We start from the raw sequence: 230686 nt of genomic DNA, 5'->3' as shown, positions 1-230686 counted from the left end.
GAGGCGAAGATCCGGTCGAACGTGCGGGTGATCGTGTCGGTGAACATGAAGGTGCCCGCCACGAATGCGGTGGCCAGTGTGATGGCAAGCACCGAGAGGAACAGCCGTCCCTTGTGCGCGAGGAAGCTACGCAGCGTCGCCTTGAACATGCCGATCCCCTCAGCCGTCTTGCCTGCCGTCGAACGCCTTCATGCGCTCGATGACCTTGTCGGTTGTCGGTTCCGGCATCTCGTCGACGATCCTGCCGTCCTGCAGGAACAGCACGTGATCTGCGTAGGCGGCCGCGGTCGGGTCGTGGCTGACCATCACGATGGTCTGACCGAGCTCGTCGACGCTGCGGCGCAGGAACCCGAGCACCTCGGCACCCGAACGCGAGTCGAGGTTGCCTGTCGGTTCGTCGCCGAAGATGAGCTCGGGCCGTGAGGCCAGCGCTCGCGCACACGCCACCCGCTGCTGCTGCCCGCCGGAGAGCTCGGCGGGGCGGTGCGACAACCGGTCACCGAGGCCGACCGCCTCGACCACGGTGTCCAGCCACGCGGCGTCCGGCTTGCGCCCCGCGATGTCGGAGGGCAACGTGATGTTCTCCAGTGCCGTCAGCGTCGGCAGCAGGTTGAACGCCTGGAAGATGAAGCCGATCTTGTCACGGCGTAGCCGGGTGAGCTGCGCGTCCTTGAGGCCGGTCAGGTCGACGTCGCCGACGAGGACGGTGCCGCTGGTGACGGTGTCCAGCCCGGCGAGACAGTGCATCAGTGTCGACTTGCCCGAGCCAGACGGCCCCATCACGGCGGTGAACCGGCCGCGCGGGATCTCGACGTCCACGGCGTCCAGCGCGCGGACCTCGGTCTCGCCGCTGCCGTAGACCTTGGTGAGCTCGACGGCGCGAGCGGCTGTCCGTGTCGGTACGTGCGAGCCTGTGGCTGCTGTGGACAAGATTGTCCCCTTCCGTGGAGTATCCCCAGTACCTGTGCGGCTGTGTCCCAGTTCGAGATGACAGTAGAGCGGCCTGCGCCGTCTCCGCATCCCGTTCGCGTCGATTTCAGGTGGATGCCGGACAGGATTTCAGGGTCTCCCTGAGGGGTGTCTCAGGGAGAACGCCGGTGCGGCCCGTCATCGCCCGAACCAGCGCCGGGTAGGCTGCCTGTGTTGTGAGCAGCTACGAACAGCGCAGCATCGTGGTGGTCGCGCACAACCTCCGGTCAGTGCACAATGTCGGCTCGTTGTTGCGCACCGGCGAGGTCTTCGCGGTGGGCATGGTGTATGTCACCGGCTTCACCCCGCATCCCGCGTATCCCGGCGACCCGCGGGACGCCAGGTTGCAGGAGCAGCAGACGCGCCGCCTGGCCAAGGTCGCCGCGGGGGCGGAACGGCTGGTGCCGTTCGAGACCCGCGAGGATGTGCACGCGCTGCTCGCCTCGCTCCGCGACGACGGCTACACCATCGTCGGGCTGGAGAACGATCCGGGCGCGGCCGCGATCGACGAGTACTCGCCGGGAGGCAAGGTCGCGTTGCTTCTCGGTGACGAGGTCGTCGGCATCAATCACGACCTGCGAGATGCCTGCGACCTGCTGTTGCAGATCCCCGTCTACGGCAGGAAGGAAACGCTCAACGTCAGCGTGGCTGCCGGGATCGCGCTGTACGCCCTGCGGACGGCGTGAGACCTCCGGTCGCTCGGCTCGGTCGGCAGCGGGATGTCCTCCGTATGCCCGTACCGGCGTGATCGTGAGACATTCCGGCGGCCCCGGCGACCGGAAAGCCACACGACCACGCACGGGAGCCGCGCCGACGGAAGACTGCCGCGGGGACAGGACTAACCTGGTGCCGTGAACATCGTGTGCCAGAGGTGCTGCCGTTGAGCGACTCCGGTGACCTGCTAGCCGGCCGCTACCGCCTGCGACAGCGGGTGGGCAGCGGCGCCATGGGTGTCGTCTGGGAGGCCACCGACGAGCGGTTGCAACGGCAGGTGGCCGTCAAGCAACTCCTGCAGCAGGCGGCGCTGGATCCGGAGCGCGCCGACGAAGCGCGAGAGCGGGTCATGCGTGAGGGGCGGGTCGCAGCCCGGCTGCACCATCCGAACGCCATCGGCGTCTTCGACGTCGTTCTCGACGACGGCATGCCGGTGCTGGTCATGGAGTACCTGCGGTCGCGCAGCCTCGCCGACATCCTCGCCGAGCAGCACCACCTCGATCCGGCGACGGTAGCCAGGATCGGCGGCCAGGTCGCTTCGGCGCTGGCCGCGGCCCACGCAGCGGGGATCGTCCACCGCGATATCAAGCCGGCCAACGTCCTCATCGCCGAGGACGGGACAGCCAAGATCACCGACTTCGGCATCTCGCATGCCACCGGGGACGTCGTCGTCACCCAGACCGGCCTGGTGGCGGGCACGCCCGCCTACCTCGCGCCCGAGGTAGCGCGCGGACAGCGGCCGACGCCCGGATCCGACGTCTTCTCCCTGGCAGCCACGCTGTACGCGGCCGTCGAAGGCGCGCCCCCGTTCGGTACCAGCGAGGACAACGCGCTGGCGTTGCTGTACAAGGTCGCCGAAGGCGCCGTACCAGCGCCTCGGAACGCGGGCTCGTTGACGCCGGTACTGGGCGCCATGTTGCGCGCCGATCCTGATCAGCGGATCACCGCTGCGCAGGTCGGTGAGGGGTTGCGGTCGGTCGCTCTCGGTCTGCCACTGCCGGCGCCGGTGGCCGAGGCGACCGCGGAATGGGGCAGCCGGACGGGCACGCCTGGCGCCACGGCAACCATGCCGAGCACGTCCGGAGGGCGGACAGCGACGGACATGCCGCCCGGGGGCGAACAGGGATCAGCGGGCCCGGATCGCACGTTGTTGGCTCCCGGTGCGGCGGGAAAGCAACGTCCTCCCCGTCTCCGCAAACGTGCGTACCTGTTCGCGGCTGTTGCCTTGGCGCTGCTGGCCGGCCTCGGCCTGTACGCACTGTTGGGGCCGGATGAGGAGCGCGGTGCCGGGTCGGCTGTGTCCATGGCTGCCGCGGAGCGGGAACGGGCCGTGTCGGAGTACTACGCGCTGCTACCCGACCGGGCCGAGCAGGCATGGAGCCGCCTCGGTCCCGAACTGCGTGAGCAGGGCAAACAGCCCTACCTCGAGCGGTGGTCCGAGGTCTCGGCAGTCGCTGTGACCTCGTCGCCGCGCGCGACCGGCGACGACTCGGTGCGCGTCGAGGTCGAGTTGTCGATGCCGGACGGCAGCGTGGTCACCGAGGCCCATGAGCTCACCCTCATCGCGGCCGAAGACGAACTGTTGATCAACGGCGATGACGTGTTGCGGCGCGACGTCGACGCTCCCGCGCCCGACCCTCAGCCCTCGCCACAAACCCCGCAGGAGGAAACGGAACCGCAGCCGGGTCAGGGCAACGATGACGACGATGAGGAGGGCGAGCCCGAAGAGGAGGAGGGCGAGGACCAGGACGAGCAAGAGGAGACGCCCCCGCCTGCTGAGGACGACGAACCGCCGGAAGACGAGACGCCCCCGGCGGAACCGCCGGAGGAGGAGGGCGGGACCGAAGGGGAGTGACGCTCGGTGCGGCGGCAGGCTCCCGGAATGTCGACGCGGCCCTCGGCTGCCGCAGCCGAGGGTGTCCACGCATCGCCCAGGGCCGGCCGCATCCGGCTGGATCTGGCCGGGTAGCACACGAAACCGGCCCTGGCAGCGTTTCCGCTGGCCAGGGCCGGTTCTACGAAGTTATGGGGTGGCGCCCCCGGCAGGACTCGAACCTGCGACACCTGCCTCCGGAGGGCAGTGCTCTATCCGCTGAGCTACGGGGGCGGATGGGCGCGCCGATCTCTGTCGGCGTGCGGAAGTCAGCCTATCGTACGCTTTCGACGCGTCGCACAGCGCCCGTCGTGTGTTCGGTATCGAGAATCGAGTACGTCCGGAACGTGAGAGCCCACGCCGGGCGAGCGTGTTTGATCTCTGCCACACTGAACGAGCATCTGTTGAATACATGCGCATGTCACTATATATTCTGGTCACGGACGCGACGGGAGGTATCTCGATGGGGCATGTGCACGGGCCGGAAGTGCCTCCGGCCAGCGCGTCCGGACGCTACGTGAAGCGCCTCGCCGCCGCGTTCTGCGTCGCGGGCGTCTTCATGATCTTCGAGTTCACCGTGGCGTTCCTGACGGGGTCGCTGGCACTGCTGTCCGACGCGGCGCACATGCTCACCGACGTGTTCGGCGTCGGGATGGCCCTGATCGCCATCCTCGTCGCGCAGCGCACGGTCCCGACCGCGACGCGGACCTTCGGTATGTACCGCAGCGAGGTCTTCGCCGCGTTGTTCAACGCGCTGTTGCTCTTCGGGGTCGCGGGCTACGTGCTCGTGGAAGCGATCCGGCGGTTCACCGACCCGCCGGAGGTCGCTGCACTGCCCGTGATGCTCGCGGCAGGCGCCGGGATCGTGGCCAACTTCGTCTCGTTCTTCCTGTTGCGCTCCGGGGCCAAGGAGAGCCTCAACCTGAAAGGCGCCTACCTGGAGGTGCTGGCGGACCTGATCGCCTCGGTCGGTGTGCTGGTCAGCGGAGTCATCACGCTGCTGACCGGATGGCGCTACGCCGACCCGCTGATGGGAGTGGGGATCGCGGTGTTCGTGCTCCCGCGCGCGTTCTCGCTGGCGCGGCGGTCGCTGCGGATCCTGTTCCAGCACGCGCCCGAGCGCATCGACGTGGACGACCTCGCGGGCAGGCTCGACGAGCTGGCCGGGGTCATCGATGTGCACGACCTGCACGTGTGGACATTGACCTCCGGTATGGAGGTCGCCTCGGCGCACCTGACGGTCGACGCCGATGCCGAGCATGCCGATGTGCTCGAACGAGCCCGTCACCTGCTGTCGGTCGAGTACCACATCCAGCACACCACGCTGCAGGTCGAACCGCCCGAGAGCGCCGAGAACTGCGACACCCCCAGCTGGTGATGTGCGGAACGACGCTTTCGGCCCGCGTGCCGGACTGAAAGCGTCGTTCAGCACATCATTCAGGGGTGGGGAAGGGGAGCGGTTCGGCGTCGCGGTCGGCGAGCATGTTCTCCATGATCTCGACCTCGGCGCCCTGCACGTCGAGCATGCTCTGCGCGAGCCTGCGCACGGCGGGAATCTCGGCGTTGTCCACGGTGTACTCGGCCATGTCCACCCCGCCGAGGTGGTGCCGGTGCATGAGCTGCAGGAAGTACACATCGAGCTCGGTACCGGAGAGCGAACGCATGCGGGCGAGCTCGTCGCTCGTGGCCATGCCGGGCATGGGCGCCTCGGTCTCGTCGTCCCCTCCGGAACTCGCCTGTCCGTGCCCGTGCTCGCCGTCGTCCATCCACGTCATGTACGCACCAGGAGCGGCGAGTGGCTCGTCCCAGAGCGTGAGCCAGCCCTCCATCGTGCCCGCCTCGCCGAGCTGGGCGCTGGCGATGTCGAAGCCGAGCTGCCGCACGCGCGGATCGGTGCTGTGGTCACGCACCCAGTTGCCCATCGTGACGGCCTGGTGGTGATGCACGGACATGTCCTGGGCGAAACCGACGTCCACCGCGCCGGGCTCCGGGGTGCTCGGCTCGCTGAGAAGCTCCGCGCGCCCGAGGAGCAGCCCGGCCGTGGCGCCGACAAGCAGCAAGGCGAGCGCCACGCCTGCGAAGATCACCACACGCGGCCAGGTGACCGTCCCGGCACCGCCTGCGGCTGTCGCGGCGGCGTCACCACGGGTGTCGGGGTCGTTACCCGGCTCACTCCCCGCGGGTGGCTCCTCGGCGGTCACGGCTCGTTCCGTCCGGCCACAGGCGCACGGCGCATCGACGTCACTCCTCGCTGTCGTCCGGCTCGCCCTCGGCCGGTGGCTGCCCGCCCTCCGGCGGCTGATCGTCCATGGCGTCCTCAGAGGTCAGCTCGCTCTGGTCCGGGTTCATCGGCACGGCGTCGTCGCCGGGAGGCGTGGGGTCGAACGGCGGCGGGTTGTCCGGGTCGAACTGGCCGGGGCCGAGCGCGTCACAGGTACCGCGTGCTTCCGGATAGGTGTTCGTGTTCCGGCGCAGCGCGACGATGAACTGGTCGATCCGCTCGTCGTCGGCGTCCTCGACCTTGAGCTGGTGTCCCCAGGACTGCAGCGAGATGGGTGCGTCGAGGCCCGGGTAGGGCGACATCATGGTGTACGGCCGGCCCTCGACCCGAACCTCGAGCTGCTCACGCTCCTCGGCGTCGAGCTCATCGGGGTTGTAGGCGATCCAGACCGCACCGTGCTCGAGCGAGTGCACCATGTTCTCCGAACGCACACCCTCGGGGTAGACGATCCCGTTGCACGCCGCCCACGTACCTTCGTGCGGTCCGCCGAACGGTGGGCTGTGGTCGTAGTCCACCCGTTGGTCCCGCTGGATGTGCTGGCCGGGATCGTACGACTCGATCGTGATGCCTTCGATGTCCTCGGACGGGTCCGGGTTGTCCGCGGTCGGGGTGAACTCCGCGGCGGCCGCTTCCTCGCGTTGCTCCTGAGCCCGCTGCGGGGCCGACTCCACGAGGTAGTAGCCGAACACGACGGCGGCGAGCGCCACGATGGCAACCACCGCGATGATCGTTCCCCACGGAATCTGCCGGGTGTTCACCATGCTCGACCTCACCGCGGCGACGCCGGAAGGCTTCGCGCCCTTCTTTCGCCCACCTTTGGCCATGATCCTGCGCTGACCTCGTCTCGTGCCGTGCCCTCGCGCCCGCCGGGAAGCGGCGCGGAGTGGCGGATTGGCGTGTGACCCGGCCCAGTCTAAGCAGTCGACGTGTGACCGCTGTCAACCGATCGGCGAGTCTGCCCTCAGCGGCGTTGTCGGGTGGGTCACCAGCCAGGAAGGGTACGCGCACGCGCGCTCGCGTCGCGGGCAGCCCGACGACGTAGCGGCAGGTCCGGCAACATACACTCGCCAGGTGACTCCCTCCGCACTAGCTGACCTGGTTCGCTCGACGGCGGCCGAGGTGCTGGCCGCGCGCGGCCTGGACACCGGCGCGCTGCCCGAGGCCGTCATTATCGAGCGCCCCCGCAACCCCGAGCACGGTGACTACGCGACCAATGTCGCGCTGCAGGTGGCGAAGAAGGTCGGATTGACCCCCCGGGAGCTGGCCGAGGCACTCGCGAACGCCCTGGCCGGAACCGACGGGCTCGCCTCGGCCGAGGTCGCGGGCCCCGGCTTCGTCAACCTGCGACTCGCCACGGACGCGCAGGGCGAGCTCGTCCGTCAGGTTCTCGTGCAGGGTGCGGCGTACGGCTGCGGCGACGAGTTCGCGGGTCTGGCCGTCAACCTGGAGTTCGTCTCGGCCAACCCGACGGGACCGATCCACCTGGGCGGCACGCGCTGGGCCGCCGTGGGAGACGCGCTCGGCAGGATCCTCACCGCACGCGGCGCCGTGGTGACCAGGGAGTACTACTTCAACGACGCGGGCGCGCAGATCGACAGGTTCGTCGCGTCCCTCGTCGCCGCCGCGCGGGGCACCGAGCCGCCGGAGGACGGTTACGGCGGTGCCTATATCAACGAGCTCGCCGCCGAGGTCGTGCGCGCCGAGCCGGGCGTGCTCGAGCTCGCGGACGGGCAGCGCGACGAGGTGTTCCGCCGGGTGGGCGTCGAGCTGATGTTCGAGCAGATCAAGCGGAGCCTGCACGAGTTCGGCACCGACTTCGACGTGTTCTTCCACGAGGACTCCCTGCACGCCTCCGGGGCTGTGCACGAGGTGCTCGAGCAGCTGAAGCAGTCCGGGCGCCTCTACCACGCAGAGGGCGCGTGGTGGATGCGTTCCACGGAGTTCGGTGACGACAAGGACCGGGTGGTCGTCAAGAGCGACGGTGCGCCGGCCTACATCGCGGCCGATATCGCCTACCTCGCCGACAAGCGTTCCCGGGGCTTCGACCTGTGCATCTACATGCTCGGCGCGGACCACCACGGGTACATCGGCAGGCTCAAGGCGACCGCCGCCGCGCTCGGGGACGACCCGGATGTGGTGGAGGTGCTCATCGGCCAGATGGTCAACCTCGTCAGTGACGGCAAGCCGGTGCGGATGAGCAAGCGCGCCGGTACGGTGGTCACGCTGGAGGACCTCGTTGACGCGGTCGGCGTGGACGCCGCCCGTTACGAGCTGGCTCGCTACTCGGTCGACTCGGCCGTCGACGTCGATCTCGACCTGCTGCGCAAGAACACCGCCGAGAACCCGGTGTTCTACGTGCAGTACGCGCATGCCCGGCTGGCGTCGCTGCAACGCAACGCCGCCGAGCTCGGGCTGCCGCCGGTAGCGGGCACGGACGGCTCACAGATCGATCTCGGGCTGCTCAGCCACCCCCGGGAGGGTGACCTTGTCCGTACGATCGGTGAGTTCCCCAAGGTGGTCGCGCGCGCGGCCGAGCTGCGCGAGCCCCACCGGATCGCTCGCTACCTCGAGGAGCTGGCGAGCGCGTATCACAAGTTCTATGACGCCGCCAGGGTCCTTCCGCAGGGCGACGAGGAGGCCACGCCGACGACGTTCGCCAGGCTCGCGCTTTGCGAGGCGGCTCGCCAGACGCTCGCCAATGGACTCGCCCTGCTCGGTGTCTCGGCCCCGGATCGGATGTAGGAAGCATGTGTGCTCACCCCGCTGGCCCTCGGCACGCCGAGGTGCACCCGCACGTGGATACGTCAGGATATCCACCGTCCACGTCGGACGAATTGGACCGGCTGTACCCGAAGGTATGGCCGCGTAACGTCTACCGCGCCCCGGACGGCGTGGTGCGCATCGCCGGTGTCGACGTACGCGAGCTCGCCGCGACACACGGAACTCCGCTGTTCGTCATCGACGAGGCGGACTTCCGGTCCCGGTGTGCCGAGTACGCCGAGGCGTTCGAGGACCCGAGCCTCGTGCACTACGCGTCGAAGGCCTTCCTGTGCAAGGAGGTGGCGCGCTGGGTCGCGGCCCAGGGCCTGAGCCTGGACGTGTGCAGTGGAGGCGAGCTGACCGTGGCCCGGGCGGCGGACTTCCCTGTCGAGCGGATCACCTTCCACGGCAACAACAAGTCCGTCGCCGAACTCGAGGAAGCCGTGGACGCCGGTGTCGGCACCGTCGTGCTCGACTCCTTCCAGGAGATCGCGCGGCTGGCCAAGGTCGCGGCCGACCGCGGCGTCCGGCAGCAGGTGCTGGTGCGCGTGACGGTCGGCGTCGAGGCGCACACCCATGAATTCATCGCCACCGCGCACGAGGACCAGAAGTTCGGCTTCTCGCTGGCGGCAGGCGACGCAGCCGAGGCCGTACGCAGGGTTGTCGGCGCGGAGTCGCTGCAGCTCATCGGGCTGCACAGTCATATCGGTTCGCAGATCTTCGACCCCGACGGGTTCGAGGTGGCCGCAAGGCGCGTCATCGGCCTGATCGCGCAGCTGCGTGAGGAGCACGGCCCGGAGATCACCGAGCAGCTCGGGCTGGTCGACCTCGGCGGTGGGTTCGGTATCGCCTACACGGAGAAGGACAACCCGCCCCCGCCTGCGCAGATGGTGACCCAGATCCGGGAGATGGTGCGCAAGGAGTGCGATTACGCTGAGCTGCCGATGCCCAAGATCGCCGGTGAGCCCGGTCGTGCGATCGCGGGCCCGGGAGCCATCACGCTCTACGAGGTGGGCACGATCAAGGATGTCCCGCTCGGTGACGGCGCCGTGCGCCGCTACGTCAGCGTCGACGGTGGGATGAGCGACAATATCCGCACCGCGTTGTACGACGCTGCCTATGACTGCAGGCTGGTCTCCCGGTCGAGTGATGACGGGTCCGTGGCCGTCGAGGCGACGCAGAGCAGGGTGGTCGGTAGGCACTGTGAGTCCGGCGACATCGTGGTCCGCGACTGCTGGCTGCCGCATAACCTCGCCGCTGGTGACCTGGTGGCCGTGGCGGCCACCGGTGCGTACTGCTACTCGATGGCCAGCGGGTACAACCGGCAGCCGCTGCCGGCCGTGGTCAGCGTGCGTAACGGCAGTGCCCGAGAGTTGCTGCGCAGGGAGACGACGGACGACCTGATGCGTTTGGAGGTGTCGTGATGGCCCTCTCCGCCGAGCTGGGGCGGTCGGGCGACCCCGCGGAGGCCGAGCCCACACCTGTCCGGGTGGCGCTGCTGGGGTGTGGCACCGTCGGTAGCGAGGTGGCGCGACTGCTCACCGAGGAAGCCGCGGAGTTCACCGCCCGCGCCGGCGCTCCCGTCGAGCTGGCCGGTATCGCCGTACGCCGTCCCGACAAGCATCCCGAGCTGCCTGCCGACCTGCTCACCTCGGACGTCGAGGGCCTCATCGCCTCGGACGTCGATGTCGTCGTCGAGCTCGTCGGGGGGATCGAGCCGGCGCGCAGCTGGCTGCTGACCGCCCTGCGGTCCGGCAAGTCCGTGGTCACGGCGAACAAGGCGCTGCTGGCCGACTGCTCGCGTGAACTGTCCGAGGCGGCGGACGCCTCGGGGGCTGACCTGTACTACGAGGCCGCGGTGGCCGGTGCGATCCCGCTTGTGCGCCCGCTGCGCGAGTCCCTGGCAGGCGACCGCATCACGCGCGTCATGGGCATCGTCAACGGAACGACCAACTACATTCTCTCGGCGATGGACAGCACGGGTGCGGGCTATGTAGACACCCTGGAGGAGGCGAGCAACCTCGGCTACGCCGAAGCCGACCCCACAGCCGATGTGGACGGTTACGATGCCGCGTCGAAGGCGGCGATCCTCGCGTCGCTCGCTTTCCATACCCGGATCGCCGCGTCCGATGTGTACAGAGAGGGTATCGGTTCGGTCAGTGCGGCCGACGTCGCCGCCGCCAAGATGATCGGCCGGACCGTCAAGCTGCTCGCCATCTGCGAGCGGGTCGTCGGCCCGGACGGGTCCGAGTCGGTCTCCGTGCGCGTGCACCCGGTGATGATCCCGCGCAGCCACCAGCTCGCCGGGGTCGGCGGGGCGTTCAACGCGGTCTACGTCGAGGCGGACGGTGCCGGTGAGCTGATGTTCTTCGGCCAGGGCGCGGGCGGCGCTCCGACGGCCAGCGCGGTGCTCGGCGACCTCGTCGACGTGGCACGCAACCGCGCGGGCGGCGGCAGGGGACCGCGGGAGTCCGCGCACGCCGGGCTCGGGGTACGCCCGATGGGCGAGACGCCGACGCGATACCACATCAGCCTGCAGGTGGCGGACCGTCCGGGCGTGCTCGCGCAGGTGTCCCAGGTGTTCGCCAAGCACGACGTCAGTATCGCCGCGGTACGTCAGCGGGACAAGCACTCCACGGCCAGCCTGGTGGTGGTCACGCACGCGGCGCCGGACGCGGCACTGCGCGCGACCGTCGACGACATCGGCGAGCTCGACGTCGTCCATGAAGTGGTCAGCGTCATGAGGGTGGAAGGCGAAGACTCGTGAATGCGGTGCAGGCGTCCCGGCCGGTCAAGCCGGGCATCATCCATGCCTACAGCGAACGTATCCCGATCCCGGACGACGCGGCCGTCGTCACGCTCGGGGAGGGCAACACGCCGCTCATCAGCGCCCCCCGGCTGTCCGAGCTGACCGGCTGCGAGGTGTACGTCAAGGTCGAGGGCGTCAACCCGACCGGCTCCTTCAAGGACCGTGGGATGACCGTGGCGATCACACACGCGCTCGCCAGCGGCATCAAGGCCGTGTTGTGCGCCTCCACGGGGAACACGTCGGCCTCGGCCGCCGCCTACGCCGCCCGGGCCGGCCTGACGTGTGCCGTGCTCGTGCCGCAGGGCAAGATCGCGATGGGCAAGCTCGCGCAGGCCACCCTGCACGGCGCGCGCCTGCTGCAGATCGACGGGAACTTCGACGACTGCCTCGAGCTGGCCCGCAAGACGGCGCTCGATCACCCCGTCACCCTGGTGAACTCGGTCAATCCCGTCCGGCTCGTCGGGCAGAAGACGGCGGCCTGGGAGATCTGCGACGTGCTCGGTGTGGCTCCGGACGTGCACTGCCTGCCGGTCGGAAATGCGGGCAATATCACAGCGTACTGGTCGGGCTACGTCGACTACGCGGCCGACAAGCTGATCGAGGCGGCGCCGCGGATGTTCGGCTTCCAGGCTTCGGGAGCCGCGCCGCTGGTGCACGGGGAGCCGGTCAGCGACCCCGACACGGTCGCGACGGCGATCCGGGTCGGTAGCCCGGCGTCCTGGGATCCTGCGGTGGAGGCCAAGAACTCCTCAGGGGGACTGTTCGACGCGGTCAGCGACGAGCAGATCCTGTCGGCGTACCGGCTGCTCGCCGCATCCGAAGGGATCTTCGTGGAACCGGCCTCGGCCGCCAGTGTGGCCGGGCTGCTGCAGACGGCGGCGGACGGGCGGATCCCGGCGGGTTCGACCGTGGTGTGCACGGTCACCGGGCACGGCCTGAAGGATCCGGCGACCGCGCTGGAGGGCAACGTCGAGGTCGAGCCGCTTCCGGTGGACCCTCAGGCGGTGGTCAGCGCACTCGACCTCACCGACGAGTAGGGAGACGGCGTGATCGGATTCCGTGTCACGGTGCCCGCGTCGACGGCCAATCTGGGTCCCGGTTTCGACACGTTCGGTATGGCCCTCGGCTTGTTCGAGGTCATCGAGCTACGGGTGCTCGACGAGGGCGTGCTCATCGAGCCGATCGATGCCGGTGCCGGAGACGTCTCGGACGTGCCGACCGACGAGAGCCACCTGGTCGTGCGGGCCCTGCGACGGGCATGCGAGCACCTCGATGTCCCGTGCCCCGGCCTGTACCTGCGCTGCCACAACACGATCCCGCATGCCAGGGGACTCGGCTCCTCCGCGGCGGCCGTGGTCGCGGGCGTCGCAGCCGGCTACGCGCTGGCCGGCAAGTCGGTGGACGCCGCGGCACTCGAGCTGGCCGCCGAGCTCGAAGGCCATGCGGACAACGCGGCCGCGAGCCTGTTCGGCGGGCTCGTGCTGGCGTGGCAGGACGTCCGGGCCGGCGTGTCGAGCTGGCGCGCCGAACGGCTGGATCCGCATCCCGGTATCCGCCCGGTGCTGGCGGTACCCGAGCAACGATCGTCCACGTCGGCGGCCAGGGGCCTGTTGCCGGAGCACGTCCCGCACGGTGACGCGGCCTTCGCCGCCGGTCGGGCCGCGCTCGGCCTGCACGCGTTGACGACCGACCCGGGGTTGTTGCTGCCGGGTACGGAGGACAGGCTGCATCAGGACTACCGGGAGCCCGCCTATCCGGCGACGGTGCACCTCGTCCGGCAGCTCCGCGAGCGCGATGTCGCCGCGGTGGTCTCCGGGGGTGGTCCGACCGTGCTGGCACTGACCACCGATGGGGCGTTGCCCGAGGGAGTCGACCTCACCGGGTTCACCGCCGTCGAGTTGCCGGTCGACCGTACCGGGGTGCGCGTGGCTGCCCTGTAGCGCTGCCCGTCCGACGGCTCGGCTGCCGGGGCTCGGCGCGCTCTCGGCGGGGCCGGTCAGCCGGCTGGTGAGCGGCCCAGTGAGCCCTGCTGACCAGCGCGAGGGCGACACGGGTGTACAAAGCGGGGGTGGTTGTTGCGTGGTGTCGATGGGGAGTCTACGCTCGGAGGTGTTCGTTCACCGTGCGGATTCCGCACCTGGTGCGACTTCCGGGCCTCTTCCCGGAACGCATCTTTCACTTCCGGCGTACTCTCGGCTGACCAAGCCGAGGGGGCCGCGAGGTGGGTTCCCGGTTGTCACGGTGATCGAGTTCGTGTGCCTTCGGGTACGTTTCGGAGGCATGCAGAATCCCGTGTGTGCGGCCCTGCAGTGGTTGTGTACCCAATCCCCGCCAGGCCCGCCCGCAGCGGGGACGGTGTGAGAGCTGTTGAGAACGTGAGGTTCGCGTCGAAAGGAACTGGCGTAGCAGCAGGCTCACGTGCGCGGAGCTGATGCCTCGACACTCTGGGAGGCAGAATAATTCAGGGGTACCGGGCCACAGAATCCGTGCACACAGCCGTAGGGAGTCAACGTGCGTTCGGCTGCACGTTTCCAATGAGACATGGCGTCGGCCCGCGTAACGGTGCGGGTGACGCGTCGCTGATCCACGCTGGGGCGGGGATCGGTCAGGAAGGACTTGCGTGAGCAACACGGATCTTTTGAGCGGCAGCGTGGAAGCGCCAGAAACTCAGTCGGCATCTTCGGGGAGCGATAACGTGACGGTAGATTCTGCGCAGGACAGCAACGGCACTTCCGACAAGCCGAAGCGTCGTGGCGGCGGACTGTCCGGCATGGTGATTGCCGAGCTGCGCGAACTCGCCGTCGAACTCGGCGTGACCGACACCAAGGGGATGCGTAAGGGCGATCTCATCGCGGCGATCCGTGAGCGCCAGGGGAAGACGAAGAAGCGCGCCGCGACGTCCGACGACGAGAACTCCCTGCCTCTCGACGGAGTGACGAGCACGTCCGGTGCCGACGAGCCCGGCGACAAGCCCGACACCGGGGCTTCGAACACGGGCGGCGAGGCAGCCGCTGGGCGCGACAGGTCCCCGGCGGGCCCGGCGAACGGACCGGAGAATGGTACGGACGCCGGCGCCGGGCAGGGCACTGCGGCCGGTGCGCGCGGAGCCGAGGGCGCGACGCAGGTTGCCGAGCCCGTAAGGGACAAGGACACCGGCGGTGGCCAGCAGCAGGACGAGCCCGCTCGCCGTGAGGGGTCGCGGCGCAGGCGTGGTTCGTCGCGGGGGTCCGGTGGCGGAAACAACAGCCAGCGAGCCGAGCAGGACGCCAAGGGCGCCGACGCCAAGGGCCAAGACGCCAAGGGCGGTGGTCGTTCCGGCCAGGACGACGGTGGTGAGCAGTCCCAGCGCGACGGCGGGGACCAGCGCCGCCAGCAGGGCAACAACGCCAAGTCCAACTCCGACGACGACGAGCGCGGCGGCGGCAGGCGCAGCAGGCGGTCACGGGATCGCAGGCGCCGGGGCGGCCGCGGTGACGGCGGCGGCGGCGGATCGGACGCCACCGACGTGCGTGAGGACGATGTGCTGCTACCGATCGCCGGGATCCTCGACGTACTGGACAACTATGCGTTCGTGCGTACCTCCGGCTATCTCGCCGGGCCGCACGACGTGTACGTCTCGCTCTCCCTCGTGCGCAAGTACGGCCTGCGCAGGGGCGATGCGATCACCGGTGTGGTCAGGCAGCCCCGGGAGGGTGAGCAGCAGCGGCAGAAGTTCAACCCGCTTGTGCGCGTGGACACGATCAACGGGCTCGAGCCGGACAACGTCAAGCGTCCCGAGTTCACCAAACTCACCCCGCTCTACCCGAACGAGCGGCTGCGGCTGGAGACCGAGCCGAACAAGCTCACCACCCGCGTGATCGACCTGGTCATGCCGGTCGGCAAGGGGCAGCGTGCGCTGATCGTCTCGCCGCCGAAGGCCGGTAAGACCACGATCCTGCAGGACGTCGCCAACGCGATCACCACGAACAACCCGGAATGCTGGCTCATGGTCGTGCTGGTGGATGAACGTCCTGAGGAGGTCACCGACATGCAGCGGTCGGTGAAGGGCGAGGTCATCTCGTCGACCTTCGACCGGCCAGCATCGGATCACACCACCGTGGCCGAGCTGTCCATCGAGCGCGCCAAGCGGCTCGTCGAGATGGGACACGACGTGGTCGTGCTGCTCGACTCGATCACCAGGCTCGGCAGGGCCTACAACCTGGCGGCCCCGGCCTCGGGGCGCATCCTCTCCGGTGGTGTCGACTCGACCGCGCTGTACCCGCCGAAGCGGTTCCTGGGCGCGGCGCGCAACATCGAGGAAGGCGGCTCGCTGACGATCTTCGCGACCGCGATGGTCGAGACGGGCTCGACGATGGACACGGTGATCTTCGAGGAGTTCAAGGGCACCGGTAACGCCGAGCTCAAGCTGGACCGCAAGATCTCCGAGCGTCGGGTGTTCCCTGCCGTGGACGTGAACCCGTCGGGTACGCGCAAGGAGGAGTTGCTGCTGTCCCCGGACGAGCTGGCGGTGACGCACAAGCTGCACCGGGTGCTGCACGCTCTCGACTCGCAGCAGTCCATCGACCTGCTGCTCGACCGGCTGCGCAAGTCCAAGACCAATATCGAGTTCCTGATGCAGGTGTCCAAGACGGCACCCGGTCAGGAAGAGGAAGCGGCGCAGCAACAGCAGGTCTAGGGTTCGCGCCGCGGATCTGACGGGCACGCGCGGTGCGATGCCGTGCGTCTGGAAGAATGGGCCGCAGGACTCGCCGTGCGCAGTACGAATAGCGGCGCCGGTTCACCCCGTCACACCGCGGGCGGGGACCCGGCGTCCGAGACGAAAGGGCACTCATGAAGAGCGGTATTCATCCTGACTACATCACGACCCAGGTGAACTGCGCCTGTGGTAACTCGTTCACCACGCGCAGCACGAAGGAATCGGGCAATATCTACGTCGAGATCTGCTCGAAGTGCCACCCGTTCTACACGGGTAAGCAGAAGATCCTGGACACCGGTGGTCGTGTCGCCCGGTTCGAGCAGCGTTACGGCAAGCGCACGGCGAAGTAGCGGCCGTCCGGTTCGACGGCGGTAGCGCGACGACAGCGCCCGTCCCTGCGCAGTCGGCAGGGGCGGGCGTATGTGTCGTAACGAGTTGACGACGACAGCGGCGGCGGACGGGCCGAGATGAGGACATGGTGGATCGAGACTCGCTGCAAGGCCTCCTCGCCGAGCACGCGGAGTTGGAAAGCCAGCTCGGCGATCCGGACGTGCATGCCGATGCCGAACGCGCGCGCAAACTGGGGCGGCGATACTCCGAGCTGACGCCGATCGTGAAGACGATCAATGAGCTCGACTCGGTGCGCGAGGATCTGGCTGCCGCGCGGGAGCTTGCTCGGGAGGATCCGTCGTTCGCCGAGGAGGTCGAGCAACTCGACGCGCGTGTCCCGCAGCTCGAGTCCCGGCTGACCGAGCTACTGCTGCCGCGCGACCCGTACGACGCCTCCGACGTGGTCATGGAGATCAAGTCGGGTGCGGGCGGCGAAGAGTCCGCGCTGTTCGCAGCCGACCTGCTGCAGATGTACCAGCGGTACGCCGAGCACGTCGGCTGGAAGGTGGTCGTGCTCGACTCCACCGAATCGGACCTCGGTGGCTACAAGGACGTCACCGTATCGATCAAGGGCGGTGGGGACGGCCCGGACGGCGTGTGGGCCCGCCTGAAGTACGAGGGTGGCGTGCACCGGGTACAGCGGGTGCCCACGACGGAGTCGCAGGGCAGGATCCACACGTCCGCGGCAGGGGTGCTGATCTACCCCGAGCCGGAGGAGGTCGAGGTGGAGGTCGACCCGAACGACCTGCGTATCGACACGTTCCGCTCCTCGGGCCCCGGCGGGCAGAGCGTGAACACCACCGACTCGGCTGTGCGGATCACCCACCTGCCGACCGGGGTGGTGGTCTCCTGCCAGAACGAGAAGTCCCAGCTGCAGAACAAGTCCAGGGCGATGCAGGTCCTCCAGGCCCGCCTGCAGGCGATGGCCGAGGAGGAAGAGGCGGCCAAGACCTCGGACACGCGCCGCTCGCAGGTGCGCACGGTGGATCGGTCCGAGCGGGTGCGGACATACAACTTCCCGGAGAACCGGATCTCCGACCACCGGGTGAACTACAAGGCCTACAACCTCGACCAGGTACTGGCCGGGGACCTCAACGGCGTCCTCAACGCGCTGCAGGAAGCCGACCGCGCCGAGCGCATCGCCCAGCAGAACACCCCGAACCCTGCGCCGGGGAACGCTGAATGACGCTGTCAGTCCGTCTCGTGGACTGACAGCGTCATTCAGCGCGCCCGACGGGTCGTTACCGGAACGGGTGAGCTGCTGCGACTAAGGTGAGAGCTGTGCGTAGACAACCGTTGCGGCTCGCCCTTCTCGAAGCCACCCGGATGCTCTCCGACGCGGGTGTCGAGTCCGCGCGAAACGATGCTGAGCTGCTCGCGGCGCATGTGCTCGGGGTCGAGCGTGGTGAGCTGCCGCTGGTTCCCCTTGTCGACCCGCCCGTTGTGGAGGCGCTGGGGCAGCTGGTCGCCCAGCGCGCCAAGCGTGTCCCGTTGCAGCACATCACGGGCTGGGCCGCGATCGGGGACATCACCGTCGATGTGGGGCCGGGGGTCTTTGTGCCCCGGCCGGAGACCGATCTGGTGCTGTCCTGGGGACTCGACGTGCTCGCCTCCCGCTCGCACCCCGTCGTGGTCGAGCTGTGCACCGGATCGGGCGCGCTCGCGCTCGCGGTCGCGCACGCACGCCCGGACGCGCAGGTCTACGCCGTCGACAACGACACGGCCGCGCTGGCGTGGGCACGCCGCAACGCCGACAAGCGGGCAGGAGCCGGGGACACCCCGGTGCGCCTCTACTCGGGTGACGTGACGGACGGCAGGTTGTTCGCCGAGCTGGACGGCCTCGTCGACCTGGTGCTGTGTAACCCGCCCTACGTGCCGATCGGCAAGTCGCTGCCGCCCGAGGTGGCCGAGCACGACCCCGAGCACGCGGTGTACGCCGCCGACGGCGGTCTCGCCCTGATCAAGAGCGTGGTCACGCTGGCGGCACGGCTGCTGCGGTCGGGGGGCGGTGTCGCGATCGAGCACGACGACGATCACGGGCAGGCGGTCCCCGCGCTGCTGTCCCAGCGCCGTGTGCTGTCCGAAGCCACCGGCCATACCGATCTGGCCGGTCGCTCGCGGTTCGCGACGGCCCGTCGGACCGGCTGATCCGAGGAGCTAGGCTCACGAGCGTGAGTACGGTCTACGACTGCGCGGACCAGGAGTCCCGCACCAAAGGCTTGGCGGCGGCGACGGCAGCCGCGCGCTCCGGGCAGCTCGTGGTGCTGCCGACCGACACCGTGTACGGCATCGGCTGTGAGGCGTTCTCCACCGGCGGCGTACGGGCGCTGCTGCGCGCGAAGCAGCGGGGCCGGGACATGCCCGTCGGCGTGCTGGTCGGCTCGTTGTCGACGCTCGACGGGTTGGTCCAGAGTGTTCCCGATCAGGCACGGACGCTGGTGGAGGCCTTCTGGCCGGGTGACCTGTCGATCGTGCTGCCGCACGCGCCGAGCCTGGCGTGGGATCTGGGCACCACGAAGGGGACGGTGATGCTGCGCATGCCGCTGCATCCGGTGGCACTCGAGCTGTTGCGCGCTGTGGGTCCGATGGCTGTCTCCAGTGCCAACACCTCGGGTAAACCCCCGGCCGCGACAGCCGAGGAGGCTCGTGAGCAGCTGGGGGAGAGCGTGTCGGTCTATCTCGACGGCGGCCCGTGCGGCGACCCGGTGCCGTCGTCGATCGTGGACCTCACCGGCGATGAGCCGGTGATGCTCCGGGAAGGTGCGGTCACCACCGAGGAGGTCTCGGGAGCACTCGGGACGAGCGTCGGGAAAGCGGACTGAGTACCCGACGTGCCGGAAACACTGAGTGTAGGGCTACCGATCCGGGAGTACCTGCTCGTCGCGCTGACCGCTGCCGCGTTGACGTTCCTGCTGACCGGCGTCGCCAAACGGTTCGCGGTCCGGATCCGTGCCATGGCGATGCCGCGGTCGCGGGACGTGCACGCCACACCGATGCCGTACATGGGCGGCCTCGCGATCTACGGTGGCGTGCTGGGCGGCATGGGTCTCGCGCATCAGCTACCGGTGCTGCGCAGGGCGTTCGAGTTCTCGCTCGATCCGGTCGCCGTGCTGGTCGGTGGCGGGGTCATCGTGCTGATCGGGGCGTTGGACGACCGGTTCGACCTGGACGCGTGGACCAAGCTGGCCGGGCAGGTCACCTGCGCGGGCGTTCTCGTGCTGTTCGGCCTGCAGTGGTCGGTGCTGCGGGTGCCGTGGGGTGGGCAGGACAGCGCGGTCGGCTCGGTGCTGATCCTCGACCAGAACCAGGGTGGGCTGCTGGTCATCCTGTTGGTGGTCACGATGGTCAACGCGATGAACTTCGTGGACGGGCTGGACGGGCTCGCCGCGGGGATCGGTCTGATCGCTGCGGCGGCGATCTGTGCGTTCTCCCTGGTGCTGCTGCACTCCTCCGGGGGCGACGTGAGCGCTTACCCGCCTGCGCTGATCGCCGCGACACTGGCCGGAGCATGTCTCGGCTTCCTGCCGCACAACTTCCAGCCCGCGAAGATCTTCATGGGCGACTCCGGCTCGATGTTCATCGGGCTGATGCTCGCCGCGGCGAGTACCTCGGCGTCCGGTCGTGTGTCGATCACCGAGAACGACGGCGGCGCGGACATGCTCGCGCTGCTGTCCCCGCTGATCGTGGTGGCCGCTGTGCTGTTCGTCCCAGTTCTGGACCTGCTGATGGCGGTGATCCGCCGCACACGTCGCGGGGAGAGCCCGTTCAGCGCGGACAAGATGCACCTGCACCACCGGCTGCTGGAGATCGGCCATTCGCAGCGCCGGGCCGTCCTGCTGATCTACTTCTGGGCCGGTCTGCTCGCCTTCGGAGCGGTCGCGCTGACCGTGTTCGATGCTCTCGTCGTGGCCGGATTACTGCTGATCGGGCTGGTGCTTGCGATCCTCGCGTCGTACGTCCCTAGACTGAAGGCTCGTGGGTAGCACGCGAACGACGAAAGGGTCGCCAGTGGCGGAGCAAGCGCAGGGTGCTGGTCCGGGGGACCGGCAGGAAGACAACCCGCACGCGGCGTCGGTGCGCACGCTCGCCACGGCGATGCTGCGGATGGGCCTGCGGATCGGCCTCGCCGGTGCGCTGCTCGCGATCGCCGTCTCCTGGGCACTGCTCGGGTGGTCGGGACTGGCCAGTGCCGCCGTCGGCGCACTCGTGGCGTTCGGCTCCTCGCTGGTCACCGTCTGGATGATGCACAAGACGGCTGCGCTGCCCCCGGAGATGCTGTTCGGCCTCGTGCTCGGCGGCTACATCCTGAAGCTCGGTGCGCTGCTTGTGGTCATGCTCACACTGCGCGGTGTCGCGGTGTTCGACCCGGTCGCTCTCGGGGTGACGATGCTGGTGACGGTGCTCGCGTGGGCCGCTGCGGAAGTCATCGCGTTCCAGCGCGCCAAGATCCCGACCGTCATCCCCGAGACCAGGGACGAGGGCTAAGTAGTACGCCCATACTCCTGGAACGGGTACGCCTGATAAGGTCCCCGGAGAAAGCTGGCCAGCGGCGGCTCGGTGGTGCGAACCAGCCGCCTGCTTCGTCCCGAAACGTATCGGGTACGTTGACGGCCGATCGTGACGATTCCCCCGCCGGTTCGAGGCCGAGCGGGAGAACCGGAAGGAGTCCAGTTGGGCACGTTGGTGCTGGCTGAGGGTTTTGTTCCGCCCGGCGCGGGCGACTTCAATCTCCCTCCGATCTTCGGCGCAGTGACCAAGCCGATGCTGCTGGTCGTCATGTCGGTGGTCATCATCGCGGCGTTCTTTGTGATCACGTCGCGGAACATGAAGGTCGTACCCGGCAAGACGCAGTTCGTCGCCGAATCCATATACAGCTTCACGCGTAACACCATTGCTCGGGAACACATTGGTTCCAAAGACTTCCAGCGGTTCGTACCGCTGATCTTCACGCTGTTCACGTTCGTATTCGTGAACAATATCTACGGTATTATCCCGATTATTCAGTTCCCGACGATGTCACACATCGGGTTCCCGCTGGCGCTGTCGATTCTGGTGGTGTACCCGGTGTATCACTATGTCGGGATGCGTCGCCACGGTGTCGGCGGGTACCTCAAGAACCAGTTGTTCCCGGCGGGCGTACCGGGCCCCATATACATCTTGCTGACACCGATCGAGTTCTTCTCCAAGTTCGTGATGAACCCGATCACGCTGGCGATTCGTGTGTTCGCCGCGATGTTCGCCGGCCACCTCATCATCCTGGTCTTCACGCTGGCTGGTGAGTGGTTGCTCGTCGAGGCGAGCGCGGCGTTGAAGCCGGTGGCCGCGGTGTCGTTCGCCTTCGCCATCGCGATGACGTTCTTGGAGGCCTTGATCATGACGATTCAGGCCTACGTATTTGCCCTGCTCGCCGCCAGCTACATTGGCATGGCGTTGGCAGAGGACCACTAGAGACAAGACCGAGAGGCTTCCGGGCCGCCAGGTGCGGAGCGTAGTTGGAAAGGGATTCGCAAGTGAGCAACATTGTTCTCGCTCAAGAAGCAGCCACGAACATCAACCCCGGCCTTGCCATGATCGGCTATGGCCTCAGCGCCATCGGCCCCGGTATCGGTGTGGGTCTGATCTGGTCCTCCGTCATCACGGGCACTGCTCGCCAGCCCGAGGCGCAGGGCAAGCTGATGGGTATCGCCTGGACCACCTTCGTGCTCACCGAGGTGCTGGCGCTGATCGGTCTGGTGCTGTACTTCATCGCCTCCGCGGCGTGAGTTGATTGCTCAACACGTTGGGAGATGCTGTGCTGACTACACAGATCGTGCTCGCTGCGGAGGAGCCCTCGCCGGTCCTTCCGCACACGTCCGAGGTGATCCTGGGGCTCGTCGCGTTCGGTGTGCTGCTCTTCGTGCTGTGGAAGTTCGCGGTGCCGCGCTTCGAGAAGCTCTACGAGGAGCGCGCATCCCAGATCGAAGGCGGTATCGAGAAAGCCGAGAAGGCGCAGGCGGAAGCGCAGCAGGCCCTCGAGCAGTACAACCAGCAGCTTGCCGAGGCCAGGACCGAGGCCGCGAAGATCCGCGACGACGCGCGGCTGGAGTCCGAGCAGATCCGCGAGGAGATCCGCGCCGAGGCACAGGCCGAGGCGGCCCGGATCGTGGCGCAGGGCGAGTCGCAGTTGCAGGCGCAGAAGGCACAGATCATCGCTGAGCTGCGGTCCGAGATGGGACGGCAGTCGGTGGAGCTGGCCGGTCGTATCGTGGGCGAGTCCCTCGAGGACGAGGAGCGGCGCAACCGCACCGTCGAGCGTTTCCTCGCGGAGCTGGACTCGGCTGGAGCAGGGAAGTAAGGCAGGCGCATGGCGGAGTCAACCGAGACAACACTGCATGCGGCGAGCCGGGAGGCGCTCGAGCTCGCCGAGGGACGCCTCGGCGAGATCCTCGACGACCCCGGGGCCAATCCCGCGGTCGTCGGGGAGGAACTGTACGCATTCGCGTACCTGCTCAGCACGGAGATCTCGCTGCGCAGAGCTGTCGCGGACGCCTCGTCGGAGGACGCAGCCCGTACGCGGCTGGTGCGTAGCCTCCTGGAGGGCAAGGTCAGCGAGCCGACCCTGCAGATCCTGGACACCGTCGTGGCCAGCAAGTGGTCCACGCCGCGTGAGCTGCTGGAGGGGACCACCGTTCTCGGCGCATCCGCCTTGCTGATCGGCGCCGAGCGGGAGGGCACCCTCGAGACCGTCGAGGCGGAGTTGTTCCAGGCCGCGCGGGTGCTGACCGAGGAGTCCGCGCTGGACAACGTTCTCGCCGACCGGACCACTCCCGCGGACTCGAAGCGTAGGCTGGTGCGTGAGCTCTTCTCGGGCAAGCTCACCTCCGTGACGCAGACCATGCTGGAGCAGGTGGCGATTCAGCCACGTGGCCGGAGCGTGGCGAACGCGCTGGACAAGCTCGCCGCGCAGGCGGCACACAAGCGCGAGCGGTCGGTGGCGCACGTCGTCACCGCGACGGAGCTGACCGAGGAGCAGCGTGGTGCACTGACCGAGCGCCTGCAGCGCATCTACGGCAGGTCGATGGCGGTGCACGTACAGGTCAAACCGGACTTGATCGGCGGCCTGCTCATCAAGGTCGGTGACGAGGTCATCGACGGCAGTACGGCGGGCAGGCTCAGGTCCGTGCGCGGGCGGCTCGCGCGCTAGCTCGCCCGGCCTGCGTACGACGTGAGCGGGACCACACGACATACTTTGCAACGAAGAGACCGACAAGTGAGAGCGGGAACGACATGGCGGAGCTGACGATCTCCTCGGAAGAGGTCGCCAACGCGATCGAGAACTATGTCTCGAGTTATTCCCCGGACGTGAGCCGGGAGGAGGTCGGCGTCGTCGTCGACGCCGGTGACGGTATCGCGCACGTCGAGGGGCTGCCGTCGACCATGGCCAACGAGCTGCTGGAGTTCCCCGGCGGCGTGTTCGGCGTCGCGCTGAACCTCGAGGCGACACAGCTCGGTGTGGCCATCCTGGGTGACTTCGAGGACATCGAACAGGGGCAGGAGGTCAAGCGGACGGGGCAGATCCTGTCCATCCCGGTCGGTGAGAACTTCCTCGGGCGTGTCATCGATCCGCTCGGCAAGCCCATCGACGGTCTCGGCGAGATCTCCAGCGAGAGCCGCCGGGCGCTCGAGCTGCAGGCCGCCTCGGTGGTGCAGCGCCAGCCGGTCGACGAGCCGCTGCAGACAGGCATCACGGCGATCGACGCGATGACCCCGATCGGCAGGGGGCAGCGCCAGCTGATGATCGGTGACCGTAAGACCGGTAAGACGGCGGTCGCGGTGGACACGATCATCAACCAGAAGGCCAACTGGGAAACCGGCGACCCGAAGCAGCAGGTGCGCTGCATCTACGTCGCGATCGGCCAGAAGGGCTCCACGATCGCCGCGGTCCGCGAGTCCCTCGAACAGGCGGGGGCGATGGATTACACCACCATCGTCGCCGCGCCCGCCTCGGACTCCGCAGGCTACAAGTGGCTTGCTCCCTACACCGGCTCGGCGCTGGGTCAGCACTGGATGTACCAGGGCAAGCACGTGCTGGTCGTCTTCGACGACCTGACCAAGCAGGCCGAGGCGTACCGTGCGATCTCGCTGCTGCTGCGCAGGCCGCCGGGCCGTGAGGCATTCCCCGGTGACGTCTTCTACCTGCACTCGAGGCTGCTCGAGCGTTGCGCCAAGCTGAACGACGAGCTCGGCGGCGGGTCGCTGACGGGGCTGCCGATCATCGAGACCAAGGCCAACGACATCTCGGCCTACATCCCGACCAACGTCATCTCGATCACCGACGGGCAGTGCTTCTTCCAGTCGGACCTGTTCAACGCTGGGCAGCGCCCGGCGGTCGACCCGACGACCTCGGTCTCGCGTGTGGGTGGTGACGCACAGGTCAAGGCCATGAAGAAGGTCGCGGGTTCGTTGCGTATCGACCTCTCGCAGTACGACGAGCTCAAGTCGTTCGCCGCGTTCGCCTCCGACCTCGACGCAGCGTCCAAGGCGCAGCTCGATCGTGGTAGCCGCCTGTACGAGGTGCTCAAGCAGCCGCAGTACGCGCCGGTTCCGGTCGAGGAGCAGATCGTCACGGTCTACCTCGGCACCAACGGGCACTTCGACACGGTCCCCATCGACGATGTGAACCGCTTCAGCCGCGAGTTCCTGGATCACCTGCGCCGCAAGCACGAGGGCGTGCTCGCCGAGCTCCGGGACACCGGCGAGTGGTCCGACGAGAACGGCAAGCGCATCGATGAGGCCGTCGACGAGTTCAAGAAGCAGTTCACCGCCGCCGACGGGAGCTCGGTCGTGCCTCAGGACGCCGAGGCGATGGAGTCCGAGAAGGTCGGGCAGGAGACTGTGAAGGTCAACAAGCCGGCACCGAAGAAGTGACCAGGTAAGTAGATGGCTGCGCAACTTCGCGAACTACGAGCGAGGATCAAGTCGACCAAGTCGGTCGGCAAGATCACGAAGGCGATGGAGCTCATCGCCACCTCGCGTATCTCCAAGGCACAGGCGCGGGTGGAGGCGGCTCGCCCCTACTCCGAGGAGATCACCAACGTCCTGCAGGCACTGGCCACCGCGTCGACCAATTTGGACAATCCCTTGCTCGTGGAGCGGGATCACCCCAAGCGCGCGGCGGTGCTGGTGGTCACCAGTGACAAGGGACTGTGTGGTGGCTACAACTCCAACGTGCTTCGTACGGCAGAAGAGCTGGTGTCCCTGCTCCAGGAACAGGGCAAGGAGCCAGTGCTCTACGTGATCGGCGTAAAGGGTCTGAACTACTTCCGGTTCCGGGACCGGAAGGTCACCGACAGCTGGACCGGCTTCTCCGACCAGCCGCACTATCACAACGCGGCCGAGGCCGGCGAGGCTCTCGTCGACTCGTTCCTCGCCGGTGCGGACGACGACGAGCACGGGGCCGGCCCGGACGGGATCCCCGGCGTGGACGAGATTCACGTCGTCTACACCGAGTTCCGGTCCATGCTCACCCAGACACCGGTGGCGAAACGGGTCGCTCCGTTGGAGATCGAGTACGCGGGCGAGGGCGACAGCGAGTCCTCGGCGCCGAGCTTGTTGCCGTCCTACGACTTCGAGCCCAGCGCAGAGACCCTGCTGGGTGCCCTGCTTCCGAAGTACATCTACACGCGGATCTTTGCGGCGTTGCTCGAATCGGCCGCGTCCGAACTCGCCGCGCGACGCACGGCGATGAAGGCGGCCTCGGACAACGCCAACGAGCTCGTGGACACCCTCACCCGTGAGGCGAACCAGGCTCGCCAGGCACAGATCACCCAGGAGATCAGCGAAATCGTCGGCGGCGCGAACGCGCTGGCCACAGCAGGAAGTGAAGAGTAGACCTATGACTGCCGATGCAAATACAGTGGTATCCGCAGCCGGAAAGGACGGCGCAGCGACGGGCCGGATCGTGGCGGTCCGGGGCCCGGTCGTCGACGTCGAGTTCCCGCGGGGTGCGCTGCCTGAACAGTTCAACGCCCTGAAGGTCGAGGTCGAGTTCGCCGAGCTCGCCAAGACGGTGACCCTGGAGGTCGCCCAGCACCTCGGTGACAACCTGGTGCGGACGATTTCCCTGCAGCCGCAGGACGGTCTGGTACGGGGTACCCCCGTGCGGGACACCGGTTCGCCGATCACGGTGCCGGTCGGGGACAAGGTCAAGGGCCACGTCTACAACGTGCTCGGTGAGTGCCTCGACGAGCCCGGTTACGGCGACGACCTCGAGCGCTGGTCCATCCACAGGGACCCGCCGGCGTTCGACCAGCTCGAGGGCAGGACCGAGGTGCTCGAGACCGGCTTGAAGGTGATCGATCTGCTCACCCCGTACGTGCAGGGTGGCAAGATCGGCCTTTTCGGTGGTGCCGGTGTCGGCAAGACGGTGCTGATCAAGGAGATGATCACCCGTGTGGCTCGCAACTTCGGCGGGACCTCGGTCTTCGCGGGTGTCGGTGAGCGTACCCGTGAGGGCACCGACCTCTTCCTGGAGATGAGCGAGGACGGCGTCATCAACGACACCGCCCTGGTCTTCGGCCAGATGGACGAGCCGCCGGGGACCCGTATGCGCGTCGCGCTGTCCGGGCTGACCATGGCCGAGTACTTCCGGGATGTGCAGAACCAGGACGTCCTGCTGTTCATCGACAACATCTTCCGGTTCACCCAGGCGGGCCAGGAGGTCTCCACCCTGCTCGGCCGTATGCCGTCCGCGGTGGGTTACCAGCCGACGCTCGCGGACGAGATGGGCTTCCTGCAGGAGCGGATCACCTCGGTCAAGGGCCGTTCGATCACCTCGATGCAGGCGATCTACGTGCCGGCCGACGACTACACCGACCCGGCGCCCGCGACGACCTTCGCGCACCTCGACGCGACCACGGAGCTGTCCCGGTCGGTGTTCCAGAAGGGTATCTTCCCGGCCGTCGACCCGCTGACCTCCTCGTCGACGATCCTGGACCCCGCGATCGTCGGTGACGAGCACTACCGGGTCGCCTCCGAGGTCATCCGGATCCTGCAGAAGTACAAGGAGCTGCAGGACATCATCGCCATCCTCGGTATCGACGAGCTGTCCGAAGAGGACAAGCTGACGGTGAACCGGGCGCGGCGTATCGAGCGGTTCCTGTCCCAGAACATGCTGGTGGCCGAGCAGTTCACCGGCCAGCCCGGCTCGACGGTGCCGCGGAACGAGACCATCGAGGCCTTCGACAAGATCAGCACGGGTGAGTTCGATCACTTCCCGGAGCAGGCCTTCCTGGGCATCGGTGGGCTCGAGGACCTGGAGAAGAAGTACGCCGAGATCACCGGCAAGTGACCTGCTGGCACGGCGGGGTCGTATTCCCGTTCGGGGGAGTCGACCCCGCCGTGTTGCCGGGTGGTATCGGACACCAATTAGACTGTGAAGTGCGCCTGCCGGAGCCAGTCGTTGTTCGTTGCTGCGAGCCATCGCTCGTAGCCGGTGACATGCTTGTGTGAAGGAGAGTCACGTGGCCGAGATGTCCGTCGAGCTTGTCGCGGTGGAGCGCCGGTTGTGGTCGGGCACCGGGTCGTTCGTCGTCGCGCAGACGACCGAGGGTGAGATCGGCATTATGCCCGGGCACGAGCCGATGCTCGGTCAGCTCGTCGACGGTGGCGTCGTCACCGTGACGACCTCGGACGGCGACCACATGAGCGCGGCGGTGCAGGGTGGTTTCCTGTCGGTGACCAGGGACACCGTGAGCGTGCTCGCGGAGTCGGCCGAACTGGCCGGGGAGATCGACGTGGAGGCCGCACGGCGGGCACTCGAGGACGAGGACGAGGACGAGCGCGCCAGAGCGAGCGCACGATTGCGCGTCGCGGGGCAGACAGACTGAGCGCGCCGCGATCGGGAGCCTGCTGTGGCCATCACGCTTCTCATCATCGGGCTCCTGAGTGTGGCGGTGCTTGCCCTGTGCTGGATGGTCGTGCGCTGGCGCAGGATCTTGCAGGCAGGTGGCGTCAACGTCGCGCTGCGCTGGCGGCGCCGCGCTGGTGAAGGCGGCTGGCACCTGGGCATCGGCCGGTACCACGGTGAAGAGTTCCTGTGGTTCCGCGTGATGAGTGTGCGCAGCGGACCCGACCGGGTTCTCTCCCGCAACAATCTGGCGATCTCGGCCCGGCGCGAGCCGAGCGGAACCGAGGTCTACGCGCTTCCCCCGGAAGCCACCGTGCTCAGCTGTGAGTCACGGACCAGGTCGTTCATCGAGATCGCGATGGGCCCCGGCCCGCTGACGGGGTTCCTTTCCTGGCTCGAGTCGGCCCCGCCGGGCCGTCAGATGCCGCGCGCCAGCTAGGGCGTGGCGAGCCGAGGGACTCCTTCGGTACGCATGCCGCACCCGAGGAGTCCCCCGGCGCGTCCCGGCTCAGCCCTGCGCGTCAGCTCTGCGCACCGGGCCGCCACAGCACGTCGCCGTCCGGGTTGGCGAGCCTGGCGAGAATGAACAGCAGGTCGGACAGCCGGTTGAGGTAGCGCACGGCGAGCTCGTTGGTGCGCTCGGGATCGGACTCGGCGAGCATCCAGGCGCTGCGCTCGGCACGCCTGGCGATCGTGCGTGCCTGGTGCAGCAGGGCAGCGCCGGGTGTTCCGCCTGGCAGGATGAACGACGTGAGCTTGGGCAGCTGCTCGTTGTACCGGTCGCACCAGCCCTCGAGGCGCTCGATGTAGGACTCGGTCACGCGCAGCGGGGGGAACTCCAGGTCGTCCACCACCGGGGTGCACAGGTCCGCTCCGACGTCGAAGAGGTCGTTCTGCACCGAGCCGAGCAGCTCCGCGATTTCCTGGTCGAGCCCGCCGAGAGCCAGCGCGGTACCGATCGCGGAGTTCGTCTCGTCGACATCGGCGTAGGCGCCGATGCGCGGCGCGGTTTTCGGGATCCGTGAGCTGTCCCCGAGCGCGGTCGTGCCGTTGTCGCCGACCCGGGTGTAGACGCGGTTGATGCGAACGGACATACCGGCACTCTACGCTGCGGCTACCGGGGACCGGGGAGTACCCGAACCCTTCAGCGGCGCGCGGGCTCGCCTACCATGACCGCTACGCCGGAGTTGCCGACTCGACACCCGCCGTGGCGACAGGGCCGTCCGGCGGCGCCTGTCTGCTGTACTGTGTAGGCCTTCCCTCGGGGCAGCGGTGACCGAGAACTGAATACGTTGCTGAGGAGGATTGGGTGAGCGAGCACTTCGACGTCCATGGCGGCACTCGACTCGTGGGTGAGGTGCAGGTCGTCGGGGCCAAGAACAGCGTACTCAAGTTGATGGCCGCGGCGTTGCTCGCCGAGGGCACGACCACCATCACCAACTGCCCCGAGATCCTCGACGTCCCGCTGATGGCGGACGTGCTGCGCAGCGTGGGCTGCGAGGTCGAGATCGATGCCGACACGGTCACGATCGACACGCCGGCGGAACCGGCTCACCGGGCGAGCACGACGGCGATGGGCAAGCTCCGTGCCTCGGTGTGCGTGCTCGGCCCGCTCGTGGGCAGGCTCAAACGGGCGGTCGTCGCGCTGCCCGGCGGTGACGCGATCGGATCCCGCCCGCTGGACATGCACCAGAACGGGCTGCGCAAGCTCGGCGCGAACAGCCACATCGATCACGGTTGCGTGGTGGCCGAGGCGGAGGGGCTGCACGGCGCGCAGATCTGGCTGGACTTCCCCAGCGTGGGAGCGACCGAGAACATCCTCATGGCGGCTGTACTCGCCACGGGCACCACGGTTATCGACAACGCGGCCAGAGAACCCGAGATCATCGACATCTGCCTGATGCTGCAGGAGATGGGTGCGCAGATCGAGGGCGCGGGAACGTCCACGCTGACGGTGCACGGGGTGGACGCGTTGCGACCGACGACGCACCGCGTGATCGGTGATCGCATCGTGGGGGCCAGCTGGGCGTTCGCGGCGGCGGCGACCCGTGGTGACATCACGGTGCGCGGCGTCAACGCGCATCACCTCGACCTCGTGCTGGAGAAGCTGCGGCACGCGGGTGCCGAGGTCACGGTGCTCGGCGAGGAGGGCTTCCGGGTGGTGCAGCACGACCAGCCGAAGGCGATCGACTTCGTGACACTGCCGTACCCGGGGTTCGCGACCGACCTGCAACCGTTCGCGGTGGTGCTGGCCGCCGTCGCCGACGGCACATCGATGATCACCGAGAACGTCTACGAGTCGCGCTTCCGGTTCATCGACGAGATGGTCCGGCTGGGTGCGGACGCGCGTACCGACGGCCACCATGCCGTTGTGCGCGGTGTGGAGAAGCTCTCCAGCGCCCCGGTGTGGGCCTCGGACATCCGCGCGGGGGCGGGCCTGGTGCTGGCGGGCCTCTGTGCGGAGGGGGTCACCCAGATCTGGGACGTGTTCCATATCGACCGCGGCTATCCCTACTTCGTGGAGAACCTCAACCGGCTCGGCGCACACATCGAGCGCGTCGTGGAAGGGTGAGTTGGTCACAGCGCTGGGGACATCGCGATTACCGGCCAGTATCCTCGAGGCGAGCACTCGGCACGGTGGGTAGAACGTAGGGAAGGTCAGCGAATGCCGTACCCGACAGACGATCAGCGCGACCGCCCGTGGGTGATGCGGACCTACGCGGGCCATTCCTCGGCGGAGGCGTCCAACGCGCTGTACCGGCGGAACCTCGCCAAGGGGCAGACCGGCCTGTCCGTGGCGTTCGACCTGCCGACCCAGACCGGGTACGACGCCGATCACCCGCTCTCGCGCGGCGAGGTGGGGAAGGTCGGTGTGCCGGTCAGTCACATCGGCGACATGCGGCAGCTGTTCGACGGGATCCCGCTCGCCGAGGCGAACACGTCGATGACGATCAACGCGCCCGCCATGTGGTTGCTGGCCCTGTATGTCACCGTCGCCGAGGAGCAGGCCCGCGAGCAGGGGCGCGACACCGATGAGGTGCTCGCCCAGCTGACGGGGACCACGCAGAACGACGTCATCAAGGAGTACCTGTCCCGGGGTACCTACATCTTCCCTCCAGGACCGAGCCTGCGGCTGACCACGGACGTGATCACCTGGACGGTGCAGCACGTGCCGAAGTGGAACCCGATCAACATCTGTAGTTACCACCTGCAGGAGGCGGGGGCCACGCCGACGCAGGAAGTCGCCTACGCGATGTGCACGGCGATCGCGGTGCTCGACGCCGTGCGGGAGCGCGTGGACGACACGGAGATGGCCAGGGTCGTCTCGCGCATGTCCTTCTTCGTCAACGCCGGAGTGCGGTTCGTCGAGGAGATGTGCAAGATGCGCGCGTTCACCCAGCTCTGGGACGAGATCACCAGGGAGAGGTACGGCGTGACCGACCCCAAGGCACGCCGGTTCCGGTACGGGGTGCAGGTGAACTCGCTCGGCCTCACCGAGGCTCAGCCGGAGAACAACGTGCAGCGCATCGTGCTGGAGATGCTGGCGGTGGCGATGTCCAAGGACTCCCGCGCCCGCGCGATCCAGCTGCCCGCGTGGAACGAGGCGCTGGGCCTGCCGCGCCCGTGGGACCAGCAGTGGGCGTTGCGCATGCAGCAGGTACTCGCCTACGAGACCGACCTGCTGGAGTACGAGGACATCTTCGAGGGCTCCACCGTGATCACCCAGCGGGTGAACGAGATCGTCGCCGACGCGCGCAAGGAGATCGACCACGTCCAGCAGATGGGTGGGGCGGTCGCCGCGGTGGAGAGCGGCTACATGAAGTCCCAGCTGGTGGCGTCGCTCGGGGAGTACCGGCGCAAGGTCGAGTCGGGTGAGCGGGTCCTGGTCGGGGTGAACAAGTTCGACACCTCCGAGCCGAGCCCACTGCAGGCCGAGGGGGCCGAGGCCATCGAGACGGTGGATCCGGAGGTGGAGGCAAGCGCCGTGGCCGCGCTGGAGTCCTGGAGGTCGCAGCGGGACTCCTCGGCTGTGGACAGCGCGTTGGCACGCCTCCGGGAGGCCGCGGGCACCGACGAGAACCTGTTCGAGGCCACTCTCGAATGCGCGCGTGCCGGGGTGACCACCGGCGAGTGGGCGGGCGCGCTGCGCGAGGTCTTCGGCGAGTACCGCGCGCCGACCGGGGTCTCGTCCTCGGCCGCGCCGGGATCCGGTGGTGAGCTCGCCACGGTGCGCGAGCGCGTGCGGGCCACCGGTGAGGAGCTGGGTGAGCGGCTGCGCATGCTGGTCGGCAAGCCGGGCCTGGACGGCCACTCCAACGGGGCCGAGCAGGTCGCCGTGCGCGCGCGGGACGCCGGGTTCGAGGTGATCTATCAGGGCATCCGCCTCACGCCGGAGCAGATCGTCGCGGCGGCCGTGCAGGAGGACGTGCATGTGGTCGGCCTGTCCGTGCTGTCCGGTTCGCACCTGGACGTCGTTCCGGACGTGGTCGAGGGGCTGCGTGCCGCAGGCGCGGGCGACGTGCCGGTGATCGTCGGCGGGATCATCCCTCCAGCGGACGCCGAGGAGCTGACCAGCCGGGGGATCGCCCGGGTCTTCACCCCCAAGGACTACGAGCTCACCGAGATCATGGATGAGGTGGTCACGGTCGTCCGCGAGGCGAAGGGGCTGGGGCAGCCGCAGCTGGCGGTGTGACGCGGCCGGGCTCGGCCGCTCGATGCGGGCTCAGGACACCGACGCGGCGAACTGCTCCATCTGTTCCTCGGTCAGCGCGATCCAGGTGGCTCGCGCGCAGGCCAGCAGGGTTCCGTCGGCCGACCAGATCGCCGAGGCGGAGAAGCGTTTCCGGTTGGCGTCGCCGAGTGCCCATGAGCCTACGACGGTTCGTTCCCCGCAGGCGGGCCTGCGCGTTATCTGCGCGGCCATCCTGCCGAGTACGTGCGGCGGGTTGGGGCCGGGCTGGTAGTACCAGGCCCAGCCACTCGGGCAGTCCAGCGCGGCCCACACGGTAGGGACGTCGACGCCGCCGTCCCCGGAGTCGAGCGAGTCGTCCGGAGTCCACGGCCAGGCCACGAGCGGTTCGGGCCGGTCGACCGGCCCGGGGAAGATGCGCAGGCCGTCGCCTTCGGCGCGGTCGGGCCCGCAGGTGACGCACCCGGGGAAGGGCGTGGACGCGCGGTACGGGGCGACCTCGAAGGTGCGCGTCGCCGCCTCGGCCTCGGCGATGGTCACCGGCTCCGGCGGGGTGATCTCGACCTTGGCGTGCCGTGCCTCGGAGATCAACTGCTCACCGTCGTAGAGCGCGCACCGCTGGTCGTCGGTCACCGCCCGCAGCGGACGCTCGACCGGCGGCGGGGTGCGCAGGCTGGCCTCGGCGGCCCCCTCGGTCAGCGCGTGCGCCGTCACGCCGCACGCGTAGCCGCCGTTGGCGGAGCGTGGCGGTCCGGTGAAGCGGCGCGGGATGGTAACGGTACTGCTGATGCGTTCTTCGGTGCTGCGGGTCACGGTGTGAACCTACCGGACGCTGTCACCGGTCGGCGAGGTGTCCGAGTCGAGATAGCGCTCCCCGACGCGGATCTCCTGGATGGCCGAGTTGAGCACGGAAATCGCTCGGAGGTCCTCGCTCCTGTGCCGCTCGATGACCCCACGCACCAGCTCGGTGGCCTGCTCCAGCTGCCGGTGATCCTCCTCGTTGACCATCTCCATCATCCGCCTTCACTCGAGCGTTGCGCTCACTTACGTACGGGGTTGTGACGTCGTGCGGCGGAACCGGTTCCGCTGTGATCATACGCCGGGATCCCGACGATGGCAGGAGTCGACGCGCGCGGCGTGGCGCGATCGCGTCACACGTTCGACCGTGGTGCCGCCGTGGTTGGGGCAGTACCGTGAGGGCATGGCTCACGAGGACAGCGTCCTTCTCACCAGGGACGGGACGACCCTGACCGTCACGATGAACAAGCCCGCCCGCCGCAACGCGCTGTCCGAGGAACACCTCGCCGCGCTGCTCGACGCCTTCGAGCAGGCGGCGGAGTCGGACGCGAGCGGAGTCGTACTCGCGGCGAACGGACCGGTGTTCTCGGCGGGTCACGACTTCGCCGATGTCGCCGAGCGCGACCACGAGGGTGTTGCCAGCCTGCTCGAGCTGTGTACCCGGCTGATGCGCACGATCCAGTCGGTGCCGCAGGTCGTGATCGCCCGGGTGCACGGGCTAGCCACGGCCGCGGGATGCCAGCTGGTCGCCTCCTGTGACCTGGCCGTGGCCGGGCAGTCGGCGGGGTTCGCCCTTCCCGGCGGTAAGGGCGGTTGGTTCTGCCATACCCCTGCCGTGCCGGTCGCCCGCGCGGTCGGCAGGAAGCGGTTGATGGAGATGGCCCTGACGGGAGAGACCGTGGACGCGGCGACAGCCGAGCAGTGGGGGCTGGTCAACCGGGTGGTCCCGGACGCCGAGCTGGACGGCGCGGTCGCCGACCTGCTCGACCGGGCCACGCGGGGTAGCCCGGCGAGCAAGGCACTCGGCAAGCGCACGCTCTACGCGCAGCTGGACCGTCCCGAGGCGGAGGCCTACGACATCGCGCTCGAGGTGATGGCCGAAGCGTCCCAGTCGCCCGCCGCGAAGGAAGGCATGGCGGCGTTCCTGGCCAAGCGCAGGCCGGAGTGGCCGGAGTGAGGCTCCGGGTGGTGCGCAGGGCGACTCATTCCGGGTTGGGCTGGTCGACGCGGACCACGGTGAGCTCCGCCGGGCGCAACGGTTCACGGCAGTGCTCGCAGACCATCACCGGCCGCAGGGTCGCTCCGCAGTCATGCGCCCAGACCGTGGGCGGGTCCGTGCGAGTGATGTAGCGGTCGCCCCAGTCCATCAGCGACAGCAGCACCGCGTGCAGCGCTTGACCTGTTTCCGTCGGGACGTACTCGTAGCGCGGCGGGTGCGTCTCGTACTGCTTCTTCTCCAGCAGGCCCGATTCGACGAGCTTGCTCAGCCGCGCGGCGAGGATGTCCCTGCTGGCGCCGGTGTTGCGCGCGATCCGGTCGAACCGCCGAACCCCGAGGAAGACCTCGCGCAGCGTCAGCAGGCTCCATCGTTCGCCCACGATGCTCAGGGCATCGGCGATCGAGCACTGGCGCGGGCGGTGTGCCATGTGGGGAACCTCCTCGGTCGCGGCGGGTTCGCGTCAGGGGAGGAGGACCCGCCGGGTCTGCCTACCGGTTGCCAGCATCGTGCCAGTGACGTTCCACAGTGTGCAGTCGTCGACGCACCACCCGGCCGCGGCGTGCTCGGTGCGGATCCTGCCAAGGACCCAGTCGCCCGGCTCGAACCCGCGCAGGCTGTCGGTGAAGTGCGCGGCCAGCTCGACGGTCGGTATGGGGACCGGCTCGCGAAGCACGCCGTACAACCCGGGGGCGAGGGTGTCCACGAGGGTCACCGCGGCTTGTGCCGGGTCGGCGGGCGGGGTGCGCAGCCGCAGCCACGCGGTCAGCTCGGGCTCCGGGCCGCCGAGCAGCGGGGCGCGCCCGTCCGCAGGCCGGATCTCCACGTTGCGCGCGAAGGGCACCAGCTCATCCACGGGAAGTACGGGGCACTCCGGCACGGGCGGGACGCCAGGGGCCGCCTCGCCGGGCCGGTCGGTCGCGGCGCTCTCGCCCGCCCGCCCGAACATCGCGATACCGGTCACCGCGTCCTGCCCGCCCACCCCGAGCGTGACACGGACGGTGGTGGTGTTGCGCGTGGCGCGCAGTACCTCGCCGCGCAGGTCGATGCGACCGTCCCGGACCGCGGTGAGCAGGTTGACGTGCAGGGCGCGTGCGGCGGCGTCGCTCGCGACGCCGGGCAGCTGCTCGCGTGCGTGACTGACCAGTAGCCCGGCCAGGTACCCGCCATGCATCCCGTCCCAGGACTGCCAGGTGGTGTCCAGGCCGTCCAGCTGAACCGAAGTCGACATAGGCTCTCCCGTCACGTTCCCGAGCTCGCGCTCGCACCAGTAAGTTGGATTTTCCAACTTACCATTTCGAAGGGCACGATCGGGTGCCGTCTCCGGCTGACCATGCCGGGCTGGTCAGCTCATCGGCGCTCGTGCAGCTGGAGCAGCGTGTAGGCCGCGATCGACTGGGCGTCGGTGATCTCCGCGCGGGTGATCATCCCCTCGAACTCGGCCCTGCTGAACCACGCGGAGCGCATGTCCTGCTCCTCGTGCTCGCGCTCGTGCTCACCCGCGCGCAGGCCGGTGGCAAGGAAGACCCGGCCACGCTGGCTCGACACGCCGGGCGCCAGATCGAGCACGCCGAGCTCGTTCAGCACGCTCGCGGTCAGCCCCGTCTCCTCGCGCAGCTCCCGGGCAGCCAGCTCGCGCGGGGAGTACCCGTTCCTGCCGGGTGCGGTTCCCTGGGGGAACTCCCAGCGGCGCAAACCGATCGGGTACCGGTACTGCTCGACGAGCCGGACGTGGTCCCCGTCGAGCGGGATGACCAGAGCGTAGTCGGGTTTGTCGACGACTCCGTAGATGCCATCGGAGCCGTCCTGCCTCCGGATCGCGTCCTCCCGGACGCTCATCCAGCTGTTGCTGTAGACCTCGCGCGTACCCACGGTTTCCATAGCGCCCGATACTGCCGTATCGGGCGGCGACCGGTGACCGAGGTCGGGCACGTCGAGCGCCCCGTGACGCGCGGCCGGTGCCGGGTGAATTACGCTGCGTGCCGTGCGCCTCGTGATCGCTCGTTGCACTGTGGACTACGCCGGCAGGGTGACTGCACACCTGCCGATGGCAAACCGTCTCCTGCTGGTCAAGGCCGACGGCTCGGTGTCGGTGCATTCCGATGACCGTGCCTACAAGCCGTTGAACTGGATGAGCCCGCCGTGCTGGCTCATCGAGGACAGCGGGCAGGACGACGAGGCCGTCTCGGTGTGGACGGTACAGAACAAGTCCGGTGAGAAGCTGGTGGTCACGATCGCCGAGGTGCTGCACGATTCCGAGCACGAGCTGGGAGCCGAGCCGGGACTGGTCAAGGACGGCGTCGAAGCGCACCTGCAGGAGCTGCTCGCCGAGCACATCGGCACGCTCGGTGAAGGCTACAACCTGATACGCAGGGAGTACCCGACCGCGATCGGGCCGGTGGACATCCTGGCCAAGGACGCGGGTGGCTCCACGGTGGCGGTGGAGATCAAGCGCAGGGGCGAGATCGACGGTGTCGAGCAACTCACGCGCTACCTCGACCTGCTCAACCGTGACCCGCTGATCTCCCCGGTGTACGGGGTGTTCGCCGCCCAGCAGATCAAGCCGCAGGCGCGCACCCTGGCCGAGGATCGAGGGATCCGCTGCGTGACGCTGGACTACGACGCGCTGCGCGGCATCGAGCCCGACGAGTTCCGGTTGTTCTGAACATCCCGGTCGCGATCGCCGGCGACTCCCGCAGGAACGAAGCGTCAGAACGGCGGGTCGCCGGGTGGGTCGGTGCCGCTGGGTTCGGGTGGTGCTGCCGGTGGGCGCTGGTGGTGGGTGTAGCGGCGTCCGGTGGGGGTGGTGATGGTGCTGGTGCCGTTGGTGGGGTTGTGGTGGAGGGTCCAGTGGGGGTGGTCTTTGAGTCGGTGGTGCCAGCGGCATTTGGCGCCGCCGTTGGTGTGGGCGGTGGTGCCGTTCTGGCCGCGTGCCCATCCGTGGAGGTGGTCGTAGTCGCTGTGGTGGGCGGGCCGGTGGCAGCCGGGTGTGGTGCATTCGGCATCACGCACGGCGATGAGATCACGAATGGCGGTGGTGGGCCGGTAGCGCCGACGCCCGACGTCGAGGACGGCGCCGCTGGCGGGGTCGGTGAGGACCTTGCGCCACACGCTGTGCCGGCTGGCCAGGATGTGCCGGGCGATCGGGGCGGGTAGCGGTCCGTAGCCGGAGAGTTCGCAGCCGGTGTCGGCCATGCCGAGGGCGGTGTCGATGGGCATGTGCAGGTACACCGTCGCCGCCGCTTCCGGGGCGGCCACGTCGGGATCGTGCCCCAGCAGGAGGGTGGCGTGGATGTCGGCGCGCAACTGGTCCAGGGTGCGCGCGTCGCCTTGGTGGCGGGCGCGGTGGGCCATGGCGTCGATCCGGGCGTAGGCCGAGGCGGCCACTTCGGCGGGTAGGTCGGCCGCCAGGGTGGATAGGCCGTCCTCGCCGGGTAGGAGTTCCACCTTCCGCCCCGCCCGTGCCTGGCGGGCACGCTCCGCCTGCCCGTCGGGATCAGCCTGTTCGACGAGCCTGCGGGCCGCCCGGGCCAGGTTGGCCGGATTCGTCGCACTCACCCGGCCGGAGTCGAGCTTGCCGGCCAGCTGGTCGTCCACCTGGCGGGCCTGCTGGTCGTCGAGCGTGTCGGTCGCCTCGGTGATCCGCCCGGCCGCAGCACCCTCGATCTGCCCGGCTTCCATCGCCGCCAACACCCGCGGCATCCGCTGCGTGAGCTGGCGCGCCCGGTGCAGCCGCAACGCCGCCGTGTGCCGCGACACCCGCAGTTCGAGCGCGGCCTCGTCGGCCACATAGCGATCCTGCCCGCGTAGCTGGTCGAGCCGGGCCAGCGCGTGCGCCTCGATCGCATCCGTATGCGCCCGGATCCGCCGTGCGGCCGCCAGCGTCTCGATCACCTGCTCGGCACTCAACTCAGCAACCTGCTCGCCGGTGAAGGTGCGGCAGCGGATCTCGGCCTGCTCTTCGGGCGTGAACGCGACAGGATTCACCCGCCAGGCCGGGACGAACATCACCCCGGCCGGGCCGGCCACTTCCACCAAATCCGACACACCCACAGCATATCGCACACACGTTCGACCACCCCGCAACGACACGCCGACCACACACAGCCACCCGACTCATACACAGTCTGGTTGCGACCTGGGTTAGATCGTCGCCACCGGCAAGGCGTCTCACGAGTCGGGCTCGTCGAGCCAGCCGGTCGGGGCGTAGCGGTACAGCGCATCATTGCCGCCGGGCACCCGTCGGGCCGGATTGCGCTGACCGCCCTCCGTGCCGCGCGCCCGGTGCTAACGTGTGCCTCGTGCGCTGTGCTGTCTCCATCCGTTCCGCATGGTTCGTCGTTTCCGGTGTCGTTCTGCTTCTCGCGGTGAGTGGCTGTGGCGGGGAGGATTTGCGTAAGGCTCACTTCGAACGGACGACGGTGCCCGTGGAGCCGGGTGACTCCGGCCAGGAGCCGATCCCCGGGGAGCCTCCCGATGAACCCGCGCTGGCACCGGCCGAGCTGCGGACGGTGGACACCTGTCAGCTGGTCGGTGAGGAGCAGCTGGGGGAGTTGGGCTCGGTCGGTGAGCCGAGTGGTCCGCTCGGCCTTCCGGACGAGCTCGGTATCGGGGAATGCTCGGTTACCGTGACCGATCCTGGCGGCAAGGAAGCGAATGTGCGTCTCAGGCTCGATGAGCAGATCAACGACTCACTGAACCAGGTTACCGGTGGTGTGGAAGGCCTGCCGCTCATCGAGAGCACGCTGGAGGATGACACGTGCTTCGTCACGGCCATCACCTCGCAGGAGCCGAAGCTGGGGATCCGGGCATCCGTCCAGTACCAGGGCGGCGAGCCGTGCCGGGCGGGCAACACGGCTGTGGCGGGCGCGGTCCGCACGATTCTCGATGATCCCCCGCGGCTGGACACTCCGCACGGCTCGCTGCGCACGGTCGATCCCTGTGACGGTGTCGACGACGACGTGGCCAGGGGTGTACTCGACGAGGATGATGCCGAAGGTGAGCTCGCCACGATATTCAGGTGCCAGTGGCGCGGCTCGTCCGAGTACGTATCGGTGAGCTACCGCTTCGGCAGGCCGACGGTGTCTACTGAGGACACGCGCGAGACAGAGCTCGGCGAGGATACCGTCGCGCTCGTCTCCCCGCAGGTGGACCGGTGTTCTGTGCAGTGGGAGCATCGCTCGATCGAGGAGGAGCACGCCGAGCTGGTCGAGGTGAGCGTGACCGACAGCGAGGCCGAAAGTACCGATGCGGCGTGCGAGAGCGCGACCGAGGTGGCCGAGGCGGTGGCGCCCGAACTGCCTACGGCGTGAACGATCTTGTTCCGAGTATTGCATGCAAGTCTATATGTGTACTTGACGAAACTTGTATTGGATGATATAGAAAAAGTGTCGTTCCGGATGATCGTGAAGAGCTCTGTGGCTGGGCACGATGAACGGGGTGAGGCGCGATGCGGGACAACACGCCACCGGCACCGGACAGGGACGCGTTCGGCCGGGTCGTCTACGGCGAGCCGGCATGGCTGCGCTCAGAGTTCGACGAGATCGTTTCGATGAACTTCCCGGCAGTGCCCGCGGACGAGTGACCCGGCGAGGAAGGCACGTCCGCGTGGGAGGTGAGGTCTGGTGAACGGTCCCGAGCGGCCACGAATCAGCACGTCGCTGGACACGGCGGCGAGCGAGATCCGCAACGCCATCCAACACGTCGAGATCGAGGAGGTGCCCACCCAGGTCGAGCTGCGCGACGCCGGGTGGCACCTGACCCATCTGAGCGGGGACCTCGCCGAGCTGGCCGCGATCCTGGGCGAGCAGGCGAGCCGGTACGGCGAACGGAACGTGCTCAGCGAGGTGTCCGGTGAGGACCCTGGCCCCACGGTCGCCCGCGCCTATCGCGAGCTGGCTACGGCCCGGAAGGCTCTCGAACAGGCGGAGGCCGCCGCGCGGGAGTACTACACGGCGATCAGCAGGGTGTATCCGGCCGTGTCCCCCGATGTGGCAGGTGATGTCCCATGAGTGCGCACGGTGCCGAGCGTGACCCGTACGCCGTTCTCGGTGTGAGCCCGGACGCCACGCAGCGCGAGATATCCAGCGCCTACCGGCGCCTGGTGCGGGGCCTGCATCCGGATGGTCCGGACGGCGACTCCGGGAAGCTCGGCGAGGTGGTGGACGCCTACGAGAGGCTGCGCGACCCCGGGCGCCGTACCGAGCACGACCGCGCCCGGCACGCCGGTACCCGCCGTGCTCGGCGCACCGGTCCGGAACCGACCGAGGTGCCCGTGCGCGTGCACCGCACACCCCGGCAGCCGGAGCCGGATGTTCGGGCAGGTCCGGTCCGCAGGCACCGCTGAGACCGACCCCGCCGTCGACCCGGTCGACGACCCCCGTTTGCCGACCCCGTTGACGACCTCCGCGTCAGCGATGGCCTTCCCGGTGTGTTCCATGGCACTATCAAGGGCTACTACTGACGAGTAGCCAGCCGTGTGGGAGGTCGACCGTGGGTCGTGTGTTCGAGTCCGTTGGCGTTGTCGGTCTGGGCACCATGGGTGCCGGAATCGCGGAGGTGATCGCCCGCAGTGGGATCGCCGTTGTCGGGGTGGAGATCGACGACGAGGGCGTGTCCAGGGCTCGCTCGCACATCGAGCACTCCACCTCGCGCGCGCTGGCCAAGGGCAAGCTCGACGGGGCGGACCGGGACGCGTTGCTGGAACGCATCCGGTACACGACCGCGCTCGCCGACCTCGCGGATGTGGATCTGGTGATCGAAGCCGTCCCGGAGAGTCCCGAGCTCAAAGCGGGGATCCTCGCCGAGCTGGACACGATCACCCGCCCGGACGTCATCCTCGCCTCGAACACCTCCTCGCTGTCGGTCACCGAGCTCGGCGTGCACACCACGCGTCCCGACAAGGTCATCGGCATGCACTTCTTCAACCCCGCGCCGGTGCTGAAGCTGATGGAGGTCGTCCGGACAGTGGTGACCGATCCGCAGGTGGTCCCCGATGTGGAGGCCTTCGCCGAGCGCATCGGTAAGACCCCGGTCGTGACAGGGGACCGCGCGGGCTTCATCGCCAACGCGCTGCTGTTCGGCTACCTCAACCACGCCGTGCGCATGTACGAGCAACGCTATGCGACCCGGGAGGATCTGGACGCGGCGATGCGCTACGGCTGCGGGTACCCGATGGGACCGCTCGCGCTGCTCGACCTCATCGGCCTGGACACCGCCTACGAGATCCTGGAGTCGATGTACCGCCAGTCGCGGGACCGCCTGCACGCGCCCGCGCCGCTGCTCAAGCAGATGATCTCGGCGGGGCTGCTCGGCCGCAAGAGCGCTGGCGGCTTCTACACCTACGAGGAGCCGGACTCGCCGACGGTCGTCCCGGACGCGCGCTCGGCAGGCGACGCCGTCCAGGCCGGGTCGGCACGCCCGGTGCGCTCGGTCGCCGTCGTCGGTACCGGCACCATGGCGCGCGGGATCGTGGAGGTCTTCGCCAAGCGCGGCTACGACGTCCTGCTGCGGGCCCGCTCCGTGCCCAAGGCCGAGGAGGCGATCGAGACCGTGCGCAAGTCGCTGGACAAGGCGGTGTCCAAGGGCAAGCTCGCGCAGGCCGACGCCACCGACGTGCTGGCCCGCATCACCCCTGTCGTCGAGTTCTCCGCGCTGGCCGAGGCCGATCTGGTCGTGGAGGCAGTGGCCGAGGACATCGACGTCAAGCGGGAGGTGTTCGCCTCGCTCGACGCCGCCGTCAAGCAGGGCGCGGTGCTGGCGACGACGACATCCTCGCTGCCGGTGATCGAGTGCGCGGCCGCGACGTCCCGGCCCGGTGACGTGATCGGGATGCACTTCTTCAACCCCGCACAGGTGATGAAGCTCGTCGAGGTGGTCAGCACCGTGGCGACCGAGGCGGACGTGGCAGCGACGGTCCGCGAGGTGTGCGCCAAGGCGGGCAAGCACCCGGTCTCCTGTGGCGACCGCGCAGGCTTCATCGTCAACGCGTTGCTGTTCCCCTACCTCAACGACGCGGTGAAGATGCTCGAGGCGCACTACGCGGAGGCCGCCGACATCGACACGGCGATGAAGGTCGGCTGCAACCTCCCGATGGGGCCGTTCGAGCTGCTCGACGTCGTCGGGCTGGACGTGTCGTTGGCCATCCAGCGCACGCTCTACGACGAGTTCCGGGAGGCGGGCTTCGCCCCGGCGCCGCTGCTCGAGCAGCTGGTCACCGCGGGACGCCTGGGCCGAAAGACCGGCAAGGGGTTCTGGGACTACGGCTGAGCGCTACGGCCGGAGCCCGGGAGGAGCTCCGGGGAGGTACTCCCGGCAGCTTCGCCGGGCCGATGTCCGCCGCGGGGACCGGCGCCGCCTGCGCGTGTGGCACGGTCGGGTGTGGACCGACGCCGGTATCGCGCGTGCGAAGGAAGGTTCGTGACATGACTGTGCCTCGGGTGGACACGGATACCGCTCACCTGGCCGAGGTCGTGCCCTCACTGCTGGCCGCGCTCGGGGCGCACGGGTTCGACAACACGCTGGAGCTGCCGCGGTGCTCGTCGGCGTGCGTGCTGCTCATCGACGGGCTGGGCGCCGAGCTGCTCGACCAGCACGCGGCCGACGCGCCCACGCTGCACGCCCTGCGCGCCGGGACGTTGCACGTCGGGTTCCCCTCGACCACCGCGGCGGGTCTCGCCGCGGTGGGCACGGGCGCGCGGTCCGGTGAGCACGGCATGGTCGGCTACTCCTTCGAGCTCGGGGAGTACGGGGTGGTCAACGCCCTGCGCTGGAACCAGCACCCCTACGGACGCGACCTGCGCGCCGAGCTGAGCCCGGAGGAGATCCAGCCGCTGCCGACCGCGTTCGAACGGGCGGGGCGGGACGGCGTCGACGTCCACGTCGTCTCGGCAGCGGCGTTCGCCGACTCGGGTCTGACCCGCGCCGTCCTGCGCGGCGCCCCCTACACCGGCGTGCACGGCGTCGGGGACCTGGTGGCATCGACGGCCGAGGTGCTCGCAGCCGGACCCGGCCTGTGTTACGCCTATCACGCGGACCTGGATTTCATCGGGCACCTCTACGGCCCGGGGTCGCTCGCCTGGCGCTTCCAGCTCCGCCAGGTGGACCGGTTCGTCGCGTCGCTGCTCGAGGAGCTGCCACCGGCGACGACGCTGGCCGTCGTCGCCGACCACGGCATGGTCGCCGTCGACGACACCGCGGTGGACGCCGACAGCACGCCCGCGCTGGCCACGGGCGTGCGCGCGCTGGGTGGGGAGGTGCGGGCCCGGCACGTTTACGCGGAGGCCGGCGCGTCAGCGGAGGTGCTGGCTGCCTGGCGCGAGACGCTGGGTGAGCGGGCGTGGGTGCTCGAACGGGAGGCAGCGATCGAGGCAGGCTGGTTCGGCCCCCGGGTCGGCGACACGGCGCGGCAGCGCATCGGCGATGTCGTCGTCGCCGCGCGCGGGCAGTCCGGCGTGCTGCGCGGGTCGGAAGAGCCCATCGAGTCCTCGCTGCGCGGGCACCACGGGTCGGTAACCCCTGCCGAGCAACTCGTGCCCCTCTTGCTCGCGCACCGCTAGCGCCTCTCCTGTCCGTTGGCGCGTTACCGTCGAGTGCATGCCGCGTCGTAACCGCCCCAACCGATCCCGCAAGAAGGCGCATGCCGAACGGCCTATCGCGCCGGGGTGGGCTACGACGGAGCCTGGTGCCGACGGTGACTGGATCGTGCGCAACGTCCCGGGATCCGGCGCGGCCAAGCTGTACCGGTGCCCGGGGTGTGATCATGAGATCCGGCCGGGAACACCGCATATCGTGGCCTGGCCCGCCGACTCGACCGGGTCCGTCACCGAGCGCAGGCACTGGCACACGGGATGCTGGCGGGCACGGGACAGGCGGGAGCCACCGCGCGGGTGGTGAGGGTCGCTCCCGCGACGCGCACGAGAGGAAGCGGAGCTCATGAGCACGACACTCCCGGAGGGCTGTGCACAAGCCGGTGGACGGGGCCTCCCGGCAGGAGGGTCGCGGCCGCCGGCTGCGGGTGACGGGCGGCGTTTGGTGACGAGACTGGAGTGAAGAGTCCGACATGAATGATCCCCTTGTACTGCTGCACGCCTTTCCGCTGGACTCGCGGATGTGGGACGGGCTAGCCGAGCGGGTCTCGCGCCGCGCCCGGCTGGTCACCCCGGATCAGCGGGGGCTCGGTACGGCCACGCTGCCCGATACCGAGGCGCCGCCGAGCCTGGACGACGCGGCGGACGACGTCCTCGCTCAGCTCGACCGGCTCGGTATCGACCGGGCCGTGGTAGGGGGCTGCTCTATGGGCGGCTACCTGACCATGGCCGTGCTGCGTAAGGCCCCGGAACGGGTCTCAGGGCTGGTGTTCATCGACACCAAGGCCAGCGCCGATACCGACGAGGCACGCGCCAACCGGCTGACAACGGCCGAGCGTGCGATGCGGGAGGGGCACCAGGGCTGGCTGGCGGAGAACATGATGTCCGTCCTCGTCGGCCCCACCACCCACGCCGAGCGTCCCGAGGTGCTCGCCAGGGTGCGGGAGCTGGTCGACGCGCAGCCGAGCGCCGGTATCGCGTGGGCGCTGCGCGCCATGGCCGACCGGCCCGACTCGACCGAGACACTACGCGCGGCCGATGTGCCCGCCCTGGTGATCATGGGTGCCGAGGACCAGCTCACACCGATGGCGGAGGCCACGGCGATGGTGGACGCGCTGCCGAACGCCACGCTTGCCACGGTGCAGGGGGCAGGGCACCTGAGCCCGCTGGAGGATCCGGAGTCGGTGGCCAAGACCGTGCTCGACTGGCTGCCGTGAGCCACACGCACGGCCCTGCCGAGCCGGCACGCACCGGTCGGTGTCCGGTTGGTGCGTTATATACCGTTCCGGTAGCGTGAGTCGGAGCACAGCGGGCCGCTCGGGCGCGCCTGACCGCGCGGTCGCCACACGCGGGAGTCGCGAGCGAGCGCGTGGCCTCGTCAGGGCTACCTGCGGTGACGTCGGCGCCCGGTTGCCCGGCCCCTGGCACGTGATAATCCCAACCGGCGCGTCCCCGTGAAATCGGCGAAAGCTAGGATCGCCTCAAGTCGCGGAACCGGCGGTACGCCGTGCGCGTGGACGAGGTGGCGAACAGAGCAGAACTGCAGGAGGCAGGAGTGACGGCAGTAACCCCCCAGCCGATTGCGACGCGGCCGGCCCCGGCGCCGCCCGGGCCGAAGGGTTCGTATCTTCTGTCCCTGTTCAAAACAACCGATCCCAAGCAGATCGGCATCATGTACACGGTCACGGCGTTCGCCTTCTTCATGCTGGGCGGCGCGATGGCCATGCTCATCCGTACCGAGCTGGTGGACCCCGGTTTGCGGTTCCTCTCGGCGGAGCAGTACAACCAGCTGTTCACCATGCACGGCACGATCATGCTGCTGCTCTACGCGACGCCGATCGTGTTCGGCTTCGCCAACATGGTGCTGCCGCTGCAGATCGGCGCGCCGGACGTGGCCTTCCCCAGGTTGAACGCCTTCTCCTACTGGCTGTTCCTGTTCGGCGGGCTCATCGTCATCTCGGGCTTCCTCAGCCCCGGCGGTGCCGCCGACTTCGGCTGGTTCGCCTACACCCCGCTGTCCAACGAGATCAACTCGCCGGGGGTCGGCGGCGACCTGTGGATCACCGGGCTGGTCGTCAGTGGTCTCGGCACCATCCTGGGTGCGGTCAACATGATCACGACGATCGCCTGCATGCGCGCGCCGGGCATGACGATGTGGCGGATGCCCATCTTCTGCTGGAACATCCTCGTGACCAGCATCCTCATCCTGCTCGCGTTCCCGATCCTGACCGCGGCCCTGTTCGGGCTGCTCGCCGACCGCCAGCTGGGCGCCAACGTGTTCGACCCGGCCAACGGCGGGGTCATCCTCTGGCAGCACCTGTTCTGGTTCTTCGGCCACCCCGAGGTCTACATCGTGGCGCTGCCCTTCTTCGGGATCATCTCGGAGGTCATCCCGGTCTTCTCCCGCAAGCCGATCTTCGGCTACAAGGGCCTGGTCTTCGCCACACTCGCCATCGGTGGGCTGTCCGTAGCGGTGTGGGCGCACCACATGTACGCGACCGGTGCGGTGCTGTTGCCGTTCTTCTCCTTCATGACCTTCCTGATCGCGGTGCCGACCGGCGTGAAGTTCTTCAACTGGATCGGCACGATGTGGAAGGGCAAGCTGACCTTCGAGACGCCGATGCTGTTCTCCGTCGGCTTCATGGTCACCTTCCTGCTCGGCGGGCTGACCGGCATCCTGCTGGCCGCGCCCTCCATCGACTGGCACGTCTCGGACAGCTACTTCGTGGTGGCGCACTTCCACTACGTGCTCTACGGCACGATCGTGTTCGCCACCTTCGCAGGGATCTACTTCTGGTTCCCGAAGATGACCGGCCGGATGCTGGACGAGCCGCTCGGCAAGATGCACTTCTGGCTGACCTTCGTCGGTTTCCACCTGACATTCCTCGTGCAGCACTGGCTGGGTAACGAGGGCATGCCGCGGCGGTACGCGGACTACCTGGAAAGCGATGGCTTCACCACGCTGAACGTGGTCTCCACGATGGGCGCCTACATCCTCGGCCTGTCCACGCTTCCGTTCCTGTGGAACGTGTTCAAGAGCTACCGGTTCGGCGAGGTCGCCGATATGGACGACCCGTGGGGACACGGGGCGTCGCTGGAGTGGGCGACCAGTTCGCCGCCGCCGCGGCACAACTTCACCGAGCTGCCGCGGATCCGCTCCGAGCGTCCCGCGTTCGAGCTGCACTACCCGCACATGATCGAGCGGCTGCACAGCGAAGGGCACATCTCCTTCACCGGTAAGGCGCTCGAGAACCCGAACGGGAGCGCGCCGTCCGGGTCGCAGTCGGCGGCCGGGACGGATGAACCCGAACCCGACTCGAACCCGGATACCAAGTGAGCACCACACCTGTCCTGATCACCACGACCGGACCCGACAAGCCAGGCGTGTCCTCGGCACTGTTCGCGGTGTTGACCCGGCACGACGTCGACGTGCTCGACGTGGAACAGGTCGTCATCCGTGGGCAGCTCGTGCTCGGGGTGCTCGTGGACGTGGACAACGACCCCGAGGCGCTGCAGGAGTCGGTCGAGCAGGCGATGGCCACGGTCTCGATGCGCGTGGATGTGCGCATCGGAGCGGAGATCGGGGACGACCCGTTCGCTCCCGGCAGGAGCGACTCCAGCCACGTCGTGGTGGTACTCGGCCGTCCGGTGACCGCGCGGGCGTTCAGCGAGGTCGCCCGCAGGCTGGCCGTGCTCGACGTGAACATCGACTCGATCCGCGGTGTCGCCGACTACCCGGTGACCGGCCTGGAGATGCACGTCTCGGTCCCGGACGGCGCGGAGGGCAACGGCGTCCAGGCCGACGCCGACCTGCGGGAGGTGCTGGCCGATGTCTCCGCGAAGGAGAGCGTGGACATCGCCGTCGAGCGGGAAGGGCTGGCACGCCGCGCGAAGCGCCTGGTGGTCTTCGACGTGGACTCCACGCTGATCCGGGGTGAGGTCATCGAGATGCTGGCTGCGCATGCCGGTGTCGAGGACGAGGTCGCCCGCATCACCGAGGCGGCCATGCGGGGCGAGCTGAACTTCACCGAGTCACTCGAACGCAGGGTCGCGTTGCTCAAGGGGCTGCCGGAAGGCGCGCTCGACGAGGTCGCCGACGCGATCACGCTGACCCCGGGAGCGCGCACCACGATCCGCACACTCAAGCGGCTCGGTTTCCGCTGCGGGGTGGTATCCGGCGGGTTCACCCGGATCATCCAGGGCCTCGGCGACGAGCTCGGGCTGGACTTCATCGCGGCCAACGAGCTGGAGATCGTGGACGGGACGATCACCGGCCGCGTCCTCGGCGAGCCGATCGACAGGGCGGGCAAGGCTCGTGCCCTCGAGCGGTTCGCCGACGAGTACGAGATCCCGCTGACCCAGAGCGTCGCTGTGGGTGACGGCGCCAACGACATCGACATGCTCTCCGCGGCCGGTATGGGGGTGGCGTTCAACGCCAAGCCCGCGCTACGGGAGGTGGCCGACACCAGCCTGAGCTACCCGTACCTGGACGCCGTGCTGTTCATGATGGGTGTGACCCGCGCCGAGATCGAAGCCGCCGACGCCGAGGAAGGCCTCGAGCTGATCCGCCCGTAGCGGCCGGGCTCACGCCTCGCCTTCGGCCTTCCACACCACGTAGGCCTCGTCGGCCTCGGTGGTCATGGCCTCGATGAACCGCTCGTTGTCGAACCCAGGCAGGGTCTGCAACCGCTCGATGAGCGCGTCGGCCGCCGGGTCGCTGCTCGGCACGGCCGTTCCCGTGCCGTCGTTGCCGGCGAGCATCAGGAACACGTCCTCGTCCCAGGGGCTGTCCGGCATGACCCTGATGATGACCGCCGAAAGCTCATCCCAGCTGACCGCCTCCTTGCTGCCGTCAGCGAGCTGACGGCGCACTCCCGTGTCGTCCACGGTGACCGCGCGGGACTGTGCTGTCGGGGGATCCTGAGACAACGATGGCTCCTTCTCGGTGACTGCTGGCATACCGTAACGCGGCGCCTTCAGGGTGTTTACGTCGGGTGCCCTCCGTGTTCGTCGCGCTCGTCGGCGAGCGCGGCACCCGCGTGGCAGCGGCTCACCCCGCCTCGGTGCCGCTACCGGCAGTGCGGGTGCCCGCCTGCTCGTCGAGCCGGCGCAGGGCCGCCCGGACGACCTCGGGGTCGGTAGTCTGCCAGAACGGCGGGAGGGACGCTCGCAGGAACCCCGCGTACCGCGCAGTGGCCAACCGGGAGTCGAGCACCGCGACCACCCCCCTGTCGGTACTCGTGCGATGCAGCCGTCCGGTGCCCTGGGCGAGCAGCAGCGCGGCGTGGGTGGCCGAGACGGTGAGGAAGCCGTTGCCGCCCCGGGCCTCCACCGCGCGCTGGCGCGCGGACTGGACCGGGTCGTCCGGGCGGGGGAACGGGATCCGGTCGACCACCACCAGTTGCAGCGAGTCGCCGGGCACGTCGACGCCCTGCCACAGCGACAGCGTGCCGAACAGGCAGCTCGCAGGGTCCTCGCTGAACGAGCTGACCAGCAGGCCGGTCGCGTCGTCACCCTGGCAGAGGATCGGGTACTCGACACGCTCCCGCAGGGCCTCCGCAGCCTGCTTGGCCGCCCGCATCGAGGAGAACAGCCCGAGCGTGCGGCCACCGGCGGCCTCGACCAGCGCGGTCAGTTCGTCGAGCAACTGCTCGCCGAGCCCGTCCCGTCCGGGCGGCGGCAGGTGCTTGGCGAGGTACAGGATGCCGTTGCGGGCGTGGTCGAACGGCGAGCCGACGTCGAGCGCGTTCCAGCTGATCCGGTCGCTGTCGGAGGGTGCGGCTACCTCGGTGGCCGTGCCGCTGTCCCGCGTCGCTCGGGGTGCGCTGTCGCCGGAGCCGGCTGCCGAACCGTCTCCAGAACCGGATCCCTGGCCGGCTCCTGGGGCTTCTCTCGAGTCCGAAGGGGGCAGTCCCCACCTGCGGGCGAGCGGTTCGAACGAGCCACCGAGTGCCAGGGTGGCCGAGGTGAGCACCGCGGTTCGGGCGCCGAAGACGCGGTCCCGGAGCGTACCTGCGACGGAAAGGGGCGCCACCCGCAACGTCGGGGCGCGGCGGCCTTCGCCGCCCGGCTCGCCGCTGGACCACACGACGTCGCGCCGCTCGGCGAGCGGGGGCTCGAACGACTCGAGGATGCGCACGCAGGTGTCGTGGATCTCCTCGAGCAGCGTGCGCGCGAGCTTGCGGGCGGTCTCCTCGGCGATCTCCTCCTTGCGCTCGGTGCCGAGCGCGGTCAGGCAGGCGTGCGCGGCGTCGCGCACGGCGGGAACCGCGCCCGCGAGGTTCTCCGGCACGGTGTCCAGCCTGCCTGCCGGGAGATCGTCGAGAACCATGGTCAGCCCGTCGGCCGCCTCCATCAGCCGGTCTGCGATCTCGGCGTCGACGAGCCTTCCGCACCGCTTGGCGGCGGTCGTGATCATCGCGCTGGTGAGCTCCGCGGTTGCCACGGAGGTGACCCGGTCGACCAGGTCGTGGGCCTCGTCGATGATCACCAGCCCGTGCTCGGGCAGCACCTGGTGCTCCTGCAGCGCGTCGATGGCCAGCAGCGCGTGGTTGGTCACCACCACATCCGCGCGACCGGCCTCCGCGCGGGCGTACTCGGCGAAGCAGTCGGTACCGGATGGGCACCGGGTCGCGCCGAGGCACTCGCGTGCGCTGACCGACACCTGGCGCCACGCCCTGTCCGAGACCCCGGGGACCAGCTCGTCCCGGTCACCGGCCAGCGTCTGGCCTGCCCATTCGTGCAGCCTCGAGACCTCCCTGCCGACTCGGGAGGCGGCGAACGGGTCGAACAGGCCGTCGTCGGGCTCCTCCGGGGCACCGGTGTCGATGCGGTGCAGGCAGAGGTAGTTCCCGCGGCCCTTGAGGATGGCGAACTCCGGTTCCCTGCCCAGCGACTCGGTGAGTGCGGCCGAGAGCTTGGGCAGGTCGCGGTCGACGAGCTGGCGCTGTAGCGCGATGGTCGACGTGGAGACGACGACCGTGCTGTCGCGTTCGACCGCGTGCCGGATCGCCGGTACGAGGTAGGCGAGTGACTTGCCGGTACCGGTTCCGGCCTGCACCGCGAGGTGCTCGCCGGTGCGGATGGCGTGGTGGACGGCCTCGGCCATCCGGACCTGGCCGTCCCGTTCGGTTCCGCCGAGACTCGCCACCGCCGTGGTCAGCAGCTCGCGAACGGTGGGAAGGGTGGACGATGTCTCCGGCACGGTATGTAACGTTACCGCCGCGCGCCACGCGGCCGACGACCCCGGGTAAGCACCCGACCGGGTGTTGTCCCGTCATGACGGGACAACGCTTCCGGGACGTGGGCCATAGTGTGGTCATGGCTCAAGCGATACGGAACCGGATCGCGGTCGTGGGTGCCTGCGCGCTCGTCACCGCCTCGTTGACCGGCATGACCTCGACGACCGAAGCGATCGAGGGCGCGTCCCAGCCCCCGGAGGCATCGGCGTCGCCGGTGTCCTCGGCATCGGTCGGTAGTGTCGACGCGGAGATCGATGGGCAGCGGGTACGGCAGGACCCGATCGCGCCGTGCGAGGTGGACGGTCAGTCCGAAGCCGAGTCCGGTGCGGTGTCCGTGGACCGGGTCGCCAGCTTCGGTCGGGGCAGCAGCCGGTGCCGCAGGGACACCGGGGGAACCGGTGCCGCCGAGGCCGAGACGTCCGGGCGCGCCTTCACGAGCAGGGTGTTGCGGAAGTACGGCGGCCCGATCCTGCGCGTCTCGTCCTACTCGGCCGGCTGCCGGACGGTGGACAGCGGCAGCGAAGGCAGCGTCGAGCTGCGCGGCGTGCGCGGCATCGACGTGCCTTCGGACATCCCGTCCAACCATGCGGTGCTGGTGCACGGTCCCGACGAGTCGCAGCCGCCGCTGGCGCGGGTGGTGGTCAACGAGATGGTCACACCCAGTCCGCCGGACGGGAGCATGACGCTCAACGCGATGCGCATCGAGCTCTTCCCGGAGGGCGGTCCGGACAGCGGGGAGATCGTGGTCGGGTCGGTCAGCTGCGACCCGTTCGGCTAGCGAGCGCCGCCGTGCGGAAGGCTCGTGCGTTTTCGGTCCGGTGAGCGGTGGTACCCGGCTGGCGGGTTCCGTGTGCGCCCGGGCGTTCATGGAATCAAGACCCCGCCGATTCAACAGGTAGTCGGCGGGGTCGTATATCGGGTGGTTGTGCGGAGGTAGGGCGTTGTGCCTCCGGCGCCGCCCGGCACGGAAACGAGGTCCACCGGATCGCTGACACGACCGCCACTGTGGACCGGTGGCCCTCGTACGCCCCGAAGGCCCGCGAGCTCGCGTGCTCGGGCGGAAAGTTTGCTGCCCGCTACCGGCCGGGAACCCGTGCGGCGAGGGATAGGGACAACATCAGTCTCGCCGTGCTGAGAGGTAATGATGACCGGATTCTTCGGTCCTGGGCAGGAAGGCGGTAGCCCGTTCGATCAGTTCCTCGCGCAGTTCTTCGGAGGTGGCGGGCCCAGTGGCGGTCCTGGACGGCGCGCGTACTCGGTGGATGTCACCCGGCTGATGAGTGAACAGGCACGCGCGCTGGTCTCCTCCGCTGCCGAGTGCGCCGCGCAGTGGGGTAACGACGTACTCGACACCGAGCACATGTTGTGGTCGGCGACACGGACCCCGGGGAGTAGGGAGCTGCTCGAGCGCGCCGGGGCCGAACCGGACGCCATCGCGCGCGAGATCGAGCAGGGTGTGCGCAAGGGTGAGCACAGCCAGCAGGCGGTCACCCTCAGCCCGGGCGGCAAGCGGGTGCTGCTTGACGCGCACCAGGTCTCCCGCGGGCTCGGTACGAGCTACATCGGACCGGAGCACATCCTGCTCGCGATGACCGCGGGGGCCGAGTCGGCAGCCGGCCAGATACTGGCCCGCCACGGGGTCAGTCCGGAGGGGATGCAGCAACCGCAGGCCAGCGAGGCGCCGGGCCCCGGTGGGCAGCGCGCGGAGCGCTCCAAGACCGCGACCCTGGACCAGTTCGGACGTGACCTCACCGCCCTGGCCGGGGACGGCTCGATCGACCCCGTCATCGGCAGGGACGACGAGATCCAGCAGGCCGTCGAGGTCCTGTCCCGGCGTACGAAGAACAACCCGGTGCTCATCGGCGAGGCCGGTGTCGGTAAGACGGCGATCGTCGAGGGGCTGGCACAGCGCATCACCGACGGCGAGGTTCCCGACATCCTCGCCAAGCGCAGGGTGATGCAGCTCGATCTGGGTGCGATGGTCGCGGGAACGCGCTACCGCGGTGACTTCGAGGAGCGGATGTCGAACCTGCTCGACGAGATCCGCAGCCACCGCGACGAGCTTGTGGTGTTCATCGACGAGCTGCACACGGTGGTCGGCGCGGGCACGGACGGCGCGTCGTCCACGCTGGGCGCCGCCGACATGCTCAAGCCGGCCCTGTCCCGCGGCGAGCTGCACGTCATCGGCGCGACGACCCTGGACGAGTACCGCTCCCACATCGAGAAGGACGCCGCGCTGGAGCGCCGTTTCCAGCCGATCCTCGTGCCCGAGCCGAGCACAGAGGACACCCTCGCCATCGTGCACGGGTTGCGGGACCGGTACGAGGCGCACCACCAGGTGCGCTTCACCGACGAGGCACTCGATGCCGCAACCACCCTGTCCGACCGCTACATCACGGACCGGTTCCTGCCGGACAAGGCCATCGACCTGATCGACCAGGCGGGCGCCAGGGTCCGTGTTCGCCTCGGCAGGCGTCCCGATTCGGTTCGGGAGCTCGAGGAGACCCGGGACCAGCTGGTCCGTGACCGCGACCAGGCGGTGAGCGAGGAGAACTACGAGCGGGCCTCGACGCTGCGCGACGAGATCAAGCAGGTCCGTGACCGTATCGAGAGCGCGCGGAGCCAGGACGGTGGCCCGCCCGCCGGCGAGGTGACCGCCGAGGACGTCGCCGAGGTGATCTCCCGGCTGACCGGGATCCCGGTCAGCCAGCTGACGAAGGAGGAACGCGAGCGGCTGCTCAACCTCGAGGAGCAGCTGCACGGCCGGGTCGTCGGCCAGGACGAGGCCGTCAACGCGGTCGCCGAGGCCGTGCGGAGGTCCCGTTCGGGGCTTGCCGAGCCGGACCGGCCGTCCGGAAGCTTCCTGTTCCTCGGTCCGACCGGGGTCGGCAAGACCGAGCTCGCGCGTGCGCTCGCGGAAGGACTCTTCGGTCACTCCGACCGCATGATCAGGATCGACATGAGCGAGTACGGCGAACGCCACACCGTAAGCAGGCTCGTCGGCGCGCCGCCGGGTTACGTCGGCTATGACGACGCCGGTCAGCTGACCGAGTCGGTCCGCAGGAAACCGTACTCCGTTGTGCTGCTCGACGAGATCGAGAAGGCCCATCCCGAGGTGTTCAACGTCCTGCTCCAGGTGCTCGACGACGGGCGGCTGACGGACGGCCGGGGGCGCACGGTGAACTTCACCAACACCGTGCTGATCATGACGAGCAACCTCGGCTCGGAGCTGGTGACCAGCAGTACCCAGGGCGCGCTCGGGTTCGCCGCCGTCCGCGAGGAGGAGGGCGAGCAGACCTTGCGCGATCGCCTCATGCGCAAGCTGCGGGACGAATTCCGGCCGGAGTTTCTCAACCGGATCGACGAGGTCGTGGTGTTCCGTCGCCTGGAGACCGCGCAGCTGCGCGAGATCACCGAGATGATGCTGACCGAGACCAAGCGCCGGGCCCGCGCGCAGAACGTGGAGCTGCGGTTCGACCCGGAGGCGGTGGACTGGCTCGCGAACGCGGGCTACCAGCCCGAGTACGGGGCACGGCCGCTGCGCAGGACGATCCAGCGCGAGGTCGGCACCGAGCTCTCCCGGTTGCTGCTGGACGGCACGGCTCCGCCGGGTTCGGTGGTACGGGTCGGCGCCGAGAACGGCAAGCTCGGCTTCGCCGTGTCCACCGATGCCGCGGAGGCGAGCAGCGGCGAGCTGGGCGCCGGACACGGGTAGGACGCACCCGCGGCGACGATGCGCCTCCCGGCCCGCCTCAGCCGGTCGTATCGGGCCGGGAGGCTTCGGCCACGAACCGCGCGGCCAGCTCGCGCAGCTTGATGTTCTCGTGCTGCGAGTGCCTGGTGAGCTCGGCGAACGCCTCGTCGGCCGTGATGTTCTTGGCGGCCATCAGGATTCCCTTGGCCTGGTCGATGACCGGACGCGACCGCAGCGCCTCGTAGAGCTGATCGGTGAGCTGCTTGGCCTTCAGGTAACGGCGCATGCTGCGCAGCGTGCCCTCCAGAGCCGTCGTGAACACGTCGAGCACCGCGACCTCCAGCTCGGCGAACCCCTTCTCGACGCAGCTGTAGAGGTTCAGCGAACCGAAGTACTCGGAGTCGATTCGCAGTGGGGCGCTGAGGAAACTGGTGACGTCCGCTTCCTGTGCCTTCCTGTGGAACTCGGGCCACAGTCGCCCCGGATCGTGGTCGCGTGAGCTCACGACGGTCTCGCTGGTGGCCGCGAGCAGGCACGGACCGGCCCCGGCCTCGTACTGCACCGCGTCGATGTCCAGGGCGGACCGGCTGGTGGACGCCGCGGTCGTCGGCTTGCCGTCCTCGAACATGCTCACGCTGGCCATGGTCGCGTCCGGGAGCGCCCGGATGGCTTGCTGACAGACGCGATCCAGCGTCACGGTGAGGCTCTGTTCCTCGTCGATCACGGCGAACAGGGCGTCGAGTGCCGTCGTCGCCTCGTCGAGCACGCCGTGGTCGCCGGCGTCCCGCGGACCAGCGCCGTCCTCCGGCTCCATGGGTTTGCCTTCCTTCGCGAGAGGCAGCCGCGCGGCAGGTCCGTGCATACCCGGCGCGAATGCTTCGGTTGGCTCCTGACGGGCGACCCTCGTCAGTGACCTGCTGATAATCCTACCAGTCGCGATGGCGGCCCCACCGCGTTCACCTGATTCAGCTACATCATGCCGGACGGCGAACCGGATGATGCCGAGGACGGTGAGGATGAGCAGTGAACGCGGGTGTGCCGTTCGCGAACGGCTGGCCAGCTCACCGGACCGGACGAGCGCCACCTCTGGGGCGATCAGAGCGCGGAGTCGGCTGAGTCGGCGGGTGCCGAGCGTGACTTCGGGGCGGAGGAGCAGGCCGTGCGCGTGGCGGACGAGGAATCCGCGAGCGGACGGACCTCCGCCCGGCAGTCCTCGCGCTGAACGTCGCATCGGGACGCGAGCGCGCGGCCACCGGGTCGGTCCCACCGGGCCCGCACTGTGGACGGTCCGCGCTATGTTACGTGCGCTGTAAGGTCTTCTCCAGCTGCGCCTTGGTCATCTTCGAGCGACCCTTGACGTTCGCCCGGCGAGCATCCTCGTAGAGCTGCTCCTTCGTGCGGCCGACGGCGCCGAACCGGTTGCCGGACCGGATTCCGCCGCGGCGGTGCGAGGAAATGTCCTCAGTAGACGTTTTGCTCTGCCGGCTCGCGTGCCCCGAGCGGGCGCGCTCCTTGTTCACGGTGCGCGCGGCGATCTCCTCCGCGCGCTCGGTGCTCGAGCCGCGTTGCTCGGCCTGCTGCTTGATGTGTTCGTACTGGCGCTCCTGCTTGGTGTTCCACGTTTGCCGTGGCACGGCTGCCACCTCCTGACCTGGCTGCCGACGTGCTGTTTACTCGAGTTCGAGGCTCGGACAGCTCGATAGCCGGCACCGGGTACCGGGACACTCATGAGGGACCCGGTAGGGATCCCTCATGGCGTTGTTCCGTTGTCCGGGGGCCGCTAATGATCCGACTGTTCGGAGCGCACGTCGCGCTCGGAACGCGCGGCCTCCTCGCGGGCACGTTCGGCCTCTTCGGACTTCTCCGCTACCTCCATCTGGGCTTGGCCCTTTTCCTGCTGTGCCTTGCCCTCACGTTCCGTGGAGTCGCGGCCCAAGAGCGTCCCCGCGGTCTCCTTGACGCGGCCCTTGATGTTCTCGATGGCGCCTTTCACGCCTTCGTTGCTGCCGTCCTGGTCAGCCATCGTCGACCTCCTTCACAGCGGGTCCGTTCACGGGCCTACCCGGTGGGAGCGGCCGGGAAACTCACGGCGTTCAGCGTGTTTCGCGTCTGACACGACTGTGCCCTTCCCTCGGTCACCTCGATGCCCTCCTTGACGCTGTCCGTGGCCTCCTTGCGCACGTGCGGTCTCGTGAGTGACGTGCTCTGTCACAGCTCCTTCTCGGTGTCGTCGACGGCCCTGCTCACGCCTACCCGTGTGCCAGGCACGGGCGAACGCCTCGACATGCTCGTTATCGTCGTGTTATCAAGGGAAGTGGTTGAGCCCTACAGCCAAGGCACACCTTCGGGGATGCTTGTGCAGGTGGGGCCGACCCTTCATCGATGATCACGCGGTCACCCCCGAGCTTCCTCGGAGTGTTCCCGATTCATAGGGAGGTTCCCGTGGCCGCGCCGACAATCGCGAGTGCTGCTACGTCACGTACTCTCTTCGACACTCCCGAAAGCACTGCCGGGGTAAGCGGGGTCCGGCACGCGGACCGCGCACACAGGGCTCGGCTACTGTGGCTCTGGACATCCCATCCGGACCGGGACTCCAGCGTGGTTCACGTGCGGGGCGAGGTCGATGCCGCTACCGCGCCGGATCTGGACGAACTTCTGGCGCCGCGCCTGGTATCCAAGGTTCGTTCCCTGGTGATCGACCTGTCTCGAGTGCGCTTTCTGGGTGCTGCCGGAGTCCATGTCCTGGTCCGAGCCGCGCTGCGTGCGGAACACCAGGGCATGAGTTTCCGGCTGGTCACCGGGCCCCGCTGCGTCGAGCGGGCCCTACGCGCGGGGGGAATTCGCGTGGAGCACCTCCACGCCTCGGCGGACGGCGTCGTGACGCTGCGAGCTGACGACATCCGCCTCGCGTGAGGTGAGCCCCTGCCGTGTCGGGCAAACCGACACCCCGTGTCGGGCAGTGCGGCATCCCGTGTCGGGCAGTGCGGCACGCTTCGTTGGGCAGCCCGTACCACGGCATCGACGATCACGGGCGTGGCGCGAGGTACCGAGCGGTTCATTCCACCGTACGGAGCGGATCGTGGCCGAGGTCCATGAGCCGGTGCCGCCACACGGAGTCACCCGCAGCGGGCTCGAGATCGTCACGGCGTTCTGCGCGCACGCGGTCGACGACGTGCCGCATCACGCCCAGATCGTCGCCGGTCAGGTCGGCCTTGCGCTTGCGCAGGATGCGCAGCACCTGCTGCCCGGTGACGCTGCCGGCGTGCTCGGGGTCCCGCTCGCTGCGGGGCGAGGCCGACTCGGTGCGCAGCCACTCGGCGAGTTCCCTCGAGGACATGTTCACCACCTCGTGGAACTCGTTCCACAACGCCTCATCCATCATCGATGTCACCTCCGGAGTCAGGTACGCGGTATCCCGCGGTGCGATCTGTCACGGATCGCTCCCGTATCCGGAGTTCCCACCGAACGCGCCCGTCACTCGGGCGGCGCTCGTGGACCCCTTGGCGAGTGCGCCCGTGCGTTCGCCCGGTTTCCGGGAGGCGCGGATCGGGTAAGTCCGAGCCAGCGGGTTCCGGGCACGCCACAGCGGCGTGCACACCGGGAAGGGAGCGATCATGCTGGTCGAGGGGCGCGAGATCGGCGTCTCGCGAACCGGAAAGGTCCTCTTCGGCGCGGACGGGGTCACCAAAGGGGACGTGGTGCGGTACTACCGGAACGTCGCCGGGGCGATGCTGCCGCATCTGCGCGGGCGCCCGGTGACGCTGCGCCGCTTCCCGGACGGCATCGATGCGGATGGGTTCTTCCAGAAGGATGCCTCGGAGCACTTTCCGGAGTGGATCGACTACGCCGAGATCCCGCTCAGGGAGGGTGGGACGCAGACCGCGGTTGTCGGCTCCGGTGCCGCGACACTGGTGTACCTCGCCGACCAGGCCACGATCGAGTTCCATGTCTGGCCGGCGACGGTCGGCGCCCTCGGGCGGCCGGACCGGATGGTCATCGACATCGACCCGCCACCCGGCGTCTCGCTCGGCGAGGTGCGCAGTGTGACGCGCCGTACCCGGCAGTTGCTCAACGATCTCGGCGTGGAGCCGTTCGTGCAGGCCACCGGCGGTAAAGGCTTTCACGTGGTGGTTCCGTTGGATGCTTCCGCCGGGGACGGCACGGTGCGCGAGCTCGCCCGTGCGGTGGCGGAGACGCTGGCCGCGAACGACCCCGAGCGGTTGACCACCGCGCACCGCAAGGAGCGAAGGGGTGGGCGGATCTTCCTGGACACCAACCGCAACACCTACGGGCAGACGTTCATCACGCCGTACTCGCTGCGTTCCCGGCCGGGCGCTCCGGTAGCCGTGCCGCTGGACTGGGACGAGCTCGGCAGGGCGCGACCCGACGGCTGGGACATCAGCAGCGTTCCCAAGCGGCTCGCGCGCAAGCAGGACCCCTGGGCGCGGATACACCGCTTCGCCGCGTCCGCCACGTCAGCGCGGCAGCGGCTTGCCGGGCTCACCGGCGCCGCCGAGTGATGGTGCGCTGCCGGCGCCCGAGCACGTATGGTTGCCGCCCGGAAGCTCCACGCGACCCCGCTAGCATGACTACTATTCATGTTCAGTGTGCTCGTGGAACGGGCGGATAGCGAGGTGTCAGGGTGGCGTCAGGAGCCGGGCAGTTCGGGGTCGGGCGGGGCATCGCCGATGTGACCGGGGTGGCCGCGGGCGACGGCATGATGGGCTACTCCAGGCCCCAGCAGCGCACGGCCGGTATCCATCAGCGGTTGCGTGCCCGCGCGTTCGTCGTGGTCGACCACACGTCCGGCCGGCGGATCGCCTTCGTCGTCGCCGACCTGGGGATGATCTTCCAGGCCGTGCACCAGGGCGTGCTCGCCGCGCTCGCGGAGCGCTACGCCGGGCTCTACTCCGAACGGAACGTTCTGCTCACCGCGACGCACACGCACGCGGGCCCCGGCGGGTACTCCGACTACGCCACCTACAACCTGGCGATCCCCGGCTTCCGGGAGCGGACGTACCGCGCCGTCGTTGACGGCATCACCGAGGCGATCAGCGTCGCGCACGAGGATGTCCGGCCGGGCTCGATCCGGCTGGGCAGGACCGAGCTGACCGATGCGAGCGCGAACCGGTCGCTGCCTGCGTTCCTGCGCAACCCCGCGCGGGACAGGGCGCACTTCCCCGGGGCCATCGACCCCGCCGTCACGGTATTGCGGCTCGCCCAGCACGGCACCGACGTCGGGTCGATCAGCTGGTTCGCCACGCACGGCACCTCGCTGACCAACCGCAACCGGTTGATCAGCGGTGACAACAAGGGGTACGCGGCGTACGCCTGGGAACGCGAGCACTCCGGTGTGGACTACCTCGCGGGCGAACCGGGGTTCGTCGCGGCTTTCGCGCAGACCAACGCGGGGGACATGTCCCCGAACCTGGACCTGCGACCCGGATCCGGTCCCACCCGTGACGAGTTCGCCAACACCCGCATCATCGGGCAGCGGCAGTGTTCGGCGGCGATGCGTGCCTACGCGGCTGCCGGTACCTCCTTCGCCGGAGGGCTCGACTACCGGATGCGTTATGTCGACATGTCAGCGATGACCGTCTCGGGGGAGTACACACCGGACGGCAGAACGCACCGGACGGTGCCCGCGGCCATCGGCCTTCCGACGCTGGCAGGCAGCGTCGAGGACGGTCCCGGCATCGGCATCCCGGAAGGGCTGCGCAACCCCGCTTTCGACGCCTGCGGGCGCCCGCGGTGGGCGGGCGTGCGGTCGCTGGCCGGCGAGCAGGCCCCCAAGCTCGGCGTCCTACCGGCGGGGCGGGTCAAGCCACGCCCGTGGACTCCGGATGTGCTTCCCGTGCAGCTCGTGCGCATCGGCGGGCTCTACCTCGCCGCGGCTCCCGCCGAGTTCACCATCGTCGCGGGTCTGCGGATCCGGCGCACCTGCGCCCGCGAGCTCGGCGTCGACCTCGACGATGTGGTGCTCCAGGGCTACGCGAACGCCTACAGCCAGTACGTGACCACGCCCGAGGAGTACGACTCCCAGCAGTACGAAGGCGGGTCGACGCTGTTCGGCCGCTACACCCTGCCCGCCTACCAGCAGGAGTTCGCCGCGCTGGCCACCGCGCTGCGTACCGGCGGCGAGCTCGGCACCGGGCCGGTCCCGAGGGAGCGGCCCCGACGGCATACCCGTGCGGGCAGGCGCTCCCGCCGCGACCGTGACCGTGGCACGGGCTTCGGCGTCGTACTGAGCGGGCCAGGCGTCCGGTACGCGCCCGGAGAACGCGTCCGCGTCACCTTCGTGACCGGTCATCCCGGCAACGACCCGCGCCGTGGCGGGACGTTCGTCGAGGTGCAGCGGTGGCACGGCGGCGGGTGGCTACGGCACGCCGATGACGGGGACTGGTCCACCCGGTACCACTGGCGCAGGGGGATCGCCGGACCGGCCACGGCCACGATCACCTGGGACGTACCAGAGGACACCCCGGGCGGGCAGTACCGCATCGTGCATCACGGCGACCGCCTCGACGCTCCCGGGCGCGCGCCGGTGCCGTTCTCCGGAACCTCAGCCGCGTTCGAGGTGCGGCGCTGAGGGGCGCGCTCACCCGACGCGTGGCCGGCCGACCAGCTCGACGCCCGCGTCGTCCAGCTGCTGGAGGGCATTGTCGACGGTGTCCCGGCTCACCCCTGCTGTGTAGTCGAGCAGTGTGCGCGCGCCGAACCCCTCCCGTGCCGCGTCCAGCGACGTCGCGCGCACACAGTGGTCGGTGGCGATGCCGATGAGGTCGACCTCGTCGACGTCGCGTGCCCGCAGCCAGGCCGCGAGATTCTCCCCGCCGCCCTCGGACTCGCCCTCGAAGCCGGAGTAGCCGTCGCTGTAGTGACCCTTGGAGAACACCTCGGTGATCGGCCCGACGTTGAGCGCGGGATGGAACGACGCACCCGGGGTGCCCGCCCGGCAATGCGGGGGCCATGACCGGACGAAATCGGGCTCGTCGCTGAAATGCGCGCCCGGGTCGATGTGGTAGTCACGGGTGGCGACGATGTGGTCGTAGGCGGCGTCGTTGGCCAGGAAGGTCGAGATGTCCCCGGCGAGCATCGCCCCGCCGGCGACTGCCAGCGAGCCTCCCTCGCAGAAGTCGTTCTGCACGTCGACGATGATCAGTGCGCGAGCCATGGCGGTGACCTCCGTGTGGAGCGGGGTGGTACGCCGGTCCGGCTGGCGAGGCCCTGCCCGGGATATCCGGCCAGGGCTGTATCGGGCCGGTGCACCACTAGCCGAACACCGTCGCGATGGCCGGTTCGCCCTTGGAGAGCTTGAGGCCCTCCCATGGCAGGCTCACCAGCCTGTTGCGAAGGCGATTCCTGCTGTCTTCCAGGGTAGAGAGGTCATCGACGGGTCTGCCACCACGCATCAGCGCGGTCGGCACGACCTGATCGTGTGGACCCGTGTTGGGTGGATTACCCGCCGGGTGCACGATTTCCTCCCTGGCGGTCCCGGTGCTCTTGAGGCGTCGCACCGCCGACTTGCGGCCGCCGCGGGACTCCTTGTGCTCGCTGCGTTTGGTTACCGGCTTCCCGTTCACCTCGACGAGCTTGTAGACCAGGTTCGCCGTTGGGGCACCGGAGCCGGTGACCACGGAGGTGCCGACGCCGAACGCGTCGACGGGCTCGGCGCGCAGTGCGGCGATCGCGTGCTCGTCGAGGTCGCCGGAGACGATGATGCGGGTGTCCCGCGCTCCGAGGGAGTCCAGCTGCTCCCTGGCCTGACGGGCCAGCACCCCCACGTCACCGGAGTCGATGCGGATCGCGCCGAGCTCGGGTCCCGCTACCCGGATGGCGGTGTCGATTCCTACCGAGATGTCGTAGGTGTCCACCAGCAGGGTCGTATCGGTGCCGAGTGCCGCCACCTGTGCGCGGAAGGCGTCCTCCTCTGTGTCGTGCAGCATCATGAACGCGTGCGCGACGGTGCCGCGGGTGGGTATGCCGTACCGGCTGCCTGCCTCCAGGTTGGACGTGGCCGCGAACCCGGCGAGGTAGGCGGCGCGTGCCGCGGCGACGGCGGCGTACTCGTGGGTGCGCCTGCCACCCATCTCGATCAGCGGCCTGCTCTTGGCTGCCGAGCTCATCCGTGCCGCGGCCGAGGCGACCGCGCAGTCGTGGTTGAACACCGACAGCACCAGGGTTTCCAGCAGCACGGCCTGCGCGAACGGAGCGTGCACCGTGAAGATCGGCGATCCGGGGAAGTACAGCTCGCCCTCCGGGTAGCCGTCGATGTCGCCCGTGAACTCGAAGTCGGCGAGCCAGTCCACCGTGGATCGGTCGACGACTCCCGCGGACTCGAGGTGGGCGAGGTCGGCGTCGGTGAACCGGAACTCGGTGATCGCCTCGAGCACGCGAGCGGTGCCCGCCACGACGCCGAACCGGCGCCCTTCGGGCAAGCTGCGCGCGAACACCTCGAACACGCAGTCGCGGTTGGCACTCGCGTCGTGCAGCGCGCTGGCGAGCATGGTGAGCTCGTAGTGGTCGGTCAGCAACGCCGTGCTCGATGGGGGCAGCCCCGCCTGCTGTGCCATGGGGATCACGGTACGCGGGCCGGCGGTTGTCGTGCTGCCGGGAATCGTCATCCGGACGTGGCCGCTCGGCGGGGCGACCGCAGGCGTTGCGCGCGTATCGCGCCGTGCCACCATGGAAGCATGTCCACGCCCCTCGAGGCCGAACAGACACAGGTCGAGCCGATCGGTGCTGAGCTCGGAGCCGAGGACAAACCGTGGCAGGCTATCGTCTGGAACGATCCAGTGAACCTGATGTCCTATGTCACGTACGTGTTCCAGAAGCTTTTCGGCTACAGCCGCGACCACGCCACGAAGCTGATGCTCGACGTGCACCACAAGGGCAAGGCCGTGGTGTCGTGGGGCACGAAGGAGAAGGTCGAGGGCGACGTCGCGAAGCTGCACGCGGCCGGCCTGTGGGCGACGATGCAGCAGGCGCCATGAAGGACTGGAAGCGCAAGGGCGATCACGTCGTCGCGGAGTTCGCCCAGCAGGAAGCGGCGGTGCTGCGCGGGTTGTTGCGGCACATCGACGACGTGCTGCGTGCGCGGGTGGACGAGACGCCGCAGGACGAGCTCGCCGAGCTGACCGGAATGCGTTCCGGACCGACGACGGCTCCGGACGATCCCGTGCTGTCCCGGCTGTTGCCCGACTTTCACCGCATGGACCCGGATCAGCCTTCGGAGGAGGATCTCGAGTCGGCGGCGGCGTTGCGCTCGCTGCACGAGCCGGAGCTGATCGATGCCAAGCTCGGCGTGGCCTCGGTGGTGCTGGAGACGCTGCCGTCCGGCGGCGGCGAGGTCTCGCTCGACCTCGAGCAGGCGGACGCGTGGCTGTCGGCGATCAACGATGTCCGGCTCGCGCTGGGCACTGTGCTCGACATCAACGAGGAGACACCCGAGGAGCTTCCGGAGGACGACCCGCAGGCCTCACACCTCGGCGTGTATCACTGGCTCACCTACGTCCAGGAAAGCCTGGTCCAAGCCGTAACGGCCGGCTGAATGACGCGTTCGGTCCGCCAGACGGACCGAACGCGTCATTCAGCCGGCCATATGCTGGTAGCGTCTCGGGGCACGATGAGCATGACGGGGGCGGAGAACGCGATCACCGATGTGGCGGGGCTATCCGTCGGGCACCACGAGCGCGTGGGCCGTGGATGGGCGACCGGCAGCACCGTGGTGCTGGTCCCGGACGGTGCCGTATGCGGCGTCGACGGTCGTGGCGGAGCGCCGGGGACCCGGGAGACGGACCTGCTCGCCCCGCAGAACCTCGTGCAACAGGTGCACGGCATCTGCCTGTCCGGCGGGAGCGCCTACGGCCTCGCGGCCGCCGACGGGGTGATGCGCTGGCTCGGCGAACGCGCGCACGGGTTCGCCGTCGGTGCGCAGCCGCACGAGGTGGTCCCGGTCGTGCCGGCCGCGGTCGTGTTCGACCTGCCCCGCAGCGACTGGGGCAACCGCCCGGACGCGGAGTTCGGTTACCAGGCCTGCCAGAACGCGGCATCCGGCCCCGTGGCGCAGGGGTGTGTCGGGGCGGGCGCCGGTGCCAAGGTCGGCTCGCTGAAGGGCGGCGTCGGCACGGCGAGCGTGATCGTGCCGGAACCCGGTGGCCGGGCCGGGGAGACCCGGCCCGGCCACCCCCAGCCGGGCGAGTCACAGCCGACCGTGGGAGCGCTGGCCGTGGTCAACGCCTTCGGTGAGGCCGTCGACACCGGCACAGGCAGGCCGTGGACGGCCGAATGCGAGCTCGCCGGAGAGTTCGGCGTCGGTGCCTGGCCGTCCCGAGCGGGAGATCTCTCCAGCGGTGACGGTGGTCACGCCGGGGACGACGGCCGGTCGCTGAACACCACGATCGGCGTGGTGGCCACCGATGCGGCGCTGACCAAGGCCGAGTGCCAGCGCCTTGCCATGGCGGCACAGGACGGGATCGCCCGCGCCGTGCGTCCCGCGCACTCGATGTTCGACGGGGATACGGTATTCGCGCTCGGCACGGGTGCCCACGAACTTCCGGAGGGCTCGGGGCCGTTCGGGGCCGCGGCCCGCGCTGCCGCGCTCGACCAGCTGTGCGCGGCAGCCGCCACGTGCTTCTCCCGCGCGATGGTGCACGGCCTGCTGCGCGCGGACGGCACGGCCGGGCTGCCCGCCTACCGGGACGTCTGGCCGGAGGTGTGCTGAGTGCTCCCGGGAAGCGCTGGGGTGTGAGCGCGGCGTGGCCCTTCTCATGATGCGGACACCGAACGTCCAACCTTTAGGATGGCAACGTGCTGAAGATCCGTAGGGACTTTGTCGACGAGATCGTCGCGCATGCTCGCCGGGACCACCCGGACGAGGCGTGCGGGGTTATCGCCGGGAAGGAGGGCTCCGATGAGCCGGAGCGTTTCATCCCGATGGTCAACGCCGCGCGTTCGCCGACCTTCTACGAGTTCGACTCGGGCGACCTGCTCAAGCTCTACCGCGAGATGGACGCGCGTGACGAGGTGCCCGTGGTCATTTACCACTCGCACACGGCGACGGAGGCCTACCCCTCACGAACCGACATCGCCTACGCCTCGGAACCTGAAGCGCACTATGTCTTGGTGTCGACCAGGGACCCGGAGACCTACGAGTTCCGCTCGTATCGCATCGTGGACGGGGTCGTCACCGAGGAGGACGTCGAGGTGGTCGAACCCTCGTCGAAGGCCGATACTGGTAGTGACGGCCTTCACGAAGACTGAGGCGCCGGGAATAGTCACCCGAGTGTCAGCGTCAAGGCAAGCGTAATGCCGGCCCATTTCCGCGGAGGTAACACATGGCTGTAACCGTGTCCATCCCGACCATCTTGCGAAGCCACACCGACGGCGCGAAGTCGGTCGAGGCGGCGGGTAGCACGGTGCTCGAGGTCCTCGACGACATCGAGTCCCGGCACAGTGGTTTGAAGGAGCGTCTGGTCAAGGACTCCAAGCTGCACCGGTTCGTCAACGTCTACGTCAACGACGAGGACGTGCGTTTCGTCGGTGGGCTGGACGCCGAGGTATCCGACGGCGACACCGTGACGATCCTTCCCGCAGTCGCTGGTGGTGCACGTTAAGCCGTGAGCAGATACGAGTCGCTGCTCGACGCGCTCGGCGACACCCCGTTGATCGGGCTGCCGCGGTTGTCGCCCGCGCGCGATGTGCGGCTGTGGGCCAAGCTCGAGGACCGCAACCCGACGGGTTCGATCAAGGACAGGCCAGCCCTGGCCATGATCGAGGCGGCCGAGCGGGACGGCACCCTGCGGCAGGGGTCGACGATCCTGGAACCGACGTCCGGTAACACCGGTATCGCCCTGGCCATGGCAGCCAAGGTCAAGGGGTACGGGCTGGTGTGCGTCATGCCGGAGAACACCTCGGCCGAGCGCAAACAGCTGCTGCAGGCCTACGGGGCGAGGATCGTCGACTCCCCGGCCGCCGGAGGCTCCAACGAGGCTGTGCGCAGGGCGAAGGAGCTCGCCCAGAGCAACCCGGACTGGGTGCTGCTCTACCAGTACGGCAACCAGGCCAACGCCGACGCGCACTACAGGGGTACCGGTCCCGAGCTGCTCAAGGACCTGCCCGAGGTCACCCACTTCGTCGGTGGCCTCGGCACCACGGGGACGCTCGTGGGAGTGGGCCGGTACTTGCACGAGCACAAGCCCGGCGTCCACGTGGTCGCGGCCGAGCCGCGCTACGGCGAGCTCGTCTACGGCCTGCGCAACCTCGACGAGGGCTTCGTGCCGGAGCTCTACGACGCGGACGTGCTCACCGGCCGGTTCTCGGTCGGCGCCTACGACGCGCTGCGCCGTACCCGCGAGCTGCTCGAGTTCGAGGGAATCTTCGCGGGCATCTCCACCGGTGCTGTGCTGCACGCCGCGCTGGCCATGGCGGAGAAGGCTGTCGCGCGGGGAGAGTCGGCCGACGTGGCGTTCGTGGTGGCCGACGCCGGGTGGAAGTACCTGTCCACCGGCGCGTACAGCGGTTCGCTCGACGAGGCCGCCGAACGGCTCGACGGCCAGCTCTGGGCGTGACCCGGAGGCGGACGGGTGGTTCCGGCTAGGAGACTGAGGGTATGAGCAGGCTGCCGGAGGACTCGACGAAGCGCGCGCTCCCGGCGGAGCCGGGCAAGGCACTGCTCGTGTCGTTCGGCTTCGTCGCGCTGCTGTACCTGGTGTGGTTCGTCGACCGGATCTTCCCGGCGAGCCTGGTGCGCGCGGGCGGGATCCGCAGCAGGGACTGGTCGGAGTTCGACGGGCTGCTGTGGGCGCCGCTGCTGCACGGTGGCTGGGATCACCTGGCGGCCAACACCGTGCCGGTCGTGGTGTTCGCATTCCTGGCGATGGCGGGCGGGCTCGCGCAGTGGGCGGTCGTGACCGCCCTGATCTGGATGCTCAGCGGGTTGGGTGTGTGGCTGGCCGGGCCGTCGCAGGCCGTCACGATCGGTGCGTCCGGCCTCGCGTTCGGGTGGCTGGCTTTCCTGCTGGTTCGCGGGTTCTTCAACCGCAGTGGCGGGCAGCTGGTCATCGCGGGCATCCTGTTCTTCCTGTACGGCAGCATGTTGTGGAGTGTGCTGCCGCTCTACCAGGGCGTGTCCTGGCAGGGGCACCTCTTCGGTGCGCTGTCCGGCATCCTCGCCGCGTGGCTGGTGGCGCGTGCCGAACGCGGGCAGGTGCGCGCGACCCGGTGGACCTGGTAGGCGAGTAGGCTCGCGACCGTGCCACCAGTCGACGCGAGCGCGCCCATCGGGATCTTCGACTCCGGAGTCGGGGGTTTGACGGTGGCGCGTGCGGTGCTCGACCAGCTCCCCGCCGAGCGGGTGCGCTACGTCGGTGACACCGCCAACTCCCCGTACGGCCCGCTTCCCATCGCCCGCGCACGCGAGCTGGCGCTGGCCCAGCTCGACGAGCTGGTCGACAGCGGGGTCAAGGCGCTGGTGATCGCCTGCAACACCGCCTCGGCCGCCTGCCTGCGCGACGCGCGGGAACGCTACGACGTGCCGGTGGTCGAGGTGGTGCTGCCCGCTGTGCGGCGCGCGGTGGCCGCGACGCACACCGGCCGCATCGGGGTGATCGGGACGGAGGGCACCGTCCGGTCGAGGGCCTACGACGACGCGTTCGCCGCCGTGCGCGACGTGCGCGTCACCAGTGTGGCCTGCCCGCGGTTCGTCGACTTCGTCGAGCGCGGCATCACATCGGGGAGGCAGGTGCTCGGACTCGCCCAGGGGTACCTCGACCCGCTGCTGCGTGCGGACGTGGACACGCTGGTGCTCGGTTGCACGCACTACCCGTTGCTGACCGGTGTCCTGCAGATCGTGATGGGCCACGAGGTGACGCTCGTCTCCAGCGCGGAGGAGACCGCTAAGGACGTGGTGCGCACGCTGATCCGGGCGGACCTGCTCGCCGACGCCGAGCGGCCCGTCACCGGGCCCGAGCACGAGTTCCTCGCAACCGGCGAGGCCGAACCGTTCACGCGGATCGCGCAGCGTTTCCTCGGCATCCGGGACGGGTTCGCGGTACGCTCGCTCGCGCGTACCGGCTAGCGGGAAGCACGGCCGTCCCGGGGCCCGGCGCAGCAGGGGTGGCCCTCGCGTGACACGGGTGATGTTGCCCGTGCCTCATTCTCCTCAGTGCTGTGACGTGGCAGGGTAGGCAGCGTGCGACTGACGATTCTCGGCTGCGCGGGAAGTATCCCTGGCCCCACCACGAATGCCTCGGGGTACCTCATCGAGGCGGACGGCTTCGTTCTCGGGCTCGAGTTGGGCAACGGGACGCTCGCCGCGTTGCAGGCGATTCAGGATCCGTTCGAGCTGGACGCGCTGATGCTGTCTCACCTGCACCCGGATCACTGCGTCGATGTGGCTGCCCTGACAGTGCTGCGCAGGTACCACCCGCAGCGGCCGGCGGGCGGTCAGCGCCTGCCGCTGTACGGGCCGGACGATGCCGCCGCGCGGCTTGCCAACCTGTACGCCCCGAACGAGCCGGAGCGCGCCGAGACCGACCTGTCGGACGTCTTCGAGTTCCGGTCGCTGCCCGTCGAGCCCGCGCGAATCGGTCCATTCGAGATCACCGCGTTTCCGGTGTTCCACCCGACCCCGGCCTTCGGGCTGCGTATCGCCTACGGGGACGTGACGATCGCCTACACCGGCGACACCGACGTCTGCCCGGAACTCGACAGCCTGGCCGCCGATGTGGACGTCCTGCTCGCGGAGGCCACCTGGACCGAGTCGGACGATCGCCCCGTCGGGGTGCACCTGTCCGGGGCCGCTGCCGGAGCGCTCGCCACCCGCACGGGCGCGCGCAGGCTCCTGCTCACCCACATCGCCCCCTGGACCGACCGCGCCAAGATCTACGCGGAGGCGCGCACCGCGTTCGCCGGCCCGCTCGAGCTGGTCGAGCAGGGGGCGGTCTACCAGTTCTGAGCGGCACGTGCGGGCCGGACGCGACCGCGATACGGACCGTCGATAGGCTCGATCCGTGGTACGAGCAGACGGACGAGACGATGACCAGCTACGGGACGTCACCATCACGCGCGGGTACCAGAAGTGGCCCGCCGGGTCGGTGCTGATCGAGTTCGGCGACACCCGCGTGTTGTGCGCGGCGAGCGTGACCGAGGGTGTGCCGCGCTGGCGTGTCGGTTCGGGACTCGGGTGGGTCACTGCCGAGTACGCGATGCTGCCCTCTGCGACCGGCAGCCGCGGTGACCGCGAGTCGGTGAAGGGCAAGATCGGCGGCCGTACCCATGAGATCAGCAGGTTGATCGGCAGGTCCCTGCGTGCGTGTATCGACCTCGCCGCGCTCGGTGAGAACACCATCGTGATCGACTGCGACGTCATCCAGGCCGACGGCGGTACGCGTACGGCGGCGATCACCGGCGCCTACGTCGCGCTCGCCGACGCGATCACGTGGCTCGACGCCGCGGGCAGCCTCGCCGACCCGAAGCCGCTCTCGGCCGCGATCGCGGCGATCAGCGTCGGGGTCGTGGACGGGAAGGTCCGGCTGGACCTGCCGTACGAGGAGGACGCGCGCGCCGAGGTGGACATGAACGTGGTGGCCACCGAGACCGGCACGCTGATCGAGGTCCAGGGCACGGCTGAAGGCGCGACGTTCACCCGATCGACGCTGGATCGCATGCTGGACTCCGCGCTCGCCGGGTGCGCGGAGCTGGCGCGTAAGCAGACCGAGGCGCTCGAGCAGCCGTATCCCGGTGAGTTGCCGGAGCGTAAGCAGGGCAAGAACGGCAAGAAGTCCAAGGGCGGGAAATGACGCGGCTGCTGCTGGCGACGCGCAACACCAAGAAGCTCGACGAGCTGCGGCGCATCCTCACCTCGGCCGGTATCGACGAGCTGACGGTGGTGGGTCTCGCCGATGTCGAGCCGTTCGAGGAGTCGGTGGAGGCGGCGGCGACGTTCTCCGACAACGCGCTCATCAAGGCCCGCGACGCCGCGCGGGCATCCGGGCTCGCCTCCGTCGCGGACGACTCCGGGCTCGCGGTGGACGCGCTCGGTGGTATGCCGGGTGTACTCTCGGCGCGCTGGGCCGGTCGGCACGGCGACGACGAGGCCAACCTCCGGCTGGTGCTCGACCAGCTCAGCGATGTTCCCGACGAGCGGCGGACGGCGGCGTTCGTGTGCGCTGCCGCGCTCGTACGCCCGGACGGCTCCGAGACGGTCGTACTCGGCCGCTGGCACGGGACGCTCACCAGGGAGCCGCGGGGGACGAACGGGTTCGGTTACGACCCGATCTTCGTGCCGGACGGCGACACCCGGACCTCGGCGGAGCTGGAACCGAGCGAGAAGGACGAGGTGTCGCACCGCGGACAGGCGTTGCGGGCGCTGGTCACGCACTTGCGCGAGCTGGCGTCGGCGTAGGGTGTGCGTCCTTCTGGGGCCGCACCCTAGGCGCTGATCTCCAGGTCCCTGAGCAGCCGCGCGACGTGCCCGGTCGCCTTGACGTTGTAACGGGCGAGCGCGATCACGCCATCGGCGTCGACGACGACGGTCGACCGGATCACGCCCTGCGTGACCTTGCCGTAGTTCGTCTTCTCGCCGAAGGCGCCCCACCCGGCCATCACCTCTTTGTCCGGATCGGACAGCAGGGGGAACGGGAGGCGCTCGGCCTCGGCGAAGGCGGCGAGCTTGTCCTGGGGGTCCGGAGAGATCCCGAGCACCCGGTAGCCGGAGTCGCCGAGCAACGCCAGGTTGTCGCGGAAGTCGCAGGCCTGCGTGGTGCAGCCGGGAGTGGCCGCGCGCGGGTAGAAGTACACGATGACCGGCAGGCCCCGGTAGCCGGACAGCGTGACCGGGGCTCCCGTACTGTCCGGAAGGGTGAAGTCGGGGGCCTTGTCGCCGGGGGACAGTCGTTGTTGATCAGCCACGCGCCGAGCATAGACGTTGCCGGCGACGCGGCCAGCGGCCGGGCGAGTTCGAGCCGAAGGGGGCCTCGGGTACCGAATATGCACCGGAGGGGCCCTTCGGCTCGCCCCACGCGGGGTGTCAGCGGCCGGTGAACCGCGCGGTGTGCAGGTCCGGGTCGACCTGCACGGTCAGCGATACGGCGGCTTCGCCGTCGGCTGCGGCGAACGCGACGGTCACATGCGTGCTCCTGCCGGAGGGGAGGTCGTCACCGGCACCGGCGAATCCGGTGAACCCCTGGCGGGGGTCGACGATCTCGCGCAGCTCGGCGCCTGCCATCGTCGCCGACACAGCGAGCTGGGAGAGCTGGTACGGCGTGTCCGATCCGTTGCGGAGCGAGATCTCGAACGCCACGGCGGAGTCGCTGGAGGGGTATGCGGCATCGCTGGGGGTGAACGTGCGTGGCCCGGCGACGCGGACCGCGACCCCGTTGTCGAACGTGCTCCGCTGCCCGAACTCGAGGTCGGTGTTGTGCGCTCGCATGCCGGGCACCGGCTCGGACGCGCTGCCTGCGCCCGCGGACTCCCCTGTGGCCGGGGAGGCGCAGCCGCCGACGGCGACCGGCGCTACGCAGGTCAGGGCGGCCGCACAGAGCAGGATCGTCGTGCGGTGACGGGCGCGGGGCGCGCGCACGGGTCACTCCTTCGGAGTCGGGGTTCCGCTCGTGGGCGGGGTGGGTGAGAGGCGCCCTCACAGCTTTCCGCACTGCCAGCGTCACGGGCGAGCCGACAGGGCGGTTGAGGCAGACCCGGTGCCGGGCTGTATCCGAACTGTAACCGTCGGCTACTCGACGTGACGAGCTGTGGCGGCGCGCGTGCTCAGGTGGCGAGCGCGAAGACGAGAACGAACAAGGTCAGGCCGAGCAGCCACCCGATGAGAAGCCACCCGAACTCACGCCAGGGCTGTACCTGTGCGGTGTCCTTGCGCGGGACGTATACCCCACGCACCTCGAACCAGTCCGCCAGGTTGGTGACAACACGCCACGGGTTGATCGCACGCACGCTGTCACCTCCTGTCCTTCCCGCACACAGTACGGGCCGGTGAGTAGAGGGCCCCCAGCGCGAGGGGGAGAAGCGCCGGGGGCCGCAACCGGCCCTGGGGTCGACCGGTGATTCCCGACTCTACATCACGACCAGATGCACATGCAGCAGGGAATGCATCGCTCACAGGGGGATGCGTGTTCCGTCTCGTTCGCCCGTATCGCGCGGCGGAACGTGCCGCGGCGGAACGTGCCGACGCCAAGGTCCGGCTAGGAGCGCTGGCCGGCCGGATCCGCGGCGCGGCGGTGAGCGTCAGAAGCCGGGTTCGTCGTCCTCGGGTGGGGTTCCCTCGGGCCAGATGCAGGGCGAGCCCGCTCCGAGGGAGAGGCGTTGGTCGTCGGGGCGTGCCACGACGGACATGCGGAAGGCGTCCTCGTTGTGCTCGACCGTGATCGTGCGGTCGTCGGGACGGTTGTCGCTGCTGATGCGGTAGTTGTTGGCCTCCCAGTGGGCGCGGAGGGCGTCGAGGTAGGCGTCGTTGCGCTCGGGGGAGAGGTCGTCGAGCCAGTAGGTCTTGCCGACCTGGTAGCGACCCTGGGGTCCGTTGTCGGTGGGGTCGGTGCACTCGTCCGAGTAGTCGCTGAGCAGGTTCAGGGTGGGCTCGTCGGGGAGGGCGGCGATGGCTTCCTGGATGTGCTGTTCGGCGCGGTCGCGGGCTTGCTCCTCGGTGAGGGTGGGCTCCATGGCGGATCCTCCGGTGCAGGCGGCCAGCACCAGCAGCAGGGCCAGCGCCAGGCCGGGGCCGGCCGGGAGTCCGGCCGCGCGAGCTGTGCTGCTGGATGTCGTCGGCATGAGTATGGGCTATTCCGTGGGAGTGGTCAGGGTGCTGTTGTCCTGGCCGGTCACGATCCGGCCCAGGTTCTTCAGGGACTCGTTCTGCCGGTCCCAGTACTCGGAGTGCGCGTCCGTGGAGCCGAGCGGCCCCAGGCCGTCGGTGCCCGGGTCGGACCGGAACTCCACGGCGCCGAAGTCCTCGTCGATCGGTGAGTCCCCCAGTCCGTGTGAAACGGCGGCACCGGCGCGGATGATGTCGTTCTCCGCGGTGCTTGCGTAGACGTTCTCCGGGTCGATGTTGAGCTCGCCTGCGTGGTCGACACCGACGCCGGGGCTGCCGAGAAAGACCATGTTGTCCACCGTCAACCCGTGGTCGCGGGCGGTGTGCCCGACCACCGTGGAGCCGTAGCTGTGCCCGATCACGGTGTTGTGCCCGCCGCCGCCTTCATGCGTGGCGTCGAGCCCGTTCTGGAAACCGGCGAGATCGGGCGCTGCCTCGTCGGCGTACGACTCACGCGGCGCTTCGAAGAGTACGTCCTGCGGGGCGTCGTAACCGATCCAGGTCACCGCGGCGGTCTCTGCGCTCGAGTACTGCCCGGCTGCCTCCAGGATTCGGTCGGCCTTGCTCAGCTCGCCGGGCATCGAGCTCAGTCCCGAACCCGTCCCCGGCACGTTGGTCACCGTGTTGTCGGCGGTGTCGGGGTTGCCGGTGGCCACGATGCCACGCCCGTTGCCCTCGGTCTCGAAGTCCAGCAGGTAGGCCTGCGGCGCGTTCCCGGTCGGCTCGCGCTCCAGGCGCTCCTTGATCGCGTCCATCCCCTCGTGGACGTCGTTGAGCTCGCGCAGCTCGTTGTCCTGGGTCAGGGAACGGTCGTCGCCGAGTGCGATCAGCGCATCGCGGCGCGCTTCGAGGTCGGCGTACTCGTCGGCGAAGCGGATGCGGTTGGCGCGGTCCCGCGCCTCGACGGGGATGCCGTCCATGGTCCCGATGCTGTCCCCGTGGGTGTAGATCGCCGACTCCTGCTGCATCGGCGTCAGCTCGTCCCACCACTCCTTGACCTCGGCCGCCGACCAGTCGTCCTGTGGCAGCTCGCTCGGGGTGACGATGTTGCCGGATCCGACTGCCTCGGAACTCAACCCGGCGTCGTCGGGCATCAGGTCATCGAGCTGCCGGGAGGCCACCCGGTCGGCCTCGGTGGCGTCGGCGACGGCGGCCGTTATGGCGTCGTTGAGCTCGGTGACCAGCTCCCGGTCCGCGGCGAGCTGCTCATCGGTGCGCATGTCGCCCGGCGCGACGCCGGGCGGTGTGCTGACCGCACCGGTAACCCGGTCAACATGCACCATGTCGCGTGCCTCTGCGGTGTCGACAGCCCTGTTCACCCGCTCCTGCGCGTCCGAGATCGCATCGGAGAGCGTCCGCAGCACGCCGGGAATCCTGTCGATGTACTCGGCGGCGGTGTCGTAGCCCGAGCGCACGTCGGCGATGTGCTCGCGCGCCATATCGGCGGCCTCACCGGACCAGCCGTCCAACCCGCCTGCTGCCCGCTTGATGTCCCGCGCGGTGGCGTCGAGTTCGCCTGCCAGACGTGCCCACTGGTCGGCGATGTCGTCGTACGCGCTCGGGTCCGCGTCCCGCAGGTCGCTGAACGAGACCATCACGCACCCCCGCCACCGTCGACGCGGTCGAGCGACTCCACGACCGCGGCCTCCAATTCCTCGTAGGAGTCGTGACTGTCCTGCAGCAGGCCGCCGGTGGCCGCGGTGCGTTTGGACAGGTCGTCGATCTGGTATCCCCACATACTGGCTACCGTGCCGAGCCGGCTGGTAGTGACGAACCCGGCGTTGGTGCCCTCGTGGCGCTGGACGTTGCCGGTGAACTCGGCGTGCGCCGCCGCGGCGGCGTCGGCGAGCTCCACGAACTCGGCACCCGTCTCGGCGAGGTTCGACAGCTGCTCGACCTCGAAACCGTCCGACACGCATCCCCCTCGGGTCGCTGACCTGACGCGGGACACGTTAGCAGCGCCGGGCCGCGTGCGGGTGCGGAATGCGCCGAGCGTCGGCGTACCTCACTCGTCCCGTTCCGGGTAGGCATCCAGGGTGTAGCGTACCTGCGGGTCCCACATCAGCCACTCGTCGATGTCGTGGTCCTCGGTCGCCGCGATCTGCTGGCGTACCTTCTCGGCGCGGTCCCATGCCCGGTAGTTGGTGTCCTCCAGCCAGGGGACGACCCGGGCGCCCGTCCCGTCGACCTGTTCGAGGAAGTCCTCCAGCGAGCGGTGGACGATCTCGTAGGGTTGCCGGTTGGGCTCGGCCACGTCGTACTCACCGGGCCCCCAGTGCGAGGGATAGACCATGGGGGAGACGTAGTCGACGTGCTCGGCCATCGCCGGGATGTCCTGGGCGATCTCGTGCGGCCGGGTGGCGGCGATCCCGTATACCGACACCCCGTGGTCGACCTGGTACGGCGCCAGCCGCTCGGCGGCCTGCTCGGTGAAGTCGACGACGGCTTCCGCCATGGCGTCCTCGATGTCCTCGGTGTCGTCGTCGCTTTCCGTGTCGTTCACACCGGGCACGACCAGGTTCCGCACGTCCCCGTCGGGGCGCCGGATGTAGTCCCACAGGATGGCGTCGACGCCCGCGGCCGCTGCCTCCTCGGCGATGTCCAGGTTGTAGGTGCGGACATCGGGGTCGGCGAAGCTGGTGAACCCACCGTAGCCCGCGTAGCGGCCACCGCCCGGGGTCTGGATCACCCGGTCGCGCTCGCCGTTCGACCAGGCGTGCTCGGCGAGCTTCGCGTCCCGGAAGGCCACCACGCGGCCGACGACGTGCACGCCGCGGTCGTGCAGCTCGGCGATGGCGTCGGTGAGGTCGTACACGCCACTGGCAGCGCCGCAGTCCTGGGCGAGTGGTACCTCGCTGTCGTAGCCGATCTCTCCCGACTCGTCCTTGAGATCGAGCTGGACGGTGTTGATCTTCCCGGCCTCGGCCATGTCCAGGACGCGGTCACGGAAGCTCGGCGTGGCCCAGGCATGTGGCGAGACGTGCACACCGCGCACCTCCTCCGCGTCGACAGCCGGGGGCATCACGGTCAGCTCGACCGTGTCGCGAGTGGAGTTTCCGGCCGGGTCGACCGCGCGCACCGTCACCTCGCCGGACTCGCCGGTCCCGATACCGGGATCGGCGTCGAAGCTGCCGTCCTCGGACACCTCCACCTCGGTCTCGTCGACGAACACGCGTGCCCCGGGCTCGGTGGTTCCGGCCAGCGCCGCATCTTCGCTCAGTAACCCCGACTGCTCCGGTTCGGTGATTTCCAGCGGGGGAGGAGCAGTGTCGACTTCGAACCGCCACGCATGGTGCACGGTGGCGTCCTCGGTGAGCTCTCCGGACTCCGCGTCGGCGATATCGCTCGCCTCGACCACGGACAGCGTGTAGTCGCCGTCGGACAGGTCAGCCGGTGGTTCGTACCGCAGCGACCCGTCCGTGCCGGCGGCCTCGGCGGTGACATCGCCGATGCCGTCGAGTACCAACCGGAGGTCGTCGAGCTCCCCCGGCGGGTTCACAGCGAGAGTAAAATGAATGTCATTACGATCTTCGGACCCGATGACCAGGTCGTTCCCGGAGCCACCGAAGGTCAGGTCGGTCTCCTGCGCGGCCGGGCTCGTGCAGCCGGCGGCAGCGAGGACGGCCGTGAGAACCCCATAGCGCACGCGAGGAGCCGCGGATGAACCGTCCACTGCCACTGATCGCCCTGCTCGTCCTCGTCCTCGCGGCGTGTAGCCCGGCCGCTCAGGACGTTTCCCCCGGAAAGACGTCGACACAACACGCTGAACCGTCCACCCCCAGGTCCCCCGCGTCAACTACGCCCCCCGAACCCGACGTGAACCCGGCGGACGTTGGTGCTAATGAACTGGGAGAGATCCCCGTGCTGATGTACCACCGCATCCTCCCTGACGGCGGGGGCGAGTACGACCTCACCCCGGACGAGTTCCGTGCGGAGCTCGCCTATCTCCACGAGCACGACTACCATCCGATTCGGACGGTCGATCTGGTGCGCGGTGAGATCGACGTGCCCGCCGGGACGACCCCGGTAGTGCTGACCTTCGACGACTCAACTCGGGAGCAGTTCGGCATGTCCGGCGATGATGAGGTCGATTCGGACAGTGCCGTTGGCATCCTTCTCGAGTTCGCCGAGGAGCATTCCGACTTCACCCCGACGGGTTCATTTTACGTCGTAGGGTCCCTATTCGGCGGTACCGCCGAACGAGGGAAGAAGCTGCTACGCCAGCTGCACGAGTGGGGTTTCGAGATCGGCAACCACACGATCTCGCACGCCAACCTCAGCCGGCTCGGTGCCAGTGAGGTGCAGGCCGAGCTGGCGGCAGGGGCCGCGCACATCCACGATGCCGTACCGGATGCCGAGGTAGCGACCATGTCGCTGCCGCACGGCGCGAGTCCCGCCGAGCCCGAGCTGGCACAGTACGGCAGTCACGACGGTCAGGAGTACCGCCATGAGGGGATACTCCTGGTGGGGTCGAACCCGGCGCCGTCACCGTTCGCGACGGAGTTCGACCCCGTGGCGATCCCGCGCATCCGTTCGGGCCCGGACGGCGATCTGGAGTCCGGGTACTGGTTCGAAATCTTCGAACGCGAACCGGAGCGCCGTTACGTCTCCGATGGTGATCCGTCGACGATCTCGTTCCCCGAGGAGCGTAGCGAGGAGCTCGCCCCCGAGTTCGCCGACCGCGCCAACCCGTACTGAGCGTACCCCTGCGCGGGCGAGCCGAAGGACTCCTCGGATACACATGAGGTACCCGAGGAGTCCTTCGGCTCGCCAGGACACCCCTGCGGATACCCCCTGCGGGTAAGCTTGCTCACCTGATTACCCCACCCCGGGTGGGGTGGGTGTACTGTGGGAGTCGGGACGGCGAGCGAGGAGGCGACAGTGACCGAACTGACCAGCCGCAAGCGGGACGCGCTGAACCGGCTCAAGACCGTGCGCGGTCACCTGGACGGCGTCATCCGCATGCTGGAGGAGGACACCTACTGCGTCGACGTGATGAAGCAGCTGTCCGCGGCGCAGTCCTCGCTGGAGAGGGCGAACCGCGTGATGCTGCACAACCACCTGGAGACGTGTTTCTCCAGCGCCGTACTGCGGGGTAACGGCCAGGCGGCGATCGACGAGCTTGTCGACGCGATCAAGTTCAGCCCAGCGCTGACCGGGCCGGCGGCCGAGCTGAGCGGCAAGGAGGCAGGCGAATGACATCCGAGTACACCGAGCAGCACGCGGCGACCGACGGTGCACGCAGCAGCGGGACAGGCACCGGCGTCGAGCTGGCTGTCGAGGGCATGACCTGCGGTTCGTGCGCGGCCCGGGTGCAGAAGAAGCTCGCGAAGCAACCAGGGGTGGCCGAGGCGGAGGTCAACTTCGCGAGCAAGCGGGCCACGCTGGTCGGCGACTCCGGAGAGCTGGACGTGCCCGCCTTGCAGCGCGCGGTCTCGGACATGGGTTACGAGCTGCGCACCGTCGATACGGAGCACCCGGAGCCGGACGGCGACGCCGAAGCCGCCGAGCAACGCATGTGGTTCTACCGCGCGGTCGTCGCTGTACCCCTGACGGCGATCGTGCTGTGGCTGGCGATGTTCGCAGGTGAGCTGGGCGAGCATCCCGCCGCGCGGTGGACACAGCTCGCGCTGACCATTCCGGTGCAGTTCTGGGTCGGCTGGCCCTTCCTGAAGGGCATGGTCCAGCGTGCCCTGCAGCGCTCGGCGAACATGGACACCCTGATCGGGCTGGGTACGCTGGCCGCCTTCGGCTACTCGGTCGTCGCGCTGTTCGCGGGCGGCTTCCTGTACTTCGAGGTCGCGACGTTCATCGTGGCCGCGCTGGCGCTCGGCCGGTACTTCGAGGCCCGGGCGCGCAGGCGAGCGGGCCGGGCCATCACCGCGCTGCTCGAGCTCGGCGCCGAGGAGGCCACCGTGCTGCGGGACGGCGCCGAGGTCACCGTCCCCGTCGAGTCGCTGGCGATCGGTGATCACATGCTGGTTCGCCCCGGCGAGAAGATCCCCACCGACGGGGAGGTCGTCGACGGGGTCAGCGCGGTCGACGAGTCGATGCTCACGGGTGAGTCGGTCCCGGTGGAAAAGACCGCCGGTGATGTCGCCACGGGTGCCACGATCAACACCAGTGGGGTACTCACCGTGCGCGCGACCGCCGTGGGCGCCGACACGGCGCTCTCCAGGATCGTGCGCATGGTCCAGGATGCGCAGAGCGGCAAGGCACCCATGCAGCGTCTCGCGGACCGCATCTCGGCGGTGTTCGTCCCTGCCGTGATCGTGGTCGCGCTCGGGGCGTTCCTCGGGTGGACCGTGCTTGCGGGCGACCCGGTCAGCGGCCTCGTCGCCGCGGTGGCCGTGCTCATCATCGCCTGCCCCTGCGCGCTCGGCCTTGCCACGCCGATCGCGATCATGGTCGGTACCGGCCGTGGTGCCGAGCTGGGTGTGCTGATCAAGCGCATCGAGACACTGGAGCGCACCAAGGAGATCACGACGGTCGTCTTCGACAAGACGGGCACCCTCACGCACGGCGAGATGACGATCACCGACATCGTCGCCGCGGAAGGGGGCGACGACGAGGTCCTGCGCCGCGCCGGAGCGGTCGAGGCCGGCAGCGAGCACCCCATCGGGCGCGCCCTGGCGGCGGTGGCCGCGCAGCGCCTCGGCGAGCTGCCTGCGGCGCACGGTTTCGACGCGCCGACCGGGCAAGGCGTGCGTGCCGACGTGGACGGCACGACCGTGCTCGTCGGTAGGCGGTCATGGCTCGCGGAGCAGGGCATGACCGTGCCGGAGGACGTCGACGAGGCGGTCCTGCGGTTGGAGAGCGACGGCAAGACGGTCGTGCTCGCCGGCTGGCAGGGCCGGGTACGTGGTGCGGTCGCGATGGCCGACACCGTCAAGGACAACGCGGCAGCCACCGTCGCCGAGCTGCACGACATCGGGATGACCGTGGCGATGCTGACCGGGGACAACAGCCGCACGGCCGAGGCCATCGCCCGCGCCGTCGGCATCGATCGCGTACTTGCCGAGGTGCACCCCGGTGACAAGAGAGCCGAGATCGAGCGGCTGCAGTCGGAGGGCGAGGTCGTGGCGATGGTCGGCGACGGCATCAACGACGCCCCCGCGCTCGTGCAGGCGGACCTGGGAATCTCGATCGGGACGGGCACCGACGTCGCCATCGAGTCCAGCGACATCACCCTGATGCGCAGCGACCTGCACGGAGTTCCCCAGTCGATCCGGCTGGCGCGGCGCACTTACCGCACGATCCAGCAGAACCTCGGGTGGGCTTTCGGGTACAACGTCCTCGCCATCCCCGCGGCGGCCGCCGCACTGCTGAATCCGATGGTCGCGGGAGCCGCGATGGCGCTGTCCAGCATCAGCGTCGTGCTCAACGCGCTGCGCCTGCGCCGTTTCGAACGCGGGCACCGACGGGAGGTGTAGGGAAGCGGCCCCCGGCGCCGAGGGGGAGGAAGCGCCGGGGGCCTTCTTCGCCGGGCCTGGGGGTGGAGCCCGGCGGGTCTAGGAAAGACTCGCGTTCTCGACCCGGCGGTAGGCTACATGCCATCCGTTTCCCGCTGGGCACCCCATCTTCTCGAGCCGGTCGCCCGACCGCGCGACGAACGTATCGGCTATGTCCTCTGTCGGCAGTATGGCACGCATCCCGCATTCGTGGCAGCGCCCGGCCTCGCCGTACCGGAAGTCTCGCATCGTCTCCCTCGGGTCCTGTTCACACGTCGGGGCTCGCCGGGACTGACCTCCTGGCACCGGCCTCCTGGGAACCGACAACACTATCCCATCGCGTCGCGAGCGGCCTTGTTCGCCTCCACCCACCCGGTAGCTGTTCGGGGCGGAGACGCAGGTCAGTAGGATGTTGTCCATGTCGCAGCCAGAAACCAAGGTTTCCTTGACGGGTATCAAGCCGACAGGTGAACCACACCTGGGCAATCTCATCGGCGCGATCCGGCCCGCGCTCGAGCTCGTCGACCGGTTCGAGTCGATCTACTTCATCGCCGACTATCACGCGCTGACGACCGAGCGGGACCCGGAACTGCTCCGGCACTACTCGCGGTCGGTGGCTGCGACGTGGCTCGCGGCAGGGCTCGACCCGAGCAGGACGACGTTCTACCGGCAGTCCGATGTCCCGGAGATCTTCGAGCTCATGTGGGTGCTGTCCTGTGTTACCGGTAAGGGACTGATGAACCGCGCGCATGCCTACAAGGCGGCGCGCGACCGCAACCTCGAGGCAGGGGAGGATCCCGATGCCGGGGTGAACATGGGGCTGTTCAACTACCCCGTGCTCATGGCGGTGGATATCCTCGCGATGGAGTCGGACGTCGTCCCCGTCGGTAAGGACCAGGTCCAGCACGTGGAGTACGCCGCGGACATCGCGGGCAGCTTCAACCACGCCTACGGCGACACGTACTCGTTCACCATCCCGGAAGCGATCGTCCCGGAGGGCACGAGCGCCCAGACGCTGCCCGGCCTGGACGGCAGGAAGATGAGCAAGTCCTACGACAACACCATCCCGCTGTTCCTTCCGGAGGCCGAGCTCAAGAAGCTGGTGCGCAGGATCCCCACGGACAGCACCCCGGTGTCCGAGCCCAAGGACCCGGACAGCTCCGCGGTGTTCCAGCTGTTGGAGCAGTTCGCCGCGCCCGCGGATGCCGCGGAGACCCGCAAGCGGCTCGAGGAGGGCGGGCTCGGCTGGGGAGAGCTGAAGAACCAGCTCTTCGAGGCGCTCGACGAGCATCTCGCGCCGCTGCGCGCGCGCTACGACGAGCTGATGGAGCCGGGTAGCGAGCTCGACACCGTACTGGCCGAGGGCGCGGAGAAGGCGCGGCAGCGTGCCGGCCGCGTGCTGCGGCGGGTACGCGGCGCGGTGGGCATCGCAGGCAGCGCCTGACCGTCGTTGCCGCATTCGGCGCGACCTCCGCACGGGGCACCGGCACCGGCGTGACGTTGGCGAGCCGAAGGGGGCCTCGGGTACAGCATGTGTACCGAAGGAGCCCTTCGGCTCGGCCCACGGCGGGGCGCGGCGCGTGGCACTACGCTGAACGGATGTCCTCCGAAGCTGCGCGCGTGCTCATCGCTTCCAACAGGGGCCCCGTCTCGTTCACCACAGAGGACGGCGAGCCTGCTGCGCGGCGGGGCGGTGGCGGGCTGGTCTCGGCGCTGTCCGGTGTCGAGCTCGGCGATGCCGGGCACGTGGTGTGGGTGTGCGCGGCGCTCGGCGAGACCGATCGGCAGGTGGCGGCGCGCGCTCCCGGCGGGCGCATCGACCGTGCCGGGCACCAGGTCGGCGACGTCGGGGTACGCATGCTGGATGTGCCGCCCGCGACGCTGGAGGCCGCCTACAACTCCGTCGCCAACTCCACCCTCTGGTTCCTGCACCACCTGCTCTTCGACACGCCCCGGGCACCCCGGTTCGACGCGGGCTGGCGGGAGATGTGGGATCGCTACCGCGAGTACAACCGCGCGTTCGCCGGGGCCGTCGCCGACGAGGCCGCGCACGGTGCGAAGGTCGCCGTGCAGGACTATCACCTGTCCCTCGTGCCGCGCATGCTGCGGGAGCGCAGGCCCGACCTGCGGATAGCCCACTTCACGCACACGCCGTGGGCCCCGCCCGAGTACTTCAGGATGCTGCCCGACGACACCGCGCGCGAACTCCTCCGGGGCATCCTCGGCGCCGATCACGCGGGTTTCCTGAGCCCGCGCTGGGCGCGGGCCTTCGCCGACTGCTGTGCCGGATTGCCGGACGCGCGCACGCGAGATCCGTCCGCTGGACCGGCCGCCGGACCGGCTGCCGGGGCCCCTGCCGGGGTCGAGCACGCGGGTCGTGTCACCACACTCGGGGTGCACGGGCTCGGGGTGGATGGCGCTGCCCAGCGGGAACGTTCCCGCGCGGCCGACGTGGACGCCGACTACGCTGAGCTGGCCGATCGCGTCGGTGGCAGGCAGCTGGTGCTGCGTGTCGACCGCACGGAGCTGTCGAAGAACATCCTGGGCGGGCTCGCCGCGTACCGGGAGCTGCTGCGGTCCTACCCGCGGTGGCGCGGGGAAGTCGTGCACCTGGCGTTCGCGTACCCGAGCAGGCAGGACCTTGCCGCCTACCGCGAGTACACCGCCGATGTGCACGCGCTGGCCCGGGAGATCGTCGAGGAGTTCGGCACCGAGGACTGGTGTCCCGTCCTCCTGGAGACCGACGTCTCGTTCGCGCGGTCGCTGGCCGCATACCGGCTCGCCGACGTGCTGCTGGTCAACCCCGTCCGGGACGGCATGAACCTGGTGGCCAAGGAAGTGCCGGTGTGCTCGGAACGGGATTGCGTGCTCGTGCTGTCCCGGGAGGCCGGCGCGGCCGACGATCTCGGGGCGGACGCGCTGCTTGTCAACCCGTTCGACACCGGCGAGACGGCGGAGTCGCTGCACAGGGCGTTGCTGATGCCGTCAGGGGAACGTGCCGGCCGAGCCAAGGGGCTGGCCGAGGCGGCTACCGCGATGCCGCCTCGGCGCTGGCTGGCCCAGCAGCTGGACGCGCTGGACTCCCCGCGCGCCGGCTGACGGGCCGGCTCAGGGCGGCGGCACGTACTGTCCCTTGCCGAGCACCGTGACGCCCGCCGGGCTCACGGTGAACCCGCGTGCCGTGTCGTGCTCGTGATCGGCTCCGATCACGGCTCCGGCAGGCACGTCCACACCCTTGTCGAGGATCGCGTCCCGCACGATCGCCCCCGCGCCGATCCGGGCGTCGGCCATCACGATCGAGCGCTGGAGGTGGGCCCCGTCCCGGACGGTCACGCCGGGGGACAGCACCGACCGCTCGGCGGTGCCACCGGCGATGACGCAGCCGTTGGCGATGATCGAGTCCGCCGCGTGGCCACCCTCCACGAACTTGGCCCCTGGCAGCTGCGGGTGGTTGGTCAGGATCGGCCACTCGCGGTCGTGCAGGTCGAACACGGGACGCGCGGAGACCAGGTCCATGTGCGCCTCATGGTAGGCGTCCAGCGTCCCCACATCGCGCCAGTAGTGGCGGTCGAGCTCGGTGGTGCCGGGCACATCGTTGTCGGCGAAGTCGTAGACGCATGCTGCCCCGGAGCCGACGAGCATCGGGACGATGTCGCCGCCCATGTCGTGCCCGGAGTTCTCGTCCGCCGCGTCGGTGCGCAAGGCGTCGAGCAGCACCCCGGTCGAGAAGACGTAGTTGCCCATCGACGCGAAGGACCGCCCGGCGTCGTCCGGCAACGGGGGAGGGTCCGCCGGCTTCTCCAGGAAGGCGTCGATGGTCGTACCGTCCGAGGTGCTGATGATGCCGAACGACGACGCGGAGTCCCTCGCGACCCGGATGCCTGCGACCGTCACTCCGGCCCCGGACTCGATGTGCGCCTCGACCAGCTGGGACGGGTCCATACGGTAGACGTGGTCCGCGCCGAACACGACGACGTAGTCGGGTTGGTCGTCGTGGATGAGGTTCAGCGACTGGTGGATGGCGTCCGCACTGCCCTGGAACCAGCGTTTGCCGAGGCGCTGCTGGGCGGGTACCGGGGTGACGTAGTTGCCGAGCAGGGACGACTGCCGCCAGGTGATCGAGATGTGCCGGTCGAGGGAGTGCGACTTGTACTGGGTCAGCACGCAGATCCGCAGGTACCCGGCGTGCACCAGGTTGGACAGCACGAAGTCGATCAGACGGTAGCTCCCGCCGAACGGCACGGCAGGCTTGGCGCGGTCGGTGGTGAGCGGCATCAGGCGTTTGCCTTCCCCGCCGGCGAGCACGATCGCGAGTACGCGTGGTCGTCGAGCCATGACCCTCCCTGTCCGCCGCCGCGCGTGCCGTGCCGGGTTGTGTGCTGAATGACGCCTTCGGTCCACGAGCGGGACTGAAAGCGTCATTCAGCGCTCGGGGTTCCCCGTTATTTGACCATGGGGTGGGCGGGCGGCGCACGCGCTCCGGTGGCCGCGTGCCGGTGTGACGTGGATCGCGAATCGCGTGCGTGAGGTACGTGCCTGGCTACATCTGTTGTCAGTAGGCTGGGGCGCGTCCGCGTCGCCGTCGCGGCCGCCGTGCGGGCGGCCCGTGACACGGCTCCGCAGTGGACGAACCATCTGACGTCGAAAGGATCGTCGACCATGGCCAAGCTCTCGCGCATCTTCGGGGTACTGCTCGCCGGCACCGGTGCCGCTCATTTCGCGGCGCCGAGCGCTTTCGAACCGCTGTCCGAGGCCGCGTTTCCCGAGGACACACGACAGTGGGTGTACCGCAACGGAGCCACCGAAGTGGCGCTGGGACTGGCGCTGGTCAGCAACAGGACCCGCAAGGCAGGCGTCGCCGGGCTGCTGGCCTATACCGGGTGGCTGGCGAGCCGCGTGATGGTCAACCGCTGAGCCCTCAGCGGGGATCGATCAACGTCGCGTGTTCGGTAGCCGGGTAGCTGAGGTGCCATCCGTCGTCGACGGGGCAGCGGTACTTCATCAGCCGGCCGCCGGACGCGGCGACGATCCGGTCCGCGGCGTCCTCCGAGGGGAGGACGGCGCGCATGGAGCACCATGTGCATCGCTCGGCCGCGCTGTATCGGAATTCGGTCATGCTCGTCCCTGTCGTACCTCGCGCGCAGGGGACCGGGTGGTCGCGCGCGAAACCCCAGGATACCGCGTCGCGGCCGTACCCGTTCATGCTGGTCGTGCGCCGCGCGATGACCGGTGAGCCTGGCGTGATCGATAGCCCGGCGCATGAACGGGGCTCCGCCGCGCGCACGGCCGGAACGCTACCCCGATACAGTGCCCGGCAAGGTGTAGGAGCAGGCACGAGGGTGGACGGTGGAGACCGTGGAGGCAGAGGACCCGTCGGAGCGGCGTTTCGTCATCACGTTCGGTTGCCCGGACCGGGTCGGTATCGTCGCGCGGATCGCGTCGTTCCTGGCCGAGCTCGGCGGGTGGATCGTGGAGGCCGCTTACCACACCGACCCCGACACCGGGTGGTTCTTCACCCGGCAGGAGGTGCGGGCGGACTCGCTGCCCTACGACGTCGAGGAGCTGCGCAGTCTGTTCAGCCCGGTTGCCGCGTCGCTGGGGGCGGGCTCCGACGCCGACGGTGGCGTGGAGGGCTCGCAGTGGCGTATCGCCGACACCGGCGATCGGCGCCGGATGGTGTTGCTGGTATCCAAGGAAGGCCACTGCCTCTACGACCTGCTCGGCAGGGTCGCGGGCGGGGAGCTCAACGTCGACGTGCCCGCCGTGATCGGTAACCACGAGTCACTGGGCGGGATCACCGAAGCGTTCGGTATTGACTTCCACCACGTCCCGTTCCCGAAGGACGCGGACGGGAAGGCGGCGGCGTTCGAGCGCGTGCGCGCGATCGTCGACGAGCACGACCCGGACGCGATCGTGCTGGCGCGGTTCATGCAGATCCTGCCTCCGGAGCTGTGCCAGGCGTGGGCGGGGCGCGCGGTGAACATCCACCACAGCTTCCTCCCGTCGTTCGTCGGCGCCCGCCCGTACCATCAGGCGCACAGCCGCGGCGTCAAGCTGATCGGCGCGACCTGCCACTATGTAACGGCCGAGCTCGACGCAGGCCCGATCATCGAGCAGGATGTGATCCGGGTGGACCACAGTGACACCGTCGCCGACATGGTCCGCCGCGGCCGGGATATCGAGAAGGTGGTGCTGGCCCGGGGTCTACGCTGGCACCTGGAACACCGCGTGCTTGTGCATGCGGGGAGAACGGTGGTGTTCTAGTGCCCGCCACCGGGTGGGCGGAACGGAGTGTTCGATGGCGTCCGACGCACCCAAACCGGGCTCCGAGGCCCGCTTCCTGCGAGATTCCGGACCGCTCGGCGACCTCACCGACCGCGAGCTTCGCCGGATCGTCGACTCGGCCAGCCGGGTCACCCTCCCGGCGCACTGGTCGCTGATCCAGGAACAGACCCCGGGGGATGCCTGCTACATCCTGCTGTCCGGAACGGTCGCCGTGTTCGTCGGTGCGGAACGGGTGGCCGAGCTGGGCCCCGGCGACGTGGTCGGCGAGGTCGCGCTGCGTCAGGGCCGGCTACGCTCGGCGACGGTGTCCACGGTGGAACCCGTCGAGCTGCTGCACATCGACGGAACGGACCTCGACAAGCTGGTGCGCGAGCTGCCGGCCCTGCAGCGCGCGATCGATGCCACCGCCGTCGAACACGGCGCGGGCACGCCCGAGCGGTGACCGGGCCGGGCGAGACCCTCGGCCCACGGCCCCGATGGGCGAAGGTGGGCCGAGGGCCCGCTGCGGGCAGGCCGCGGCCCGCTCCGGCAGGATCGCCGCAGCGCGGCTAGCTGCGTGCGGCCCGCTTCGCCCGGTACATCGGCATCATCGCGGCGAGCCCGAGCAGCACGACGACCGCGCCGCCGAGCACGTTGCTGAGCACGACGCCGGTAGTGGCCTCGGCGCCGCTCACCGTCCACACCGCGACGACCGTCCACACACCGAGTAGCGGGCAGACCCACGTCAGCCGGTGACTGCGCTCGTAGGCCATCGCGAAACAGGCACCGAGTGCAGCGATCGTGATGCCCACGATGAGGTTGCTGAGCATGAGGCCGCTGAACTGGGTGAACCCGACGATCCACGGCGACAGCGCTACGAACAGCCCGGCGAGCATGGTCAGGCCGTCCGTGAGCTGGGCAGCGGGTGTCTCGGCCATACGGTCGTACCGGGCGCCCATCGCCACGATGTCCGGATGGTCGGTCATCTGAGTCGTGTTACCGGGAGTGTTCTCGGTAGTCATCACACCACCTCCACGAACAAGGGCTCCCCCTCGTTCCCCGTATCCATTATGCGCTTTTCCGGTCGGTACGGAAGTGCCGAGCGCGGCCCCGTGTCCGGGCCGCTCACCGGCTCCCCGGAGCGCGGGGGTGCGAGGCGCCCGGCTCAGGACAGGCCGAGTACGGACACGAGCGAGCGGGCGGCGTCCCCGCCGCTGTCGATGGCGATGTCCAGGGCCGCCGGCACGTCGAGCTCGGTGCTCAGCGCGCGCCGTACCCGCTCGGGGGCGGTATCGCCGGTCGCCCGGCGGCTCGCCGCGCTGTAGAGCTGCTCCAACCTGCCGCCTGCCGCGTCCAGCAGGTCGATGGAGAAGTCCCAGGAGTCGTGCCACCTGCGGTCCAGGATCATCATGCGCAGCACGGCAGGCGCGTGCTCGGCGAGCAGGTCCGACACCAGGACCAGGTTGTCCGCCGATTTGGCCATCTTGCGTCCCGCCACGGTGACCGTGCCGACGTGCAGCCATGCGCGCGTGTAGGGCGTCACGCCGGTGAGGGCCTCGGCCATGGCCGCGTGGTAGGCGTGGTGCGGGAAGGACAGGTCGGCGCCGCCCGCGTGGATGTCCACCCCGGAACCGAACACCGAAGCCGACATCGCGACGCACTCGGCGTGCCAGCCCGGTCTGCCGGTGCCCCATGGCGACTCCCAGCCGACCCGGTCCGGGCCGGCAGCCTGCCAGACAGCCACGTCGAACGGGTCGTCCTTCGCCGGGTCGTCCGGTCTGCCGTCGAACTCCACGGCCAGCTCGCGCGCGCGGTGCCGGTCCAGACCGGCTCGGGCGGGGACGTGGTGACCCCGGAAGTACACACTGCCGTCCCGGACGTAAGCCGCGCCGGAGTCCACCAGGTGCCGTGCGAGGCGCACGACGTGCGGGATGTAGCGGTGCGCGCGCGGTTCGTGCTGCGGCTGCCGCAGGTTGAGCTTGGCCATCTCGGTCTCGAACCGGAACTGCCCGACGGCGGCGAACCAGTCGGCATCCGTCCCCGCACGTGCGGCCGCCGCATCGAGTACGTCGTCGACGTCGGTGACGTTGCGGCACACGTCCGGTTCGACACCGACGAGGCGCAGCACCCGGCCCAGCACGTCCACCCAGACGAACGTCGCGGCATGACCGAGATGGGTGACGTCGTAGGGCGTGATGCCGCAGGCGTACACGCGGGCGCGGTCCAGCAGGGGCAGTGACGTACCGGACAGCTGCAGCGCACCGTACGCGTCCCACCTGCCGTGACCGTTCATGCCGCCGAGTATGCCGCGTATACCGGCGACGGGCAGCACGATGGTGCGTGCCCTGCCGTGCGGCGGTGCCGGATGCGCTGCTCGGGCCGGACGTGTCCGAGGTAGCGACGGAGGCAGGGGGTTACTGCGTTCGTCGTACCGGAACGAATTTTCCGAGAAGTTTTCGTGCCCGGTGACAGGAATCCTCGCTGTTCGGCTCGAGTCGGGTGCACAGTGCTGAGGAGGTTGCCGATGAGGCGCCGGATGATCGCGCTGGGGGGGGGTACTGCTTGCCGTCACGACGTTGAGCGTTACAGGGGCACCATCGGGAGCCGCGACACCGGTGGCTTCTTCTGCGCGGGCTGGATGGACTTCCACGACGGCGTGGCAGGCCGTGGCCCGACGTACGACCGGCACCATCTGGCCGAAGGGGTGGACAAGGAGGGTGCCGCCGAGGGGCACGCCACGGTGGACGGTCACGAGTTCGCCAACCGGCACCAGACCTATGAGCCGGTGCCGATCGGCTACTACGTGAGCCCTGCGGGAGCGGGCAACTCCGACTGTGACTCGGACCGGTGCGACGCGCCGAACTGGGTCGTGGACCAGGAAGCCTGGGAGGAGGCAGGGGGACCACGGCGGCGCGGACCCTGGTGCGGACCGGGAAGGGTCCTGGCCCGTCCGAGGTGGGCGTGTCCCTCGGTGAGCTGTCGGCCGTTGCGGGCCGGATCCGGATCGCGGGTGGCCTGCTGCCCGAACCGACGCAGCAGAACTTCCACCCCTACGGCCTGCGCTCGTACGCGGTGACCTACACCGGTTACGAGCTGTTCGAGAACCTCCTCGCGCAGCCAGGGTGAGCTTCGGGCCGGGTCTCACCCGCCGTTGCCGTGCACGGCGAGCACGCGGTCGAGGCGGTCCCGCCACCACGCGACCCGTCCGGGGTCGGTGAGCGCGTGCGTGTCGAGCAGGCCGGGGTCCGGCGCGGGTGGCGTGCGTGGAACGGGCAGGTGGCCGTCGACGACCCGCAAGGAGTCGGCGCCGGCTGCGAGGTCGCCGTCGAGAAGGGAGAGCGTGCCGAGGCCGCAGGCGAAGTCCAGTTCGGGAAGGGCACCGGCCAGAGCCAGCTGCGCGGCCAACCCCACGCTGGTCTCCAGCGCGGAGGAGACCACACACGGCAGCCCGGCGGCCTCGGCGACCTCCAGCGAGCGCCGGACGCCGCCGAGCGGGGTGCACTTGAGCACCGCGACGTCGGCGGCACCCGCCAGGGCAACCCGCAGCGGGTCCCCGGCACTCCGGATGGATTCGTCGGCGGCGATACGCACCTCGACCCGGCGCCGGACGGCGGCGAGGTCCTCGATGGTGCGGCAGGGCTGCTCGACGTACTCCAGCCCGCCGGCCGCGCTGTCGAGCAGGCGGATATGGCCGGCGGCCGTGTCGACGTCCCAGGCTCCGTTGGCGTCCACGCGGATCGCGCCGTCCGGGCCGAGTGCGTCGCGCACCGCCTCGACGCGGGCGAGGTCCTCGTTCAGGGACTCGGGGTGGTCGGCGACCTTGACCTTGGCGGTTCCGCAGCCGGAACGGGCGGCGAGCTCCCTGGCACGTTCCGGGTCGAGGGCGGGCACCGTGCAGTTGACGGGTACGCGGTCCCGCACGGGTGCGGGCCATCCGACGGTGCACTGTTCGATCGCGGTGGCCAGCCACGAGGCGGCGACGGTGTCGTCGTAGTCGGTGAACGGGCAGAACTCACCCCACCCGGCCGGCCCCTCGAGCAGCATCCCCTCGCGCACGGTGATCCCCCGGAACCGGGTGCGCATCCCGATCGCGTAGATGCGTGCGCCGCCGACGTCGATCTGGCTTGAGGTGCCTGTCACTCGGGTATCTCCGGATGCTCGCCGTGCGCCCGAGGCAGGCGGCCGGATCCGTGTCCGTACCGTGACCCCGGGCCGCGTCCCCGTCGAACGGCTCGACGTGTGTCCTCGACGTGGGCCCGGTGAGACTCGAACTCACACTGGCATGGACCTAAACCATGTGCCTCTGCCTATTGGGCTACGGGCCCCGCTCGTCGCGACAAGCCTAACGAACACGCGGATCCGGCGACGCTCCGGAGTGCCACTGCACGGTGCGGTCGGGCGGTGATCTACTGTGAGCGACGACCAGGATCTGTGCCCGTTCCTGGACCCCCTTCAGCGACGTCAGGAGGACACGTGGTCCGCGATCAGGAGAGCATCGAGCGGGACATCGAGAGGGCGCGCGACGCCCTCGCTGTCACACTGGACCAGCTCGGTACGAGGGCGAGCCCGAAACGTCTGGCCGACTCCGCCAAGACCTCGGTGCGCGCAACGTGGTCCGAGCCGAAGGTGAAGTACCCCGTGATCGGCGCCGGCGTGTTGATCGGTGCGCTGGTGCTGCGCAAGCTGCTGCGCTAGCGCCGGTATCGCCGACGCCGGTATCGCCGATCAGGCGCTGAGCTCGCCCTGCGGGCTCCCGTCCCCGGTAGTGGGAGGTTCGGCATCGCCCGCATCGGCGTCGTCGGTGCCCTCGCTGCCGGTGTGCTCGCCAGCCGGGGCGGCTGCCTGCTCCGCCTCCGGGCCCGCGATGCGCACCTGCATGTACTTCGCCGTGAAGTCGACAGCGCTGCCGTTGAGCATGTGGACCACCGCTCGTTCCTCCTGCTCGGGGACGAGCTTGTCGATCAGCTGCTCGGCACGGTCACGGGCGGCGATGAGGCCGGGTGCGCGCGCGGTGAGCTCGCGGCCCAGACCGGCCACGGTGATGGTCCATTCCTCATCCTCTTCCGCGTAGCTCGCCGTTATCGGTTCCACCATCCGACTCACCCCTTCCTTCGCCGCTCATCATTCCCCTGTGAAGACCGTGCCGCCACCCGTTTATGACGCGATCTTCGGACACGTCAACAGGCAGGGGCATGATGGCCTAGGTGAGCGTGGGGGCGCAGCGGTAACCGTCACGGAGTGTGGCACGTCACGAGTGGCCGCCCTGCCTGTTGCCCAGGCCGTTCCACAGGATCTCCATCGTCAGGGCCGTGGCGCGCTCCGGGGTGACCTCGTCCCAGCGCTCCGCCCAGATCGCCATGCGCTCGCAGGCCCCGACGAGGAACTCGGCGACCGCCTCGACCTCGAGATCGGGCACCCCGGGTAGGTAGACCCGGATGAGGGAGGCGTTGAACTCGGTCTGCTGGCGCCGGATGGCCTCGACCTCGTCGGCCGCCGACGCGCCGACCAGGGACAGCTCGTGACGAAGCAGCGACCATTCCGCGTGACGCTGGTCGATGAACTGGAAGTAGGCGAGCAGGCCCTGCCACAGCGCCTCCTCGGCCGAGCGGGCCGAGGAGGCGGCGTTCTCCGTCGCGGCCAGCAGGTCGGCCCGTGCCCTGCGGATCGCGGCGATGAGCAGGCCTTCCTTGGAATGGAAGTACTCGTAGAGCATCGGTTTGGACACGCCCACGCGCTCGGCGATCTCGTCCATGGACGCCGCGACGTAGCCGCGTTCGGCGAACAGGGCAACGGCGACATCGATCATCTGACGCTCGCGCTGGGCGCGCGGCATGCGCTTACGAGGGGCGGCTGAGCTGTTCGGTAGCGCGGTCACAACCCAACTCTACCGGAGGTAACTCTACCGGAAGTAACCTACTCATAGTAATATTGTTGGTGACGGCATCGAACACGACGGATTGAGGCGCTATGACCAGCACTGACACGAGGGTGGAGGAAGCCACGACGGTGATCGTCGGCACGGGGTTCGCCGGGCTCGGGATGGCGATCCAGCTGCTCAGGGAGGGCCGTACGGACTTTCTCGTGCTGGAGAAGGCGCACGAGGTCGGCGGAACCTGGCGGGACAACTCCTACCCGGGCTGTGCGTGCGACATCCAGTCGCACATGTACTCGTTCTCGCACGAGCAGAACCCCGACTGGTCACGGGCGTTCGCTCCGCAGGCGGAGATCTTCGACTACCTCAAGCGCGTCGCGGACAAGCACAACCTGCGCGAGTACATCCGTTTCGGCAGGGAGATGACCTCGGCAAGGTGGGACGAGCAGCAGCACCGCTGGCATGTGTACAGCAGCGACGGCGAGCACTATGTCGCCAAGTTCCTCGTCTCCGGGGTCGGCGCGTTGCACCTGCCGCAGATACCCCCACTGGAGGGGATCGAGCGCTTCCGGGGAAGGACGTTTCACTCCGCCGACTGGGACCACGACTTCGACCTGCGGGGCAAGAAGGTCGCCGTGATCGGGACGGGGGCCAGCGCGATCCAGTTCGTCCCCCGGATCGCACCCGAGGTCGCCGAGATGACGGTGTTCCAGCGCACGCCGCCGTGGATCATGCCCAAGTCCGACCGCGAGATCCCGCGGTGGGTGCGCGCGATGTTCCGGAGGCTGCCCGCGACGCAGCGCGCGTACCGCAGCTTCCTGTACTGGATGCTCGAGGCGCGCGCGATCGGTTTCAACGGCCATCCGGGTCTGCTCAAGCTGGCGGAGAAGGTGGCGAAGTGGAACATGCGCAGGACGATCTCCGACCCGCAGCTACGCGCCAAGCTCACCCCCGACTACCGGATGGGCTGCAAGCGGGTGTTGATCTCCAACGACTACTTCCCCGCGTTGACCCGGAGCAACGTCGACGTGGTCACCAACGGCATCGCGGAGGTGCGCGAGCACAGCGTCGTCGACACGGCAGGGCGGGAGTACGAGGTGGACGCCATCATCTACGGAACCGGCTTCCACGTCACCGACGCCTTCGACTACCTGGAGATCACCGGGGAGGACGGGCGTGACCTGTCGACCGAGTGGTCGTCGCAGGGCATGGAGACACACAGGGGCATAACCGTGGAAGGGTTCCCGAACCTGTTCTTCCTGCTCGGCCCGAACACCGGCCTCGGGCACAACTCGGTGGTGTTCATGATCGAGTCCCAGGTCCGCTACACGATGGAGGCCATGCGGATCGTGGAGCGGCAGGGTGCCGACGCGCTGCGGGTGCGCGGGGACGCGCAGGAGCGGTTCCAGGAGCACATCCAGCGCAAGCTGGAGAAGGGCGTGTGGGCCCAGGGCGGGTGCACCAGCTGGTACCTCGACTCCAAGGGTGTGAACCGCACGATATGGCCGGGGTTCACCTGGAAGTACTGGCTCGACACGCGCAAGGTCGAAACCAGCGAGTACGAGCTCCTCGGCCGCCAGTGAGCGGCACCCGCCCGGGTGCGGGGAGCCCGATGTGACCTCGGTTCCGTAGAAGGAGCCGAATGTCACATCGGGCTCTCACTCTCGCCGTCGATCTCGCCGTTGTCGTCGGGTTCGTCGTCGCCGGGGGCGTCGGTGTCGGAGAACCTGCGCAGGTGCTCGAGGAGTTGGATCGTGGTCAGCCCGCACAGCTCCGCCATGCGCTCCACGGCGGCAGGGTCCAGATGCACGACAGTTCCCCGGCCACCGTTGTCCCCGTTCAGGCGGCCCTGGGCCCACCTGCGCAGGGGCAGGAGCTCGGGCCGGTTGTCCCGCACCACCCTGGCCAGATCGACATCGATCTGGCCCGGTGAGCTCGTGAACAGCCGAGCGTGTACACGGGCGAGGAGGTCGTGCGGCAGCTCGTCCATGGCCAAACAGATCTCGGCGAGCCGTACCACGGAGCAGTGCCGCGTGCCGAGCTCGTAGGTCGCCAGCGTCTGCACCGAGATGTCCCGATCCAGGTGCCTGTTGAGCTCCTTGCGGGTCCACCCTTGGCGTTTGCGAACCCTGCGCAGCTCATCGCCGAGAATCCGCTGATACCTGTGACTGTCGATGCGCACCGTGCGTCCCTCTCACGTCCTCACCTGACCGGTCCGGGGTGGTTGTGACAACCACCGGCTGAGGCCCCCACGCGGACCCCACACTGGTGAAAGGCATGAGATAGCCGGTCATGACGCGAAACGGCCGGATTTCCCGCGCACGATGCGCGAGCCGAAGGGCTCCTCCGGTGCACATGATGTACCCGAGGACCCCTTCGGCTCGCGCCGCGCGACAGCTAGTTGACGCAGGTCACTCCGTCGGCGGTGATGGGTTCCTGGCCGGAGTCCTCCGCCGCGGGCCCTTCGGGGTTCGCCCCGGGCCCGCCGGGGTCCTGCTCCGGCGCGTCCGGGCCGTCCTGCTCGCTTTGCGGCGTGCGGCCGCTGCCGGATTCCGCGGACAGCTCGGTGCCACGGAAGTCGCTGCCCAGGAGCACGGTGATGTTGCCGGGCGTCAGCGCGGGATCCTCCTCCGGCCTGCCGGGGCCGTCCAGCGCCTCGGCGACACGGTCGGCCTTGTCCCGTTCCCCGGGCGCGTAGCGCACCACGGTGGCTTCCCTGGCGGTCGCGTTGCTGACCAGCCCTTCGATGAACCCCTTGCCGGTCAGCGTGTCCGCGACGTCGGCCGCGAGCCCCGGCACCGTGGTCGTGTTCATCACGTTGACGGTGATGTCGGAGTTGTCCTGTTCCTCGGTGTGCCCGGAGTCCTCGTCGTCCTGCTCGTCCCCGGACAGCTCGGCGAAGAAGTCGCGGACCTGTGCCGGGTCGACCTGCACAGCCGACCCGTCGGGCGTGTCCATGCTCAGGCTCATCACCGGGATCGTGTGGAACTCGATCTGGCCACCGGCCAGCCCGCTCATCTGCTCGGCGAAACCCATGACGTCCCAGTCCTGGTCCAGGACCACCGCCTTCTTGAAGGCATCCATCAGATCGTTCAGCTTGCGAGGGTTCGTCAGGGTCCCTGTGGAGAGCACCTTGTTGGCCAACCCCGCCATGAAGGCCTGCTGGCGGACGACGCGGTCGAGGTCCCCGCGTGGCAGGCCGTGCCGCTGCCGGACGAAGCCGAGCGCGTCGGCTCCGGAGATGGTCTGCACCCCGGCGTCGAAGTCGGCACCGGAGTCGTAGTCGTCCACGGGCTCCTTGAGGCACACCTTGACGCCCCCGATGGCCTCGGTGATCTCCAGGAAGCCGAAGAAGTTGACCGAGGCGTAGTTGTCGATGGTGCGGCCGGTCAGCGCCTCGACGCTCTCGATGAGGGTTCGCGCGCCTTCCTGGTCGGAGCGGACCTCGAGCTCGTTCGGGTCCGTCACGCCTTGTTCCCGCAGGCGTCGTTCCTCGGTGGTCTTCCCGCGTGCGAAGGCGGAGTTGATCTTGTGCTTGCCGTACCCGGGGATATCGACGTAGGAGTCCCGCGGGATCGATACCGCGACGGCCCTGCTCCCGTCATTGGGGATGTGCACGTGAATGATGGTGTCGGTGTTGAGCTCCCCGTCGGCCTCACCGACGTTGATCTCGTTGAGCTCCTCGAGGGGAACCTCGTTGCCCTGTGCGTCCGTCCGGCTGTCCACACCGATGAGCAGGATGTCCCGTGAGCCGTCCGCCGGTTCGTGGCCACCGCCCTCGTCACCGATCACGTCGGCGACGGTCAGCCCGTGACCCATACCTTGCAGGGTTCCCCACGCGTACCCCGTAGCGCTCATCACCAGCAATGAGACCAGCGCGAGGGCGATCTTGGCCCCGCGTAGCGGTGCGCGTCGTGACGTGCGCGCGCCGGACGCGCCAGGACCGCGGCCGCGCTGCGTACCGGACCCGCGGTTGGAGCGCTGCCGATCGGTCGCGGCCCGACCCTCGGTACGATTCACCCGTGGCAACGCCGGGGTGGTCTCCAACTCCTGGTCGAGCCACGGTCGCGACGGTCGCCGTTCCCGCCGGTTCGGCCGCGGCCGGTTATCCACGCAGAGCGCTCCCTTCCGAGTCCGTTCGCCCCCGAATGACGCCGTGCTACATACCGTAGGTTGCCCGCCAGAAGGTGGAGATCCTTCGGAACGTGCCTAGCAAACTCTCAGCCATGCCAAAGAGCCGGCGTCCCCGGGGAGTATGGCAATGTGACGGCAATCACCTCGCATCGGTCGGTCTTTCGTACTTGCGGCGTGCGTAGCGAACTTGGTCCCTTCCCTGTTCCTTGGCTTCGTACACGGCAGCGTCAGCGGCCTGGACCAGGGTCTCCAGTGAGTCGGCGTGCTGCGGGTACACCGCGACACCGATCGAGGTCGTGCGCCCGGTGATGGTCGCCGAGCCTCCTCGTTTGTTGGTCGTGACGATCTTGGCTCGCGCCACGGTGTTGCGAATGCGCTCGGCCGTCTGTCCCGCGGACTCCAGGTCGATGTCGGGCAGGAGGACGAGGAACTCCTCGCCTCCGAAGCGGCCGACGATGTCACCGGGGCGCGTCTCCTCGGTCAGCAGCCCGCCGACGTGTCGCAGCACATCGTCTCCCGCCGGGTGCCCGTACGTGTCATTGATCCACTTGAAGTCGTCGAAATCGATCATCAGCAGCGCCGGCCCGGACCTGTCCCTACTGCCCCTGCGGAACACACGCTCAGCCGACTCGGTCCAGCCCCGCATGTTGAACAGGCCGGTCTTGGAGTCCGTCCGCACGTCCGACTGCAGCTGACCGAGCTCGGCGAGCCGGTTGAACACCACGGTCACCAGGGCCATGATCGCCACAGCGGGGGCGACGTTGACCAGCAGGATGGCGGTCACCGCGCCGAGCCCGATAGTGACGGCCTCGATCATGTTGTCCTGCACGGTGCCGAGCACCTTGCTCCACGAACGCAGGCGGGCCGCGCCGAGAGCGAGGACTCCACCGGTGAGGGTCAGCTGCACGACCTCGTAGACACAGCCCGCGAGCACGATCGCGCCGAACTCGGGAAGGCCCCAGAAGGCGCCGTCGGCCGACAGCTCGGCGCGGTCGATGGCGGCGAACGCCAGGTGTGCCACGGCGGCAGCGGTGGCGATGCTGATCGAGGAGAAGACGAAGTTGTGCGGAGGCCGTCGCGCGATCAGCCACCGCTGGGTGCGTAGCAGCAGAACCAGGAGCAGGATCAGCGGTATCGGCAGCAGCAGCGCGGCGGGAAAGATCCATACCGCGGTCAGATCGATGATGACCCCGTCGATGCGGCTGCGCCTGCGCGCTTCCTGCCTACTGGTCAGGAGAATGTGAACCGTCCCGCCGGCCGCCAGTATCGCGAACCGCAGCAATTCCTGCCCGCTCGGAAGTGCGGACGTGGCGATAGCGAGGACGAAACCGGCAAGTGCCAGGGTCTCGATGGTGAGCAGAAAGGCGATCATCGGTTTCGGTCTGCGCCACAGGTCCCACCTGCGGGGGTCGCGTGACCGGTTCGCGGAGTGCGCCTGATCGTGTTCGGTGACGTGCGGCGAGGCGACGTCGGGGGCGGTGTAGCGGCGGCCGCGCGGAGGAGACGTCATGGCGTTCCTCCTTTCGGCGCGTTCCCGCCCGCGACACCACGGGGTTCCGGGCACCGGGGTGGCCCGTCGACGGGTACCATTCCACGGTATCCGTTGCGCTGGTAACGCTGGGTTATTAGTGGCTCGTTCGAGTAAGACTCACGTCTATCGGAGGTGATTTCGATGGCCGACCGTGATTTCTGAGGGATTGCGAAACGCTGAATCGGTTCTGTGTCGCTATAGGGAGGTGTTCTCGATGACCGACCGTGATTTCTGAATGCGCACTGACACGTACCGTGGCCGCGGCGACGGATCGTGCCGCGCGGTACGCGCGCGCGACCCCACTGGGGCGCGCCGGGACATACCGCCCGGCGATGGACCGCCGGCGGCGAACGATCGGGGCGGAAACCATCGCTACCGCCCCTCCATGGTGACGTCGCACCGAACACGGTGCCACCGTAGCGCGCTGAGCACCGCCAGCGCTGTGCCGAGCAGCCCGGTAAGGGCGACGGTGTGCATCGCGGAGCCGAGCAGCTCCGCGAGCGCACCCGCGAGCGCGACACCGAGCCCCTGGGTCACGCGGAGCCCGGTGCGGTAGGCGCCCCCGGCGCTGCCGCGGTGCTCATTGGGTACGAGCGTGAGGAAGGTGGCGTTGACCGTGACGAGGTAGGCCCCCGTCGCGCCGCCTGCGGCCAGCAGCACGAGCGTGACCGGGAGGTTCGGTTCGAACGCGAAGCACAGCAGTACGGCGAGCGAGGCCACGGCCAGCACGGGCACCGCCCGCATCCGTACCGCGGGCGACGCGAGGTGGGACAGCAGGAACGCGCCGAGCACGAAGCCGAGCGGGTCCGCGGCGAGAATCCACCCGACGGTGTGCTCGGCCGTGGACAGCTCGGCTGCGAGGGGAGCGGCCAGTCCGAGCGGCACGGCGGCGAACCCGACCAGCCACGACAGCCAGACGAGCGCCCGGAGCCGGGGGTCACCGAACACCAGACGGATGCCGTCGAACCACCCGTCGGACGGGCGGCCCGCGCGGGGCCGCCACCGCACCCGGGCGCGCACGATGCCTGCCGCGACGGCGAACGTCAGCGCGTCGAGCGCCAGCGCCCAGTGCGGACCGAGCACGGTCACGAGCAGGCCTCCGCCCGCGAGGCCGAGCAGCATCACGGTGTTGGTCGTGACCCCGCGAAGATCCTGGCTACGCAGGTAGAGCTCGTCGCCGCCGAAGACTTCCCTCGTGATCGCATGGTGCGCCGCGTTGGCGGGGGCGCCGAACAGCCCGACGCAGAACACGAGAGCGCACAGCAGTGTCAACGGCAGGCCCGGTACGGTCATCGTCGCCACCAGTAGCGCCTGAGCGAGCAGGCAGCTGGTCAGAACGGTGCGACGCGGGTAGCGGTCGGCGAGCTGGCTGAGCCCGAGCCCGCCGGCCAGCGCGGGGAGGAACGTCATGGCATAGACCAGCGCGGCCCACAGCGCCGATTGGGTCCGGCCGAACACCATGATGGCCAGCGCGACCTTCGCGAGCTGGTCCCCTGCGAGCGAGACGGCTTCGGTGCCCCACAGTGCCCGGAACTCCCGTACGGCGAGCACATCGATGAACCGTGGCCTGCGGTTGTCCGGCTGTGCCCGCGCCGCGCTTGTGGTGTTCCTTCTCGCCGGCACCAGGGTGCTCTCCCCTCGCTGCGGCTCACGCTGTGTTGCCGGAGTGTACTAGAATGATTACCTCACGTGCACGGTTACTACTCGCTGATCAGTGCGGCAGTACCACTCCACCGGTCATCGTCACCCACTCGGCGCAATGAACGTGCCGTTCGACGACGAGTCTGGTTCGCGACGCGAACGTGAGATCGAGACTGGAGCCATGGGCATGCTCGACAGTAAGTCCGTGGTGGTCACCGGAGCCGGGCGCGGGCTCGGGGCGGCGTTCGCCGTGCACGCGGCGGAGGCCGGGGCCGCCGTCGTGGTCAATGACGTGGATGTCGCCACCGCGGAACGCACGGCCGGCGCGATCCGGCGGCGAGGCGGTCGCGCGGTCGTCAGCGGGCACACGGTGCGTGAGCCCGACCAGGCGCAGGCCATCGTGGATACGGGGGTGGCGGCGTTCGGCGGCGTCGACGGGCTCGTCAACAATGCCGCGCTCAACTACGAGTGCACGCCGTGGGACGAGGACACCGGCACGGCGCGGGAACTCATCGAGGTCAACGTGCTCGGCGTGATCCACGCGGGGCTCGCCGCCGCTCGGGCGATGCGGGTCCGGGGCGGGTCGATCGTGAACATCTCCTCCGGGGCCTTCTTCGGCCAGCGACGGTTGGGCACCTACGCGGCGAGCAAGGGAGCTGTCGCGTCACTGACGGCCTCGTGGGCGCTGGACATGGAGGACGCAGGCATCCGGGTCAACGCGGTGTGCCCGCTCGCGCGCACCCGGATGGTGCACCGGTCCCGGCGCGCGCTGCGCAACTGCCCGCCCGACCGGACGCCGGACCGGATCGCGCCGCTCGTGACGTACCTGCTCTCGGACGCCGCAGCGGAGGTCACCGGCCAGGTCGTCCGGTGCGATGGGCAGCGGCTGCACGTCGTCGGGCACCCCTACAACAAGATGCCCGTTCTGGAGAACACCCGATGGCATACCGATGAGGTCCGGCGAGCGTTCGACGAGGTGTTCGCCGCGCACCTCGAGCCGTACGGCGTGGAGAAACGCCTGCCGCCCCGGTTGCGGCGCCTGGTCGCACCGTTCACCAGGCGCACAACCCCCCGGGCGTCCTGAGCGCTCCCGCCGCCTCAGCCGCCGAATTCGGACGTGCCGGTCTCGGCGGCGTCGAACCCGGCCGCGCTCGTCGCCCCGCTGCCAGCGACACCGAGCACGCCCAGCACGATCATCGCCACCAGGAGTACCTTGCCGCCGGTGGACAGCAGCAGCGGCCGGGTGTCGCTGGTTGTCGTGGCCGGTGCCGTGTCCCCGTGCTGGACGCGCTTGTCGTCGCCGAACAGCATCTTCGGGTACGCCGAGGTCACGAGCAGCGTGTACGCCATGAACCGCAGCTCGTAGCGCAGCGCCGCGGCGCTGGCCGCGAAGACCGGTCCCGGTATCCGACCGAGGACAAGCACGATGAGCCAGAAGAAGAACGCGAGTACCGTCCACCCGCTCGCGACGACGGCGGCGACGATGTAGGCGGGGATCAGCAGGATGATGCGGAACAGCACCGCGAGCCGGTTCAGCCGGTCCTGCGCGGGCAGCGTCAGCCCGACGTCGTGTCCGGGAGCCGACCACGCGAACGGCGGGTAGGCGTCGGTGAGCAGGTAGACGTACGCGTTGACGCGTGCGGCGTAGCCGAGATACCCGCTCAGGTACTGGAAGCACCAGCCGGGCAACCTGCCCATGACCAGGGCAGCGAACCACCCGATGAACACGACGACGACCGCGGCGAGGTAGAGCACGTACAGCACGATGAACTGCGGGATCAACAGCAGTAGCCGCACCAGGACCGTCCACCGGCGCTGCCGCTCCTGGTGCGTGACATCCAGCTCCGGCAGCGGTTCCGCGCGCGGTGTGCCGGTCGGCGCGGGGGCGTTCTCCCCAGCGGGTGTACTCACATCGTTCCCTTCGGTCTCGGTCGGTGCCCGTGTGGCTCCCGCAGGCTCCGGGGCGCCGACAGTGCCGCGCACAGCGGGATGGCCTCGTTCTAGCACCTCAGGGCGCCGGACGCCGGGTGGAGCCGTGCCTGTCACGCGAACGGTGGAAGCGTTCGTGCCGGGCAGGACAGGACCCGCGGGCCTGCCGGAGCGAGCCCGGCGAGCAGGTAGAGCGAGCCCGCCGACCAGGTAGCATGGCCGCGTACGACCTCGCGGCTCACGGAGGGGATGAGCCGGTCCGGCCGGAGGCGGCGCGAAGCGTCGCCGAGCCGCGGGGAGGCCGACCGCGTGCGCTCAACGGGGATCGCCGCGAGGTGCCGAACCCGAACTGCCGCCGACCCCCTGAGGAGCGACCCTGACTTCGCCTGTGCGCACGCGCGGCCCCCGTTCCCCGGCCGGCTTCTACGGATGGCACATCGTCGGCTTCGCCACGTTGATGGTCGCGGCGAGCGCGCCGGGTCAGACCGCGGCCGTCTCGGTGTTCATCGACCCGATGATCGCCGAGCTCGGTATCAGCCGCTCGACCGTCTCGGCCGCCTACCTCGTCGGCACGCTCTCCGGGGCGTTCGCGATGCCGTTCGTCGGGCGGATGCTCGACCGGTTCGGCGTGCGCCGGGTGATGACCGTGATCGGGCTGGTGTTCTCGGCCGCGCTGTGCGCCCTGGCCGCCGTCAGCTCGGTGGTCGGGCTGACCGGGGGATTCGTCGCGATCCGGATGGCGGGGCAGGGTGCTCTCGGGCTGGCGGCGACGACCGCGGTGGCTCTGTGGTTCGACAAGCGACGCGGCACCGCGCTCGGCGTGGTCAGTGCCATCGGTGCGTCGGCGATCGCGCTCGCTCCCGTACTGCTGGAAGGTGTTGTGATCGCGCAGTGGGGTTGGCGGTCCGCCTGGCTGGCGCAGGGTGTGACGATCGCCCTTGTCGTGCTGCCCGTGGCGTGGTTCGGCATGCGGGACCGCCCGGCGGATCTGGGGCAGCGACCCGACGGTGCGCCCGACGACGGATCGTCCGGTGAGCGCCACGCCTGGGGGCTCACCCGCGCCGCCGCGCTGCGCACCCCGTTCTTCTGGGTCGTGACTGCGGCGATCGCCACGGTGAGCCTGCTGGTCACGGCCATCAACTTCCACCAGATCAGCTTGCTCGGCGAGCAGGGCCTGAGTGCCACGGAGGCCGCGGCGAACTTCATCCCGCAGACCGTGGCGAACCTGCTCGCGACATTCGCGGCAGGCTACCTGGCCGACCGCGTGCACAACCGGATCCTGCTGGTGGCGTGCATGGCCTGCCTGCTCGGCGGCCTCGTGCTGGCCACCGTCGTCTCGCCCGGCGTGCTCGCCGTGCTGCTCGGCCTGCTCATCGGTGCCGCGGGTGGAAGCGTGCGGGCGCTGGAGGCGGCGACACTGACCCGGTACTTCGGTACCGCGCACATCGGCGCGATCCGGGGGACCGTCTCGGCTGTGATGGTCGGATCGACCGCGTTCGGGCCGCTGGCCTTCGCCGGGGTGTTCGAGCTCGCGGGCAGCTACGTACCCGCCCTCCTCGTCGCGTCGGCCATGCCGGTCACCGTGGCGATCGCCGCGATCGTGATCCGCCCACCCCACGTCGGAAGCCGGAACCACGAAGGCGCCACACCCGAGCCGTGTGCTGAATGACGCTTTCACTCCACACGGCGAGCTGAATGCGTCATTCACGCCACCTGACGGAGTGAAAGCGTCATTCAGCACACCCAGTGTCGGTGGGGAGACAGTGTTCCTGCGCGGCAGCGTGGTTTCTGGTGTGCTGGCCCGGGAAATCCGGCAGGAGCAACCGGCTGGGGCTACCGGCTGGGGCTACCGGCACACGACACGGAGGCGCGCATGACGCTCGATGATCAGCAGCAGGACCGGGTCAAACGTGATCGCGACGAGGTGTTCGTCGAGTTCACCAAGAGCATCTGCCCGGTGTGCAAGACGCCGGTGGACGCCCAGGTCAACATCAGGGACAACAAGGTGTACCTGCGCAAGCGGTGTGCCGAGCACGGCTGGTTCGAGGCGCTGACCTACTCCGACGCGGAAAGCTACCTCTCCTCGGCACGGTTCAACAAGCCGGGAACCGTGCCGCTGACGTTCCAGACCGAGGTGGCCGACGGATGCCCGCTGGACTGCGGGCTGTGCCCGGAGCACAAGCAGCACGCGTGCCTGGGCATCATCGAGGTCAATACCGGATGCAATCTGGACTGTCCGATCTGTTTCGCGGACTCGGGTCAGCACGGCACGGAGACGGTGACCTCGGCCGACGGCGACAGCACAACGGCGTCTGGGTACTCGATCACCCACGAGCAGTGCGAGTTGATGCTGGACACCTTCGTCGAGTCCGAAGGCGAGGCCGAAGTGGTGATGTTCTCCGGAGGGGAGCCCACCATTCACAAGAACATCCTGGACTTCATCGACCTCGCCCAGGCCAAGCCGATCCGCAACGTCAACCTCAACACCAACGGGATCCGGCTGGCAAGCGACAAGCGCTTCGTCGCCGCACTGGGGGAGCGCAACCGGGTGGAGAACCGTTCGGTGAACATCTACCTGCAGTTCGACGGGTTCGACGAGCGCACCCACCGGGAGATCCGGGGGGCGGACCTGCGGGAGAGCAAGCGCCGCGCCCTGGACAACTGCGCGGATGCGGGCCTGACGGTCACGCTGGTCGCCGCGATCGAGCGGGGGCTCAACGAGCACGAGATCGGCGACATCGTCGAGTTCGGCCTCGCGCACCCTGCTGTGCGGTCGGTGTCGTTCCAGCCGGTGACACACTCCGGCAGGCATGTCGAGTTCGACCCGATGACCAGGCTGACCAACCCGGATGTGATCCGGTTGCTCACCGAGCAGCGCCCGGACTGGTTCGGCAAGGACGACTTCTTCCCCGTCCCCTGCTGCTTCCCGACCTGCCGCTCGATCACCTACCTGCTCACCGAGGGCGAGCCGGGCGCGCCCGACTTCGGTGTCGTGCCCATCCCGAGGCTGCTCGACGTGGAGGACTACCTGGACTACGTGTCGAACCGGGTCGTGCCGGACTACGCCATCCGCGAGGCGCTGGAGAAACTCTGGAGCGCATCAGCCTCGATGGGCACCGAGGTGACCGAGGATCGGCTCAAGCAGGCCGCCGACGCGCTGGACTGCGCCGAGGCGTGTGGTGTGAACCTGCCGGGGGCGATCGCCGACCTCACCGACCGCGCGTTCATGATCGTGGTGCAGGACTTCCAGGACCCGTACACGCTCAACGTCAAGCAGCTCATGAAGTGCTGTGTCGAGGAGATCACCCCGGACGGGCGGATGATCCCGTTCTGCGCGTACAACTCCGTCGGCTACCGGGAGCAGGTACGCGAGCAGATGTCCGGCGTGCGCGTCGACGGCGTGGTGCCGAACGCGACCGAGCTGGGACCGGTGCTGATCGACTCACCGTCCGGATCGAAGGTGTATCGCGATGACGAGCGCTGAGGACGCGAAGGCGTGCTGCTCCCGCGCCTACGGCACGGACGCCGTGGCGATGGTTCTCGGTCCTTCCTACCACCCTGGCGGGCTGAGCCTGACGCGGCGGTTGGCCGAGCGGCTCGGTGTCCGTGCCGGGCACCGGGTGCTCGATGTCGCCGCCGGTACCGGGACGACGGCCCGGATGCTGGCCGCGGACTTCGACGTCACGGTGGACGGGGTCGAGCTCGGCCAGGACGTGCTGGAATCGGCCGTCGCGGAGACCCAGGAGGCCGGCCTGTCCGCGAAGGTGGGGTTTCACCACGGCGACGCCGAGCACATCCCGCTTCCGGACGGCCGGTTCGACACGGTGGTGTGCGAATGCGCGTTCTGCACGTTCCCGGACAAGGAACGGGCCGCGGCCGAGCTCGCGCGCGTGCTGCGCGACGGGGGCCGGGCCGGTATCACCGACGTGACCGTCACCGGGGAAGGGCTGCCCGCGGAGCTGAGCACGCTCGCGGCATGGGTGGCCTGTATCGCCGACGCCCGGTCGCTCGAGGAGTACAGCGAGATCCTCGCAGGGGCGGGACTGACCACGGTGTGTACCGAACGGCACGACGCCGCGCTCGAGCGCATGATCGAGCAGATCGACGCGCGCGTACGGCTGCTGCGGATGACGTCGTTCACGCGGCTGCACCAGGCCGGGGTCGACGTGGACGCGGTGCTGCGCTACTGCGCGTTGGCACGCGAGGCCGTCGCCGACGGGCTGCTCGGTTACGCGCTGCTCGTCGCCGAGAAGCGGTAGCAGGCGCGAGTGGCGCATCGGCCGAGCCGCGCTGTGCCCGCTCTGTGCCCGTTCTGCTCAGGCGAACGTGCCCAGCCAGGTGGTGAGCCCGTACAGGGACACGTATGTGGCTACCGCGATCGCTGCCATGCCTGCCAGCCGCCAGCGCCACCGGCGTATCCCCGCGATGCTGCACTGGTTCCGGCGCCGCAGGTTGAACCACACCAGCGCGATCAGCACGGCGAGCCCGGCAAGGCGGAACCACCACGCGTAGTCACCGTAGAGCGTGGTCGCCCACGCGAACGCCGTACCGGCGCTGACCACGCCGAACAACGCGAGTGCCGTCGGCCCCACGCAGCACAGGATGCCGACCAGGCCGCCGGCGATGCCTGTTCGCCACACCGGCAGGCCGCCGCGCCGCGCTGCTGCCGTGCCGGGCTCCTCGGCATCGTGGGCATTCTCGGTCGTTTCCGTCACTGGCCGTGCCTTTCCTCGTCGCCTGGTCTCCATCGTTACATCACTGGCCGCCGACTGCCCGGACGCAGTGTCAGCTCGATGACAGGTGTGCGGGTCTCGCCGGCCCGGCGCCGGGCTCGGGCACGTGTCCCGGCTGCTCCATTCGAGTGGTATAGGTCACACCTACCCGTTTTGTCGCGATATTCAGTTACCGGAGGCGTCAGCGCACACCGGTCGCAGGCGCCTCACCGCCCGAGAACGTCACCGCCGGATCGAGCTTGACCGGTGCCGGCGCCACACCCGGTCGCGCGGCGTGTTCGGGTCGACCGGGCCGACCGGTACGGGCGCGACCCGCCCACCCGGCAGAGGAGGTAGAGGATCGTATGAAACGAAGAGGTGTCGTATCGATCGCGATGGCCCTGTTGCTCGTCGGGGGCAGCAACGTGGCCGTGCACGCCACGGGCTCCGGCCCGCACGGGCACACCGGGCCCGGCGGCACGGTCCAGGAGGACGACGCGGACGCCGGCCAGGACGAGCTGGAGCGCAGCGACCCCAGTGGCCGGCTGGCTGAGCTGGACGCCTCCGGGGTGGTCAGCGACGGGTCCGGGCAGACGCACCGGAAGAACCTCGCGTTGCGCGGGCGTGGGGAGCGGCTCGACGAGAACGCGACCACGGACGTCTGGTCGCACGACGGCTTCGCCTACACCGGCACGTTCAACAGCCCGTGTGGCGGGGAGGACGAGGCAGGCGTGTGGGTCTGGGACGTGCACAACGTGCACGAGCCCGAGCACGTGGACATCATCCCGTCCCCGGAAGGCAGCCGGTCCAACGACGTCAAGGTGGACACCCTCAACTCGGGAACGGTCCTCGCGCACTCCAACGAACCATGCGCCGATGGTCCCGGTGGCATCGAGCTCTACGACGTCGACGACCCCACCGACGCGCGGCATCTCTCGTCGATCAGGGCGGACGAGATCAACCCGATCTCGGATGACCTGTTCGGCGGCGTCAACGACGTCGGCGTGCACAACATCTGGTTGTTCAGCCAGGGGTCGAAGGACTACGCCGCGATCGTCGCCGAGTCGGTCTTCGACACCTTCCGGGTCTTCGACATCACCGATCCCACCGAACCCGAGATGGTCAGCGCGTGGGGTGCGGAAGAGGTCTTCGACCCCGGTGTCGGTGACGAGACCGAGGACACCGACCGGGTGCTGGACGCGGCCCTGTGGCTGCTCGACGGGTTCGGTGACTCGCGGAACCGTTTCCTGCACGACATCACCATCAGCGCGGACGGAACGCGGGCGTACCTGTCCAACTGGGACGCAGGACTGGTGTTGCTCGACATCGCGGACCCGTCGGATCCGCAGGTCGTCTCGGTGGCGCTCGACGCCGAGAACGGCTCGCTGGACGGGGAGGTCAACAGCCACGCCGCGTGGCCGAGCGAGGACGGGTCGATCGTGGTGGAGACGGAGGAGGATTTCGACGCGTGGGCGAACCGGCCGCCGACCAACCTCACGTTCGGCGAGGGCGACCCGCCGGCCCCACTGCCCGGTGTCGCGCTGTCCACGCTCGCCGGTGACGAGTTCGAGGGGGCGCAGACCGGTAACGAGAGCACAGTGGACGCCGACAGCGTGACCGTCGAGTCGGGGCCGCTGGAGGGGACGACCTTCCCCGCCGCGGAGCTGGCGGGCGACCAGCCGAAGTTCTCCGATGTCGGCACGCTGAGCGGGGAAGCGGTATGGATCGGCAGGGCCTGTGACGGCGACGAGATCCTGAACGCGGACGCGATCGACGAGGGCGATATCGCCGTGGTGCGCCGTGGGGCGTGCACGTTCCGGGAGAAGAACGTCAACGCGGACGCCGCCGGTGCCGCCGCCGTGGTCATCACGAACAACGTGCCGAGCTCGGAGTGGGGCGGCGTGCGGATCTGGGACTACTCCGACCCGGCCAACCCGGAGCTGGCCTCGACCTTCGACACCGCCTGTAGCGCGGCTGCCGAGCCGGTGCCGGGCTGCGACCCGTTCGGGACGTACTCGGTGCACAACATCGTGGTGGAGACCACGGACGAGGGCCGCGTGCAGGCCTACATCTCCTGGTACCGGGACGGCATGCTGGTGCTCGACATCACCGACCCCTCCAACCCGGTAGAGGTCGCGCGGTTCTTCGACGAGTCCGAGGAGTTCGTCGCGTCCAACGGTGGCCTGCCGCACGACTTCTGGGGCGTGTGGAAGGAACCCGGCGAACCCTGGGTCTACGGGTCCGATCGCAACGGTGGCCTGTACATCTTCCAGGAACTCGGCAGGGGAACTGTGGGTAAACGCTGAGCGCGCAGGACGCGCTGAGCGTTGGTGTCGCGCTGCCGGTCGGGATCGCCGCGACCGGCAGCGCGACGCTGTGACCCGTGCGCGGACCCGTGCGCGACGCTCTACCGATCAGCGGCGTGCCGGTCAGGTGAGTACCGTGCGCGCAGCGCCCGCGGCCCGCCCGTGGCAGGCTTGATGGTGGCGAGGCCGTTCAGGCAGTCGACGAGAGGGAGTGGGCGTGATGCACGACGTGGACCTCGAGTTCTTCTTCGACCCGGTATGCCCGTTCTGCTGGGTGACGGCGGAGTGGGTGCGCGATGTCGGGCGGCAGCGCCCCCTGTCGGTCCGCTGGCGGCCGCTCTCGCTGCGGATCCTCAACGAACCGATCGGCTACGAGACCCGGCCGGAGGGCTACCCCGACGCGCACCAGCGCGGGCTGGAGATGCTCCGGGTCGTGGCCGCCGTCCGGCAGTCGCGCGGCCCCGAGGCGATCGGCGAGCTGTACCGCGCGATGGGTGAGGCCGTGTGGAACGCGCCCGCCCCTCCGGACGCGACGTTCGAAGCGGTGCTCGCCGAAACGGCACGGCCACGTGACCTGGTGGCGATCCTGGACAGCGTGGGTCTGCCCGCCGAGTTCGCCTCGGCAGCCGAGGACGGCGGCTGGGACGAGGGGCTGCGCGCGGAGACCGAGGAGGCTGTGGAACGTGCCGGAGGAGGCGTCGGCACACCGATCCTGAGTTTCGACCCGCCGGACGGGCCCGCGCTGTTCGGCCCGGTCATCGACCAGGTGCCCTCCGGGGACGACGCCCTGCGCCTGTGGGACTCGGTCACCACGCTGGCCCGCTGGCCCGGCTTCGCCGAGCTCAAGCGGAGCGTCCGGGCGTTCCCGGACACCCCGCTGTCGGCACACCTGTCCGGTCGCGCCACGCGGGTGGGCTGACGGCCCGGTGCCGAGGGGTGCTGCCGGGGTGGTCGTCACGGCCGCGCTTCCAGCACGACATGGCACGGGGCGTGCGCGGCCGCACGCACGCGGGTGAACCCGGCCGTGCGGAGCACGTCGTCCAGCCCGGCGCTTCCCACCGGTGTTCCGATGGTCATCCGACCGCTGCACTCCGGCAACGCGCGAGCTCGGACCAGGGTGGACACCGCTTCGGACAGGCACCCGGTGGGGTCGGGCCCGTCCCGCGCCCGGTTCGCGGTGCGCGGCTCGACGATCATCCAGGTGCCGTCCTGCTGTAGCGAGTCCAGTACGTGCCGTGCCACGCTCGCCGGGTCACCGGTGTCCAGCGGGAAGTCGAAGAAGGTCACGACGTCGTAGACACCCGGGTAGGCATCCGCCGAGGCCACCTCGAACCGCACGCGATCGGGGACACCGGACTCGGCGGCGCGGCGGCGGGCCGTCTCGATGGACGTCTCGCGGCAGTCGTAGCCGACGAACCGCGAGTTCGGAAACGCCTCGGCAAGCAGGATCGTGGACGCCCCGCAGCCGCATCCGAGGTCGGCGACGTCGGCCCCGGCGGTCAGCTTCCGCTCGACGGCCGGACGCCGCGCGACCGGACCTCTCACGCCGCGATGCCGGTTCATGGGCGGGCTTCGAGTATGAGGTTGATGGGTGCGTCGGCTGTGCGGCGCACGCGGGTGAACCCGGCCTGGGTGAGTACGTCGCGGAGCGCGGCCTCGCCTGCTTGGGCGCCGAGTACGGGATGGTTGCCCTGTGCGATGCCGTTGGCGGTGCACACCAGGGTCGATGCCGAGTAGAACATCCGGCTCACGGGGGAGAGGTTGTCCTCGACCCGGTCGCCTGCCAGCGGCTCGATCAGCATCACAGCGCCGTCGGACGAGAGTGCCTCGCGGGCGCGTACCAGCGCCGCTACGGGGTCGCCCATGTCGTGCAGCGCGTCGAAGAAGCACACGAGGTCGTAGCCGGTGCCCGGCAGCTCGGTGGCCTGGGCCACCTCGAAGCCGGTGTTGGCGGTGACACCGGCGGCGGCCGCCCGCTCGCGGGCGGTGGTGATCGAGGGCTCGTGCCCGTCGAACCCGTGGATGTGTGATGCCGGGTAGGCCCGGGCCATCGTGATGGTGGACACGCCGTGCCCGCAGCCCACGTCGGCGACCCGACCGCCCATGGTGAGCTTCTGTTCGATCCCGTCGAGCGAGGGGATCCACTCGCTGGTGAGGAACGCCTCGTAGCTGGGGCGGAAGAGTTCCTCGGTGCCGGAGAACATCCGCGGGTCGTGCGCGTGCCACGGCACGCCCCTGCCCGCGGTGAAGTCCGCGGCCACCGGCTCGGCTGCCGCCCAGATCGCGGCCATCGCGTCGCTGGCCCCGCCGAGGTAAGCGGGGTGGGTGGCATCGGCGAGCACGGCGGCATGCTCCGGCGGCAACCAGTAGGTGCCGCTGCCGGGCTCGTAGTGCACGTAGCCGCTCGCCGTCTGCGCGCCGAGCCACTCCCGCACGTAGCGCGGGTGTGCCCCGGCCCGCTCGGCGACCCCCTCCGGCGTGCGCGGCTCACCATCGGCCATGGCGGCATACAGCCCGGCGTGATGGCCGATGTACATCGTCGCGCCTGCCAGCACCGCAGCGATATCGCCGACGACCTGCCCGGCGAACTCCTCGACCCTGTTCTGGTCCAGCGCGGACGGTCCGGTCTCTACGTGATCAACACTCATGATCGCGATACTCCCTTTCTCTGGAGCCACCAGCCGCTTGCCGGCCGCACAGCGCACCGGTACGGCGGTGGCTGTGGCTACTTGCGGAACGTGAACCGGAAATTGGGTGCGTGCTCGCCGATGTCGCGTAGCACGGTCGTGTTCGTTCCGATGACCTGCTGGACGACCTCGCCGCTGTGATGCCGGAAGCGGCCGGTGCCGCCGATGGCCGAGCGGACCGTCTCGGAAACGCCACCCTCCAGGCCGGAAGAGACGAGCTGGTCGGCCGGGCTGGGATTGTCCCCGCTGACCGCACCGAACAGGTACTCCTGTGTGGTGACCACGTGGGGCAGCGGCCGGTCCGGATGGAACATGAACCAACCGCGGCACAGCCACAGGCCCGTCGCCTCGGCGGACGCGGGATCGAACCCGTCACCGTCCGGGATCGTGCCCTCCGGGTAGAGCAGTCCCTCGACGAAGAACCCGACGCCCCGGAAGTCCCCTCCATCGGCATCGATCGCCTCGCCGAAGTTGGCAGAGAAGGTACCGCCGAGGCAGGCGACGTCGAAGACGGTGTGCCCGGGAGGGGTGCCCTGCGCGCTGGCTTGACCCGCGGGCCAGAGCGCGGCGAGCGCGCCGATCCCGCTCGCCGCGAGGACGTTGCGCCTGCCGACCGTCGCGTGCGCTGCCGGAATGGCGTCGTTCATGGTCATCACCTCCACATGAACCGGAATCCGGGTGACGACGCTAGGCACGGCGCATCAGCGGAGCGTCACAGCAGCGTCAAGGTGGTCTTGCCGAACGTCACGATTGCGATGACGATGAGGAATATGCTCCGTGCGTACCTGTTCGGGTCGCTGACGATCGAGATCGACGGCCGGACCATGCCAGAGATCGCCGGGCTGCGGCCCCGGTCCGTGCTGGCGTGGCTGCTGTCGAACCCCGGCACGCACGCGCGGGCGCACGTGGCCGCGTTGTTCTGGCCCGACGTGCTCGACATCAGCGCGCGGGCCTCGTTGCGCAACGCCCTCTGGGGGATACGGCGCGCGCTCGACACGGTGGGTGGGGCGGCCTACCTCGAATCCGACCGGGAGAGCGTGGGGATCGCGGACGGGCTGGCACGGGAGGTCGACACCGAAGAGTTCGTCCGGCTGGCGGAGCGGGACGACACCGCGAGCCTGCGAGAGGCCCTGATGCTGGCACACGCGCCGCTGCTTGCCGACCTCGCCGATGACTGGGTGCTCGATGCCAGGGAGGAGTTCCGCGAACGCGCGGGCGCGGCGGCCGCGCGGTTGGCCGAGCTGTGCGAGCAGGACGGCGATCTGCGGGGCGCGGTCTCCTGGACGCGTCGCGCGATAGCGCACGTGCCCGTGCGGGAGTCGTCCTACCGCGCGTTGATGCAGCGCCTGGCGAAGCTCGACGAGCGCGGTGAGGCCCTGGCCGCATTCGAGCGGTGCCGCGCGATGCTCGACGCGGAGTTCGGCACGGTTCCCTCGGAGTCCACGCGTGTTCTGGCCGATCGGCTCCGGTCCGGCCAGGGGTCCGGCGAAGGACGCCGCGTCGCCGCGCGCCCGGCGGAGCCGGGCAGGCAGGGTGCGTTGCCGGGACAGGCGGCCTCGCGGGTGCGCCGGTCCCGGCAACGCCCGCTTGTCGGCAGGGACAGCGAGCTCACCACGCTGAGCCGTGCCTGGGAGGGCGCGCGCCGGGGGAACGGCGGCGTCGTGCTGATCAGTGGCGCCGCCGGCCTCGGAAAGAGCAGGCTCACCACCGAGCTGATCGACACGGTGTCCGGCCAGGGACCGCGATGCGCCGTCGGGACCGCGTTCGAGCTCGACGGGGCACCACCGTACGCGCCGTGGGGCGACGTGCTGCACCAGCTCGTCGCCGATGTCCCGGCGCCGTCCCGTGATGCGTCATGGCCGTCGGATCTCGCGCGCCTGTGTCGCTCGGTCGAGTGGCGCTGGGGGCGGCCCGCCGCGCGCTCGTCCGCCGATCCCGAGCAGGAACGTCGCTGGCTCTTCGCGTCCGTCGCCGAGGCGCTGGCGTGGTGCTCGGGGGATCGCCCGTTGCTACTGGTGCTCGAGGACATCCACCTCGCGGACACGGCGAGTATCGCGCTGATCGCCTCTCTCGGCCGCAGGCTCACCGAGCTGCCCGTGCTGCTCGTGGCGACCCGGCGCCCCGCGAGCGCGCCCGCGAAGCTGGTCATCGCCATCGACACGCTTCGCAGGCAGGATGCCCTCGTGACGGATATCCACCTCGGCCGGCTCTCGGCAACCGAGTTGGACACCGTCGTGTGGTCGTGCGCGCCCGAGCTCGGCGAGGACGCGCGCGATCGTGCCGTCGAGGTCGCCGAGGGCAACCCCCTGCTCGCGCGGCGTGCCGCGCTGGCAGCCTCGGACGGCGCCGATCCCTCTGACGAGCTGCGCGACTGGATCCGCGCACCGCTGGCCCGCCTCGACGGTCCCGCCAGGCTTCTCGTCGACGCGGTCGCTCTGCTCGGACGCCCGATGGACACCGGGGAGGCTGCCGCCCTGGTCGGGTCGCAGCAGCTGGCGGAGGCACTGGAGCGGGCAGGCCATGAGGAGCTCCTGGAGATCGAGGCACGCCGGATCCGGTTCGTGCACGCTCTGGTGCGGCAGGCATGCGGCGCGGAGATCGAGCCGTCGCGCAGGGCGTGGCTGCACGGGCGTATCGCCGAGATGCTGGAGGAGCGGCCGGGCAGGCCGGTCGCCGAGATCGCCAGGCACCTGCTCAACGCAGGCGACTGGGAGCGCGCGCAGGCTTATCTGATCACCGCGGCCGAGAAGGCACGGTCGCTCGGGGCCTTCGACGAAGCGGCGGGGCTGTACTCCGAGGCGGCATCCCTGGATGCAGGGTCGCGCACGATCCGGGCCGAGCTGTGGCTCGCGCTGGCCGACGTCCACGCGTGGCGTGGCCGCAAGGACGAGCACGACACCGCGTTCGCGCATGCCTGCACCGTGCTGGAAGAGGTGGACGACTCGGCGGCGCTGGCGGGAGCGTACGCGCTGCGCGGTCGTTGCCTGCGCACGACGCTCTGCCATCCGGGCGAAGCGTTGCGTGCCTACGAGCGCGCACTCCACATCATCGACACCGAGCATCTCGACGCACCGGAGCTGCGCGCGATCGTGGTCGCGGGTCTCGGCTGGATCGAGGTGGCCAGCGGCGACCTCGAGCGGGCCGAGGCGTTGCTCGCCGAGGCCGAGGTCGTCCCGGAAGCGGGCACGGACCTCGGCCTCGCGGCCGAGGTGTGTCTCGCCAGGGCCGCAGCGCTGCTGCGCAGGGGGCGGCCCCGGGGCAGCGAACGGGAGAGCGAGGACGCGGCCGGGCTCGCCCGCCGTGCCGGCAGGCAGGATCTCGCCTGTACCGCACTGGTGCACGCGGCCGGGGCATGCGCGGCGCAGGGCCAGTTCGAACGCGTCCTGGAGCTGGCCGACCGGGTGCGCCGTTCCCGGCCTGCCAGCGGGATGGCGGACGAGGCCCTCGCGGCGCGCGCCTACGCGCTCGCGCGCACGGGCAGGTGCGCGGAGGCGTGGGAGGCGGCGCTGGCATACGTCCGGTCCGTGGCATCCACGGGGGACGCGAGCCAGGAGGCGAGAGCGGAGTTCGATGCCGCGTCGGTCGCGCTCGACACCGGCCGGTACGGCGAAGCGGCCACGCGCTTCGCCTCCGCACTCGCCGAACCCTCCGGGCAGTTCTCCCGCGCGCTCGCCAGGGTGCGGCTGGCCGAGGCCCTCGTACGTGACGGGCTGCTGGGCGCCGCGCATCGCGAGCTCGAGCAGGTGCCGTTCGAGCCGGCCGGGCAGACGCAGCTTCCCGAGACCCTCGTGCCGAGGCTGGAGCTGGTGGAGGGGCTGATCGCCGCGGCGCGTGGTGCGTCCGACCGTGCACTGCACTGCCTGGCCTCGGCGGAAGCAGCGTGGCGCAGGATGCTGGGAGTCCCATCGGCAGGTGAGCCCGGTACGGTGACGTTCGTCGATCTGGCCCGGCCACCGGTCGGCGGGCAGGTCGAACCGGGCGTCGAGCTCGGTCGGGTACTGGCCGAACGCGCGGTGCTGCTGTCCGATGTGGGCCGTGCCGACGACGCCCGCGCTGCGGCGGAGGAGGCGATCCTGCTTGCCGACAGGCTGGGGTTCGACGGTTACCGGCAGCGCGTGAACGCGCTGCGCTCGCCGGTCGTGACGACAGAGTGACAGAACGGAGGATGGACATGCCGTCGTTCGAGGAATCCGTGATCTGCCGGGCACCCCCGCTCGAGGTGTGGAAGCTCCTGCACGATCCGGCCAGGGTGCCCGAGTGGTACTCGGGCGTCGCGCACGCCACGACCACGCCGGACGGCGCGATCCTGTACCTCGGCGACCGCGAGGAGGACGCGTATCCGGTGCGCATCGCGCCCGAGAGCGAGCGTTCGCGCGTACTGATCCGCTGCCTGATCACCGATGACCTCTACACATGGAGCTTGGAACCCCATCCCGACGGGTGTCTCGTGCGCGTGCGGGTCGACGTGGCGGCTGAGCCCGTCGATGAGCGCCGTGACGGTGTGCTGGCTTCGCTGCCGAAACTGGCGGCAGCCGCTGAGCGCTCCGGCGTGGGCGGGTGACCCCTGCTCCCGGCCCCACTTCTACCCGCGCCGCAGCGCGCGCACGGTGAGGGCGGCTTGTGCCAGCGCGGCGGGCCGCACGAGACGGGGACGCGGCGCGTCCACCATCCGGCCGTGCGCGACGCTGGTGGCGGTCACCGCGAGCACCGGAACCAGCCAGACGGCGACAGCGGCCGCACGGAACCGCGGTGCCGGTTCGTTCCGGACGGTGAACCAGATCCAGAACGCCGCGTCGGCGAACGAGTCCGCGTAGCGCCCGAACGGGGAGACCGTGCCGGTCGCGCGGGCGATGCGGCCGTCGAGAAGGTCGCTGCCGAGCGCGGCCGCCGCCTGCCAGACGCCGCCTGCCGGCGCCATGGCCGGCAGGTTCGCGCGCGCCAGGCTGAGCATATCGGCCGCGCCGAGAGCCTGCCGGTGTTCGAGCAGCCCGAGATGACCGGCCGCCAACGCCCAACTGACCAGGCTCCATACCGGGAGCCTCCGGTCGCGGCCGAGCGCGATGACGAGCCCGTGCAGGGCAGTGACCTCGGCGATGGCGCGCGGGCGCGCGACAGCCTGGCGGATGGAGCGGCGCGCGGCCATGGCCAGGAAGTCCGACCAGGCCCGCGCGCGCCACCGCCCGGCGGGTAGCAGGGCGAGCAGCATGTCGGTGGCCGCGCGGCTGTCCCGCTCGGTGGTCACGGAGCGGGACCGGAGATCCGTGGTGGTCACGGCGCTACTCGTGCTCGCGCCTGCCGATCCCGTTCCGGCGGGCCGCGGCGATCTCCAGGAGCTCGTCGACCGACCACTGGTCATCGGCGTGGGTTCCGTACTTCGCCGCGAGCACCGTGCCGTCCGGGCCGATGAGGAAGTCGGCGGGCAGCCCGAGGTGTGACTCCCCGTCCCCGATGGCGCCGCGGAGACCGCGCTGCCGAGCGGCCCCGCGCACGGCAGCGGCCCACCCGCGCGGGTCGAGTACCGCTCGCGGCGAGGCCTCCACCCCGAACTCGGCGTAGAGCGCGCGGTCCGGGTCCGCGACCGCCGGGAACGGCAGCTCCGCCTGGTACTTCCGCATCGTCTCGGCGCTCGAGTGGAACACGGCCACCTCGCGGATGCCCGCGTCGAGGATCTCGTCGTGGCGCAGGCTGACCGAGCGCAGGTGCAGGTTGCAGATGGGACAGCCCGCGTAGCGACGGAACTGCAGGTGCACGATCCGTCGCGGGTCGGGAACGCCGACCGGCCTGCCGTCGATGCCTGCCAGCTCGCGCGGCGTCAGGATGTCTCCGGCGTTGACCGTACTCATGGAACCACCTCACCACCCGGATGACCGGCCGGGTGAACCCGGGCATGTGTCTCGGCGTCCGGGCGGGATCATCCGGTGACATCTGTGGTGTCGATGGCGATCTCCGAGTGCAGCGTGCGGTGGACGGGACACTTGTTCGCGATCTCGATGAGCTTCTGTCGCTGCTGCTCGTCCAGATCACCGTCGAGCCGGATCATCCGCTCGATGCGGTCGACCTTGCCGCGCTCGGTCTCGCAGTTCGCGCAGTCCTCGGCGTGGATCCGCGAGTGGCGCAGCGAGACCGTGACGTTCTCCAGCGGCAGTTCCTTGCGGTCGGCATACATGCGCACGGTCATGGACGTGCACGCGCCGAGGCCGGCCAGCAGCAGGTCGTACGGGGACGGCCCGGTGTCGTCGCCGGTGGGAGGGGGCTCGTCGGCGGCAAGCACGTGCCTGCCGATCGCGATGCGCTGGGCGAAGTGGCCCGACTCGCTCTCGCCGACCCGCACCACGCCCTCACCGGGGGCTTCCTGACTCGACGGCGCGTCGGTGACATCGGGCTCGAAGGCGTACCGGCTCGCCCACGCCGTGATCACGGTGGCCACGTATGCGGCGTCCGCGGGCCGGGTGAGCAGGTGGTCGGCGCCGTCGAGCGCGACGAACGACCTCGGGTGCCGTGCGCTGTCGAAGATCTGCCGCGCGTTGTCGACCGAGACGAGGGTGTCGGTGGGGGAGTGCAGGACAAGCAGTGCGGCGTCGAGGCAGGCGACGCGCTCGGTCTGGGGCTGCGTCTCGATGTCGGTGAGGAACTCCGAGCGGATGCGGAACGTGCGCCCGGCGAGGGTGACGTCGGCCTCGCCCGCACGTTCGATCTCGGCGCGCGACGATCCGAACAGGCGTGCCACATGGCTCGGGTCCGCCGGGGCGGCCACCGTGGCGACCGCGCGCGCCTCCGGGATCCGGTGCGTGGCCGCCAGCACGGCCGCGCCGCCGAGGGAGTGCCCGAGCAGGATCGTCGGCGCCGCGTAGTGCTCCCGCAGGTGGTCCGCCGCGTGCACGAGATCCTCGACGTTCGAGGTGAAGTCCGTGTTCCCGAACTCGCCCTCCGAATGGCCGAGACCGGTGAAGTCGAAGCGCAGTACGGCGATGCCGGACTCGGCAAGCGACCGTGCGATGCGCGCGCTCGCCGGTACGTCCTTGCTGCAGGTGAAGCAGTGCGCGAAGAGCGCGAACGCCCGTGGCCTGCCTGCGGGCATGTCGAGCACGGCGGCGAGCCGGTGGCCGCGCGATCCGTCGAAGGTGAGCTTCGTGGTGCTGCCCATCGGTGTCCTCTCCGCGTCGAGATCGTTGATCACGTCGGTACACAACGCCACACCCGGCGGATCCGATACCCATGCTGTCAGCAGGCGGACAGTCCCGCACCCGCGTGGCGCGCGTGCGGGTCACACAACCGAGGGGTGGATCTTGCTACCCGGCACCGCCGGGGAATACGTTGGAACGTCAATTCCAGACTGGGTTCCGATGGGCCCCACAGGGCGTGGTGGCCGACCAGACGGGTGAGTGGGACGCGCGGTGCCGAGTAGCAAACACTTCGATCCCGAGGACGCGGTAGAAGCTGTCGTATCGCTGCTGTGGCGGCAGGGATGGGCCGAAACCGGGATACAGGACATCGTCGATGCCACCGGGCTGAGCAGGTCCAGCCTGTACGCCACGTTCGGCAGCAAGCACCAGCTCTCGCTCGCGGCGTTGCGGCTGTACCTGAGGGACTATGTCGACCCCGTGGTCACGGCCCTGGACGGTGGCGGGGACGGCCTGCCGAGCATCGCGGCGTTCTTCGGGCGCTTGATCAAGGCCCGCTGCTGGGGAGCGCGGGCGCGGTGGGGCTGCCTGGCGACGACCGTGCAGCTGTCCGCCCAGGGCGCGGACCCGGATGTCGCGGAGATCCTCGCGGCACACCGCAAGCATCTCGACCAGGCGCTGCGTGACGCGCTCGGCAGGGCGGGCGAGCTCGGCCAGCTCAGGTCGGACGTGGACACCGAAGCCACGGTCGAGTACCTGATGTTGCTGATGCAGGGGATCAACGTGCGGTCCAGGGACGGCGCCGATGTGAAGTCGTTGCGGCAGGCGGTGGCGGCCGCGCTGAGCGCGATCCGCGCTCCGGGTAGTGACGCGGATACCTGGCCACAGGGAAAGTAGTCCCCCGGGTGGATTGCGAGGTGTGCCGATGGCAGCCAGGCCGGGCAGGGTCGTGTTCGACGTCGTCGAGACGCTGATGGCGCTGGAGCCGTTGCGGCAGCGCTTCTCGGCTGTCGGGCTGGCTCCGGAGACGCTGGAGCACTGGTTCGACCGGGTCCTGCGGGACGGGATGGCACTGTCCCTTGCCGGGGACTACGAACCGTTCCCGCGCGTGGCGGCCGCGGCCCTGCGGACGCTCTCCGGAGGGCAGCTCGCCGAGTCCGATGTGGATTACGTTCTGGCAGGCTTCGGTGAGCTGCGGGCACATCCGGACGCCGACCCGGCCATGCGCGCGCTCGCCGACGCCGGGGTGCCGGTGGCATGCCTGACCAACGGCACCGAGCAGACGACGACGGCGTTCCTCGCGCGCACCGGCCTGGATCGCTACGTCGACACGGTGATCAGCGTCGCCGACGCGGGGAGCTGGAAGCCGCCTGCCCAGGTGTACCGATACGCGCTCGACAGGCTCGGAACGCGCCCCGCACGCACGGCGCTTGTCGCCGTGCACGCCTTCGACTGCCACGGTGCCAAGCGGGCCGGCCTGACGACCGGCTGGGCCGGCAGGCTCGAGGGGCACTACCCGGAGATATTCACCCGAGCCGATGTCGAGGGGGAGGACCTCGTAGCCGTGGCGCGGGGGCTGCTCGCGTTACCCGAATGACCGTTCGAGCGTGGAGGTGGACCTCGTGGACGAGGAGGCACCGGGTTCTGCCGATGGCCCGGTCGCGTTCGTGCTGTCCGGCGGCGGCAGCATGGGCGCGGTACAGGTCGGCATGCTCCAGGCCCTGTACCACCGCGAGATCACCCCGGACCTGCTGGTGACCACGTCGGTGGGTGCCCTGAACGGGGCCTTCGTCGCGTCCCGCGCGCAGACGGTGGACACGGCCGACGAGCTGGCCGGTATCTGGGCGCGGCTGCGCACCAGGGACGTCTTCCCGCCGCGCCCGGTGACCGCCCTGCTCGCGCTGTTCGGCCACCGCAACCACATCACGTCGCTGCGGGGGCTGCGGGAGCTGGTCAGAAGGTGGGTGGAGTTCGCCTCGCTCGAGGGGGCGCGAATCCCGCTTTCCACGATCGCGACGGACGTGCTCACCGGGGAGGAGACACGGCTGTCGACCGGCCCTGCGGAGAGCGCTGTCGTGGCCAGTGCGGCGATCCCCGGCGTGTTCCCGCCGGTCGAGCACGGCGGCGGGGTGTTCATCGACGGCGGGGTCACCAACAACACGCCGATTTCCCAGGCGATCGAGCTCGGCGCGCGCACGGTCTGCGTGCTGCCGAGCGGGTACGCCTGCTCGCTGGACGACCGGCCGGGCAGCGCGGTGGCGATGGCGGCGCACGCGATCACCCTGCTCATCCAGCAGCAGCTGATCGCCGACATCGCGCGGGTCCCCGACGACATCAGGCTGCTCGTGCTACCGCCGCTGTGCCCGCTTTCGGTGTCCCCCGTGGACTTCTCGCGGTCGGCCGAGCTCATCGAACGTGGCCGCGAGAGCAGCGGGCGGTTCCTCGACTCGCTGCCGCCCGGGACGCGCCACGCGGTTCCGGAAGACATGCGCCGCATGGCGCACGCGCACGCGTTCGCGCGGTGAGCCGCTCCGGTGTATGCGCCGGGACCGCGTGACGGCGCCAGGGTGTACGGGCCGGGAGAGGCGGTGCCAGGCACACTGGGGCCATGAGCGATCTCGTGGTGAACGACCGGCTGGTGATCCCGGCCGCCGAGCTGGCCGAGCGGTTCTCCCGCTCCTCCGGCCCCGGCGGCCAGGGGGTCAACACCACGGAGTCGCGCGTCGAGCTGTCCTTCGACCTGCTGCGCTCGCCGAGCGTGCCGGACAGCTTGCGCCAGCGCATGCTGGAACGCCTGGACAGGAGGCTGGTCAACGGGGTCGTCACGGTGGCAGCGAGCGACAGCCGGACACAGCTCGCCAACCGTGAGGCCGCCAGGAACCGGCTCGCCGCCCTCCTTCGCGACGCCGCAGCGCCCCCTCCGCCGAGGCGGCGGCCCACCAAACCGAGCAGGGGAGCCAAGGAACGCAGGCTCGCAGCGAAGAAGCACCGCTCCGAGATCAAGAAGGGCCGTCGCGGACAGATCGAGTAGCTCTGCCCGCCGGGCCCGGCTCGCACGCCCTCCCGCACCGGCAGGCGGGGCCGGTACCCGGATTGTCAGCAGGCGGACAGTCGATGAACACGCCACCGTGTCCGTGAGTTGAAGCTGTATACGCACCTTCCGGTGACGAGGGCAGATGGGACGTGGAGGCGATGCGCGGTGACTGAGAACTCACCTCGAGAGCCGGGTAGGCGCCAGGTGCTCAAGGGTGCCGCCGTGCTCGGTGGACTCGCTGTCGTCGGTGGTGGAGGGGCGCTGGCCTGGCAGTTGCGATCCGGTGACCCGCCTGCCGACGGTGCCGCTACCGCGGGGGAGCGGAGCACGCTGGACGAGCTCGCGAACGCCGTCGTCTCGGGAGGTCCCGGCAAGGACGGCATCCCGCCGATCGATGACCCGCGGTTCGCCGGAATCGACGACATCGACTTCCTGCAGGACGACGACATCGTGTTCGGACTGGTGTTCGGCGGCGAGGCCCGTGCGTACCCGCAACCGGTGCTGGTGTGGCACGAGATCGTCAACGACACGTTCGGCGACGACCACGTCGCTGTCACGTACTGCCCGCTGACCGGAACGACCGTCGGGTTCACCGGAACCGACGAGCGGCCGGACATGACCTTCGGAACGACCGGCAACCTCATCAACTCGAACCTGTTGATGTACGACAGGGATACCGACTCGGACTGGCCGCAGGTGCTGGGTACCGCGATCAGCGGCACCCTCAAGGGGCAGCAGCTGCGCCCGGTTCCGCTGGTGTGGACCACGTGGCGCGCATGGCGCGCCGAGCACCCGGACTCCCGGGTGCTGACCACCGATACCGGTGCGCTGCGGGACTACCACCGCGACCCCTACGGTTCGTACCGCGAGCAGAGCGGGTACTACGTCGACGAGGGCACGATCTTCCCGGTGGAACCCACCGATGACACCTTCGGCAGCAAGGAGGTCGTTCTCGGCATCCGCGGCGGGGACTCCCAGCTCGCCATTCCCAGGGAACTCGTACGCGAGGAAGGCACGGTGGATGCCGAGGTGGGCGGTGTCAGCGTCCGCGCGGAGTGGGACGGGGAGCTGGACACGGCGCGCGTGTCGCGTGCCGGAAGCGGGGAGCCTGCCGACTTCATGGACGCCATGTGGTTCTCGTGGTACTCGTTCTACCCGAACACCGAGGTGCGACGGTGAGCAGCGCGGGCTTGCTCACGCGTGCCCTCGGCAGGGTGGGCGACGCCGTGGACGCGAGCGTGCGTGCACCGGCGCAGGTGGCGGGCACGCTGCGTACGGTCCTCGCGCACCGCGCCTACCGCGGGCTCGCGCTGCTCGTCGGTTCCGCCGTGCTTGTGCTGTACCTGACGGCGAACGGCGACCTCGCGTTCTCGGTGTCCGGCCGCTGGTCCGGCACTCCGTTCGCGCAGCTCGCGGAGTCGGGCCTGTTCGACACGCGAGCTCCCTACCTCTTCGAGCCGCTACTCGTGTTACATCCCGGTGCGCACATCGCCGTCTTCCTCAGCCCGATGAACATCCTGCTCGGCGCGGTCGTCGCCGGGCTGGTCGGGAGCAACATCGCCGTCGCCGCGTACACGGCGAAGCACGCGGTCGCCTGCCGCCGCCCCGGATACAGCGGGATCTTCGCGGCCGCCCCAGCCTTCCTGCTCGGCTTCGCGTGTTGCGTTCCGACCTTCCTGCTCGCCATCGGATCCGGGGTCGCAGCGACACTGACGCCGATACTGGTGCCGCTGCGGCCCATCTTCTACCCGCTGACGCTGGTGCTGCTCGGCGCCGTGCTGGTGTGGACGGTGCGGCGTTCGCGCGCGATGACCTCGGCGACGTAATGGCCCGCAAGCCGAGCGCCGGTACGCCGGGCACAGCCGCCGGGTGCTGTTTACGCGCGTCAACGAGCGCGCGCGGAGCCGCCCGCCGGGGTCGGGCGCGCGGCGAGCTTGACCCGGATGAACAACTCGGGGATCAGCCAGAATCCCCAGATCATGGTGAGTGCCGCGAGCACGAAGTCGCGTGCGTGTCCGAGTATGCCGCCCGGATCCGGCACGGCAACGCGCAGCACCACCACGACCGCGACCATGCCCAGCACGCCGAGCACCCCGCGGGCGATCCTGCTGCGGACCGAACCTGCGGCGCTGTACCAGCCGCGCGCCCACAGCAGGGACAGCCCGCACAGCAGGCCGAGCAGTGCCCCGGAAGCCTGCAGCACCGTACTCATCCCGCCTGCCTCCGGGTCGGCGGGGACCGCTCCGGTCCAGCTGTCCGGAGTGGACCAGTCGGCGCGGACGGTGGCCTGCCAGACCGCCGAGATCAGCGGCGCGACGAGGGATATACCGAGCGCGATGGCGAGTTGGCCCGGTACCGGCCATCGGTGCCACCAGCGGAGTAACCGGTCCTCGTAGCGGAGCGCGCACCACACGGCCAGTACCCCGATCAGCATGCCCGCGAGGATGTCGCTGAGGAAGTGGACGCCGAGATACAGCCGTGTGACCGAGACCGCGACGACCAGGATGATCGCGGCCACCCACGCCCAGCGTCGGCGGATCTTCGCGGCGAGGTATCCCCACAGGGTCGTCGACATCTGCGCGTGCCCGGAAGGCGCGCCGAAGCTCGACTCGGCGGTCATCCGGGTGACCTGCGAGCTGAACCAGTACGGGCGGGGTCCGCCGACGAGCGACTTGAGCACGATGTTGACCGTGGCACTGGCGATGAGCAGGACGTAGAGCCGCGCGCCGATGCTCGCGCTGACGCTCCAGAAGACCAGCGGGGCAAGCCCCAGGTACAACACCTCGGACCCGAGCGCCGAGACCGCCGTCATCGGACCCTGCAGCCAGTCACCCCAGCCCTGGATCCAGGTGACCAGGTCGATCTCGGCTTCCCACAGTGCGTTCATGCGTGCCTCAACGATCGACCGTCGGGTTCGAGCGGCCGGCGAGCTCGCGGGGTCGGCGGGCCCTGCCTACTCGCCGGACTGGCAGATGTGTTCCCAGGTGGCGTCCGCGTAGACCTCGGCAGCCTCAGCCGGGTCCTGGCCGGGCGCGGTCAGGCTGGACTCCTTCTCGTCGGACAGCATCTGCTCGGCCAGCTGGGCGACGGTGTTCTTGTCCTCGAAGTCGCAGTACACTTCCGCGCGCTCGAACATGTCCTCGTAGGTGAGGCCTTCGTTGACTTCGATGCCGGCTTCGGCGAGCTCGTCGGCCCACTGGTCCTGGGCGGAGTCGCCGCCGCAGGCGGACACGGCAGCGGCGAGGACGAGTACTGGCAGAAGGCCACTCTTGCGCATCGAACTACTCCCGTAGATGAGTGTGTTGAGGTTGTGTAGCCGGTGTTCGTCGCTGCATCCGTGCGGGACGTCATCAAAGCCCCGATCCGGGCGGCAGCTGTGATGTGCACATGCTGCCAGAAGTCCCGACCGGGCTACGGACCGAGTACCCGGAACGCGCCGGTCGTAGCACGCTGAGTATCCTCCGCCGCCCGCCGTAGGCGGCAGGGGCGGGCCCTGTCCGCGGGCGAGAAATGTAGTCCTGTGTGCCTTCGGGTGTTGTGTAACGACGGAGCTAGATGCGCGATAATTAATCGTAGCTAGCTATATACCTTTAGCCTGGCCAGGCCTTCTTGATCACGAAAGTCCGAATCGCGACGTGAACAGTCGCGGGGATGCCCCGTGATCACGCCAGGGAGGTGTCCATCTCATGGAAGTCAGGCAACACAGACGGACTGCCGGTAGGTCAGGCGTGGTCGCCCTCGCCACCTTCGCGGCGGTGACGCTCGTCGCCGGGACGGCCTCAGCCACCGGCGGGACCGTCACGGGCGACAAGTCACTCGGTGAGGATGCCATCGACTGCGGCGGAACCGTGCCGGTCACGGTGACGCTGGACGGCGAGGACGGCATTGCCGGCGAGCCGGCGGACTCCATGCTGACGCTGGACCGCTCCGGCAGTATGGATGGAGAGCCGCTCAGCGACCTCAAGTCGGCGTCCAAGCTCTTCGTCGACATCCTCGACGAGTCCACCGACGGCGACGAGAACGGCCAGATCGCGCACGGCAGCAGGGCGGGCGTGGTCAGTTTCGCGGACGATGCCACGGTCGACCAGACACTGACCTCGTTGACCGCGCCGGTCAAGACGGCGATCGACGGGCTTTCCGCGGGCGGGTTGACCAACCACAAGGCCGCGTTCGAGACCGCGCAGGCCGAGCTGGAAGCGGACGAGCCGGGCAACAACAAGTTCATGATCATGTTCACCGACGGGATGACCACCACCGGTGGTGACCCCGACTCCGCCGCCGATGCCGCCAAGGCGGCAGGCACCGAGATCTTCACCATCGGGCTGGGTGACGTGGACGAGAGCGCGCTCGAGGACTGGGCCAGCTCGCCGGATCACGTGTTCATCACCCCGGACTCCGACGATCTGGAGGAGATCTTCGCCGAGATCGGTGCGGCCATCGTTCAGCCCGCGGCCACCGATGTCGAGGTGGTCGACACGGTCTCCAGCGACTTCTCGATCAGCAACGTGGCGGTGTCCAAGGGCAGCGTGTCGCAGAGCGGCAACCAGCTCACCTGGACGATGGACGAGCTGCGTACCGAGACGGTGGAGCTGACCTTCGACGCCACCCACGACATCGCGGGTACCAACGGCACCCTCGAGGTGAACCCGACGGTGACCTACACCGATGCCGAGGGCAAGTCGGTCGACTTCGGTAACCCCACCGTGGACGTGAGTGGTTGTGAACCGGTCGCCACCTGCGAGGAGACGAACAACCCCTCGGGCGGCAACACGCCACCGGCGGACAACCAGGACGGCTTCTACGTTCTGGGCGCCGAGGACGAGGACGGATCCGACCTGCAGATCTTCCTCACCGACGACGAGAGCGGTGAAGTCTTCGGGCCGTACGAGGACGGCACCAAGATCAAGCTGGTGCAGGCTCCCGGAGCCGAGCCACGGGAGCGCGAGATGAACGGCGACGTCGACTACGAGATCCGCATCCAGGGTGACGCCGAGGTGCACGCGGTCGACGGCGCGGGCAACGAGTCCGACATCGTCCGCTGCGAGGTTCCGCCACCACCGGGATGAGCGGTACGGAAGCTGACCGCTGACGGTCAGTGAGACAGGCGGTGCGGGCGTCAATCGGGGCGCCCGCACCGTCGTGTCGCCGGTCGCGACGTGAGCGCGTCGCCGGGATTCGATTCCCGAATCCGCTCACGGATGTCGAACCAACGTTCGAACCCGTGTGTTCCGCGTGTCAACGAATCACTACCGTGCGTCGCACGGCGCATCACGCTTCGGTACATCAGGTCCTCGATGGCTTTCGTATGGCTGACCTGCGCGGATAATGGAAGCGGGGGAGGTTCTCATGTGGAGGTGGTGTTATGACTACCGAGAACACTCCTGGAAGCACCGTGCAGAGCACGACCGGCCAGATGGGCAAGCACCCCGACATCGTGGCCATGGGTGCGCGCTACGACCGCATGGCCGAGACCCCCACGGCACAGCTCACGGACGGGTTGACGATGCTCGCGGGCCTGTTCGTGGCCCTGTCGCCGTGGATCGTCGGGTTCACCCAGTTCGGCGGGCTCACGGTGAGCAACCTGGTCGTCGGGCTGGTCATCGCAGGACTCGGCGCGTGCTTCGCGCTGGCCTACGAGCGGAGCCACCGTCTGACGTGGGTATGCCCGCTGCTCGGGGCGTGGACGATCGTCTCGATATGGGCGATCACGGGCACCGAGTTCACCACGAGCATGGCGCTGAGCAACATCATCGGTGGCGGCGTCGTGGTGCTGCTCGGGCTGGCAGCGTTCGTTCCGTTCATCAGGGCGCGCCGGGAAAGCCGTTCCTGACGACACGGGCGCGTCATCACTAGTACCGCGTGGTCGGGGCGGCGACCGGACCCAGCGCGCGGCGCGGATCCGGTCGCCGCCCCGACCCTTCTGCGCCACGGCACGGCTGTGCGACAAACCGGCTGTCATAGCCACCACAATGTCTGTCACGTCGCTCGTCAAAAAACCGCAGGCCGGCGATGATGCCGACCTGCGGTTGGAGGGTGCGCCACCAGGGACTCGAACCCCGAACCCGCTGGTTAAGAGCCAGCTGCTCTACCGCTTGAGCTAATGGCGCGGATGTGTCTCACTGTGTCCCCTGCCCAGCGCGACGAAAAGTACTCTAGCACGCTCCGTCGCCGGGCCCGGAAGGCGGCCCCCGGTCGGTGTCGGCTGCCGGACCCGGCTCAGACAAGGAGGAAGAACGTGCCAGTCACTCTTCGGTTACGGCACTGCTCCATCCGATGCATCTTGATGTGACGCAGTCCATTCGGGCGAACCATCGGGCACACTGATGCGTGAAATAGGGGAATGATGTGTCGACAGGGCCCGCGCTGTCGATGCGGCGAACGTGGCGGAAAGGGGGCCGTGAGTGCGAACGAGAGGGAACCCGCTGGGTTGGGGGGCGTTGCTGATCACGACAGCCCTGCTGGTCGCCGGGTGCGGTGGCGCGTCCGATGACGCTCAGGACGAGGACCCCGCGGAACCCGCGGGTACCAAGGACGCCGAGGTCGCCGAGTCGCTCTCGCTCACGTTCACCCCTGAGGACGAGGCGACGGGCGTGGTGCCCGCCGAGCCGATGACGGTCGAGGCCGAGCACGGCAGCCTCACCGAGGTGAGCCTCGTCGGCACGCACGGTTCGGTGGTCGACGGTGCCATGAACGACGACGAGACGGCCTGGACCACCGCTGAGCCGTTGGGGTTCGGCAAGACCTACGTGTTCGAGGTCAGCGGCGTCGGAGCGGACGGCGAGACCGTCGAGGAGACCTCCCGGTTCACGACCGCGACGCCGCAGCGGCGGGCGTCGGTGCGGATGAACGTGCCCGACGGCGCCACCGTCGGCGTGGGGATGCCGATCTCGTTCCAGTTCGACACCGCCATCACCGACAGGGAGGCCGTCGAGGATGCGATCAGCATCACGTCCACGCCCGAGACGGACGGGGCGTTTCGCTGGTTCAACGACTCGTGGGTGGTCTGGCGTCCCGAGGACTACTGGGAGCCGGGTACCAAGGTCGACGTCGACGCCGAGATCTACGGCAAGGACCTCGGAGGCGGGGTGTTCGGTAGCCGGGACCGTTCGGCCAGCATGACCATCGGTGACAAGGTCATCGCTCGTGTCGACGGGTCGAGTCACGAGATGACGGTCTCGGTCGACGGTGACACTACCCGGACGATCCCGGTCTCGTTGGGCAAGCCGTCGTCACCCACCCCGAACGGGATCTACACGGTGATGAGCGAGCACTACGACTACACCATGGATTCCAGCACGTACGGCGTGCCGTCGGACGCGCCCGACGGGTACGAGATCACCGTGAGTCACGCCACCCGGATGTCGTACAGCGGTATCTTCTATCACGCGGCGCCGTGGTCGGTCGGCGACCAGGGAAACAGGAACGTCAGTCACGGATGCATCAACATGTCCACCCGGAATGCCGAGTGGATGATGAACAGCTCCAAGCCGGGCGACCTGATCGAGGTCGTCAACGCCGGTGACAGCGAGCTGGAACCCACCGACGGCTGGAGCGTCTGGCAGATGTCCTGGGAGGAGTGGACGTCCGGCGACCAGGGCGCGTGACCGGCAGGCTCCCGTGGAGCCTGCCCCGGGAGCGATCCTGTGCGCATGCCGTGCACACGACGATGTCCCCGATGCGGAGTGAGCATCGGGGACATCGCTTCGTCGTGGGGTGAGTGACGGGACTTGAACCCGCGGCCCCCTGGACCACAACCAGGTGCTCTACCGACTGAGCTACACCCACCGCGACCGGCACCCGCGCGGCACCGGCTGGAATATCGTAGCGTGCGGCCGCGCGCCGTCACGCACCGGCCCCTCCGGTTCCAGGTTACCGGCCCGATCCAGCGCCGTCCTGGTCCAGCAGCTCGGCGGCGATCGTCTGGGCCTGCTCGTGTGTCGGGCCCGGCTGCTCGGCGAAGGCCGTGCGCCGGTAGTAGGCGAGCTCGCTGATGGACTCCTGGATATCGGCGAGCGCTCGATGGGCCAGCCCCTTCTCCGGCTTCGCGTAGTAGACCCTCGGGTACCAGCGCCGTACCAGCTCCTTCACCGAGGAGACATCGACGATCCGGTAGTGCAGGTGCGCGTCGAGCTCCGGCATGTCGCGAGCGATGAACCCGCGGTCGGTCGCTACCGAGTTGCCTGCCAGCGGGGTCGTCCCCGGCTCGGGCACGTAGCTGCGCACGTAGTCGAGCACGAGGCGCTCGGCCTCGGCGACGGTCACGGTCGAGTGGCGGACCTGCTCGGTCAGGCCTGACTCGGCGTGCATCGTGCGCACCACGTCCGGCATGTTCGCCAGCGCCGACTCGTCGGCGTGGATCACCACGTCCACGCCGTCCCCGAGGACGTTGAGCTCGCCGTCGGTGACCAGGGCCGCGATTTCGATCAGGGCGTCTTTGGCGAGATCCAGTCCGGTCATCTCGCAGTCGATCCATACAAGGCGATCAGTCACACGTTCAGCCTATCCGCTCGCCGGGTGGTTCGTGCGGTGCCGCACCCCGCCGTCCGGGGTGTGCCGGGACACGGCGCGGTAGGCAGGGCAGTGGTGCGTGCCATCCCGCGGACGTGGCGCGTTCCCGGCGAACGGTGGCCGTCACACCTCTGTTCCCGCGCTGTGGGGCGGCGCAGAATGTAGGCATGACCCGAGGACAGCAGCCGGGCACGTCGCTGCTGGGCTGGCTCGCGGCCGCGGTGCGGTGCTACGGACCTCGCGTGGTGCATGCCGTGCGGGAGTTCGCCTACGGGATCGACACCTGGAGCGCGGTCACGCACGGGATCGCTCCGGCCGCGCGAGGGCGCGAACACGACAGCAGCGCATCCGGTGAGGGGGCCGACCTCACCGGCTGAGCGTGCCTGCCACGAACTGCGCGAGGCCGGTGTAGTCCTGCACGATGTCGGTGAAGCCGCGCTCCAGGAGAAGGTCGCCGACCTCGCCGCGTTCGAACATGCGCAGCCCGGACAGTCTCCCGGCGAGTTCGTCGAGTATCCGGGCAGGTAGGCGCGGCCGCAACGCGCTGGTGAGCAGGACGATGCGCCCGCCTGGTTTGAGGACGCCGGTGAACGCGTCGAGCGCGCGACGAGGATCGGCGAACATGTGCAGTGCCGCGAAACAGCACAGTCCGTCCATGGTCGACTCGGCGAAGGGTGGCGTCATCGCGTCGGCGCGGACATAGGCCACCGGGTCGCGCGGTGCGGTACGGGCGACAGCGCGATCCAGCATCGGTCGTGAGGCGTCCAGCCCGACGGCGAGGCCGTCGCTGCCGACGGCCGTACCGAACGAGCGGGTGAACCGGCCGGTGCCGCACGCGACGTCGAGCACGGTCGCTCCGGGCGCGAGCCCGAGCCGGTCGATCGCGAGTGCGACCTCGCCGGACATGCTGGGGCCGCGCGGCCCCTTCAGTACGCGGCCGAGGGCGGGACGCCAGTAGTCCTCGTAGATCGAGGTGACCAGCTCGTTGCGCATCAGGTGCTGGGCGATGCCGCTCGGCGGCTCCGCCTGCCCGGATGTGCCGAGCAGGTCGAGGTAGCCCGCCGACCAGTCCGGCGCGGTCGGTCGCGTGGCGAGCAGGCGGGCCGCGCGCGATGCGGGTTCGTTCGGTGGTTGCTGTGTCACGGCCCCGATTCTCGTGCGCGATGCGCGTCATCGCCACCGCCGTCCCAGCTCGCGCGGTAACGGCGGCCAGTGCAGGCGAGAATCGTTCGCCAGTGCGCGGGCCACCGAACTCCACTGCTGTGGCGTGAGCCGGCGTGCGGGGCTCGACGGGTCGACCCCCGCCGCACGCAAGACACGGTGCGGTGTAAGACCCGGTGCGGCAGCACGCACCACTGCGCGGGCGGGCTCGGCCGGCGCGGAGTACGCCGTAAGCAGCAGCACGCGCAGGGCGCGAGCGCGGTTTCCCGTGATCTCGGTATTCCGCCGTGCGACCAGCTGCGCCGACCACACGGCCGGTGATGGTGAGAACGACCGGGGCGGGATCCGACGGCGGAGCTCGATGGTGAACCTGGCGTTCCACCACGCGAGTTCGGCGGAGCGTGGCACCGGCTCGGTCAGGCGTTTGGCGAATCCCCACTCGACGAGCAGGGAGGCGCATCGCAGTGCCGTCGGTGCCGAGCCGAACAGGAGGCGACACGTCATGCTGGATATGCCGTACGGAATGCTGGCCACCACGACGAACGGGGTGCGGGGCAGGCGATACCGGCCGATGTCCGTGCCGATCACGCTGACGCGTCGCTCGCAGCCGAACCGACGGCGAAGTCGGCGGAGAAGCTCGGGGTCGCGCTCGACGGCCAGTACGCGGGCGCCGGTGGCGGCCAGGTGAGTCGTGATCGCACCGGCGCCCGCGCCCAGCTCAACGACCGTGTCGGAGCAGCCGACCGCGCAGCTGCGTACGAGCTGACGTGCGATGGCGGAGTTGATGAGGAAGTGCGCTCCGGAATCGTTCGTGGAACGCGCTGAAACAGATGTGGACCGTCGAGAAGACATGGATGTGCCGCTCCAACGTCGATGTGATCGCGTGAAGACGCGAGATGAACCGGTTCAGGTCACATCGCAGCGGCGAAACGGACGGGTTGTGCACGCCTGAGTAGCCGGCGATCGCCGGCTACGGGTGCGACCCCGTCGTGTGGCTGCTCGACGCTCGAGCAGAACGTGCCGAGAGTGCCGCTGCGCTCAGTCGCGCAGCGTGCGGGGCCGGAGGAAGGCCCAGTTGCCCATGGTCGAAGCGGTCATGCGTCCAGCGTACGTACCGGAGCAACAGAATTTCCGGTGGGTGCCACGTGCTCTTGCGCATCCAAACTCAGATACCTACAGTATCTGACATCGGGAACCGCGAGGTAGACACGTCTACCGGATCGTGAGGGTGTTATGCCGGACCATGAGGTCGTGATCGTCGGTGCGGGGTTCTCCGGGATCGGTGCCGCGATCAGGTTGATCGACGCGGGGATCACCGATTTCATCATCCTGGAGGGTGAGGACGACATCGGCGGTACCTGGCGGGACAACACCTACCCGGGTGTGGCAGTCGACATCCCGCTCATCTACTCCTTCGCGTTCGCACAGAACGCGCACGCCACACGCTTCTTCCCGCCGGGAGGCGAGATCAAGGACTACGCCGACCGGTGCGTCGAGCACTACGGACTCCGGGACTACATCCGCTTCGGGCGCCATGTGCGGCAGGCGGAGTTCGACGAAGCCCGTCACCAGTGGACGGTCGATGTCGAGGGGGAGACGCCGATCACGACGCGTTTCCTCGTCAGCGCGACCGGTATCTTCACCGAACCGCGTCCACCGGGCATCGCCGGTGTGGAGGAGTTCGGTGGGCACACGATCCACACGGCAGCATGGGATCACGAGCACGACCTCACGGGGGACCGCGTCGCGGTGATCGGCACAGGGGCATCGGCCCTGCAAGTCATCCCCGAGATCGCGCGGAAAGTGCGGGAACTGCACGTTTACCAGCGAACGCCCATCTGGGTTCTGCCTAAAGTGGATTTCACCATCCCGGCCTCCGTGCGCAAGCTGTTCGCCAGGGTGCCCGCCACCCAGAAGCTCGTACGCATGGTCACCAACGCGTTGATCGAGACGTTCTTCGTGACCGCTGCGGTGCACTACCAGCGCGTGCCGTTGCTCGTGCGCATCGCCGAGGCCACCGGGAGGCGGCACCTGAGAAGGCAGGTACGCGACCCCGAGCTACGGGACAAGCTGCAGCCGCGCTACGGGTTCGGTTGCAAGCGGCCCTCGATGTCCAACAGCTACCTGCGGACGTTCGAGAAGCCCGGTGTGGAGCTGGTGACCGAACCGATCGAACGTGTCACGCCGACCGGCATCCGCACCGCTGACGGTACGCATCGCGAGATCGACACGCTCGTGCTCGCGACCGGCTTCCGGACCAGCGAGCGGGGTAACATCCCGACCTTCCCGGTCTACGGGCAGGACGGGGTGGAGCTCGGCGAGTTCTGGCAGACCAACCGGCTGCAGGCATATGAGGGGATCTCGGTGCCGAACATGCCGAACTTCTGGTTGATGTTCGGCCCGTACGCATTCTCCGGCGCGTCCTACTTCACGCTCATCGACGCGGCCAGCAGCCACCTCGTGCGCTGCGTCAAGGAAAGCAGACGTCGGGAAGCCACCTTCATGGCCGTGCGGCAAGAGGCGCATGACCGGTACTTCTCCCGCATGCTGCACCGCGTCAGCCGCAGTATCTTCACCAACGGCTGCGCCGGATCAAACAGCTACTACTTCGACGAACGTGGTGACACGCCGCTGTTGCGCCCCAACAGCACCATCGAGTCGTGGCTGCGCTCGCGCACGTTCGACCTCGACGACTACACCTACGCCACGCTCGAACGGGCATCCGTGGACGCGTAGTACATCAGGGCAGCGGTCGTAGTCGGACCGCTCAGAACGGTGGGTCGCCGGGTGGGTCGGTGCCGCTGGGTTCGGGTTGTGTGGCTGGTGGGTGTTGTTGTGTGGTGTAGCGGCGTCCGGTGGGGGTGGTGATGGTGCTGGTGCCGTTGGTGGGGTTGTGGTGGAGGGTCCAGTGGGGGTGGTCTTTCATGCGGTGGTGCCATCGGCATTTGGCGCCGCCGTTGGCCTCGGCGGTGCTGCCGTTCTGGCCGCGTCCCCATCCGTGGAGGTGGTCGTAGTCGCTGTGCTGGGCGGGCCGGTGGCAGCCGGGTGTGGTGCATTCGGCGTCGCGCACGGCCACCAGGTCGCGGATGGCGGTGGTGGGCCGGTAGCGCCGACGGCCGACGTCGAGGACGGCGCCGCTGGCGGGGTCGGTGAGCACCTTGCGCCACACACTCTGCTGGCTACCCATGATCTGGCGGGCGATGGGTGCGGGCAGCGGCCCGTACCCGGAGAGTTCGCACCCGGTGTCGCTGATACCGAGGGCGGTGTCGACGGGCATGTGCAGGAACACCGTCGCCGCCGCCTCCGGGGCGGCCACGTCGGGATCCTGCCCCAGCAGCAGGGTGGCGTGGACATCGGCCCGCAACTGGTCCAGGGTGCGCTCATCACCCCGGTGGCGCTGCTTGCGGGCCATCGCGTCGATCCGCGCGTAGGCCGAGGCCGCCACCTCGGCAGGTAGGTCCGCCGCCAGGGTGGACAGGCCGTCCTCCCCGGGTAGGAGTTCCACCTTGCGCCCCGCCCGTGCCTGGCGGGCACGCTCCGCCTGCCCCTCCGGGTCGGCCTGTTCGACGAGCCTGCGCGCGGCCCGGGCCAGGTTGGCCGGATTCGTGGGACTCACCCGGCCGGCCTCAAGCTTGCCGGCCAGCTGGTCGTCCACCTGGCGGGCCTGCTGGTCGTCGAGCAGGTCGGTCGCCTCGACCACCCGCCCGGCCGCAGCCCCCTCGATCTGCCCGGCCTCCATCGCCGCCAGCACCCGCGGCATCCGCTGCGTGAGCTGACGGGACCGGTGCAGCCGCAACGCCGCCGTATGCCGGGACACCCGCAGTTCGAGCGCGGCCTCATCCGCCACATACCGATCCTGCCCCCGCAACTGGTCCAGTCGGGCCAGGGCGTGCGCCTCGATCGCGTCGGTATGCGCCCGGATCCGCCGTGCCGCGGCCAGCGTCTCGATCACCTGCTCGGCACTCAGCTCGGCGACCTGCTGCCCGGTGAAGGTGCGGCACCGGATCTCGGCCTGCTCCTCCGGTGTGAACGCGACCGCAGGCGCCTGCCCGGCCGGGACGAACATCACCCCGGCCGGACCAACCACCTGCACGAACTCCGACACACCACAATGATATCGCACACACGTTCGACCACCCCGCAACGACACGCCGACCACACACAAGCACCCGAACCCTCCACAACCCGGGCAGCGACGGCAGCACCGTCGTGCTGGGTCCCCGCGCCGAAGCCGGGCCCGGTCCGGGTGCCGCACCGGGTGTGTGATGATCTGGGTTCGTGCCAAGCGAAGCCGAACAGTGGTGGGAGCGGGTCTTCGGTACTGCCCCCGAGCCGCACATCGTCGTGCCACTGGTAACCGTCACCGTCGCGCTCATCCTGGTGTTCTCCGGCGGGCTGTGGCGGTTGTTCCGCCGGATCGTCACGATGGTGCACGAGGCAGGGCACGCGCTGGTCGCCGTGCTGGCCGGTCGCCGCCTGCAAGGGATCCGCCTGCATTCGGACACCTCCGGGGTGACGGTTTCGCGGGGCAGGGCGACCGGTACGGGCATGGTGCTCACGACCCTCGCCGGTTACCCGGCCCCGGCGCTGCTCGGGGTGCTCTTCGGTGCGTTGGTGATCACTGACCTCGTGGTGGTGGTGCTCGGCCTGTCGGCCCTGCTCACGCTCGGGGTGCTGGTGATGGTGCGAAACCTCTACGGCGTGTTCACCGTGCTCGCCGTCGCGGCGGTCCTCGGCGGTGTCGCGTTCTACGCGGGACCGGAGATCCAGGCGTCGTTCGTGTACCTGATCACGTGGTTCCTGCTGCTCGGGTCGGTGCGCCCGATCCTGGAGATGCAGGCCAAGCGGCGCAGGGGAGCGGCGCGTGACTCCGACGCCGACCAGCTGGCGCGGTTGACCGGAGTGCCAGCGGCACTGTGGGTGAGCGTGCTGCTGGTGTTCGCGCTCGGATGCGTAGCGTTGGGGGGTTACCTGATGCTGGAGCCTGCCGTCAGCGCGATCGACGCCGGCTCCTGATAGCGCCCGCCTGGGATCGGGAGCCGGGGCGGAATACGGCACACTGGCATATGGGGGCGCACGAGAGAACGACTATCGGAGGACGGATCACGTGGTCGACGAAGTAGCCAAGGCCGTCGAGGAGTGCGGTGCGGCCGCCAAGCGAGCGGCCCCGTCGCTGGCTGCCGCGAGTGAGGAAGCGATCGATACGGCGCTGACGGTCATGGCCGACCGGCTGGGCAGCGAACGTGACACCGTGCTGGCAGCCAACGCCGACGACGTCGCTAAGGCGCGCGAGGACGGCATGAGCGCCGGGCTGCTCGACAGGCTCACGATCACCGAGGAGCGGCTGTCCGGGATGGCCGAGCAGCTGCGGCTGCTAGCGGGAACGGCTCACCCGCAGCGCACGGTCCCGATCTCCAGCCTGGACGGCGGGCTGCGGCTGGTCGAGCGGCGCAGGCCGGTCGGGGTGATCGGGGCGAACTACGAGGCGCGCCCCAACGTCACCGTGGATATCGCCTCCCAGCTGATCAAGTCCCGTAACGCAGGCGTGCTCCGCACCGGATCGGCCGCGCTCGGTTCGGCGCAGCGCCTGCTCGAGCAGGTGATCGCTCCGGCGCTCGCGGAGGTCGGCATCGACAGGGACGCGATCCAGCTGGTGCCCCGCGCCGAGCGGGAGGCCGCCGGAGCGCTGGTCAGCCTGCCGAACCTGGTGCCGCTGGTGATCCTGCGGGGCAGCGGGGAGACGACCCGTTCGCTCGCGCGGACCGCGGCAGCGAACGACGTGCGGACGCTGGCCCATGCGGACGGGGGCGGTGTGCTGTATGTGCATGCCGAGGCCGACCTGGAGAAGGTGCGCTCCCTGATGTTCACGAGCCTGGACCGGCTCGGCGTGTGCAACCGGCTGAACCTCCTGCTGATCGATACGGCCGTGTACGAGGAGGCGTGGCCGGTGGTGGCGGGTGCGCTCGACGAGATCGGCGTGCGCCCGTCGCTGCCGCCGCACCAGCACCCCCTCGGGTACGAGTGGGCCCTGGATGACGAGCGGGAGGCGACGGTGACCGTGGCCGAGGTCTCCGGGGTCGCCGAGGCGGCTTCCGTCGCCAACGAGGAGACCTCCGGGCTGGCCGCGGGCATCGCCACCGAGGACGAGGCCGCCGCCGAGACGTTCTTCGACGCCTACACCGGTACCGGCGTGTTCTGGAACGCACCCACCAGGCTGCTGGACGGCTTCAAGCTGCTCGGGGTGCCCGAGACCGGCATCAACCTGGACAGGGTTCCCGGACCCCGGGGGCCGGTCACCTACACCGACCTGTGCGTCCGCCAGTACGCGGTGCTGCCCGACAAATCGTGACCTGGTGTTTCATCGTACTGGCCCGGGACCTACCCAGATGGGTGGGTTGAGGGCCAGACGTATGTCTACAGCAGATCCAGATCAATGCTCCAGGTTGGCAATCTTCTTCTTGTACCTTCGTCGGGCATCGTCTCGCGTCTCTTCTGTGGTTCGCTCCGGAAGGTCGGTGATTCGAGAGAAGTCGACGTCCGGGTATCGAGATTCGAGTAGTGCACGCAGACTCTGCCTACCCTCGATGGATGAAGGTAGTCGTTTGTCCTGGTTGCAGAACAAGTGTGTAAGCCGCACATTGTCACGTGTGTCGGTGCCGCCGAGGGCGACGTCTTTGATGTGATCGAGACTCGCCGTACGGGGGTCGGGCGCGTTGTACTGGCGCTCCACCGGCTCTCCGCATAGTGCGCAGGTCCAGTGGTCACGTTCAGCGATCTCGTCAAACGTGCAATCATCCTGAGGTCCGTTAGCCCGGATACGTTCACGCCGACGGCGATCTTGTTTGCGCTTGACCGCACGGGACCGTTCCGAGGTCTTCGGTTCGGGAAACGGGTTCACGTCGCTGGGCGCTGGCTCCGGGAAGAACTGATGCGTTTCGTCCATCGGTCGGTTCCTCCGATGTCAACTACAGGCGGCGCGATGCTGTAGGGGTGACTGTACTACCCAGCGACAGATCTTCGGGGATCCGCTGATCGGGGGCCACACTTCTGTCTGGGGTCAGCTGAGCTGGCTACCGTCGTGACTGGGGTAGCCCAATCGGCGGTTGCGTAACGTCACCCTTGTACGGTTCGGTACGTCATGGCCAGTGTCCGTACGAGCGCGTGGGGTTGTGATGGGCGGTGTGCCACGTCCAACTCCGTGCTTCCTTGATCAGATGGAGCCATGCGGCGCACCCGATGGGCGGAAACGCTGGCGAAATCACAATCATGACCGGTACTACACGTGGGATGATGTACATGGGCACATCGAAGTGTTCAACAAACGAGGAAGACACATCGGTGCACTCGACGCCGTCACCGGTGAACTCATCGGTGACGCTGTGCCAGGGAGGAGGATCGATGTCTGACGGCGGAACGTTCCTCGATGCCTGCCTGTATGGCCTCGCTCGCGTCGATGACGTTGACGAGTGGGTAGACCACTGGCACAACACAGGTGGCGCTCCTTATGGTGAGCCAATTGGCTTGGCGGAGTACCTGGGGCTGGAACCGGATGAGTACGCTCAGTGGGTACAGCACGACGAGACTCTCAGCGACATTGTCGTAGCACGCGCGCTTCAGCACCGTGAGCGGACAACCCGTTACATTGGCGATCCCACCAGTGAGCCCGTGTACTTCAGCGACAATCCGCTTGTCAGTCGCTGATGGCGTCACCTCTCGATGTGAAGCTCATCCTGTGTGACCATGCCGTAACCGACTCATCCAGCAAGGTTCACATGCTAGGGGCTGGTTGGGATGTGACAAGCACTCCAACAAAACCCCATGGTGTCGCTGTGCTGTTGAAGGTCCCGTGGGACCGCGCCAATCAGCAGATTCCACTCACGCTCGACTTGATCGACGCTGATGGTAACCCTGCTAACACTGGAAGTAGCGATCCGATACGGGTTGAGGGCGAGGTCGAAGTCGGCCGCCCACCTGGTATGGCTCCCGGATCCATGATCCCGGCAGCGTTCACGGTCAATGTGGGCCCCTTGAAGCTTGCGCCCGGCCGTTATGACTGGCGCTTAACAATAGGTGATGAACACCATCACGCCGAGTTCCAAGTAGTCGACAAATCGGGACGATCGCCGCGTTAATCCGTATGTCGCTGACGTCATAGGTGCGCGGCTGGCCCGTGGGGGTCGAGATGAGCTGGCTGCGGTCCTGGCTCGAACGTGACTAGCTCTTGCAGTCGTCGCGCAGTGCTGGGTGCTCGATGCCCCATCGTTCGAGGGCTGCGGCGATGAAGTCGCCGCCCATGCGGTTGGCTTCGGCGACGTTGCCGCCCTCGTGACGCCGGTCGGGTAGCTCGTCAGGCTGCTCGACGACCCGGTGTTGCTCGGCGGCCGGGTGCGTCCAGTGGCCGCCACACCCGCGCGGACACGGCCATTCGATGGTCCGCAGCACCCCATCGGGGTAGGGCTGTTGCCATGACATTGTGCCCGTGTCTCCGCACAGGTCGCACGGCTCACCGTCGCTTCGGTACGTCGCCAAGTCCGCCACAGTTGCTACACGCAGTCTTGCCGGAGGGGTCCTTGCCGCGGTCGAGCCCCGAGCCCAGGCACTTGGGGCACGTCTCCATGTTCGTGTTCATCGTTGCACCTTTGGGTGTGGGTGGGAACCCGGACGGTGCATGGTCGGGGGTGGCATGCACCGCCCGGGAGATCAGGGGCGGCGTACGACGCGGGAGGTGCCGTCCGGCTCGGTCTCGACCACCGTGCCGTCCGCCTCGCGGATCGTCTCCCGACCCGCATAGTCGACCAGCACGCTCGCGCGGGGGACGTACTCACCGCGTGTCCGGGTGCACTCGGGGCACCTGGCGGTCTCACAGTCGGGGGTCCAGTGCACGGGATCGGTGTGGCCCATGCAGACGCACTCGACCGGTTCAGCGCTCACAGCCCGCCCCGATCCAGCTCGTACCCGTCGCGGGTGGCCACCACGCGCGGCCGCATGTCGTGCGGATCGCGCTGCCATCCCCGGGGGATCAGCCATCCCTGCAGGCGACCCCATGGTGGCAGTGTCAGCAGTGGCGGCAGGGTTGCGATCAGCGCGAACCATATCCAGAACATGGCGCCCTCCCCGGTAGGATGAGAATAGCCGTTGCGGACGTTGCTTGTGTTGTTCGTATAGTGTCAACATTAGCAACACACGTCCGCAATTCCCCTATCAGGCGATAGTGTGTGACGCCGTGTAATGCCATATGCTGTGTTGCATGCCCAGCAACACCCGTACTCCCAAGGCACGCGCGCTCGGATCTGCCCTGCGCGAGGCCCGCGAGAGCCGCGAGATCAGCCTGCGCGGGCTTGCCGTTCAGCTCGGCAAAGACCCCGGCATGTTGTCGCGGTGGGAGACCGGTGAGCGCATCCCGAAGCCTACTGACGTGGCGCAGATCTTGACGTTGCTCGGTGTCAACGGCGATCAGTACGACGAGATCGTCGAGATGACTAGCGGTACGGACGCGTCGCAATGGCTGGCGGTCAGCCTGCCAGAGCAACGGCAACAACTCGCCGCGCTACTCGACCTCGAGAGCACAGCCACCGCGATTACCGACGTATCGCCGTTGCTGGTTCCGGGCATCCTGCAGGTCAGTAGCTATGTCCGAGCGATTATGACGGCTGGCGGTGTGCCGGCGGACGAGGTCGCTACGCGTGTTGCAGTGCGCATCGGACGCCGGGATGCCATCACCCGTGCGGATCCCGCTCGCGTGCTGGCGCTCATCGGTGAGGCAGCGCTGCGGCAGATCATCGGTAACCGCGCGATCATGGTGGAGCAGCTCAATTACCTGCGCGAGATGGCGGAGCTCCCCAATGTCGATGTGCGCGTCATTCCGTTGGCCAGCGGGTGGCATCCAGGGCTGGAAGGACCATTCACGCTGATCGATACGTCGGAGTCGTCGGTCGTGCAGATCGAGAACCGCAGGTCGGGGCTATTTCTGCACGAGGACGAGGACGTCGACATCTATCGGCAGGGTGTGGATACGGTACTGCAGGTGGCGATGAGCCCCGAGGGCAGCAGGGGGCTCATCACCGAGGTCGCCAATGAGATGGAGACGACATCATGACGATAGCCGACAGCGGCCGCAGGTGGCGCAAGCCGAGTCGGAGCCAGAACACGAGCAACTGCGTCGAGCTCGCCCTCGATCCTGCTCGCGCGCGGGTGCGCGACACCAAAGACCGCGACGGCGGCACCCTCGACGTGCCGTTCAGCGCGTGGTCCGCGTTCACCGAGCAGCTCAGGCAGGCCTGAACCTGACAGCGTCAGAATCAGCTTTCGAGCCTGTTACCTGAACGGCGCCCCTGGGCCGTCGAGGACCGGGGGCGCCGTTCAGTGTGCGGTACCCGGGTGTCAGAAGGAACGGCCAATAATGCCGAGGCGCAGCGCAGGTATCATTGCTTCCGCCACTCGCCGCACCGATTCGTTTCGAACGCAGCGTCCGAGTCTTGGATCGTCACCACGGTCGGGCCACTTGAATTGCCGTTGGTGATCAAGTCGCCGAAATCGCCGGATGTGCCCGACAGGCGCGCCCAGTAGCAATCACGGCCCTCGGCATTGCCGCGATAGGTGCCAGCCTCTATATCCTCCCCGACGACCCATACGCCGTCGCCCGGGACCGTGCCCTCCTCGATCTCCAGCTCGGCCTCCTCGATCTTCTCCGCGCGCTCATCCAGGTCGTGGCTCCGAGATTCCACTTCGGACTCCAGTTCGTCGAGGGAATTCGCGCGCTCGTCGAGCTTGTCCGCACGTTCGTCGAGTTCTGCTAGCCGGTTTTGCACCGCAGGTGCGTCATCGGCGAGAGGCTCGGGCTCTGATCCTGCGGCTCCGATCGCGATGCCGAACAGGAACGCCCCGATGATGCCGACGATCCACGGCCACCGCCGCTGTAATCTCCGTGTGGACGAGTCGGATTGCTGTGCGTCCTGGGGTTGGATCCAGGGATTGGTCATGCTATGTCCTCCTTGGGGTCTATATGTGTCGTCAATGATCTGATAGGTGTTACATACGTTCTGTCCGATACCGCATGCGGACGGTGAAGGTGGTTGTAGAACGAGGCGTAACGCACCGAGACCGGGACTGGACGGCGAGCACGACACTCTGGCGACTCGCAACCCGTCACGCCGAGCCGCAGCGTGCTCTCGCGGTGCGGCGAGTCGAGTGGCTCCGTGGACGTGAGACTGGTGATCAGGGACGCGACGGGAACGGCTACGGCGTCGGTGCTGTGCTACGTCAGAGTGGGCTCGGCGGTCTACACGGTGGGTGGGACGCGAGACGACGCACAGTGTAGGAGGGCGGTCGTGGCATTGCGACGCTGCTGTAGCTGGCTCGACGGGCCCGGTGTCGCTCCAACTTGAGAGCGAATCACGTCCGCTCGCGGAACGTGCGGTGGATCCCGGTGCGCCGCTCGCGGATCGTGAACGGGCCTGGCCGTCACGGCCGCGTGCCGGAGGCCCGTTCGAGCGTGATCAGTTTGAGCCTGCTGTACCCGCGCACCGAGATGGTGCGCCTGGTGCGCAGCTCGTAGGTGGCCTCCCCGGACAGCGCCTCGGCGAGCCCGCTGTCGACGAGTACGCTGCCGGGGCGCGCCACCGAGGTCAGCCGGGCGGCCAGGTTCACGACAGAGCCGTAGACATCGCCGAACCGGTCCAGCACCCGGCCGTAGGCGAGGCCGGTCCGCAGCTCGGGCAGTGCGGAGTCGCGCCTGCCGTACTCGTTGAGCCGGAGCGCGATCTCCGCGCCGTCGGTCGGCTCGTCGACCACGAACAGCACCTCGTCGCCGATCATCTTCACGATGCGGCCCTGCCGTTCCGCGATCACATCGCTCGCGAGTCCCTCGAACCGGTCCAGGACCTCGCTGAGCTCGCTGTCGTCGACGCGCCTGGACAGCCGGGTGTAGCCGACCATGTCGACGAACCCCACCACCTCGCTGCCCGCCCACCGGCCCTCGTCCGGGGCCGCGAGGGCGCGGCCCGCGTAGGCAGCCAGGTGACGCCGCCACACGTGGGTCTGCAACGTCTCCAGCACCGGCACGATCGCCTCGATGGTCTCGGCGATCGCGTTCTCGTCGGAGAACAGCTCGGGACGCTCGTTGAACCAGCTCCAGAACAGGGACACCTGCCACTCGGCGAGCCGCGACAGGTGGTGGCCGAGCGCCCGAGCCACAGAGGACTGCGCCTCCCGGTTGATCACACCCAGCTCGGTGAGCCCCTCGCCGAGCCGGAGTGCCTCGACATCGCCGTCGGTGAACACGACGTCGTCGTCCGCCGTGGTGGCGAACCCCAGCGCGTTCCACAGCCTGCGGGACTGCTCCTGCGGCACGTCGGCGGACGCGGCCACCTCGTGCTGGGTGTACCTGCGCTCCCCGCCGAGCAGCGCACGCTCGACCCGGCGCCGCATCTCCGCCTGCTCGGAACCGGGTTCCGGCTCGTCAGGCACGTCGGGTGGCACCTCGGCTACGCGGCCGTCCGTGCCGGTCAGGTGGTATGCACGATGAGCACATCGACGCTCGACTTGCGCGCCACCTCGGCGGGCACCGATCCGAGGATGCGGCCGGCGAGGGTGTTCAATCCCCGGTTCCCGACCACGAGGAGGTCGGCTGAGTGCTGCTTGAGCACGTCCAGCAGGGACTTGATGGGCTCACCGCGAACCGGAACCATCTCGATATCGCTGGCACCCTGCTGCACGGCGCGGTCACGAGCGGACTGCAGGGTGTCGTCAGCGGGCGCGGAGCCAACGACCTGGTAGGCCTCGTCTCCCAGCACGTCCTGCGCGCGCTCGACATCCTCCTGGCTGGTCGGGTAGTACGCGCAGGCGATGACGAGCTTGGCGCCCGCTTCCTTGGCGACGGCTGCGGCACGATCAACGGCTCCGAAGGAAGTCTTCGAACCGTCGGTTCCGACCACGATGGTCTGGTAGGCGCCCATTGGCAACTCCTGCTAGATCGGTGTTCGTGTCCTCGAGTGGGCTTGACCGCGTACACGACACTAGCGGTCGGAACCCGGCTGTGCAGAGCAACGAGCGAACGCCGCGCCGGTTTCGTGTCGGTCGTTACGAAGACTCGCTTCCCTTGCCGTCAACGTTGTGCGCGTGCGTAGTAGATGACGGGTCGTCCGAGGCAGGCTCGTCGCTGTCCGGCGCGGGTTCGTCCTGGGGCCACAGATCCTCGTAGCCGTGCCCCTCCGGCTCCGCGGACGCCTCGTGCTGGCCGTTCTGGTTGCCGATCAGGCCGGGCGCCTCGCCGAGCAGGGTGTCGGCCTCACTGATCGCCGAGCGGGCGGAACGTATCTGCTCGGCAAGGCGGGAGCGTAGCTCGCGCAGTGCCTCGACCCGTTCGGCCGCCCGGTTGATGCGCTTGTTGGCGAGGTCGGTGGCCTCCGTCAGCCGCCGGTCCGCCTCGGCCGTCGCCTCGTTGAGTATCGCCTCGGCCTCGGTCTTGGCCTCCTGCTTGCGGCGGTTGGCCTCCTCGACGGACTCCTGGTGGCGACGCTGCGCCTCGGCCTTGCTCTCCTCCTGCTCCCGAGCGATCTGCTCGCGGGTCGCCTCGGCCTCGGCCTTGGCCTCGCGGATCCTGCGGTCGGCCTCCTCCTTGCTGGCCGCCTCCTGCTCGGCCAGCTCGTGCATCGCCTCGGCACGGCGGGTGGCCATCGCCACCTCGAAGTCCTCCTCGACCTTCGTCCGGCGCTCCTCCGCCTCGAGGTCGAGCTGGAGCCGCTCCTCCTTTGCCTGGTTGATGATGGAGTCGGCCTCCTCCCGTGCCCGCTCCATCACCTCCCTGTGCTCGGTCTCCAGTTCCTGCCTGCGCGCATCGAGCTCGGCGAGCAGCTCGTCGTACCGCGTGCGCATGGCACTCGCGTCCGCCTCGGCCTTGGCACGGATATGCCCGGCCTCGGCCTCGGCACGTGCCTTGGTCTCGGAGGCCTCGTCCTGGGCGAGCCGCAGCATCCGCTGCAGCCGCTCGGAGAGCCCCTCCATGGTCGTCGGCGGCACGGACAGCCGCTCGACCTGTCCGCGTAGGTCCTCGATCTCGTTGCGGCTGTCCTCGAGCTGCTGCGCGAGATCGCTCGCCTGCGCGATGGCGGCGTCCCGATCGGAGGTCAGCATCTTCAGATCGGCGTCGAGGCGCTCGAGGTGTTCGTCCACCTGTCCGCGGTCGTAGCCGCGCTTCGCGACGTCGAAGCCGGCTCCCAGCGGGACTAGCTCCCGTTCCTCGCCAAGACTCATGGGGACACGTTACCTCGCCGTCCCCGATCGTGGTGCGTTCGGTGCGCGATCCGTGGCAGCCCGTAGGTGCTCGATTCGGTGGCTACTGACCGCGGAACCGGTTGATCGCCTCGGCGTACCTGGCACGCTTGTCGGTATCGCGGACGCCGAGGCCCTCGTCCTCGGCGAGGCACAGCACGCCGACCTTGCCCTGATGGGCGTTGCGGTGCACATCCAGGGCGGCCTGCCCGGTCTCGTCCAGCGGGTAGGTCCTGGACAGCGTGGGGTGGATCAAACCCTTGTCGATCAACCGGTTGGCCTCCCAGGACTCGCGGTAGTTCGCGAAGTGCGACCCGATGATGCGCTTGAGGTTCATCCAGAGGTACCGGTTGTCGTACTGGTGGGTGTAGCCCGACGTCGAGGCGCAGGTGACGATGGTGCCGCCCTTGCGTGCCGCGTAGACACTGGCGCCGAACGTCTCCCTGCCGGGGTGCTCGAACACGATGTCTGGGTCCTCCCCGCCGGTGAGCTCCCGGATCTTCGCGCCGAACCGCTGCCACTCCTTCGGGTCCTGGTTGTGCTCGTCGGACCAGAACCGGTATCCCTCCGCGTTGCGGTCGATGATCAGTTCGGCGCCCATGGAGCGGCAGATCTCGGCCTTGGCCTCGTTGGAGACGACACACACCGGGATGGCGCCACCGTTGATGGCGTACTGGGTGGCGTACGACCCCAGGCCGCCGGAGGCGCCCCAGATCAGCACCACGTCGCCCTGCTTCATGTCGGCGCCGTTACGGGAGACGAGCTGCCGGTAGGCCGTGGAGTTCACCAGACCGGGCGAGGCCGCTTCCTCCCAGGTCAGATGCGCAGGCTTGGGCATCAGCTGGTTCGACTTGACCAGCGAGACCTCGGCGAGCCCGCCGAAGTTCGTCTCGAAGCCCCAGATGCGCTGCTCGGAGTCCAGCATCGTGTCGTTGTGCCCCTCCGGGCCTTCGAGCTCCACGTTCAAGCAGTGCGCGACGACCTCGTCGCCGGGCTTCCAGTTGTGCACCCCTGGCCCGGTACGCACCACAACACCGGACAGGTCGGAGCCCACAACGTGATACGGCAGGTCGTGCCGCGCGGCCAGCGGGGAGAGCTTGCCGTACTTGCGCAGGAACTTGAAGGTGGGGATCGGCTCGAAGATCGACGTCCAGACGGTGTTGTAGTTGATGGCACTGGCCATCACGGCGATCAGCGCCTCACCGGGACCGAGCTCCGGGGTGGGCACCTCGTCGACGTGCAGCGACTTGCGCGGGTCCTTCTCCTGGCTCGGTATGCCGTCGAACAGGTCCACGTCGTCGGCATGCACCGTGACACCACGAAAGGTCTGCGGCACGGGGAGCGAGGCGATCGCGTCCAGGTTGTCCGTGCTGATGGCCTGCGTGATCTCGTTCAGCGCGTGCTCTGCCATGGTGCCTCCGTGCTCGTGCCGTGTCGTGCTGATCCGGCGATTCAACCACAGCGCGGGGACCGCAAGCTACTGATGAGTAGTCGAGGGGCGCTGAACGGGTGAGTCCCGGAGGGTGTGCGGGCCCGGGCTCCGGCTGCGCGTCCAGCAGGGCGGTCGTGGTCGCGTGCGGCCCCCTCGGGTGAATGCCGAACGAAATTCATCATTCGAGACTGTGAAAGATATTCTTCAAAAGTATTCGCGTAATTCTTTGTGCTGATCCGTAACCGGATGGAATCCGGGCCGTTGTGCGAGCTAGAGGCAGACCCCACAAGGGTTCGTACGGATACTCGCTGACCGGACGGGACCGGCCTGCGCGCGAAGGTTCGCCCGTATTCACTGTATGGAGTGCACGATTTGCTATCTCACGGCACACGAGTGACGGTGACCGAACCGCGGCGGTACGCGGCACCCCGGCACGCCCCTCTTGGCGGGCCGGTACGCACACCCGGAGCGGGCCCCATGGGGAGGCCCGGAGGGAGACCAGCGGGAAACCCAGCGGGGAATCCGGCGGGGAACTCGGGAGGAAGCCCAGGAGGGTATCCAGGAGGAAGTCCCGGCGCGGCCGGGAACCGGACGCAGCGCATCGTCAAGAGTGGAATGGACCTGGTGCTGGGTACGGTACTCGCCGTGCTGGCCACCCCGGCGATTCTCGTCCTCGCCGCCGTACTCGGCGCCCGGATGAGGCAGTGGCCGTTCTTCCGGCACTACAGAATTGGTCACAACGGCAGCACGGTAATGTTTCCCAAGCTGCGTACGTTGTCCAAACGAACAGCTCCGTACGCGCTCAAGAATGGTGGCGAGGTGATTCCGGTCGACCGGTTCTGCGCCTTCTTGCGGCGCCGCCATCTCGACGAGCTGCCGCAGCTGTGGCTCGTGCCGCTGTTCAAGCTGAGCCTTGTCGGGCCCCGGCCGAAGATGCCGGACGCCTGGGAACCGACACATCCCGGGTACCGCGATGCGCGGTGCCTGGTGCGGCAGGGTTGCACCGGTCTGTGGCAGATCGGTCACGAACGTGACCACCTCGTGCACGAACGCCCGGCGTACGACTTCTGCTACCTGCAGTACGGGTCGGTGCGGATGGACCTGTGGATCCTCTGGCGCACGCTGCTGATGATGCTCGGTGGCAGCACGATCGCGCTGCAGAGCGTGCCGCGCTGGGCCGTCGGCAGGGGATGGGTCTCCGAGATGCACATCCGTGTCGTCGGCGCGGCACGGTTCCTCGTGCCCCGCCACGACATCGCGAGCGGGGGTGGTCATCGATGACTTCAGTGGCAGAGCGGCCCGGGACGCGGACCGAGACGCGCGTCGACGTGCTCGGCGTCGGCGTCAGCGTGACCTCACTGCCGCACGCGCTGGACACCGTCACCCGGTGGGTCGAACAGCGCGAGCAGCACTACGTGTGCGTCACCGGCGTGCACGGCGTGATGGAGTCGCAGCACGACACGGAGCTGATGCGCATCCACAACGAGTCGGGGCTGACCGTTCCGGACGGTGCACCGCTGTTGTGGGCGGGCCGCTACGCGGGCGCTGCGGGTATGGGACGGGTGCGCGGCCCCGACCTGCTTCCTGCCGTCGCCGGACGGGCAGCGCGCGACGGGTGGCGGGTATATCTCTACGGCGGGGCCGAGCAGACCCCTGAGCTGCTCGCGCGGAACCTGCGGGCGCGGTACCCGGGCATCAGCATCGTGGGAGCCTACTCGCCGCCGTTCCGGCCGCTCACCGCCGAGGAGGAAGCGGAGGTGGTCGCCGGGATCAACGCCTCCGGCGCGGACATCGTCATGGTGGGGTTGTCGACACCCAAGCAGGAACAGTGGATGTCCTGGGCCAGCGGGCGCATCGAGGCGCCCGCGATGTTCGGCTTCGGCGCCGCCTTCGACATCCACGCCGGCGTCGGCAGCGAGGCCCCCGCGTGGGTGCGCCCGACCGGTTTCGAATGGCTGTACCGCATGGGCACGGCCCCGCGCAGGCTCGCTCCCCGCTACCTGAGGAACAACCCCCGATTCGTGGCCTCGGTGCTGCGCAGGCCGCCGCGCCTGCGCGAGATCCGCCCGCGCGATTCGGCGGCACCGCAGGGCCCCGACCGGATCGCCCCGCCCGGACGGGCCAGGCGGGTCGCGCGCGCGGTGTTCGGCACGCTCGAGCGCGCGCGGGTCCATGTCCTGCCGACGCACTACTACTCCCCGGTGCCCGACAGGGCGTGGCTACGCCGCAACCAGCCGCTCTGGCGCAAGGAGATCGAGCCGCGCGCCATCGGCTGGGATACGGACGCGCAGCTGCGCTGGCTGGAGGCGATGTGCTCGGGGTACCTCCACGAGGTACGCGGCTTTCCCTTCCTGCCGAGGCTCGCTGGGCGGGGTATCGCGTTCCGGTACGGCCCGATCGAGGCCCAGGTGTTGCATTGCGTGGTGCGCACGATGGCGCCCGGGCGGATCATCGAGATCGGCAGTGGCGCATCGACGGCCGTGATGTCCGATGCCGTCGGCCGCAACGTCGCCGAGGGGCGGCGCGGGGCCGGGATCCTCGCGATCGACCCCTACATGCCGGAGGAGCTGCGCGGGCTCGACCACGTCGAGGTCGCCGAGACACCTGCCCAGCAGGTCGATACGTCGGTCTTCGCCGAGCTGGGTGACGGGGACCTGCTGTTCATCGACTCCACCCACGTACTCAAGACCGGCTCCGAGGTGCAGCGCATCTACCTGGAGCTGCTTCCCGCGCTACCACCCGGGGTCCTCGTGCACATCCACGACATATATCTGCCGTACTTGTACTCGCCCTGGGTGCTCGGCGACGTGTGGGACTGGCAGGAAACCGCCCTGCTCACCGCGCTGCTGACCGGGAACCAGCACTTCGCGGTCCTGGCCTGCCAGTCGGCCCTGCACCACGCGAGGCCGGACGAGCTGCGGCGGGTGCTTCCCGACTTCCGGCCCCTGCCCACCACCGCCGGCATCGACGAGGAGCGCTCCGGCGGCCACTTCCCGTCAAGCACCTGGTTGCTGACCCGCTGAGGCCACCGCACCGGTCAGCGGAAACACATCCCGACAAGGCGGTACCCCTATGACGCTCGAAGAGTTCGCGCACACGCTGCGGCGCCGCTGGCGGACACTGGCCGCCGTCGTGCTGGTCTGCATGCTCGCCGGACTCGTGACCGGCTACGCGACCGGCTCCACCCACTCCGCATCGGCCAGGCTGGTCGTCACGCCGAGCGAGGAACCCGTGGGGCAGGCCCCGCTCGCGCCGTCCCTGCTCTCCTCGAGCGGCATGCAGACCTACGCGGAGCTGGCAGGCTCGCACCGTGTCGCCGCAGCGGTGATCGGTGAGCTCGGCCTGGACCTCACGGCCCTCGAGCTGGCCGAGCGGCTGGAGACGCGCGTACCGACGGACACCTACGTGATCGACCTCAGCGCGACCGGAAGCGACGACCAGCAAGCGGCGCTCATCGCCAACTCCGCCGCCGGGCACGCTTCCGCGCTGATCGACACGTTGTTCGCCGAGCGGGGCTCCGGCCTGACGGTGATGGTCGCCACCGAAGCCGACCCCGCCGGAGCCGTCACACCGGGCTGGTGGCGCCATGTACCGGTGGGCGCTGTGGTCGGCCTGCTCGCCGGGCTCGGGCTGGCGATCGTTCGCGAGATCCTCGATCAGCGTGTCCGCGATGCCGGAGACCTGCGCGCGTCTTTCGGCGCCGAGGCACTTGGGCGCGTGGCGGTACCGCACGACCACGCCAAGCAGCCGCTGCTCGCGCCCGGACCGTGGGAGGACGGCACCTGGGAGTCGGTACGCCGCCTGCACTCGACCGTGCGCGCGGGCGGCACGGCCCACCGCTCCGTCCTGGTATCCGGTGTGTCCGATGAGGACGGAAGTTCGACGGTCGCCGCGCTGCTGGCGCGGTTGAGCGCCGAGGAAGGCGAGCGGGCGCTGCTGGTCGAAGCCGACCCGGGCGCCCCCCGCCTCGCCGGGCAGCTCAACCGCGACGGCGGGCCGGGGCTGGCGGACTTCCTGGCGGGTACGGCCGGGCTGGACGACATCGTGATCGATATGTCCCCGCAGAAGCGGCACGACAGGACCACACTCGGCGTGGTCACGGTCGGCTCCGGCGCGCGGCCGGGCGCTACTCGGCTGGACGTCGCGCGGTTCACCGAGTTCCTCGCTGAGGTCTCGCCGCACTACGACACCGTGATCATCGACGGCCCCGTGGTGTCGTGGCAGTCCGACTCGGTCGCCCTCTCCGGCCGGACCGACACGACCGTTCTCGTGCTCGAGACGGGGCGGACCAGCCGGGGCGAGCTCGACCAGGCCCTCGCGCAGCTGACCGCGGCGGGCACCGACATCTCCGGTGTGGTGCTCGCCGAGCCGGCGCGACCGTTCGTACGGAAGGCGGGCGCCGGTCGAGCCGGCCCGGGCATTCCCTCGAACAGCGGCAGGAACGCCTGATGCCACTGCCCGGACGTCGCGATCCGGCGGGGCCGCTCGACGCGCCGTGGCGAACGCCCCCCGTGCACGACCGGCTGCAGCGCTACGGTCCGTTCGTCCTCGCGCTCTTCCTGCTGGCCACGTCCCGGTGGGGCAGCTACCTACCCACCGGAACGCCACCGTTCGTCGTGGACATCGTCCTGGCCGTGGTGATCGCCGATCGGGTACTCGGCGTGGCAACTCACCGGAGCAGGCGCGCCCCGATCGACACATGGCTCGCGGTGACCACTCTCGGGTTGCTCGTGCTGACGGCGGCCTGGCTCCCGCTCGGCGAGTGGACCCTCGACGCGCTGCGCGACGCGGCTCCCTACGCCTACGCCGTCGTGATCTTCCTCGTCCTCGCGCCGGCGAGAACGGCGGTGCCGTGGATGGACAGGGCCATGATGGTGATCCTGGCCCTGCACGCCGCGTGGATCGCCGTGTTCGTGCTCGCTCCCGGGGTTGTCCACGCCATCCCCGCCGTCGGTGACGGCGTCGAGCTGTTCCTCGCGCGGCGCGATGTGGACGGGATGATCTGCGGGCTGCTCGCCGGGCTCGCGCTGCACAAGGCGCTGTCCGGAAAGGCCGTTCCGGTGAACCTGGCGCTGGCCGGGGTGGGGCTGGCGCTGTCGCTGGCCCTCGGCTCGCGGGGTGCGCTTCTCGGTGTGCTCATGGCGCTGCTCGCCGTCGCGCTGTTGCGGCGCCGTGCCGACGGCGCGAACCGGCACGGGAGGAGGTGGGCCCTCGCCCTTGTGCTCATCCTGTTGCCCGGGGTGGTCGCGCTTGGTGCGCAGGGGGAGGCCACCCAGCGCATGACCGCCAGCGTGACGGGCCTGTGGCAACCCACAGAGGACGTCGGCGGGGCGCAGGGAACCATGTCGGCGCGGTACCAGTCGTGGCAGCGGTTGGTGGAGTACTTCCAGGAGGATGCGGCCCGCAACGTGTTCGGCGTGGGCTTCGGACCGCACTTCCTCGTCGACTCGAAGGCCGACGTCGAGATGTTCGGCGGTGACATCGAGTCGGTGCGCTCGCCACACAACTACCTGCTGAGCGCGTGGGCGCGTCTCGGGCTGCTCGGCCTCGGCATCGTCGCCGCGCTGACCCTGGTCGGCTGGCGGCTGGCCTACCTCGTGGGGTGGGCATCGCCTGCCAGGGTCAGCGATGTCGACGTGGTCGCGATCATGATCGCCGTCGGCATGCCCTGGGTCGGGATCGTCGGCGTCGTGATGGAGGCACCGTTCGGCGCGGTTCCCTACTACTGGGCGCTCGGGCATCTCAGCGCCGTCGCATGCGCGCGCGGTGCCGCGCCGCCGTTCACGCTGCCCGGAACCCGGCATCGACCGGTGGAGGGCAGGCACGGATGAGGATCCTGCAGATCCACAACGAGTACGCGCAGCCGGGCGGGGAGGACGCGGCTGCCGACGCCCAGGCCTCGCTGCTGACCGCGGCGGGGCACCGGGTGGACAGGGTCCGCACGCGCAACCGCTCCTCGGGGGCCGGCGCGGCTGCCGCGTTCGCGGGTGCGGTGTGGAACCCGGCGAGCTACGCGGGGACTCGGCGTGCCGCCCGGCGCGTCCGGCCGGACGTGGCACACCTGCACAACTGGTGGTTCGGCCTTTCGCCATCCGTTGTGGACGCGCTGCACGCCGAGCGCGTGCCGGTCGTGATGACCCTGCACAACTACCGGTTGCTGTGCGCGAACGGGTTGCTGTTCCGGGATGGCGGTACGTGCACGGACTGCCTCGGCACCCACACCTGGCGCGCCGTGCGGCACGGCTGTTACCGGGACTCCCGCGCGCAGTCGGCCGTGGCCGCCGCGACGCTCTCGGTGGGCAGGGAGCGTGCCACGTGGGACCGCGTGACCCGCTTCGTCGCGCCCTCCCGGTTCGTCAAGGACATCCATGTCCAGGCCGGGTTCGATGCCGGACGCATCACCGTCGCGCCGAACGTCGTCACCGACCCCGGGCCGCGTTCGGCCCGCCCGTCGGACTCGCCGACCGTGCTCTGTGTCAGCAGGCTGTCGCGGGAGAAAGGGGTGGATGCCCTGCTCGAGGCGTGGCGCGCGTCCGCGGACGCGATGGGGGAGCTACGCCTGCTCGTGCTCGGTGACGGGCCCGAGCGCGAGCGGCTGGAGCGCAGCGCCCCGGCCGGCGTACGTATCGCCGGCCGGACCTCGCCCTCCGAGGTGCGCAGGGCCATGTGCTCGGCACGGGCACTGGTCGTGCCGAGCGAGTGCTACGAGACGTTCGGTCTCGTGGCACTCGAGGCGATGGCTGCCGGCCTTCCCGTGCTCAGTGCCGACGTGGCGGGACCGGCCGAGGTGGTCGGCGGGCTCGGTCCGGAGTGGCTGGTGCCGGCCTCCGACACGCGCGCCTGGGCGGCGGCGCTGCCTTCCCTGACCTCCGACGGCACCGTCGATTCCTCGGGGGTTCGGGCCCGCGAGCTGTTCGAACGCGGTTACACGCCCTCGGCGGTGTGCCGCGCGTTGCTCGGCGCCTACGCCGAGGCGATCGAGGAGGTTCGGGCGGGATGACTCGCCGAGAAGAGAAGGGAAGTGAGTACGTTCAAGGGAGCACTCGCGCGTGCCGGGACCCGTACCGGGATCATCGCCCTCGCGGTGGCGATCCTGGCCGGTGGCACGCTCAGCGCGCACGACACGGCGCGGGCACAGGACTGCATCGCACCGACAGGGGATCTCAGCGGCACGCTGGACCACGCGAACATCCAGGACGCGGACGGGCCGACGGTCCAGCTGTGTGCCGGTACCTTCTACATCAACGACACCATCGACATCACCGAGCCTGACACGACGCTGCTCGGTGCGGGCAGCGACGACACCGTCATCCGGGCCACCCCGATGCGCATGTTCGTCGGCAGGGTGTGCGGGATCGAAGGCAAACCGATGATCTCCGTCAACGACCGTCCGGACGGCCACGACTCCTGCACCACCGGCCCCGTCGACGGCGTGGAGATCGCCGACCTCGCGCTGCGAGCCACCGACGCCACCTGGGTCCAGTTCGGGATCCGCTCGTGGAACAACGGCTGGGACTCGGGGACCTGCACCCGTGGCGATCAGCCGACCGTGCACGTGCACGACACGGAGGTCCGCGAGCTGGAGCCGCTGTGGTCGCACGGCATCCGGATGGGCAACGTGTGCGACGTCGTCATCGAACGCAACCACGTCGTCGACATCGATCCCGAGCGCAGCGGTGAGGGGATCGGTATCAGCACGCACGGCGACAGCGACATCGCCAGGTCGGAACACGTCAGGATCTCCGGCAACGTGGTGGACGGCGTCGGCGGCAGGGGTATCGTGTGTGCCACATCGTCCGGTCTGGATCAGTCGGCGGGTACGGCGAGACACATCGCCATCCGGTCCAACACGGTGACCGATGTGGACGAGGACAGCAGCCTCGGTATCGAGCTGTACAACCGGTGTCACGATTCCGTCATCGAGGACAACCGGCTGGACCACGGCATCAGCGTGGTGCATTCGCACAACGTCGGCATCCGCCGCAACAGGGTGGTCGACACCAGAGCGGGAGCCGACGGGTTCATCGGGCTCGAGGTCGGCAACGTGCGCGATGCCGTGCTGGCCGACAACGTCGTCGACTCCGGCGTGCAGTACGGCGGTGCCGTCCTGGCCTGGAACGGCTTCACGACCCGGCGAGTGACCGCCGTACGCAACGACTTCCGCAACGCCAGGGAGACCGGGCTGTGGTTGATGGCCGACAACGACGGGCTCAGCGGCATCGAGTACGTCTACGCACGCGGGGGTACGTGCCCGGCGAGCGGGGGCGGCACCAAGCCGTGCGGGGTCACGGGAACGGACGGCACCGGTGAGCGAGGCGACGGTCACGGGGTACTGCTGTGGCACGACACCCGCTTCGTCACCCTGGACGACCTGGCTATCACCGACAACGCCGGAGCAGGGGTCAGCGGTGCGGGCGTGCAGGCCGACTACCTCGCGGTGCTCGGCAACACGTTCTCCGGCAACAGCGAGCCCGCCAACTGGTCACTCGGCGCGTGGCCGAGCAACATGCGCTGGGCAGGTAACGACTGTGCCGGCGACTGCGACGGGCTGACCTCCGGCGAGTGGGCGACCGACGGGTGGGACCCGCCGGACGCCGCCATCGCGATGCCCTCCACGGCCACCGTCGGCGAGCCGGTCACGTTCACGAGCCGGTCCACCGACTCCGAGGGGATATCCGACGAGCAGTGGGACCTCGGTACCGGCGTGCCGCGCAGCGCGGACGGCACGGTGCGCTACACCGAGCCGGGTACCTACCGTGTGTCGTTGACCGTGTGGAACACCAAGGGCCAGGCCGACTCCGCCGAGCACGTCATCACGGTGGAGCCGTAGGCGAAACGGCCGGCCTCCCGCACAAGGGAGGCCGGCCGGCACGCCGACGCCGGGTTCAGCGTCGCAATCCGGCGACGAGCTCATCGGCAGCCGCGTACGGGTCGAGCTCACCGTCGGCCACCCGCTTGCCGAGCAGCCGCACGGCCTCGCCGCCGTGCAGACCGGCGAACTCGGCCTGCACCTGGCGTAGCGCGATCGCCTCCACCTCCGCGCGAGCACGCTCGTTCCTGCGACCTGCCAGCTCGCCGGTGTCGAGCAGCCAGCTGTGGTGCCGCGCGAGGGCATCCAGTACGTCGTCGCCACCCTCGCCCCGGGAGGCGACGGTGCGCACGATCGGTTGCCGCCACGACGGTCCGGTGATCTCCCGCCTGCTCGCCGAGAGCATGTCCGTGAGCTCGCGGATCGTGGCGTCCGCACCGTCCCTGTCGGCCTTGTTGACGACGAAGATGTCCGCGATCTCCAGCACCCCGGCCTTGGCCGCCTGTACACCGTCACCCATACCGGGGGCCAGCAGCACGACCGTGCTGTCCGCCAGCTGCACGACATCGACCTCGGACTGGCCCACGCCGACGGTCTCGATCAGCACCACATCGAAGCCGACCGCGTCCAGCACGCGGGCGGACTGCGGGGTGGCCCAGGCGAGCCCGCCGAGGTGGCCGCGCGTGGCCATCGAGCGGATGAACACGCCGGGGTCGGTCGCGTGCTCGCCCATCCGGATCCGGTCACCGAGCAACGCTCCTCCGGAGAACGGCGAGGACGGGTCGATCGCCAGCACGGCGACGCGCTTGCCCTGCGCGCGCAGCGCGGAGAGCAGCATCGCCGTGGACGTCGACTTGCCCGCTCCCGGTGGGCCGGTCAACCCGATGATCCGGGCCCGGCCGGTGTAGGGAGTCAACGTGCGCGCGATCTCGCGCAGGTGCGGGCTGGCGTCCTCGACGAGCGACAGCAACCGGGCAACCGCTCGTGGCTGGCCCTCTCGCGCGCGAGCGATCAGGTCGTCGACATCAACCGGTATCGGCACGGCGCGGGGTCAGCTCCGGTCGACCTTGAGCACGAGCGCGTCGCCCTGCCCACCGCCACCGCACAGCGCCGCGGCGCCGAGACCGCCGCCACGCCGGTTCAGCTCGTGGGCGAGGTGCACCACCAGCCGCGCCCCCGAGGCACCGATCGGGTGTCCCAGCGCGATCGCACCCCCGTTGACGTTGACGATGTCCGGGCTGATGCCCAGCTGCCGGGTGGAGACCAGACCGACGGCGGCGAACGCTTCGTTGATCTCGACGAGGTCCAGCTCCGAGGTCGCCACGTCCTCCTTCGCCAGTGCGGCCTTGACCGCGTTGGACGGCTGCTCGTGCAGGCTGGCGTCCGGGCCGGCGACGACGCCGTGTGCGCCGATCTCGGCGAGCCACGGCAGCCCGAGCTCGGTGGCCTTGTCCTTGCTCATCACCACGACCGCCGCCGCCCCGTCGGAGATCTGGGAGGCGGTGCCCGCGGTGATCGTGCCGTCGCTGGCGAATGCGGGCCGCAGCGAGCCGAGCCCCTCCGCGGTGGTGTCGGCCCGGACCCCCTCGTCGGTGTCGAAGACGGTGGGCTCGCCCTTACGCTGCGGGATCGTCACCGGAGCGATCTCCGCGTCGAACGTGCCGTCCGCCGCGGCCTTGGCGGCCTTCTGGTGCGACGCGGCCGCGAACTCGTCCTGCTCCTGCCTGCCCAGCCCGTACCGGCTGTTGTACTTCTCGGTGGAGGCGCCCATCGCGACCTGGTCGAAAGCGCAGTGCAGGCCGTCGTGGGCCATGTGGTCCACAAGCGCCGTGTCGCCGTACTTGAACCCGGAGCGTGACTTCGGCAGCAGGTGCGGTGCCTGCGTCATGGACTCCTGGCCGCCCGCGACGATCACCTCGAACTCGCCTGCCCGGATGAGCTGGTCGGCCAGCGCGATGGAGTCCAGCCCCGACAGGCAGACCTTGTTCACCGTCAGTGCCGGTACGTCCATCGGGATTCCGGCCTCGACGGCTGCCTGGCGCGCGGGTATCTGGCCCGCTCCCGCGGTGAGGACCTGCCCCATGATCGTGTACTGCACCGTCTCGGGAGCGACCCCCGCGCGTTCCAGCGCCGCCCCGATGGCGACACCCCCGAGCTGTGCCCCGGAGAAGTCCTTCAACGAACCCAACAACCGGCCGATCGGTGTGCGGGCACCGGCGACGATGACGGAACGGGACACGGTTGCGCCTCCAAATCACAAGCGATGTCTGGCCTTTCACCGACCATACAGCGGGCACGGGGGACGGCCCAGAGCGTGTGTCCCCGATTCACAGGTGTGACGAAGCCGACCTCGTACGCGCGACGGCACCCGCGCGCCCGTACCCTGACGCGCATGAACGATGCGCTCCAGCCCTACGTCACGGCGATCGACCACGTCGGGATCGCCGTCGCCGACCTCGATGCCGCCATCGCCTCCTACCGGGACAATTTCGGCCTCGAGGCAACGCATATCGAGGTCAACGAGGAGCAGGGGGTCCGTGAGGCCATGCTGCACCCTCGTGGTGACGAGACCGGTACGGCCGTGCAGCTGCTTGCTCCACTGACGCCGGACTCGACCATCGGCAAGTTCCTCGACACCAAGGGGCCGGGCCTGCAGCAGCTCGCCTACCGGGTCGCCGACATCGAGAAGACGTCGGCCGCGCTTCGCGCGAACGGCGTGCGCCTGCTCTACCCCGAGCCGAAGCGGGGCACGGCCGGGAGCCGGGTCAATTTCGTGCACCCCAAGGACGCGGGCGGCGTCCTCGTCGAGCTGGTCGAGCCCGCGCAGGCGTGACACACGTCCCCGGGGTGCCCGAAACCCCGGTCACATCGCCCGGGGTTTGACGAACTCGGTGATGACATCGCCCGGGTTGGCGAGCTCGAAGCGGCCGCCCGGACCCCAGGACCGGAACTGGCGCACCGGGAGCAAGCCGTTGTCGTGCAGCAGCTCGGCGAACAGCTCGCCGGTCATGGCCGACCGCCACCCCTCTGCCGAGCCCCCGTCGCCCGGGTGGTGGATGACGCCGACGGCGCCGGGCCGCATGACCCTGGCCAGCTCGGACACGTACGCACGCTGGTCGAGCGGTGCGATGTGCAGGAACACGTCGAAGGCCCACACGAAGTCGACGGACTCTCGTGGCACGGCAGGTAAGTGCTGCCCGTCGTTGACGGCGAACGAGACGTTGTCGCAGGCCGCGAACCGTTCCCGGCACAGGTCGATGGCCGCGGGGCTGATGTCGGCGAGAACGAGCGAGCGCACCCGTGGCTGGAGCTCCCCGCTCCATCGCCCGGCTCCCGGCCCGATCTCCAGGGCGTCCGCGTCCTGTGGCAGTGCGGGCACCAGTACGTCGTCGACGAGCGACTGGCGCCACTCGGCGGACGGGGTCCACTCCTCGCCCGAACGCGACCAGTCGTAGTCGGTCCACAGCCTCCGGTTGTAGTCCCGGGTGTTCACGCCGGGTAGGTCCTTGGCGCGTTCCCGCGCACGTGCCCGTGCGTCGAAGAACCGGCCCGCCCGTGCGGTCGCCCTGTGCAGCAGGTGGTAGGCCAGCCAGGTCGCGTCGTTGGCACGAAGCCGGTCGCGCGTCTTGCCCAGCACCCCGGCAGGCAGGCTCTCGTGTCCACTCTCCACCGGAGAAGCCACCTCGCCCGGACGCGCCGCCTCGACCGGCCGAGCCTGCGAGCAGGTGGTGGATGCGCTCTCGCGCGCATTCTCCCTGGATCCGGCCATTTCCATCAGCACACTCCCGTGGTCAGTGCGAACGATTAGTGGTTCGCGTTCACAACCTTCTACATTCATGCGTAACGACATAACAGGGGTTGTCGTTACGCCCTTCAGTAGCGCTACCGATCGAGGAGACGGCCACGTCGAAGAACGTGAACGACGTTCCGACAGTTCTGATATTTGAGGAGTTTTCATGCGCGGAAATCGACACTCTGTGCTGGTCACGGGGGCTGGGGGGTTCATCGGTGGACATCTGGTGCAAGCATTGATCAATCGCGGTGACGCCGTCCGTGCGGTAGATGTGAAGCCTGTTCAAGAATGGGAGCAGTGCAGTACGGAAGCCGAGAACACGGTGCGCGACCTGAAATATCTTCAGAATTGTCGAGAAGTGGTGGACGGGGTGGACCAGGTCTACAATCTCGCCGCCGACATGGGGGGTATCGGATTCATCGAGAATCACAAGGCCGAGTGCATGCTCTCCGCGCTGATCAGCATCCACATGCTCGCCGCCGCCAAGGACGCGGGCGTGGAACGCTTCTTCTACTCCTCGTCGGCCTGCGTCTACGCCGCGGACAGGCAGGACCGGCCGGACGCGACCTTCCTGCGGGAGAGCGACGCCTACCCTGCCATGCCGGAGGACGGCTACGGCTGGGAGAAGCTGTTCTCCGAACGGATGGCACGGCACTTCCGGGAGGACTACCAGCTGGGCACGCGCGTCGCGCGGTACCACAACGTCTACGGTCCGTACGGCGCGTGGGACGGCGGCAGGGAGAAGGCGCCTGCGGCGATCTGCCGCAAGGTCGCCACCGCGAAGCTCACCGGCGACCCGCGCCTCGAGATCTGGGGAGACGGCGAGCAGACCCGCAGCTTCATGTACGTCGACGACTGCGTGGACGGGACCATCCGGATCGCGGACGGCGATGTCACCGACCCGCTCAACCTGGGTAGCGCCGAGCTGGTGACCATCAACCAGCTCGTCGACGTCGTGCAGGAGATCGCGGGTGTCGAGCTGCGGCGCAACTACCGGCTCGACGCCCCGCAGGGTGTCCGCGGGCGATGCAGCGACAACACGCTCATCCAGCGGGCGTTCGGCTGGGAGCCCTCCACCACGCTGCGGGACGGGCTCGCCGTGACATACCCCTGGATCGAGCAACAGGTCGCCGCGGCACTCGCCGCGGAGTCATCGGTGACCTACCGGCAGCCGGCGTGACGACGACCGACGACAGGGGCAACGCATGAAGTTCGCGCATTACTACCCCGGTGCCGCAGGGGAGCACTCGGGAGTGGTCGCGGCCATCGCACAGTGGACGCACGCGATGCTCGACGCGGCCGAGCAGGTCGTCGTCCTGCATCACGGTGCGCCGCCCGAGCCCGCCCGGTACGGTGCTGCCGAGCTACGGCAGGTCCGCGACATCGGGCGGGGGCGGCCGACACGGGTTCCCGTCGGTCTCGACAAGGCGCTGCACGACGTCGACGTGCTCGTGCTGCACGAGGCGTGGTTCACCGCGAACCTGGTGGCCGCCCGGGCAGCACGGCGGGCAGGAGTGCCGTACGTCGTGGTCCCGCACGGCGTGTTCGAACCCACGTGGATCGGCTACCTGAGGCAGCCACGGCGGCTGCGCCGTGCGCTCGAGGCGTCCGTGTTGCGTGGCGCCGCCGCGGCGCACGTGTGGTTTCCCGCAGAGGCCGAGCACGTCCGGCGCATCGAGCCCGCCACCCGGTGCGTCATCGCACCGCCGGGATTCGACGTGCCCGCGGAGCGGTGGCGGCCGGGCGGGGACTACCTGGCGTGGTACGGACGCTACGCGGTGCGCAACAAGGGAATCGACATGCTGCTGTACGCGCTGTCCACGCTCCCTGCCGCGTGCAGGCCCCGGCTACGGATGCACGGCGTGGACTACGAAGGAGGTCTCGCGTACACCAAAGGGCTCGTCGACGCGCTCGGTCTCGGCGACTGGGTACGGGTGTCCGGGCCGATCCGGGGTGCGGACAAGCGTGACTTCGTCCTCGGCAGTGCCGGGTTCGTCCACCCGTCGCGCTGGGACTGCATCCCGATCGCGGTCGCCGAGAACCTGGCGCTCGGTGTGCCGTGCCTCGTCTCGGACAGGATCAACCTCGCGCCCGCGCTCTCCGCGGAACGTGCGGCGCTGGTGACGGAGCTGGATACGGACATGCTCGCCGCCGGGCTGATCGAGCTGAGCGAGCGGGGTGCCGAGCTGTCCGGGCGCGGCAGGGAGTTCGTCACCAACCACCTGTCGTGGCGCGACATCGTCCCGCACTACCTGGATCAGATCGAGGACGTGATCGGTGTCGGCGCGCGGTAGCGGTCAGCCCGAGCAGAGCACCGGAGAACGCGGTGGCAGTACGGCGCGCAGGCTGGGCGGTTACCTGCTGTCACTCGGCACGGCCGAGATCATCGGGCGGGGCCTGTCGTTCTTGGCTCTCGTGGTCGTCGCACGGGTCCTCGGGCCGGAAACCTTCGGTCGGGTGGCGTTCGCCCAGGTGATCGTGCTCTACCTGACCGCGCTCGGCGACGGTGGGATCACCCTGTGGTCGCAGCGCGAGATCGTCCGGCGACCGGGCGAGCTGTCCCGCATCGTCGCACAGACCCTGGCCGCCCAGGTCGCGCTCGCGGTCGCCGCGATGGGGACCCTCGCGGTGATCGCGCTGGTCGCTCCGTTGCCCGCAGGCACGTCCGTGCTGATCGTGGCCGCGGCACCCGTGGCCCTCGCGCAGGCGTTGAGCACGGTCTACGCGCTGCAGGCCCTTGAGTGGATGCGGGCGGCGGCGCTGGTGAAGGTGGTGACCCAGGCCGTAGCGGCCTGCGCGGCCGTCGGGGTCGTGTTGCTGACCCGGCAGCCGGTCTGGGTCATCATGACGATGTGGATGGGCCAGCTGGCCGGGGCCGTGCTCGCACTGGCCATCCTGGTGTGGCGTGGCGGGCTCCGCGCTGAACTACCCAGCACGGCAGGGGTACGCGCCACCCTGGCAGCGGGTCTGCCGATCCTTGGCAGCCTGGCGCTCATCCACTACTCGCAGATGATGGACACCGTGGTCCTCGGCCTGCTGCGTAGCAGCTACGAGGTCGGCATCTACGCGGCGGCCGCGCGGTTGATGCTTGTCGCCGCGGTAGCCGCGCTGGTCATCACGAACGCCTCCTACCCGGAGATGGTGCGCAGGCACGCCGACGGGGAGGGGCGGCTCGGCGAGTTCAGTGGCCGTGCGCTTGCGCTGACGCTACGTGCCTCGATCGCGGCCGCGCTGTTGACCACCGTGCTTGCTCCCGGCATCATCCGGCTGCTCTACGACGCGGGGTATGCCGACAGCGGTGCCGTGCTGCGCATCCTGGCGTGGCTGTTTCCCGCGCTGTGTTTCTCGAGCCTCGCCGGTCAGGTGTTGATGGCCGCCGGTCGCCGCGCGCTGCTACTGCGGGGCGTCGCGACCGGATCCGCGTTCGCGACCGTGGCCGTGCCGCTGGGAGCGATGTCGGCAGGCGGGGTCGGTACGGCGGTCGGCCTGGTCGGCGCGATGGTCGTGCAGTGCCTCGCGTTCACCTGGCTGGCCCGCGGTCCGCTCGCCACCGGGTGGCGCGCGCGGCTCGGCCCGGAGCTGGCGTTCGGGGGCCTGCTGTGCCTGCTCGTGCTCGCCGCGCTCGTCGCTTCGGGCGGGCACGTGCTCGCGGCGGCGGGGGCGTTGTCGCTGGGACTCGTGGCCATCGAGGCCGGCAGGGGACTGCCCACGGTCCGTACCGTCTCACCCCGGTTACGGGAGCGTGCCGCCCGTACGCGGTGAGCACGGCGTCGTGCCGGGCCGACCCGCCGGAATACGGCGAACGGGTCGCCCGCCGTGCTCGGCGGGCGACCCGTTCCTGACCGGTCAGATATGCCTGCTGCTTCGCGAGCAGGGTCGTGCTTCCGGGTCGTGGTGGCTGAGGAACGTCGCACCGCGCCAGTAGGACGTTCGACCACGTACCCGGAGAGCGGACAGCCGGTCCGGCCGTCCTGATGCGATGTGCTGGTCAGGCTCGTACCCGCGCCAACGTGTGAGCCTGCCCAGCGGCATGGCACGAGACCTCAGACAAGCCAGCCGAGGACGTTGGCCATGCCGGCGAGAATGCCGGAGACGATGTCGCCGTCGGTGCAGTATCCGGTGCACATGGCGAACGTTTCGATCATTGAGGGGCTCCTTAATGGATTGACTTGTTGATCCTTCTGACGTGCTTTCGAAAGCGGTGAGAAGGTTTTCAGGCCGGACGGGCGGTGTCAACGCGGGAGCCGGTGCCGGTCGGGGCGCGCCGCCGGAGGGTGCGAAATGGACCGAGTCTAAACGTGTAGTACTTTCGTGTTTTCACCGGGCCGGTTGAGTATTCTTCACGCGGCAGGGTCGTGATCGACAGTGCATGGTTACGGCGTGTGATTGCTCCATGGTGAGGACGACTCGATTCCGTGTCGCACGATCGAGCGTCAGCGGTGATACGCCGAGTAATTCGCGAAATGTGACCCGATAGAGTGACAACCCGGAGGGCTGGGCGCCGTGGGGAGTCCGGTCGGTGAACGGGACACCGGGATGCTCAGCGCCGCTTGCGCGCGCCGGGACGGGGGAGCACGAGCGGGGTATGCGTCAGCGGGTCGTCCATCACCTCGCACGGCAGCCCGAAGACCTCGCGCACCAGGTCGGCCGTGACGATCTCGGCAGGCTCGCCCGTGGCCGCTACGGCGCCGTCCCGCATGGCGATGAGATGATCCGCGTAACGGCACGCCAGGTTCAGGTCGTGCAGGACAAGCACCACGGTGCGCCCGTGCTCGCTGTTGAGCTCGGCGAGCAGGTCCAGCACCTCGATCTGGTGTGCGAGATCGAGAAACGTCGTCGGCTCGTCGAGCAGCATGGTCTCGGTCTGCTGAGCCAGCGCGAGCGCGATCCAGGCGCGCTGCCGCTGGCCCCCGGACAGCTCGTCGACGGCAGCATCCGACAGCCCGGTCAGTCCCGTCGCATCCAGGGCCGAGCGCACCGCGGCCTCGTCCGCCCGCGACCACTGCCGGAACCACCGCTGGTGCGGATGCCTCCCGCGACCGACCAGATCGGACACCGTGATGCCGTCCGGTGCGAGGGGCTGCTGGGGTAGCAGGCCGAGCCGGGTGGCGAGCTTGCCGGTCGGCATCCTGGCGATCTCCTCGCCGTCCAGCGTGACCGAACCGTCGCGCGGGCGCAGCAGGCGGCCGAGCCCGCGCAGCAGGGTGGACTTGCCGCACCCGTTCGCCCCGACGATGCACGTGATCCGAGCGGGCGGGAGCTCGAGCGACAGCTCGGAGATGATCGGGCTACCGTCGTAGCCCAGTGTCAGGTCACTGGTGGCGATCCGCCCGCCCGTGGTGTGTGGCTGAGTGCTCATGCCTGTCCGATCCTGTTCATCCTGGTGAGCAAGTACAGCAGGTACGGTGCGCCGAGAACGCCGGTCAGCACGCCGACCGGCAGCTCGGTGCCGCCGAACGCGGTGCGCGCGAGCAGGTCGGCGCCGAGTACCAGGAGCGCGCCGCAGGCCGCGGCCGGCAGCAACGCCACGGCCCGCTCGCGCAGCAGCCTGCGCACGATCTGCGGGGCCACAAGCGCCACGAAGGCCACAGGACCCGCGACCGCGGTCGCGCCAGCAGCGGTCGCCGCGGCGGTGAACAGCAACGCGGCACGTGCGAGCTGCACCCGGCCGCCGAGCGCGGCAGCGGTGTCGTCGCCGAGCTGCAGCAGGCGCAGCTGCCTGGTCAGGGCGAGCGCGATCGGTGCGAGTACCGCCAGGCCGAGCCAGATGATCCCGACGTGGTCCCAGGACCGGTTCGCCAGGCTGCCGGTCAGCCAGATCATGGCGCGCGCGGCCGTGTTCAGGTCCGTGCGCGTGATCAGGTACGAGGTGACCGACGTCAGCATCGCGGTCAGCCCGATACCGACGAGCACCAGCCGGTAGCCCGCGACGCCGCGCCGGTAGGCGAGCAGGTAGAGCAGCAGTGCCGTGCCGACGGCTCCCGCGAGCGCGGCGCCTGTCACCTGCCGCGTGCTGCCGGTCAACGCCACGATCGCGCAGACCGCGGCCGTGGTCGCACCCGCGTTGATCCCGATGATGTCCGGGCTCACCAGCGGGTTGTGTGCCAGGCGCTGCAGGATCATGCCCGAGATCGCCAGGGCTGCGCCGACCCCGGCCGCCGTGAGCGCGCGTGGCAACCGCATATCCACGACGACGTGCGCCAGCATCGGGCTGGACCGGCCGGTGAACACCGAAAGTACGTCCGTGACGGTCATGGTGAAGTCACCGAGAGCCAGCGACGCGACGGTGGCCGCGAACGCCAGCCCGCCCAACACGCAGCCGAGCACCAGCGCGGGCCGGTAGACCCGCACGGCAACGCCCAGCCGGTGTGACCGGAGCACGTGCGTGCCACGCGGCAACGGAGTTCCGCCCGATGTGGACGGACTCGAGTGCGGTTCGCCCGGTAGCGTGCTCATAGCCCGGCCAATCGCTTGCGGCGGACGAGGTAGATGAACACGGGTGCCCCGACCAGGGCCGTCACGATGCCGACCTGCAGCTCCTCGGGCCGTGCCACGACCCGGCCGAGGATGTCGGCCACGAGTAGCAGAGCCGGGGCGAGCACGGCGCTCCACGGCAGGATCCAGCGGTAGTCCGGGCCGGCTATGGCGCGGGCGACGTGCGGCACGGCCAGCCCGACGAAGCCGATCGGTCCGGCAGCGGCGGTCGCGGTTCCGGCGAGCAGTACCACGGCCACCCCGCCGAGCGCTCGCACGCGGCCGAGCCGGACCCCGAGCGAGCGTGCCAGGTCGTCCCCCGTCGCGAGCGCGTTGAGCGAGCGGGTCAGGGCGAACGCCAGGACGAGCCCGGCCGCGATGAACGGCGACGCCTCCGCCAGCATCGCGCCGTCCGCCCCGCCCAGCGAGCCGACCACCCAGAACCGGTACTCGTCCAGCGATGCCCGGTCCCGCAGGATGATCGCGGAGGTGACCGAGCCGAGCAGCGCGGTCACCGCGGCTCCGGCGAGCGCGAGCTTCACCGGTGTCGCGCCGCCACTGCCGGTCGAGCCGACCGCGTACACCGCGACCGCCGCGAGCGCGGCGCCCGCGAAGGCGAACCACACGTACCCGAGTACCGCTGTGACGCCGAGCACGCTGATCGCCAGCACGGTGGCCAGCGAGGCGCCCGCGTTGATGCCGAGGATGCCGGGACCGCCGAGCGGGTTGCGCGTCACGCCCTGCACCAGCACGCCCGCCGCACCGAGCGAGACTCCGACGGCCAGCCCGACCAGCGTGCGGGGCACCCGCAGATGCAGCACGACGAGGTCGGTGTCGGACCCGGTGTAGGCGAAGTAGGCCGCATGCACCTCGTCGACGGTCAGCCGCTCGTGGCCGATCAACAGGGACATCAGCATGGCGGCCGCCAGCACGAGCACCGTCCCGAGCAGGCCCGCGCTGCGCGACCACGTCCCGGACAGCAGTCCCTGGCCCTGCACGGCCGCGGTGAACCAGCTACGGATGCGTGACCACACGGGAGGCGCGGCCGCGATGACCGAGGAGGGAGACTGGGTGGTCATCGCGGACCTACCCGGTACCGCTGCGCCGTGCCGGGAGTGTGCCGGCCCGGCCGGTACGGAGGTGCGCGCGCGATGCGATGGCGATCATCGCGGCACCTCCTCTACTCGAACAGCTCGGGGTGGATGGTCCCGGCGATCTCGGCGATGACGGTGGCGCTGCGCACCCCCGCCGACCGGTTCGCGAACGTGAACTCGTGCACGTTGCCCTCGGCGACGGCGGTGACGTTGGCCAGCGCGGGGTTAGACAGGATGGCCTCGACATCGTCCGCGGAGTCCTCGGGGGTCATCCCCGCGGCACAGCAGACGTCCACGAAGATGTGCTCGGGGTCGCGATCGATCAGCTCCTCGGTGCTGATGTCCACGTTCCGCTTGCTGTCCAGGTCGGCGAAGGCGTTCCTGCCACCGGCGTGCGAGAGGATCTCGGAGGAGAAGTCCGGGCCCGCCGCGATCCGGAAGCCGTCGGCATCCGGGCGGCCGATCATCACCGACGGGCGCCGGAGGTCGTCACCCGCCGCATCGAGCGTCTCGGCGACCTCGCCGATCGTCTTCCGCATGTCCGCGATGACGTCCTCGGCCGCGTCCTCCGTGCCGAACACCGCCCCGAGATCGCGCAGATCCTCGTAGACAGCCTCGATGGTCACCGTGGACGGATCGATCGTCTCGTCGCCCGCACCGTCCTCGCTGGGGCACAGCGGGCTGAAGATCCAGCTCTCGATACCGATCTCGCGGAGGCTCGCGCGGGTGCCGAAGTTCTCGTCGGTGAACGCGCCGTTGAAACCGGAGAGCACGAAGTCCGGCTCGGTGGACAGCACCTCCTCCCTGCTGGGTAGCGTCTCGTAGTACCGCTGGCCCTGCTGGGCCTGCGTGTACTCGTCGAGGACCTCGGCATCGAGGTAGGCGGTCCCGACGAGCCGATCGCTGACTCCCAGCGCGTGTGCCATCTCGATGGCCGGTTGGTACGCGGCGAAGATCCGCTCGGGCGGTTCCGAGACGGGAACCTCGATGTCGCAGTTGAGGATGTGATCCGTGCCCGTCGCTTCCCGGTCTCCGGACGGGTCCGGAACGCCGCAGGCGGACGCGGTGAGCGCGAGCGTGGTGAGTACGGACAACGTGATGCGGGACGCACCGGAACGAGTGGTGCGTCGCGTGTGTCGAGATGTCAAGCAAACCATCCTTCGTGGCTTGAGCCATGTACGACCGCCGTAGCCGGTCTCCTGGCTCCCGGAGGCGGACGGTGTCCAGCCCGTCCCGCCTTCCCGGGCCTGGTCGGCCCAGTGGCGCTCGTGGGACGGGTACTCCGGTCACAGTGGCGAGGACCGCGCCGGACTCGAACCGGCTTCCCGTGCACTACGGCAGTACGCGCTGTCTGCGTGTTGTCGGTGTGTCGTTCTCGTTCTCGCCGCGCGCCGTTCGCGCGCCGAGAACGTCAACCTCTCACCGGTACGTGCCCCCGGGCAAGTGTCCCGGTCGGCCGGTGAGCGCGGTCACGCTTCACACTGGGGTATGAACCGATGCGTCGATGAGCACGCGACAGGTACGAGGAGGGCACGATGTTCGGCAAGGCAGCGGCCGTGTTTCGGCTTGTGGCGGTAGCGGAGGCGCTGTCCTGGGTCGGCCTGCTCGTGGCCATGTTCGCCAAGTACGTCGTCGGGCTGGGCGAGGGCGGCGTACCGGTCGCGGGCATGGTTCACGGGATCATGTTCATCGCCTACATCGTGGTGACCCTCGCCGTCTTCCGTGCTCTCGACTGGAACGCGCGGACGCTGCTTCTGGCCGTGGCCGCGGGGGTCCCACCATTGTTCACCTGGTGGTTCGAGGTCTGGGCGCTGCGCTCGGGCCGGCTGGACAGCCCCGGCTGCGTCGGCAGCGGCGGAGTGGCGTTGTTCACGGTGCGCGGCCCCGCCACCGCGTGACTCTCGTAACAGCCCTTCCGCCGAGGAGATATCCGGCGCGCGCGAGCCGCTGACGCGAGGGCACTCGATTGGTGGATTACTGCTGTGCAGGGTAAACAGATATCCTGGATGCGCAGCGTGGAACCACGGTGGGCCCGAACCGAGTACGGTGCGGGGGCCGGACCGCTCCGGCGGTCGTTACGGGGCCGGGTCCACTTCCCGTGCCAGCGCTCGCTGCTGACAACGACTTTGCCCCTCGACTTCACGCGCGGCCTGCTGGTAGCCAGGCTCGCGAGCTCGCGCACCCGTATCGCCGACCTGTGTGGTGTGTGGACAGTGCTGTGCTTGTGGGTGCTTGTGGGTGCTTGTCGGTGTCAGTCGGGGCGGGACGCGATGCGGGTGCGTTCGCGCGTCAGGTGAACAACACGTCCCCGGTAGTACCGAGGGCCGTGCAGCGCGACGTGTAAGGAGACGGCAGTGGTCGATCGACTCAGTGGCCTGGACATGTCGTTCCTGTGCCTCGATGGTGCCGAGCGACCGATGCACATGGGCGCCGTACTGATCTTCGAGCCGGAGGAGCCCACGAGCGCGGCGCGCGTCGCGCGAACACTCGCGCACCGTGCCGCACGTGTTCCGCAGCTCGCGCGGACGGCACGCGACACGTGGTTGCCGTTCGCGGGGAAGGTCTGGGCTGCCCGGCCGAACCGGGACGTGGCCGGCCATGTGCACACGCACGCGCTGTCCGAGCCGGGCGCGCCCGAACAGCTCGAACGCACGGTCTCGGCGCTGATGGCGCAGCCGCTCGAGCAGGGGCGCCCCCCATGGGAGCTGCACGTGCTCGACGGGCTCTCCGGAGGCCGGTTCGCCGTGGTGATCAAGATGCACCACGCCCTCGCGGACGCCGCCGGTGCGATCTCCGTGGTCGGCTCCCTGCTCGACGGCGCCGAACCGTGCGAGACGCCAGCGGACGCGGGACAGCGGACCCTGATCGACGAGCTGCTGAGCTGGCCGGCAGGCGCTCGCCGGGCAGGCGGGCAGCTGGCCGCCGACCTCGCAGGTGGTGCCCCGCGGCTCCGCGAGCGGGCACAGCGGCTGGCGGGCGTGGCGGCCGCGACGGCCACGGCCGCGCGGCCCCGGTCGCTCGCGTCCCCGGTGACCACACTGTTCGGCGAGTCGCCGAGGCGCGAGTGGACCTGTGTACGGCTGGACGGCGCGGAGCTGAGCCGCGTCCGCAAGTACACAGGAGGCACGCTCCACGACGTGGTGCTGTCGGTCATCGCAGGCGGGGTCGGACGCTGGGTGCGCGAGCACAAGGCAGGCAGCGCGTTCTACGCTGAGGCGAACCCGCGCGCGTTCATCCCGGTCAGCATGCGGCGCAGGAGGAGCGCCGAGGGCCAGGTCGGTAACCAGCTGTCCGGGTACCTGTGCGAGCTGCCCGCCGACGCGACCGACCCGGTCGAGCGGGTGCACCGGGTACAGGAAGCCATGCGGCGCAACAAGGAGCACGGGCCGGACAGCGGCGCCGGGGCGTTCCCGCTGCTGGCCGATGCGGTGCCCGCAGGCGCTCACCGGCTGGCGACGCGGATGCTGGGGCGAGCATCCCCGCTGCTGTTCGACACGATGGTGAGCACCGTGCCGCTGCCGAACACCCCGATGCGGCTGGACGGTGCCGAGCTCGGCACCGTCCAGCCCGTGGCCCCACTGGCGCTCGGCCAGGCCCTGTCGATCGCTGTGGCCGTGCACCGTGGCGATGTGCAGATCGGGCTGCTTGCCGACCCGCGCGTGCTGCCGGGCGTGGACGGGCTCAGGGACGATGTGGCCAAGGCCGGAGCCGAGCTGCGCAACGCCGCGTCCGCCGCCGAGGGCTGACACCACCCGGTCGTCAGGGTGTCGTCAGGATTCGGTGAAGTCGCCCTCGGCCTTGCGTACCCGGGTCAGCAGGTCGATGAGCTGTTCGGTCTGGCGGTGCGTGAGGCCGTGCAGCCCGAAGTCGATCTCGTTGACCGCGGTGGTCGCCTGCTTGCGGCGCAGCCGCCCGTCCTCGGTGATCTCGACGAGCGTGGTGCGGCGGTCCGTGGGGTGTGCGCGGCGTACGACCAGGCCGTCCCGCTCGAGCCGGTCCACGATGTTGGTGACGCTCGTGGGGTGCAGCTGCAGGCGTTCGCCCATCACGCGCATGGGCAGGCTGGACCGCCTGGCGAAGGTCAGCAGCACCAGCGCCTCGTAACGCGCGAACGTCAGACCGTGCGGCTTCAGCGCCGTGTCGACCGCGGACTGGATGATCTGCTGGACACGCATGATGCCGGTAACGGCGGCCATCGTCGTCGACGGGCCGATGTGTTCTTCCCACAGCTCGGCTGCCCTTGCGATGGGATCGAACGGCAACGGGCGGTCCATGCCAGTGAAATTACCAGCGCGCACCAGCTGTGCCGGATACAGGTGCGGCAGCGGTCCGTCCGTGGCACGACGGTCGCGCAGCGGTACGTGTGACGGTACGTGCCACGGGGCGCGGGCGCGCGTGCCGCACGTGTATCACGGGAGGTGTGCGCGGTACGCGGGCGGCGGTGCGCAAGGGCTACCGGGACGGACAGCCGGCACGCGTTCGTGTCAGGATGGGGACCGTGACACAGCCACGTGGAGCATCCAGGCAAGGTAACCAGCAAGCGGTATCGGCCGCGCTCTCCGGCGCCGTCGACCTGTCCGGGCTCAAGGAGCGTGCGGACGCGGCACGCCAGCAGTCCTCCGGCGGAGGCGGCTCGGCGCCGGGCGGGGGTGTGGTCGTCGACGTCACCGAGTCGAACTTCCAGTCCGAGGTGGTCGACAGGTCGAGGAACACGCTGGTCGTGGTCGACCTGTGGGCCGACTGGTGCCAGCCGTGCAAGCAGCTGAGTCCCGTTCTCGAGAAGCTGGCCGGCGAGTTCAACGGGGCGTGGGTTCTCGCGAAGATCGACGTCGACGCCAACCAGCGGATAGCCCAGCTGTTCGGCGCACAGTCGTTGCCGACCGTGATCGCTGTTGCCGGCGGTCAGCCCGTGGACGCCTTCTCGGGGGCCCTGCCCGAGCAGGAGATCCGTACGTGGCTGAACTCGTTGCTGGATGCGCTGCGGGACAAGCTTCCCGGCATCGCCGCGGCCGAGCAGGGCGCGGGCCAGGTCGAGGGTGAGGCGGCCGAGGAGGACCCGCGCTTCACCGAGGCCGAGGACGCGCTGGCGCGGGGCGACTACGCCGCGGCCGAGGCGGCGTACCAGAAGATCATCGACGCCGAGCCGAGCAACGAGCAGGCGAAGGCCGCGCTGAACCAGGTCCGGTTCATCGCGCGCGCGAGCGATATCGACCCCCAGGTGGTCGCCAGGGCGGACGCCGACCCGAACGACATCGACGCGCAGCTGTCCGCCGCGGACTACGCGGTGCTCCAGCAGCAGGTCGAGCAGGCGTTCGCCCGGTTGATCAACACCATCCGGAGCACGAGCGGGGACGATCGTGATCGGGTGCGCACACACCTCGTCGAGCTGTTCGAGCTGTTCGACGCCAACGACGATCGTGTGCTCAAGGCGCGTAGGGACCTGGCGAGCGCGCTGTTCTGAGCCCAGCGGCTTGCCGGCCGGACGGTGTGCGCCCATCCGGCCGGCAGGCAGCTAGGACTGCGTGCTCGCCTCCTCGACCCTGCCGGCCTGCCACTCGTAGGTGAACCCGGCAGAGGCTTGCGCCGCGGCTTCCCGGACGAGCGGGGCCAGCTCGGTCAGCCGCTCGTCGTCGAGGCGGTAGGTCGGACCCGAGATACTGATCGCGGCGACCACGTCGTTGTCGAAGGAGAGTATGGGCGCGGCGATCGAGCTCAGTCCTTCCTCGAACTCCTCCGAGGTGGTGGCGTAGCCGTTGGCCTTGCACCGGTCGATCTCCTCCCGCAGCAGGCCGACGTCGGTGATCGTGCCCGGGGTGAACCGCTCGTGCGGCCCGGCGACGATCTTCTCGAAGTCCCCGTCCGGTAGCGATGCCAGGAAGATCTTCCCGGAGGCCGCCGCGTGCAACGGGATGCGCCTGCCGAGCCAGCTGCGGCTCGCCACCGTCGACGTCGACACGATCTGGTCGATGGTGACCGACTCGAAGTCCTCGCAGACCGACAGGGTGATGGTCTCGTCGGTGTGCTGCGCCAACCACTCGCAGCCCGGTTGCGACTGCCGCCGGATATCCGGCCCCACGGTCACCGCGTGCGCGAGCTGGAGCAGTCCGAAACCGAGCCGGTACTTGCCGCTGTCCACGTGTTGCTCTACCAGGCCGCGCCCTTCCAGGGTGTTCAACAGGCGAAACGCCGTCGACTTGTGGACACCCAGCGCGTTGCCGACATCGGTGACACCGGACCAGCCGTTGGCCGCGAGGAACTCCAGGATGGTCACGGCCCGTTCGACGGACTGGACGCGGCCTGGTGCACGGTCGTCGTTGCTGATATCCACGGATCGCCAGTCTACATCTTGCCTGTCCCGCGCAGGACGTTCCGCGTGCTCAGGCCGCTGCCCTGCGGGCACGGACCCGTTCGAGTACCGCACCGAGCACCTCCTGCACGTCGCCGATCACCGCGTAGTCGGCGCGGGCGACCAGGGGCGCCTCCGGGTCGGTGTTGATGGCGAGGATGGTCTTGGCGCCCATGCACCCGACCCAGTGCTGGGTCGCCCCGCTGATGCCGCACGCGATGTAGAGCTCGGCACCGATCTTGGTGCCGGTCAGGCCGACCTGGTCGCTGTGCGATCGCCACCCGTTGTTCGTGGCCACCCGCGAGCACCCGACCGCGCCGCCGAGCAGCTCGGCGAGCTCCTCGAGGGGGGCGAACCCCTCGGCACTACCGACCCCGCGGCCACCGGACACCACGACACGGGCGGTCGCGAGGCTGACGCCCGAGCCACGGCTGGTGCGGTCGACGATCACACTGTGCGGCATGGTGGCCCGCGGTGCCGGAACGAACTCCAGCACGTCGACCTCGTGGGTGGTAGTGGCCTCCGAGATCTCGACGGATCCCGGTACCAGGCTGGCCAGCTTGACCCGGCCGGACAGCTCGGCGTCCTCGAGCAGGATCCCGCCCCCGCGCTGCCGGGTGAGGTTCCACGGGTCACCCGGCTCGATGGCGACACAGTTGCTGGCGAACGGCTGGTCGGCGCTCGCGGCGGCGTTGGCGAGGAGCTCGTTGCCGCGGTCGGTGCTCGCGGCCAGCACCCCGGTCACGCCGGTGTGCTCGACGAGCTCGGCCAGCGCCGCTCCCCACAGCTCGGGGGAGTACTCCTGAGTCGCGTCGGAGGTCACCAGGTGCAGCGTGGAGACGCCGTACTTGGACAGCCCCGCCGCGAGGTCGCCGTGCGCGCCGAACGCCGCGGCGTGCAGGTCGAGCCCCGTGCCCTCGGCGAGATGCCGGGCGCAGGTCACTGCTTCGAGCGATGCGGCGGAGACCCCTCCCGCGTCCTCCTCGACGATGACGAGCAACATGATCTACACCAATCCCTTCTCGGCAAGCACGTCGACGACCGGGTCGGCGGCCTCCGCTCCGTAGCCGAGTACGACGGTCTCGTGCTCCTTCTCCGGTGGCTGGCGAAGCCGGACGGTGCGCAGGCCTCCCGGTGACGGCTCGGGACGGATGGTGCGTACCGGCGCCTTCTTCGCCCGGAGACGACCCTTGATACTGGGGTAGCGCGGAAGGTTGAGGCCTTCCTTGACCGCGGCCGCCGCGGGGAGCGGCGCGTCGTAGACCTCCACCCCGTCGGCGACGTCGCGCTCGAGCGATACCCGGCCGGTACCGATCTCGATGCCCTTGATGCCGCCGACGATGGGCAGCCCCAGCGCTCGGGACACCCGGACACCCACCTGGTAGTGCCCGGCATCCGCCGTCTCGTTGCCGAACAGCAGCAGGTCGAACGGTTTACCCTCGGACTCGACCATGCGGATCGCCTCGGTGAGAGCCGTGGCTGTGGCCTGCGGGTCGAGCTCGCGAGCCCCGGTCTCGACGAGCACGCCGTGATCGGCACCCATGGACAGCGCGTAGCGCAGCTGCTCGTCCGCCTCGGGTGGTCCCGCGGTGAGCACGGTGGTCGAGCCGCCGTGCTCGGCGACCATGCGGATGGCCTCCTCCACCGCGCACTCCTCGTGCGGACCGATCGTGAAGCCGAGGTGGCGGGTGTCGATGCTGGTGCCGTCGGCACTCAGCAGCACCTTGCCTCCCGGCGCCGGTACGCGCTTGATACATACCAGTACATCCATGAGGTCCCCTCTCACGCCTTCATGCGCTGGTCGTCGGGGTCGAACAGCGGAGTCCGCCCGGCACGGGCGACGGTGACCGGGTAGCGCTCACCCATGTACTCCACCAGCAGCGCGCCACCCTCGACGGCGTGTTCCGGCGGCAGGTAGCTCATCAGCAGGTACGCCCCGAGCGAGGGGGCGGATCCCGCGCTTGTGACGTAGGAACCGCGGCCTGCGTTGTCCACGATGCGGTCGCCGGAGGTGGTCAGCACCGGGGAGTGCGGCTGCGGGTACCTGCGCGTCCCACCGGAGTCGGCGTGGTCGTCGACGGTCAGGGTGCACAGCCGCGCGGCAGGCTCCTGCTCGCGAGCCTTCAGGTAGGCCTCCTTGCCGATGAAGTCGGCCGACTTCACCTTCGGAAGCGCGAGGTCGGCCTCCACCGGGTTGTACTCGCTCTCCAGCTCGGCGCCCATCAGCCGGTAGCCCTTCTCCAGGCGTCCCGTCGTGCCGTAGACCCCGATGCCCGCGGGGACGATGCCGTGCTCGGCGCCCGCGTCGAACAGCGCGTCCCACAGGTGCAGGCCCTGTTCGAACGGTGCGTGCAGCTCCCAGCCGAGATCGCCGACATAGGAGATCTTCAGCGCCAGCACGGGCACACCGTCGACGGTGAGCTCGCGTGCTGTGCCGAACGGGAACGCCTCGGCGGAGATGTCCTCCTCGGTCAGCGCGGACAGCACGTCCCGTGCACGCGGTCCCCACAGGCCGAGGGTGGCCACGGCGGATGTGACGTCGGTGAGGACCACGGAGCCGTCGTCCGGTACGTGATCGCCGAACCACTTGCGGTCCCGTGCGCCGTCGGCGCCACCGGTGATCACGCGGAACTCCTGCTCGCCCCGGCGGACGATCGTCAGGTCGCTGCGGAAACCGCCGCGGTAGTCGAGTACCGGCGTGTACACCACCTTGCCGACCGGTTTGTCCACCTGCGCCATCGCCATGCGCTGCACGTAGTCCAGCGCACCCGGCCCGCGGACGTCGAAGTGCGCGAAGGCGGACAGGTCGATCGCCGCGACGCGGTTCCGCATGGCGAGGTGCTCGGCGTCGATGATCGGCGACCACCACCGCGCGTCCCACTCGTGTGGACGGTCGTCGATGTGCTCGGCGAACTCCGCGAGCAGGTGCCGGTTGGACTCGTACCAGTGTGGCCGTTCCCAGCCACCGACCTCGAAGAAGCGTGCCCCGAGGGCTTCCTCGCGGGGGTGGAAGGGCGACAGGCGCTGGTTGCGGTTGGACTCCCACTGCTCGTTCGGGTGCACGATCCCGTAGATCTTGTTGTACCCCTCCATGGCGCGGGCCCTGACGTGCTTCGCGGTGCGTTGATGGGGGTAGAAGCGGGCGATGTCGGCACCGTGCACGTCGATCTCGGTGGTGCCGTGGGTCATCCACTCCGCGAGGACGCGGCCGACCCCGGGCCCTTCCTTGATCCACACCGCCGCCGCCGACCAGAGGCCGGCGACCTCGGGGGTCTCGCCGAGTACCGGGCTGCCGTCCGGGGTGACCGACAGCAGGCCGTTGATCGCGTGGCGGACCCCGGCCCCCGGCGCGTTGAGGATGCCGGGGAACAGCTCGAGCGCGTCCTCCATCTGCGGGTCGAAGTCGTCGTCGGTGAACGGCAGCTGGGTCGGCGACAGCTGCGCGGCCTCGATCGACGGGATGTCGTCGGTGTCGTGCAGGATCGGCCGGTGCGCGTAGGAGCCGATCTCGAGGTCCGCCCCGCTCTGCCGCTCGTACATCAGCGCGTCCATGTCACGCACCAGCGGGAAGGAGACCTCCGTGTGGGTCTCGGCCAGCTCCGGGATGGGGCCGACGTCGATCATCTGGTGCACGGCCGGGGTCAGCGGGATCCGCGCGCCCGCCATCGCCGCGATCCGCGGGCTCCACACGCCGCTGGCCACGACCACGGTCGGGGTCTCGATGTCGCCACGGTCGGTACGTACCTTCGAGACCCTGCCGCGCTCGGTGTCGATGCCGAGCACCGCGGTGTTGGCCGAGACGGTCAGGGCTCCGAGCGCGATCGCCTGCTCGCGCATGAGCACGCCGCTCTGCAGCGGGTCGACCACGGCGGCCGAGGGTGTCCAGAACCCGAGGCGGATCACGCTCGGGTCGATGTAGGGCACGAGGTCGGCCACGGCCGACGGGCTGAGCAGCTCGGCGTGGATACCCCACGCCTTCGCCGAGGCCATCCGCCTGTTGAGCTCCTCGACCCGGCTCTCGTTGCGTGCCAGCTCGAGACCGCCCGGCGCGGTGAGCGTGCCCAGCTTCTCGTACTGCTGCATGGAGTCGACCGTCAACGCGGTGATCTCCTTGGAGTGGTCCACGGGGAAGACGAAGTTCGAGGCGTGGCCCGTCGACCCGCCCGGGTCCGGCAGCGGCCCCTTGTCGAGGAGCACGATGTCGCGCCAGCCGAACTGGGCGAGGTGGTGTGCCAGCGAGTTCCCCACGATCCCCGCGCCGATGACGACGACATCGGCGCGGTCAGGCAGTGTGTTCATGGCAACTCCAATCGGTGGTCTTGTGGACGGTGGAGGCGACACGGCGTCAAAGCACTGCCCGTATCTCGCCTTCGAACGCGGCGACGTGTTTTCGCAGGATCTGCTCGGCGGCGTGTGCGTTGCCTTCGAGTACCGCGGCCAGTAGCTCGCGGTGCTCCTCGACGGCCCGGTCGAGTCGTTGGACCCTGTCCAGGACGAGGAACCACATCCGCAAGCTGTGCACGTAGTACTCCTCGAGAGTGGCGGCCAGGTAGGCGTTGTGGGCCGCCCGGTGCACGATGCGGTGGGTGCGCAGGTCCAGCCGGATCAGCTCGCGGTGGTCCGTTGCCTCCCGTGCCGCGTCGAGCTCGCCGAGCATGTCGGCGATGGCGTTCCGGTCGGCGGCGGTCGCCCGGTTGGCCGCCAGGTATGCGGCATAGGACTCGAACTCGATGCGGATCTCGCTGATGGCGCTGAGGTCACCGAGATCGACATGGCGGGCGAACATCCCCCGTCGCGGGACCACATGGACGAGCCGGTCGTCGGCGAGCCTGCGCAGGGCCTCCCGCACCGGCGTCCGCCCGAGGCCGAGGTCGGCCTGCAGCGCACGCTCGTCGATGGTCGCCCCCGGGGGGATCTCCAGGGTGATCAATCGGTCCCTGAGCAGGTAGTAGGCCATCTCGCTGAGACTGCCCGCGCTACGCCTGCCGGGCTCGAGCGTGATCAGGTCAGGCAGCTCGTAGCCGCCTGACGACCGGTGCCGAAGTGTGATGTCCATCACTGATACATGGTAGATATATCTTGCGTAATACGCAACGGTTGCTTCATAGGGAACACCCGGATCTTTCAGGACAGGCCGACGATCTGACCCGCCGAGTCGATGTCGATCTGTTCGGCAGCGGGGAAGGAGGACAGGCCGGGCATGGTCCGCATGTCCCCGCAGATCGCGTAGATGAACCCCGCTCCGGCCGAGGCCCGTACCTCCCGGACGGGAAGCCGCCAGCCTGTCGGCGCGCCCTTGCGTGCCGGGTCGGCCGACAGCGACAGGTGGGTCTTGGCGATACACACCGGTAGCGTGCCGAAGCCGCAACTCTCGTAGGTGCTCAGCTGCCGGGCCGCCGTCGGCGAGATATCCACGCCGTCGGCGCCGTACACCTGCCGCGCGATACGTTCGATCTTGTCGGCGAGGGGGAGGTCGTCGCCGTAGAGGAAGCGGAAGTCCGAGCTGGTCGCGCAGGCCTCCTCGACGGCTTCGGCGAGCTCGACAGAGCCCTTGCCCCCTTCGGTGAAGTGCGTGCTCGTGGCGACCGGCACGCCCTCGTCGGCGGCCACGTCCACGATCGCCTGCCGCTCGCTGGCATGGTCGCCGGGAAACGCGTTGATCGCCACCACAGGGGACACGCCGTGCATGCGGATGTTCTCGATCTGCTTGCGCAGGTTCGCTGCCCCTGCGAGCACGTCATCGGGGTTCTCGGCGAGGAGCTCCTCCGGCAGCGGCTTGCCCGCGGCGACGTGATGCCTTCCGGAGTGAGCCTTCAGCGCCCGCACCGTCACGACGATCACCGCGGCGTCCGGGACCATTCCCGAGATGCGGCACTTGATGTTGAAGAAGCGTTCCGCACCCATGTCCGCGCCGAAGCCGGCTTCGGTGATCAGGTAGTCCGAGCCCCGGATGCCGATACGGTCGGCGACGATCGACGAATTACCGTGCGCGATGTTGCCGAACGGTCCGCAGTGGACGAGCACGGGCGACTGCTCGAGCGTCTGCATCAGGTTCGGCTTGAGAGCCTCGCGCAGCAGCACACACATCGCCCCGGCAGCCTTGAGCTGCTCGGCTGTGACGGGCCGGCCGTCGTAGTCGTAGCCGACCACGATGCGACCCAGCCGTTCGCGCAGGTCCTGCAGCGAGGTGGCCAGCGCGAGTATCGCCATCACCTCGCTCGCCGCGGTGATGTCGAAACCCGACTGGCGGGGGATACCGTCGGCCCGGCCGCCGAGCCCGGTCACGATCTGGCGCAGGTCCCTGTCGTTGGAATCCAGCACCCGGCGCCATGTGATCGACTGCGGGTCGATACCCAGTGCGTTGCCCTTGTGCAGGTGGTTGTCCAGCATCGCGGCCAGCAGGTTGTGTGCCGAGGTGACCGCGTGGATGTCCCCTGTCAGGTGGAGGTTGAGCGACTCCATCGGCGCGACCTGGGCGTACCCGCCGCCGGCTGCCCCGCCCTTGATTCCGAACGTCGGCCCGAGGGACGGCTGCCGGACGGCGATCACCGCGCGCTTGTCCAGGTAGTGGAACGCTTGGCCGAGACCGACCGTCGTGGTGGTCTTGCCCTCGCCGAGCGGGGTCGGGGTGATGGCCGTGACCACGACGTACTTGGCGCGCGCGGCGTGGTCGCGCTCGGGAATGGCGTCCAGGGAGATTTTCGCGACGTTGCGGCCGTACGGCTCGACGAGGTGATCGCCGATGCCGAGGTCGGTGGCGACCCGATCCAGTGACCTGAGCACGGTGTGCCGCGAGATCTCGAGGTCGGAGGGCATGGCCAATTGGGGTTCCTCCTCGGAATCAGGAAGCGACCTTGCGCCGCGCGGTCTGCATCCAGCGCACGGTCGCGTCGACGTGGTTGAACGTGTAGATGTGCAGCCCGGCGAGCTCCGCCTTGCCGTCCTGTACGTGCGCGCCGAGCTTGCGGACGAGCGCGTCCGGCCGGTACCCGCGCGGGGTCAGCAGCCGCCTGGATGCCGCCTTGTTCCCGCGGGCGAAACGCAGCGAGTCACCGACGCCGATACGCAGGCTGACGCGGAGCAGCTTCGCCATGTCCACGACGCCGGGAATCCCCGCGTAGATGGGCAGCGTGATGCCGTGCCGCCGCAGGGCAAGGGTGAACCGGCTGATCGTCGCGGCGTCGAAGCACATCTGGGTGACCGTGTACGTCGCGTACCGCTGTTTCGCCTGGAGTGCCGCCCAGAGCCGGTCGTCGTCGATCGCGTGGTGTCCGTCCGGGTAGGACGGTATTCCGATGTGGTCGAACGGGTGGCCGATCGAATCCATCGCCTCGAGCAGCGCCAGGCCGTCGTCGAACTCGCCTGCTGGTTCCCGCGCGTCGCCACCGACCACGAACACGTTGTCGATGCCGGCTGCTTCCAGCCGGTGCAGGAATCCCGCGAGCTCGGCCCTGTCGCGCACCTGCCTGGCAGCGAGGTGCGGAACCGGCCGCACCCCGTGCTCGGCCAATCGCACGGCCAGGTCGATCGTGGCGTCGGCACCCTTGTGCGGAGACGAGGTCACGGTGACCACGGCGCCGCGCGGCAGGCACTCGACCTCGTCGAACACGTTCGACAACGGCATGACCTCGTAGCGGGGCTGTTCCAGCAGCCCCGCTACGGCCCTGCGCCTGCGGGGACGGGAGTCGGTCCGTGCCATGCTCGGCTCCTCGGTCGGTGGATGGTCGTGGTCGGTCGAGTGGGATCGGCCCGCGGGATAGGGGTGCCGGCCCTCAGCCCTTCGGGGTCTGCTTGCGGGGGTCGACGAAGGGCTTCTCCACCACCTCGCCGTTGCGCAACCCGTTCGGCGTCTCGATTCCCACCTTCGTGCCCAGCTCGCTGAACTCGATGGGCACCATGGCCAGGCCGATGTTGCGTTCCAGCCGGGGCGAGTGGCAGGCGCTGCTCACGTTGCCGACGGCGGTGCCGTCCTCGGAAAGCACGGGGAAGCGTTCGATCATCGACCCGTCGTTGTACGTGCCGAGCGGGTCACCGTCGATCTCGACCCCGACCATGATCCGGGAGACGCCTTCCGCGCGGATGCGCCTCAGCGCGTCCTTGCCGATGAAGTCGGCCTTCTGGTCGAGGTCGACCATCCAGTTGTAGTCGTACCCGACCTCCATGGGGTTGGTGTCCAGGGTGATGTCGGAGCCGTAGGAGAGCATGCCCGCTTCGATCCTGCGAATATGGCAGGGACCGATCGGGCGCATCCCGTGCGGCTCGCCCGCCTGCCAGACGGCGTCCCACAGCCGGCCCGCGTCCCTGCTCGCGTTGTAGAGGTAGATCTCGTAGCCGAGCTCGGCGGTGTAGCCGGTGCGGCTGACGACCACGTCCATACCGTGCAGCGTGTAGTGGCGCAGGTAGTAGTACGGCACGTCCAGGATCGACTCGCCGAACAGGTCGACCATGACCTCACGCGACCTCGGGCCCTGCACCTGGATGGGAGCGACGTCGACCTCCTCGATCCGCACGTCCCAGCCGCCCGCGTGCGCCAGTCCCATGGCCCACAGCCGGACGTCGCTGTCGGCCAGCGAGAGCCAGAACCTGTTCTCCTCGAGGCGCAGCAGGACGGGGTCGTTGATGATGCCGCCGTCCGGTGCGGTGATGAAGACGTACTTGCACTGGCCGACCGCACACTTGGACAGGTCGCGCGGGATGAGCATGTTGGTGAAGTCGAACGCGTCCGGCCCGGAGATCTCGACCTGGCGCTCGACCCCGACGTCCCAGATGGTCACGTCGTTGAGCAGGGCCCAGTACTCGCCGACCGGGTCTCCGTAGTGCCGCGGGTGGTAGGTGTGGTTGTACACGCTGTACATCGCCACGCCGTGCGCACGCGACTTCCAGAAATACGGGGACTTTCGCAGCCGCGTGTACAGCATGACCCGGGGGTTCTCGACAACCTGCTTGGCCGGCTCGTCGATGGGTGCCGTGCTGATCCGCGGATCGAGTACCTCGGCCATGGCGCCTCCTTGCGCTCTCGTAACGGCTGCGATAGGGACCGGCATATGTTGCGTCATCCCCAACGGTTGTGCACTACGCAACCAGTGTGCGGCATACGAGGGCCACGCGTCAACGGGAAGAGGTCCCACGACCGAGGATGCGCCTGCGGCCGCTTTCTGGGCTTCGACCTGCGGGTTCGCGTGACCGCCGCGGCGGGATCGGGGAGCTACCCCGCGGTGTCGCGGCAGCCCTGCCGGCCGTCCACGAAACCGGTGCGCAATGCCTCGACCCTGGCGAAGCCGCCCGGCACCGGGATCCCGTCGACGGTGGAGGCGATCAGGCTGTCCTGCCGGAGCATCTCCAGGATCGCCTCGTCGAGGTCGCCGGGGGACAGCCGCAGGATCCGGTCCCGCGCGCGTGGCTCATTGGCGAAGTTCGCCCACGCGCCCACGTAGCAGGCCGCGCGCAGGCCGGCATCGAGCTCGTCCAGTGGGACGTCAGCGGCCTGCTGGACGCCCATCGCGTAACGCGAGGCCAGCGCGGCGAACACGGCGAAGTCGCCGTACCCCTCGACCTCCCTGCCTTCCCACTCGGCCCGCTGGTCGATCGGCTCGGCGAGCGTGGCCAGCTCGTCGATGTCGATGGCGATGGCAGCGTCTACCGTGCCGGAGGCGTCAGTGCCGTCACCGGGGCAGTAGGACAGCGGCGGGGTGCCCGTGCCGTCCGGGCAGGTCCCGCCCGAGTCGGTGAGCACCTCAGGACGCTCCGCGACGACGTCGTCGAAGGCCGCGTCCAGGCTGTCCAGCGCCAGCTCCACGGTGTCCTCGGTGAGCGGCAGGTCGCCTTCGCGGTTGTCCTGCTCGCTGAACGTGTACTGCGTCGTGCGCTCGTCGACCGCCTGCTCGTCGATCTCGACACACGCGCCGGGGTCCTTCTCGAAACCCACCTGGAACGCGTAGGTGCGGTCGAAGGCCGTACCGTGCGCGTCGATGTCGTGCCGCAGGTCGCCGGGGGCGTCCCGCACGAAGTGCAGCGCGCTCAGCGCCTGGTTGATACCTTCCGAAGTGGATACTTCGAAGAACTCGCTCTCGTCCTCGGCCACCCAGCGGAAGTAGTTGCCGGTGAAGCAGTCCGCCTGCAGCTCCTTGACGATCGTGGGGGTTACCGCGGAGATCCCGGCGAGCTCGCCCAGCCTGTGCTGTACGACGTGTCCGTACTCGTGTGCCAGCACGGTGAGCACGCCGATCGGTCCGAACTGGTCGTCCAGCAGCGGGAACAGGGCCCCTCGGTCCCACCCGACGGTGTCCTCCTCCGGGCAGTAGAACGCGTTGACCAGGCCCTGCACGCTCGCGCCGCAGATCAGGAAGTCGTCGGTGCCGGAGTCGTAGGAGACCAGCCGCTCGACCGGCTCGAACGTGGTGCCGAACCGGTCGGGCAGGCTCGCGCTCCAGTACCGCTCGACGTCCTGGCTCGCTGAGGATGCCACCGTGTCGATCGGGCCGTCGGTCACGTTGTCGACGTCGATGGTCGGGCCGGGTGCCGCCTCTTTGAGCCCGCTGTCGAAGTGCGAGACGGGCAGGCCGCCGATGTCGCCCTCGGTGACGGCCCGACCCGGGGCCGGGCCGTCACCGCACGCCGCCATGGCCAGCGTGACCGCGCCGACCATGGCGATCAGCGCGGTGCGTCGCCTCCCGAGACGATGCGGTGTCGTCATGCTCACTGGCAGCCCCCCAGGGGATCGTCGTACGCTGCTAGCCTGCCGGCCGGGAACTCTACCGCGCCGGTGCCGCCACGGGGTCGATTGCGTGCCGCGGGGCGAGCCGTGCGGCCCGTGGCACCCGTCCCGACTACGCTGCATGGTTATGAAGGCTGTCCGACGGTTCACTGTGCGCGCCAGCGTGCCCGAGCCACTCGCGGGACTGAGCAGGCTCGCGACGAACCTGCGATGGACCTGGCACCCGCAGACCCGGGACCTGTTCGCCTCGATGGACGGCGAGCTCGCCCAGCGCGTCGGCGGGGACCCGCTGCGTATCCTCACCGAGCTGTCCCCGGCACGGCTGGAGGAGCTCGCCGCGGACCCCGACTTCCTCGGTCGCGCGCACGCCGCGGTCGACGACCTCGAGAAGTACCTGCGCGAACCGCGCTGGTACCAGCGACGGGCACAGGAGCTGGCCCCGGGCGGCGGCCCGGCGGGCGACTCGCGTGGCGGCTCGAGTTACCGCGCCCCGCGGTGCGTGGCGTACTTCTCGATGGAGTTCGGGGTCACCGAGGCGTTGCCGAACTACTCGGGAGGGCTCGGCGTGCTGGCGGCCGACCACCTCAAGGCGGCTTCCGACCTGGGAGTGCCGTTGATCGGGGTGGGGCTGCTCTACCGGTCGGGGTACTTCAGGCAAACGCTGTCCACCGACGGGTGGCAGGTCGAGCACTACCCGGTGATCGACCCCAACGGGCTGCCGCTGGAGCTGCTGACCGGTCCGGACGGCGAGACCGTACACGTCGGCGTCGCCATGCCCGGGGAGCGGGAGCTGCGCGCGCAGATCTGGGTCGCGCAGGTCGGCAGGGTTCCGTTGCTGCTATTGGACTCCGATGTGGACAGCAATGACAGCGACCTCCGGGAAGTGACCGACCGGCTGTACGGAGGGGATTCCGAGCACCGCATCCGCCAGGAGATCCTTGCCGGTATCGGAGGCGTGCGGGCGGTGCGCCGGTACTGCGAACTGGCAGGCCATCCCGACCCCGAGGTCTTTCACACCAACGAGGGTCACGCGGGGTTCCTCGGCCTCGAGCGCGCCCACGAGCTGATCACCGGTTCCGGCCTGAGCTTCGCCGAGGCGGTCCCAGCGGTCCGCGCGGGGACCGTGTTCACCACGCACACCCCGGTGCCCGCAGGGATCGACCGGTTCCCGCTCGAGCAGATCCAGCGCTACTTCGGGGACGGCAAGCTCGTCCCCGGTATCGATGTGGACCAGATCGTGCGGCTCGGGGAGGAGCGCAACCCCGGCATGTTCAATATGGCGCATATGGGTTTGCGGCTGGCGCAGCGCGCGAACGGGGTATCGGCCCTGCACGGGCGCGTGTCACGGAGCATGTTCACCGGGTTGTGGCCGGGATTCCCTGTCGAGGAGATCCCGATCTCCTCGGTGACCAACGGGGTGCACGGCCCGACCTGGCTGGCCAGGGAGATGAGCGCCCTGCTCGGCGACGACGAGGACGGCAGCCCGCGCAGCCTGGAGGAGGTCAGCGACCGGAACCTCTGGGACCTGCGCTGCAGCTTGCGCAGGCGGCTCGTCGACGAGGTCAGGCGGCGGATCCGCGAGTCGTGGCTGCAGCGCGGCGCCTCCGCGCTCGAGCTGGGCTGGACCGACCAGGTCTTCGACCCGGAGGTGCTCACCGTCGGGTTCGCGCGCAGGGTGCCGACGTACAAGCGCCTGACCCTGATGCTGCGCAACCCCGAGCGGCTCCGCGAACGCCTGCTCGACGACCGTCGCCCGATCCAGGTGGTCGTGGCAGGCAAGTCGCATCCGGCGGACGAGGGTGGCAAGGCACTTATCCAGCAGGTCGCCCGGTTCGCCGACGACCCGGCCGTGCGGCACCGGATCGTGTTCCTTCCCGACTACGACATGTCGCTTGCCAGGTACCTGTACTGGGGATGCGACCTGTGGCTGAACAACCCCACGCGGCCCCTGGAGGCCTGCGGCACCTCGGGCATGAAGTCCGCGCTCAACGGTGGCCTGAACCTCTCCATCAAGGATGGCTGGTGGGACGAGAGCTACGACGGAAGCAACGGCTGGGCGATCCCCACAGCCGACGGCGTCACCGATCCCCTGCGCAGGGATGATCTCGAGGCGGCAGCCCTCTACGATCTGCTCGGCCAGCGCATCGCGCCGCTGTTCTACGAGCGTGACACCGAGGGTGTACCGACCGGATGGATGTCGATGGTGCGGCATACGCTGGCCACGCTGGCCCCGCGCGTGCAGGCGTCCCGCATGGTCACCGAGTACGTCGAGCAGTACTACTTCCCCGCGGCCACCGCGGTGGCCGCCGCGACAGCCGACGAGTTCGCCGGGGCCCGCTCGCTCGCCGCGTACCGGAGCCGGATCCACGCGGCCTGGGACCGGGTCCGCGTGCTGGAGACCGAGATCGGCTCGGACCCGCCCGCCGAGCTGGTCGTGGGCGCGCCGGTACACATCGCGGCACGTGTCGAGCTGGCCGGCCTCGCGCCGGACGAGGTCGACGTGCAGGCCGTGCTCGGCACCGTGGACGACAACGACGACCTGCACGAAGTCGTGACCACCTCGATGAGCCACGCCGGGGACGGCAGGTTCACCGCGACGGTGCCGCTGCCGCACGCGGGCTCGCTCGGGTACGCCGTGCGCGTCTTGCCATACCATGAGCTGCTGGCGAGTCAGGCCGAGCTGGGCAAGGTGGTGGCGTCGTGACCGTGCCCAGCCGGTGCGGTACGGGTGGGGCGGGCACGCCTACGGCAGCCCGACGCTGTTACGAGACGGAAGGCGGGACCGGTTGGTGGATCTCAACGACCTCGTGGTGCATATGGAAGGTGTCGGCGTACGGCGCGGCGACAGCTACCTGCTCTCCGACCTCACCTGGTCGGTGGAGCTGGATGAGCGGTGGGTCGTACTCGGCTCGAACGGCGCCGGAAAGACCACGATGCTGCGCCTGGCCGCCGCGGAGCTGCATCCGACCATGGGCGAGGTCCACGTGCTCGGGGAGAAGCTGGGCAGGACCGACGTTTTCGAGTTGCGGCCCCGGATCGGGTTCACCTCGACGGCGCTGAACGGGCGGGTCCCCGCCGAGGAGACCGTGCGCGATGTGGTGATGAGCGCGGGCTACGCCGTTGTGGGGCGCTGGCGGGAGAGTTACGACCAGCTCGACGTGCGGCGAGCCGGGGAGATGCTCGACGCCCTCGGGGTGGGTCATCTGGCAGGCAGGCAGTTCGGCACGCTGTCCGAGGGTGAGCGCAAGCGCACGCTGATCGCCCGGTCCCTGATGACCGACCCGGAGATGTTGCTGCTCGACGAGCCCGCCGCTGGCCTCGACCTGGGGGCGAGGGAGGACCTCGTCGAGCGGCTGTCCGTCCTTGCCGATGACCCGGACGCACCGGCCATGGTGTTGGTCACCCATCACGTCGAGGAGATCCCCCCGGGGTTCACCCACGTGCTGCTACTGCGGGAGGGCCGTGTGGTCACCGCTGGGCTGATCGACGACATGCTGACCAGCGAGGCGCTGTCCGAGACATTCGGGCAGGACCTGGTCCTCGAACGTTCGAAGGACCGGTTCTTCGCGCGCCGCAGGTAGCCGGGTGCTCGCCGGGCGGCGGCGGCCGGCAGGCGCACGACCGGGACGGGACGTGACCGGTGCATGTGACCGGGGGGTAACCTGCCGGATGCGAGAGGCGGAATCGCTGTCGCCAGGGCGAGTTGAGGAGGTTCACGTGGGAGAGTTCGTACGTCTCGAGGTCGAGGCAGGAGTCGGAACCATCCGCCTCGAGCGGCCCCCGGTCAACGCGCTGAACCAGCAGATCCAACAGGAGCTGGCGGCCGTGGCGCAGCAGGCCGGCGAGCGGGAGGACGTTCGCGCGGTGATCATCTACGGGGGTGAGAAGACCTTCGCGGGCGGCGCCGACATCAAGGAGATGGCGGCCAGGAGCTACGTCGAGATGACCTCGTTCGGGACGGCGCTGCAGGAGACGATGAGCCTGGTGGCGGCGATCCCCAAACCGACCGTGGCAGCGGTTACCGGCTACGCGCTCGGCGGCGGGCTGGAGCTGGCGCTGACCGCCGACCGCAGGATCGCAGGAGACAACGTCAAGGTCGGCCAGCCGGAGATCCAGCTGGGCATCATTCCTGGTGCGGGCGGGACCCAGCGCCTGACCAGGCTCATCGGTCCCAGCAAGGCGAAGGACCTGGTCTTCAGCGGCCGGTTCGTCGCCGCCGACGAGGCCCGCGACCTCGGCATCCTCGATGAGGTGGTGGCACCGGACGACGTGTACTCCGCGGCGCGCACGTGGGCGGAGCAGTTCGTCAACGGGCCCGCGGCCGCGCTGCGGGCCGCGAAGACCGCCATCGACTCCGGGGCCGAGATCGACCTGGCCAGCGCGCTGCGGTTGGAGACGCAGCTGTTCACCGCGCTGTGGGCTACCGAGGACCAGACGATCGGGATGAACTCGTTCCTCGAGCACGGTCCGGGTAAGGCGACGTTCACCGGGGAGTGAGGTAGCCGTGGATCCGACGCCGACCGGGGTGCCACCGTCGGCGCACCCGCACGCCAGCGCGGAGGAGGTCGACGCGGCCTTCGACGATCCGAAGCTCGCCAACGTGCTCTACCACGACTGGGAGGCCGGGACGTACGACCACAAGTGGTCGATCTCCTACGACGAGCGTTGCATCTCCTATGCCGTGGACATCTTCCGCGCCGTGGCAGGGGAGGAAGCCACCCCGTACCCCACGGCGATGGAGCTGGGCAGCGGAACGGGGTTCTTCCTGCTGAACCTCATGCAGGGCGGCGTCGTCAAGCGGGGGTCGGTCACCGACCTGTCGCCCGGCATGGTGGAGACCGCGCTGCGCAACGCGCGGCATCTGGGGCTGGACGTGGACGGCCGGGTGGCCGACGCGGAGCGCATCCCGTACCCGGACGACAGTTTCGATCTGGTGATCGGGCATGCCGTGCTGCATCACGTCCCGGACGTGCAGGAGGCGTTCGGGGAGGTGCTGCGCGTCCTCAAGCCGGGCGGGCGGTTCGTCTTCGCGGGCGAGCCCTCCACCATCGGCGATCGCTACGCGCGCAGGCTCGGGCAGTTGACGTGGTGGCTGACCACCACGGTCACCCGTCTACCCGCGCTGCGGGACTGGCGGAAACCGCAGCAGGAGCTGGACGAGTCCTCCCGTGCCGCGGCACTCGAGGCGGTCGTGGACATCCACACCTTCGACCCCGGGGAGCTGGAGCGCACCGCACTGCGCGCCGGAGCAGCGGATGTGCACGCGGTCACCCAGGAGTTCGCTGCCGCGATCGTGGGCTGGCCGGTCCGCACGGTCGAGGCGGCCGTTCCGGAATCCAAGCTCACGGCGCGCTGGCGATGGTATGCCTACAAGGCGTGGCTGACGCTGTCGTCGGTGGACAGGAACGTGCTCTCCCGGGTGCTGCCACGCAGGGTGTTCTACAACGTGATGATCACGGGAACGAAGCCGCGCGGGCCGGTTCGCCTGTAACAGGGGAACGGCATGCGCGGGTGAGCCGTTACCGGGGGGCGCGCATAGGATCGCCTGGTGGGTTACCAGTTCCGCCTCGACGACGTGACGTTCCTGCGCTCGGCAGCCGGGCGGGACGCGCTGGCGCGCTGCGCCGAGCTGACGCTGAGTGAGCGTAGCTGGCTCGGCGACGTGGAGCGGGCGCGCGCTCGGGTCGGCGTGGAGCACGCGGCGGCCGCACTGGAGACGGTGCTGCTGCGCAGGAAGGCTCACGGCAAGCTGGCCGAGCCCGGCCAGTGGCTGCTGACCGGCGACGCGCTGCAGCAGGCCAGTGCCTACCCCGTGGCCAGGCACCGTGCGCGGCGGCTCGCCGGCCGTGATGTGCACGACGTGACGTGCTCGGTCGGAGCGGACCTCGTGGCACTCGCCGCGGTCGCCGACCGGTGCGTGGGATCCGATGTGGATCCTGTCCGGCTTGCCATGGCCGAGCACAACTGCGCCCGGACCGGCGTGCGCGCCTTGCTGGCGCGGGCCGACGCGCTGCGGCCGGTGAGCCGTTCCGCGGTGGTGGTCGCCGATCCGGGTCGCAGGGACAGCCGGGGACATCGGACCTGGCGGCCCGCGGATTTCGTGCCCGCGCTGGACGCGCTCGCGGAGACGTATGCCGGCCGGGACCTGGTGGTCAAGTGTGCCCCCGGTATCGCGAGGGACGCCGTGCCGTGGGCCGACGAGATGGAGATCGTCTCGCTGGACGGGCAGGTCCGGGAGTCCTGCCTGTGGTCGGGAGAGCTGGCCACGGCCGGTCGCAGGGCCTCTGTGCTGCGCGGTGACGGGAGCGTCACGACGGTGACCGACGCGGAGAGCTCGGAGGCACAGGTGCGGGAGCCGGGGGAGTGGATCATCGATCCGGACGGGGCGATCGTGCGGGCGGGCCTGGTGCGGCAGTACGCGGCGCGGCACGGACTGGGCCAGCTCGATCACCGGATCGCTTACCTGACAGGGGACGCGCCGCCGCCGGGCGTGCGGGCGTTCCGGGTGCTCGAACACGGCAAGTACAGCGAGAAGGCCCTGCGGGCCGCCCTGCGCAGCCGGCAGGTCGGGCGGGTGGAGATCCTGGTGCGCGGGCTCGATGTGGACCCGAGCAGGCTGCGCCCCCGGTTACGCCTGCGCGGTCCGCACGAGGCCAGCGTCGTGCTCACCCGTATCGGCTCCACCCCAACCGCCTTCGTGTGCCGTGCTGAGTGACTGCTGATTGACGCTTTCCGTCCACGAGACGGACGGAAAGCGTCAATCAGCCTTCCTAATGGTCGGTTCGCAGGTCGCGTTGGCGGAAGGCGGATAGGCCCAGCAGCGTCAGGCCCGCCGCGATCGCGGTCAGCAGGAGCAGGGGCAGCACGGCGAGCTCCTCCGCCGGCAGGTCGGGTACGTGCCCGAACGGGGAGAGGTTGTTCATCCACTCCGGGAACTGCAGCATCTGCCCCAGGTAGCTGACCACGAAGCCGTACACCGGCACGACCCAGGTCAGGGTCGCCAGCCGCGGGGCGAGCCCGAACAGCGCTACCGCCAGACCTCCGGTCAGCCACAGCGCCGGAGCGTAGGCCAGAGCCGCCCCCATCGCGTCGGTGAGCACGGTGGAGTCGCGCAGCGACAGTGCCCCGGCGAGACCGAGACCGAGACCGGCCGCGGCGAGGACCACCACGCCGCCGAGCATGCCGACCACGACGTGACTTGCCAGCCACCTCGCCCGGGAGACGGCTGTGGCCAGGACGGGTTCGGCCCGGCCGTCGCTCTCCTCGGCACGGGGGCGCAGCGCGGCCAGCACGACGTAGACGGACGCGAGGATGGCGAGCACCACCATGACCATGGAGACGAACGACTCGACGATGCTCGCGCCGCCCATCTCGGCAAGCGCCTCCTCGAGCATCTCGACGCCTGCGAGCATGTCCTCGACCTCGCTGAGGATGGATCCGTACATCGTCCCCAGCAGGGCCAGCGCCGCCGCGAACCCGATCAACAGGCCCCTGTGCAGCCGTACGGCGAGCCCGATGGGGCGCCCGAGAGCCACCGATGCGTCCCCGCGGCCCTGGCGCGGCCTGCGCAGCCCCGCACCGACGTCGCGCCGGGTGCTGAGCAGCACCCCTGCCGCGACCAGCGCGACGGCCGCCGCCGCGGCGACCAGCAGGGGCCACCACCGGTCGTCGACGTAGACCCGGGTCGCCTGCGCCCAGCCGATCGGGGAGAGCCAGGACAGCCTGCCCTCCCCGATGTCGCCCGCGGCACGCAGCGCGTAGGCGACCGCGATGGCCGCCAGCCCCATGCCGGACGCGCCCCGCGAGTGTTCGGTGATCTGGACGGTCACGGCAGCGATGCCTGCGAAGACGATGCCGACGGCTGCGTGCGCCAGCCCGTACAGCAGCGACCCGGTCGCCGTGACACCGGTACCACCGGTGCCGGCGAGCGCGCCTGCCAGCACGACGGCCAGCACGAGGTTGGTGGCGACGACCGCGGCCAGCGCCGCCGCCATGTGCGCGTGGCGACCCACGACGGTCGCGCGCACCAGCTCGGCGCGCCCGCTCTCCTCCTCGGCCCTGGTGTGCCGCACCAGCATCAGCACGCTCATCAGGGCGGCGAGCAGCGTGGTGAACCCGAGCAGCTGGTGCCCCATCATCGCACCGGCCGTGTAGTCCCTGAGGTACTCGGCCGGTCCCGTCATGGCCAGGCCCGCGGGCGTGTTCATCGTCTCGGCGACGGCCTGGCGGTCGGCCTCGGTGGGGTAGAGATCGTCGAAGCTGACGAGGTTGACGACGCTGCCCAGCGTGAGGCCCGCGATCCAGGCGGGGATGCGGATGCGGTCGCGGCGTAGTGCGAAGCGGGCGAGTACGCCGACTCCGGCCAGGGGCCGCCGGTCGCTGCCGCCGCGCTCGGCGGTGGGTGCCCGCGCCGTGATCGTGGCCATCACGACCCCCCGTTCCCTGTCGTCGCGAGGTCTTCGCCGTAGTGCCGCATGAACAGCTGCTCGAGCGTGGGGGGCTGGCTGACCAGCGACCGGATGCCGAGCCCGTGCAGATGGCCGATCACCGTGTCCAGGTGCTCGCCGTCCACGTCGAACTGCACCTTGCCGTTCGTCACGACCAGGTCGTGCACCCCGGGCAGCGCGTCGACCCCGGATGCGGGCCGGGCGGTCTCGGCCGTGACGGTCGTCCGGGTCAGATGGCGCAGCTCGTCCAGCGTGCCGGACTCGACGATGCGGCCCTGCCTGATGATCGAGATGCGCTCGCACAGTGCTTCGACCTGCGCGAGCGTGTGGCTGGACAGCAGGACTGTCGTGCCGGCTGCCTTCGCCTCGCGGATGTGCTCGGCGAACACCGACTCCATCAGCGGGTCGAGTCCCGCGGTGGGCTCGTCGAGGACCAGCAGCTCCACATCGGACGCCAGGGCCGCGATGATCGCGACCTTCTGCCTGTTTCCCTTGGAGTAGGTGCGGCCCTTCTTGCCGGGGTCGAGGTCGAAACGCTCGCAGAGCTCGTCGCGCCTGCGCCGGTCGAAGCCGCCCCGCAGGCGTGCGAACAGGTCGATCGCCTCACCCCCGGTGAGGTTCGGCCACAGGCTCACATCGCCGGGCACGTAGGCGAGCCTGCGGTGCAGTGCGACCGCGTCGCGCCAGGGATCGCCGCCGAGCACGGACACCCGGCCCGCGTCCGCCTTGAGCAGTCCGAGCAGGACCCGGATCGTCGTCGACTTCCCGGCGCCGTTGGGCCCGAGGAAGCCGTGCACCTCTCCGGTGCGCACGGTCATGGTGAGCTTGTCGAGCGCCCTGGTCTGGCCGAAGGTCTTGTCGAGTTCGCGTACCGATACGGCGGGTGGGGTCTCGGTGTTCGTCGGTTCAGGCATGGCACGTTCCTCGTCGGTCGGTGTGCTCGGGTGGGCGGTCGCGGGTGCCGGCGCGATGCGCGCCGGGCGTGGACCGGTGTGTGGTCGAGTGCGGGGTCCGGGTGGCTCCGGGTGGCTCCGGGTGGCTCCGGGTGGCGCTGTCGCACGGGCCGCGAGCGGGCTGTCCCAGCAGCCGTGCCCGGCAGCGGCGGGGGTGGGCTAGCCGGCGGTTGGAGGGTCTGTATGGGCCGTGCGCGCGCCCGTGGCTGTCGACAGGCGAGCACGCCGGGACAGCGGCGTGCGATGCCGGGGTGTCGGTGGCAACGTCATATGCCCGACGGTACAGATATTTCACATATTTGTGAACAGCTACTATGAAGTGAATAGCGTGGCCCGTGCCCGCTTCCCGGTCAGCCCCCGCACAGGCCGGTGAGGAGGAACTCCCGCAGCTCGTCCAGGTCGGCGTCCAGGGCGATGTCCACCGGCCGGGACCGCGCCGTATCCGCCGGATGCGGCCGGTCACGGCGGCGGTCGATGATGGTGGCTCCCCGGGACGGCCCGAACGAGCAGTCCACGTCGAGGGGGTAGCTGACACCCTCGAGGATGCCGGGGCGCAGGGCTTCGGCGACGGCGACGGCGTCGTGCAGCACGATGCCGTCCCAGCCGAGCGCGGCGCGGTAGTGCTCCAGGTAGTCGGGTACGAGCGCGCACAGCGCCGCTCCTCGTGGGCCGGACCCGCGGAGCGTGTCGAGCCAGCCGGTGCCGACAGCGCAGCGGAAGGTGAGATCGAGGGGAACCAGCACGCACGGCACGGACTCGCCGACCAGCACCCTGCGGGCCGCTTCCGGGTCGCTCCAGATGTTGAACTCGGCCGCGGCCGTGCTGTTGCCCCCGTGCACAGCGCCGCCCATCACGACGAGGCGTTCGATCTTCCTGGCGAGCCCGGGGTAGGACGCCAGTAGCAGCGCGATGTTGGTCAGCGGGCCGATGGGCACGATCGTCACGGGCTCGTCGGCCTCGTCGAGCAGGCGGGCCATCAGGTCGACAGCGCCCGCGGAGTGCGCCACCCGGTTGCCGCCGGGCAGCGCGGCCGAACGTCCGGACAGCCCGTCCGAACCGTGCGCGTGGTGCGCCCTGTGCGGCTGCGGGTGCACAAGCGGGCGGTCCGCGCCAGCGGCGACGGGAACGTCCTCGCGCCCGCACAGCGCGAGGACGCGGTGCGCGTTGGCCGTGGTCGCCTCGAGTGCCACGTTGCCGAACACGGTGGTCACCGCGAGCAGCTCCGCGCCGGGGTCGAGCGCGGCCAGCGAGATGGCGAAGGCGTCGTCGACGCCGGGATCGGTGTCGATGATGAGTCGGGTCACGCCTGCAGAGTCTGTCGGCAACCGCGCCGCTTCCGCGAGCGGGGTCGCGTTCCGGTCGCCCTCGCCGGGGACCGGTGCCGGTTCGCCGCTCGCGTAGGCTGCACGGATATGACGGCGATGTGGAGCTCGCCCGCCATCGACCGGTTCCGCGCGTGGCGGCGTACACGGAAGGACCCGCGCCAGGCGAGGTTCCTGACCCGGCAGTCGGTGCGGTGGGTGCTGCGCAACCGCGCGTACACGCCCTGGTACCTGGTCCGCTACGTCCGGCTGCTGCGCTTCCGCCTCGCCAACCCGCACGTGATCCTGCGCGGCATGGTCTTCCTCGGCAAGGACGTGGAGATCCACGCACGGGCCGGTTACGGGCAGCTGGAGATCGGCCGCTGGGTACACATCGGCGACGGCAACGCCGTGCGGTGCCACGAGGGCTCCCTGCGGATCGGCGACAAGGTCGTCTTCGGCAGGCAGAACGTGGTCAACTGCTACCTCGACATCGAGATCGGTGAGGCCGCACTCATCGCGGACTGGGTATACATCTGCGACTTCGATCATGTGATCAGCGATATCCATGTACCGATCAAGGACCAGGGAATCGTCAAGGCCCCTGTCCGGATCGGACCGGAGACGTGGGTCGGCACCAAGGTCTCGGTGCTACGCGAGACCCGGGTCGGCAGGGGGTGCGTGCTCGGCGCGCACGCGGTCGTACGGGGGGACGTCGATGACTACGGCATCGCCGTGGGCTCGCCTGCTCGCGTGGTGCGCAACCGGGTCGACGACTACGAGGCGGACCGCGCTCGCCGGGAAGCGGTCGCCGACATGGCACGCAAGGCCAACCAGGCCCTCGTGCAGAGCCTGGGCGAGCGGGACCGCTGACCGGGGAACCGGCCGCGACGGGCTCGTCAGAACCAGGTCCCGCGGCGTAGGTCGTCCTCGGTACTGACCAGGATCTGTTCCGAGCGGTCGATGAAACGTTCCAGGTCGTGCGGCAGGAGTCGCCTGCGGCCGACGTAGTACAGCACGGTGCCTGCGGGAACCTCCTCGTACCAGGACGGGCTGACCTGCAGGTCGGTGCCGCGGCGAATGGCGAGCACCGTCGCGGCGTTCCACCGGCCGAGCGCCTGCTGGTACTCGCCGAACGTCCGGCCCGGCAGGCTGTCGGGCACGGTCACCGAGTAGGTGTTGCGGTCGCTGTGCCGCATCAGCTCGCCGTAGACCTGTGACATGCCTGGGTCGTGCAGTTCCTCGCTGAGCACGTCCACCGCGTACCACTGGATGCAGGACGCGTTGCCCGCGATCCGCGCGATGGTCTGCGCGTGGTCCATCTCGCGCAGGCTCACCACGATGTGCACGTCCGGGTTGGCGTGACTGACCGCCACGGTGACCTTGAGCGCCTCGTTGTCGTCACGCGCATCGACGAGCACTGAGCGCGCCGCCGGTACGGCCGCGCGCCGCAGTACCTCGTCGTCGGTGAGGTCGCCCCGGATGAAGTGCACATCCTCCCGGTCGGGCAGCGGGTGCTGCTGTAGCCGGTCCGGCCAGTCGCAGATCACCAGCTCGCGTGGTTCGTCGGCGACGAGCCGGTCCACCAGCCTCTCGGTGCGGCCCGCCGAGTAGCCGAGGAGGATGATGTGCCCGGAGAGCTTGAGCTCGCCCCGCCCTTGCATGCGGATCCCTCTCGCCTTCGTGATCGTCGCGGCGATGCTGGTGAACAGCGTGGTGATGGTCACGATGCCGCCGACGATCACGTACACGCCCACCAGCTGCCCGAGTGGTGTGGACGGGTGGAAGTCCTGCTGGCCGGAGGATGCCGGTGTGACGGTCGTGGCGAACCACCACCAGTAGGCGTCCCCGTCGGTGATGCGTGCCCCCGCCGGTTCCGCCCAGGCCATCAGCAACCAGCCCGTGACGAACACGAAGGCGAAGATCTCGAGCGGCAACGCCCAGCTCGCCTTGCGTTTGACGTGCCGGAAGGCGCGCGACAGGTACGGCAGCACGCCTCAAGGCTAACCCGGCAAGCCTGATGTACCGGAGGTTCGCGCACATCTCGCCTGGCAGCCGGTTCGTACCGGTACGAACCGGTGCCTGCCGGTCAGTCGGCCTTCGGTACGGCGGGGTAGGGCACGAAGGTGCTGGTGTTCTCATCGACGGTGAGCTGCTTGCCGATCGTGGGGAAGGCGCGCTGCGGGCAGGCTTGCCGCTCGCACACCTTGCAGCCCATCCCGATCGGGGTGGCGGCTGTACCGTCGTCGAGGTCGAGCCCTGTCGAGTAGACGAGCCTGCGCGCGTGCCGCAGCTCGCAGCCGAGACCGACGCTGAAGATCTTGCCGGGCGTGCCGTACCCGCCGATGTTGCGGTAGACGGTGCGCGCGATCCAGAAGTAGCGCTTGCCGTCCGGCATCTCGGCGACCTGCGTCAGGATCTTGCCCGGCGAGGCGAACGCCTCGTAGACGGTCCACAGCGGGCACGACCCGCCGACGCGGGAGAAGTGGAACCCGGCAGCCGACTGCCGCTTCGACATGTTGCCCGCGCGGTCGACGCGCACGAACGAGAAGGGGATGCCGCGTTTCTTGGGGCGCTGCAGGGTGGACAGGCGGTGGCAGACGGTCTCGAACCCGACGCCGAAGTGGTCACACAGCCGTTCGATGTCGTAGCGGTAGCTCTCCGCGCGGGAGTGGAACTCGGTATACGGCAGGACCAGCGCGCCCGCGAAGTAATTGGCAAGGCCCACACGCGCGAGCGAGCGGGCGGCCGAACCGGAGAACGCCCAGGAGTCGGCGAGCTCGTTGATCAGCTCGGCGTGCTCGAGCAGCGCGATCTGCGAGGCCATCCGGAATGCCTGCTGGCCGACACGCATGCTCGGGGCCATGCGGAGCACGCGGGTGTCCGGCTCGTACCGGTGCTGCTCGCCGCGGGACTCGTCGATGCCCTCGGAGGTCGAGTGCACCCCGTAGGACTCGGCGAGCGTGTCGCGCAGCGCGTTGCGCAGGTCCCCGCCGCGCACCAGCCCGAGCTCGACGGCGAGACGCTCGGCCCGCTCGTCCAGCTCGGCGACGTAGTTCTCCCGCTCGTAGAAGAAGTCGCGCACTTCCTCGTGCGGCAGCGGCGCCGCTGCGCTGCCGTGCTGCCCCCTCCCGTCTTCGGTGACGAGCGCGGCGGTGTTCTCCACCGCGTCGCGGTACCGCCTGTGCAGCTTGACAAGGGACTCGGCCACCGACGGGAGGTTGGTCGCCAGGTCGTTGATCTCGCTGTCGGAGACCGATGCGCCGACCGACTCGTCCAGCAGCGCCTCACGTACGTCGGCGACGAGCCGCCCGGTGTCGTTGCTTGCGAAGAACTCCGCGTCCACCCCGAAGGCCTCGGTCAGCCGCAGGAGCACCGGCACGGTCAGCGGGCGCGCGTTGTGCTCGATCTGGTTGAGGTAGCTCGGTGAGATCTCCAACACTCTGGCCAGGTCCGCCTGGCTCATACTGCGGTCCTCGCGCAGATGCCGGAGCTTCGCGCCGGCGAACGTTTTCTCCATGAACCCACTCCCTGGCCGCGGTTTGTTCGGAGCCGGCCCGCGCGTCGCCGTGAATCAGCCGGACGCCGAGCCAATGCCTTCGCATCCTTTGCAAGATGGTAGACCTGCTTTACAGAAATTTGCAAATTCACTTGCTGGCGTTGTTTTCGCTGGGCATGCCAAGGTCTCTACAGACAGCGAGAAATCGCAACGTTTGCAAAGGCTCTGCCTGAGAGGGTCCCGCACCCGAGGGCGCGCGGACCGCCGCACGTCCGACGGTGCACGACCCGGCTCGTGGATCAGACACAAGGACTCTGGAGAACGGATGACCGAGAAGAGCAAGACACCGGAGCAGGCCGCAGCGGAGCTCGCCGCCGACTGGGAGAACAACCCGCGGTGGAAGGGCATCACGCGCCCCTACAGCGCGGCTGACGTGGTCAAGCTGCGCGGCAGTGTGGTCGAGGAGAACACGTACGCACGCCGTGGCGCGGAGAAGCTCTGGGACCTGCTCAACAACGAGGACTACATTCACGCCCTCGGCGCCCTGACCGGGAACCAGGCGGTGCAGCAGGTGCGGGCCGGGCTCCAGGCGATCTACCTGTCCGGTTGGCAGGTCGCGGGCGACGCCAACCTGGCAGGCCAGACCTACCCGGACCAGAGCCTGTACCCGGCGAACTCGGTCCCCGCTGTGGTGCGCAGGATCAACAACGCGCTCGCCCGTGCCGACCAGATCACCTGGGCCGAGGGCGACACCAGCATCGACTGGTTCGCGCCGATCGTGGCCGACGCCGAGGCCGGCTTCGGCGGCCCGCTCAATGCCTTCGAGCTGATGAAGGGCATGATCTCCGCGGGTGCCGCCGGTGTGCACTGGGAGGACCAGCTCGCCTCCGAGAAGAAGTGCGGTCACCTCGGTGGCAAGGTGCTCATCCCGACCAAGCAGCACGAGCGCACGCTCAACGCCGCCCGGCTCGCCGCGGACATCGCCGGCGTCCCGTCGTTGATCATCGCGCGGACCGATGCGCAGGCGGCGACCCTGCTGACCAGCGACATCGACGAGCGCGACCAGAAGCACGTCACCGGCGAGCGCACCTCGGAGGGCTTCTACCGGGTGCAGAACGGCCTCCAGCCGTGCATCGACCGCGGGCTGGCCTACGCGCCGTACTCCGACCTGCTGTGGATGGAGACCTCGGAGCCCGACCTGGACGTCGCACGCCGGTTCGCCGAGGCGATCAAGGACAAGTACCCGGACCAGATGCTCGCCTACAACTGCTCCCCGTCGTTCAACTGGCGGAAGAACCTGGACGACTCGACCATCGCGAAGTTCCAGCGCGAGCTGGCCCACATGGGTTACAAGTTCCAGTTCATCACGCTGGCGGGCTTCCACGCGCTGAACTACTCGATGTTCGACCTCGCCAAGGGCTACGCCACCGAGGACATGACGGCCTACGTCGACCTGCAGGAGCGCGAGTTCGCCGCCGAGGAGCGCGGCTACACCGCGACCAAGCACCAGCGTGAGGTCGGTACCGGCTGGTTCGACCAGGTGAGCACGGTGCTGAACCCGGAGAGCTCCACCACGGCGCTGACCGGGTCCACGGAGGAAGCGCAGTTCTGATCGAGTAACACCCCGCGGCGAGTGGGTGGGTGTGGTCTCCGGTGGTCCGTACCGCGGCCACACCCACCCACGCTCCCGCACCGCACGTTGCCCAGCTGTTCAGGAGGAGAGCATGGCTACCAGCTTGAGCTACCGGACCACGGTGTCGGCACCGGTCTCGGAGGCCGGGTCCCGGTTCGAGGAGGTCCTGACCCCGGAAGCGCTCGAGTTCGTAGCGCGGCTGGACAACGAGTTCGCAGGCAGGCGCCGCGAGCTCCTGGACGAGCGCAGGCGCAGGCGCGAGCGGCTGAACCTGGGCGAGGAGCGGCTGGACTTCCTGCCGGAGACGGCACACATCCGTGCCGACGACAGCTGGCGGGTGGCAGGCGCGGCACCGGGGCTGAACGACAGGCGGGTGGAGATCACCGGCCCGACCGACCGCAAGATGACCGTCAACGCGCTGAACTCGGGGGCGCAGGTCTGGCTGGCCGACTTCGAGGACGCGAACTCGCCGACCTGGGAGAACATGCTCTCCGGGCAGGTCAACCTGTACGACGCGATCGGCGGCGACATCGACTTCAGCACGGACGGGGGCAAGCGCTACCGCATCGGCGACGACCCCGCCACCATCGTGGTGCGGCCGCGCGGCTGGCACCTGGTGGAGAAGCACGTGCGCATCGACGGGCGCCCGATCTCGGCCAGCCTGTTCGACTTCGGGCTGTACTTCTTCCACAACGCCGAGCGCCTGCTGCGTTCCGGGAGCGGCCCGTACTTCTACCTGCCGAAGCTGGAGAACCACCGGGAAGCGCGGCTGTGGAACGACGTCTTCCTGCTCGCGCAGGACCTGCTCGGCATCGAGCGCGGCACGATCCGTGCCACGGTGCTCATCGAGACGATCACCGCGGCCTTCGAGATGGACGAGATCCTCTACGAGCTGCGCGAACACGCTGCCGGGCTGAACGCGGGCCGGTGGGACTACATCTTCAGCGTCGTGAAGAACTTCAGCAGGTTGGGCGCGGACTTCGTGCTGCCCGACCGTGCCGACGTCACCATGACGGTGCCCTTCATGCGCTCCTACACCGAGCTGCTCGTGCGGACGTGCCACCGGCGCGGCGCGCACGCGATCGGTGGGATGGCGGCGTTCATCCCCAGCAAGGACGCCGAGACCAACGAGGCCGCGTTCGCGAAGGTGCGCGAGGACAAGGAGCGCGAGGCCGGTGACGGCTTCGACGGTTCCTGGGTGGCGCATCCGGGGCTCGTCCCGGTGTGCCGTGAGGTCTTCGACACGTACCTCGGCCGGAATCCACATCAGATCGACAGGAAGCGGCAGGACGTTTCGGTCGACCGCGACGACCTGTTGAACGTGGCCGGCTCCGGCGGTGACGTCACGGAGGACGGGCTGCGTGCCAACATCGACGTCGCGCTGCGCTATGTCGACTCGTGGTTGCGCGGCACGGGGGCCGCGGCGATCCACGACCTGATGGAGGACGCGGCGACGGCCGAGATCGCACGCTGCCAGGTGTGGCAATGGATCCACAACGGAACCAAGCTCGCCGACGGCACGGTCATCGACAGGGCGTTCGTCAGCGAGCTGCTCGACGAGGAACTGGCGACGATCCGGGCGGAACGTACCGGCGACGCGGATCGGCTGGCCGAGGCCAGGGAGATCTTCGTCGATACCGCGCTCGGCGAGACGTTGCCCAACTTCTTCACCACAAGCGCCTACGCGCGGTACCTGGCGGTGGCGCCCGCGGCGTGACCGCCGGTGCCCCGCGGGGCAGCGCCCGAGAAGGTTTCCTTCCCCTCGCGTCGGTTCTCACCCGCTGCCGGCGTGAGGGGAAGGGTTGCACTGCGGTGGCCCTCGCCGCCTGCGGCGTCATGACTATGAGGATTCACCCTCGCCGGCGCCCGCGTCGAGGGTGAAGGCGTTGCCCGTGGCGATCTTCGGTCGCGGCAGGGACGTGGGACTCGCGGGGCTGGTGCACCGGTAGACCGTCGCGGTCTGGGCGGCGATCCGGTGCCAGTCGAAGTCCGCTGCCAGGCGTGCCCGGGCCGCCTCGGCCCGCCTCACCCCCGCCTCGGCATCGGAGAGAACCGCGCACACCCCCGCGGTGAGCGCGTCGATGTCGCCGGGGGAGAAGGCCAGCCCCGTCTCTCCGTCGATCACCACCTCGCCGAGGCCACCCGCGGTGGAAGCGACGAGCGGGAGCTTGGCGGCCGCCGCCTCGAGCGCCACGATGCCGAAGGGCTCGTACCGGCTCGGGAGTACCGCGGCGTCGGCTGCCGCGAGCAGCGCGTGCAGCTCGCGATCGGGCAGGTGCCCGGCGAACTCGACCACGTGCTCGAGCCCGAGCTCGCCCGCTTGCTCGACCAGCGCGCCGTGCTGCCTACCCGTGCCCGCGACGACGAGGCGGGTCCCCGGGTGCTCGGCGCGGATGCCGTGCAGCGCGGCAAGCAGGTCGTGCACGCCCTTCTCCCACTCGAGGCGCCCGAAGAACAGCAGAAGCGGCTCGCCCGCGGGGCTGTACCGCTCGCGCGTGCGGCGAACGTCGGTGTCGGGCACCGTCCAGCCGCGTTCCTCGATGCCGTTGTGGATCACGTGGATCCGCAAGGGGACGAGGTCGAACAGGTGCGCGACCTCCGCGCGCATGGCCTCCGAGCAGGTGATCAGCGCGTCGGAACGGTTGGCCAGCCACCACTCGACGGAATGCACCTGCCGGTTGAGGGGATGGGACAGCCACCCGGAGTGCCGCCCGGCCTCGGTGGCGTGCACGGTGCCGACCAGCGGGGCGCGGGCGCTCTCGGCGAGCGCGACGGCCGGGTGCGTGACCAGCCAGTCGTGCGCGTGCACCACATCCGGGCGCCACATGCGGAGCAGCTCGGTGCCGGCACGGATCATCGCGTGCCCCATGGCCAGCGTCCAGCTCACCAGATCCCGCTCGAACGTGACGTGCATCGGGTCCTCGGCGACCCGGAGCACCCGCACTCCCTCACTGACGTACTCGGTGGTGGGGTGGGTCGCCGCGTCGGTGCCCGCCTCGTGGCGGCAGAGCACGACGACGTCGTGGCCCGCGTGGGCGAGATGCCTGGCGAGAGCGTGGACATGGCGTGCCAGCCCGCCGACGACCACGGGCGGGTACTCCCAGGAGACCATGAGCACGCGCATCGAGGTCGATCCTCCCACCCGGACGGGGTAAGCCCCCGCGTGGCCCCTGCCGGGGCCGGCCTGCTCGGCCCGTCACAGTGCCCGCGCGTCGAGCCTGCCGAACGGGTAGTCGCGGGCGAGGAAGCGGGCCGCGTGGTCGGCGGCGCTCGCGGCGTCGCCCGAGCACAACAGCTTGGCCAGCTCGTCGAACCGGGCGGTGTGCGCGTGCGCGCGCTCGCGCGCGTAATCCGCTGCCGAGTCCTTGGTGACCATGAACGCCCAGTCGCTCGCCAGCGCGAGCAGCGCCTCCCGGACGAGCTGGTCGCGAGCCGCGTCCCGGTACGCGTCGCGTCGGTCGTCCACAGTAGCCAGCAGATCACGCTGCAGCCGCGCGTTGGTGTCGACCATGTCGGCAACCTGGGTGCCGTCCCAGACTCGCCAGTCCTTACCGGATCCCCAGGAGGACGCGGGAAGTTCGACCGGGCCACCGACGTGGCCGGCCTCCGCGGCGCCACGCAGCGACGTCACCCGCACGCCCGCTTCCGGGAGCGCGCGCAGTACGCCTTCCAGCCACCGTGGACCCTCGTGCCACCAGTGCCCGTAGAGCTCGGTGTCGTAGGCGGCGACCACCAGCGCCCGGCCGCCGTCCCGCTGACGCAGCGCGCGCAGCCGGGCGAGCACGGTGGCGACGAAGTCGTCGACGTCGTGGCGCAGCCGCCGGGCGGCGCGATCCGGGTCGTACGGCGCCTTGCCGTGCGGTGGCACGTCCTTGCCCGTGACCCTGGACGGTTTGATCCCGACAGCGTGCTCCCAGGTGTGAAAGTCCCGGTAGTCGGCGTGCCCGGGATAGCCCGACTTCGGCGACCACACCCGGTAGGTGACGTCGAGGTCCCTGCCGAAACAGACGACGCCGGAGTCCGCGACGGTCCGCGCGCTCGCCGTGTCGCCGCGCAGCGCTGGACCGTCCACAAGGAACCGCTCGACACCTGCCGCGGCGTAGTCGCGTTCCATACCCGGCGTGTACCCGCATTCGGGCGCCCAGATGCCGCTCGGGCGGGTCCCGGTACGCAAGGCCGCGTCCGTGAGCCCCTCGCGCAGGGCGAAGGAGCGCACACGCCGGTCCAGCAGCGGCTGGAAGGGGTGGGTCAGTGGCCCCCCGAGCAGCTCGAGCACGCCCGAGTCGGCGAGCCCGCGCAGGATCGGCGAGAACCCGTGGCGCCAGCGGGACTCGAACTCGGCGACCGCGGACGTGGCACTGGTGTACTCGTCGGCGGCGAGACGGCGCAGCAACGGGTCGCTGCCCCGCCACAGGTCAGCCGCGTGCTGGGCCCGCAGCTGCCAGTGACCGAGCCAGTCGTGGAAGCCGCGCAACGCGTACGGGTCGTCCAGCTGAGCGGCGAGCACCGGGGTCACCCCGAGGGTGAGCACGTCCCGCTTGCCCTCGTCGGCGAACCTGCGCAGCAGGTCCATTACCGGCATGTACGAGTGCGCCCACGCCTGGTACAGCCATTCCTCCCCGACCGGCCATGCCCCGTGCCGGGGCAGCCACGGCAGGTGGCTGTGCAGCACGAGGCAGAACGTGCCCTCCTCGGACCGCGCTGTCACGGGCGCACCGCGGCCGCGACGAGATCGAGGCTCGCGGCGAGGTCGTGTTCACCGATGTCGAAGCCGCTCGCGGTGATGGCCGCGATGTCGGCCAGCAGCCCGGGCGGCCACTGCGCCTGGCCGGGTAGCGTGCCCATCACCACGTCCAGCTGCGCGGAGATGATCCCCCCGTACCGCTCGTCCAGCGCGCGTACCTGCGCGCCGTGGTGCAGGCCGTGCAGCAGCTCGATACCGAACCCGGCCTCGGCGAGCAGCGCGGCCAGCTCTGTGGGGGCCAGCTCCCTGGTGTGGAACGGGTTGAGCGGCACATCGGAGTCCGGGGTGAATGTCAACCGGTTGGGCGTTGTCACAAGCAGTGTGCCACCGGGCCGGAGCACGCGGTGGCACTCGGCGAGGAACCCGTGCTGGTCGGCCAGGTGCTCGATCACCTGGAAGGTGGCGACGACGTCGATCGTGGCGTCGCCGACCGGAAGGGAGGCGAGGTCCCCGAGCAGCACGTCGACGTCCGGGTAGCCGCGGGCGGCATGCGTGACCGTGGCCGCGTCGTAGTCCATGGCGACGACACGGCGGGCACGGCTCGCGATGAGGCCCGCGCCGTAGCCTTCGCCGCACCCGGCCTCCAGCACCGTGGCGCCCGCGCAGAAGGGCAGCAGGGCCCGGTACGCGGCCTCGTGGCGGCGGAACCAGTAGTTCTCCTCGAGGACACCGGGCACGGTGCGCTCACCGGTCAGGTGCAGTGCCTCGGCGCGACCGTGCGGCACCGCTGGCTGGGACGTCACGGTAGGAACCCTAACGGGACAGGGCTGGTGACGTGCATCCCGTCCGGGGCGCACCCACCGCCCCGGACGGGTCGCTGCTGCCACCGGTCGCCCGGTCGTGCGGGCCGGTGACGCCGCGGGCGTGCCGGAGGTGCTGCGGTCGTGGGCCGCATCCCCCCGACGCGGCGGGTGAGACCGGGGGATTCTCCCGATGTGCGTGCCGAACACACGCGGCACGGTCGCTGGAAAGAAACCATCGTCACGGGCAACGCGAAGGAGAGCACGATGACCCGCGACCAGTTCCCCCAGACCGGCAGGGATACTCCGTACCCGCCGGACGACCCCGACACCGAGCGGCCGGACGGCCCGATACCGGTACCGGAGGGACCGGACCGGCCGCCGCCACCGGACCCTCCTCCTCCGCCGGTATCCGATCAGACCGGGCAGCCGGAGCAGGGCAGCACCGACCCCTTCCTGACGATCGACGGCATCGACGGTGAAGCGACCGACACCGCACATGGCGGCACGTCCACCGCGCTCGGCGCCGGACGTGCGACCGGCGAGAACTCGATCACCGATATCGACGGCGTCGTGACGATGAACGGCCGCACGGCGCGGGCGGCGGACGATCAGGACGGACCCGGTCGGGACACGGCCGAGGAGGGCGCCATCGCCGACGCTCCCACCGGCGGACTCGCTGGTGACTTCGGTTCCGGTTCCGCCGGCCAGGCACACCAGCAGAAGGAAGAGGACGAGGACACCGGCGGTGTCACCGGTCTCGAATTCGGTGCCGGCGCCGAGCCGGATGGTATCGAGCGCGAGACCGTCGCGGCGCCGGACGATACCGGGGATGCGGAGCCGGAACACGCGGTGGCGGAGGTGACCGACGCCGAGCCGGAGCACGCGAGCACGGCGACGTCCGATGCCTTCACTCACGCGATATCCGAGAACGTCGCCGCCGAGCCCGACGCGGCGGAGGAGGAGCATTCGCCGAGCGCCTTCGACATGGATGGCTGACGCGCCGCGGCGGCGAGTGCCCCCGGCACCATGCCGGCCGGCGAGCGCACGGCGGTGACATCCGAGATCGCACGAGGTGGTCCGGTCGCGACGGCGACCGGACCACCTCGTGCTGCGCGTACCTTCCGCACGCCGGGATCCACGACCGTCCACTCGGCTACACGCCGTTCCCGGCCGCGGGTCGAGTAGACGGCCCGGTGCTGTTCGTGGACTGCCCCTACGAGGACCCGTGCGGTACGGGGAACGTCCCGATGCGCGGGCCGGATGCGGGTTCGCAGGCTTGGGTCATGCCCGAAACGACCGGTCCCCCAGCGGAAGGAGAACCGCCATGACCATCGATGCCAGGAACCAGCCGAGCAGCCCGCACGATGACCCCCCGCCGGCGCGTTCCGGTCGCCGCCGGGCAGCGGCGCGCTCCGTGGCGCTGGTCGTGCTGCTGCTCGTCACAGCCCTCGTCGCTCCCGGCGCGCAGGCGAGCGCGTACCGGGTACCCGATGACCGTGACGGTGCGGAGGGATCTCCATCGGACAGGGGGACGGGACATCCGGCGTACGCGCAGAAGGGCCGCCAGTGGCATGCCGTCCTCAGCGGAACCGACGGCGGTACCGATCCCGGCAGCGACACCGCATTCCGGGAGGATATCGCCCCCGGCGGGATGACCCGGGACACGACCGACGTCACCGACCCGTCGACGGTCCTGCCCGAGCCGCCGGATGACGTCCCACCGCCCGATCCGGACGCGGGCGACGACGACCCCGGTAGCTACTCGGGCGGGTTCGGCGGCGAGACGGTCATCACAGCTGCCCGCCGCGGGAACCTGCCCGAGACGGCGCCGCTGGACTCGTTCAACGTCATCTACGGATTCGCGATCGCGTGGAACTCCGCAAGGGCCGATATGGAGCAGCGGGCCGCGCGCCTCGTCGAGCAGCAGTCGGGCGGGAAGCTCAACGACGTGGACATCGACCTCGCCACCGCGGGCGTGGCGAGCTCGCTGGACCTGACGGTCAGCCCGGCGTCGAAGACCGTCTCGCTGTTCTACTTCGTGCCGGGACATCGTGTGACCGCGAAGGCGGACGTGGATCACGTCAGCAACCCGGATGTCACGGTCGGCTTCGACCTGGGGCTCGTCGTCAACCTCAGCACGGAGGGCCCGCGGGACGAGCCGCTGCGCCTCGAGTCGGCCGAGGCGCGCGTGATGCACCCCGACGTCAGCACCAGCGGCGACCTGGACTACAAGCTCGGCACGTTCATCAACGACGTCAGCCGGTGGGTGCGGACGTTGGGTCAGGCGCGCAGCATCGAATCGATCGTGACCTCGCGGTTGACCGGACACTCCGAGGACGTGGGGTCGTCGTTCGGCGCCCCGATCGCCACGGTCAACGACGCCATCCGCGAGGTGGTCGCCGATCGCGGCAGCGCCGTGGGTGGCATCACCCCGTACTACGACGACGACCAGCACCGGTTGGTGCTGCGGCTGGACGCGCCGGCACCCTCGCGGGACCGGCAGGCACGGGTGGGCTGACGTCACCCTCGGTGCTGCCACGCGCGACGCCCGGGTCCCCCGGCCACGGTCGCGGGACCCGGGCGCGTGCGACCGTGCCGCCAGGGTCGGCGACGACGTCCCGCCGGTCGGGTGCCGTGCAGCTGCGTGCCGGTGCGGCAGCACAACCCCGGAGGTCAGGGCGGCACCACGGCCGGATCGATGGGTCCGGAGGTATCCCGGTCACGGCCGCGACGGGGTAGCCTGAGGTCACCGCATACCGGCAGGTCCACTCCCGCACCTGTGAGGATCCTCCGCATGTTCGAGCAGGGCAGCGACTGTCCGCACGGGGCCGGGACCGTCGTCGTCGGCGTCGACGGTTCCGGGCGCACCCACCGGCTCGGCCAGATCGCCGCGGCCACGGCACGGCCGGTGACCCGTGCGGGGGACCTCGCCGAGTCGGTGGCCGACCTGGCGACGCGCCTGGACCAGGTACGCGCGGAGGGCGGGGTCGTGATGGTCGACGACGCCGACCGGCAGCCCGCCGCCGTACTGCAGGCGCTCGCCCGCGCATCCCGGCGTGGCGTCGCGATGGTGATCTCCCGGCGTCCCACGATCGCCACCCCCGAACTGGCCGACCTGGACGAGGCGGTGGCCGCCGGGGGAACCGTGCAGACCCTGGAACCACTCGACAACGAGGGGGTTGCCGCCGTCGTCTCGGCCGTCACCGGCACGCCGGCCTCGCCGGAGGGCGTCTCCGAGCTCCGCGAGGCGACCGGGGGGTGGCCCGCTGTGGTGGCGGCCGTGGCATCGGCGCCCGAGGGCACCGTCGCGCCCGCGCTCGTCGCCCGGGTTCAGCAGCGCCTGGCGATGCTCGAGCGGCAGCAGGCGTATCTCGCCAGGGTCCTGTCACTGCGAGTGGATCTGACAGACGACGTGCTCGGCCGGGTGGCCGGAATCGACAAGACGGGACTCGTGGCGGCGATGCGGGCGCTGCGCGACTCCGGCCTGCTCGTGTCCGGAAGCGACAGGATGATCCCCGCGGTCGCGCGGGCGATCCTCGCGGAACTGCCCCCCGCCGGGCGCCGCTCGTTGCACGACGCGGTGGCCAGGGAGCTCATCGCGACCGACCCCGAACCGGCGGGTGCAGCCGAGCAGCTCCGCGCGGCGCGCGTACGCAGTCGGGTCGCAGCCGGTGTGTACGCTGCCGCCGCGGACAGGTCACGCTTCGCGGACCCGCTCGCAGCGACCGGCTGGTACGACCTCGCGATCGACTCCGGAGCCGACCCGGCGACCGTGGCCGTAGGAAGGGCGGAGGCCACCGCCCTGCTCGGCAGGCCGGTGGACACCGACTGGGTGGCACTGCCCCTGGAGGATACCCAGCGGGCCGCTCTGGTGACCGGCGCGGTGGCCGCGCATCGTGGACGGTCCGGTCGCGCAGCCGAGTCGCTCGCCGAAGCGGGTCCCTTCGGCCGGGTGATGGCCGTTCCGGCCCTGGTCTCCACCGGACGGATCGAGCAGGCACGGGCCGCGGCCGCGGAGCACGCGCCGTCGAGTCACCTGCGGATGGCGGAGGCAGCGCTCGCCGCGCCCGACCCCGGTGCGGCATTGCCGGCGTTCATCGAAGCTGCCGAGACGGCCGAGCACGCGCAACCAGCTGTGGTGCTGCCGGACACCCCGCACGCGCTCGGTGCGCTGGTGGCCGTCACCGCGGGTGACGCGGCCACCGCCGAGCACCTCCTCGAGCGCGCACTGGAGACCGGTGTCGGCGGGCCGGTCGCGGTCGACAGGCACCGCGCCCTGCTGGCGTGGGTACGCATGCGCACCGGCCGGTACGACACGGCCGGCGCCGAGCTGCACCGGCTGGCCGGAACGCGGCTGGCCGGCAGGGAACGGCTGCTCGTAGCCGCGTTGTCGGCAGGCATCGCGCGCCGATCGGGCGACATGGCGCGGCTGCGCGAGGCATGGGCCGCCGCCGAACCGGTCCTGGCCCGCATGACCGTCGACCTCTTCCACACCGAGGTTCTCGAGGAGCTGCTCGTCGCCGCGACCCGGCTGCGCGAACACCACAGGGTGGGCCCGGTGCTGCGGATACTCGACGACATCCTCGACCGGTTGGCTCGGCCAGGGCCGTGGGTGGCCGCGGTCGAGTGGATTCGCGTGACCGTGGCCGTCTCCGGCGAGGACACCGACTCGGTCGCGGACGCGGCGCGCCGGCTCGGCTCGGCGGCAGCGGAGGGTCCGCGGCAACAGGCGCAGCGTGCGGCTGCCGAGGAGTGGGTGCGGGTCCTCACCGGCGCGATCGATCCGGAGCGGGTGCTGGAGACGGCGGAGGGGCTCGCGAGGGCTCAGCTGCCGTGGGAGGCCTCGAGACTGGCTGGGCAGGCGGGGATCCGCGCGGGGGACGCGTCCGCGGCACGCCGGCTACTCGAACGGGCCCGGGAGCTGGCCGACTCGGGTGCCGTGGCAGCGCGGGGTGCGGCCGAGGAGCAGCGCGGCGGGCTGTCCGGGCGCGAGGTCGACGTCGCGCGGCTGGTCCTCGCCGGGCGTACGCACCGCGAGGTCGGAGCGCAGTTGTACCTGTCGCCGAAGACGGTCGAACATCACGTCGCGCGGATCCGGACCAAACTCGGTGCCACCAGCCGGGTCGAGCTGGTGTCCGCGCTCCGCCGGATCCTGGCCGACGAGGAGCACTAGCCCCCAACGATTCCCCCGCAGGCAGGGGGATTGCCCCGATGTGGGCTGGTGATCCCGTGGCGCAGGATTGCCCTCAATGCCCCGGCAGCAGGGCGCGGGGCCGACACGAGGAGATGTCATGGCCACGGACGCGAGTATCACACCGGAGATGATCGAGAAGATCAAGGCGCTGTACTACACGATCTTCGGCAGCGAGGAGGCGACGGAGAACTTCCTCGCCGACCCGGAGGGAGCGTTCGCCGCTCACGACGTCGATCCTGCCGTGTTCGGCAGCGTCGACGTGGACCAGCTCGTGCACGGCTGCGCCTACCCGAGTGGCGGGGGCTCCGGTGCGGGCGGCGGCTCCGGTGCCGGATACGGCGGTGGTACCGGCGGTGGCGGTGGTGCAGGCGGCGCGAGCGGGTACGTACCGAGCGCGCAGTCGGTCCAGCAGGTCTCCCACGTGACGCAGAGCTACTACGCGGACCACTCCACGACGTACACCGACAACTCGACCAACATCGACAACTCGGTGGACGTCGGCGTGGATGGCGATGTGTACGGCGACGTCGACGTGGAGAACGACAACCTCAACCAGCTGGGTGACGGCAACGTCGGTAATGCCGGTGACGGGGACGTCAACGTCGCAGGCGGCGAAGGCTCCCAGATCATCGACGGGACCAATTTCGGCAACGCCAACACCGGCGACGGTGCGGTGCAGGCAGGCGACGACATCAATGCCCCGGTCAACACCGGAGTCAACACCGGCATCATGGCCGACGGCGATGTGGACAACGCGGTCGTCGGCGACGGAAACACGGTCAACCAGGTCGACGGCGACGCCGACGGCGCCGTCTTCGGAGACAACAGCGGCCTCGCCGGCGGGATCGACATCGACAGCGGCGGCGGTGCGGGCGGTAACGCGAGCGGCACCGGCGGCGACGCCGACGCCACCGGCGGCACCGGCACCGGCGGTGACGCATCCGGTGGCGCGGGCGGAGACGTGAACCTGAACCTCAACTTCGGTGGCGGCAGCCAGACGAGTGTCAAAGACTCCACTGTGGAGGATTCGGCGCTCACGAGCGATGGTGACGCCGCGAACGTTTCGGACAACAACATCTACGACGGTTCTGCTGCGTCGGCCGGTGGCGACGCCACGGGAAGCTTCGAGTCCACCGACGTCCAGACGTCCGACGTGCACGCGACCGACTCGACCGTGGCAACCGAGCAGGGATCCGGCAATCTGGATCAAGAAGCCGAGCCGGGCGCCGACGAGGTCCCCACCATGTGAGTGCGAGTCGTGGCGGCTCCCCGGTCGACGGCCGGGGAGCCGCCACGGGCTCACGTCAGGTGCACTGGCGGCGCGCCGCGCCGTACGCACAGTGGTCTGATGTGGACGGGAACTTCCGCACCGCTCAGCGGGAGGCGTCAGTGAAACGTTCCGGCAGTTCCACCCGATTACCCGGTGTGACGAACACCGGCGGCTCCGGATGTGCCCCGGCGGAGCATGACGGCGATACCGGTACCGGCAACGGTGACGATGGTGGTGGCGACACCGGCGAGAACGGCGGTGGCGAAGGCGACTACGACGCGGCCGCGCACGGTAGCTCGCCGTAGTCCCCCTGTCCGGGTGCTACGGGGACGGGGACGTTCCCGATGGCGACGGGCAGGAGCCGGGAGGGCGATGGATACATCGCCGAACGATCCCGACATTCCCCCATATGAGGGTGATCATGATGGACGACAGCAGGCACCCGTCCGGACCGGCCCATCCGCAGGCAGAAGCGGCAGATGACGATCGCGCACGGCCCGGGCAGAAGTCCCATGCCGAGGCGAATGCCGGCGTCAGCGCCCGCGACCAGGTCGTGGCACCGGCAGCCGGTGTGACGGAGGGTGGCGAGGCATTCACGGTGGGGCGCGCGGAAGACGCGTACCCGGTGAACGACCCGCACGTGGAACCCGCGCCGGAGCCGCCGGATCCCGGCCCGGACAGGGCAACCTCGCCGCGCGTGCGGACACCGCCGACGCCGAGCCGGAGCACGCCGTGGCGGAGACTCTCGATACCGAGCCCGAGCACGCGGCGACCGAGTCCCCGGTGGTAGCCGATCGATTCGAGGAGGCACTCCGGGAGGTCGATGACCGGGACTCGCCGGCCGGTTTCGACGTCCAGGACGGCTGAGCCACTGTGCCGTCGCCGGACGCGGCGGCACCGTGATTCCCGTGGGTTGCGCGGAAATTACGGAATCAGGGAATCGTTCCGCTGCGTCCGATGATGAGGCACGATGATGACCGTGGCACCCGAGACCGCCGGCAACGATGCGGTGGCCAGGGCGGCTGCCCTGGTCGATCTCGGGCTGCGCGCGTGCGAGGCCTACGGGCGGCCGGACCTGGCCGCGCGGCTGGAGAGCGTGCAGAGCGGGCTGGCCGACCCCGCCGTGCACGTCGTGGTGGTCGGCGAGTTCAAGAAGGGCAAGAGCTCCCTGGTCAACGCCCTGGTGGGTGCCAACGCGTGCCCGGTGGACGACGACGTCGCCACAGCCGTACCCACCTACGTGCGGCACGGCGAGCAGGCGAGTGCCGAGCTCATCGTCGAGGGCAGCCCGCCCCGGCGGGAGACGGTCGCTCTGGAGGAGCTGCACAGCCGTGTCATCGAACGTGACCCGGCGGGCGCCGCTTCCGGTGCCGACGAGGAGCTCGCGCTCGCGGGTGCCGAGGTGCGGCTGCCCCGCACGCTCCTGTCCTCCGGGCTGGTGCTGGTGGACACGCCCGGCGTCGGCGGGCTGGGTTCGGCGCACGCCGCGGCGAGCCTCGCAGCGGCCTCCATGGCCAGCGCGCTGGTCTTCGTCACCGATGCCTCGCAGGAGCTCACCCGCAGCGAGCTGGATTTCCTCCACAAGGCGCGAGAGATGTGCGGCACGGTGGCCTGCGTGCTCACCAAGATCGACTTCTATCCGCACTGGCGCCGGATCAGGGATCTCGATGCCGAGCACCTCCGCGAGCATGCCGACGTGCCGTGCATCCCCGTGTCGTCGCGGTTGCGCTCGGCCGCGGCGGAAGCCGGCGACAGCCAGCTGAACACCGAGTCCGGCTATCCGGCCCTGGTGAGCTTTTTGACCGAGCACGTCGGTGCGTCGGCGGCACACCGCGTGGCCGCCGACGCCGCTGCTGACGTCGCTGCCGTATGCACGCAACTCGAAGCGCAGTTCGAGGCGGAGCGGGCGGCCCTTGCCGACCCGGCCGAGGCCCGGCGTGTGGTCTCCGAGCTGACGGCGGTCAAGGAGCGGATCGCGAACCTGAAGTCCACAGCGGCGAAGTGGAACCAGACCCTCAGCGACGGCATCACCGACCTCAACTCGGATGTCGAGCACGACCTGCGGCGCCGCATCCGCACCGTCATCGCCGAAGCCGACGACGTGATCGAGGAGTCCGATCCCGCCGACACGTGGACGGAGATGGAGACCTGGTTGCGCTCCCGCGTCTCGCACGAGCTGCTGGCCAACTACACCCTGCTGCGTGACCGCGCCACGGCGCTCGGCGAGGAGGTCGGCGAGCATTTCCGGGAGGCATCCTGTGATGTCCTCGACCGGATCGCGGTCCCGGACCCGGAGCTGCAGCTGGCAGGCGCACGGGTGGAGCACAAGATCGAGCTGCAGAAGATGAAGGTCGGCAAGCAGGCGATGGTGGCGCTCAAGAGCGCCTACAGCGGCGCCATCATGTTCGTCATGCTCGGCACCCTGACCGGTGTCACGCTCGGCCCGATCGCGCTGGGGATCGGCCTGGTGATGGGGGGCAAGGGGCTGCGGGACGAGAAGAAGCGGCAGCGTGCCAACCGGCAGAAACAGGCGCAGAACGCGGTACGCCGGTACTGCGACGAGGTCAGCTTCGTGATGGGAAAGGACTCGAAGGACACGCTGCGCACGATCCAGCGGCAGTTGCGCGACCACTACACGGCACTCGCCGAGGAGCTCGACCGGTCCAACGCGCAGGCCCTGCAGCGTGCGTCCGATGCCACGTCGCACACCCAGGACGAGCGGGACAGGCGGCTGGCGGATATCGATGCCGAGCTGGGCAGGCTGCGGCAGCTCCGCGAGCGTGCCATGGAGGTGGTCGGGTGATCGCGCCAGCGCACGGGGAGACGTCGGGCCAGGGAGCACCGGCGACGCTGCTCGACGATGCCCGGGGCGTGCTGGACGCCGCGGTGCCGGTCTACGCGGGTACCGGGGATGCCGCCCGGCTGGCCGAGATCCGGCGCAGGCTGGACGAGCCGTTACGGGTAGCCGTCGCGGGGCGGGTCAAGGCAGGTAAGTCCACATTGCTCAACGCCCTCGCCGGGGAGCGGCTCGCGCCGACGGACGCAGGCGAGTGCACCCGGATCGTTACGTGGTACCGCGACGGCCACACCTACCGGGTGATGGCATACCCGGCCGAGGGCGAGCCGCGGCAGTTGAGTTTCGACCGCGAGGGCGGGGCGATCGAGGTGCACCTGGACGGTCTGGCTGCCGAGTCGCTGGCCAGCCTGGAGGTGACCTGGCCGTCCCAGGCGCTCCGCGCGGCCACGCTGATCGACACGCCCGGCATCGGCTCGCTGTCGGAGCAGTCGGCCCGCCGCTCCTGGGACCTGCTCGCGCCCGCCGAGGACGAGACACCCGCGGACGCGGTGCTGTACCTGTTGCGCCACCTGCACAGCAGCGACCTGGAGTTTCTCCGGGCGTTCCACGACACCGAGGTCAGCCAACCGAACCCGGTCAACGCCATCGGCATCCTCTCGCGTGCCGACGAGCTGGGCGTGGGACGGCTCGACGCGATGGACTCGGCCCGCACGATCGCCTGCCGGATGGCCACCGAGCAGAACGTGCGCCGCGTGGTGCAGACCGTGTTGCCCATCGCCGGGCTGCTCGCCGAGACGGCGGCGACGGTGACCGAGGCCGAGGTCGCGCAGCTGCGGCGGGTCGCCGAGGTACCGGTGCGGGAGGCGGATGAGCTGTTGCTCTCGGCCGACCGGTTCGCGCAGCGCATGCCCGAGCTCGGGCTGACATCGATCGAGCGGGAGGGGCTGCTGGACCGGTTCGGGCTGTTCGGTCTGCGGCTGGCGACCACGCTGTTGCGCCACAAAGCGGTCTCGACCGCTACCGAGCTCGCCGGTGAGCTGGCTGAGCGTAGCGGCATCGGGCAGCTTCGTGACGTGCTCGCCTCGCTGTTCTTCGAACGCAGGGACGTACTCAAGAGCCGCTCGGCGTTGCTGGCCCTGGACGCGCTGCTCCGTGCGCGGCCAAGGCCGGGCAGTGACCGCGTCTGCATGGAAGTGGAACGGATCCTCGCCTCGGCCCACCCGTTCCAGGAGCTCCGGGTGCTCTCGGCGGTGCGGGCGGGTTGGGTTACCGGGCGCGACGTTGTGCTCGGCGAGCTGGAGCAGATCATCGGCGGGGGAGGCGGCGCCCTCCACCAGCGTCTCGAATGCCCGCCGCAGGCGCGGACGCAGGAGCTGGCTTCTGCCGCGTCCGAGGCACTGCAGCGCTGGCAGCGTCGCGCCGAGAACCCGATGACCCCCCACGAGCTCGCCGTCGCGGCGCGCGTCGCCGTCCGGTCCTGCGAGGGGATGCTCGTCGAGCTGGGGTGGGGCCGATGAGCGCCCGGTGCGGACGGTCAGGTGCCGGCGTCTCCCTCCGAGCCGGCGTCCTCGCCCGCGCTCGAGCCGGTCCCCGGCGCGTCGTCGAACGGGATGATCGCCGAGTCGTCGGCCGGGCCGGCGTCCTCGAGGGCGGGCTCGCCGGGGGTGGCACTGCCAGCGGGCGTGCCCGGTTCGACGGTGTCACCGCTGGTGGCCTCCGCACTCGTGGTCACCCCGGACGCAGGGTCGCCCGCACCGAAGTCGAGATCGTCGATTCCGGTGTCGTCGCTGCCTGTCCCGAACGCGATGTCGGGGACCGGATCCGTCGCCGGTGTGTCATCGATCTGCTCGGGTGCCGGCATGCTGGCCAGCAGGTCGAGCCCGTGTTCCGGGGCAGGCCGGGTGCCTGCGGCGTCGCCGGATCCTGGCGTGGCGTGCGCGGTGACGAACGGCGCGAGGTGCTCGGCCACCTCGACGGGCGCGGTCTCGGCATAGCTGACGATCGCCTCGCTGAGCACGTCGTCCGGCAGGTCGGAGTAGCCGGACTCGCGCAGCAGCGCCGCCACATCGCGTTCCGCGGGGTCCGCCTCGATCAGCTCGTCGAAAACGTCCCGGAGTGGGCGTACCGGTTCCATACACCCACTGTAGGTGCCGTTCCGGGACTCCGCCTCGGGGAAATCCCCCTTCACCGTCTCGGGAGTTGTGACTGATGTACGTGCTTGGTGTCGATCTGGGGACGACGTTCACCGCGGCTGCGACGTGGCGTGATGGTCACGCGGAGGTGGCGTCGCTGGGGAGCCGGGCCGCGGTGATTCCGTCTGTGGTGTTGTTGCGCGAGGACGAGACGGTGTTGACGGGGGAGGCGGCCAACCGGCGGGGTTTGACCGAGCCGCAGCGGGTGGCTCGGGAGTTCAAGCGCAGGTTCGGGGATACGACGCCGGTGCTGCTCGGTGGGGTGCCGTATTCGGTCGAGGCGTTGATGGCGAAGTTGTTGCGTTCGGTGGTCGAGGATGTGGCGGCGCGGGAGGGAGGGTGGCCGGAGCGTGTGTGCGTTTCGCATCCGGCGAATTGGGGCCCGTACAAGCGGGAGTTGCTGGATCAGATGGTGCGCCTGACCGGGGTGGGGGTGCCGGTGACGTTCGCCGCGGAGCCGGCGGCGGCCGCGGTGTTCTACGCGCGGCAGCAGCGGGTCGAGCCTGGTGCGGTGGTGGCGGTTTACGACTTGGGTGGGGGCACGTTCGACGCGACGGTGTTGCGTAAGGGTGCGTCGGGGTTCGGGATTCTGGGTGATCCGGAGGGTATCGAGCGGCTGGGTGGGATCGATTTCGATGCGGCGGTGTTTCACCACGTCGGTCAGGCGTTGGGGGGCAAGTTGGCGGAGCTGGATGAGGAGGATTCGAGTGCGGTGGCCGCGGTGGCGCGGTTGAGAGAGGAGTGCGTGGCGGCCAAGGAGGCGTTGTCGTCGGACACGGATACGTCGATTTCGGTGCTGCTGCCGAATGTCTCCACGGAGGTGCGGCTGACGCGCGCCGAGCTGGAGGCGATGGTGCGGCCGACGTTGTTGAGTACCGTCGAGGCGTTGCGCCGGGCGTTGGACAAGGCCGGGGTGGCTGCCGAGGATTTGCATTCGGTGCTGCTGGTCGGGGGGTCGTCGCGGATGCCGTTGGTTACCCAGCTGGTTGGTGCGGAGTTGGGTCGTCCGGTCGCGGTGGATGCCCATCCCAAGCACGCGGTCGCGCTCGGCGCGGCATGGCTGGCCAGCGACCAACCCCCCGACGCTCCGGTGCAGGGGGCGCCGGTGGATGCGATGCAGCGGGCGGCGCCCGAGGAGGAGCCCACCTCGGGGACCGGGTCCGGCGCGGCGGCCGGGACCGGGCCACCGAGCGCCGGGGACCAGGCAGCCGTGCCGGCCCGTGAGCAACCTCCCCCCGCGCCACCCGCACCGCCCACACCGCCGGACGGCGGGCGCCGCAGGCGAGCCCTACCTGTGGCGCTGGCGGGGCTGGTCGCGATCCTGTTGCTGACCGGTGGGGGCATCTGGTGGGGGATCAACCAGGGCGGGGACGACGGAGGAGACGACCAGGACACCGACAGTGGGGCCGTCGTGGCGGGCACCACCGAACCCGAGGTTCCCCCGGACGAGGAATGTTCGGATGCTGTCATGGCCAATGAGCGGTGGGTGTGCCTGACCGGCGCGGCTTTCCAGGGTGATGAGCTGGTGATCGACTACGAGGCCGAGTGGGCGGGCAGTGTTCCCGACATCAGCACCGGCTTCCACCTGCACATCTGGGGTAGTGACGGCAACCGGCCGCCCGACTCGATCATGGGTACGCACGCAGGGGATCGGAGCGGCGACTGGGTGATCAAGGACGGGCGACCCGCCGTCCTCTCCGCGGCGGAGGTCGCCGAGGTCATCGGAGACCGTGAGAAGGTCTGCGCCCGTATCGCCGACGCGGACCACGCGCTGGTGCCTGACAACGACGGCGAGTTCGTGACCGGCAACTGCGTGCCGATCGAGCGGTGAGGAAACGCTCGGGCCCCGCATGCCGAACCGTGCCCGGTGCGGGATCCGCGAGTGGCAATGGGACAATAATTTGTACGATGGTCCAGATAGATGGACCTTCCAGGTGAATGCAGTCACCTCAACGGGAACTCGCGGGGGAGTTGGGCTTAATCTACTGCGCAGTAGTTCAGTGCAGGACCGCATCGTGCCCGCGTCCCGGTGGGCAGCGGGCGGCCCGGCTGACCCGTAACAGTCGTAGATCGCCGCTCGCGACGCCGCTCGCGACGGACACCCGCACAACGGCAAACGGCAATATTGCCCGAGCACCAGTATCGGAGGTCGAAGAGGACCCATGACCAACATCGTTGTTCTGGTCAAGCAGGTGCCCGACACCTACTCGGAGCGCAAGCTCACCGAGACTGACCACACGCTGGATCGCGAGTCCGCCGACGCGGTACTCGACGAGATCAACGAGCGCGCCGTCGAGGAAGCCCTGAAGATCAAGGAAGCGGGCGAGGGCGAGGTCACCGTCCTGTGTGTGGGCCCGGACCGCGCGACGGACGCGATCCGCAAGGCGCTGTCCATGGGGGCGGACAAGGCCGTGCACGTCTCGGACGAGGCCTTGCACGGATCGGACCTGGTCGCGACATCCCGGGTGATCGCGGCGGCGATCGGCAAGCTGGACAGCGTCGATCTCGTCATCGCGGGTAACGAGGCCTCGGACGGCCGCGGCGGCGCCGTGCCCGCCGTCGTCGCCGAGCTGCTCGGGCTGCCGCAGCTGACCCACGCCCATCACCTCGCGGTGGAAGGCTCCACGGTGAAGGTCGACCGGGAGACGGCCGACGAGGGCATCACGCACCTCGAGGCGAACCTGCCCGCACTGGTGAGTGTCACCGAGAAGATCAACGAGCCGCGCTACCCCTCCTTCAAGGGCATCATGGCGGCGAAGAAGAAGCCCGTCGAGACCTACACGGTCGCCGACCTCGGCATCGACGCAGGCGAGGTGGGCCTGGCCAACGCCTGGTCCGCGGTACAGAGTGCGTCGCCGAAGCCGCCGCGCCAGGCCGGTGAGCGTGTCGAGGACGACGGCGAGGGCGGCACCAAGATCGCCGAGTACCTGGTCGGCCAGAAGCTCGTCTGAGAAACGCTCACCGTCAATACGCTTTCGGAGGAACCAACCCATGGCTGAAGTCCTGGTACTCGTCGATCAGGTGGACGGCGAGGTCAAGAAATCCACCTACGAGCTGCTCACCGCGGCCCGGACACTGGGCGAGCCCTCGGCTGTCGTGGTGGGCGCGCCCGGCACCGCCGGCAAGGTGACGGAGTCGCTCGCCGCCTACGGCGCTGCCAAGGTCTACGTGGCCGAGTCCGATGACGCCACCACGTACCTGGCCACGCCGAAGGTCGACGCGCTGGCCACGCTCGCCGAGCGGGTGTCCCCTGCCGCGGTGCTGGTCTCCGCGACGTCCGAGGGCAAGGAGGTCTCCGGCAGGCTCGCGGCCCGGCTCGGCTCCGGCCTGCTGGGTGACGCGGTCGGCGTCAACGCCGACGGGACGGTCGAGCAGTCCGTCTTCGGCGGCGCCTTCAACGTGACGTCGAAATCCGCGAAGGGCACCCCGGTCATCTCCGTGCGCCCGGGCAGCATCGACGCGGAGCAGGCATCCGGTGCCGCCGCGGAGGAGACCGTCGAGCTGCCCGCTGTCGACCCGGCGAAGTCCGCGAAGATCACCGGTTTCGAGCCGGTCGTCGGTGGCGACCGTCCCGAGCTCACCGAGGCCTCGGTGGTCGTCTCCGGTGGTCGCGGTGTCGGGAGCGCGGACAAGTTCGACGTCGTCGAGCAGCTGGCCGACTCGCTCGGCGCGGCCGTCGGTGCTTCCCGTGCCGCGGTCGACTCCGGCTACTACCCGGCCCAGTTCCAGGTCGGCCAGACCGGTAAGACCGTCTCCCCGCAGCTCTACGTCGCTCTCGGGATCTCCGGTGCGATCCAGCACCGTGCGGGGATGCAGACGTCCAAGACGATCGTGGCCGTCAACAAGGACTCCGAAGCGCCGATCTTCGAGATCGCCGACTTCGGTGTCGTCGGCGACCTGTTCAACGTCGCGCCCCAGCTCACCGAAGCGGTGAACAAGCGCAAGGGCTGAGCACGCCGGGTATCCCGGTTCCTGCCTCGGGGCGGTGTTCCCATACGGAGCACCGCCCCGAGGTGCGTTCCGTCCCGGGATACTCACCGGCCCGCGACGAGCACCGTTCATCCACTGTGCACGGAGCTGTCATCCGGGAGCACTCCCGGCGCGGGCCATGCACGCGGTACACCTGGGGCATGGTTCGCTCGGAGCGGCCGGCCGGGACCGGTGGGCGTAGCGCGTCGGAACTCGAGATACCCATGGGGACAGCGGGCTACACCGTGCGTGTCGCGGCGGCGGCCGGTGAGGTCGCCGCCGCGCAGCGGTTGCGATACCGCGTGTTCGCCGAGGAGATGGGGGCCGAGCTCCCCGGCGCCGTCGCCGGTCGCGACGTCGACGAGTTCGACCGGTACTGCGATCACGTCGTGGTGCGGCACGACGCCACCGGCCAGATCGTCGGGTGCTACCGCGTGCTGCCTCCGGACGGGGCACGCAGGGCAGGCAGGCTCTATGCCGACGAGGAGTTCGACCTCACCTCGCTGGTCGGCCTGCGCCCGTACCTCGTGGAGGCAGGCCGCTCGTGCGTGCATCCCGCGCACCGCACCGGCACGGTGATCGGTCTCGCCTGGGCAGGCGTCGCCCGCTACATGCTGACGCTCGGCCACCGGTACCTCGCGGGTTGTGCCTCGGTTCCGCTGGCAGACGGCGGTGGCACGGCGGCAGGCGTGTGGGAGACCGCGCGACACCGCCACTACCCGCCCGAGAGGCTGCGGGTGCGGCCGCGGCGGCCGTGGACCGGCGCGGCACCGTGCCGGTCGGCCCGGCCCGCGATCCCCCCGTTGCTGCACGGCTACCTGCGGCTCGGCGCGTACGTGTGCGGTCCGCCCAGTTACGACCGCCGGTTCGACGTGGCGGACTTCTTCGTGCTGCTCGATCTGCAGCGGATGAACCGGCGGTACCTGAACCACTTCGCGGGAGTGTGAGCCGTGCACGCGTGGATGCCGCGCTCCCCGTGCGGGGCGGGCTGCGTCGATCACCGGGTCCGGCGGGTAGCGCCCGTCGTGGCGGCAGGCCGGCTCGCGCACGCCTGCGGCGTGCTGCTGCTGGTAGTGCTCACCGCGCCCGCGACGGCCCTGCTCGGCAGGAACGCCTGGCTCGGCTTCCACCGCCGCTTCTGCGCCGCCATGGCCAGGGCGCTCGGCGTGCGGATCGAGGTGCACGGCGAGGCCGGCCCGCCGGATCGGGGCGCCCTTATGGCGAGCAATCATGTCTCGTGGCTCGACGTGCTCGCCGTCAACGCGGTCCTGCCGACGCGCGGTGTCGCCAAGTCCGAGATCGCTGGTTGGTGGATGATCGGCAGGCTCGTCGCGGGCGCGGGCACCATCTTCGTGGACCGTTCCGCGCTGTCGACCCTGCCGCGCACCGTGGCGGAGGTGACAGCGGCGCTACGGGACGGCTGGCCGGTCAGCGTCTTCGCCGAAGGAACCACACGGTGCGGGCGGAGGCCGGGGCGCTTCGTGCCCGCGCCGTTCCAGGCGGCGATCGACAGCGGCGCCGCGGTGCGCCCGCTCGCGCTGCGCTACCGGGTGGCAGGCGCCGCGGAGACCACCTACCCTGCGATGGTCGGGGACGACTCCGTGGTGTCCTCGGCATGGCGTATCGCCCGGCTCGCCGGGCTGGTCGTCGAGGTGCGCCTCGGTCAGGAGATCGCCGCCGGTCGCCTGGACGATCGCCGGGAGCTCGCCGCGCACGCCGAGGCCGCGGTACACGGCGCGCTCGCCGCGGCGCGTGCGGACCAGGCCATGACGGGAGACAGCCCGCTGTCACCGCGCGTGTAGCAGCGCTCGGCAGAGCGTATCGACCGCCAGGGTGGGGACAGCCGGCACGGCCGATTGGCGCGTCCGGCTATCCTGGAGAGGCGATGACCTATCTCGACCATGCGGCGACCACACCGATGGTGCCGGAAGCCGTCACGGCACTGACCGAGGCACTGCCCCGCGTCGGCAACGCGTCCTCGCTGCACTCCTCCGGCCGCCGGGCCAGGCGGGTCGTCGAGGAGTCGCGCGAGAGCATCGCGGAGTGCCTCGGTGCGCAACCGTCCGAGGTGGTTCTCACCGGTGGCGGAACGGAGAGCGACAACCTCGCCGTCAAGGGCTTCTACTGGGCCCGCAACGCGGAGGACCCGGCTCGGGTGCGGGTGCTCGCCTCCGGGGTGGAGCATCACGCGGTGCTGGACTCCGTGCAGTGGCTCGCCGAGCACGCCGGCGCCGAGGTCACCTGGCTCGGCGTGGATGCCTACGGGCGCGTCTGCCCGGAGACGGTGCGCCACGCTATCGAGGAGAACCCGGACGACGTGTCGTTCGTCACCGTGATGTGGGCGAACAACGAGGTGGGCACCGTTAACCCGATCGGTGAGATCGCGGCGGTGTGCGCCGAGTTCGACATCCCGTTGCACACCGATGCTGTACAGGCCGTCGGCGAGCTCGACATCGACTTCGCGGCCAGCGGCGCGACCGCGTTGACGCTGAGCGGGCACAAGATCGGCGGTCCCTTCGGTATCGGGGCGTTGTTGCTGGCGCGGGACAGCTCGTGCGTTCCGTTGCTGCACGGTGGTGGCCAGGAACGGGAGGTGCGCTCCGGCACCCTGGACGTGCCGAGCGCCGCAGCGCTGGCAGCCGCTGTGCACGCCGGTACCTCGCGAAGGGACGAGCACGCGCGGGAGATGCGCGCGTTGCGCGACCGGCTCATCGCCGGGGTGCGCGAGCGGGTGCCCGATGTGGTGCTCAACGGCGCTCCGGTGGACCCCTCCGACGGGACGGCCCCGGCACGGCTACCGGGTAACGTGCACCTCACGTTCCCCGGTTGCGAGGGAGACAGCCTGCTCATGCTGCTCGACGCGCGCGGTATCGAGTGCTCGACGGGGTCGGCGTGCACGGCCGGGGTCGCGCAGCCCTCACACGTGTTGCTCGCCATGGGCGCCGACTCGCTCTCGGCACGCGGATCGCTGCGGTTCTCCCTCGGGCATACCTCAACCAGTGCCGACGTCGACGCCGTGGTGGCCGAGATCGCCGGCGTGGTGCAGCGGGCACGCAGGGCGGGCGTCGCCGGCGCCCGTACCCTTGAGGGGGACGCTGGGCAGGGCGGCGCTCCGGTACACCGCAAGCGGGATGAGGACGTGAGGGTACGAACATGACGGCAGGGCGACGGCGGACGGTGCTCGCCGCGATGAGCGGAGGTGTCGACTCCGCTGTCGCGGCCGCGCGTGCGGTCGATCAGGGCCACGAGGTGGTGGGGGTGCATCTCGCCCTTTCCGCCAAGCCGGGCACACTGCGCAGCGGTGCGCGCGGCTGCTGCACGGTCGAGGACGCTGGCGACGCGCGGCGGGTGGCCGACCTGCTGGGGATCCCGTTCTACGTCTGGGACTTCTCCGAGCGTTTCGCCGAGGACGTGATCGACACGTTCGTCGACGAGTACGCGGCGGGCCGGACCCCGAACCCCTGTGTCACCTGCAACGAGAAGATCAAGTTCGCGGCGCTGCTCGACAAGGCGATGGCGCTGGGCTTCGACGCGGTGTCCACGGGGCACTACGCTCGCCTGTCGTTCGCCGATGGCGTCCCGGAACTGCGGCGCAGTGCCGACCTCGACAAGGATCAGTCCTACGTGCTGGCATCGCTCACCCCGGATCAGCTGCGGCACTCGATGTTCCCCCTCGGCGACTCGCACAAGTCCGAGGTGCGGGCCGAGGCGGACCGGCGCGGGCTGGTCGTCGCGGCCAAGCCGGACAGTCACGACATCTGCTTCATTCCCAACGGGGACACGCAGGCGTTCCTGGAGTCGCGGATCGGCGCGAACCCCGGAACGCTCGTGGACGATCGCACCGGTGGTGTGCTCGGCGAGCACTCCGGTGTGCACCAGTTCACCGTCGGCCAGCGCAAGGGCCTCGGTATCGAAGCACCGGCTCCGGACGGCAGGCCACGGTACGTTCTGGACATCGAACCGGTCTCGGCGACCGTGACCGTGGGCTCGGCCGACCGCCTCGGCGTCACCGAGATCGACGCCGACGGAGCGGTGTGGCCGAGCGAGCGGGAGCTGGACGGGCCGACGGAGTGCGTCGTGCAGGTGCGCGCGCACGGGGGGACGGCACCGGCAGTGGCGGAGTCGGCAGCCGGCAGGATCCGGGTACGCCTCGATACCCAGCTGCACGGCGTCGCACCCGGTCAGACGCTGGTGCTCTACCAGCCCGACCAGCACGGCGACCTGGTGCTCGGCAGCGGGAAGATCGCCGACACCAGGGCTTAGTACCCGGCGTCCGTGGCGTGCCCTCGGCGCCGCGGACGATCCCGGTGCGCAGGACCAACCAGACACGACCCAGGCTGGAGCGGCCGAATATGCAGGACTGCCCGTGGCCGGTCGGGGCCGCAACCGCGCTCGGCCCCATGCCCGGCTCCGATATCATCACCTCGGCCGAGCTCGTGCTCGGTGAACTGCCCGAGTTCCCGCACGTTCCCGACCTGCCCGAGCGCGGTGTGGGCGCCGACCCGATCGGCCGGACGGCCGCACTGCTCACCGATCTCGCCGTGGAGGTGGCGCCGACGGGCTACCGCGTCGCCGCGCGCCCCGGCCGTCACCACAAGCGCGGCGTCGACCTGGTGCACAGGGACATGGACGGTCTCGAGCACGCCGCCGAGCGGGACGGTGCGCGTGGCGGGCTGCTGAAGACTCAGGTGGCCGGTCCGTGGACGCTGACGGCGAGTATCGAGCTCGCCCGCGGGCACCGCGTGCTGACCGACCACGGCGCCCTGCGCGACTTCACGGGTTCGTTGGTCGACGGTGTGGGCAAGCATGTCACGGAGCTGGCGCAGCGTACCGGCCGGCGCGTGGTCGTGCAGCTGGACGAGCCGTTGCTGCCGGAGGTACTGGCGGGGTCGCTTTCCACCCCATCGGGGTACGGGACCGTTCCGTCGGTGCCGGAGCCGGAGGTGAAGGCCGTGCTTGCGCCGGTCGTCGAGCAGCTGGAGCGAGCCACCGGCTCACCCGTCGTGCTGCGTTGCGGCGTGCCGCGGCCACCGGTGGGCGTGCTGCGCGGGACGGGCGCGCGGGTGCTGGCCCTGGACGCCACTCAGCTCGCCGGGGCGCCGGGGCGGGTGCTCGACGAGATCGGCGAGGCGTGGGAGGAGGGCACCGTGCTCCTTCTCGGTCTGGTGCCGGAGACCGCCCCCGCCGAGGGGGTCGACCTGCGGGGTCTGGCCGAGCCTGCGCTGTGGCTGGTCGACCGCCTCGGCTTCAACCGCTCGGTCCTGGCCGAGCGCGCCGTGCCCACGCCGGTGCGGGGGCTCGCCGACGCCGACGAGTCATGGGTGCGTCGCGCGCTCTCGCTGACCAGGGATCTGGGTAGGGCCTTCGTCGAGCCACCCGAGGGGTGGTGACCGGCGCGGCGGGTAGTGCCGGGTCCGGTCGGCGATCCGACTTGCGCATACCGGCCCCGGTTGCGGTCTCGAGCGCGTACCGTCATCGATGATGCGATGGTTCCGGCGTAGGCAGCGAAGCACACCCACCGACCCCACCGACCCCACCGACCCCACCGACCCCGCCGGCACGGAGGTCGTCGACCCGCGTACCCCGTGGCCGCAGCCGGACGGGCCGGAGGACCCGGAGGTCGCCGCGAGCGAGTTCTGGCGCCGCTGGGCCGAGCTGCTCCCCGAGATCAGCGCCGCGCTGGGCGAGGGCAAGGTCCAGCGTGTCGAACACGCGTTGTGTGAGCTGGTCGCGGCGCTGCATCCGGACCTGCAGTTCTCCATCGAGCGCGGAGCCCGTGCCGTCTACGCCCTCGTGCTGTCCAGCCGCGAGGACCCGGCCGTGCGGCCCTACACCGACGCGTGGATCGCGGCGGCCCCGGAACCCGACGCGATGTGGGAGTATCACGACTCGGTGCCTGCCGTCCCCGACCCCAGTGAGGTCACGGTCAACGTCGGCGAGGTCCGCGTCGCGCTCGCCGACGTCCGCGTCGCCGCGCGGGTCGATGCCGGTTCCGTGGACGTCTCGGTACACCATCCCCTGCTCGGCGAGCTCGACGGGAACCAGCGCGAGACGATGACGTTCCTGCCGCTCGAGGCGACGCTCGGTGAGCGTCTCGCCGCGCGGTGGTTACGCAGGGTGGAAGTGAGCGTCTCCGAGCCGGCGGACGCCATGACGCTGCTCGAGTTCCGCACGCTCGTGACCGGACTCGGCGATACGGGTGGGCCGCACGGCGACGGTGTCGGTGTGGCGGACTAACCTCGGTTGATGTGAGCGTGGAACAGCAGCGAGATGGGCGGGGCCGGGCCGGGTCGGTCCCGGACGACGTGCGGCAGCGACACACGGAGCTGGCCGAGGAGATCGATCACCACCGGTTCCGGTACTACGTGCACGACGCGCCGACGATCAGCGACGGTGAGTTCGACGCGTTGTTCGCCGAGCTGGAGGAGCTCGAACAGCAGTACCCCGGTCTGGTCACAGCGGACTCACCGACGCAGCACGTCGGTGGGACGTTCTCGACCGAGTTCACCGCCTATGACCACCTGGAACGCATGCTCAGTCTGGACAACGCGTTCGACTTCGAGGAGCTGACGGCCTGGGTGGAGCGGTTGCACCGGGAGCTGGGCGACGAGGCGGGCTCCGCGCTGAGCTACCTGTGCGAGCTCAAGATCGACGGGCTCGCGGTGAACCTGCTGTACGAGCGGGGCAGGCTGGTGCGTGCCCTGACACGCGGGGACGGCCGTACCGGTGAGGACGTCACGTTGAACATCCGCACCCTGGACGACGTTCCGGACTCGCTCACCGCGCGGGACGGGTTCGACGTTCCCGAGCAGGTCGAGGTCCGTGGCGAGGTCTTCTTCCGGGTCGAGGAGTTCTCCGAGCTCAACGCCGGGCTCGTCGCCGAGGGCAAGGCACCGTTCGCCAACCCGCGCAACGCCGCCGCGGGCTCGTTGCGCCAGAAGGATCCTCGGGTGACCAGCCGCCGCCCGCTGCGGATGATCTGTCACGGGCTCGGCAAGCGTGTCGGTTTCGAGCCACGGAACCAGTCGGAGGCATATCAGGCGCTCGCGGCTTGGGGGCTTCCGGTGTCGACACATTCCACGGTGGTGCGGTCGCTCGACGAGCTCACCGAGCACATCCGGTACTGGGACGAGCACCGGCACGACGCCGAGCACGAGATCGACGGCGTGGTCGTCAAGGTGGACGACGTGTCGTTGCAGCGCAGGCTGGGCACGACAGCACGCGCCCCGCGGTGGGCGATCGCCTACAAGTACCCCCCGGAGGAAGCGACGACGACACTGCACGCCATCGATGTCAACGTGGGGCGGACCGGGCGGGTGACGCCGTTCGCGGTGATGGAGCCGGTGACGGTCGCGGGCTCGACGGTGTCCATGGCGACGCTGCACAACGCGGGTGAGGTCCGGCGCAAGGGTGTGCTGATCGGCGACCGGGTGGTCATCCGCAAAGCGGGAGACGTGATCCCGGAGGTGCTCGGCCCCATCGTCGACGTGCGCACCGGCGGCGAGCGCGAGTTCGTGATGCCGACCGAGTGTCCGGAGTGCGGCACGAGACTGCGCCACGAGAAGGAGGGTGACGCGGACATCCGGTGCCCGAACTCGAGGTCGTGCCCGGCACAGCTGCGGGAGCGGCTGTTCCATGTCGCCGGGAGGGGGGCGTTCGACATCGAGGTATTGGGATACGAGTCGGCTACCGCTCTGCTGGAGTCGGGTGTGGTCACCGACGAGGGCGACCTGTTCATGCTCGACGAGGACAAGCTGTCCGAGGTAGAGCTGTTCCGCACCAAGTCGGGGGAGCTGTCGGCCAACGGCAGGAAGCTGCTCGCGAATCTCGAGTCGGCGAAGGACTGTCCACTCTGGAAGGTTCTCGTCGCTTTGTCGATCCGGCACATCGGCCCGACAGCGGCGCAGGCGCTCGCGCGCGAGTTCTCCTCCATGGAGGCTATCGAGGAGGCGAGCGAGGAAGCCCTCTCCGAGATCGACGGTGTCGGCCCGGCGATCGCCACGGCGGTGCGCGAGTGGTTCTCCGTGGACTGGCACCGCGAGGTCGTCCGGAAGTGGCGGGAAGCGGGCGTACGCATGTCGGAGGAGCGCGACGAGTCGATCGAGCGCAACCTGGAAGGGCTGTCGATCGTGGTGACGGGATCGCTGGACTCGTTCACGCGGGAGGAGGCCAAGGAGGCCATCATGGTCCGTGGCGGCAAGGCAGCGGGCTCGGTGTCGAAGAAGACCGCGTTCC

At 69.6% G+C, this 230686-nt stretch carries 218 protein-coding genes, 4 tRNA genes and 1 riboswitch (2 of these 223 cut by a window edge); of the genes, 132 read left to right on the top strand and 90 right to left on the bottom strand.

Features of this window, described 5'->3' with window-relative positions:
* Positions 1-149 carry the 5' end (the start) of an ABC transporter permease gene (locus H0B56_RS06685; RefSeq protein WP_180892043.1) on the bottom strand. The gene continues 2389 nt to the left of window position 1, outside the view, so 149 of the gene's 2538 nt are visible here — the first part of the coding sequence; the start codon lies at positions 147-149; its stop codon lies off the left edge, out of view.
* A gap of 10 nt (positions 150-159) precedes the next feature.
* The gene (locus tag H0B56_RS06680) at positions 160-933 is read right to left on the bottom strand and encodes an ABC transporter ATP-binding protein (protein WP_425484510.1); all 774 of its coding nucleotides are present in this window, start codon (positions 931-933) and stop codon (positions 160-162) included.
* Between the two features lie 212 nt (positions 934-1145).
* Here H0B56_RS06680 and H0B56_RS06675 point away from each other — a divergent pair, with 212 nt between their 5' ends.
* Together H0B56_RS06675 and H0B56_RS06670 are read left to right on the top strand one after the other, a co-directional pair.
* The gene (locus H0B56_RS06675; protein WP_180892041.1) at positions 1146-1655 is read left to right on the top strand and encodes a TrmH family RNA methyltransferase; all 510 of its coding nucleotides are present in this window, start codon (positions 1146-1148) and stop codon (positions 1653-1655) included.
* 194 nt (positions 1656-1849) lie between these two features.
* The gene (locus tag H0B56_RS06670; protein WP_180892040.1) at positions 1850-3538 is read left to right on the top strand and encodes a serine/threonine-protein kinase; all 1689 of its coding nucleotides are present in this window, start codon (positions 1850-1852) and stop codon (positions 3536-3538) included.
* Positions 3539-3714: 176 nt separating this feature from the next.
* Here the strand turns inward: H0B56_RS06670 and H0B56_RS06665 are convergent.
* A tRNA-Arg gene (locus H0B56_RS06665) sits at positions 3715-3790 on the bottom strand.
* A gap of 229 nt (positions 3791-4019) precedes the next feature.
* On the opposite strand from H0B56_RS06665, the gene H0B56_RS06660 reads away from it, so the two are divergent.
* Positions 4020-4934: a cation diffusion facilitator family transporter gene (locus H0B56_RS06660; protein ID WP_180892381.1), complete on the top strand. Its 915-nt coding sequence runs from the start codon at positions 4020-4022 to the stop codon at positions 4932-4934.
* 55 nt (positions 4935-4989) lie between these two features.
* Here the strand turns inward: H0B56_RS06660 and H0B56_RS06655 are convergent, their stop codons facing one another.
* Positions 4990-5757, bottom strand: a complete 768-nt coding sequence (locus H0B56_RS06655) for a DUF305 domain-containing protein (protein ID WP_180892039.1) — start codon at positions 5755-5757, stop codon at positions 4990-4992.
* Between the two features lie 40 nt (positions 5758-5797).
* Complete coding sequence (locus H0B56_RS06650; RefSeq protein ID WP_343063783.1) at positions 5798-6556, bottom strand: thioredoxin-like domain-containing protein; 759 nt, start codon at positions 6554-6556, stop codon at positions 5798-5800.
* On the opposite strand from H0B56_RS06650, the gene H0B56_RS23205 reads away from it, so the two are divergent.
* The 22 genes from H0B56_RS23205 (at position 6546) to H0B56_RS06545 (ending at position 28818) form a co-directional block, all read left to right on the top strand.
* Positions 6546-6674 carry a hypothetical protein gene (locus H0B56_RS23205; protein ID WP_281373630.1) on the top strand — a complete coding sequence of 43 codons (129 nt, stop codon included), beginning with the start codon at positions 6546-6548 and terminating at the stop codon, positions 6672-6674. The two genes, H0B56_RS06650 and H0B56_RS23205, sit on opposite strands and share 11 nt — an antisense overlap.
* Before the next feature lie 234 nt (positions 6675-6908).
* Positions 6909-8579: an arginine--tRNA ligase gene (argS, locus tag H0B56_RS06645; protein ID WP_180892037.1), complete on the top strand. Its 1671-nt coding sequence runs from the start codon at positions 6909-6911 to the stop codon at positions 8577-8579.
* 5 nt (positions 8580-8584) lie between these two features.
* On the top strand, positions 8585-10021 hold the full coding sequence (gene lysA / locus H0B56_RS06640) for a diaminopimelate decarboxylase (RefSeq protein WP_180892036.1): 1437 nt from the start codon (positions 8585-8587) through the stop codon (positions 10019-10021).
* Positions 10021-11364, top strand: coding sequence for a homoserine dehydrogenase (locus tag H0B56_RS06635; protein ID WP_180892035.1), 1344 nt, complete (start codon positions 10021-10023; stop codon positions 11362-11364). Before lysA ends, H0B56_RS06635 begins: the two co-directional genes overlap by 1 nt.
* The gene (gene thrC, locus H0B56_RS06630) at positions 11361-12443 is read left to right on the top strand and encodes a threonine synthase (RefSeq protein ID WP_180892034.1); all 1083 of its coding nucleotides are present in this window, start codon (positions 11361-11363) and stop codon (positions 12441-12443) included. Before H0B56_RS06635 ends, thrC begins: the two co-directional genes overlap by 4 nt.
* 12 nt (positions 12444-12455) lie before the next feature.
* A complete protein-coding gene (thrB, locus tag H0B56_RS06625) occupies positions 12456-13346 on the top strand; it encodes a homoserine kinase (RefSeq protein ID WP_180892380.1) in 891 nt (296 codons plus the stop codon).
* A gap of 680 nt (positions 13347-14026) precedes the next feature.
* Positions 14027-16081 (top strand): transcription termination factor Rho, encoded by a 2055-nt coding sequence (gene rho, locus H0B56_RS06620; RefSeq protein ID WP_180892033.1) that lies wholly within the window; start codon positions 14027-14029, stop codon positions 16079-16081.
* 155 nt (positions 16082-16236) lie between these two features.
* A complete protein-coding gene (gene rpmE / locus H0B56_RS06615; RefSeq protein WP_089302657.1) occupies positions 16237-16452 on the top strand; it encodes a 50S ribosomal protein L31 in 216 nt (71 codons plus the stop codon).
* Between the two features lie 128 nt (positions 16453-16580).
* Entirely contained in the window at positions 16581-17678 is a 1098-nt protein-coding gene (gene prfA, locus H0B56_RS06610; RefSeq protein WP_180892379.1) for a peptide chain release factor 1, read from the top strand.
* A 95-nt stretch (positions 17679-17773) separates the two neighbouring features.
* Positions 17774-18640 (top strand): peptide chain release factor N(5)-glutamine methyltransferase, encoded by an 867-nt coding sequence (gene prmC, locus H0B56_RS06605; RefSeq protein ID WP_180892032.1) that lies wholly within the window; start codon positions 17774-17776, stop codon positions 18638-18640.
* Between the two features lie 23 nt (positions 18641-18663).
* Complete coding sequence (locus tag H0B56_RS06600) at positions 18664-19314, top strand: L-threonylcarbamoyladenylate synthase (RefSeq protein WP_180892031.1); 651 nt, start codon at positions 18664-18666, stop codon at positions 19312-19314.
* Between the two features lie 9 nt (positions 19315-19323).
* On the top strand, positions 19324-20475 hold the full coding sequence (locus H0B56_RS06595) for an MraY family glycosyltransferase (RefSeq protein WP_180892030.1): 1152 nt from the start codon (positions 19324-19326) through the stop codon (positions 20473-20475).
* Entirely contained in the window at positions 20468-20977 is a 510-nt protein-coding gene (locus tag H0B56_RS06590; protein ID WP_343063782.1) for a Cg1360 family ATP-synthase-associated protein, read from the top strand. The genes H0B56_RS06595 and H0B56_RS06590 overlap by 8 nt, the downstream gene beginning before the upstream one ends.
* Positions 20978-21163: 186 nt before the next feature.
* Positions 21164-21940, top strand: a complete 777-nt coding sequence (gene atpB / locus H0B56_RS06585) for a F0F1 ATP synthase subunit A (protein WP_180892029.1) — start codon at positions 21164-21166, stop codon at positions 21938-21940.
* A 62-nt stretch (positions 21941-22002) separates the two neighbouring features.
* Positions 22003-22254, top strand: a complete 252-nt coding sequence (locus H0B56_RS06580; RefSeq protein ID WP_089302662.1) for an ATP synthase subunit c family protein — start codon at positions 22003-22005, stop codon at positions 22252-22254.
* A gap of 29 nt (positions 22255-22283) precedes the next feature.
* Complete coding sequence (locus H0B56_RS06575) at positions 22284-22826, top strand: F0F1 ATP synthase subunit B (protein ID WP_245818803.1); 543 nt, start codon at positions 22284-22286, stop codon at positions 22824-22826.
* A 9-nt stretch (positions 22827-22835) separates the two neighbouring features.
* Positions 22836-23675 carry a F0F1 ATP synthase subunit delta gene (locus tag H0B56_RS06570; RefSeq protein WP_180892028.1) on the top strand — a complete coding sequence of 280 codons (840 nt, stop codon included), beginning with the start codon at positions 22836-22838 and terminating at the stop codon, positions 23673-23675.
* Between the two features lie 83 nt (positions 23676-23758).
* A complete protein-coding gene (gene atpA / locus H0B56_RS06565) occupies positions 23759-25399 on the top strand; it encodes a F0F1 ATP synthase subunit alpha (protein ID WP_180892027.1) in 1641 nt (546 codons plus the stop codon).
* Positions 25400-25411: 12 nt separating this feature from the next.
* Positions 25412-26362 carry a F0F1 ATP synthase subunit gamma gene (locus tag H0B56_RS06560; RefSeq protein WP_180892026.1) on the top strand — a complete coding sequence of 317 codons (951 nt, stop codon included), beginning with the start codon at positions 25412-25414 and terminating at the stop codon, positions 26360-26362.
* 4 nt (positions 26363-26366) lie between these two features.
* Entirely contained in the window at positions 26367-27821 is a 1455-nt protein-coding gene (gene atpD / locus H0B56_RS06555) for a F0F1 ATP synthase subunit beta (protein ID WP_180892025.1), read from the top strand.
* A 172-nt stretch (positions 27822-27993) separates the two neighbouring features.
* Entirely contained in the window at positions 27994-28359 is a 366-nt protein-coding gene (locus H0B56_RS06550) for a F0F1 ATP synthase subunit epsilon (protein WP_180892024.1), read from the top strand.
* A 24-nt stretch (positions 28360-28383) separates the two neighbouring features.
* Entirely contained in the window at positions 28384-28818 is a 435-nt protein-coding gene (locus H0B56_RS06545) for a DUF2550 family protein (RefSeq protein ID WP_180892023.1), read from the top strand.
* Between the two features lie 82 nt (positions 28819-28900).
* On the opposite strand, the gene H0B56_RS06540 is transcribed toward H0B56_RS06545, so the two are convergent.
* Complete coding sequence (locus H0B56_RS06540; RefSeq protein WP_180892022.1) at positions 28901-29473, bottom strand: cob(I)yrinic acid a,c-diamide adenosyltransferase; 573 nt, start codon at positions 29471-29473, stop codon at positions 28901-28903.
* Positions 29474-29688: 215 nt separating this feature from the next.
* Here H0B56_RS06540 and murA point away from each other — a divergent pair, with 215 nt between their 5' ends.
* Both murA and H0B56_RS06530 read left to right on the top strand, forming a co-directional pair.
* Complete coding sequence (gene murA / locus H0B56_RS06535; RefSeq protein WP_180892021.1) at positions 29689-30951, top strand: UDP-N-acetylglucosamine 1-carboxyvinyltransferase; 1263 nt, start codon at positions 29689-29691, stop codon at positions 30949-30951.
* Positions 30952-31044: 93 nt separating this feature from the next.
* Positions 31045-33072, top strand: coding sequence for a protein meaA (locus H0B56_RS06530; RefSeq protein WP_180892020.1), 2028 nt, complete (start codon positions 31045-31047; stop codon positions 33070-33072).
* A 30-nt stretch (positions 33073-33102) separates the two neighbouring features.
* On the opposite strand, the gene H0B56_RS06525 is transcribed toward H0B56_RS06530, so the two are convergent.
* Both H0B56_RS06525 and H0B56_RS06520 read right to left on the bottom strand, forming a co-directional pair.
* Complete coding sequence (locus tag H0B56_RS06525) at positions 33103-33882, bottom strand: hypothetical protein (RefSeq protein WP_180892019.1); 780 nt, start codon at positions 33880-33882, stop codon at positions 33103-33105.
* A 9-nt stretch (positions 33883-33891) separates the two neighbouring features.
* Positions 33892-34086 carry a hypothetical protein gene (locus tag H0B56_RS06520; protein WP_180892018.1) on the bottom strand — a complete coding sequence of 65 codons (195 nt, stop codon included), beginning with the start codon at positions 34084-34086 and terminating at the stop codon, positions 33892-33894.
* A 184-nt stretch (positions 34087-34270) separates the two neighbouring features.
* On the opposite strand from H0B56_RS06520, the gene H0B56_RS06515 reads away from it, so the two are divergent.
* Positions 34271-35044 (top strand): enoyl-CoA hydratase-related protein, encoded by a 774-nt coding sequence (locus H0B56_RS06515; protein ID WP_180892017.1) that lies wholly within the window; start codon positions 34271-34273, stop codon positions 35042-35044.
* 25 nt (positions 35045-35069) lie between these two features.
* Here H0B56_RS06515 and H0B56_RS06510 read toward each other — a convergent pair whose 3' ends face one another.
* The 3 genes from H0B56_RS06510 to H0B56_RS06500 form a co-directional block, all read right to left on the bottom strand.
* The gene (locus tag H0B56_RS06510) at positions 35070-35513 is read right to left on the bottom strand and encodes a winged helix-turn-helix transcriptional regulator (RefSeq protein WP_180892016.1); all 444 of its coding nucleotides are present in this window, start codon (positions 35511-35513) and stop codon (positions 35070-35072) included.
* A gap of 33 nt (positions 35514-35546) precedes the next feature.
* On the bottom strand, positions 35547-36314 hold the full coding sequence (locus H0B56_RS06505) for a thioesterase family protein (RefSeq protein WP_180892015.1): 768 nt from the start codon (positions 36312-36314) through the stop codon (positions 35547-35549).
* Positions 36315-36433: 119 nt separating this feature from the next.
* Positions 36434-36964 (bottom strand): NUDIX domain-containing protein, encoded by a 531-nt coding sequence (locus H0B56_RS06500; protein ID WP_180892014.1) that lies wholly within the window; start codon positions 36962-36964, stop codon positions 36434-36436.
* A gap of 103 nt (positions 36965-37067) precedes the next feature.
* Between H0B56_RS06500 and nucS the strand changes: the two genes are divergently transcribed.
* On the top strand, positions 37068-37748 hold the full coding sequence (gene nucS / locus H0B56_RS06495; RefSeq protein ID WP_180892013.1) for an endonuclease NucS: 681 nt from the start codon (positions 37068-37070) through the stop codon (positions 37746-37748).
* Positions 37749-37792: 44 nt separating this feature from the next.
* Here the strand turns inward: nucS and H0B56_RS06490 are convergent, their stop codons facing one another.
* Positions 37793-39130: a DUF222 domain-containing protein gene (locus tag H0B56_RS06490; protein ID WP_180892012.1), complete on the bottom strand. Its 1338-nt coding sequence runs from the start codon at positions 39128-39130 to the stop codon at positions 37793-37795.
* A 320-nt stretch (positions 39131-39450) separates the two neighbouring features.
* Between H0B56_RS06490 and H0B56_RS06485 the strand changes: the two genes are divergently transcribed.
* The 10 genes from H0B56_RS06485 to serB all read left to right on the top strand — a co-directional run bounded on the left by H0B56_RS06485 (position 39451) and on the right by serB (position 49245).
* Positions 39451-40395 (top strand): hypothetical protein, encoded by a 945-nt coding sequence (locus tag H0B56_RS06485; protein ID WP_180892011.1) that lies wholly within the window; start codon positions 39451-39453, stop codon positions 40393-40395.
* A gap of 137 nt (positions 40396-40532) precedes the next feature.
* The gene (locus H0B56_RS23200) at positions 40533-40667 is read left to right on the top strand and encodes a hypothetical protein (RefSeq protein WP_281373601.1); all 135 of its coding nucleotides are present in this window, start codon (positions 40533-40535) and stop codon (positions 40665-40667) included.
* 40 nt (positions 40668-40707) lie between these two features.
* Positions 40708-41094: a hypothetical protein gene (locus tag H0B56_RS06480; protein ID WP_180892010.1), complete on the top strand. Its 387-nt coding sequence runs from the start codon at positions 40708-40710 to the stop codon at positions 41092-41094.
* A complete protein-coding gene (locus tag H0B56_RS06475; protein WP_180892009.1) occupies positions 41091-41429 on the top strand; it encodes a J domain-containing protein in 339 nt (112 codons plus the stop codon). The genes H0B56_RS06480 and H0B56_RS06475 overlap by 4 nt, the downstream gene beginning before the upstream one ends.
* A gap of 146 nt (positions 41430-41575) precedes the next feature.
* Entirely contained in the window at positions 41576-43351 is a 1776-nt protein-coding gene (locus tag H0B56_RS06470) for a 3-hydroxybutyryl-CoA dehydrogenase (RefSeq protein WP_180892008.1), read from the top strand.
* A gap of 155 nt (positions 43352-43506) precedes the next feature.
* Complete coding sequence (locus H0B56_RS06465) at positions 43507-44640, top strand: alkaline phosphatase family protein (RefSeq protein ID WP_180892007.1); 1134 nt, start codon at positions 43507-43509, stop codon at positions 44638-44640.
* A gap of 37 nt (positions 44641-44677) precedes the next feature.
* A complete protein-coding gene (locus H0B56_RS06460) occupies positions 44678-44977 on the top strand; it encodes a hypothetical protein (RefSeq protein WP_180892006.1) in 300 nt (99 codons plus the stop codon).
* Between the two features lie 166 nt (positions 44978-45143).
* Complete coding sequence (locus H0B56_RS06455) at positions 45144-45887, top strand: alpha/beta fold hydrolase (protein WP_180892005.1); 744 nt, start codon at positions 45144-45146, stop codon at positions 45885-45887.
* 338 nt (positions 45888-46225) lie between these two features.
* The gene (ctaD, locus tag H0B56_RS06450) at positions 46226-48007 is read left to right on the top strand and encodes an aa3-type cytochrome oxidase subunit I (protein ID WP_180892004.1); all 1782 of its coding nucleotides are present in this window, start codon (positions 46226-46228) and stop codon (positions 48005-48007) included.
* Positions 48004-49245 (top strand): phosphoserine phosphatase SerB, encoded by a 1242-nt coding sequence (gene serB / locus H0B56_RS06445; protein ID WP_180892003.1) that lies wholly within the window; start codon positions 48004-48006, stop codon positions 49243-49245. Before ctaD ends, serB begins: the two co-directional genes overlap by 4 nt.
* 9 nt (positions 49246-49254) lie before the next feature.
* On the opposite strand, the gene H0B56_RS06440 is transcribed toward serB, so the two are convergent.
* Together H0B56_RS06440 and H0B56_RS06435 are read right to left on the bottom strand one after the other, a co-directional pair.
* Positions 49255-49629 (bottom strand): hypothetical protein, encoded by a 375-nt coding sequence (locus tag H0B56_RS06440; protein WP_425484499.1) that lies wholly within the window; start codon positions 49627-49629, stop codon positions 49255-49257.
* A gap of 91 nt (positions 49630-49720) precedes the next feature.
* Positions 49721-51874, bottom strand: a complete 2154-nt coding sequence (locus H0B56_RS06435; RefSeq protein WP_343063781.1) for an ATP-dependent DNA helicase — start codon at positions 51872-51874, stop codon at positions 49721-49723.
* A 116-nt stretch (positions 51875-51990) separates the two neighbouring features.
* Between H0B56_RS06435 and H0B56_RS06430 the strand changes: the two genes are divergently transcribed.
* On the top strand, positions 51991-52689 hold the full coding sequence (locus H0B56_RS06430; protein ID WP_180892001.1) for a hypothetical protein: 699 nt from the start codon (positions 51991-51993) through the stop codon (positions 52687-52689).
* A 366-nt stretch (positions 52690-53055) separates the two neighbouring features.
* On the top strand, positions 53056-55626 hold the full coding sequence (locus H0B56_RS06425) for an ATP-dependent Clp protease ATP-binding subunit (RefSeq protein ID WP_180892376.1): 2571 nt from the start codon (positions 53056-53058) through the stop codon (positions 55624-55626).
* 37 nt (positions 55627-55663) lie between these two features.
* On the opposite strand, the gene H0B56_RS06420 is transcribed toward H0B56_RS06425, so the two are convergent.
* Positions 55664-56467 (bottom strand): GAF and ANTAR domain-containing protein, encoded by an 804-nt coding sequence (locus H0B56_RS06420; RefSeq protein ID WP_180892000.1) that lies wholly within the window; start codon positions 56465-56467, stop codon positions 55664-55666.
* A 171-nt stretch (positions 56468-56638) separates the two neighbouring features.
* Here H0B56_RS06420 and H0B56_RS06415 point away from each other — a divergent pair, with 171 nt between their 5' ends.
* Positions 56639-56827, top strand: a complete 189-nt coding sequence (locus H0B56_RS06415) for a hypothetical protein (RefSeq protein WP_180891999.1) — start codon at positions 56639-56641, stop codon at positions 56825-56827.
* Positions 56828-56903: 76 nt separating this feature from the next.
* Here the strand turns inward: H0B56_RS06415 and H0B56_RS06410 are convergent, their stop codons facing one another.
* The gene (locus H0B56_RS06410; protein ID WP_180891998.1) at positions 56904-57239 is read right to left on the bottom strand and encodes a plasmid stabilization protein; all 336 of its coding nucleotides are present in this window, start codon (positions 57237-57239) and stop codon (positions 56904-56906) included.
* Positions 57240-57385: 146 nt separating this feature from the next.
* Complete coding sequence (mbp1, locus tag H0B56_RS06405; RefSeq protein ID WP_180891997.1) at positions 57386-57628, bottom strand: microaggregate-binding protein 1; 243 nt, start codon at positions 57626-57628, stop codon at positions 57386-57388.
* Between the two features lie 359 nt (positions 57629-57987).
* Here mbp1 and H0B56_RS22750 point away from each other — a divergent pair, with 359 nt between their 5' ends.
* On the top strand, positions 57988-58518 hold the full coding sequence (locus H0B56_RS22750; protein WP_246360909.1) for an STAS domain-containing protein: 531 nt from the start codon (positions 57988-57990) through the stop codon (positions 58516-58518).
* 142 nt (positions 58519-58660) lie between these two features.
* Here H0B56_RS22750 and H0B56_RS06395 read toward each other — a convergent pair whose 3' ends face one another.
* Entirely contained in the window at positions 58661-58984 is a 324-nt protein-coding gene (locus H0B56_RS06395; RefSeq protein WP_180892375.1) for a DUF3140 domain-containing protein, read from the bottom strand.
* A gap of 235 nt (positions 58985-59219) precedes the next feature.
* Between H0B56_RS06395 and ligD the strand changes: the two genes are divergently transcribed.
* Together ligD and H0B56_RS06385 are read left to right on the top strand one after the other, a co-directional pair.
* Positions 59220-60125 (top strand): non-homologous end-joining DNA ligase, encoded by a 906-nt coding sequence (gene ligD, locus H0B56_RS06390; protein ID WP_180891995.1) that lies wholly within the window; start codon positions 59220-59222, stop codon positions 60123-60125.
* Between the two features lie 122 nt (positions 60126-60247).
* On the top strand, positions 60248-62194 hold the full coding sequence (locus tag H0B56_RS06385) for a neutral/alkaline non-lysosomal ceramidase N-terminal domain-containing protein (protein WP_343063780.1): 1947 nt from the start codon (positions 60248-60250) through the stop codon (positions 62192-62194).
* A gap of 9 nt (positions 62195-62203) precedes the next feature.
* Here the strand turns inward: H0B56_RS06385 and H0B56_RS06380 are convergent, their stop codons facing one another.
* Complete coding sequence (locus tag H0B56_RS06380; protein WP_180891994.1) at positions 62204-62779, bottom strand: isochorismatase family protein; 576 nt, start codon at positions 62777-62779, stop codon at positions 62204-62206.
* A 97-nt stretch (positions 62780-62876) separates the two neighbouring features.
* Positions 62877-64178: a nicotinate phosphoribosyltransferase gene (locus H0B56_RS06375; protein WP_180891993.1), complete on the bottom strand. Its 1302-nt coding sequence runs from the start codon at positions 64176-64178 to the stop codon at positions 62877-62879.
* A 120-nt stretch (positions 64179-64298) separates the two neighbouring features.
* Between H0B56_RS06375 and clpS the strand changes: the two genes are divergently transcribed.
* From clpS to rdgB, 11 genes are all read left to right on the top strand, one after another.
* Positions 64299-64598 (top strand): ATP-dependent Clp protease adapter ClpS, encoded by a 300-nt coding sequence (gene clpS / locus H0B56_RS06370; RefSeq protein WP_089302860.1) that lies wholly within the window; start codon positions 64299-64301, stop codon positions 64596-64598.
* The gene (locus H0B56_RS06365) at positions 64595-65155 is read left to right on the top strand and encodes a DUF2017 domain-containing protein (protein ID WP_180891992.1); all 561 of its coding nucleotides are present in this window, start codon (positions 64595-64597) and stop codon (positions 65153-65155) included. The genes clpS and H0B56_RS06365 overlap by 4 nt, the downstream gene beginning before the upstream one ends.
* An 81-nt stretch (positions 65156-65236) precedes the next feature.
* Positions 65237-66328 carry a P1 family peptidase gene (locus H0B56_RS06360; protein WP_180892374.1) on the top strand — a complete coding sequence of 364 codons (1092 nt, stop codon included), beginning with the start codon at positions 65237-65239 and terminating at the stop codon, positions 66326-66328.
* Positions 66329-66414: 86 nt separating this feature from the next.
* Positions 66415-66867, top strand: coding sequence for a Mov34/MPN/PAD-1 family protein (locus H0B56_RS06355; RefSeq protein WP_180891991.1), 453 nt, complete (start codon positions 66415-66417; stop codon positions 66865-66867).
* A gap of 74 nt (positions 66868-66941) precedes the next feature.
* On the top strand, positions 66942-67220 hold the full coding sequence (locus H0B56_RS06350; RefSeq protein WP_089302856.1) for a MoaD/ThiS family protein: 279 nt from the start codon (positions 66942-66944) through the stop codon (positions 67218-67220).
* Positions 67221-67223: 3 nt separating this feature from the next.
* Complete coding sequence (locus H0B56_RS06345; RefSeq protein WP_180891990.1) at positions 67224-68174, top strand: cysteine synthase; 951 nt, start codon at positions 67224-67226, stop codon at positions 68172-68174.
* Between the two features lie 41 nt (positions 68175-68215).
* Entirely contained in the window at positions 68216-68839 is a 624-nt protein-coding gene (locus H0B56_RS06340; protein ID WP_180891989.1) for a rhomboid family intramembrane serine protease, read from the top strand.
* An 18-nt stretch (positions 68840-68857) separates the two neighbouring features.
* Positions 68858-69682 carry a glutamate racemase gene (gene murI, locus H0B56_RS06335; RefSeq protein ID WP_180891988.1) on the top strand — a complete coding sequence of 275 codons (825 nt, stop codon included), beginning with the start codon at positions 68858-68860 and terminating at the stop codon, positions 69680-69682.
* A gap of 114 nt (positions 69683-69796) precedes the next feature.
* Positions 69797-70561, top strand: coding sequence for an MBL fold metallo-hydrolase (locus H0B56_RS06330; protein WP_180891987.1), 765 nt, complete (start codon positions 69797-69799; stop codon positions 70559-70561).
* A gap of 55 nt (positions 70562-70616) precedes the next feature.
* Positions 70617-71405 carry a ribonuclease PH gene (gene rph / locus H0B56_RS06325; protein WP_180891986.1) on the top strand — a complete coding sequence of 263 codons (789 nt, stop codon included), beginning with the start codon at positions 70617-70619 and terminating at the stop codon, positions 71403-71405.
* Positions 71402-72010 carry an RdgB/HAM1 family non-canonical purine NTP pyrophosphatase gene (gene rdgB, locus H0B56_RS06320; RefSeq protein ID WP_180891985.1) on the top strand — a complete coding sequence of 203 codons (609 nt, stop codon included), beginning with the start codon at positions 71402-71404 and terminating at the stop codon, positions 72008-72010. The genes rph and rdgB overlap by 4 nt, the downstream gene beginning before the upstream one ends.
* Before the next feature lie 26 nt (positions 72011-72036).
* Here rdgB and bcp read toward each other — a convergent pair whose 3' ends face one another.
* The 7 genes from bcp to H0B56_RS06285 all read right to left on the bottom strand — a co-directional run bounded on the left by bcp (position 72037) and on the right by H0B56_RS06285 (position 78074).
* Positions 72037-72516: a thioredoxin-dependent thiol peroxidase gene (gene bcp, locus H0B56_RS06315; RefSeq protein ID WP_180891984.1), complete on the bottom strand. Its 480-nt coding sequence runs from the start codon at positions 72514-72516 to the stop codon at positions 72037-72039.
* A 118-nt stretch (positions 72517-72634) separates the two neighbouring features.
* Positions 72635-73186, bottom strand: a complete 552-nt coding sequence (locus H0B56_RS06310) for a hypothetical protein (protein ID WP_180891983.1) — start codon at positions 73184-73186, stop codon at positions 72635-72637.
* Between the two features lie 185 nt (positions 73187-73371).
* A complete protein-coding gene (locus tag H0B56_RS06305; protein ID WP_089302848.1) occupies positions 73372-73554 on the bottom strand; it encodes a hypothetical protein in 183 nt (60 codons plus the stop codon).
* 291 nt (positions 73555-73845) lie between these two features.
* Positions 73846-74385, bottom strand: coding sequence for a hypothetical protein (locus tag H0B56_RS06300; RefSeq protein ID WP_180891982.1), 540 nt, complete (start codon positions 74383-74385; stop codon positions 73846-73848).
* Between the two features lie 9 nt (positions 74386-74394).
* Positions 74395-76023 (bottom strand): alpha/beta hydrolase, encoded by a 1629-nt coding sequence (locus tag H0B56_RS06295; RefSeq protein ID WP_180891981.1) that lies wholly within the window; start codon positions 76021-76023, stop codon positions 74395-74397.
* Entirely contained in the window at positions 76023-76343 is a 321-nt protein-coding gene (locus H0B56_RS06290) for a hypothetical protein (RefSeq protein WP_180891980.1), read from the bottom strand. The genes H0B56_RS06295 and H0B56_RS06290 overlap by 1 nt, the downstream gene beginning before the upstream one ends.
* Positions 76344-76433: 90 nt before the next feature.
* Positions 76434-78074, bottom strand: a complete 1641-nt coding sequence (locus H0B56_RS06285; RefSeq protein ID WP_180891979.1) for a putative glycoside hydrolase — start codon at positions 78072-78074, stop codon at positions 76434-76436.
* A 221-nt stretch (positions 78075-78295) separates the two neighbouring features.
* Between H0B56_RS06285 and H0B56_RS06280 the strand changes: the two genes are divergently transcribed.
* The 5 genes from H0B56_RS06280 to H0B56_RS06260 all read left to right on the top strand — a co-directional run bounded on the left by H0B56_RS06280 (position 78296) and on the right by H0B56_RS06260 (position 84978).
* The gene (locus H0B56_RS06280) at positions 78296-79126 is read left to right on the top strand and encodes a polysaccharide deacetylase family protein (RefSeq protein WP_246360963.1); all 831 of its coding nucleotides are present in this window, start codon (positions 78296-78298) and stop codon (positions 79124-79126) included.
* Between the two features lie 183 nt (positions 79127-79309).
* Positions 79310-79627, top strand: coding sequence for a metal-sensing transcriptional repressor (locus H0B56_RS06275; protein ID WP_180891977.1), 318 nt, complete (start codon positions 79310-79312; stop codon positions 79625-79627).
* Positions 79624-81861 (top strand): heavy metal translocating P-type ATPase, encoded by a 2238-nt coding sequence (locus tag H0B56_RS06270; protein ID WP_180891976.1) that lies wholly within the window; start codon positions 79624-79626, stop codon positions 81859-81861. The genes H0B56_RS06275 and H0B56_RS06270 overlap by 4 nt, the downstream gene beginning before the upstream one ends.
* A gap of 436 nt (positions 81862-82297) precedes the next feature.
* A complete protein-coding gene (locus tag H0B56_RS06265; RefSeq protein WP_180891975.1) occupies positions 82298-83323 on the top strand; it encodes a tryptophan--tRNA ligase in 1026 nt (341 codons plus the stop codon).
* A 155-nt stretch (positions 83324-83478) separates the two neighbouring features.
* On the top strand, positions 83479-84978 hold the full coding sequence (locus tag H0B56_RS06260) for an alpha,alpha-trehalose-phosphate synthase (UDP-forming) (RefSeq protein ID WP_180891974.1): 1500 nt from the start codon (positions 83479-83481) through the stop codon (positions 84976-84978).
* Between the two features lie 9 nt (positions 84979-84987).
* Here the strand turns inward: H0B56_RS06260 and glgC are convergent, their stop codons facing one another.
* The gene (gene glgC / locus H0B56_RS06255; protein WP_180891973.1) at positions 84988-86214 is read right to left on the bottom strand and encodes a glucose-1-phosphate adenylyltransferase; all 1227 of its coding nucleotides are present in this window, start codon (positions 86212-86214) and stop codon (positions 84988-84990) included.
* Positions 86215-86538: 324 nt separating this feature from the next.
* On the opposite strand from glgC, the gene H0B56_RS06250 reads away from it, so the two are divergent.
* A complete protein-coding gene (locus tag H0B56_RS06250; protein WP_180891972.1) occupies positions 86539-86793 on the top strand; it encodes a DoxX family protein in 255 nt (84 codons plus the stop codon).
* 4 nt (positions 86794-86797) lie between these two features.
* Here the strand turns inward: H0B56_RS06250 and H0B56_RS06245 are convergent, their stop codons facing one another.
* Positions 86798-86947, bottom strand: a complete 150-nt coding sequence (locus H0B56_RS06245; RefSeq protein WP_180891971.1) for a hypothetical protein — start codon at positions 86945-86947, stop codon at positions 86798-86800.
* A gap of 287 nt (positions 86948-87234) precedes the next feature.
* Here H0B56_RS06245 and purU point away from each other — a divergent pair, with 287 nt between their 5' ends.
* Positions 87235-88143: a formyltetrahydrofolate deformylase gene (gene purU / locus H0B56_RS06240; protein ID WP_180891970.1), complete on the top strand. Its 909-nt coding sequence runs from the start codon at positions 87235-87237 to the stop codon at positions 88141-88143.
* A 34-nt stretch (positions 88144-88177) separates the two neighbouring features.
* A complete protein-coding gene (locus H0B56_RS06235) occupies positions 88178-88606 on the top strand; it encodes a cyclic nucleotide-binding domain-containing protein (protein ID WP_180891969.1) in 429 nt (142 codons plus the stop codon).
* A 106-nt stretch (positions 88607-88712) separates the two neighbouring features.
* On the opposite strand, the gene H0B56_RS06230 is transcribed toward H0B56_RS06235, so the two are convergent.
* Together H0B56_RS06230 and H0B56_RS06225 are read right to left on the bottom strand one after the other, a co-directional pair.
* Entirely contained in the window at positions 88713-89165 is a 453-nt protein-coding gene (locus H0B56_RS06230) for an SPW repeat protein (RefSeq protein ID WP_180891968.1), read from the bottom strand.
* A 143-nt stretch (positions 89166-89308) separates the two neighbouring features.
* Positions 89309-90436: a cysteine--tRNA ligase gene (locus H0B56_RS06225; protein ID WP_180891967.1), complete on the bottom strand. Its 1128-nt coding sequence runs from the start codon at positions 90434-90436 to the stop codon at positions 89309-89311.
* A gap of 668 nt (positions 90437-91104) precedes the next feature.
* Between H0B56_RS06225 and H0B56_RS06220 the strand changes: the two genes are divergently transcribed.
* Positions 91105-91269, top strand: a complete 165-nt coding sequence (locus tag H0B56_RS06220) for a hypothetical protein (protein WP_180891966.1) — start codon at positions 91105-91107, stop codon at positions 91267-91269.
* 15 nt (positions 91270-91284) lie between these two features.
* Here the strand turns inward: H0B56_RS06220 and H0B56_RS06215 are convergent, their stop codons facing one another.
* Both H0B56_RS06215 and H0B56_RS06210 read right to left on the bottom strand, forming a co-directional pair.
* Positions 91285-92283, bottom strand: coding sequence for an o-succinylbenzoate synthase (locus H0B56_RS06215; RefSeq protein WP_343063779.1), 999 nt, complete (start codon positions 92281-92283; stop codon positions 91285-91287).
* A gap of 111 nt (positions 92284-92394) precedes the next feature.
* Positions 92395-92468 (bottom strand) — tRNA-Leu (locus H0B56_RS06210).
* Between the two features lie 148 nt (positions 92469-92616).
* On the opposite strand from H0B56_RS06210, the gene H0B56_RS06205 reads away from it, so the two are divergent.
* On the top strand, positions 92617-92838 hold the full coding sequence (locus tag H0B56_RS06205; RefSeq protein WP_180891965.1) for a DUF3618 domain-containing protein: 222 nt from the start codon (positions 92617-92619) through the stop codon (positions 92836-92838).
* A gap of 30 nt (positions 92839-92868) precedes the next feature.
* Here the strand turns inward: H0B56_RS06205 and H0B56_RS06200 are convergent, their stop codons facing one another.
* Both H0B56_RS06200 and H0B56_RS06195 read right to left on the bottom strand, forming a co-directional pair.
* Positions 92869-93237, bottom strand: a complete 369-nt coding sequence (locus tag H0B56_RS06200; RefSeq protein WP_180891964.1) for a hypothetical protein — start codon at positions 93235-93237, stop codon at positions 92869-92871.
* Positions 93238-93391: 154 nt separating this feature from the next.
* Positions 93392-94018 carry a TetR/AcrR family transcriptional regulator gene (locus tag H0B56_RS06195; protein ID WP_425484496.1) on the bottom strand — a complete coding sequence of 209 codons (627 nt, stop codon included), beginning with the start codon at positions 94016-94018 and terminating at the stop codon, positions 93392-93394.
* A gap of 92 nt (positions 94019-94110) precedes the next feature.
* Between H0B56_RS06195 and H0B56_RS06190 the strand changes: the two genes are divergently transcribed.
* On the top strand, positions 94111-95598 hold the full coding sequence (locus H0B56_RS06190) for a flavin-containing monooxygenase (RefSeq protein WP_180891963.1): 1488 nt from the start codon (positions 94111-94113) through the stop codon (positions 95596-95598).
* A gap of 62 nt (positions 95599-95660) precedes the next feature.
* Here H0B56_RS06190 and H0B56_RS06185 read toward each other — a convergent pair whose 3' ends face one another.
* From H0B56_RS06185 to H0B56_RS06170, 4 genes are all read right to left on the bottom strand, one after another.
* Positions 95661-96197 carry a helix-turn-helix domain-containing protein gene (locus H0B56_RS06185; protein ID WP_180891962.1) on the bottom strand — a complete coding sequence of 179 codons (537 nt, stop codon included), beginning with the start codon at positions 96195-96197 and terminating at the stop codon, positions 95661-95663.
* Between the two features lie 215 nt (positions 96198-96412).
* Positions 96413-98128 carry an LCP family protein gene (locus H0B56_RS06180; protein WP_343063778.1) on the bottom strand — a complete coding sequence of 572 codons (1716 nt, stop codon included), beginning with the start codon at positions 98126-98128 and terminating at the stop codon, positions 96413-96415.
* A 160-nt stretch (positions 98129-98288) separates the two neighbouring features.
* Positions 98289-99659 carry a GGDEF domain-containing protein gene (locus tag H0B56_RS06175; protein ID WP_180891961.1) on the bottom strand — a complete coding sequence of 457 codons (1371 nt, stop codon included), beginning with the start codon at positions 99657-99659 and terminating at the stop codon, positions 98289-98291.
* 393 nt (positions 99660-100052) lie between these two features.
* Positions 100053-101237: an MFS transporter gene (locus tag H0B56_RS06170; RefSeq protein ID WP_180892370.1), complete on the bottom strand. Its 1185-nt coding sequence runs from the start codon at positions 101235-101237 to the stop codon at positions 100053-100055.
* Between the two features lie 265 nt (positions 101238-101502).
* On the opposite strand from H0B56_RS06170, the gene H0B56_RS06165 reads away from it, so the two are divergent.
* On the top strand, positions 101503-102405 hold the full coding sequence (locus H0B56_RS06165; protein WP_180891960.1) for an SDR family NAD(P)-dependent oxidoreductase: 903 nt from the start codon (positions 101503-101505) through the stop codon (positions 102403-102405).
* Between the two features lie 14 nt (positions 102406-102419).
* Here H0B56_RS06165 and H0B56_RS06160 read toward each other — a convergent pair whose 3' ends face one another.
* The gene (locus H0B56_RS06160) at positions 102420-103232 is read right to left on the bottom strand and encodes a DUF4389 domain-containing protein (protein ID WP_343063777.1); all 813 of its coding nucleotides are present in this window, start codon (positions 103230-103232) and stop codon (positions 102420-102422) included.
* A gap of 406 nt (positions 103233-103638) precedes the next feature.
* Here H0B56_RS06160 and H0B56_RS06155 point away from each other — a divergent pair, with 406 nt between their 5' ends.
* From H0B56_RS06155 to H0B56_RS06145, 3 genes are all read left to right on the top strand, one after another.
* Complete coding sequence (locus tag H0B56_RS06155; protein WP_180891959.1) at positions 103639-104919, top strand: MFS transporter; 1281 nt, start codon at positions 103639-103641, stop codon at positions 104917-104919.
* Between the two features lie 204 nt (positions 104920-105123).
* Positions 105124-106734, top strand: coding sequence for a radical SAM protein (locus tag H0B56_RS06150; protein ID WP_180891958.1), 1611 nt, complete (start codon positions 105124-105126; stop codon positions 106732-106734).
* Entirely contained in the window at positions 106721-107509 is a 789-nt protein-coding gene (locus tag H0B56_RS06145) for a methyltransferase domain-containing protein (RefSeq protein ID WP_180891957.1), read from the top strand. Before H0B56_RS06150 ends, H0B56_RS06145 begins: the two co-directional genes overlap by 14 nt.
* A 57-nt stretch (positions 107510-107566) precedes the next feature.
* Here H0B56_RS06145 and H0B56_RS06140 read toward each other — a convergent pair whose 3' ends face one another.
* Positions 107567-107965, bottom strand: coding sequence for a hypothetical protein (locus H0B56_RS06140; RefSeq protein ID WP_343063776.1), 399 nt, complete (start codon positions 107963-107965; stop codon positions 107567-107569).
* 362 nt (positions 107966-108327) lie between these two features.
* Here H0B56_RS06140 and H0B56_RS22745 point away from each other — a divergent pair, with 362 nt between their 5' ends.
* Together H0B56_RS22745 and H0B56_RS06130 are read left to right on the top strand one after the other, a co-directional pair.
* Positions 108328-110268, top strand: coding sequence for a PA domain-containing protein (locus H0B56_RS22745; protein ID WP_180891956.1), 1941 nt, complete (start codon positions 108328-108330; stop codon positions 110266-110268).
* Between the two features lie 220 nt (positions 110269-110488).
* The gene (locus H0B56_RS06130; RefSeq protein WP_180892367.1) at positions 110489-111187 is read left to right on the top strand and encodes a mycothiol-dependent nitroreductase Rv2466c family protein; all 699 of its coding nucleotides are present in this window, start codon (positions 110489-110491) and stop codon (positions 111185-111187) included.
* Positions 111188-111222: 35 nt separating this feature from the next.
* Here the strand turns inward: H0B56_RS06130 and H0B56_RS06125 are convergent, their stop codons facing one another.
* From H0B56_RS06125 to H0B56_RS06115, 3 genes are all read right to left on the bottom strand, one after another.
* Positions 111223-111813: a methyltransferase domain-containing protein gene (locus tag H0B56_RS06125; protein WP_180891955.1), complete on the bottom strand. Its 591-nt coding sequence runs from the start codon at positions 111811-111813 to the stop codon at positions 111223-111225.
* A 14-nt stretch (positions 111814-111827) separates the two neighbouring features.
* On the bottom strand, positions 111828-112916 hold the full coding sequence (locus H0B56_RS06120; protein ID WP_180891954.1) for a class I SAM-dependent methyltransferase: 1089 nt from the start codon (positions 112914-112916) through the stop codon (positions 111828-111830).
* A gap of 77 nt (positions 112917-112993) precedes the next feature.
* The gene (locus H0B56_RS06115; RefSeq protein ID WP_180891953.1) at positions 112994-113602 is read right to left on the bottom strand and encodes a hypothetical protein; all 609 of its coding nucleotides are present in this window, start codon (positions 113600-113602) and stop codon (positions 112994-112996) included.
* Positions 113603-113716: 114 nt separating this feature from the next.
* Between H0B56_RS06115 and H0B56_RS06110 the strand changes: the two genes are divergently transcribed.
* Together H0B56_RS06110 and H0B56_RS06105 are read left to right on the top strand one after the other, a co-directional pair.
* Positions 113717-117109, top strand: coding sequence for an ATP-binding protein (locus H0B56_RS06110; RefSeq protein ID WP_180891952.1), 3393 nt, complete (start codon positions 113717-113719; stop codon positions 117107-117109).
* Between the two features lie 17 nt (positions 117110-117126).
* Positions 117127-117516: an SRPBCC family protein gene (locus H0B56_RS06105; RefSeq protein ID WP_180891951.1), complete on the top strand. Its 390-nt coding sequence runs from the start codon at positions 117127-117129 to the stop codon at positions 117514-117516.
* A gap of 21 nt (positions 117517-117537) precedes the next feature.
* Here H0B56_RS06105 and H0B56_RS23430 read toward each other — a convergent pair whose 3' ends face one another.
* The 3 genes from H0B56_RS23430 to H0B56_RS06090 form a co-directional block, all read right to left on the bottom strand.
* Positions 117538-118227 (bottom strand): CDP-alcohol phosphatidyltransferase family protein, encoded by a 690-nt coding sequence (locus H0B56_RS23430; protein ID WP_219632370.1) that lies wholly within the window; start codon positions 118225-118227, stop codon positions 117538-117540.
* A gap of 4 nt (positions 118228-118231) precedes the next feature.
* Entirely contained in the window at positions 118232-118798 is a 567-nt protein-coding gene (locus H0B56_RS06095) for a peroxiredoxin-like family protein (RefSeq protein WP_180891950.1), read from the bottom strand.
* A 68-nt stretch (positions 118799-118866) separates the two neighbouring features.
* Positions 118867-120144: a bifunctional alpha/beta hydrolase/OsmC family protein gene (locus H0B56_RS06090; RefSeq protein ID WP_246360907.1), complete on the bottom strand. Its 1278-nt coding sequence runs from the start codon at positions 120142-120144 to the stop codon at positions 118867-118869.
* A gap of 205 nt (positions 120145-120349) precedes the next feature.
* Here H0B56_RS06090 and H0B56_RS06085 point away from each other — a divergent pair, with 205 nt between their 5' ends.
* From H0B56_RS06085 to H0B56_RS06060, 6 genes are all read left to right on the top strand, one after another.
* Positions 120350-120973 carry a TetR family transcriptional regulator gene (locus H0B56_RS06085; protein ID WP_180891949.1) on the top strand — a complete coding sequence of 208 codons (624 nt, stop codon included), beginning with the start codon at positions 120350-120352 and terminating at the stop codon, positions 120971-120973.
* Between the two features lie 28 nt (positions 120974-121001).
* Entirely contained in the window at positions 121002-121673 is a 672-nt protein-coding gene (locus tag H0B56_RS06080; protein ID WP_180891948.1) for a haloacid dehalogenase type II, read from the top strand.
* 10 nt (positions 121674-121683) lie between these two features.
* Positions 121684-122601, top strand: coding sequence for a patatin-like phospholipase family protein (locus H0B56_RS06075; protein ID WP_219632368.1), 918 nt, complete (start codon positions 121684-121686; stop codon positions 122599-122601).
* An 83-nt stretch (positions 122602-122684) separates the two neighbouring features.
* Positions 122685-123107 carry an alternative ribosome rescue aminoacyl-tRNA hydrolase ArfB gene (gene arfB, locus H0B56_RS06070; protein WP_180891947.1) on the top strand — a complete coding sequence of 141 codons (423 nt, stop codon included), beginning with the start codon at positions 122685-122687 and terminating at the stop codon, positions 123105-123107.
* A 168-nt stretch (positions 123108-123275) separates the two neighbouring features.
* Positions 123276-124289: a DUF3179 domain-containing (seleno)protein gene (locus tag H0B56_RS06065; protein ID WP_219632366.1), complete on the top strand. Its 1014-nt coding sequence runs from the start codon at positions 123276-123278 to the stop codon at positions 124287-124289.
* Positions 124286-124936, top strand: coding sequence for a hypothetical protein (locus H0B56_RS06060; protein ID WP_180891946.1), 651 nt, complete (start codon positions 124286-124288; stop codon positions 124934-124936). The genes H0B56_RS06065 and H0B56_RS06060 overlap by 4 nt, the downstream gene beginning before the upstream one ends.
* A gap of 59 nt (positions 124937-124995) precedes the next feature.
* Here H0B56_RS06060 and H0B56_RS06055 read toward each other — a convergent pair whose 3' ends face one another.
* The gene (locus H0B56_RS06055) at positions 124996-125997 is read right to left on the bottom strand and encodes a phosphatase PAP2 family protein (RefSeq protein WP_180891945.1); all 1002 of its coding nucleotides are present in this window, start codon (positions 125995-125997) and stop codon (positions 124996-124998) included.
* Between the two features lie 66 nt (positions 125998-126063).
* Positions 126064-126387, bottom strand: a complete 324-nt coding sequence (locus H0B56_RS06050; RefSeq protein WP_180891944.1) for a hypothetical protein — start codon at positions 126385-126387, stop codon at positions 126064-126066.
* A gap of 409 nt (positions 126388-126796) precedes the next feature.
* Here H0B56_RS06050 and H0B56_RS06045 point away from each other — a divergent pair, with 409 nt between their 5' ends.
* On the top strand, positions 126797-128176 hold the full coding sequence (locus H0B56_RS06045) for a vWA domain-containing protein (RefSeq protein ID WP_180891943.1): 1380 nt from the start codon (positions 126797-126799) through the stop codon (positions 128174-128176).
* A gap of 296 nt (positions 128177-128472) precedes the next feature.
* A complete protein-coding gene (locus tag H0B56_RS06040) occupies positions 128473-128940 on the top strand; it encodes an SPW repeat protein (protein ID WP_180891942.1) in 468 nt (155 codons plus the stop codon).
* A 204-nt stretch (positions 128941-129144) separates the two neighbouring features.
* Here H0B56_RS06040 and H0B56_RS06035 read toward each other — a convergent pair.
* Positions 129145-129217: transfer RNA gene (locus H0B56_RS06035), tRNA-Lys, on the bottom strand.
* A 294-nt stretch (positions 129218-129511) separates the two neighbouring features.
* On the opposite strand from H0B56_RS06035, the gene H0B56_RS06030 reads away from it, so the two are divergent.
* On the top strand, positions 129512-130714 hold the full coding sequence (locus H0B56_RS06030) for an Ig-like domain-containing protein (protein ID WP_180891941.1): 1203 nt from the start codon (positions 129512-129514) through the stop codon (positions 130712-130714).
* A gap of 105 nt (positions 130715-130819) precedes the next feature.
* Here H0B56_RS06030 and H0B56_RS06025 read toward each other — a convergent pair.
* Both H0B56_RS06025 and orn read right to left on the bottom strand, forming a co-directional pair.
* Positions 130820-130895 (bottom strand) — tRNA-His (locus H0B56_RS06025).
* An 84-nt stretch (positions 130896-130979) separates the two neighbouring features.
* Complete coding sequence (orn, locus tag H0B56_RS06020; RefSeq protein ID WP_180891940.1) at positions 130980-131600, bottom strand: oligoribonuclease; 621 nt, start codon at positions 131598-131600, stop codon at positions 130980-130982.
* A gap of 185 nt (positions 131601-131785) precedes the next feature.
* On the opposite strand from orn, the gene H0B56_RS06015 reads away from it, so the two are divergent.
* Positions 131786-131995 carry a hypothetical protein gene (locus tag H0B56_RS06015; RefSeq protein ID WP_180891939.1) on the top strand — a complete coding sequence of 70 codons (210 nt, stop codon included), beginning with the start codon at positions 131786-131788 and terminating at the stop codon, positions 131993-131995.
* Here the strand turns inward: H0B56_RS06015 and H0B56_RS06010 are convergent.
* Complete coding sequence (locus H0B56_RS06010; RefSeq protein WP_343063775.1) at positions 131985-132761, bottom strand: class I SAM-dependent methyltransferase; 777 nt, start codon at positions 132759-132761, stop codon at positions 131985-131987. The two genes, H0B56_RS06015 and H0B56_RS06010, sit on opposite strands and share 11 nt — an antisense overlap.
* 27 nt (positions 132762-132788) lie before the next feature.
* Positions 132789-133631: a ribosomal RNA small subunit methyltransferase A gene (locus H0B56_RS06005; RefSeq protein WP_180891938.1), complete on the bottom strand. Its 843-nt coding sequence runs from the start codon at positions 133629-133631 to the stop codon at positions 132789-132791.
* Positions 133632-134012: 381 nt separating this feature from the next.
* Between H0B56_RS06005 and H0B56_RS06000 the strand changes: the two genes are divergently transcribed.
* Positions 134013-135515 (top strand): flavin-containing monooxygenase, encoded by a 1503-nt coding sequence (locus tag H0B56_RS06000; RefSeq protein ID WP_180891937.1) that lies wholly within the window; start codon positions 134013-134015, stop codon positions 135513-135515.
* Between the two features lie 31 nt (positions 135516-135546).
* On the opposite strand, the gene H0B56_RS05995 is transcribed toward H0B56_RS06000, so the two are convergent.
* Positions 135547-136884 (bottom strand): DUF222 domain-containing protein, encoded by a 1338-nt coding sequence (locus tag H0B56_RS05995; protein ID WP_180891936.1) that lies wholly within the window; start codon positions 136882-136884, stop codon positions 135547-135549.
* A 173-nt stretch (positions 136885-137057) separates the two neighbouring features.
* On the opposite strand from H0B56_RS05995, the gene H0B56_RS05990 reads away from it, so the two are divergent.
* Together H0B56_RS05990 and H0B56_RS05985 are read left to right on the top strand one after the other, a co-directional pair.
* Positions 137058-137795, top strand: a complete 738-nt coding sequence (locus H0B56_RS05990; protein ID WP_180891935.1) for a M50 family metallopeptidase — start codon at positions 137058-137060, stop codon at positions 137793-137795.
* A gap of 91 nt (positions 137796-137886) precedes the next feature.
* Positions 137887-139128, top strand: coding sequence for an aldehyde dehydrogenase family protein (locus H0B56_RS05985; protein ID WP_180891934.1), 1242 nt, complete (start codon positions 137887-137889; stop codon positions 139126-139128).
* An 81-nt stretch (positions 139129-139209) separates the two neighbouring features.
* On the opposite strand, the gene H0B56_RS05980 is transcribed toward H0B56_RS05985, so the two are convergent.
* Positions 139210-139722, bottom strand: coding sequence for an HNH endonuclease (locus H0B56_RS05980; protein ID WP_180891933.1), 513 nt, complete (start codon positions 139720-139722; stop codon positions 139210-139212).
* 229 nt (positions 139723-139951) lie between these two features.
* Here H0B56_RS05980 and H0B56_RS23595 point away from each other — a divergent pair, with 229 nt between their 5' ends.
* From H0B56_RS23595 to H0B56_RS23590, 3 genes are read left to right on the top strand one after another with little or no spacing between them, the layout of a single operon-like run.
* Positions 139952-140185, top strand: a complete 234-nt coding sequence (locus H0B56_RS23595) for a colicin E3/pyocin S6 family cytotoxin (RefSeq protein WP_180891932.1) — start codon at positions 139952-139954, stop codon at positions 140183-140185.
* Positions 140178-140480, top strand: a complete 303-nt coding sequence (locus H0B56_RS05970; RefSeq protein WP_180891931.1) for a hypothetical protein — start codon at positions 140178-140180, stop codon at positions 140478-140480. Before H0B56_RS23595 ends, H0B56_RS05970 begins: the two co-directional genes overlap by 8 nt.
* Entirely contained in the window at positions 140480-140911 is a 432-nt protein-coding gene (locus tag H0B56_RS23590; protein ID WP_425484494.1) for a DUF6941 family protein, read from the top strand. The genes H0B56_RS05970 and H0B56_RS23590 overlap by 1 nt, the downstream gene beginning before the upstream one ends.
* Before the next feature lie 82 nt (positions 140912-140993).
* On the opposite strand, the gene H0B56_RS05965 is transcribed toward H0B56_RS23590, so the two are convergent.
* The 3 genes from H0B56_RS05965 to H0B56_RS05955 form a co-directional block, all read right to left on the bottom strand.
* Positions 140994-141251, bottom strand: coding sequence for a hypothetical protein (locus tag H0B56_RS05965; RefSeq protein ID WP_343063774.1), 258 nt, complete (start codon positions 141249-141251; stop codon positions 140994-140996).
* Positions 141252-141479: 228 nt separating this feature from the next.
* Positions 141480-141710, bottom strand: a complete 231-nt coding sequence (locus tag H0B56_RS05960) for a hypothetical protein (RefSeq protein ID WP_180891930.1) — start codon at positions 141708-141710, stop codon at positions 141480-141482.
* Entirely contained in the window at positions 141707-141883 is a 177-nt protein-coding gene (locus tag H0B56_RS05955; protein WP_180891929.1) for a hypothetical protein, read from the bottom strand. The genes H0B56_RS05960 and H0B56_RS05955 overlap by 4 nt, the downstream gene beginning before the upstream one ends.
* A 143-nt stretch (positions 141884-142026) precedes the next feature.
* Between H0B56_RS05955 and H0B56_RS05950 the strand changes: the two genes are divergently transcribed.
* Together H0B56_RS05950 and H0B56_RS05945 are read left to right on the top strand one after the other, a co-directional pair.
* Positions 142027-142875, top strand: coding sequence for a helix-turn-helix domain-containing protein (locus H0B56_RS05950; RefSeq protein WP_180891928.1), 849 nt, complete (start codon positions 142027-142029; stop codon positions 142873-142875).
* Positions 142872-143060: a DUF397 domain-containing protein gene (locus H0B56_RS05945; protein ID WP_180891927.1), complete on the top strand. Its 189-nt coding sequence runs from the start codon at positions 142872-142874 to the stop codon at positions 143058-143060. The genes H0B56_RS05950 and H0B56_RS05945 overlap by 4 nt, the downstream gene beginning before the upstream one ends.
* A 140-nt stretch (positions 143061-143200) precedes the next feature.
* Here the strand turns inward: H0B56_RS05945 and H0B56_RS05940 are convergent, their stop codons facing one another.
* From H0B56_RS05940 to ccrA, 5 genes are all read right to left on the bottom strand, one after another.
* The gene (locus H0B56_RS05940) at positions 143201-143758 is read right to left on the bottom strand and encodes an Rv1352/Rv1906c domain-containing protein (RefSeq protein WP_180891926.1); all 558 of its coding nucleotides are present in this window, start codon (positions 143756-143758) and stop codon (positions 143201-143203) included.
* A gap of 481 nt (positions 143759-144239) precedes the next feature.
* A complete protein-coding gene (locus H0B56_RS05935; protein ID WP_343063773.1) occupies positions 144240-145244 on the bottom strand; it encodes an adenylate/guanylate cyclase domain-containing protein in 1005 nt (334 codons plus the stop codon).
* Positions 145245-145282: 38 nt separating this feature from the next.
* On the bottom strand, positions 145283-145732 hold the full coding sequence (locus H0B56_RS05930) for a universal stress protein (RefSeq protein ID WP_180891925.1): 450 nt from the start codon (positions 145730-145732) through the stop codon (positions 145283-145285).
* A 124-nt stretch (positions 145733-145856) separates the two neighbouring features.
* Positions 145857-147029 (bottom strand): DivIVA domain-containing protein, encoded by a 1173-nt coding sequence (locus tag H0B56_RS05925; protein WP_180891924.1) that lies wholly within the window; start codon positions 147027-147029, stop codon positions 145857-145859.
* Between the two features lie 82 nt (positions 147030-147111).
* Positions 147112-148458: a crotonyl-CoA carboxylase/reductase gene (gene ccrA, locus H0B56_RS05920; protein WP_180891923.1), complete on the bottom strand. Its 1347-nt coding sequence runs from the start codon at positions 148456-148458 to the stop codon at positions 147112-147114.
* Positions 148459-149094: 636 nt separating this feature from the next.
* Between ccrA and H0B56_RS05915 the strand changes: the two genes are divergently transcribed.
* The 6 genes from H0B56_RS05915 to H0B56_RS05890 are packed head-to-tail and all read left to right on the top strand — an operon-like array spanning position 149095 to position 157309.
* A complete protein-coding gene (locus H0B56_RS05915) occupies positions 149095-149760 on the top strand; it encodes a sugar transferase (RefSeq protein ID WP_180891922.1) in 666 nt (221 codons plus the stop codon).
* Positions 149757-151502, top strand: a complete 1746-nt coding sequence (locus H0B56_RS05910; RefSeq protein WP_180891921.1) for a WecB/TagA/CpsF family glycosyltransferase — start codon at positions 149757-149759, stop codon at positions 151500-151502. Before H0B56_RS05915 ends, H0B56_RS05910 begins: the two co-directional genes overlap by 4 nt.
* Before the next feature lie 49 nt (positions 151503-151551).
* Positions 151552-152928: a tyrosine-protein kinase domain-containing protein gene (locus H0B56_RS05905; RefSeq protein ID WP_180891920.1), complete on the top strand. Its 1377-nt coding sequence runs from the start codon at positions 151552-151554 to the stop codon at positions 152926-152928.
* A complete protein-coding gene (locus H0B56_RS05900) occupies positions 152928-154310 on the top strand; it encodes an O-antigen ligase family protein (protein ID WP_180891919.1) in 1383 nt (460 codons plus the stop codon). The genes H0B56_RS05905 and H0B56_RS05900 overlap by 1 nt, the downstream gene beginning before the upstream one ends.
* Positions 154307-155479, top strand: a complete 1173-nt coding sequence (locus H0B56_RS05895) for a glycosyltransferase (protein WP_180891918.1) — start codon at positions 154307-154309, stop codon at positions 155477-155479. Before H0B56_RS05900 ends, H0B56_RS05895 begins: the two co-directional genes overlap by 4 nt.
* A gap of 21 nt (positions 155480-155500) precedes the next feature.
* On the top strand, positions 155501-157309 hold the full coding sequence (locus H0B56_RS05890; protein ID WP_180891917.1) for a right-handed parallel beta-helix repeat-containing protein: 1809 nt from the start codon (positions 155501-155503) through the stop codon (positions 157307-157309).
* Between the two features lie 55 nt (positions 157310-157364).
* On the opposite strand, the gene meaB is transcribed toward H0B56_RS05890, so the two are convergent.
* Together meaB and H0B56_RS05880 are read right to left on the bottom strand one after the other, a co-directional pair.
* A complete protein-coding gene (gene meaB, locus H0B56_RS05885; protein ID WP_180891916.1) occupies positions 157365-158330 on the bottom strand; it encodes a methylmalonyl Co-A mutase-associated GTPase MeaB in 966 nt (321 codons plus the stop codon).
* 9 nt (positions 158331-158339) lie between these two features.
* Complete coding sequence (locus H0B56_RS05880) at positions 158340-159527, bottom strand: acetyl-CoA C-acyltransferase (RefSeq protein ID WP_180891915.1); 1188 nt, start codon at positions 159525-159527, stop codon at positions 158340-158342.
* Positions 159528-159680: 153 nt separating this feature from the next.
* Between H0B56_RS05880 and mce the strand changes: the two genes are divergently transcribed.
* Positions 159681-160121, top strand: coding sequence for a methylmalonyl-CoA epimerase (mce, locus tag H0B56_RS05875; protein ID WP_180891914.1), 441 nt, complete (start codon positions 159681-159683; stop codon positions 160119-160121).
* A gap of 30 nt (positions 160122-160151) precedes the next feature.
* Here mce and H0B56_RS05870 read toward each other — a convergent pair whose 3' ends face one another.
* Positions 160152-161063 (bottom strand): class I SAM-dependent methyltransferase, encoded by a 912-nt coding sequence (locus H0B56_RS05870; protein ID WP_180891913.1) that lies wholly within the window; start codon positions 161061-161063, stop codon positions 160152-160154.
* A 181-nt stretch (positions 161064-161244) separates the two neighbouring features.
* Here H0B56_RS05870 and H0B56_RS05865 point away from each other — a divergent pair, with 181 nt between their 5' ends.
* Genes H0B56_RS05865 through H0B56_RS05855 form a run of 3 tightly spaced genes read left to right on the top strand, consistent with a single transcriptional unit; the run spans position 161245 to position 164843 of the window.
* Positions 161245-162261, top strand: a complete 1017-nt coding sequence (locus H0B56_RS05865; RefSeq protein ID WP_180891912.1) for an NAD-dependent epimerase/dehydratase family protein — start codon at positions 161245-161247, stop codon at positions 162259-162261.
* Between the two features lie 25 nt (positions 162262-162286).
* A complete protein-coding gene (locus H0B56_RS05860; RefSeq protein WP_180891911.1) occupies positions 162287-163375 on the top strand; it encodes a glycosyltransferase in 1089 nt (362 codons plus the stop codon).
* A complete protein-coding gene (locus H0B56_RS05855) occupies positions 163359-164843 on the top strand; it encodes an oligosaccharide flippase family protein (RefSeq protein ID WP_180891910.1) in 1485 nt (494 codons plus the stop codon). The genes H0B56_RS05860 and H0B56_RS05855 overlap by 17 nt, the downstream gene beginning before the upstream one ends.
* A 778-nt stretch (positions 164844-165621) precedes the next feature.
* On the opposite strand, the gene H0B56_RS05850 is transcribed toward H0B56_RS05855, so the two are convergent.
* From H0B56_RS05850 to H0B56_RS05835, 4 genes are all read right to left on the bottom strand, one after another.
* Positions 165622-166440 (bottom strand): ABC transporter ATP-binding protein, encoded by an 819-nt coding sequence (locus H0B56_RS05850; protein ID WP_180891909.1) that lies wholly within the window; start codon positions 166438-166440, stop codon positions 165622-165624.
* Positions 166437-167480, bottom strand: coding sequence for a FecCD family ABC transporter permease (locus tag H0B56_RS05845; protein WP_219632362.1), 1044 nt, complete (start codon positions 167478-167480; stop codon positions 166437-166439). The genes H0B56_RS05850 and H0B56_RS05845 overlap by 4 nt, the downstream gene beginning before the upstream one ends.
* A 53-nt stretch (positions 167481-167533) precedes the next feature.
* Positions 167534-168634, bottom strand: coding sequence for a FecCD family ABC transporter permease (locus H0B56_RS05840; RefSeq protein WP_180891907.1), 1101 nt, complete (start codon positions 168632-168634; stop codon positions 167534-167536).
* Positions 168635-168735: 101 nt separating this feature from the next.
* On the bottom strand, positions 168736-169797 hold the full coding sequence (locus tag H0B56_RS05835; RefSeq protein WP_246360906.1) for an ABC transporter substrate-binding protein: 1062 nt from the start codon (positions 169795-169797) through the stop codon (positions 168736-168738).
* A gap of 24 nt (positions 169798-169821) precedes the next feature.
* Positions 169822-170001, bottom strand: a riboswitch (cobalamin riboswitch).
* 183 nt (positions 170002-170184) lie between these two features.
* On the opposite strand from H0B56_RS05835, the gene H0B56_RS05830 reads away from it, so the two are divergent.
* Positions 170185-170547 (top strand): DUF3817 domain-containing protein, encoded by a 363-nt coding sequence (locus H0B56_RS05830; RefSeq protein WP_180891905.1) that lies wholly within the window; start codon positions 170185-170187, stop codon positions 170545-170547.
* A gap of 456 nt (positions 170548-171003) precedes the next feature.
* A complete protein-coding gene (locus H0B56_RS05825; protein WP_180891904.1) occupies positions 171004-172395 on the top strand; it encodes a wax ester/triacylglycerol synthase family O-acyltransferase in 1392 nt (463 codons plus the stop codon).
* 24 nt (positions 172396-172419) lie between these two features.
* Here the strand turns inward: H0B56_RS05825 and H0B56_RS05820 are convergent, their stop codons facing one another.
* Positions 172420-172923 (bottom strand): MarR family winged helix-turn-helix transcriptional regulator, encoded by a 504-nt coding sequence (locus H0B56_RS05820; RefSeq protein WP_180891903.1) that lies wholly within the window; start codon positions 172921-172923, stop codon positions 172420-172422.
* 224 nt (positions 172924-173147) lie between these two features.
* Between H0B56_RS05820 and H0B56_RS05815 the strand changes: the two genes are divergently transcribed.
* Entirely contained in the window at positions 173148-174110 is a 963-nt protein-coding gene (locus tag H0B56_RS05815) for a tetratricopeptide repeat protein (protein ID WP_180891902.1), read from the top strand.
* A 51-nt stretch (positions 174111-174161) separates the two neighbouring features.
* On the opposite strand, the gene H0B56_RS23425 is transcribed toward H0B56_RS05815, so the two are convergent.
* From H0B56_RS23425 to H0B56_RS05770, 9 genes are all read right to left on the bottom strand, one after another.
* Entirely contained in the window at positions 174162-174977 is an 816-nt protein-coding gene (locus H0B56_RS23425) for an IclR family transcriptional regulator domain-containing protein (protein ID WP_180891901.1), read from the bottom strand.
* Positions 174978-175026: 49 nt separating this feature from the next.
* Positions 175027-175998 (bottom strand): electron transfer flavoprotein subunit alpha/FixB family protein, encoded by a 972-nt coding sequence (locus tag H0B56_RS05805; protein ID WP_180891900.1) that lies wholly within the window; start codon positions 175996-175998, stop codon positions 175027-175029.
* A gap of 3 nt (positions 175999-176001) precedes the next feature.
* Positions 176002-176766, bottom strand: coding sequence for an electron transfer flavoprotein subunit beta/FixA family protein (locus H0B56_RS05800; RefSeq protein WP_180891899.1), 765 nt, complete (start codon positions 176764-176766; stop codon positions 176002-176004).
* Positions 176767-176777: 11 nt separating this feature from the next.
* The gene (locus tag H0B56_RS05795) at positions 176778-179294 is read right to left on the bottom strand and encodes a GcvT family protein (protein WP_180891898.1); all 2517 of its coding nucleotides are present in this window, start codon (positions 179292-179294) and stop codon (positions 176778-176780) included.
* A gap of 46 nt (positions 179295-179340) precedes the next feature.
* Positions 179341-180051: a GntR family transcriptional regulator gene (locus tag H0B56_RS05790; protein ID WP_180891897.1), complete on the bottom strand. Its 711-nt coding sequence runs from the start codon at positions 180049-180051 to the stop codon at positions 179341-179343.
* A gap of 68 nt (positions 180052-180119) precedes the next feature.
* Positions 180120-181817, bottom strand: a complete 1698-nt coding sequence (locus H0B56_RS05785; RefSeq protein WP_180891896.1) for a formate--tetrahydrofolate ligase — start codon at positions 181815-181817, stop codon at positions 180120-180122.
* Positions 181818-181836: 19 nt separating this feature from the next.
* On the bottom strand, positions 181837-182694 hold the full coding sequence (locus H0B56_RS05780) for a methylenetetrahydrofolate reductase (RefSeq protein ID WP_180891895.1): 858 nt from the start codon (positions 182692-182694) through the stop codon (positions 181837-181839).
* 73 nt (positions 182695-182767) lie between these two features.
* Entirely contained in the window at positions 182768-183994 is a 1227-nt protein-coding gene (locus tag H0B56_RS05775) for a glycine cleavage T C-terminal barrel domain-containing protein (protein ID WP_180891894.1), read from the bottom strand.
* A gap of 206 nt (positions 183995-184200) precedes the next feature.
* Positions 184201-185688: a neutral zinc metallopeptidase gene (locus tag H0B56_RS05770; protein WP_180891893.1), complete on the bottom strand. Its 1488-nt coding sequence runs from the start codon at positions 185686-185688 to the stop codon at positions 184201-184203.
* 148 nt (positions 185689-185836) lie between these two features.
* Between H0B56_RS05770 and glgP the strand changes: the two genes are divergently transcribed.
* The 5 genes from glgP to H0B56_RS05745 all read left to right on the top strand — a co-directional run bounded on the left by glgP (position 185837) and on the right by H0B56_RS05745 (position 192424).
* Positions 185837-188413 carry an alpha-glucan family phosphorylase gene (glgP, locus tag H0B56_RS05765; RefSeq protein ID WP_180891892.1) on the top strand — a complete coding sequence of 859 codons (2577 nt, stop codon included), beginning with the start codon at positions 185837-185839 and terminating at the stop codon, positions 188411-188413.
* A gap of 112 nt (positions 188414-188525) precedes the next feature.
* Positions 188526-189290 (top strand): ABC transporter ATP-binding protein, encoded by a 765-nt coding sequence (locus tag H0B56_RS05760; protein ID WP_219632456.1) that lies wholly within the window; start codon positions 188526-188528, stop codon positions 189288-189290.
* Between the two features lie 136 nt (positions 189291-189426).
* A complete protein-coding gene (locus H0B56_RS05755; protein WP_180891890.1) occupies positions 189427-190206 on the top strand; it encodes an enoyl-CoA hydratase-related protein in 780 nt (259 codons plus the stop codon).
* Positions 190207-190213: 7 nt separating this feature from the next.
* A complete protein-coding gene (locus H0B56_RS05750) occupies positions 190214-191200 on the top strand; it encodes a class I SAM-dependent methyltransferase (RefSeq protein ID WP_343063771.1) in 987 nt (328 codons plus the stop codon).
* A 57-nt stretch (positions 191201-191257) separates the two neighbouring features.
* Positions 191258-192424, top strand: coding sequence for a THUMP-like domain-containing protein (locus H0B56_RS05745; protein WP_180891889.1), 1167 nt, complete (start codon positions 191258-191260; stop codon positions 192422-192424).
* Between the two features lie 55 nt (positions 192425-192479).
* Here the strand turns inward: H0B56_RS05745 and H0B56_RS05740 are convergent, their stop codons facing one another.
* The 3 genes from H0B56_RS05740 to H0B56_RS05730 all read right to left on the bottom strand — a co-directional run bounded on the left by H0B56_RS05740 (position 192480) and on the right by H0B56_RS05730 (position 196413).
* A complete protein-coding gene (locus tag H0B56_RS05740) occupies positions 192480-194135 on the bottom strand; it encodes an ABC transporter permease (RefSeq protein WP_180891888.1) in 1656 nt (551 codons plus the stop codon).
* Positions 194135-195070 (bottom strand): ABC transporter ATP-binding protein, encoded by a 936-nt coding sequence (locus H0B56_RS05735; RefSeq protein WP_180891887.1) that lies wholly within the window; start codon positions 195068-195070, stop codon positions 194135-194137. The genes H0B56_RS05740 and H0B56_RS05735 overlap by 1 nt, the downstream gene beginning before the upstream one ends.
* Positions 195071-195459: 389 nt before the next feature.
* Positions 195460-196413 carry a nucleoside hydrolase gene (locus H0B56_RS05730; RefSeq protein WP_180891886.1) on the bottom strand — a complete coding sequence of 318 codons (954 nt, stop codon included), beginning with the start codon at positions 196411-196413 and terminating at the stop codon, positions 195460-195462.
* 108 nt (positions 196414-196521) lie between these two features.
* Here H0B56_RS05730 and H0B56_RS05725 point away from each other — a divergent pair, with 108 nt between their 5' ends.
* On the top strand, positions 196522-197283 hold the full coding sequence (locus H0B56_RS05725; RefSeq protein ID WP_180891885.1) for an acyltransferase: 762 nt from the start codon (positions 196522-196524) through the stop codon (positions 197281-197283).
* Positions 197284-197309: 26 nt separating this feature from the next.
* Here the strand turns inward: H0B56_RS05725 and H0B56_RS05720 are convergent, their stop codons facing one another.
* Entirely contained in the window at positions 197310-198404 is a 1095-nt protein-coding gene (locus H0B56_RS05720) for an NAD-binding protein (protein ID WP_180891884.1), read from the bottom strand.
* 95 nt (positions 198405-198499) lie between these two features.
* Entirely contained in the window at positions 198500-199930 is a 1431-nt protein-coding gene (locus H0B56_RS05715) for a short-chain fatty acyl-CoA regulator family protein (protein ID WP_089299935.1), read from the bottom strand.
* Between the two features lie 304 nt (positions 199931-200234).
* On the opposite strand from H0B56_RS05715, the gene aceA reads away from it, so the two are divergent.
* Both aceA and aceB read left to right on the top strand, forming a co-directional pair.
* Entirely contained in the window at positions 200235-201521 is a 1287-nt protein-coding gene (aceA, locus tag H0B56_RS05710; protein ID WP_180891883.1) for an isocitrate lyase, read from the top strand.
* A gap of 112 nt (positions 201522-201633) precedes the next feature.
* Complete coding sequence (gene aceB / locus H0B56_RS05705; RefSeq protein WP_180891882.1) at positions 201634-203259, top strand: malate synthase A; 1626 nt, start codon at positions 201634-201636, stop codon at positions 203257-203259.
* Positions 203260-203382: 123 nt separating this feature from the next.
* Here the strand turns inward: aceB and H0B56_RS05700 are convergent, their stop codons facing one another.
* The 3 genes from H0B56_RS05700 to H0B56_RS22735 form a co-directional block, all read right to left on the bottom strand.
* Positions 203383-204666 carry a glycosyltransferase family 4 protein gene (locus H0B56_RS05700; RefSeq protein ID WP_180891881.1) on the bottom strand — a complete coding sequence of 428 codons (1284 nt, stop codon included), beginning with the start codon at positions 204664-204666 and terminating at the stop codon, positions 203383-203385.
* A gap of 72 nt (positions 204667-204738) precedes the next feature.
* Positions 204739-206250 (bottom strand): 1,4-alpha-glucan branching protein domain-containing protein, encoded by a 1512-nt coding sequence (locus H0B56_RS05695; RefSeq protein WP_180891880.1) that lies wholly within the window; start codon positions 206248-206250, stop codon positions 204739-204741.
* Complete coding sequence (locus H0B56_RS22735) at positions 206247-207011, bottom strand: methyltransferase domain-containing protein (protein ID WP_180892358.1); 765 nt, start codon at positions 207009-207011, stop codon at positions 206247-206249. The genes H0B56_RS05695 and H0B56_RS22735 overlap by 4 nt, the downstream gene beginning before the upstream one ends.
* Positions 207012-207293: 282 nt before the next feature.
* Here H0B56_RS22735 and H0B56_RS22730 point away from each other — a divergent pair, with 282 nt between their 5' ends.
* From H0B56_RS22730 to H0B56_RS05655, 8 genes are all read left to right on the top strand, one after another.
* Complete coding sequence (locus tag H0B56_RS22730) at positions 207294-208025, top strand: hypothetical protein (RefSeq protein WP_180891879.1); 732 nt, start codon at positions 207294-207296, stop codon at positions 208023-208025.
* A 328-nt stretch (positions 208026-208353) separates the two neighbouring features.
* Entirely contained in the window at positions 208354-209547 is a 1194-nt protein-coding gene (locus tag H0B56_RS05680) for a hypothetical protein (RefSeq protein ID WP_180891878.1), read from the top strand.
* Between the two features lie 276 nt (positions 209548-209823).
* A complete protein-coding gene (locus H0B56_RS05675; protein ID WP_180891877.1) occupies positions 209824-212202 on the top strand; it encodes a helix-turn-helix transcriptional regulator in 2379 nt (792 codons plus the stop codon).
* Positions 212203-212320: 118 nt separating this feature from the next.
* Entirely contained in the window at positions 212321-213472 is a 1152-nt protein-coding gene (locus H0B56_RS05670) for a hypothetical protein (protein ID WP_180891876.1), read from the top strand.
* Between the two features lie 176 nt (positions 213473-213648).
* Entirely contained in the window at positions 213649-213798 is a 150-nt protein-coding gene (locus H0B56_RS05665; protein ID WP_180891875.1) for a hypothetical protein, read from the top strand.
* 427 nt (positions 213799-214225) lie between these two features.
* A complete protein-coding gene (locus H0B56_RS23185) occupies positions 214226-214360 on the top strand; it encodes a hypothetical protein (RefSeq protein ID WP_281373596.1) in 135 nt (44 codons plus the stop codon).
* 112 nt (positions 214361-214472) lie between these two features.
* Positions 214473-216296: a dynamin family protein gene (locus H0B56_RS05660; protein ID WP_219632356.1), complete on the top strand. Its 1824-nt coding sequence runs from the start codon at positions 214473-214475 to the stop codon at positions 216294-216296.
* Entirely contained in the window at positions 216293-217807 is a 1515-nt protein-coding gene (locus tag H0B56_RS05655; RefSeq protein ID WP_343063770.1) for a dynamin family protein, read from the top strand. Before H0B56_RS05660 ends, H0B56_RS05655 begins: the two co-directional genes overlap by 4 nt.
* A 17-nt stretch (positions 217808-217824) precedes the next feature.
* On the opposite strand, the gene H0B56_RS05650 is transcribed toward H0B56_RS05655, so the two are convergent.
* On the bottom strand, positions 217825-218424 hold the full coding sequence (locus H0B56_RS05650) for a hypothetical protein (protein ID WP_180891873.1): 600 nt from the start codon (positions 218422-218424) through the stop codon (positions 217825-217827).
* A 74-nt stretch (positions 218425-218498) separates the two neighbouring features.
* Between H0B56_RS05650 and H0B56_RS05645 the strand changes: the two genes are divergently transcribed.
* The 10 genes from H0B56_RS05645 to ligA all read left to right on the top strand — a co-directional run.
* A complete protein-coding gene (locus H0B56_RS05645) occupies positions 218499-220313 on the top strand; it encodes an Hsp70 family protein (RefSeq protein ID WP_180891872.1) in 1815 nt (604 codons plus the stop codon).
* A gap of 331 nt (positions 220314-220644) precedes the next feature.
* Positions 220645-221433: an electron transfer flavoprotein subunit beta/FixA family protein gene (locus tag H0B56_RS05640; RefSeq protein ID WP_180891871.1), complete on the top strand. Its 789-nt coding sequence runs from the start codon at positions 220645-220647 to the stop codon at positions 221431-221433.
* Between the two features lie 40 nt (positions 221434-221473).
* The gene (locus H0B56_RS05635) at positions 221474-222433 is read left to right on the top strand and encodes an electron transfer flavoprotein subunit alpha/FixB family protein (RefSeq protein ID WP_180891870.1); all 960 of its coding nucleotides are present in this window, start codon (positions 221474-221476) and stop codon (positions 222431-222433) included.
* A gap of 179 nt (positions 222434-222612) precedes the next feature.
* Entirely contained in the window at positions 222613-223398 is a 786-nt protein-coding gene (locus H0B56_RS05630; protein ID WP_180891869.1) for a GNAT family N-acetyltransferase, read from the top strand.
* 3 nt (positions 223399-223401) lie between these two features.
* Positions 223402-224253 (top strand): lysophospholipid acyltransferase family protein, encoded by an 852-nt coding sequence (locus H0B56_RS05625; RefSeq protein ID WP_343063769.1) that lies wholly within the window; start codon positions 223402-223404, stop codon positions 224251-224253.
* An 83-nt stretch (positions 224254-224336) separates the two neighbouring features.
* Complete coding sequence (locus H0B56_RS05620) at positions 224337-225608, top strand: cysteine desulfurase family protein (RefSeq protein ID WP_180891868.1); 1272 nt, start codon at positions 224337-224339, stop codon at positions 225606-225608.
* The gene (gene mnmA / locus H0B56_RS05615) at positions 225605-226714 is read left to right on the top strand and encodes a tRNA 2-thiouridine(34) synthase MnmA (protein WP_180891867.1); all 1110 of its coding nucleotides are present in this window, start codon (positions 225605-225607) and stop codon (positions 226712-226714) included. The genes H0B56_RS05620 and mnmA overlap by 4 nt, the downstream gene beginning before the upstream one ends.
* Before the next feature lie 89 nt (positions 226715-226803).
* The gene (locus tag H0B56_RS05610; protein ID WP_180891866.1) at positions 226804-227841 is read left to right on the top strand and encodes a uroporphyrinogen decarboxylase/cobalamine-independent methonine synthase family protein; all 1038 of its coding nucleotides are present in this window, start codon (positions 226804-226806) and stop codon (positions 227839-227841) included.
* Positions 227842-227932: 91 nt separating this feature from the next.
* A complete protein-coding gene (locus H0B56_RS05605) occupies positions 227933-228688 on the top strand; it encodes a hypothetical protein (RefSeq protein ID WP_180892355.1) in 756 nt (251 codons plus the stop codon).
* Between the two features lie 11 nt (positions 228689-228699).
* On the top strand, positions 228700-230686 hold the 5' portion of the coding sequence (gene ligA, locus H0B56_RS05600) for an NAD-dependent DNA ligase LigA (protein WP_180891865.1). Its footprint extends 146 nt past the window's final position; the window shows 1987 of its 2133 coding nt (coding positions 1-1987); its start codon is at positions 228700-228702; its stop codon lies off the right edge, out of view.

It is taken from the genome of Haloechinothrix aidingensis (assembly GCF_013450155.1).
GTDB lineage: Bacteria > Actinomycetota > Actinomycetes > Mycobacteriales > Pseudonocardiaceae > Haloechinothrix > Haloechinothrix aidingensis.
Note: the sequence above shows the minus strand (reverse complement) of the source record. Positions and strands in the feature narration are given on the sequence as shown.

Coding starts and splice junctions, on each gene's coding strand:
- H0B56_RS05740 (WP_180891888.1), bottom strand. CDS start 194,135: ATGGCCACGATCACGGCGCGGGCACCCACCGCCGAGCGCGGCGGCAGC.
- glgP (WP_180891892.1), top strand. CDS start 185,837: ATGAAGGCTGTCCGACGGTTCACTGTGCGCGCCAGCGTGCCCGAGCCA.
- H0B56_RS05610 (WP_180891866.1), top strand. CDS start 226,804: ATGCAGGACTGCCCGTGGCCGGTCGGGGCCGCAACCGCGCTCGGCCCC.
- H0B56_RS06200 (WP_180891964.1), bottom strand. CDS start 93,237: ATGGTGGAACCGATAACGGCGAGCTACGCGGAAGAGGATGAGGAATGG.
- H0B56_RS05905 (WP_180891920.1), top strand. CDS start 151,552: ATGACGCTCGAAGAGTTCGCGCACACGCTGCGGCGCCGCTGGCGGACA.
- H0B56_RS06475 (WP_180892009.1), top strand. CDS start 41,091: ATGAGTGCGCACGGTGCCGAGCGTGACCCGTACGCCGTTCTCGGTGTG.
- H0B56_RS05950 (WP_180891928.1), top strand. CDS start 142,027: ATGCCCAGCAACACCCGTACTCCCAAGGCACGCGCGCTCGGATCTGCC.
- aceB (WP_180891882.1), top strand. CDS start 201,634: ATGGCTACCAGCTTGAGCTACCGGACCACGGTGTCGGCACCGGTCTCG.
- H0B56_RS06165 (WP_180891960.1), top strand. CDS start 101,503: ATGGGCATGCTCGACAGTAAGTCCGTGGTGGTCACCGGAGCCGGGCGC.
- H0B56_RS05675 (WP_180891877.1), top strand. CDS start 209,824: ATGTTCGAGCAGGGCAGCGACTGTCCGCACGGGGCCGGGACCGTCGTC.
- H0B56_RS05770 (WP_180891893.1), bottom strand. CDS start 185,688: ATGACGACACCGCATCGTCTCGGGAGGCGACGCACCGCGCTGATCGCC.
- H0B56_RS05760 (WP_219632456.1), top strand. CDS start 188,526: ATGGAAGGTGTCGGCGTACGGCGCGGCGACAGCTACCTGCTCTCCGAC.
- H0B56_RS06360 (WP_180892374.1), top strand. CDS start 65,237: ATGACGGGGGCGGAGAACGCGATCACCGATGTGGCGGGGCTATCCGTC.
- H0B56_RS05620 (WP_180891868.1), top strand. CDS start 224,337: ATGACCTATCTCGACCATGCGGCGACCACACCGATGGTGCCGGAAGCC.
- H0B56_RS06500 (WP_180892014.1), bottom strand. CDS start 36,964: ATGGAAACCGTGGGTACGCGCGAGGTCTACAGCAACAGCTGGATGAGC.
- H0B56_RS06460 (WP_180892006.1), top strand. CDS start 44,678: ATGCCGCGTCGTAACCGCCCCAACCGATCCCGCAAGAAGGCGCATGCC.
- H0B56_RS23205 (WP_281373630.1), top strand. CDS start 6,546: ATGGCAACCACCGCGATGATCGTTCCCCACGGAATCTGCCGGGTGTTC.
- H0B56_RS05800 (WP_180891899.1), bottom strand. CDS start 176,766: ATGGATGTACTGGTATGTATCAAGCGCGTACCGGCGCCGGGAGGCAAG.
- H0B56_RS06115 (WP_180891953.1), bottom strand. CDS start 113,602: ATGAACGACGCCATTCCGGCAGCGCACGCGACGGTCGGCAGGCGCAAC.
- H0B56_RS06270 (WP_180891976.1), top strand. CDS start 79,624: ATGACATCCGAGTACACCGAGCAGCACGCGGCGACCGACGGTGCACGC.
- H0B56_RS05955 (WP_180891929.1), bottom strand. CDS start 141,883: ATGTTCTGGATATGGTTCGCGCTGATCGCAACCCTGCCGCCACTGCTG.
- H0B56_RS06260 (WP_180891974.1), top strand. CDS start 83,479: ATGTCCTCCGAAGCTGCGCGCGTGCTCATCGCTTCCAACAGGGGCCCC.
- H0B56_RS05965 (WP_343063774.1), bottom strand. CDS start 141,251: ATGTCATGGCAACAGCCCTACCCCGATGGGGTGCTGCGGACCATCGAA.
- H0B56_RS05725 (WP_180891885.1), top strand. CDS start 196,522: ATGACGGCGATGTGGAGCTCGCCCGCCATCGACCGGTTCCGCGCGTGG.
- H0B56_RS06265 (WP_180891975.1), top strand. CDS start 82,298: ATGTCGCAGCCAGAAACCAAGGTTTCCTTGACGGGTATCAAGCCGACA.
- H0B56_RS06430 (WP_180892001.1), top strand. CDS start 51,991: ATGGCTCAAGCGATACGGAACCGGATCGCGGTCGTGGGTGCCTGCGCG.
- H0B56_RS05650 (WP_180891873.1), bottom strand. CDS start 218,424: ATGGAACCGGTACGCCCACTCCGGGACGTTTTCGACGAGCTGATCGAG.
- H0B56_RS06295 (WP_180891981.1), bottom strand. CDS start 76,023: ATGGTCTCGTTCAGCGACCTGCGGGACGCGGACCCGAGCGCGTACGAC.
- H0B56_RS06130 (WP_180892367.1), top strand. CDS start 110,489: ATGCACGACGTGGACCTCGAGTTCTTCTTCGACCCGGTATGCCCGTTC.
- H0B56_RS06660 (WP_180892381.1), top strand. CDS start 4,020: ATGGGGCATGTGCACGGGCCGGAAGTGCCTCCGGCCAGCGCGTCCGGA.
- H0B56_RS06375 (WP_180891993.1), bottom strand. CDS start 64,178: ATGGCACAGCAGGCGGGGCTGCCCCCATCGAGCACGGCGTTGCTGACC.
- H0B56_RS06105 (WP_180891951.1), top strand. CDS start 117,127: ATGCCGTCGTTCGAGGAATCCGTGATCTGCCGGGCACCCCCGCTCGAG.
- H0B56_RS05790 (WP_180891897.1), bottom strand. CDS start 180,051: ATGGACATCACACTTCGGCACCGGTCGTCAGGCGGCTACGAGCTGCCT.
- atpD (WP_180892025.1), top strand. CDS start 26,367: ATGACTGCCGATGCAAATACAGTGGTATCCGCAGCCGGAAAGGACGGC.
- atpA (WP_180892027.1), top strand. CDS start 23,759: ATGGCGGAGCTGACGATCTCCTCGGAAGAGGTCGCCAACGCGATCGAG.
- H0B56_RS05930 (WP_180891925.1), bottom strand. CDS start 145,732: ATGGGCGCCTACCAGACCATCGTGGTCGGAACCGACGGTTCGAAGACT.
- rpmE (WP_089302657.1), top strand. CDS start 16,237: ATGAAGAGCGGTATTCATCCTGACTACATCACGACCCAGGTGAACTGC.
- H0B56_RS05860 (WP_180891911.1), top strand. CDS start 162,287: ATGAAGTTCGCGCATTACTACCCCGGTGCCGCAGGGGAGCACTCGGGA.
- aceA (WP_180891883.1), top strand. CDS start 200,235: ATGACCGAGAAGAGCAAGACACCGGAGCAGGCCGCAGCGGAGCTCGCC.
- H0B56_RS05945 (WP_180891927.1), top strand. CDS start 142,872: ATGACGATAGCCGACAGCGGCCGCAGGTGGCGCAAGCCGAGTCGGAGC.
- H0B56_RS22730 (WP_180891879.1), top strand. CDS start 207,294: ATGACCCGCGACCAGTTCCCCCAGACCGGCAGGGATACTCCGTACCCG.
- H0B56_RS06520 (WP_180892018.1), bottom strand. CDS start 34,086: ATGATGGAGATGGTCAACGAGGAGGATCACCGGCAGCTGGAGCAGGCC.
- H0B56_RS05840 (WP_180891907.1), bottom strand. CDS start 168,634: ATGACCACCCAGTCTCCCTCCTCGGTCATCGCGGCCGCGCCTCCCGTG.
- H0B56_RS06230 (WP_180891968.1), bottom strand. CDS start 89,165: ATGACTACCGAGAACACTCCCGGTAACACGACTCAGATGACCGACCAT.
- H0B56_RS05715 (WP_089299935.1), bottom strand. CDS start 199,930: ATGGAGAAAACGTTCGCCGGCGCGAAGCTCCGGCATCTGCGCGAGGAC.
- H0B56_RS06570 (WP_180892028.1), top strand. CDS start 22,836: ATGGCGGAGTCAACCGAGACAACACTGCATGCGGCGAGCCGGGAGGCG.
- H0B56_RS05640 (WP_180891871.1), top strand. CDS start 220,645: ATGACCAACATCGTTGTTCTGGTCAAGCAGGTGCCCGACACCTACTCG.
- H0B56_RS05830 (WP_180891905.1), top strand. CDS start 170,185: ATGTTCGGCAAGGCAGCGGCCGTGTTTCGGCTTGTGGCGGTAGCGGAG.
- H0B56_RS06045 (WP_180891943.1), top strand. CDS start 126,797: ATGGAAGTCAGGCAACACAGACGGACTGCCGGTAGGTCAGGCGTGGTC.
- H0B56_RS05605 (WP_180892355.1), top strand. CDS start 227,933: ATGCGATGGTTCCGGCGTAGGCAGCGAAGCACACCCACCGACCCCACC.
- H0B56_RS05895 (WP_180891918.1), top strand. CDS start 154,307: ATGAGGATCCTGCAGATCCACAACGAGTACGCGCAGCCGGGCGGGGAG.
- rdgB (WP_180891985.1), top strand. CDS start 71,402: ATGACGCGGCTGCTGCTGGCGACGCGCAACACCAAGAAGCTCGACGAG.
- H0B56_RS06455 (WP_180892005.1), top strand. CDS start 45,144: ATGAATGATCCCCTTGTACTGCTGCACGCCTTTCCGCTGGACTCGCGG.
- H0B56_RS05925 (WP_180891924.1), bottom strand. CDS start 147,029: ATGAGTCTTGGCGAGGAACGGGAGCTAGTCCCGCTGGGAGCCGGCTTC.
- H0B56_RS06440 (WP_425484499.1), bottom strand. CDS start 49,629: ATGCCAGCAGTCACCGAGAAGGAGCCATCGTTGTCTCAGGATCCCCCG.
- mce (WP_180891914.1), top strand. CDS start 159,681: ATGAACGATGCGCTCCAGCCCTACGTCACGGCGATCGACCACGTCGGG.
- H0B56_RS05645 (WP_180891872.1), top strand. CDS start 218,499: ATGTACGTGCTTGGTGTCGATCTGGGGACGACGTTCACCGCGGCTGCG.
- H0B56_RS05700 (WP_180891881.1), bottom strand. CDS start 204,666: ATGCGCGTGCTCATGGTCTCCTGGGAGTACCCGCCCGTGGTCGTCGGC.
- H0B56_RS05805 (WP_180891900.1), bottom strand. CDS start 175,998: ATGTTGCTCGTCATCGTCGAGGAGGACGCGGGAGGGGTCTCCGCCGCA.
- H0B56_RS06015 (WP_180891939.1), top strand. CDS start 131,786: ATGACCCGAGGACAGCAGCCGGGCACGTCGCTGCTGGGCTGGCTCGCG.
- H0B56_RS06225 (WP_180891967.1), bottom strand. CDS start 90,436: ATGAACGGTCACGGCAGGTGGGACGCGTACGGTGCGCTGCAGCTGTCC.
- H0B56_RS05940 (WP_180891926.1), bottom strand. CDS start 143,758: ATGACCAATCCCTGGATCCAACCCCAGGACGCACAGCAATCCGACTCG.
- H0B56_RS06560 (WP_180892026.1), top strand. CDS start 25,412: ATGGCTGCGCAACTTCGCGAACTACGAGCGAGGATCAAGTCGACCAAG.
- H0B56_RS06340 (WP_180891989.1), top strand. CDS start 68,216: ATGAGCAGGCTGCCGGAGGACTCGACGAAGCGCGCGCTCCCGGCGGAG.
- H0B56_RS05635 (WP_180891870.1), top strand. CDS start 221,474: ATGGCTGAAGTCCTGGTACTCGTCGATCAGGTGGACGGCGAGGTCAAG.
- H0B56_RS06280 (WP_246360963.1), top strand. CDS start 78,296: ATGTACCACCGCATCCTCCCTGACGGCGGGGGCGAGTACGACCTCACC.
- H0B56_RS06080 (WP_180891948.1), top strand. CDS start 121,002: ATGGCAGCCAGGCCGGGCAGGGTCGTGTTCGACGTCGTCGAGACGCTG.
- H0B56_RS05915 (WP_180891922.1), top strand. CDS start 149,095: ATGGACCTGGTGCTGGGTACGGTACTCGCCGTGCTGGCCACCCCGGCG.
- arfB (WP_180891947.1), top strand. CDS start 122,685: ATGAGCGATCTCGTGGTGAACGACCGGCTGGTGATCCCGGCCGCCGAG.
- H0B56_RS06095 (WP_180891950.1), bottom strand. CDS start 118,798: ATGAGTACGGTCAACGCCGGAGACATCCTGACGCCGCGCGAGCTGGCA.
- H0B56_RS05795 (WP_180891898.1), bottom strand. CDS start 179,294: ATGAACACACTGCCTGACCGCGCCGATGTCGTCGTCATCGGCGCGGGG.
- H0B56_RS06145 (WP_180891957.1), top strand. CDS start 106,721: ATGACGAGCGCTGAGGACGCGAAGGCGTGCTGCTCCCGCGCCTACGGC.
- H0B56_RS05850 (WP_180891909.1), bottom strand. CDS start 166,440: ATGAGCACTCAGCCACACACCACGGGCGGGCGGATCGCCACCAGTGAC.
- H0B56_RS06055 (WP_180891945.1), bottom strand. CDS start 125,997: ATGAACGCACTGTGGGAAGCCGAGATCGACCTGGTCACCTGGATCCAG.
- H0B56_RS05820 (WP_180891903.1), bottom strand. CDS start 172,923: ATGGACCGCCCGTTGCCGTTCGATCCCATCGCAAGGGCAGCCGAGCTG.
- H0B56_RS05970 (WP_180891931.1), top strand. CDS start 140,178: ATGTCTGACGGCGGAACGTTCCTCGATGCCTGCCTGTATGGCCTCGCT.
- H0B56_RS05680 (WP_180891878.1), top strand. CDS start 208,354: ATGACCATCGATGCCAGGAACCAGCCGAGCAGCCCGCACGATGACCCC.
- H0B56_RS06350 (WP_089302856.1), top strand. CDS start 66,942: ATGGCTGTAACCGTGTCCATCCCGACCATCTTGCGAAGCCACACCGAC.
- H0B56_RS05870 (WP_180891913.1), bottom strand. CDS start 161,063: ATGGAAATGGCCGGATCCAGGGAGAATGCGCGCGAGAGCGCATCCACC.
- H0B56_RS23590 (WP_425484494.1), top strand. CDS start 140,480: ATGGCGTCACCTCTCGATGTGAAGCTCATCCTGTGTGACCATGCCGTA.
- H0B56_RS05735 (WP_180891887.1), bottom strand. CDS start 195,070: ATGCCTGAACCGACGAACACCGAGACCCCACCCGCCGTATCGGTACGC.
- H0B56_RS22750 (WP_246360909.1), top strand. CDS start 57,988: ATGATCACGCGGTCACCCCCGAGCTTCCTCGGAGTGTTCCCGATTCAT.
- H0B56_RS06110 (WP_180891952.1), top strand. CDS start 113,717: ATGAGGAATATGCTCCGTGCGTACCTGTTCGGGTCGCTGACGATCGAG.
- H0B56_RS22745 (WP_180891956.1), top strand. CDS start 108,328: ATGAAACGAAGAGGTGTCGTATCGATCGCGATGGCCCTGTTGCTCGTC.
- H0B56_RS06365 (WP_180891992.1), top strand. CDS start 64,595: ATGAAGGACTGGAAGCGCAAGGGCGATCACGTCGTCGCGGAGTTCGCC.
- mnmA (WP_180891867.1), top strand. CDS start 225,605: ATGACGGCAGGGCGACGGCGGACGGTGCTCGCCGCGATGAGCGGAGGT.
- ccrA (WP_180891923.1), bottom strand. CDS start 148,458: ATGGCAGAGCACGCGCTGAACGAGATCACGCAGGCCATCAGCACGGAC.
- H0B56_RS06150 (WP_180891958.1), top strand. CDS start 105,124: ATGACGCTCGATGATCAGCAGCAGGACCGGGTCAAACGTGATCGCGAC.
- glgC (WP_180891973.1), bottom strand. CDS start 86,214: ATGGCTCGACGACCACGCGTACTCGCGATCGTGCTCGCCGGCGGGGAA.
- H0B56_RS23595 (WP_180891932.1), top strand. CDS start 139,952: ATGGGCGGTGTGCCACGTCCAACTCCGTGCTTCCTTGATCAGATGGAG.
- H0B56_RS05780 (WP_180891895.1), bottom strand. CDS start 182,694: ATGGCACGGACCGACTCCCGTCCCCGCAGGCGCAGGGCCGTAGCGGGG.
- H0B56_RS06190 (WP_180891963.1), top strand. CDS start 94,111: ATGACCAGCACTGACACGAGGGTGGAGGAAGCCACGACGGTGATCGTC.
- H0B56_RS06420 (WP_180892000.1), bottom strand. CDS start 56,467: ATGCACGGACCTGCCGCGCGGCTGCCTCTCGCGAAGGAAGGCAAACCC.
- H0B56_RS06235 (WP_180891969.1), top strand. CDS start 88,178: ATGGCGTCCGACGCACCCAAACCGGGCTCCGAGGCCCGCTTCCTGCGA.
- H0B56_RS06040 (WP_180891942.1), top strand. CDS start 128,473: ATGACTACCGAGAACACTCCTGGAAGCACCGTGCAGAGCACGACCGGC.
- H0B56_RS06120 (WP_180891954.1), bottom strand. CDS start 112,916: ATGAGTGTTGATCACGTAGAGACCGGACCGTCCGCGCTGGACCAGAAC.
- H0B56_RS05900 (WP_180891919.1), top strand. CDS start 152,928: ATGCCACTGCCCGGACGTCGCGATCCGGCGGGGCCGCTCGACGCGCCG.
- H0B56_RS06380 (WP_180891994.1), bottom strand. CDS start 62,779: ATGGCTCGCGCACTGATCATCGTCGACGTGCAGAACGACTTCTGCGAG.
- H0B56_RS05865 (WP_180891912.1), top strand. CDS start 161,245: ATGCGCGGAAATCGACACTCTGTGCTGGTCACGGGGGCTGGGGGGTTC.
- H0B56_RS06250 (WP_180891972.1), top strand. CDS start 86,539: ATGGCCAAGCTCTCGCGCATCTTCGGGGTACTGCTCGCCGGCACCGGT.
- H0B56_RS06425 (WP_180892376.1), top strand. CDS start 53,056: ATGACCGGATTCTTCGGTCCTGGGCAGGAAGGCGGTAGCCCGTTCGAT.
- H0B56_RS06505 (WP_180892015.1), bottom strand. CDS start 36,314: ATGTCGACTTCGGTTCAGCTGGACGGCCTGGACACCACCTGGCAGTCC.
- H0B56_RS06635 (WP_180892035.1), top strand. CDS start 10,021: ATGGCCCTCTCCGCCGAGCTGGGGCGGTCGGGCGACCCCGCGGAGGCC.
- H0B56_RS06050 (WP_180891944.1), bottom strand. CDS start 126,387: ATGCGCAAGAGTGGCCTTCTGCCAGTACTCGTCCTCGCCGCTGCCGTG.
- H0B56_RS06395 (WP_180892375.1), bottom strand. CDS start 58,984: ATGGATGAGGCGTTGTGGAACGAGTTCCACGAGGTGGTGAACATGTCC.
- H0B56_RS05910 (WP_180891921.1), top strand. CDS start 149,757: ATGACTTCAGTGGCAGAGCGGCCCGGGACGCGGACCGAGACGCGCGTC.
- H0B56_RS06510 (WP_180892016.1), bottom strand. CDS start 35,513: ATGGCACACCGCCCGCGCCAGTGCTCGATCGCCGATGCCCTGAGCATC.
- mbp1 (WP_180891997.1), bottom strand. CDS start 57,628: ATGGCTGACCAGGACGGCAGCAACGAAGGCGTGAAAGGCGCCATCGAG.
- lysA (WP_180892036.1), top strand. CDS start 8,585: ATGTGTGCTCACCCCGCTGGCCCTCGGCACGCCGAGGTGCACCCGCAC.
- H0B56_RS06530 (WP_180892020.1), top strand. CDS start 31,045: ATGCCGTACCCGACAGACGATCAGCGCGACCGCCCGTGGGTGATGCGG.
- H0B56_RS06005 (WP_180891938.1), bottom strand. CDS start 133,631: ATGTCTTCTCGACGGTCCACATCTGTTTCAGCGCGTTCCACGAACGAT.
- H0B56_RS05670 (WP_180891876.1), top strand. CDS start 212,321: ATGGCCACGGACGCGAGTATCACACCGGAGATGATCGAGAAGATCAAG.
- ligD (WP_180891995.1), top strand. CDS start 59,220: ATGCTGGTCGAGGGGCGCGAGATCGGCGTCTCGCGAACCGGAAAGGTC.
- H0B56_RS05980 (WP_180891933.1), bottom strand. CDS start 139,722: ATGGACGAAACGCATCAGTTCTTCCCGGAGCCAGCGCCCAGCGACGTG.
- H0B56_RS23200 (WP_281373601.1), top strand. CDS start 40,533: ATGCGGGACAACACGCCACCGGCACCGGACAGGGACGCGTTCGGCCGG.
- H0B56_RS05630 (WP_180891869.1), top strand. CDS start 222,613: ATGGTTCGCTCGGAGCGGCCGGCCGGGACCGGTGGGCGTAGCGCGTCG.
- H0B56_RS06465 (WP_180892007.1), top strand. CDS start 43,507: ATGACTGTGCCTCGGGTGGACACGGATACCGCTCACCTGGCCGAGGTC.
- clpS (WP_089302860.1), top strand. CDS start 64,299: ATGTCCACGCCCCTCGAGGCCGAACAGACACAGGTCGAGCCGATCGGT.
- H0B56_RS06540 (WP_180892022.1), bottom strand. CDS start 29,473: ATGTCCGTTCGCATCAACCGCGTCTACACCCGGGTCGGCGACAACGGC.
- H0B56_RS06245 (WP_180891971.1), bottom strand. CDS start 86,947: ATGCGCGCCGTCCTCCCCTCGGAGGACGCCGCGGACCGGATCGTCGCC.
- H0B56_RS06175 (WP_180891961.1), bottom strand. CDS start 99,659: ATGACGTCTCCTCCGCGCGGCCGCCGCTACACCGCCCCCGACGTCGCC.
- H0B56_RS06300 (WP_180891982.1), bottom strand. CDS start 74,385: ATGCCGACGACATCCAGCAGCACAGCTCGCGCGGCCGGACTCCCGGCC.
- H0B56_RS05775 (WP_180891894.1), bottom strand. CDS start 183,994: ATGGCCGAGGTACTCGATCCGCGGATCAGCACGGCACCCATCGACGAG.
- H0B56_RS06000 (WP_180891937.1), top strand. CDS start 134,013: ATGCCGGACCATGAGGTCGTGATCGTCGGTGCGGGGTTCTCCGGGATC.
- H0B56_RS06515 (WP_180892017.1), top strand. CDS start 34,271: ATGGCTCACGAGGACAGCGTCCTTCTCACCAGGGACGGGACGACCCTG.